This window comes from Pseudorhodoferax sp. Leaf267 (genome assembly GCF_001422405.1).
Classification (GTDB): domain Bacteria; phylum Pseudomonadota; class Gammaproteobacteria; order Burkholderiales; family Burkholderiaceae_C; genus Pseudorhodoferax.
The window spans coordinates 1-220,857 of sequence record NZ_LMMV01000001.1 but is presented as its reverse complement, the minus strand read 5'-3'; the positions used below and the strand labels follow the sequence as shown (position 1 = coordinate 220,857).

At 69.4% G+C, this 220,857-nt stretch carries 219 protein-coding genes and 2 tRNA genes (1 of these 221 only partly in view); 104 read left to right on the top strand and 117 right to left on the bottom strand.

What is annotated here, in order from left to right:
- On the top strand, positions 1-622 hold the 3' portion of the coding sequence (locus ASF43_RS01055; protein ID WP_056175473.1) for a type II asparaginase. It extends 443 nt beyond the left edge of the window; 622 of the gene's 1,065 nt are visible here — the last part of the coding sequence; its start codon lies off the left edge, out of view; its stop codon occupies positions 620-622.
- A 128-nt stretch (positions 623-750) separates the two neighbouring features.
- Here ASF43_RS01055 and ASF43_RS30310 read toward each other — a convergent pair whose 3' ends face one another.
- The 4 genes from ASF43_RS30310 to ASF43_RS01035 all read right to left on the bottom strand — a co-directional run bounded on the left by ASF43_RS30310 (position 751) and on the right by ASF43_RS01035 (position 3,661).
- Positions 751-1,020: a hypothetical protein gene (locus ASF43_RS30310; RefSeq protein ID WP_156373086.1), complete on the bottom strand. Its 270-nt coding sequence runs from the start codon at positions 1,018-1,020 to the stop codon at positions 751-753.
- Between the two features lie 112 nt (positions 1,021-1,132).
- A complete protein-coding gene (locus tag ASF43_RS01045; protein ID WP_056175467.1) occupies positions 1,133-1,618 on the bottom strand; it encodes an aromatic-ring-hydroxylating dioxygenase subunit beta in 486 nt (161 codons plus the stop codon).
- Positions 1,615-2,940: an aromatic ring-hydroxylating dioxygenase subunit alpha gene (locus tag ASF43_RS01040; protein ID WP_056175464.1), complete on the bottom strand. Its 1,326-nt coding sequence runs from the start codon at positions 2,938-2,940 to the stop codon at positions 1,615-1,617. Before ASF43_RS01040 ends, ASF43_RS01045 begins: the two co-directional genes overlap by 4 nt.
- Positions 2,941-2,998: 58 nt before the next feature.
- Positions 2,999-3,661 carry a DedA family protein gene (locus tag ASF43_RS01035; RefSeq protein ID WP_056177962.1) on the bottom strand — a complete coding sequence of 221 codons (663 nt, stop codon included), beginning with the start codon at positions 3,659-3,661 and terminating at the stop codon, positions 2,999-3,001.
- 164 nt (positions 3,662-3,825) lie between these two features.
- Here ASF43_RS01035 and ASF43_RS01030 point away from each other — a divergent pair, with 164 nt between their 5' ends.
- The 24 genes from ASF43_RS01030 to ASF43_RS31300 all read left to right on the top strand — a co-directional run bounded on the left by ASF43_RS01030 (position 3,826) and on the right by ASF43_RS31300 (position 30,029).
- The gene (locus ASF43_RS01030) at positions 3,826-4,728 is read left to right on the top strand and encodes a zinc ribbon domain-containing protein (RefSeq protein WP_082497531.1); all 903 of its coding nucleotides are present in this window, start codon (positions 3,826-3,828) and stop codon (positions 4,726-4,728) included.
- Positions 4,729-4,778: 50 nt separating this feature from the next.
- Complete coding sequence (locus ASF43_RS01025) at positions 4,779-5,930, top strand: zinc ribbon domain-containing protein (protein WP_056175459.1); 1,152 nt, start codon at positions 4,779-4,781, stop codon at positions 5,928-5,930.
- 186 nt (positions 5,931-6,116) lie between these two features.
- The gene (mutL, locus tag ASF43_RS01020) at positions 6,117-8,048 is read left to right on the top strand and encodes a DNA mismatch repair endonuclease MutL (RefSeq protein ID WP_056175456.1); all 1,932 of its coding nucleotides are present in this window, start codon (positions 6,117-6,119) and stop codon (positions 8,046-8,048) included.
- Between the two features lie 167 nt (positions 8,049-8,215).
- Positions 8,216-9,109 (top strand): alpha/beta hydrolase, encoded by an 894-nt coding sequence (locus ASF43_RS01015; protein WP_056175452.1) that lies wholly within the window; start codon positions 8,216-8,218, stop codon positions 9,107-9,109.
- A 181-nt stretch (positions 9,110-9,290) separates the two neighbouring features.
- Positions 9,291-11,081 carry a methyl-accepting chemotaxis protein gene (locus ASF43_RS01010; RefSeq protein ID WP_056175449.1) on the top strand — a complete coding sequence of 597 codons (1,791 nt, stop codon included), beginning with the start codon at positions 9,291-9,293 and terminating at the stop codon, positions 11,079-11,081.
- Positions 11,082-11,168: 87 nt separating this feature from the next.
- The gene (locus tag ASF43_RS01005; RefSeq protein ID WP_056177959.1) at positions 11,169-12,062 is read left to right on the top strand and encodes a DUF4394 domain-containing protein; all 894 of its coding nucleotides are present in this window, start codon (positions 11,169-11,171) and stop codon (positions 12,060-12,062) included.
- 51 nt (positions 12,063-12,113) lie between these two features.
- Positions 12,114-13,052, top strand: a complete 939-nt coding sequence (gene miaA, locus ASF43_RS01000; RefSeq protein WP_056175446.1) for a tRNA (adenosine(37)-N6)-dimethylallyltransferase MiaA — start codon at positions 12,114-12,116, stop codon at positions 13,050-13,052.
- Positions 13,043-13,723 (top strand): ABC transporter ATP-binding protein, encoded by a 681-nt coding sequence (locus ASF43_RS00995; RefSeq protein WP_056175443.1) that lies wholly within the window; start codon positions 13,043-13,045, stop codon positions 13,721-13,723. The genes miaA and ASF43_RS00995 overlap by 10 nt, the downstream gene beginning before the upstream one ends.
- On the top strand, positions 13,701-16,280 hold the full coding sequence (locus ASF43_RS00990) for an FtsX-like permease family protein (protein WP_056175440.1): 2,580 nt from the start codon (positions 13,701-13,703) through the stop codon (positions 16,278-16,280). The genes ASF43_RS00995 and ASF43_RS00990 overlap by 23 nt, the downstream gene beginning before the upstream one ends.
- A gap of 63 nt (positions 16,281-16,343) precedes the next feature.
- Positions 16,344-16,739 (top strand): type II toxin-antitoxin system RelE/ParE family toxin, encoded by a 396-nt coding sequence (locus ASF43_RS00985; protein ID WP_056175435.1) that lies wholly within the window; start codon positions 16,344-16,346, stop codon positions 16,737-16,739.
- Positions 16,702-17,025, top strand: coding sequence for a DNA-binding transcriptional regulator (locus tag ASF43_RS00980; RefSeq protein WP_056175432.1), 324 nt, complete (start codon positions 16,702-16,704; stop codon positions 17,023-17,025). The genes ASF43_RS00985 and ASF43_RS00980 overlap by 38 nt, the downstream gene beginning before the upstream one ends.
- 92 nt (positions 17,026-17,117) lie before the next feature.
- A complete protein-coding gene (locus ASF43_RS00975) occupies positions 17,118-17,561 on the top strand; it encodes a TIGR02281 family clan AA aspartic protease (protein ID WP_056175430.1) in 444 nt (147 codons plus the stop codon).
- 51 nt (positions 17,562-17,612) lie between these two features.
- Positions 17,613-18,065: an SH3 domain-containing protein gene (locus ASF43_RS00970; RefSeq protein ID WP_056175427.1), complete on the top strand. Its 453-nt coding sequence runs from the start codon at positions 17,613-17,615 to the stop codon at positions 18,063-18,065.
- A gap of 23 nt (positions 18,066-18,088) precedes the next feature.
- Positions 18,089-18,454: a hypothetical protein gene (locus tag ASF43_RS00965; protein ID WP_056175423.1), complete on the top strand. Its 366-nt coding sequence runs from the start codon at positions 18,089-18,091 to the stop codon at positions 18,452-18,454.
- Positions 18,454-19,512 (top strand): lipocalin-like domain-containing protein, encoded by a 1,059-nt coding sequence (locus ASF43_RS00960; RefSeq protein WP_056175420.1) that lies wholly within the window; start codon positions 18,454-18,456, stop codon positions 19,510-19,512. The genes ASF43_RS00965 and ASF43_RS00960 overlap by 1 nt, the downstream gene beginning before the upstream one ends.
- An 89-nt stretch (positions 19,513-19,601) precedes the next feature.
- Entirely contained in the window at positions 19,602-20,591 is a 990-nt protein-coding gene (locus ASF43_RS00955; RefSeq protein WP_056177957.1) for a LysR family transcriptional regulator, read from the top strand.
- The gene (locus tag ASF43_RS00950; protein ID WP_056175418.1) at positions 20,588-22,066 is read left to right on the top strand and encodes an NAD(P)/FAD-dependent oxidoreductase; all 1,479 of its coding nucleotides are present in this window, start codon (positions 20,588-20,590) and stop codon (positions 22,064-22,066) included. The genes ASF43_RS00955 and ASF43_RS00950 overlap by 4 nt, the downstream gene beginning before the upstream one ends.
- A complete protein-coding gene (locus tag ASF43_RS00945) occupies positions 22,063-23,037 on the top strand; it encodes an ABC transporter permease (protein ID WP_056175416.1) in 975 nt (324 codons plus the stop codon). Before ASF43_RS00950 ends, ASF43_RS00945 begins: the two co-directional genes overlap by 4 nt.
- A gap of 59 nt (positions 23,038-23,096) precedes the next feature.
- Positions 23,097-23,936, top strand: coding sequence for an ABC transporter permease (locus ASF43_RS00940; RefSeq protein WP_056177955.1), 840 nt, complete (start codon positions 23,097-23,099; stop codon positions 23,934-23,936).
- Positions 23,933-24,913 (top strand): ABC transporter ATP-binding protein, encoded by a 981-nt coding sequence (locus ASF43_RS00935; RefSeq protein ID WP_056175414.1) that lies wholly within the window; start codon positions 23,933-23,935, stop codon positions 24,911-24,913. Before ASF43_RS00940 ends, ASF43_RS00935 begins: the two co-directional genes overlap by 4 nt.
- 20 nt (positions 24,914-24,933) lie before the next feature.
- Positions 24,934-25,953, top strand: coding sequence for an ABC transporter ATP-binding protein (locus ASF43_RS00930; RefSeq protein ID WP_056175411.1), 1,020 nt, complete (start codon positions 24,934-24,936; stop codon positions 25,951-25,953).
- A gap of 38 nt (positions 25,954-25,991) precedes the next feature.
- Positions 25,992-27,566 (top strand): ABC transporter substrate-binding protein, encoded by a 1,575-nt coding sequence (locus ASF43_RS00925; protein WP_056175408.1) that lies wholly within the window; start codon positions 25,992-25,994, stop codon positions 27,564-27,566.
- A 4-nt stretch (positions 27,567-27,570) separates the two neighbouring features.
- Positions 27,571-28,878 (top strand): acyl-CoA thioesterase/bile acid-CoA:amino acid N-acyltransferase family protein, encoded by a 1,308-nt coding sequence (locus ASF43_RS31305; RefSeq protein ID WP_056175405.1) that lies wholly within the window; start codon positions 27,571-27,573, stop codon positions 28,876-28,878.
- Positions 28,875-30,029 (top strand): peroxidase-related enzyme, encoded by a 1,155-nt coding sequence (locus tag ASF43_RS31300; protein WP_200932400.1) that lies wholly within the window; start codon positions 28,875-28,877, stop codon positions 30,027-30,029. The genes ASF43_RS31305 and ASF43_RS31300 overlap by 4 nt, the downstream gene beginning before the upstream one ends.
- Before the next feature lie 42 nt (positions 30,030-30,071).
- Here the strand turns inward: ASF43_RS31300 and ASF43_RS00910 are convergent, their stop codons facing one another.
- From ASF43_RS00910 to ASF43_RS00860, 11 genes are all read right to left on the bottom strand, one after another.
- Positions 30,072-31,049 carry a branched-chain amino acid ABC transporter permease gene (locus ASF43_RS00910; RefSeq protein WP_056175402.1) on the bottom strand — a complete coding sequence of 326 codons (978 nt, stop codon included), beginning with the start codon at positions 31,047-31,049 and terminating at the stop codon, positions 30,072-30,074.
- Positions 31,046-31,921, bottom strand: a complete 876-nt coding sequence (locus tag ASF43_RS00905) for a branched-chain amino acid ABC transporter permease (RefSeq protein ID WP_056175401.1) — start codon at positions 31,919-31,921, stop codon at positions 31,046-31,048. The genes ASF43_RS00910 and ASF43_RS00905 overlap by 4 nt, the downstream gene beginning before the upstream one ends.
- 19 nt (positions 31,922-31,940) lie before the next feature.
- Positions 31,941-33,131, bottom strand: a complete 1,191-nt coding sequence (locus ASF43_RS00900; RefSeq protein ID WP_056177951.1) for an ABC transporter substrate-binding protein — start codon at positions 33,129-33,131, stop codon at positions 31,941-31,943.
- 8 nt (positions 33,132-33,139) lie between these two features.
- Entirely contained in the window at positions 33,140-34,333 is a 1,194-nt protein-coding gene (locus ASF43_RS00895) for an ABC transporter substrate-binding protein (protein ID WP_056175396.1), read from the bottom strand.
- A 45-nt stretch (positions 34,334-34,378) separates the two neighbouring features.
- Entirely contained in the window at positions 34,379-35,572 is a 1,194-nt protein-coding gene (locus tag ASF43_RS00890; RefSeq protein WP_056175394.1) for an ABC transporter substrate-binding protein, read from the bottom strand.
- A 37-nt stretch (positions 35,573-35,609) separates the two neighbouring features.
- Positions 35,610-36,320, bottom strand: coding sequence for an ABC transporter ATP-binding protein (locus ASF43_RS00885; RefSeq protein WP_056175391.1), 711 nt, complete (start codon positions 36,318-36,320; stop codon positions 35,610-35,612).
- Positions 36,321-36,409: 89 nt separating this feature from the next.
- On the bottom strand, positions 36,410-37,180 hold the full coding sequence (locus ASF43_RS00880) for an ABC transporter ATP-binding protein (RefSeq protein WP_056175387.1): 771 nt from the start codon (positions 37,178-37,180) through the stop codon (positions 36,410-36,412).
- 214 nt (positions 37,181-37,394) lie between these two features.
- Positions 37,395-38,960: a DHA2 family efflux MFS transporter permease subunit gene (locus tag ASF43_RS00875; RefSeq protein ID WP_056175383.1), complete on the bottom strand. Its 1,566-nt coding sequence runs from the start codon at positions 38,958-38,960 to the stop codon at positions 37,395-37,397.
- A gap of 31 nt (positions 38,961-38,991) precedes the next feature.
- On the bottom strand, positions 38,992-40,335 hold the full coding sequence (locus ASF43_RS00870; RefSeq protein WP_056175381.1) for an efflux RND transporter periplasmic adaptor subunit: 1,344 nt from the start codon (positions 40,333-40,335) through the stop codon (positions 38,992-38,994).
- A gap of 39 nt (positions 40,336-40,374) precedes the next feature.
- Entirely contained in the window at positions 40,375-41,841 is a 1,467-nt protein-coding gene (locus tag ASF43_RS00865) for an efflux transporter outer membrane subunit (protein ID WP_056175377.1), read from the bottom strand.
- On the bottom strand, positions 41,838-42,359 hold the full coding sequence (locus ASF43_RS00860) for a MarR family winged helix-turn-helix transcriptional regulator (protein ID WP_056175374.1): 522 nt from the start codon (positions 42,357-42,359) through the stop codon (positions 41,838-41,840). The genes ASF43_RS00865 and ASF43_RS00860 overlap by 4 nt, the downstream gene beginning before the upstream one ends.
- A gap of 89 nt (positions 42,360-42,448) precedes the next feature.
- Here ASF43_RS00860 and ASF43_RS00855 point away from each other — a divergent pair, with 89 nt between their 5' ends.
- A complete protein-coding gene (locus tag ASF43_RS00855) occupies positions 42,449-44,248 on the top strand; it encodes an ABC transporter transmembrane domain-containing protein (protein WP_056175370.1) in 1,800 nt (599 codons plus the stop codon).
- Between the two features lie 124 nt (positions 44,249-44,372).
- On the top strand, positions 44,373-45,680 hold the full coding sequence (locus ASF43_RS00850) for a Glu/Leu/Phe/Val dehydrogenase (protein ID WP_056175367.1): 1,308 nt from the start codon (positions 44,373-44,375) through the stop codon (positions 45,678-45,680).
- Positions 45,681-45,687: 7 nt separating this feature from the next.
- Here ASF43_RS00850 and ASF43_RS00845 read toward each other — a convergent pair whose 3' ends face one another.
- From ASF43_RS00845 to ASF43_RS00725, 25 genes are all read right to left on the bottom strand, one after another.
- Complete coding sequence (locus ASF43_RS00845) at positions 45,688-46,140, bottom strand: DUF1178 family protein (protein WP_056175363.1); 453 nt, start codon at positions 46,138-46,140, stop codon at positions 45,688-45,690.
- A gap of 8 nt (positions 46,141-46,148) precedes the next feature.
- Entirely contained in the window at positions 46,149-46,745 is a 597-nt protein-coding gene (locus tag ASF43_RS00840) for an NUDIX domain-containing protein (protein WP_056175360.1), read from the bottom strand.
- Between the two features lies 1 nt (position 46,746).
- Positions 46,747-47,049, bottom strand: coding sequence for a DUF2818 family protein (locus ASF43_RS00835; RefSeq protein WP_056175357.1), 303 nt, complete (start codon positions 47,047-47,049; stop codon positions 46,747-46,749).
- Positions 47,050-47,053: 4 nt separating this feature from the next.
- The gene (gene nuoN, locus ASF43_RS00830) at positions 47,054-48,538 is read right to left on the bottom strand and encodes an NADH-quinone oxidoreductase subunit NuoN (protein ID WP_056175354.1); all 1,485 of its coding nucleotides are present in this window, start codon (positions 48,536-48,538) and stop codon (positions 47,054-47,056) included.
- Positions 48,539-48,568: 30 nt separating this feature from the next.
- Positions 48,569-50,044, bottom strand: coding sequence for an NADH-quinone oxidoreductase subunit M (locus tag ASF43_RS00825; RefSeq protein WP_056175351.1), 1,476 nt, complete (start codon positions 50,042-50,044; stop codon positions 48,569-48,571).
- 18 nt (positions 50,045-50,062) lie between these two features.
- Complete coding sequence (gene nuoL / locus ASF43_RS00820; protein ID WP_082497530.1) at positions 50,063-52,093, bottom strand: NADH-quinone oxidoreductase subunit L; 2,031 nt, start codon at positions 52,091-52,093, stop codon at positions 50,063-50,065.
- A gap of 10 nt (positions 52,094-52,103) precedes the next feature.
- On the bottom strand, positions 52,104-52,412 hold the full coding sequence (gene nuoK, locus ASF43_RS00815; protein WP_056175349.1) for an NADH-quinone oxidoreductase subunit NuoK: 309 nt from the start codon (positions 52,410-52,412) through the stop codon (positions 52,104-52,106).
- Complete coding sequence (locus ASF43_RS00810) at positions 52,409-53,062, bottom strand: NADH-quinone oxidoreductase subunit J (RefSeq protein ID WP_056175346.1); 654 nt, start codon at positions 53,060-53,062, stop codon at positions 52,409-52,411. The genes nuoK and ASF43_RS00810 overlap by 4 nt, the downstream gene beginning before the upstream one ends.
- Before the next feature lie 27 nt (positions 53,063-53,089).
- Complete coding sequence (gene nuoI / locus ASF43_RS00805; protein WP_056175344.1) at positions 53,090-53,599, bottom strand: NADH-quinone oxidoreductase subunit NuoI; 510 nt, start codon at positions 53,597-53,599, stop codon at positions 53,090-53,092.
- A 14-nt stretch (positions 53,600-53,613) separates the two neighbouring features.
- Complete coding sequence (gene nuoH / locus ASF43_RS00800; RefSeq protein ID WP_056175341.1) at positions 53,614-54,690, bottom strand: NADH-quinone oxidoreductase subunit NuoH; 1,077 nt, start codon at positions 54,688-54,690, stop codon at positions 53,614-53,616.
- A complete protein-coding gene (gene nuoG / locus ASF43_RS00795) occupies positions 54,687-56,831 on the bottom strand; it encodes an NADH-quinone oxidoreductase subunit NuoG (RefSeq protein ID WP_056175338.1) in 2,145 nt (714 codons plus the stop codon). The genes nuoH and nuoG overlap by 4 nt, the downstream gene beginning before the upstream one ends.
- 16 nt (positions 56,832-56,847) lie before the next feature.
- Complete coding sequence (gene nuoF, locus ASF43_RS00790) at positions 56,848-58,197, bottom strand: NADH-quinone oxidoreductase subunit NuoF (RefSeq protein WP_056175335.1); 1,350 nt, start codon at positions 58,195-58,197, stop codon at positions 56,848-56,850.
- The gene (gene nuoE / locus ASF43_RS00785) at positions 58,197-58,736 is read right to left on the bottom strand and encodes an NAD(P)H-dependent oxidoreductase subunit E (RefSeq protein ID WP_056175332.1); all 540 of its coding nucleotides are present in this window, start codon (positions 58,734-58,736) and stop codon (positions 58,197-58,199) included. Before nuoE ends, nuoF begins: the two co-directional genes overlap by 1 nt.
- A complete protein-coding gene (locus tag ASF43_RS00780; protein WP_056175330.1) occupies positions 58,733-59,986 on the bottom strand; it encodes an NADH-quinone oxidoreductase subunit D in 1,254 nt (417 codons plus the stop codon). Before ASF43_RS00780 ends, nuoE begins: the two co-directional genes overlap by 4 nt.
- Before the next feature lies 1 nt (position 59,987).
- Positions 59,988-60,596, bottom strand: a complete 609-nt coding sequence (locus ASF43_RS00775; protein ID WP_056175325.1) for an NADH-quinone oxidoreductase subunit C — start codon at positions 60,594-60,596, stop codon at positions 59,988-59,990.
- 7 nt (positions 60,597-60,603) lie between these two features.
- Positions 60,604-61,086, bottom strand: coding sequence for an NADH-quinone oxidoreductase subunit B family protein (locus tag ASF43_RS00770; protein ID WP_056175322.1), 483 nt, complete (start codon positions 61,084-61,086; stop codon positions 60,604-60,606).
- Between the two features lie 27 nt (positions 61,087-61,113).
- Positions 61,114-61,473, bottom strand: coding sequence for an NADH-quinone oxidoreductase subunit A (locus ASF43_RS00765; protein WP_056175319.1), 360 nt, complete (start codon positions 61,471-61,473; stop codon positions 61,114-61,116).
- Positions 61,474-61,533: 60 nt separating this feature from the next.
- Positions 61,534-61,618: transfer RNA gene (locus tag ASF43_RS00760), tRNA-Leu, on the bottom strand.
- Between the two features lie 152 nt (positions 61,619-61,770).
- Complete coding sequence (secG, locus tag ASF43_RS00755; protein ID WP_056175316.1) at positions 61,771-62,175, bottom strand: preprotein translocase subunit SecG; 405 nt, start codon at positions 62,173-62,175, stop codon at positions 61,771-61,773.
- Between the two features lie 38 nt (positions 62,176-62,213).
- Positions 62,214-62,960, bottom strand: a complete 747-nt coding sequence (gene tpiA, locus ASF43_RS00750) for a triose-phosphate isomerase (RefSeq protein ID WP_056177947.1) — start codon at positions 62,958-62,960, stop codon at positions 62,214-62,216.
- Positions 62,961-62,965: 5 nt separating this feature from the next.
- On the bottom strand, positions 62,966-63,952 hold the full coding sequence (locus ASF43_RS00745) for an NAD(P)H-quinone oxidoreductase (protein ID WP_056175313.1): 987 nt from the start codon (positions 63,950-63,952) through the stop codon (positions 62,966-62,968).
- A gap of 85 nt (positions 63,953-64,037) precedes the next feature.
- A complete protein-coding gene (gene pnp / locus ASF43_RS00740) occupies positions 64,038-66,194 on the bottom strand; it encodes a polyribonucleotide nucleotidyltransferase (RefSeq protein WP_056175311.1) in 2,157 nt (718 codons plus the stop codon).
- A gap of 266 nt (positions 66,195-66,460) precedes the next feature.
- Entirely contained in the window at positions 66,461-66,727 is a 267-nt protein-coding gene (gene rpsO, locus ASF43_RS00735; protein ID WP_056175307.1) for a 30S ribosomal protein S15, read from the bottom strand.
- A gap of 172 nt (positions 66,728-66,899) precedes the next feature.
- The gene (locus ASF43_RS00730) at positions 66,900-67,778 is read right to left on the bottom strand and encodes a neutral zinc metallopeptidase (RefSeq protein WP_056175304.1); all 879 of its coding nucleotides are present in this window, start codon (positions 67,776-67,778) and stop codon (positions 66,900-66,902) included.
- Positions 67,779-67,859: 81 nt separating this feature from the next.
- Entirely contained in the window at positions 67,860-68,075 is a 216-nt protein-coding gene (locus ASF43_RS00725) for a hypothetical protein (RefSeq protein WP_056175301.1), read from the bottom strand.
- A 171-nt stretch (positions 68,076-68,246) separates the two neighbouring features.
- Between ASF43_RS00725 and ASF43_RS00720 the strand changes: the two genes are divergently transcribed.
- Entirely contained in the window at positions 68,247-69,455 is a 1,209-nt protein-coding gene (locus ASF43_RS00720; RefSeq protein ID WP_056175299.1) for an adenylate/guanylate cyclase domain-containing protein, read from the top strand.
- Here the strand turns inward: ASF43_RS00720 and dcd are convergent, their stop codons facing one another.
- From dcd to ASF43_RS00685, 7 genes are all read right to left on the bottom strand, one after another.
- A complete protein-coding gene (gene dcd / locus ASF43_RS00715; RefSeq protein WP_056175296.1) occupies positions 69,456-70,022 on the bottom strand; it encodes a dCTP deaminase in 567 nt (188 codons plus the stop codon).
- Positions 70,023-70,062: 40 nt separating this feature from the next.
- Positions 70,063-71,085 carry a BMP family ABC transporter substrate-binding protein gene (locus ASF43_RS00710; RefSeq protein ID WP_082497529.1) on the bottom strand — a complete coding sequence of 341 codons (1,023 nt, stop codon included), beginning with the start codon at positions 71,083-71,085 and terminating at the stop codon, positions 70,063-70,065.
- 302 nt (positions 71,086-71,387) lie between these two features.
- Positions 71,388-72,437 carry an adenosine deaminase gene (locus ASF43_RS00705; RefSeq protein WP_056175292.1) on the bottom strand — a complete coding sequence of 350 codons (1,050 nt, stop codon included), beginning with the start codon at positions 72,435-72,437 and terminating at the stop codon, positions 71,388-71,390.
- A 304-nt stretch (positions 72,438-72,741) separates the two neighbouring features.
- Positions 72,742-73,893, bottom strand: coding sequence for a BMP family ABC transporter substrate-binding protein (locus ASF43_RS00700; protein ID WP_056175287.1), 1,152 nt, complete (start codon positions 73,891-73,893; stop codon positions 72,742-72,744).
- Between the two features lie 38 nt (positions 73,894-73,931).
- Positions 73,932-74,852: an ABC transporter permease gene (locus tag ASF43_RS00695; protein ID WP_056175284.1), complete on the bottom strand. Its 921-nt coding sequence runs from the start codon at positions 74,850-74,852 to the stop codon at positions 73,932-73,934.
- Positions 74,852-75,922, bottom strand: coding sequence for an ABC transporter permease (locus tag ASF43_RS00690; RefSeq protein ID WP_056175281.1), 1,071 nt, complete (start codon positions 75,920-75,922; stop codon positions 74,852-74,854). The genes ASF43_RS00695 and ASF43_RS00690 overlap by 1 nt, the downstream gene beginning before the upstream one ends.
- Positions 75,909-77,435 carry an ABC transporter ATP-binding protein gene (locus ASF43_RS00685; RefSeq protein WP_056177943.1) on the bottom strand — a complete coding sequence of 509 codons (1,527 nt, stop codon included), beginning with the start codon at positions 77,433-77,435 and terminating at the stop codon, positions 75,909-75,911. Before ASF43_RS00685 ends, ASF43_RS00690 begins: the two co-directional genes overlap by 14 nt.
- 172 nt (positions 77,436-77,607) lie before the next feature.
- Between ASF43_RS00685 and ASF43_RS30305 the strand changes: the two genes are divergently transcribed.
- Both ASF43_RS30305 and ASF43_RS30300 read left to right on the top strand, forming a co-directional pair.
- Positions 77,608-78,186: an alpha/beta fold hydrolase gene (locus ASF43_RS30305; protein ID WP_162241747.1), complete on the top strand. Its 579-nt coding sequence runs from the start codon at positions 77,608-77,610 to the stop codon at positions 78,184-78,186.
- Positions 78,187-78,190: 4 nt separating this feature from the next.
- Complete coding sequence (locus tag ASF43_RS30300) at positions 78,191-78,463, top strand: alpha/beta fold hydrolase (RefSeq protein ID WP_156373082.1); 273 nt, start codon at positions 78,191-78,193, stop codon at positions 78,461-78,463.
- On the opposite strand, the gene ASF43_RS00675 is transcribed toward ASF43_RS30300, so the two are convergent.
- Complete coding sequence (locus ASF43_RS00675) at positions 78,460-79,356, bottom strand: OmpA family protein (RefSeq protein WP_056175278.1); 897 nt, start codon at positions 79,354-79,356, stop codon at positions 78,460-78,462. The genes ASF43_RS30300 and ASF43_RS00675 overlap by 4 nt on opposite strands.
- A gap of 81 nt (positions 79,357-79,437) precedes the next feature.
- Positions 79,438-79,839, bottom strand: a complete 402-nt coding sequence (locus ASF43_RS00670) for a DUF4398 domain-containing protein (RefSeq protein ID WP_056175275.1) — start codon at positions 79,837-79,839, stop codon at positions 79,438-79,440.
- A gap of 272 nt (positions 79,840-80,111) precedes the next feature.
- Here ASF43_RS00670 and mdlC point away from each other — a divergent pair, with 272 nt between their 5' ends.
- From mdlC to ASF43_RS00650, 4 genes are all read left to right on the top strand, one after another.
- Positions 80,112-81,716 carry a benzoylformate decarboxylase gene (mdlC, locus tag ASF43_RS00665; protein WP_082497528.1) on the top strand — a complete coding sequence of 535 codons (1,605 nt, stop codon included), beginning with the start codon at positions 80,112-80,114 and terminating at the stop codon, positions 81,714-81,716.
- Positions 81,717-81,747: 31 nt separating this feature from the next.
- Positions 81,748-82,713 carry a tripartite tricarboxylate transporter substrate binding protein gene (locus tag ASF43_RS00660; RefSeq protein ID WP_056175272.1) on the top strand — a complete coding sequence of 322 codons (966 nt, stop codon included), beginning with the start codon at positions 81,748-81,750 and terminating at the stop codon, positions 82,711-82,713.
- A gap of 110 nt (positions 82,714-82,823) precedes the next feature.
- A complete protein-coding gene (locus ASF43_RS00655) occupies positions 82,824-86,297 on the top strand; it encodes a PAS domain S-box protein (protein WP_056175270.1) in 3,474 nt (1,157 codons plus the stop codon).
- Positions 86,298-86,331: 34 nt separating this feature from the next.
- Positions 86,332-86,799, top strand: coding sequence for a thioesterase family protein (locus ASF43_RS00650; protein WP_056175268.1), 468 nt, complete (start codon positions 86,332-86,334; stop codon positions 86,797-86,799).
- A gap of 6 nt (positions 86,800-86,805) precedes the next feature.
- Here ASF43_RS00650 and ASF43_RS00645 read toward each other — a convergent pair whose 3' ends face one another.
- From ASF43_RS00645 to ASF43_RS32095, 4 genes are all read right to left on the bottom strand, one after another.
- Positions 86,806-87,108 (bottom strand): flagellar basal body protein, encoded by a 303-nt coding sequence (locus ASF43_RS00645; RefSeq protein WP_056175265.1) that lies wholly within the window; start codon positions 87,106-87,108, stop codon positions 86,806-86,808.
- 171 nt (positions 87,109-87,279) lie between these two features.
- Positions 87,280-87,474 (bottom strand): hypothetical protein, encoded by a 195-nt coding sequence (locus tag ASF43_RS30295; protein WP_156373080.1) that lies wholly within the window; start codon positions 87,472-87,474, stop codon positions 87,280-87,282.
- 23 nt (positions 87,475-87,497) lie between these two features.
- Complete coding sequence (locus ASF43_RS00640; RefSeq protein ID WP_056175261.1) at positions 87,498-88,160, bottom strand: hypothetical protein; 663 nt, start codon at positions 88,158-88,160, stop codon at positions 87,498-87,500.
- Complete coding sequence (locus tag ASF43_RS32095) at positions 88,157-89,695, bottom strand: methyl-accepting chemotaxis protein (protein ID WP_200932398.1); 1,539 nt, start codon at positions 89,693-89,695, stop codon at positions 88,157-88,159. The genes ASF43_RS00640 and ASF43_RS32095 overlap by 4 nt, the downstream gene beginning before the upstream one ends.
- 252 nt (positions 89,696-89,947) lie before the next feature.
- Between ASF43_RS32095 and mutS the strand changes: the two genes are divergently transcribed.
- Genes mutS through ASF43_RS00615 form a run of 4 tightly spaced genes read left to right on the top strand, consistent with a single transcriptional unit; the run spans position 89,948 to position 94,507 of the window.
- Positions 89,948-92,611 (top strand): DNA mismatch repair protein MutS, encoded by a 2,664-nt coding sequence (mutS, locus tag ASF43_RS00630; protein ID WP_056175256.1) that lies wholly within the window; start codon positions 89,948-89,950, stop codon positions 92,609-92,611.
- Positions 92,608-93,435 carry a proteasome-type protease gene (locus ASF43_RS00625; RefSeq protein ID WP_056175253.1) on the top strand — a complete coding sequence of 276 codons (828 nt, stop codon included), beginning with the start codon at positions 92,608-92,610 and terminating at the stop codon, positions 93,433-93,435. The genes mutS and ASF43_RS00625 overlap by 4 nt, the downstream gene beginning before the upstream one ends.
- A gap of 11 nt (positions 93,436-93,446) precedes the next feature.
- Positions 93,447-94,286 carry an alpha/beta hydrolase gene (locus ASF43_RS00620; protein ID WP_235578084.1) on the top strand — a complete coding sequence of 280 codons (840 nt, stop codon included), beginning with the start codon at positions 93,447-93,449 and terminating at the stop codon, positions 94,284-94,286.
- Between the two features lie 47 nt (positions 94,287-94,333).
- Positions 94,334-94,507: an oxidoreductase-like domain-containing protein gene (locus tag ASF43_RS00615; RefSeq protein ID WP_235578154.1), complete on the top strand. Its 174-nt coding sequence runs from the start codon at positions 94,334-94,336 to the stop codon at positions 94,505-94,507.
- 6 nt (positions 94,508-94,513) lie between these two features.
- On the opposite strand, the gene ASF43_RS00610 is transcribed toward ASF43_RS00615, so the two are convergent.
- On the bottom strand, positions 94,514-94,849 hold the full coding sequence (locus tag ASF43_RS00610; protein WP_056175249.1) for a hypothetical protein: 336 nt from the start codon (positions 94,847-94,849) through the stop codon (positions 94,514-94,516).
- A gap of 256 nt (positions 94,850-95,105) precedes the next feature.
- Between ASF43_RS00610 and ASF43_RS00605 the strand changes: the two genes are divergently transcribed.
- Positions 95,106-95,333 carry a hypothetical protein gene (locus tag ASF43_RS00605; protein ID WP_056175247.1) on the top strand — a complete coding sequence of 76 codons (228 nt, stop codon included), beginning with the start codon at positions 95,106-95,108 and terminating at the stop codon, positions 95,331-95,333.
- 132 nt (positions 95,334-95,465) lie between these two features.
- Here ASF43_RS00605 and ASF43_RS00600 read toward each other — a convergent pair whose 3' ends face one another.
- Positions 95,466-96,125, bottom strand: coding sequence for a glycine zipper 2TM domain-containing protein (locus ASF43_RS00600; RefSeq protein ID WP_056175244.1), 660 nt, complete (start codon positions 96,123-96,125; stop codon positions 95,466-95,468).
- A gap of 187 nt (positions 96,126-96,312) precedes the next feature.
- Between ASF43_RS00600 and ASF43_RS00595 the strand changes: the two genes are divergently transcribed.
- On the top strand, positions 96,313-97,116 hold the full coding sequence (locus ASF43_RS00595) for an alpha/beta fold hydrolase (protein ID WP_056175241.1): 804 nt from the start codon (positions 96,313-96,315) through the stop codon (positions 97,114-97,116).
- Positions 97,117-97,118: 2 nt separating this feature from the next.
- Positions 97,119-98,816, top strand: a complete 1,698-nt coding sequence (locus ASF43_RS00590; RefSeq protein WP_082497525.1) for an ATP-binding protein — start codon at positions 97,119-97,121, stop codon at positions 98,814-98,816.
- Positions 98,817-98,867: 51 nt separating this feature from the next.
- Here the strand turns inward: ASF43_RS00590 and ASF43_RS00585 are convergent, their stop codons facing one another.
- Positions 98,868-101,030 carry an ATP-binding protein gene (locus ASF43_RS00585; RefSeq protein WP_082497654.1) on the bottom strand — a complete coding sequence of 721 codons (2,163 nt, stop codon included), beginning with the start codon at positions 101,028-101,030 and terminating at the stop codon, positions 98,868-98,870.
- 287 nt (positions 101,031-101,317) lie between these two features.
- Here ASF43_RS00585 and ASF43_RS00580 point away from each other — a divergent pair, with 287 nt between their 5' ends.
- The gene (locus ASF43_RS00580; RefSeq protein ID WP_056175235.1) at positions 101,318-102,055 is read left to right on the top strand and encodes a response regulator; all 738 of its coding nucleotides are present in this window, start codon (positions 101,318-101,320) and stop codon (positions 102,053-102,055) included.
- Here ASF43_RS00580 and ASF43_RS00575 read toward each other — a convergent pair whose 3' ends face one another.
- Entirely contained in the window at positions 102,056-102,934 is an 879-nt protein-coding gene (locus tag ASF43_RS00575; RefSeq protein ID WP_056175231.1) for a tetratricopeptide repeat protein, read from the bottom strand.
- Positions 102,935-103,081: 147 nt separating this feature from the next.
- Between ASF43_RS00575 and ASF43_RS00570 the strand changes: the two genes are divergently transcribed.
- Positions 103,082-103,645 (top strand): YdeI family protein, encoded by a 564-nt coding sequence (locus ASF43_RS00570; RefSeq protein ID WP_056177936.1) that lies wholly within the window; start codon positions 103,082-103,084, stop codon positions 103,643-103,645.
- Positions 103,646-103,849: 204 nt separating this feature from the next.
- Here ASF43_RS00570 and ASF43_RS00565 read toward each other — a convergent pair whose 3' ends face one another.
- The 7 genes from ASF43_RS00565 to ASF43_RS00535 form a co-directional block, all read right to left on the bottom strand.
- Positions 103,850-104,098 carry a CsbD family protein gene (locus ASF43_RS00565; RefSeq protein ID WP_056175228.1) on the bottom strand — a complete coding sequence of 83 codons (249 nt, stop codon included), beginning with the start codon at positions 104,096-104,098 and terminating at the stop codon, positions 103,850-103,852.
- A 134-nt stretch (positions 104,099-104,232) separates the two neighbouring features.
- Positions 104,233-104,883: a DUF1345 domain-containing protein gene (locus ASF43_RS00560; protein ID WP_056175225.1), complete on the bottom strand. Its 651-nt coding sequence runs from the start codon at positions 104,881-104,883 to the stop codon at positions 104,233-104,235.
- Positions 104,884-104,895: 12 nt separating this feature from the next.
- Complete coding sequence (locus ASF43_RS00555) at positions 104,896-105,723, bottom strand: IclR family transcriptional regulator (protein WP_056175222.1); 828 nt, start codon at positions 105,721-105,723, stop codon at positions 104,896-104,898.
- 26 nt (positions 105,724-105,749) lie between these two features.
- Positions 105,750-106,469, bottom strand: a complete 720-nt coding sequence (locus tag ASF43_RS00550; RefSeq protein WP_056175218.1) for an SDR family NAD(P)-dependent oxidoreductase — start codon at positions 106,467-106,469, stop codon at positions 105,750-105,752.
- Positions 106,466-107,434 carry a tripartite tricarboxylate transporter substrate binding protein gene (locus ASF43_RS00545; RefSeq protein ID WP_056175216.1) on the bottom strand — a complete coding sequence of 323 codons (969 nt, stop codon included), beginning with the start codon at positions 107,432-107,434 and terminating at the stop codon, positions 106,466-106,468. The genes ASF43_RS00550 and ASF43_RS00545 overlap by 4 nt, the downstream gene beginning before the upstream one ends.
- A 171-nt stretch (positions 107,435-107,605) precedes the next feature.
- A complete protein-coding gene (locus tag ASF43_RS00540) occupies positions 107,606-108,319 on the bottom strand; it encodes an SDR family NAD(P)-dependent oxidoreductase (RefSeq protein WP_056175213.1) in 714 nt (237 codons plus the stop codon).
- The gene (locus ASF43_RS00535) at positions 108,316-108,843 is read right to left on the bottom strand and encodes a 2,4'-dihydroxyacetophenone dioxygenase family protein (RefSeq protein ID WP_056175210.1); all 528 of its coding nucleotides are present in this window, start codon (positions 108,841-108,843) and stop codon (positions 108,316-108,318) included. Before ASF43_RS00535 ends, ASF43_RS00540 begins: the two co-directional genes overlap by 4 nt.
- A gap of 101 nt (positions 108,844-108,944) precedes the next feature.
- Here ASF43_RS00535 and ASF43_RS00530 point away from each other — a divergent pair, with 101 nt between their 5' ends.
- Together ASF43_RS00530 and ASF43_RS00525 are read left to right on the top strand one after the other, a co-directional pair.
- A complete protein-coding gene (locus ASF43_RS00530) occupies positions 108,945-110,132 on the top strand; it encodes a PLP-dependent aspartate aminotransferase family protein (RefSeq protein WP_056175205.1) in 1,188 nt (395 codons plus the stop codon).
- Between the two features lie 107 nt (positions 110,133-110,239).
- Positions 110,240-111,016, top strand: coding sequence for a DUF3750 domain-containing protein (locus ASF43_RS00525; protein WP_056175202.1), 777 nt, complete (start codon positions 110,240-110,242; stop codon positions 111,014-111,016).
- Positions 111,017-111,075: 59 nt separating this feature from the next.
- On the opposite strand, the gene ASF43_RS00520 is transcribed toward ASF43_RS00525, so the two are convergent.
- On the bottom strand, positions 111,076-112,278 hold the full coding sequence (locus ASF43_RS00520; RefSeq protein ID WP_056175200.1) for an MFS transporter: 1,203 nt from the start codon (positions 112,276-112,278) through the stop codon (positions 111,076-111,078).
- A gap of 229 nt (positions 112,279-112,507) precedes the next feature.
- Here ASF43_RS00520 and ASF43_RS00515 point away from each other — a divergent pair, with 229 nt between their 5' ends.
- From ASF43_RS00515 to ASF43_RS00505, 3 genes are read left to right on the top strand one after another with little or no spacing between them, the layout of a single operon-like run.
- Entirely contained in the window at positions 112,508-113,236 is a 729-nt protein-coding gene (locus ASF43_RS00515) for an SDR family oxidoreductase (RefSeq protein WP_056175196.1), read from the top strand.
- Positions 113,237-113,258: 22 nt separating this feature from the next.
- The gene (locus tag ASF43_RS00510; protein ID WP_082497524.1) at positions 113,259-113,483 is read left to right on the top strand and encodes a type II toxin-antitoxin system RelE/ParE family toxin; all 225 of its coding nucleotides are present in this window, start codon (positions 113,259-113,261) and stop codon (positions 113,481-113,483) included.
- The gene (locus ASF43_RS00505) at positions 113,467-113,781 is read left to right on the top strand and encodes a DNA-binding transcriptional regulator (protein ID WP_056175189.1); all 315 of its coding nucleotides are present in this window, start codon (positions 113,467-113,469) and stop codon (positions 113,779-113,781) included. The genes ASF43_RS00510 and ASF43_RS00505 overlap by 17 nt, the downstream gene beginning before the upstream one ends.
- A 39-nt stretch (positions 113,782-113,820) precedes the next feature.
- Here ASF43_RS00505 and ASF43_RS00500 read toward each other — a convergent pair whose 3' ends face one another.
- Together ASF43_RS00500 and ASF43_RS00495 are read right to left on the bottom strand one after the other, a co-directional pair.
- Entirely contained in the window at positions 113,821-115,050 is a 1,230-nt protein-coding gene (locus ASF43_RS00500) for a CaiB/BaiF CoA-transferase family protein (RefSeq protein WP_056175186.1), read from the bottom strand.
- A complete protein-coding gene (locus ASF43_RS00495) occupies positions 115,050-115,685 on the bottom strand; it encodes a 2-hydroxychromene-2-carboxylate isomerase (RefSeq protein ID WP_162241746.1) in 636 nt (211 codons plus the stop codon). The genes ASF43_RS00500 and ASF43_RS00495 overlap by 1 nt, the downstream gene beginning before the upstream one ends.
- 201 nt (positions 115,686-115,886) lie before the next feature.
- Here ASF43_RS00495 and ASF43_RS00490 point away from each other — a divergent pair, with 201 nt between their 5' ends.
- Positions 115,887-116,873: a tripartite tricarboxylate transporter substrate binding protein gene (locus tag ASF43_RS00490; RefSeq protein WP_082497653.1), complete on the top strand. Its 987-nt coding sequence runs from the start codon at positions 115,887-115,889 to the stop codon at positions 116,871-116,873.
- Positions 116,874-116,912: 39 nt separating this feature from the next.
- Here the strand turns inward: ASF43_RS00490 and ASF43_RS00485 are convergent, their stop codons facing one another.
- The 8 genes from ASF43_RS00485 to ASF43_RS00450 form a co-directional block, all read right to left on the bottom strand.
- Positions 116,913-117,866 carry a nitronate monooxygenase family protein gene (locus ASF43_RS00485; protein ID WP_056175180.1) on the bottom strand — a complete coding sequence of 318 codons (954 nt, stop codon included), beginning with the start codon at positions 117,864-117,866 and terminating at the stop codon, positions 116,913-116,915.
- Positions 117,867-117,901: 35 nt separating this feature from the next.
- Positions 117,902-118,342 (bottom strand): PaaI family thioesterase, encoded by a 441-nt coding sequence (locus ASF43_RS00480; RefSeq protein WP_056175177.1) that lies wholly within the window; start codon positions 118,340-118,342, stop codon positions 117,902-117,904.
- A complete protein-coding gene (locus ASF43_RS00475) occupies positions 118,339-119,856 on the bottom strand; it encodes a class I adenylate-forming enzyme family protein (protein WP_056175175.1) in 1,518 nt (505 codons plus the stop codon). The genes ASF43_RS00480 and ASF43_RS00475 overlap by 4 nt, the downstream gene beginning before the upstream one ends.
- 16 nt (positions 119,857-119,872) lie before the next feature.
- Positions 119,873-120,298 carry a PaaI family thioesterase gene (locus ASF43_RS00470; protein ID WP_235578083.1) on the bottom strand — a complete coding sequence of 142 codons (426 nt, stop codon included), beginning with the start codon at positions 120,296-120,298 and terminating at the stop codon, positions 119,873-119,875.
- Positions 120,299-120,306: 8 nt separating this feature from the next.
- Positions 120,307-121,287, bottom strand: a complete 981-nt coding sequence (locus ASF43_RS00465; protein ID WP_056175170.1) for a tripartite tricarboxylate transporter substrate binding protein — start codon at positions 121,285-121,287, stop codon at positions 120,307-120,309.
- 87 nt (positions 121,288-121,374) lie between these two features.
- Positions 121,375-121,797 carry a MaoC family dehydratase gene (locus tag ASF43_RS00460; RefSeq protein ID WP_056175167.1) on the bottom strand — a complete coding sequence of 141 codons (423 nt, stop codon included), beginning with the start codon at positions 121,795-121,797 and terminating at the stop codon, positions 121,375-121,377.
- Positions 121,798-121,810: 13 nt separating this feature from the next.
- Positions 121,811-122,254: a MaoC family dehydratase N-terminal domain-containing protein gene (locus ASF43_RS00455; RefSeq protein ID WP_056175166.1), complete on the bottom strand. Its 444-nt coding sequence runs from the start codon at positions 122,252-122,254 to the stop codon at positions 121,811-121,813.
- A 10-nt stretch (positions 122,255-122,264) separates the two neighbouring features.
- Positions 122,265-123,449: a lipid-transfer protein gene (locus ASF43_RS00450; RefSeq protein ID WP_056175163.1), complete on the bottom strand. Its 1,185-nt coding sequence runs from the start codon at positions 123,447-123,449 to the stop codon at positions 122,265-122,267.
- Positions 123,450-123,839: 390 nt separating this feature from the next.
- Here ASF43_RS00450 and ASF43_RS30290 point away from each other — a divergent pair, with 390 nt between their 5' ends.
- The 22 genes from ASF43_RS30290 to ASF43_RS00345 all read left to right on the top strand — a co-directional run bounded on the left by ASF43_RS30290 (position 123,840) and on the right by ASF43_RS00345 (position 147,568).
- Complete coding sequence (locus ASF43_RS30290) at positions 123,840-124,052, top strand: hypothetical protein (protein WP_156373078.1); 213 nt, start codon at positions 123,840-123,842, stop codon at positions 124,050-124,052.
- A gap of 183 nt (positions 124,053-124,235) precedes the next feature.
- A complete protein-coding gene (locus ASF43_RS00445; protein ID WP_056175160.1) occupies positions 124,236-124,922 on the top strand; it encodes a response regulator transcription factor in 687 nt (228 codons plus the stop codon).
- A 25-nt stretch (positions 124,923-124,947) separates the two neighbouring features.
- Positions 124,948-126,741 (top strand): hybrid sensor histidine kinase/response regulator, encoded by a 1,794-nt coding sequence (locus ASF43_RS00440; protein WP_082497521.1) that lies wholly within the window; start codon positions 124,948-124,950, stop codon positions 126,739-126,741.
- Positions 126,742-126,841: 100 nt separating this feature from the next.
- On the top strand, positions 126,842-127,837 hold the full coding sequence (gene tssA, locus ASF43_RS00435; RefSeq protein ID WP_056175156.1) for a type VI secretion system protein TssA: 996 nt from the start codon (positions 126,842-126,844) through the stop codon (positions 127,835-127,837).
- A gap of 32 nt (positions 127,838-127,869) precedes the next feature.
- Positions 127,870-128,397 (top strand): type VI secretion system contractile sheath small subunit, encoded by a 528-nt coding sequence (gene tssB, locus ASF43_RS00430; protein ID WP_056175153.1) that lies wholly within the window; start codon positions 127,870-127,872, stop codon positions 128,395-128,397.
- 34 nt (positions 128,398-128,431) lie between these two features.
- Positions 128,432-129,928, top strand: coding sequence for a type VI secretion system contractile sheath large subunit (gene tssC / locus ASF43_RS00425; RefSeq protein WP_056175148.1), 1,497 nt, complete (start codon positions 128,432-128,434; stop codon positions 129,926-129,928).
- Positions 129,929-130,024: 96 nt separating this feature from the next.
- Positions 130,025-130,513, top strand: a complete 489-nt coding sequence (locus ASF43_RS00420; protein WP_056175145.1) for a type VI secretion system tube protein Hcp — start codon at positions 130,025-130,027, stop codon at positions 130,511-130,513.
- Between the two features lie 21 nt (positions 130,514-130,534).
- Entirely contained in the window at positions 130,535-131,062 is a 528-nt protein-coding gene (locus tag ASF43_RS00415) for a type VI secretion system tube protein Hcp (RefSeq protein ID WP_056175142.1), read from the top strand.
- 19 nt (positions 131,063-131,081) lie between these two features.
- Positions 131,082-131,606 carry a type VI secretion system baseplate subunit TssE gene (tssE, locus tag ASF43_RS00410; RefSeq protein WP_056175139.1) on the top strand — a complete coding sequence of 175 codons (525 nt, stop codon included), beginning with the start codon at positions 131,082-131,084 and terminating at the stop codon, positions 131,604-131,606.
- Positions 131,607-131,621: 15 nt separating this feature from the next.
- On the top strand, positions 131,622-132,176 hold the full coding sequence (locus ASF43_RS00405) for a hypothetical protein (RefSeq protein WP_056175136.1): 555 nt from the start codon (positions 131,622-131,624) through the stop codon (positions 132,174-132,176).
- Between the two features lie 17 nt (positions 132,177-132,193).
- Positions 132,194-134,086, top strand: coding sequence for a type VI secretion system baseplate subunit TssF (gene tssF, locus ASF43_RS00400; protein ID WP_056175133.1), 1,893 nt, complete (start codon positions 132,194-132,196; stop codon positions 134,084-134,086).
- Between the two features lie 232 nt (positions 134,087-134,318).
- Positions 134,319-135,389, top strand: a complete 1,071-nt coding sequence (tssG, locus tag ASF43_RS00395; protein WP_056175132.1) for a type VI secretion system baseplate subunit TssG — start codon at positions 134,319-134,321, stop codon at positions 135,387-135,389.
- Positions 135,382-138,072, top strand: a complete 2,691-nt coding sequence (gene tssH, locus ASF43_RS00390) for a type VI secretion system ATPase TssH (protein WP_056175129.1) — start codon at positions 135,382-135,384, stop codon at positions 138,070-138,072. Before tssG ends, tssH begins: the two co-directional genes overlap by 8 nt.
- 14 nt (positions 138,073-138,086) lie before the next feature.
- Positions 138,087-138,689 carry a hypothetical protein gene (locus ASF43_RS00385; protein WP_156373077.1) on the top strand — a complete coding sequence of 201 codons (603 nt, stop codon included), beginning with the start codon at positions 138,087-138,089 and terminating at the stop codon, positions 138,687-138,689.
- A 114-nt stretch (positions 138,690-138,803) separates the two neighbouring features.
- Entirely contained in the window at positions 138,804-141,134 is a 2,331-nt protein-coding gene (locus ASF43_RS00380) for a type VI secretion system Vgr family protein (protein ID WP_056175123.1), read from the top strand.
- Positions 141,135-141,146: 12 nt separating this feature from the next.
- Positions 141,147-141,629, top strand: coding sequence for a DUF6484 domain-containing protein (locus ASF43_RS00375; RefSeq protein ID WP_156373076.1), 483 nt, complete (start codon positions 141,147-141,149; stop codon positions 141,627-141,629).
- 9 nt (positions 141,630-141,638) lie between these two features.
- A complete protein-coding gene (locus ASF43_RS00370) occupies positions 141,639-142,916 on the top strand; it encodes a TIGR02270 family protein (protein WP_162241744.1) in 1,278 nt (425 codons plus the stop codon).
- Positions 142,904-144,016 (top strand): DUF2169 domain-containing protein, encoded by a 1,113-nt coding sequence (locus ASF43_RS00365; protein WP_056175115.1) that lies wholly within the window; start codon positions 142,904-142,906, stop codon positions 144,014-144,016. Before ASF43_RS00370 ends, ASF43_RS00365 begins: the two co-directional genes overlap by 13 nt.
- A complete protein-coding gene (locus tag ASF43_RS00360) occupies positions 144,013-145,032 on the top strand; it encodes a hypothetical protein (RefSeq protein ID WP_056175112.1) in 1,020 nt (339 codons plus the stop codon). Before ASF43_RS00365 ends, ASF43_RS00360 begins: the two co-directional genes overlap by 4 nt.
- Before the next feature lie 16 nt (positions 145,033-145,048).
- Positions 145,049-146,086 carry a DUF4150 domain-containing protein gene (locus ASF43_RS00355; protein WP_056175109.1) on the top strand — a complete coding sequence of 346 codons (1,038 nt, stop codon included), beginning with the start codon at positions 145,049-145,051 and terminating at the stop codon, positions 146,084-146,086.
- Between the two features lie 12 nt (positions 146,087-146,098).
- Positions 146,099-146,794: a hypothetical protein gene (locus ASF43_RS00350; RefSeq protein WP_056175105.1), complete on the top strand. Its 696-nt coding sequence runs from the start codon at positions 146,099-146,101 to the stop codon at positions 146,792-146,794.
- A gap of 9 nt (positions 146,795-146,803) precedes the next feature.
- Complete coding sequence (locus ASF43_RS00345) at positions 146,804-147,568, top strand: hypothetical protein (RefSeq protein WP_056175103.1); 765 nt, start codon at positions 146,804-146,806, stop codon at positions 147,566-147,568.
- Between the two features lie 118 nt (positions 147,569-147,686).
- Here ASF43_RS00345 and ASF43_RS00340 read toward each other — a convergent pair whose 3' ends face one another.
- Entirely contained in the window at positions 147,687-148,889 is a 1,203-nt protein-coding gene (locus ASF43_RS00340; RefSeq protein WP_056175100.1) for an OmpA family protein, read from the bottom strand.
- Positions 148,886-150,502 carry a serine/threonine-protein kinase gene (locus ASF43_RS00335; RefSeq protein WP_056175097.1) on the bottom strand — a complete coding sequence of 539 codons (1,617 nt, stop codon included), beginning with the start codon at positions 150,500-150,502 and terminating at the stop codon, positions 148,886-148,888. Before ASF43_RS00335 ends, ASF43_RS00340 begins: the two co-directional genes overlap by 4 nt.
- A 111-nt stretch (positions 150,503-150,613) precedes the next feature.
- On the opposite strand from ASF43_RS00335, the gene ASF43_RS30285 reads away from it, so the two are divergent.
- Positions 150,614-150,832 (top strand): hypothetical protein, encoded by a 219-nt coding sequence (locus tag ASF43_RS30285; RefSeq protein ID WP_156373075.1) that lies wholly within the window; start codon positions 150,614-150,616, stop codon positions 150,830-150,832.
- Positions 150,833-150,977: 145 nt separating this feature from the next.
- Here ASF43_RS30285 and ASF43_RS29585 read toward each other — a convergent pair whose 3' ends face one another.
- Together ASF43_RS29585 and ASF43_RS29580 are read right to left on the bottom strand one after the other, a co-directional pair.
- A complete protein-coding gene (locus ASF43_RS29585; RefSeq protein ID WP_082497520.1) occupies positions 150,978-151,394 on the bottom strand; it encodes a type II toxin-antitoxin system VapC family toxin in 417 nt (138 codons plus the stop codon).
- The gene (locus tag ASF43_RS29580; protein ID WP_156373074.1) at positions 151,391-151,642 is read right to left on the bottom strand and encodes a CopG family transcriptional regulator; all 252 of its coding nucleotides are present in this window, start codon (positions 151,640-151,642) and stop codon (positions 151,391-151,393) included. The genes ASF43_RS29585 and ASF43_RS29580 overlap by 4 nt, the downstream gene beginning before the upstream one ends.
- A 125-nt stretch (positions 151,643-151,767) precedes the next feature.
- On the opposite strand from ASF43_RS29580, the gene ASF43_RS00325 reads away from it, so the two are divergent.
- The 4 genes from ASF43_RS00325 (at position 151,768) to ASF43_RS00310 (ending at position 155,896) form a co-directional block, all read left to right on the top strand.
- Complete coding sequence (locus tag ASF43_RS00325; RefSeq protein WP_056175093.1) at positions 151,768-152,223, top strand: GNAT family N-acetyltransferase; 456 nt, start codon at positions 151,768-151,770, stop codon at positions 152,221-152,223.
- 94 nt (positions 152,224-152,317) lie between these two features.
- Positions 152,318-154,219: a protein kinase gene (locus tag ASF43_RS00320; protein WP_056175090.1), complete on the top strand. Its 1,902-nt coding sequence runs from the start codon at positions 152,318-152,320 to the stop codon at positions 154,217-154,219.
- Between the two features lie 64 nt (positions 154,220-154,283).
- Positions 154,284-155,300, top strand: coding sequence for a polysaccharide deacetylase family protein (locus tag ASF43_RS00315; RefSeq protein ID WP_056175086.1), 1,017 nt, complete (start codon positions 154,284-154,286; stop codon positions 155,298-155,300).
- On the top strand, positions 155,297-155,896 hold the full coding sequence (locus tag ASF43_RS00310) for a hypothetical protein (protein ID WP_156373072.1): 600 nt from the start codon (positions 155,297-155,299) through the stop codon (positions 155,894-155,896). Before ASF43_RS00315 ends, ASF43_RS00310 begins: the two co-directional genes overlap by 4 nt.
- Positions 155,897-156,134: 238 nt before the next feature.
- Here ASF43_RS00310 and ASF43_RS00305 read toward each other — a convergent pair whose 3' ends face one another.
- On the bottom strand, positions 156,135-157,178 hold the full coding sequence (locus ASF43_RS00305; RefSeq protein ID WP_162241743.1) for a LysM domain-containing protein: 1,044 nt from the start codon (positions 157,176-157,178) through the stop codon (positions 156,135-156,137).
- Between the two features lie 126 nt (positions 157,179-157,304).
- Between ASF43_RS00305 and ASF43_RS00300 the strand changes: the two genes are divergently transcribed.
- The 5 genes from ASF43_RS00300 (at position 157,305) to ASF43_RS00285 (ending at position 161,672) form a co-directional block, all read left to right on the top strand.
- The gene (locus ASF43_RS00300; RefSeq protein ID WP_056175074.1) at positions 157,305-158,666 is read left to right on the top strand and encodes a TIGR02270 family protein; all 1,362 of its coding nucleotides are present in this window, start codon (positions 157,305-157,307) and stop codon (positions 158,664-158,666) included.
- Positions 158,667-158,730: 64 nt separating this feature from the next.
- Entirely contained in the window at positions 158,731-160,254 is a 1,524-nt protein-coding gene (gene tagH / locus ASF43_RS00295; protein WP_056175071.1) for a type VI secretion system-associated FHA domain protein TagH, read from the top strand.
- Positions 160,255-160,260: 6 nt separating this feature from the next.
- On the top strand, positions 160,261-161,016 hold the full coding sequence (locus ASF43_RS00290; RefSeq protein WP_082497516.1) for a PP2C family serine/threonine-protein phosphatase: 756 nt from the start codon (positions 160,261-160,263) through the stop codon (positions 161,014-161,016).
- A 120-nt stretch (positions 161,017-161,136) separates the two neighbouring features.
- Positions 161,137-161,307, top strand: a complete 171-nt coding sequence (locus ASF43_RS30280) for a hypothetical protein (protein WP_156373069.1) — start codon at positions 161,137-161,139, stop codon at positions 161,305-161,307.
- Positions 161,304-161,672: a hypothetical protein gene (locus ASF43_RS00285; RefSeq protein ID WP_056175064.1), complete on the top strand. Its 369-nt coding sequence runs from the start codon at positions 161,304-161,306 to the stop codon at positions 161,670-161,672. The genes ASF43_RS30280 and ASF43_RS00285 overlap by 4 nt, the downstream gene beginning before the upstream one ends.
- Positions 161,673-161,736: 64 nt before the next feature.
- Here the strand turns inward: ASF43_RS00285 and tagF are convergent, their stop codons facing one another.
- From tagF to tssJ, 5 genes are all read right to left on the bottom strand, one after another.
- Positions 161,737-162,384 carry a type VI secretion system-associated protein TagF gene (gene tagF, locus ASF43_RS00280; protein ID WP_056175061.1) on the bottom strand — a complete coding sequence of 216 codons (648 nt, stop codon included), beginning with the start codon at positions 162,382-162,384 and terminating at the stop codon, positions 161,737-161,739.
- Between the two features lie 142 nt (positions 162,385-162,526).
- Positions 162,527-166,084 carry a type VI secretion system membrane subunit TssM gene (gene tssM, locus ASF43_RS00275; protein ID WP_056175059.1) on the bottom strand — a complete coding sequence of 1,186 codons (3,558 nt, stop codon included), beginning with the start codon at positions 166,082-166,084 and terminating at the stop codon, positions 162,527-162,529.
- A 133-nt stretch (positions 166,085-166,217) separates the two neighbouring features.
- Entirely contained in the window at positions 166,218-167,552 is a 1,335-nt protein-coding gene (locus ASF43_RS00270; protein ID WP_056175057.1) for a DotU family type VI secretion system protein, read from the bottom strand.
- Between the two features lie 312 nt (positions 167,553-167,864).
- On the bottom strand, positions 167,865-169,208 hold the full coding sequence (gene tssK / locus ASF43_RS00265) for a type VI secretion system baseplate subunit TssK (RefSeq protein ID WP_056175054.1): 1,344 nt from the start codon (positions 169,206-169,208) through the stop codon (positions 167,865-167,867).
- A complete protein-coding gene (gene tssJ / locus ASF43_RS00260) occupies positions 169,205-169,687 on the bottom strand; it encodes a type VI secretion system lipoprotein TssJ (RefSeq protein ID WP_056177930.1) in 483 nt (160 codons plus the stop codon). Before tssJ ends, tssK begins: the two co-directional genes overlap by 4 nt.
- A 101-nt stretch (positions 169,688-169,788) precedes the next feature.
- Here tssJ and ASF43_RS00255 point away from each other — a divergent pair, with 101 nt between their 5' ends.
- Positions 169,789-170,679: a LysR substrate-binding domain-containing protein gene (locus tag ASF43_RS00255; protein WP_056175052.1), complete on the top strand. Its 891-nt coding sequence runs from the start codon at positions 169,789-169,791 to the stop codon at positions 170,677-170,679.
- A gap of 13 nt (positions 170,680-170,692) precedes the next feature.
- On the opposite strand, the gene ASF43_RS00250 is transcribed toward ASF43_RS00255, so the two are convergent.
- Complete coding sequence (locus ASF43_RS00250; protein ID WP_056177928.1) at positions 170,693-171,517, bottom strand: undecaprenyl-diphosphate phosphatase; 825 nt, start codon at positions 171,515-171,517, stop codon at positions 170,693-170,695.
- Here ASF43_RS00250 and ASF43_RS00245 point away from each other — a divergent pair.
- The 4 genes from ASF43_RS00245 to ASF43_RS00230 all read left to right on the top strand — a co-directional run bounded on the left by ASF43_RS00245 (position 171,477) and on the right by ASF43_RS00230 (position 174,697).
- Positions 171,477-172,232, top strand: a complete 756-nt coding sequence (locus tag ASF43_RS00245; protein ID WP_369803204.1) for a DUF6622 family protein — start codon at positions 171,477-171,479, stop codon at positions 172,230-172,232. The two genes, ASF43_RS00250 and ASF43_RS00245, sit on opposite strands and share 41 nt — an antisense overlap.
- A 24-nt stretch (positions 172,233-172,256) precedes the next feature.
- A complete protein-coding gene (locus ASF43_RS00240) occupies positions 172,257-172,553 on the top strand; it encodes a 2TM domain-containing protein (RefSeq protein ID WP_056175047.1) in 297 nt (98 codons plus the stop codon).
- 23 nt (positions 172,554-172,576) lie between these two features.
- Entirely contained in the window at positions 172,577-173,734 is a 1,158-nt protein-coding gene (locus ASF43_RS00235) for a sensor histidine kinase (RefSeq protein ID WP_082497652.1), read from the top strand.
- A gap of 168 nt (positions 173,735-173,902) precedes the next feature.
- The gene (locus ASF43_RS00230) at positions 173,903-174,697 is read left to right on the top strand and encodes a LytTR family DNA-binding domain-containing protein (protein ID WP_056175045.1); all 795 of its coding nucleotides are present in this window, start codon (positions 173,903-173,905) and stop codon (positions 174,695-174,697) included.
- Between the two features lies 1 nt (position 174,698).
- Here ASF43_RS00230 and ASF43_RS00225 read toward each other — a convergent pair whose 3' ends face one another.
- Positions 174,699-175,604 (bottom strand): LysR substrate-binding domain-containing protein, encoded by a 906-nt coding sequence (locus tag ASF43_RS00225; RefSeq protein ID WP_056175042.1) that lies wholly within the window; start codon positions 175,602-175,604, stop codon positions 174,699-174,701.
- A 161-nt stretch (positions 175,605-175,765) separates the two neighbouring features.
- On the opposite strand from ASF43_RS00225, the gene ASF43_RS00220 reads away from it, so the two are divergent.
- Both ASF43_RS00220 and ASF43_RS00215 read left to right on the top strand, forming a co-directional pair.
- Positions 175,766-176,962, top strand: a complete 1,197-nt coding sequence (locus ASF43_RS00220; RefSeq protein ID WP_056175037.1) for an acyl-CoA dehydrogenase — start codon at positions 175,766-175,768, stop codon at positions 176,960-176,962.
- Positions 176,963-176,970: 8 nt separating this feature from the next.
- Positions 176,971-178,215 (top strand): CaiB/BaiF CoA-transferase family protein, encoded by a 1,245-nt coding sequence (locus tag ASF43_RS00215; protein ID WP_056175034.1) that lies wholly within the window; start codon positions 176,971-176,973, stop codon positions 178,213-178,215.
- Positions 178,216-178,293: 78 nt separating this feature from the next.
- Here ASF43_RS00215 and xdp1 read toward each other — a convergent pair whose 3' ends face one another.
- Both xdp1 and prsT read right to left on the bottom strand, forming a co-directional pair.
- The gene (gene xdp1, locus ASF43_RS00210) at positions 178,294-179,082 is read right to left on the bottom strand and encodes an exosortase-dependent surface protein XDP1 (protein WP_082497515.1); all 789 of its coding nucleotides are present in this window, start codon (positions 179,080-179,082) and stop codon (positions 178,294-178,296) included.
- A gap of 161 nt (positions 179,083-179,243) precedes the next feature.
- Positions 179,244-182,078 (bottom strand): XrtA/PEP-CTERM system TPR-repeat protein PrsT, encoded by a 2,835-nt coding sequence (gene prsT, locus ASF43_RS00205; RefSeq protein WP_162241742.1) that lies wholly within the window; start codon positions 182,076-182,078, stop codon positions 179,244-179,246.
- 191 nt (positions 182,079-182,269) lie between these two features.
- Between prsT and ASF43_RS00200 the strand changes: the two genes are divergently transcribed.
- On the top strand, positions 182,270-183,226 hold the full coding sequence (locus ASF43_RS00200; RefSeq protein ID WP_056175026.1) for an aldo/keto reductase: 957 nt from the start codon (positions 182,270-182,272) through the stop codon (positions 183,224-183,226).
- Here the strand turns inward: ASF43_RS00200 and rlmB are convergent.
- Entirely contained in the window at positions 183,223-183,966 is a 744-nt protein-coding gene (gene rlmB / locus ASF43_RS00195; protein WP_056175023.1) for a 23S rRNA (guanosine(2251)-2'-O)-methyltransferase RlmB, read from the bottom strand. The two genes, ASF43_RS00200 and rlmB, sit on opposite strands and share 4 nt — an antisense overlap.
- Positions 183,967-184,054: 88 nt before the next feature.
- On the bottom strand, positions 184,055-184,738 hold the full coding sequence (locus tag ASF43_RS00190; RefSeq protein ID WP_056175020.1) for an ABC transporter ATP-binding protein: 684 nt from the start codon (positions 184,736-184,738) through the stop codon (positions 184,055-184,057).
- 62 nt (positions 184,739-184,800) lie between these two features.
- Between ASF43_RS00190 and ASF43_RS00185 the strand changes: the two genes are divergently transcribed.
- Positions 184,801-185,409 (top strand): arylesterase, encoded by a 609-nt coding sequence (locus ASF43_RS00185; protein ID WP_056177925.1) that lies wholly within the window; start codon positions 184,801-184,803, stop codon positions 185,407-185,409.
- A 2-nt stretch (positions 185,410-185,411) separates the two neighbouring features.
- A complete protein-coding gene (mnmH, locus tag ASF43_RS00180) occupies positions 185,412-186,479 on the top strand; it encodes a tRNA 2-selenouridine(34) synthase MnmH (RefSeq protein ID WP_056175018.1) in 1,068 nt (355 codons plus the stop codon).
- Between the two features lie 3 nt (positions 186,480-186,482).
- Here mnmH and ASF43_RS00175 read toward each other — a convergent pair whose 3' ends face one another.
- The 10 genes from ASF43_RS00175 to hfq all read right to left on the bottom strand — a co-directional run bounded on the left by ASF43_RS00175 (position 186,483) and on the right by hfq (position 195,198).
- A complete protein-coding gene (locus ASF43_RS00175) occupies positions 186,483-186,677 on the bottom strand; it encodes a hypothetical protein (RefSeq protein WP_056175015.1) in 195 nt (64 codons plus the stop codon).
- Between the two features lie 105 nt (positions 186,678-186,782).
- Positions 186,783-187,997, bottom strand: coding sequence for a PLP-dependent transferase (locus ASF43_RS00170; RefSeq protein WP_056175012.1), 1,215 nt, complete (start codon positions 187,995-187,997; stop codon positions 186,783-186,785).
- Between the two features lie 34 nt (positions 187,998-188,031).
- On the bottom strand, positions 188,032-188,556 hold the full coding sequence (locus ASF43_RS00165) for a phosphoribosyltransferase (RefSeq protein WP_056175009.1): 525 nt from the start codon (positions 188,554-188,556) through the stop codon (positions 188,032-188,034).
- A 41-nt stretch (positions 188,557-188,597) separates the two neighbouring features.
- Positions 188,598-189,941 (bottom strand): adenylosuccinate synthase, encoded by a 1,344-nt coding sequence (locus ASF43_RS00160; RefSeq protein ID WP_056175005.1) that lies wholly within the window; start codon positions 189,939-189,941, stop codon positions 188,598-188,600.
- 22 nt (positions 189,942-189,963) lie between these two features.
- Positions 189,964-191,115: an ATP phosphoribosyltransferase regulatory subunit gene (locus tag ASF43_RS00155; RefSeq protein ID WP_056175002.1), complete on the bottom strand. Its 1,152-nt coding sequence runs from the start codon at positions 191,113-191,115 to the stop codon at positions 189,964-189,966.
- Positions 191,116-191,187: 72 nt separating this feature from the next.
- Entirely contained in the window at positions 191,188-191,370 is a 183-nt protein-coding gene (locus ASF43_RS00150; protein ID WP_056174998.1) for a DUF2065 domain-containing protein, read from the bottom strand.
- Between the two features lie 6 nt (positions 191,371-191,376).
- Positions 191,377-192,273 carry a protease modulator HflC gene (hflC, locus tag ASF43_RS00145; RefSeq protein ID WP_056174994.1) on the bottom strand — a complete coding sequence of 299 codons (897 nt, stop codon included), beginning with the start codon at positions 192,271-192,273 and terminating at the stop codon, positions 191,377-191,379.
- A gap of 11 nt (positions 192,274-192,284) precedes the next feature.
- Positions 192,285-193,664: an FtsH protease activity modulator HflK gene (hflK, locus tag ASF43_RS00140; RefSeq protein WP_056174992.1), complete on the bottom strand. Its 1,380-nt coding sequence runs from the start codon at positions 193,662-193,664 to the stop codon at positions 192,285-192,287.
- A 19-nt stretch (positions 193,665-193,683) separates the two neighbouring features.
- On the bottom strand, positions 193,684-194,874 hold the full coding sequence (gene hflX / locus ASF43_RS00135; protein WP_056174989.1) for a GTPase HflX: 1,191 nt from the start codon (positions 194,872-194,874) through the stop codon (positions 193,684-193,686).
- A 69-nt stretch (positions 194,875-194,943) separates the two neighbouring features.
- A complete protein-coding gene (gene hfq / locus ASF43_RS00130; protein ID WP_056174986.1) occupies positions 194,944-195,198 on the bottom strand; it encodes an RNA chaperone Hfq in 255 nt (84 codons plus the stop codon).
- Between the two features lie 268 nt (positions 195,199-195,466).
- On the opposite strand from hfq, the gene ASF43_RS00125 reads away from it, so the two are divergent.
- From ASF43_RS00125 to ASF43_RS00115, 3 genes are read left to right on the top strand one after another with little or no spacing between them, the layout of a single operon-like run.
- A complete protein-coding gene (locus tag ASF43_RS00125; protein ID WP_056174983.1) occupies positions 195,467-196,444 on the top strand; it encodes an ABC transporter substrate-binding protein in 978 nt (325 codons plus the stop codon).
- A 10-nt stretch (positions 196,445-196,454) separates the two neighbouring features.
- Entirely contained in the window at positions 196,455-197,363 is a 909-nt protein-coding gene (locus ASF43_RS00120) for an ABC transporter permease (RefSeq protein ID WP_056174980.1), read from the top strand.
- Positions 197,363-198,157, top strand: a complete 795-nt coding sequence (locus ASF43_RS00115) for an ABC transporter ATP-binding protein (RefSeq protein ID WP_056174977.1) — start codon at positions 197,363-197,365, stop codon at positions 198,155-198,157. Before ASF43_RS00120 ends, ASF43_RS00115 begins: the two co-directional genes overlap by 1 nt.
- A gap of 15 nt (positions 198,158-198,172) precedes the next feature.
- Here the strand turns inward: ASF43_RS00115 and der are convergent, their stop codons facing one another.
- The 12 genes from der to ASF43_RS00055 form a co-directional block, all read right to left on the bottom strand.
- Complete coding sequence (der, locus tag ASF43_RS00110) at positions 198,173-199,516, bottom strand: ribosome biogenesis GTPase Der (RefSeq protein ID WP_056174974.1); 1,344 nt, start codon at positions 199,514-199,516, stop codon at positions 198,173-198,175.
- A gap of 10 nt (positions 199,517-199,526) precedes the next feature.
- The gene (bamB, locus tag ASF43_RS00105; protein WP_056174971.1) at positions 199,527-200,657 is read right to left on the bottom strand and encodes an outer membrane protein assembly factor BamB; all 1,131 of its coding nucleotides are present in this window, start codon (positions 200,655-200,657) and stop codon (positions 199,527-199,529) included.
- Positions 200,654-201,313: a tetratricopeptide repeat protein gene (locus ASF43_RS00100; protein ID WP_056174968.1), complete on the bottom strand. Its 660-nt coding sequence runs from the start codon at positions 201,311-201,313 to the stop codon at positions 200,654-200,656. Before ASF43_RS00100 ends, bamB begins: the two co-directional genes overlap by 4 nt.
- Positions 201,314-201,326: 13 nt before the next feature.
- The gene (gene hisS, locus ASF43_RS00095; RefSeq protein WP_056174964.1) at positions 201,327-202,664 is read right to left on the bottom strand and encodes a histidine--tRNA ligase; all 1,338 of its coding nucleotides are present in this window, start codon (positions 202,662-202,664) and stop codon (positions 201,327-201,329) included.
- Between the two features lie 5 nt (positions 202,665-202,669).
- A complete protein-coding gene (ispG, locus tag ASF43_RS00090; protein WP_056174961.1) occupies positions 202,670-203,941 on the bottom strand; it encodes a flavodoxin-dependent (E)-4-hydroxy-3-methylbut-2-enyl-diphosphate synthase in 1,272 nt (423 codons plus the stop codon).
- Between the two features lie 2 nt (positions 203,942-203,943).
- Positions 203,944-204,804 (bottom strand): helix-turn-helix domain-containing protein, encoded by an 861-nt coding sequence (locus ASF43_RS00085; protein ID WP_056174958.1) that lies wholly within the window; start codon positions 204,802-204,804, stop codon positions 203,944-203,946.
- Positions 204,797-205,630, bottom strand: a complete 834-nt coding sequence (pilW, locus tag ASF43_RS00080) for a type IV pilus biogenesis/stability protein PilW (RefSeq protein ID WP_056174955.1) — start codon at positions 205,628-205,630, stop codon at positions 204,797-204,799. The genes ASF43_RS00085 and pilW overlap by 8 nt, the downstream gene beginning before the upstream one ends.
- Before the next feature lie 5 nt (positions 205,631-205,635).
- Positions 205,636-206,778: a 23S rRNA (adenine(2503)-C(2))-methyltransferase RlmN gene (rlmN, locus tag ASF43_RS00075; protein ID WP_056174952.1), complete on the bottom strand. Its 1,143-nt coding sequence runs from the start codon at positions 206,776-206,778 to the stop codon at positions 205,636-205,638.
- 95 nt (positions 206,779-206,873) lie between these two features.
- The gene (gene ndk / locus ASF43_RS00070) at positions 206,874-207,299 is read right to left on the bottom strand and encodes a nucleoside-diphosphate kinase (protein ID WP_056174948.1); all 426 of its coding nucleotides are present in this window, start codon (positions 207,297-207,299) and stop codon (positions 206,874-206,876) included.
- A gap of 154 nt (positions 207,300-207,453) precedes the next feature.
- Positions 207,454-208,896 carry a pseudouridine synthase gene (locus tag ASF43_RS00065; RefSeq protein WP_056174945.1) on the bottom strand — a complete coding sequence of 481 codons (1,443 nt, stop codon included), beginning with the start codon at positions 208,894-208,896 and terminating at the stop codon, positions 207,454-207,456.
- On the bottom strand, positions 208,893-209,636 hold the full coding sequence (scpB, locus tag ASF43_RS00060; protein ID WP_056174942.1) for an SMC-Scp complex subunit ScpB: 744 nt from the start codon (positions 209,634-209,636) through the stop codon (positions 208,893-208,895). The genes ASF43_RS00065 and scpB overlap by 4 nt, the downstream gene beginning before the upstream one ends.
- 128 nt (positions 209,637-209,764) lie before the next feature.
- Complete coding sequence (locus ASF43_RS00055; RefSeq protein WP_369803203.1) at positions 209,765-210,772, bottom strand: RluA family pseudouridine synthase; 1,008 nt, start codon at positions 210,770-210,772, stop codon at positions 209,765-209,767.
- Positions 210,773-210,825: 53 nt separating this feature from the next.
- On the opposite strand from ASF43_RS00055, the gene ASF43_RS00050 reads away from it, so the two are divergent.
- Complete coding sequence (locus ASF43_RS00050; RefSeq protein WP_056174939.1) at positions 210,826-211,593, top strand: outer membrane protein assembly factor BamD; 768 nt, start codon at positions 210,826-210,828, stop codon at positions 211,591-211,593.
- Here the strand turns inward: ASF43_RS00050 and ASF43_RS00045 are convergent.
- Entirely contained in the window at positions 211,556-213,592 is a 2,037-nt protein-coding gene (locus ASF43_RS00045) for an ATP-dependent DNA helicase (RefSeq protein ID WP_056174935.1), read from the bottom strand. The two genes, ASF43_RS00050 and ASF43_RS00045, sit on opposite strands and share 38 nt — an antisense overlap.
- Positions 213,589-213,792 carry a YdcH family protein gene (locus ASF43_RS30275; RefSeq protein ID WP_156373067.1) on the bottom strand — a complete coding sequence of 68 codons (204 nt, stop codon included), beginning with the start codon at positions 213,790-213,792 and terminating at the stop codon, positions 213,589-213,591. The genes ASF43_RS00045 and ASF43_RS30275 overlap by 4 nt, the downstream gene beginning before the upstream one ends.
- Positions 213,793-213,886: 94 nt before the next feature.
- Between ASF43_RS30275 and ASF43_RS00040 the strand changes: the two genes are divergently transcribed.
- The 5 genes from ASF43_RS00040 to ASF43_RS00020 all read left to right on the top strand — a co-directional run bounded on the left by ASF43_RS00040 (position 213,887) and on the right by ASF43_RS00020 (position 218,367).
- Positions 213,887-214,648, top strand: coding sequence for a PP2C family serine/threonine-protein phosphatase (locus ASF43_RS00040; RefSeq protein ID WP_056174932.1), 762 nt, complete (start codon positions 213,887-213,889; stop codon positions 214,646-214,648).
- Between the two features lie 110 nt (positions 214,649-214,758).
- Positions 214,759-216,138: an EAL domain-containing protein gene (locus ASF43_RS00035; RefSeq protein WP_082497649.1), complete on the top strand. Its 1,380-nt coding sequence runs from the start codon at positions 214,759-214,761 to the stop codon at positions 216,136-216,138.
- A gap of 167 nt (positions 216,139-216,305) precedes the next feature.
- Positions 216,306-217,109 (top strand): class I SAM-dependent methyltransferase, encoded by an 804-nt coding sequence (locus tag ASF43_RS00030; RefSeq protein WP_056174926.1) that lies wholly within the window; start codon positions 216,306-216,308, stop codon positions 217,107-217,109.
- Between the two features lie 135 nt (positions 217,110-217,244).
- Positions 217,245-217,751, top strand: coding sequence for a nucleoside deaminase (locus ASF43_RS00025; protein WP_056174923.1), 507 nt, complete (start codon positions 217,245-217,247; stop codon positions 217,749-217,751).
- Between the two features lie 229 nt (positions 217,752-217,980).
- Entirely contained in the window at positions 217,981-218,367 is a 387-nt protein-coding gene (locus tag ASF43_RS00020; RefSeq protein ID WP_056174920.1) for a hypothetical protein, read from the top strand.
- 66 nt (positions 218,368-218,433) lie between these two features.
- Here the strand turns inward: ASF43_RS00020 and ASF43_RS00015 are convergent.
- Together ASF43_RS00015 and ASF43_RS00010 are read right to left on the bottom strand one after the other, a co-directional pair.
- A tRNA-Thr gene (locus ASF43_RS00015) sits at positions 218,434-218,509 on the bottom strand.
- Positions 218,510-218,529: 20 nt separating this feature from the next.
- Positions 218,530-218,823: an AlpA family transcriptional regulator gene (locus tag ASF43_RS00010; protein ID WP_235578151.1), complete on the bottom strand. Its 294-nt coding sequence runs from the start codon at positions 218,821-218,823 to the stop codon at positions 218,530-218,532.
- An 860-nt stretch (positions 218,824-219,683) separates the two neighbouring features.
- On the opposite strand from ASF43_RS00010, the gene ASF43_RS31950 reads away from it, so the two are divergent.
- Genes ASF43_RS31950 through tnpB (ASF43_RS30265) form a run of 4 tightly spaced genes read left to right on the top strand, consistent with a single transcriptional unit; the run spans position 219,684 to position 220,621 of the window.
- On the top strand, positions 219,684-220,025 hold the full coding sequence (locus ASF43_RS31950; protein WP_156373066.1) for a transposase: 342 nt from the start codon (positions 219,684-219,686) through the stop codon (positions 220,023-220,025).
- A gap of 40 nt (positions 220,026-220,065) precedes the next feature.
- Positions 220,066-220,191 (top strand): hypothetical protein, encoded by a 126-nt coding sequence (locus ASF43_RS31945; protein WP_255358064.1) that lies wholly within the window; start codon positions 220,066-220,068, stop codon positions 220,189-220,191.
- A complete protein-coding gene (gene tnpB, locus ASF43_RS32135; RefSeq protein ID WP_156373065.1) occupies positions 220,188-220,433 on the top strand; it encodes an IS66 family insertion sequence element accessory protein TnpB in 246 nt (81 codons plus the stop codon). The genes ASF43_RS31945 and tnpB (ASF43_RS32135) overlap by 4 nt, the downstream gene beginning before the upstream one ends.
- Positions 220,340-220,621, top strand: coding sequence for an IS66 family insertion sequence element accessory protein TnpB (tnpB, locus tag ASF43_RS30265; protein ID WP_156373064.1), 282 nt, complete (start codon positions 220,340-220,342; stop codon positions 220,619-220,621). The genes tnpB (ASF43_RS32135) and tnpB (ASF43_RS30265) overlap by 94 nt, the downstream gene beginning before the upstream one ends.
- Positions 220,622-220,857 lie beyond the last annotated feature (236 nt).

Sequence of the window (220,857 nt, the reverse complement as noted above, 5' to 3'; positions counted from 1 at the left end):
CACGGCCCTGTCGGCCGACGGTGCGCTGAACCTGTACGACGCCGTGAACGTGGCCGCCAGCAAGGACGCCATGGGCAAGGGCGTGCTGGTCACGATGAACGACGAGATCAACAGCGGGCGCGACGTCAGCAAGTCGATCAACATCAAGACCGAAGCCTTCAAGAGCCAGTGGGGCGCGCTGGGCATGATCGTCGAGGGCAAGAACTACTGGTTCCGCGCCCCGGTCAAGCGCCACACCGCGCAGTCGGAGTTCAACATCGACGAGATCACGGCGCTGCCGCAGGTCGACATCGCCTATGGCTACGGCAGCGTGCCGGCTTCCAGCTACGAGGCCATCGGCAAGGGCTCCAAGGCCATCATCCACGCCGGCACCGGCAATGGTTCGGTGGCCGACCGCGTCGTGCCCACGCTGCAGAAGCTGCGCGCCGATGGCGTGCAGGTGATCCGCAGCGCACGCGTGCCCGGCGGCTTCGTGCTGCGCAATGCCGAGCAGCCCGACGACAAGTACGACTGGGTCGTCGCGCACGACCTGAACCCGCAAAAAGCCCGCATCCTGGCCATGGTGGCGCTGACCAAGCCGCTGAGCTCGGCGGACCTGCAGCGGGTCTTCTGGGAGTACTAGAGAGCAACCCCCGGGCGGCTTCGCCGCTCCCCCCTTCTGCTGCGCGAAGGGGGGGCACACCCAGCGGCCTGGCAGAGCCAGTTCCGCGGGTGTCCTCGAATAAGCCCTGCCTTGTTTCGCGCGCTGGCCTACGAGCCTTCTTGAGGGAGTTTGGTGGCCACGCAGTTGATGCCCGAGGGGCCCCCTGCGCCCCCGGCCGTGGTCTGGCAGGCGATGGCGCGGCCCGTGGAGGGGTCGTGGAACCAGGCGGTGCTGGTCGTGCCGCTGGCGGAGACGCCGACCGCCTGGAAGCTGGGGTTCGCGCGGATCTGCGATTGCGCTGCGGGCATCAGCGCCAGCGTGAGTCCGGCGCCGGCGACGAGGGCCGCGGCGGCGTAACGGATGTGAGAGCTTGGCATGGCGAGGTCCTTTCGATGGGTGGCGACAAGGCCGCCATCATGGACCAGACCGACCACGGAGTGCCGCCGCCGTCGGCTACGGGGCAAGCACCTTCGGGCGGCCCGGCGGTGCTCACACCGGGTAGATCAGCGAGTTCAGCACCATCTCGCTGTCGTAGACGCACAGCCGGCTCTTGAAGCGCAAGCCGGCATCCGTGCGCACGATCTCGTCGATGTAGCGGCCCACATTGTAGACCTCGCTCACGTCACCAGGCCTGGTGCGGAACACGGCGTAGTGCGCTTGCGCGCGCACCGTGCCGTCGTCGCCGTGCCCCAGCACCTGGGCCGGGCTCACGACATGGCGCATGTAGTACGGCGCGTGGTAGATGGTCTGCGTGACGCCGTAGACGCGGTCGCGCAGCATGCCCTGGCTCTCCAGCGCGATCAGCGCCAGCGGCAAGCCGCGTGCGTGGTTTTCGCGGGCCTGCACGGTGTAGCGGCCTTCCGGGATGAAGAAGTCGGGCCAGGCGTCGAAGCGCGCTTCGTCCAGCGCTGCGGCATAGGCCGCGTTGAGCTGGTCGATCTCGTGGTGCAGCAGCAGCGTTTCGACAGGGCTCATGGCTCGACGATCTTCTTCCAGTACGCATACATGCTGCGGATCAGCGTCTCCGTGACCATGTGCTCCGTCGCCTCGGTCCCGGTGCCGCCCAGCTCGCACAGCGTCTCGCCGCCCTCGCCCCATTGCCGAAAGCCGGCCTGGCTCAGCTCGATCACCTCGCCGTCGTCGGCGCTCACGAAGCCGGCCGGGCCGAACAGGTTGGCCTGGCGCAGGCGGCGGCGCGTCATCTCGGGCGTGTCGTCTGCAAAGCCGAAATGCGTCCACACGAAATCGAAGCTGCCCGGCCCGCGCGGCACGATCTGGCGCGTGCTCAGCGAGTTCACCTGCTGCTGCACGATCAGGCCGGGGAACAGGGTCAGCATGGTCACGGTCGGGGTGATCTGCGCACCCGGCTGGGCCGGGTCGGGGATGGTCCACCAGGGCTCGGGCACGACGTCGAGCAGGCGGTCGTCGTGCAGCGTCATGCCGGCCTTGAACGAGGTGACACCGGCCGTGACCGCAGCGGCGGCCGGCGCCGCCTCGTTGCGGCGCGAGACCATCACGGCATGGCGGCCCTGCGCGTCCATCACCATGCGGCTCTTCTGGTCGGCACGCCACAGGCCGAAGGTGACGAACCAGGTGTGCAGCAGGCCCGGGTGGTACGGGTCCTTGATGTTCTCCATCATCAATTTCCAGTTGCCCGGGATGCGCTGGCGGTTGGTGCCCAGCAGCGTGAGCGTGCGGCCCTGGAAGATGCGGTCCAGCCAGGGCATGACGGCCGGGCCCAGGTAGTCGGTCAGCGGCTCCACGCCGTAGTCGAAGCTGGCGAACACCAGCCCGTGCACGGTGGCGACCTTGAGCCGCGTGAGACCGTGCGCACCCATGTCGAAATCGGCCGGCATGCCGCCCTGCACGCACTCGCCGCCTGACTCCTGCGCCTTCACCCCGTCTTTGAACGGCAGGCCGGCCAGCTCGCCATTGAGCTTGTAGGTCCATTGGTGGTAAGGGCAGACGAAGCTGCGTGCGTTGCCGTGCGGCTGCTGGCAAAAGCGCACGCCGCGGTGCGCGCAGCGGTTTTCCAGGACGCGGATGCCGTCGTCGGTGGCCCGCTCGCGCGGCGCTACGCGGTCGCGCACCAGGATCACCTGGCGCTCGCCGATGGCGGTGAGCTTGAAGTCGCCGACGTTCGGGATCTCCACCGCCAGGCCCACGTAGGACCAATGCCGGCCGTAGAAGATGCGGTCGAGCTCGCGCTGGTAGAGCGCAGGGTCGGTGTAGGCCCAGAACGGCACGCGGCTGGAGCCGGGGTTGCTCCAGCGCGTCAGCGCCTGCGGTGCGTTCATCTGCTGGTCTCCTTGTGGCGGTCTGTGCCGCCGTCTCGGGCAGGGGTGGCGACGGGGATCAGGACGCGGCGGCGCCCTCGCGCTCGGCCTGCTTCTTGGCGCGCCAGGCGCCGAAGATGGCCAGTGCGCCGGGGATGAAGATCATGGCCCAGATGATCTTGTCCAGGTTGGCCTTGACCCAGGGCAGCCCCCCCAGGAAGTAGCCAGCGGTGCAGATGCCCAGCACCCAGATCAGCGCACCGATCACGTTGTACGACGTGAACTTCACGCGGCCCATGGCGGCCACGCCGGCCACGAAGGGCGCGAAGGTGCGGATGAAGGGCATGAAGCGCGCCAGGATGATGGTGATGCCGCCATAGCGCTCGTAGAAGGCATGGGCCTGGTCGAAGGCTTTCTTGTTGAAGAAGCGCGAGTCCTCCCACTGGAAGACCTTGGGGCCGAAGTAGCGCCCGATGCTGTAGTTGCACTGGTCGCCCAGGATGGCGGCCACGATCAGCACGGTCATGGCGATGGGCAGGCTCATGAGGCCGATGCCGCACAGCGCGCCGACCACGAACAGCAGCGAATCGCCGGGCAGGAAGGGCATGACCACGACGCCGGTTTCGACGAAGACGATCAGGAACAGCAGGGCATAGACCCAGGTTCCGTAGTTGCGCACGAAGGTCTCCAGGTGCTGGTCCACGTGGAGGATGAAGTCGATCAAGAAGCTGACAATTTCCATGCGCGGCATTATCGGTGGGGCACTTGCAAGGGCTTGTGACAAGCTGGGCGGCTGGCCGGATTCGGCGGCGACATTTGCTAGCATGGCGCTCGCTTCGACGCGGCCAGGCCCAGGTGCCGGCCCACGACCCGGAGTCCTCCAAGACCACCCGAGGCTTTTCCCCCATGTCCAGACCCTGCCCGACCTGTGGCACCGAGAACAGGCCTGTCGCCAGGTTTTGCAAGAAATGCGCGACGCCGCTGCCCAGCGCGCCTGCCACCCCGCCCGCACCACCTGTGGCTGCCACGGCGCCGGTCTTCTGCACGGCCTGCGGCAAGCCGAACAGCGCCCAGGCCAGGTTCTGCCGGTCCTGCGGCATGGCGATGGCGGCCGTGGCACCGGCTGCCCCGCTGCCGCCCGCGGCCGTGCCCGCAGCGCCGCCACATCCCGCCCCTGCGCAAGAGGCGACCGCGGCAGCAGCCCCGTCCCGGCGCACGCCCCTGGTGGTCGCCTTGCTGCTGATCGCGCTGCTGGCCGCGGCCCTGGCCTGGTGGCTGCAGCGCGCCGGCCCCGCGCCGGCCCCGGCGGCGCGCGAGCCCGCCGAGGAGTTTCTGCCCGACGAGAGGCCGGTGGCTACTCCGCCCGCTCCCGCCGCCTCGCAGGCGCCGGCCGCCGAGCCCGCCAGTGCGCCGGTTGCCCAAGGCGTCTCGGCGCAGGCGTCCCAGGCGCAGGCCCGCACGCCCGCACGCCCCGCGAGCGCAGCCAGCGCCGCTGAGCCGCAGGCCACACCGCAGGACGAAGAGCCGGCGCCTTCCGTGGCCGCACCGGCATCGGCACCGGAGGCCGCGCCCCCGCCGGCACCGCGCCCGGCCCCGGCCCGCTCCAGGGTGCCGGCCGCCGCGCCGGCCCCCGTCGCCGCGCAGAGCCCGGACGCGGCCTGCGCGGGCAACAGCGCCTTCACAAAGCCCTTTTGCCTCAGCATCCAGTGCTTCAAGGGAGAATTCCAGGGCCATCCGACCTGCCAGCGCCTGCGCGAGGAAGAGCGCCAGCGCCGCGACTACGAACGCAACAACATCAACGGCGGCTGAGCACCACGGTGCGCATCCAGCGGCCCCATCCAGGTTGAACAGGGAGATCCATGCTTTCGCAACAGATCAAGGACAGCAGCACGCTGCTGGACAGCATCGACGCCATGCGCAACTGGCGCGCCGTGGTGCTGCTGCTCATCACGCTCGTGGCCGCGGGCCTGGTGATGGGCCTGGGCACCCTGCTGTCCGGCATCAGCTATGCCTTCGTCGCACTGTTCGCCCTGGCCGCCTATGCGGTCGTGTTCTACGGCGCCAACGCCGTCGGCATGATGCTGATGGATGAGGCCCAGGGCTTGCCCTCGCGCCCCATCGTGGACGCCGTGGCGCATTCGCTGGCCAGCTCGCACCGGCTGCTGCTGGTCTACGCGTGGCTCGGCGCGCTGTATCTGGCCGGTCTCATCGTGCTGGTGGTGGTGCTGCTGCTGTGCAAGATCCCGCTGCTCGGCCCGCTGCTGTACACGGCCGTGTTCCCGATCGCGGTCGTGCTGTCCGGCGTGGCACTGTTCGCGTTGCCCACGGTGGTGTTCCCGCTGTCGGCGCCGTCGGTCTGGGCCGGCGCCACGGCACGTGAATGCGTGAGCCAGCTCATCGCCATCGCGCGGCGGCGCCTCATGATGGTGCTGGTGCTCATGCTGGCCGTGGCATTGATCGCGACCATGGTCGGCCTGCTGATCGGCGCCATCCTGTTCGCGGGCGTCGCCGTCACGGCTGGCGTCTCGGCACCGATCCTGGGCAATCTGGACAGCATGGCGCTGGGTGGCATGGGCAGCTTCGGCATGGGCAGCGCCGGTGCGCATGCCACGGCGGCAGGCTTCGGTGGCGGCGTGCTGTTCGCGGCCGCGTTCACGCTGCCCGGCCTGGTCTACCTGCGCGGTGCCAGCACCGTCTACCTGCGCGCATTGGACGGGCTGGACCTGGCGTCCGAACAGGCCGACGTGGACGCCCACCTGGACTACGCGCGCCACAAGGCACGCGCCATGCAGGAGCAGGCCCAGGCCAAGGCGCAGCAGGTGGCCGATCGCGCGCGCGCGGCAGCGGCTGGTGCGGCGGCAACGGCTGCGGCCCCTGCCGCGGCGCCTGCCGACGTGGTCCAAGCCCCCCAGGCCGACGCCGGCCCGGCGCCCCTGCAATGCCCGCAATGCGCCAACGCCGTGGCGCCGACCGACACCTTCTGCGCCGCCTGCGGCACGTACTTGAGATGAACACCCCCCAGTCTCCGCGCTACGCGCTACGCCAACCCCCCTCTGCTGCGCGAGGGGGGCGCACCCAGCGGCCTGACAGAGCCAGTTTCGCGGGTGCCCTGGCATGGCCTGCTCCGCGGCCTCTGGTTCTGCGTTGGCTCCCGTTCCATCGGCTGCGGGTGGTGCGCGGCGTCATGGACCCCTGACATGACTGAATCGAAACGCCAAATCCGCGAACTGCCCGACGAACTCATCAGCCAGATCGCGGCCGGCGAGGTCGTCGAGCGCCCGGCCTCCGTCGTGCGCGAACTGGTGGACAACGCGCTGGACGCCGGCGCGCGCCAGATCACGCTGCGCCTGCTGGCCGGCGGCGTGCGCCTGATCGCGGTGGAGGACGACGGGATGGGCATGGCCGCGGCCGACCTGCCGCTGGCGCTCAAGCGCCATGCCACGAGCAAGATCGCCAACCTGCACGACCTGGAAACCGTGGGCACCATGGGCTTTCGCGGCGAGGCGCTGGCGGCCATCAACTCGGTGTCGGACATGGCCGTCTCCTCGCGCCCGGCCGACCAGCCCCACGCCATGCTGCTGGACGGCCGCACGGGCGAGATCAAGCCCGTGGCCCGCGCCGTCGGCACCACCGTCGAGGTCAAGGAGCTGTTCTTCAGCACCCCGGCCCGCCGAAAGTTCCTCAAGACCGACGCCACCGAGCTGGCCCACTGCATCGAGGCCGTGCGCCGCCATGCCCTGGCCCGGCCCGACGTGGGCTTTGCCATCTGGCACGAGGGCAAGCTCGTCGAGCAATGGCGCGCCTGTGCCGATGGCGACGACAGCGGCCTGCTGCAGCGCCTGGGCGACGTGCTGGGCGACGACTTCTGCGAGCGCTCGGTGGCCGTGGACTACACCTCGGCCAGCCAGCGCGAAGGCGGAGGCCCCGCCATCCGCGTGCGTGGCCGCGCCGGCATTCCCGACGCCGCCCGCGCGCGCGGCGACCACCAGTTCGCCTACGTCAACGGCCGCTTCGTGCGCGACAAGGTGCTGGGCCACGCGGCCCGCAGCGCCTATGAGGACGTGCTGCACGGCCAGCGCCAGCCCGTCTATGCGCTGTATGTGGAGATGGACCCGGCGCGCGTGGACGTGAACGTGCACCCGACCAAGATCGAGGTGCGCTTTCGCGACAGCCGCGAAGTGCACCAGGCCGTGCGCCGCGCCGTGGACCACGCGCTGGCCGTGCCGCGCGCCACGGCCGCGGCGCTGCAGGCCGCTGCGTCCCCGGCCGCGCCCCTGCCCGTGGCGCCGCCCATGCCCGCCTGGCAGCAGCCCGCCATGGCCTTCGCCGAGCGCGAGGAGCCCGCCACGGCGTTCACGCCCTGGGCGCCCGGCGCCGCCCTCGACCCGGCCGAGGCCCGGCGCGTGGCGGAGCGCCAGGCCCAGTGGAGCGCCGCCGTGCCGGTGCTGGAAAAGCGCGCAGCCGCATCGGCGTCCTCACCTGCATCCCCCTGGGCCATCTCCGCACCCGCCCCGGTCGCGCCCGCGTCCGAGCCCGAGCCCACCACCTGGCCGCTGGGCCGCGCGCTCGCGCAGCTGCAAGGCATCTACATCCTGGCCGAGAACACCCAGGGCCTGGTCATCGTGGACATGCACGCCGCGCACGAGCGCATCGTCTACGAGCGCCTGAAGGCGCAGGCCGACCTGCAGAGCCTGGCCAGCCAGCCGCTGCTGATCCCCGCCACCTTCGCCGCCACCCCGACCGAGCTGGCCACGGCCGAAGCCCACGCCGACACGCTGGCCGTGCTGGGCCTGGACGTGGCGCCGTTCTCGGCACGCACCCTGGCGGTGCGCGCGGTGCCGAGCAGCCTGGCCCATGGCGACGCCGTGGCGCTGGCGCGCAGCGTGCTCGCCGAGCTGGCCCAGCACGACGCCAGCGGCGTGATCGAGCGCGCGCGCAACGAGTTGCTCGCCACCATGGCCTGCCACGGCGCCGTGCGCGCGAACCGGCGCCTGACGACGGAAGAGATGAACGGCCTGCTGCGCCAGATGGAGGCGACCGAGCGCTCGGACCAGTGCAACCACGGCCGCCCCACCTGGCGGCAGATCAGCGTGCGGGAGCTGGACCAGCTGTTCCTGCGGGGCCGCTGACGCCGCCCGGGACGGGCCAGCGCCAGCCCGGCGCGCTGCCGCGTCGCCCCGGCGGCCGGCTACACGCGCTTGCCAATCTGCACATTCCCGCCACACTCGCTGGCCCCATTCCTGCTAACTTCCCGCACGAATGAACTAATCGCCCCCTGCCGGTGTCTGTGCAAGCCATGCGACGTCTCCCCCTGCTCACCTCTGCCCTTTCGGCCTTGGCATTGGCCGGTGTCATGGCCGGCTGTGGCGCCCTCGACGAACGCCAGCGCGACTGGATCTTCCAGCCCGGCGACCGCAGCTGGGGCGCCAGCGCCCAGATGGCAGAGGGCATGGACGAGGTCTGGATCGGCTTCGACTCCAAGGTCTCGGGCGAACACGTCAAGCTGCACGGCCTTTGGCTGCCGGCCGACCCGCTGGCCGATGCCATCGAGCCCGGCCCCGCACCGGTGCTGCTGTACCTGCACGGCGCACGCTGGAACGTGAACGGCTCGGCGCCGCGCATGCGGCGCATGCAGGCGCTGGGCTTCTCGGTGCTGGCGATCGACTACCGGGGCTTCGGCAAGAGCACGCGCGAGCTGCCCTCGGAAGAACGCGCATTCGAGGACGCGCGCGCCGCGTGGGACTGGCTGGCCGCGCGCCACCCCGACCGGCCGCGCTACATCTTCGGCCATTCGCTGGGCGGCGCGATCGCGATCGACCTGGCGGCCAAGGTGCCCGACGAGCGCGGCGTGCTGGTCGAGGGCACCTTCACGTCCATCCCCGAGGTGGCCGCCAGCATGAAATGGGGCTGGCTGCCGATCGGCTGGCTGATCACGCAGCGGCTCGAATCGGTGAAGAAGGTGGGCGCCATCGGCTCGCCGCTGCTGGTGGTGCATGGCGCCGACGACCAGCTCATCAAGATCGACATTGGCCGCAAGCTGTACGAGGCCGCGCAGGAGCCCAAGGCCTTCGTGGCCGTGGACGGCGGCACGCACTACAACACCATCGACCGCGGCCACGAGCAGTACCGCAGCGCGCTGCGCAGCCTGTTCGGCTGGCCCAGCCGCACAGTCGCGCAGGCCAGCGAGTAGCGCGCAGCGGACAAAGTTCTCTTTTCGCTCAAAGAATGAGCGAAATTACAGGTAACTTTGGTTCGCCTCACGACCGAATGCTACTATTTGCGGCACTTGTGAGCCGCAAAGGAGGAGCCATGTCGTCACCCCATCGGTCTTTGGTGCGCCCCTGCCCGGCCACGCACGCGGGAGCCCGGCCATGAGCGGCCTGCGCAACCTGCGGATCGGCGCTCGGCTGGCCCTGGGCTTCGGCCTGGTGCTGTTGATCCTGGCGGCCTGCGTCACGGCCGGCGTCTGGCGGCTGCAGGAGCTGTCGGCGACCACGCGCAGCATGGCCACGGTGGACCACGAAAAGCTCCTGCTGGCCGCGCGCTGGCGCCTGTCGGTGGACATCAACTGGGTGCGCACGCAGGCCGCGCTGCTGGAGGCCGACACGGCGCGCATCGCCACCTGGCAGGCGGCCATGGACAAGACCTCGGCCAACCTGACCACCATGCGCAACCGGCTGGTGGAATTGAGCCCGTCCGCGGACGAGAAGGCCCTGCTCGCCGACATCGACGCGCAGCGCGAGGCCTACCGCGGCCCGCGCGCCGCACTGCTCAAGCAGCGCCTGGCCGGCGACGACGTCTCGGCCGCGCTCAACGCCACGCTGCGGCCGCTGGCCGAACGCTACGACCAGGCCATCGTGCGCTTCGAGGAACGCCAGCAGCAGCTGTACGACGCCGCGCTGCGCAACGCCGAGGCCGGCGCGGACATGGGCAAGACGCTGTTGATCGCCTGCGGGGTGGCGGCCGTGCTGCTGGGCGCCCTGTTCGCCTACCTGCTCTCGCGCTCGATCACGCAGCCGCTGGCCCAGGCCGGCCAGGTGGCGCGGCGCATCGCCGATGGCGACCTCACCGACGACACGCGCGTCGAGGGCCGCGACGAGGCCGCCACCATGCTCACCTCGCTCAAGGACATGCAGCAGCAGCTGAGCACCGTGGTCTCCGGCGTGCGCCACAACGCCGACGGCGTGGCCACGGCCAGCGCCGAGATCGCGCAGGGCAACAACGACCTGTCCGGCCGCACCGAGGAACAGGCTTCGGCGCTGCAGCAGACGGCCGCGTCCATGGAGCAACTGAGCGCCACCGTGAAGCAGAACGCCGACAACGCGCGCCAGGCCAATGCGCTGGCCGTGAGCGCCTCCACCGTGGCCGTGCAGGGCGGTGAGGTCGTGGCGCGCGTGGTGGACACCATGAAGGGCATCCACCAGAGCTCGGACAAGATCGCCGACATCATCGGCGTGATCGACTCCATCGCCTTCCAGACCAACATCCTGGCGCTGAACGCTGCCGTGGAGGCGGCACGGGCCGGCGAGCAGGGGCGCGGCTTTGCCGTCGTGGCGACCGAGGTGCGCAGCCTGGCCGGCCGCTCGGCCGAGGCCGCGCGCGAGATCAAGAGCCTGATCGGCGCCAGCGTGGAACGCGTGCAGCAGGGCACGGCGCTGGTCGACGAGGCCGGCAGCACGATGGAAGAGGTGGTCACCGCCATCCGCCGCGTGACGGACATCATGGGCGAGATCAGCGCGGCCAGCAGCGAGCAGAGCGCGGGCGTGGCCCAGATCGGCCAGGCCATCAACCAGATGGACCAGACCACGCAGCAGAACGCCGCGCTGGTCGAGGAATCTGCTGCCGCAGCCGACAGCCTGCGTGCCCAGGCCGACCAGCTGGTGCAAGCCATGGCCGTGTTCAAGCTCGGCACCGGCCTGGCCGCTCTGCCGCGCGTGGCGCCACGGCCGACCCCACGCCCGGCACCGGCGCCCGCACGGCCCGCGGCCCTGGCCGCGCGCCCCGCACCCCGTGTGGCGGCACGCCCGGGCAAGCCCCCTGCCCTGGCGCCCGCGGCCAGCAGTGCCCTGCCTGCCAGCCGGCCTGCGCCACGGCCGAGCGCCGCACCCGCCCCCAAGGCCAAGGCCACGACCGCGGACGAGGGAGACTGGGAAAGTTTTTGACCCCGCCGCCGGCTGCCATGGCGGGCTGCCCGGCGCACTTGCCACAATCCCGGGCCTGCAGGCCCTCAACCTGAAATGCACATGAACATGCCCAAGCCTTCGATCCGCCTCTTGCACTCCACCCTCGCGCTGGGCGTCGCCGCCTTGCTGGCCGCCTGCGCCACCACGTCCGAGCCGCCGGCCGCGCCGCGCAAGGAGATCGCATTCGGGCTGACGGAGACCAACGAGCTCATCAAGTTCAACACCGGCGAGCCGCAGCGCGTGCTGTCGCGCATGCCCGTCAAGGGCCTGGCTGCCGGCGAACAGTTGCTGGGCATCGACTTCCGCGTGTCGCGCGGCGTGCTGTACACGCTGTCGCAAAGCGGCCAGCTCTACACGCTGGACACGGCCACGGCCGAGCTCAAGAAGGTCGGCACGGGCGCGGGCTACACGCTGGTGGGCAACACCTTTGGTTTCGACTTCAACCCGGCAGCCGACCGCATCCGCGTGGTCAGCGACACCACGCTCAACCTGCGCCTGCACCCCGAGACCGGCGCGGCCGTGGACGGCAACCCGAACATGCCGGGCCTGCAGGCCGATGGCGACCTGCACTACGTGGCGGGCGACGCCAATGCCGGCAAGAAGCCGACCGTGGTGGCCGCTGGCTACACCTACAACAAGACCGACGAGAAGATCACGACCAACTACGCCATCGACCGCGACCTGGGCGTGCTGGCCATGCAGGGCTCGCTGGAAGGCACGACGCCCGTGGTGTCGCCGAACACCGGCGACCTGCGCACCGTGGGCCCGCTGGGCCTGGGCAAGCTGCGGGACGCCTCGTTCGACATCGCCGACGTCTCCAATGCCGGCTTCGCGGTGATCCGCACGGCCGACGACCTGCGCGCGCGGCTGTACCTGATCGACCTGAAGACCGGTGGCGCCAAGCTGCTGGGCACGGTCGACCAGGGCCGCCCGTTGCTCGGTCTGGCGATCGAACCATAAGCATGGCGACACCCCCCCGGCCATGGGCTTGCAACGCAATGGGTGACTGACATGGACTGGGTGGGGTTGGCCGGCCCGACAGCTTCGGGCAAGACGGCCGCTGCGCTGGCGATCGCGGCGCGGCGGCCGGTCGAGATCGTCAGCGTCGACTCGGCCCTGGTCTACCGCGGCATGGACATCGGCACGGCCAAGCCCACGGCCGCCGAGCGCGCCGCCGTGCCGCACCACCTGATCGACATCCGCGACCCGCTGCAGGCCTACAGCGCGGCCGAGTTCGCGGCCAATGCGCAGCGGCTGGTCGGCGAGATCCGCGCGCGCGGCGCGCTGCCGCTGCTGGTGGGCGGCACCATGCTGTATTTCAAGGCATTGATCGACGGGCTGGACGCGATGCCGCCGGCCGACGCGGCGGTGCGCGCGGCCATCGAGCAAGAGGCCACTGCGCGCGGTTGGCCTGCGCTGCATGCCGACCTGGCCGCCGTCGACCCAGCCACCGCGGCGCGGCTGGCGCCGGGCGACACGCAGCGCATCCAGCGTGCGCTGGAGGTGTTTCGCGTGAGCGGCCGGCCGCTGTCGTCCTTCCATTCGCAGCGCACGGGCGGCGCCAGCCGGGGCCTGCTGATCACGCTGGAGCCGCAGGACCGCGCCTGGCTCCACGCACGCATCGCGCAGCGCTTCGACGCGATGCTGGCCGAAGGCTTCGTCGACGAGGTCCGGGCGCTGCGCGCGCGCGGCGACCTGCACGCCGACCTGCCCAGCATGCGCTGCGTGGGCTACCGGCAGGCCTGGGAGGCGCTGGACGCGCTGCCCTCAGCCGACGCACCACTGCCGGCGCCCACGCTGGCCGCGCTGCGCGAACACGGCATCGCCGCCACGCGCCAGCTCGCCAAGCGGCAGCTGACCTGGCTGCGTTCCATGCCCGCGCGCCAGGCCATCGCCTGCGACGCACCCGGTGCTTTGGCCGAGGTGCTACAACGGGCGGGATGCACGTAGCTCCCGCATTGGAAATCCAGGCCCTCGGCAAACGCTATGGCGAGGCCGCCGTCTTCCACAACGTCTCGCTCACCGTCGCCCCAGGTGAATTCGTGGCTGTGGTCGGCGAGTCGGGCGTCGGCAAGTCCACGCTGCTCAACTGCATGGCCGGGCTGGACCACTGGGACAGCGGCAGCGTGCGCCTGGCCGGGCAGGACCTGTCCACCCTGGCCGACGATGCCCGCGCCCTGCTGCGCCGCCGCGCGTTGGGCTTCGTGTTCCAGGCCTTCCACGTACTGCCGCACCTGGACGTGGCGCAGAACGTGGCCCTGCCGCTGATGCTGCTGGGCCGCCGCGACACACGCGCTGAGGTCGAGGCCATACTGGACGCCGTGGGCCTGGCTGGCCTGGGCGGGCGGCTGCCGCAGCAGCTGAGCGGCGGCCAGCTGCAGCGCGTGGCGATCGCGCGTGCCCTCGTGCACCGGCCTGCACTGCTGCTGGCCGATGAACCCACCGGCAACCTGGACCCGGGCACCGCCGGCCGCGTGATGGACCTGCTGGTCGGCCAGGTGCGCGCCACGGGCGCGGCGCTGGTGCTGGTCACGCATTCGGTGGCTGCCGCCACGCGGGCCGACCGCGTGCTGCACCTGACGGCCCAGGGCATCGCGCATGACGCACCAGCGCACAGCTGAGGCCGCGGCGCCGCTGCGTGCGCTGCTGGCCACGTTCTCGTGGCGCGAGCTGCTGCACCATCCCTGGCGCAATGCGGCGGCCGTGGTCGCCGTGATGCTGGGCGTGGCGCTGGCGTTCTCGGTGCAGCTCATCAACGCCTCGGCGCTGGACGAATTCGCGAGCGCCGTGCGCTCTGTCAACGGCCAGCCCGACCTGGAGCTGCGCGCCGTGCAGGGCGACTTCGACGAGGCTCTGTACGGCCGCGTGGCCACGCAGCCGCAGGTCACGCTGGCCAGCCCCGTGCTGGAACTGCAGACCCTCGCCCAGCGGCCCGGCGATGCCGCGCGCACCACGCTGCGCGTGGTGGGCGTGGACGCGCTGCTGGTCGCGCGCCTGGCACCGGCCCTGATGCCCGTGCCCCTGCCGGGCCAGAGCGATGCGCGCGACCAGCTGTTCGCGCCCGGCCTGGTGTTCCTGAACCCGGCTGCGCAGCAGGTGCTGGGCCTGGCCGGCCAATTGCGGGTGCAGCAGGCCCTGGAGCAGCGCACCGTGCGCATCGCCGGCACCGTGGCGGCAGGCGGCGGGCCGCTGGCCGTAATGGACCTCGGCGCGGCGCAGGACCTGTTCGGCCGCGGCGGGCAGCTCACGCGCATCGACCTCAAGCTCGCGCCGGGTACCGACCAGGCCGCGTTGCTGGCCGCGCTGGACCTGCCCGCCGCCGTGCGCGCGCAGGCCCCGGGCGAGGACGCGCAGCGCGTCAGCAACCTGTCGCGCGCCTACCGCGTGAACCTCACGGTGCTGGCGCTGGTGGCGCTGTTCACGGGCGCCTTCCTGGTGTTCTCGGTGCTGTCGCTGTCGGTGGCGCGGCGCGCGCAGCAGTTCGCGCTGCTGGGCGTGCTGGGCCTGACGGGCCGCGAGCGCCGCCAGCTCGTGCTGTGGGAATCGCTCGCACTCGGCGCCGTGGGCAGTGCCGCCGGCCTGGCCCTGGGCACGGCACTGGCCACGGCCGCGCTGCGCGTGATGGGCGGCGACCTGGGTGGCGGCTACTTCGCGGGCGTGGCGCCCACGCTGCAATGGAGCGGCACGGCCGCGCTGGTCTACGGCGCGCTGGGCGTGGCCGCTGCGCTGGCCGGCGGCTGGTGGCCGGCCCGCGCGGCGCAGGCCCTGCCGCCGGCCCAGACCTTGAAGGGCCTGGGCGCGAGCGTGGCCACTGGCCGGGTGCGCCTGGCCAGTGTGGCGCTGCTGGCCGTGGGCGCCGGGCTCGCCCTGCTGCCGCCGGTGTTCGGCATTCCGCTGGGGGCCTATCTGTCCGTGGCGCTGCTGCTGGTGGGCGGCATCACGGCCCTGCCCTGGCTGATCACGGGCCTGTACGACCGGCTGGCGCCACGCGTCGCCCATCGGCTGCTACCGCTCCTGGCCGTGGAACGCGCGCGCCGCGTGCGCGAGAGCGCGGCCGTGGCCGTGAGCGGCGTGGTCGCATCCTTAAGCCTGGCCGTGGCGCTGACGGTGATGGTGGCGAGCTTTCGCGAGTCCATGATCGCCTGGCTGGACGTGGTGTTGCCGGCCGAGCTCTACATGCGCGCGGCCAGCGGCGGCAGCGGCAGCAGCGACACGGTGTTCTTCACGCCCGAGACGGTGGCCGCCGTGGCCGGCAGCCCGGGCGTGGCGCGCGTGGCCACCACGCGCCAGAGCAGCCTGCAGCTCGATGCGAGCCGGCCGGCCGTGCAGCTGCTGTCGCGCCCTGTCGGCGACCCGGCGACCAGCCTGCCGCTGGTGGGCGCTGCCCTGGCCGTGCCGGCCGGCATGGTCGGCGTCTACGTCAGCGAGCCCATGGTGGACCTGTATGGCGCCAGGCCCGGCGCCGAGATGCCGGCGCTGGCGCAGGCCTTCCCGCAGGCGGCAGGCACGCGCTTCTTCGTGGCCGGCGTGTGGCGCGACTACGTGCGGCAGTTCGGCGCGGTGCTGGTGCCGCAGGCGGACTTCGAACGCCTGTCCGGCGACCGGCGCGTGAACGACATCGCGATCTGGCTCACGCCCGGCACCGAGCCCGGGGCGCTGCAGCAAGGCCTGCGCGCCCAGGTCGAGGCGCGGGCACCGGGCGCCGGTGCGCTGCTGGAATTCACATCGGTCGGCGCGCTGCGCGCCATCTCGCTGCGCATCTTCGACCGCAGCTTCGCCGTCACCTACTGGCTGCAGGCGGTGGCCATCGGCATCGGCCTGTTCGGCGTGGCGGCCAGCTTCAGCGCGCAGGTGCTGGCGCGGCGCAAGGAATTCGGGCTGCTGGCCCACCTGGGCCTCACGCGCCGCCAGATCCTGGCCGTTGTGGCCGGCGAGGGCGCCGCATGGACGGTGATCGGCTCCATCGCCGGCCTGCTGCTGGGCCTGGCCGTGTCGGTGGTGCTGGTGCATGTGGTCAACCCGCAGAGCTTCCACTGGACCATGGACCTCATGCTGCCCTGGGCCCGGCTGCTGGCGCTGTGCGGTGCCGTGGTGACGGCCGGCACGCTCACGGCCTGGGTGGCCGGGCGCGCGGCGGCGGGGCGCGATGCGGTGCTGGCGGTGAAGGAGGATTGGTGACCAAGCCCTGGATCAACTGCGTGCGGACTTGAACTCCATAGCACCCAGTGCTACATTCGAGTCATGATCGCGCCCGCCGTGCGGACCTTCAAGACGGCATGGTTTGACAAGGCCGCGCGCAAGGCACGCATCACGGACGCGGAACTTTGCAGGGCGATCTATGAAGTCATGCAGGGGCAAGCCGACGACCTCGGTGGCGGCGTCTTCAAGAAGCGCCTGCACCACAACCAGTATCGGACCATCATCCTGGCCAAGGGGCAGCGTTTCTGGGTCTATGCGTATCTGTTCGCCAAAAGCGACCGCGCCAACATCGACGAAGCCGAACTGCGCGCGTTCCGGGAACTCGCTGACCTTTACGCACACAAGACAGACAAGCAGGTCGACAAAGAGTTGGCCACCCATGCATTGCTGGAGATTTGCCATGAGCACCAGACCCAAGTTCAAGAGCGACGCCTTTGAGGCCATCCACAGCGCGGCCTCCGGCATGTACCGCGCAGGCGGGATCGACAAGGCCACGATGCGGCATTTCGACCAGTCCTGCCTGGCGGTGCCGTCGACGATTGCGCCCGCCGAGATCAAGCAACTGCGCGAGCACAACCACGTCAGCCAGCCTGTCTTCGCGCGCTACCTGAACACCAGCGAAAGCACGGTGGAGAAGTGGGAAAGCGGCGCCAAGAAGCCCAGCGGCATGGCGCTCAAGCTATTGAGCGTCGTGCGCAAACACGGCCTGCAGGTGCTGAGCTGAAGCGCCGCACCACACCAGCGACGCCTGGCCACAGCCCCCGCGGCTCGGCCCTGCCAGGCGCCATCGGCATCGTCGCCTTCTGGCTCGTCGTGATGGCCGCGCTGTACTGGGCCATGGACCGCAGGCAGCAGCCGCGCGCGGCGCGCGTGACGGCCACGGGCGAGCTGGTGATCCCGCGCCATGCCGACGGGCATTTCCGCGTGGCCGGCAGCATCGACGGCGAGCCCGTGATGTTCATGGTGGACACCGGTGCCAGCGTGGTCAGCATCAGCGAATCGCTGGCGCAGCGGGCCGGGCTGACGGGTGGCGAGAGCGCGCAGTTCCGCACGGCCAACGGCGTGCGCACGGGCCGCATGGTGCGGGCCGGCGTGATCCGGCTGCAGGGCGGCCTGCAGGTGGAGAACCTGCGTGTGGGCACGGGGTTGGGCCTGGGCAATGGCGCGGACGACGAGGCCTTGCTCGGGCAGAACTTCCTGCAGCATTTCAACGTGGAGATGGACCGCCAGCGCATGCTGCTGCGCCCGCGCGGCGGATGAACTTGGCACGACGACGGAACTTTGCCGGCGGCATGGGCCTCCCTTGGTGCCATGTCCATTCGCATCACCACCCTCTTTCGTTTCCTGATCGCAGCCCTGGCGCTGCATGCCGCTGGCGCCTGGGCCCAGCAGTTCGTCGGCATCACGGCCCGCGAGGCCAACATGCGCTCCGGCCCTGGCACACACCATGCCGTGACCTGGTCGTTGAGCCGCGGCTACCCATTGCAGGTGGTGGCCCGGCGCGGCGACTGGCTGCAGGTGCGCGACGTCGAACGCGACACGGGTTGGGTGCACCGCAGCCTGACCGGCAAAAGCACGCACATGGCGGTCAAGGCCCGCGTGGCCAACCTGCGCCAGCAGCCGCGCACAAGCGGCCGGCTGGTCGGCAGGCTGGCCCATGGCGACATGGTGCGCACGCTGGAGCGGCGCGGCGACTGGGTGCGTGTGCGCCAGGCCGACGGCCGGGCCGGCTGGGTCGCGCGCCGCCTGCTGTGGGGCGGCTGACGGCCCTTTGCTATCGTGCGCCGATGACCTGGCTCTGCACCACCCGCGCTCGCATCGCAGCCCATGCGCAGCGCGGCGCCGGCACGCACGCGGGCAGCAGCCTGAAGCACTGGCTCGCACGCCCGCCGTGCCTCGTCGCGCGCGTGAATGGCACGGCGCGCGGGGGCACGACCCTCGTCGCGGCCTGCAGCGGCTCCACGGCCGTGCGCGCGGCCTGCCTGGCCCGCCTGCTCAGCCGCGCGGCCGGGCAGCAAGGCTCCATCCTGTCGCTGCTGTGCGGTGCCGGCGCGCGCTGCCTGACTGGCTTGCACGACGCCGGCTGGGTGGCCACGCAGCGCGGCCATGGCGGGCCGGCGCAGCGGCGCATCGCCCAGGCGCTGGCCACGTGATGCTGCAACGGCGCGCACTGCTGCTGGCGGCCCTGGCGCTGTCGCAGCAGGCCCGCGCGCTGGTGCCCCTGCAGCTGCAGTTCCCGCGCGACCTGGGCAGCCACCCGGACTTCCGCACCGAGTGGTGGTACGTCACGGGCCATGCGACGAGCGGCGCGCGCAGCTTCGGCTTCCAGCTCACCTTCTTCCGCTCGCGCGTGGCGTCCACCCAGGGCATGCAGTCGCGCTTCGCCGCGCGTCAACTGCTGTTCGCGCATGCAGCGCTGACCGACCTGCAGGGCGGCAAGCTCTGGCACGACCAGCGCATCGCGCGCGAGGGCTTCGGCATCGCGCTGGCCGATGAGTCCGACACCGGAATCCGCCTGCACGACTGGCACCTGCTGCGCGAGGGCCAGGACCTGGTGGCCGAGCTGCCCGGTGCCGACTTCGGCCTGCACCTGCGCTTTCGCGAAACGCAGCCGCTGCTGCTGCAGGGCGATGCCGGCCTGTCGCGCAAAGGCCCTGAGCCCGAGCAGGCCAGCTACTACTACAGCGTGCCGCAGCTGGCGACCAGCGGCCACCTGCAACTGAAGGGCCAGCGCTTCGCCATCGACAAGCAGACGCCCGCCCGCGCCTGGCTGGACCACGAGTGGAGCCAGGCCCTGATGCACCCCGACGCCGTGGGCTGGGACTGGATCGGCATGAACCTCACCGACGGCAGCGCGCTGACGGCCTTCCACCTGCGCCGCGCCGATGGGTCAGCGCTGTGGAACGGCGGCTCGTTCCGTGCGCCCGGGGCCGCGGCGCGCATCTTCCGCGACGGCGAAGTGGTGTTCACGGCGCGGCGCTGGTGGACCAGCCCGCTGAGCCAGGCGCGCTACCCCGTCGAATGGACGGTGCAGACGCCGGCCGGCCGCTTCACGGTCAGGAGCCTGCTGGACGATCAGGAGCTGGACAGCCGCTCGTCCACGGGCGCGATCTACTGGGAAGGCGTGTCGGACCTGTTCGACGCGGAAGGCCGCCATGTGGGCCGCGGCTACCTAGAAATGACCGGCTACACCCAGCGTTTGCGGCTGTAGCGGCGGGCGCGGCATTAGCTTGCGCATTTTTATTATTTGCAATTTGCATCATTATTGGTTCATCATGCGCATATCGGATGATGAACACGATGGAAATCCGCCAGCTCGAAGCCTTTGCCGCCGTGATGTCCACGGGCAGCGTGACCGGTGCCGCGCGCCTGCTGGAGCGCTCGCAGCCCGCCGTCACGCGCCTGGTGCATGAACTGGAGGCCGCCACCGGCTATGCGCTGTTCACGCGGCACGGCCCTCGCGTGACGCCCACGCAGGAGGGCTTCCTGCTGTACGAGGAGGTCGAGCACCTGCTCGGCAGCTGGCGCCAGTTGCAGGCGCGCACGCTGGAGATCGCCCAGGGCGGCGAGCCGCTGCTGCTGGCCGCCACCTCGGCCGTCGCCGTGGGCCTGCTGCCCCAGGCCCTGCGTGCACTGGAGGACGCGACCGGCGCCTCGCCCGTGCGGCTGCAGAGCGCGTCGCCCGAGCGCGTGCTGCAGGCCGTGCTGAGCGGCGCCGTGCAGCTGGGCGCGGCCAGCCTGCCGCTGGAGCACCGCGGCCTGCAGCTGCTGTGGATCGGCCAGGCGCCCTGCGTGGCCGTGCTGGCCGACGGCGACCCGCTCGCCGCCGCGCCCCAGGTGCCGCTGGCCGCACTGGCGCGGCGCCGCATCGTCACGCTGGCCAACCCCTATCGGCTGCGCCACCGCATCGACGCCGTGCTGGCGCAGGCGCGCGCGCCGGCCGCCAACAAGCCCACCGACGCGATCGAGACCAACTCGTCCGTCAACGCCATGGCCATGGTGCGCGCGGGCCTGGGCATCGCGCTGCTCGACCCCTTGAGCGCACACGGCCTGCCGCTGGACGGCGTCTGCGTGCGCCCGCTGGACACCGACGTGCCCTTCTTCTTCGGCGTGATCGTGCCGCAGGGCCGGCCGCTGGCGCGGCGCGCACAGACGCTGTCCGACGCTTTGCTGTCCGCGGCGACCGCGCTGCCGGGCTTTCAGCAGCACCCCCCCGCGGCGCACGCCGACCTGCTGCAGGCGGCCCATGCCGGCCTGCAACCTCCACCCCCATCGACCGGCGCCCCATGAACGCATCCCCCTCGACCCCCGCCGGCCTGCCCGCACTGGAACAGCGGCTGCAGCAGGACCTGCAGTGGCTCGGCCTGCCGGCCAAGGCCTGGGTGCCGCCCAGCAAGCGCGACGGCCAGCCGGTGCTGGACGTGGCCGTCGTCGGTGGCGGCATGGCCGGCCTGGCGCTGGCGGCCTCGCTCGCGCACATGGGCTTGCGCGCGCCCGTGTTCGACCAGTCGCCGGCGGGCTTCGAAGGGCCATGGGCGACCACGGCGCGCATGGAGACGCTGCGCTCGCCGAAAGAACTCACGGGCCCGGCGCTGGGCCTGCCGGCGCTGACCTTTCGCGCCTGGTTCGAGGCGCAGTTTGGCCTGGTCGCCTGGCATGCGCTGGACAAGATCCCGCGCCTGCAGTGGATGGACTATCTGCGCTGGTACCGCCGGGTGCTGGGGCTGGACGTGCGCAACCGCCAGCGTGTGCAGGCCGTGCGCCCGCGCGCCGACGGCGTGGTGCAACTCGACCTGGTGGACGATGCCGCGGGCGGCGCGCCCTACCAGGTGCTGGCGCGCCACGTGGTGCTGGCCACGGGCCGCGACGGCCTGGGCGGCCCCTGGGTGCCCGACTGGGCGCAGCAACTGCCGCGCGACCGCTGGGACCACTCCTCGCACGTGTGGGATGGCGCCAAGCTGCGCGGCTGGCGCGTGGCCGTGGTCGGCGGCGGTGCCTCGGCCATGGACGCGGCCGCCACGGCGCTGGAGGCCGGGGCTGCGCGGGTGGACCTGCTGATCCGCCGCCAGGAACTGCCACGCATCAACAAGGGCAAGGGCGCCGGCAGCCCGGGCATGTCGCACGGCTTCGCCACGCTCTCCGATGAGTGGAAGTGGCGCTTTCGGCATTTCCTGAACGTGCAGCAGGTGCCGCCGCCGCAGGGCAGCACGCTGCGCGTGTCGCGCCATGCGAACGCCTTCTTCCACCTGGGTGCCGGCGCGCTGGGCGCCAGCGTGCTGGCCGACGGCACGCTGCGCGTGGAGACGGCCAAGGGCCCGCTGGCGGCCGACCACCTGGTCTTTTGCACCGGCTTTCGCACCGACTGGGCGCAGCGCCCCGAGTTCGCCGCGCTGCAGCCGCATGTGCGCCTGTGGCAGGACCGCTTCACCGCGCCCGTGGGCGAAGACGATGCCGAGCTGGCCGAATCGCCCGACCTGGGGCCGCTCTTCGAGTTCCAGCAGAAGACGCCCGGCAGCTGCCCGGGCCTGGAGCGCGTGCACTGCTACAACTACGCGGCCGCCCTCTCGCAGGGTGCGGGCGCGGGCGACATCCCGCAGATCACCGACGGCGCGCAGCGCCTGGCACGTGGCCTGGCCGCCCAGCTGCTGGCCGAGGACATGCCGGCCCACTTCGAGGCCATGCAGCACTATGCCGAGCCCGAGCTGCAGGGCCATGAGTGGACCGAAGCCAGCTTTCCCGATTACGCCGAAGGGCCCGCCAAGTGACCGGCTGGCTGCTGCGCCGCCTGGGCCAGGCGCTGCTGGTCGTCATCGCCATGACGCTGATCGTCTTCATCGGCATGCACGCCATCGGCAACCCGGTGGACATCCTGATCGGCGACGACATGAACCAGGCCGAGCGGGCCGCCGCCATCGCCCGCCTCGGGCTGGACCAGCCGCTGTGGCGCCAGTACCTGGCCTTCGTGGAGGGCGCCGTACGCGGCAACCTGGGCACCAGCTTCGTCTACCACGAGGACGCGATCCGGCTGATCCTGGCCCGCCTGCCGGCCACCATGGAGCTGGCCGTGGCCGCCTTGATCCTGGCCGTGGTGCTGGGCGTGCCGCTGGGCCTGTTCGCCGGCATGCGGCCGGAGCACTGGCTGTCGCGCGCGGTCATGACGACCAGTATCGTGGGCTTCTCGCTGCCGGCCTTCTGGGTGGCGCTGATGCTGATCATGGTGTTCAGCGTGCAGCTGGGCTGGCTGCCGGCCGGCGGGCGTGGCGAGACGCGGGCACTGTTCGGCGTGCAATGGTCCTGGCTCACGGCCGACGGGCTGGTGCACCTCATCCTGCCGGCCTTCAACCTGGCGCTGTTCAAGATTTCCATGGTGCTGCGCCTGACCCGCGCCGGCGTGCGCGAGGTGCTGCCGCAGGACTACGTGAAGTTCGCGCGGGCCAAAGGCCTGTCGCCCGCGCGCGTGATGCTGGTGCACGTGCTGCGCAACACGCTGATCCCGCTGGTGACGGTGCTGGGCCTGGAGCTGGGCTCGACCATCGCCTATGCCGTGGTGACGGAGACCATCTTCGCCTGGCCCGGCGCCGGCAAGCTGATCCTGGACAGCATCAATGCGCTGGACCGGCCCGTGGTCGTGGCCTATCTCATGGTGGTGGTGGTGATCTTCGTGACATTGAACCTGGTGGTCGACGTGCTGTACCGCCTGCTGGACCCACGGGTTCGCCTGGAGGGTGCCAAGTGACGCGCACCGTGCGCCCCGGGCGCGAACATTCCCTGTGGTGGCGCACCGCCACCGACTTCATGCGCTCGCGCACTGCCGTGTTCGGCCTCGTCGTGCTGGTGCTCGTGGTGCTGGCCGCGCTGGCCGCGCCCTGGATCACGCCGCAGAACCCTTACGACCTGATGCAGCTGGACGTGCTGGACGCGCGCCTGAAGCCCGGCGCGGCCAATGGCGAAGGCACGTTCACCTACTGGCTGGGCACGGACGGCCAGGGCCGCGACCTGTACTCGGCCATCGTCTACGGCCTGCGCATCAGCCTGCTGGTGGGCGTGGGCTCGGCGCTGATCGCCGCCGTCGTCGGCACGCTGGTCGGCCTGCTGGCCGCCTACGCCGGTGGCCGTGTCGACGCGCTGCTGATGCGCCTGGTGGATCTGCTGCTGTCCTTCCCCACCATCCTCATGGCGCTGATGATCCTGGCCTACCTGGGCAAGGGCATCGGCAACGTGGTGCTCACGCTGGTGCTGCTGGAATGGGCCTACTACGCCCGCACGGCGCGCGGCCAGGCGCTGGTGGAGACGCGGCGCGAATACGTGGACGCGGCACGTGGGCAGGGCATCCCGCCCTGGCGCATCCTGGTCGGCCACATCCTGCCGAACTGCCTGCCGCCGCTCCTGGTGATCGGCGCGCTGCAGGTGGCGCGCGCGATCACGCTGGAGGCCACGCTGTCTTTCCTGGGGCTGGGCGTGCCGATCACCGAGCCCTCGCTGGGGCTGTTGATCTCCAACGGCTACCAGTACCTGCTGTCCAACGAATACTGGATCAGCGTGTTCCCCGGCCTGGCGCTGCTGGCCACCATCGTCGCGATCAACCTGGTGGGCGACCACCTGCGCGATGTGTTGAACCCGAGGTTGCAGAAATGACCGCGGTGCTTGAGTTGCGCGACCTGCGCACCCAGTTCCACACCCGCGACGGCGTGCTGACCGTGGTCGACGGCGTGTCGTTCACGCTGCAGCGCGGCCAGGTGCTGGGGCTGGTGGGCGAGTCCGGATCGGGCAAGTCAGTGACCGGCTTTTCCATCATGGGCCTGGTCGACGCGCCGGGCGAGATCGCCGGCGGCGAGGTGCTGTTCCAGGGCCGCGACCTCACGAAATTGCCGCCCAAGGAGCTTCGCGCGCTGCGCGGCAACCGCATCGCGATGATCTTCCAGGACCCGATGGCCACGCTGAACCCGGTGCTGCGCGTGGACCTGCAAATGGTCGAGGCCGTGCGCGCGCACCAGAAGGTGAGCAGCGCGCAGGCGCGCCAGCAGGCGGCCGACACGCTGGCGCTGATGGGCATCTCCAGCCCCGAGGAGCGGCTGCGCGCCTACCCGCACCAGCTCTCGGGCGGCATGCGCCAGCGCGTGGCGATCGCGATCGCGCTGCTGCACAAGCCCGACCTCATCATCGCGGACGAGCCCACCACGGCGCTGGACGTGACCATCCAGGCGCAGATCCTGTCGGAGATGCAGAAGCTGGTGCGCGAAAGCGGCACGGCGATGATCTGGATCAGCCACGACCTGTCGGTGGTCGCCGGCCTGGCCGACACGGTGGCCGTGATGTACGCCGGCCGCATCGTCGAGCACGGCCGTGTCGACGACGTGCTGGACCACCCGCAACACCCCTACACCCAGGGCCTGATCGGCAGCCTGCCCAGCGCCAACCAGCGTGGCGCGCGGCTGCGGCAGATCCCGGGCATGGCGCCGCACCTGGCGCGTTTGCCGCAGGGCTGCGCGTTCGCGCCACGCTGCGGGCGGGCCACGGCGCAGTGCAGCCAGGCCATGCCGGCGCTGCTCAACCCGCGCGCCGATGCGCCCCTGCACGCGGTGCGCTGCATCCATCCCGGAGCCATGCCGTGAGCGCCCTGCCCGCCAGTCCCATGCCCCCGCCTTCCGAAGGCAGCACGCCGCTGGTCGACCTGCGCCAGATCTCCATGCGTTTCGGCGAGCGTGCCGACGGCCTGCTGGAGCGCGGCCTGCGCCGCTTCGGCCTGGCGCATCCACCGGCCATCACCCACGCGCTGGACCAGGTGGACCTGGCCGTACGCCCCGGCGAGGTGGTCGGCCTGGTCGGCGAATCGGGCTGCGGCAAGTCCACGCTGGGCCGCGTCGCGGCCGGGCTGCTCGCGCCCAGCGACGGCGAAGTCCTGGTCAACGGACAGCCGCTGGCCACCCTGGACGCCCGCGCCCGGCTGGCCGCGCGGCTGCGCGTGCAGATGGTGTTCCAGGACCCGTTCGGCAGCCTGAACCCGCGCTTGCGCGTGGCCCGCATCGTGGGCGAGGCGGCGCGGCTGCACGGTCTGACCGACGCCGCCGGCGAAGACGACTACGTCTGCGCCCAGCTCGAACGCGCGGGCCTGGACGCCAGCCTGCGCCACCGCTATCCGCACCAGTTCAGCGGCGGGCAGCGCCAACGCATCGGCATCGCCCGCGCGCTGGCCGTGCAGCCGGCCATGCTGGTCTGCGACGAGGCCGTGGCCGCGCTGGACGTGTCGATCCAGGCGCAGATCCTGAACCTGTTCATGGACCTGCGCGCGCAGCTGGGCCTGGCCTATCTGTTCATCAGCCACGACCTGGGCGTGATCGAACATGTGAGCGACCGCGTGGTGGTGATGTACCTGGGCCGCGTGGTCGAGAGCGCGCCGGTGGCCGAGCTGTTCGCGCGGCCGCACCACCCCTACACGCGCGCGCTGCTGGACGAGATCCCGCGCATCGGCGCGCGGCGCACGCGCTTCACGCCGATCCGTGGCGAGATCCCGAGCCCGCTCGCGCCGCCCTCAGGTTGCCACTTCCACCCGCGTTGCCCGCAGGCCATGCCGCGCTGCCAGACCGAGGTGCCGCGGCTGCGCGGCATCGCCTTCCAGCACGCCAGCGCCTGCCACCTGGACGACCCGGCCTGAACCGTTTCACCACTCTCCTCCCGCACGAAAGGACCCGCATGCGCAACCGCTCCCTCCTTCCCCTGCTGACGGCCGCCCTGCTGGCCGCGACCGGCGCACAGGCGCAGCAGAACCTGTCGATCGCCTTCGCCGACCCGATCTCCTCGGTCGACCCGCAGCTGAACAACCATGCGGGCGACCGCTCGCTGGCGCTGCACTTCTGGGATTCCATCGTGGCCTCGCGCGACGGCGGCAAGCTCGACCCGGGCCTGGCCGCCAGCTGGAAGGCGCTGGACGACAAGACCTGGGAATTCAAGCTGCGCACCGACATCAAGTGGCAGGACGGCAAGCCCATGACGGCCGACGACATCCTGTATTCGTTCCAGCGCGCGCGCAGCGTGGCGGGCTCGGTGGCGTCTTACTCGGGCTCGCTGCGCACGGTGGAGTCGGTGACGGCCAAGGACGCGCAGACCGTCATCATCAAGACCACCGGCCCCAACCCCATGCTGCCGCTGGAGATCGCCTCGGTCTACATCGTGAGCAAGCACGTGGGCGAGAAGTCGCAGACGGCCGACTACAACGCCGGGCGCGCCGTGGTCGGCACCGGCCCCTACAAGTTCATCTCGTACACGCCCGGCGACCGCACGGTGTTCGAGCGCAACCCGGACTACTGGGGCCCCAAGCCCATCTGGGACCGCGTGACCTACCGCTTCATCAACAACGGCGCGGCACGCACCGCCGCGCTGCTGGCCGGCGACGTGGACGTGATCGACAAGGTGGCCGTGACCGACGTGGACAAGCTGCGCAAGACGCCGTCCGTCAGCGTCTACACCTACCCCGGCCTGCGCGTGCTACTGCTGCAGCCCACGCTGCGCGCGGGCGCCAACGAGTTCATCACAGACAACGCCGGCAAGCCGCTGGAGAAGAACCCGCTGCAGGACGTGCGCGTGCGCCAGGCGCTGTCGGTGGCCATCAACCGCAAGGCCATCGTCGACCGCGTGCTGCAGGGCACGGTGACCGAGGCAAACCAGTGGATGCCGAAGAACACCTTCGGCTACAACCCCGACATCAAGGACATCGCCTACAGCGCCGACCAGGCCAAGAAACTGCTGGCCGATGCCGGCTACCCGCAGGGATTCCAGATCAGCATCCACGTGCCGGGCGACCGCTACCCGCAGGCGCCCGAGACGGTGCAGGCCGTGGCGCAGTTCTGGTCGCGCATCGGCGTGAAGACCAAGGTCGAGGTCGTGCCGTGGTCGGTGTATTCGGGACGTGCCGGCAAGAACGAGTACGCCGTCAGCGTGATCGCCTGGGGCAACGGAACGGGCGAGGCGGGCTACGGCCTGCTGCAGACCCTGGCCACGCACGACCCCAAGCGCGGTCGCGGTATCAACAACTGGGGCCGCTACAGCAACGAGCACGTGGACAAGGCGCTGGACGCGGCCACGGTCGAGTTCGACGCGCGCCGCCGCGAGGCCACGTTCCGCCACGCCGCCAAGCTGGTCACCGACGACGTGGGCCACATCCCGCTGTTCCACTACCAGAACATCTGGGCTGCCAAGAAGGGCCTGAAGGTCGAGCCGCTGCTGAGCGACCGCACGACGGCCATGCAGGTCACCAGGACGGGCAAGTAAGCCCATGCTGCATGCCACGCCGGCCGACGCGCTGATCGACGTGCCGCGCCGCATAGCGGCCGAAGGGCTGGTGCCCGGCGAGGAAGTCCTGCTCGCCAGCCACACGGTGCGTGGCCCGGGCATCGCCTGGACGGCCGAGGTGCGGCTGCGCGCCGATGCCGATGGCACGGTCGACCTGACGCGCGATGCGCCGCTCGCGGGCAGCTACACGGGCGTGGCGCCCATGGGCCTGCTGTGGGCGCAGGCGCCGCAGACGCCGGGTGCGCCGCGCGAGGTGTTCGCCGCCGAACCGGCCGCGCCGCTGCATACGACGCTGACCCTGCGCCGCGCCGATGGCGGCGTCTGGCAGGCCAGCTTGGTGCAGCGCCTGGCCGGTCCCGGCGTGACGCGGCGCGAGGTGCGCGCGCAGGGGCTCTCGGGCACGCTCTTCCTGCCGGCGGGCGCGGGCCCGCACCCGGCCGTGATGGTGCTGAACGGCTCGGGCGGTGGCATCAACGAGCCGCGCGCAGCGCTCTACGCCTCGCACGGCTATGCGGCGCTGGCGCTGGGCTATTTCAAGTCGCCTGGCCGGCCCGACCACATCTCGGACACCCACCTCGAGTACTTCGAGAGCGCGCTGCAGTGGCTGCACGGCGAGGTCCGCCCCCTGGGCGGCTTCGTCGCGCTGTCGGGCCAGTCGCGCGGCGGCGAGCTGGTGCTGCTGCTGGCCTCGCTGTTCCCGGAGCTGGTCTCGGCCGTGATCGGCTATGTGCCGGGCGCCGTGGTGCACAGCGCGCAGAACGCCTGCAACCCGGCCAACGGCCCGGACAGCCGCAACGGCCCGGCCTGGATCTTGCGCGGTGAGCCGTTGCCGCACCTGTGGGAGCACAACCGCACGGCGACCTGGGCGCCCTGGGACCACGGCCCCGAGCCGCGCCGCCATGCCCACGCGCTGCTGACGGCGCTGCAGGATGCGGACGCCGTGGAGCGCGCGCGCATCCGGGTGGAGCGCATCCGCGGGCCGGTGCTGCTGCTCTCGGCCAGCGACGACGGCTCCTGGCCGTCCAGCCTGTATGGCCGCATGGTGGCCGAACGGCTGGCCGCCCATCGCCATGCCTGGCCCGTCCGGCATCTGGATTTCGAAGGCGCCGGGCATTCCATCGTCTTTCCCACCGTGCCGACGACGCAGCTCGTGTACGCGCACCCGGTCTCCGGCCGGCTGAGCACCACGGGCGGCGCGCCGGCCCCGAACGCGCACGCCGACGAAGCCTCGTGGTCGGCCGTGCGCGACTTCCTGCAACAGGCCACCCAGCACCTGAGGACCTCGCCATGACCACCCCTTCCCGCGACCTGATCGACCAGCTCGTGCCCCTGGCACCCGACAGTGCGACGCACGCCCTGCGCCACCAGCGCGACAAGGTGGTCAGCGCCACGCAGGGCAGCTATGACGGCTTGTTCGACCCGGCCCTGCCCGGCCTGTCGCTGGCCGAGCGTTTGCTGGCCGCGCTGGCCATCGTGGAGCTGGCCGGCAGCCAGGCGCTGCAGGCCCACTACCGCGCGCGGCTGCTGTCGCTCGATGGCCTCACGCCGGGCGAGCAGGCGGCGCTGGCCGGTGCGCCGGCAACGGGCGATGCACGGCTGGACGCGATCCTGGCCTATGCGCGCCTGCTGGCCGAGCGCCCGGTCGAAGGCGACCGCGACGCCCTGCTGCGCCTGCCCGCGGCCGGCCTGGACACGCCGGCCGTCATCGCCCTGGCGCAGCTGATCGCCTTCACCGCCTACCAGCTGCGCGTGGTGGCCGGCCTGCAGGCCATCGCAGCGCTGGGTGATGCGCAGGCGGCGGTGGCGCCCCCTGCGGCCGGCGACGCCCCGTTCGTGCACCCGGCCAATCTGCCCGAGCCCGGCGAGCCGCTGCGCATCAACGGCTACACCAGCGAGAGCCTGGACTGGAAGGCCTGGCTGCCGGTGCTGGACCTGGCCCAGGCCAGCCCGTTGCAGCTCAAGATCCTGGAGACCAGCCACCCCAAGGCCAAGAGCAGCGACTACTACCTGACGCTGGTGCAGCAGCCCGAGATCCTGGAGCAGCGCTCCATCGTCTTCAACGCCATCATGTACGCACCGGGCGGCCTGTCGCGCGCCGAGCGCGAACTGGCCAGCGCCGTGGTCTCGCGCGTGAACGGCTGCGTGTACTGCTGTGCGGTGCATGCCCAGCGCTTCGAGCAGCTGGCCAAGCGCAACGACGTGATCGCCCAGGTGTTCACCGAGCCACGGGGCGCAGGCACGACGGCGCGCGAGCGGGCCATCGTGCAGGCGTCCATCGACCTGACGGTGTCACCGGCAGCGTTCGGCGCCGCACAACTGCAGCCGCTGCGCGCTGCCGGCCTGTCGGGCCTGGAGTTGCTGGACCTGGTGCATGCCGTGGCCATCTTCGCCTGGGCCAACCGGCTGATGCTGAACCTGGGTGAGGCGGTGGTGCCCGCCTGAAGCGCAACGCAGACCGGCCCCGTGGCAGGGGCCGGTCGCGGGTCAGGTCTTCCTGACGCGCTGGAGCAGCGCGATGATCTCGCCCATGATGCCGCGCCGGAAAGCGAGCACGCAGACCACGAAGATCAGGCCGGTGACCATGGTCACCGACTCACCCAGCGTGCGGAACCACTCGACGCCGGTCAGTGCGGCCAGGCCGTTGCCGAATTCGCCGATCTTGTTCTCCAGCAGCACGACCACGGCCGAGCCCACCAGCGGGCCGGACAAGGTGCCCAGGCCGCCGACCAGCGTCATCAGGATCACCCCGCCGGACGAGGTCCAGTGCACGTCGGTCAGCGTGGCGAAGCCCAGCACCAGCGTCTTGAGCGAACCGGCCAGGCCGGCCAGAGCGGCCGACAGCACGAAGGCCAGCAGCTTGAAGCGATGCGTGTCGTAGCCCAGCGAGATCGCGCGCGGCTCGTTTTCCTTGATGCCCTTGAGCACCTGTCCGAACGGCGAGTGGATGGTGCGCACGATGAGCGCAAAGGCGGCCACCGTGATCGCCAGCGTCACGTAGTACATGGTCAGGTCATCGGCCAGCGAGATCACCCCGAACAGCGCGCCGCGCGGGATGCCCTGCATGCCGTCCTCGCCGCCCGTGAACTTGGCCTGCAGCGCCACGAAGAACACCATCTGCGCGAGCGCCAGCGTGATCATCGCGAAATAGATGCCTTGCCGGCGGATGGCGAAGATGCCGAACACCCAGCCCAGGAAGGCGCCCGTCAGCGTGCCGGCGAGCAGGCCCAGCTCGGGCGTGAGGCCCAGCGTCTTGATGGCATAGCCGGCGATGTAGGCCGAGCCGCCCAGGAAGGCCGCGTGGCCGAAGGACAGCAGGCCGGTGTAGCCCAGCAGCAGGTTGAAGGCCGAGGCGAACAGGGCGAAGCACAGCAGCTTCATCATGAACACCGGGTATGCGCCCACGAACGGGGCCGCGATCAGCGCCAGCAGCAGCAGGCCGTAGCCCCAGGAACTCTTGCTCATTTTTCTTTCCCGAACAGGCCCGCAGGGCGGATGAGCAGCACGATGGCCATGATCACGAACACCACCGTGGACGAGGCCTCGGGATAGAACACCTTGGTCAGCCCCTCGATCACGCCCAGGCCCAGGCCGGTCAGGATGGCGCCCATGATGGAACCCATGCCGCCGATCACGACCACGGCGAACACCACGATGATGAGGTTCTGCCCCATCAGCGGCGAGACCTGGATCACCGGCGCGGCCAGCACGCCGGCGAACGCGGCCAGCGCGCAGCCGAAGGCATAGGTCAGCGTGATCATGAGCGGCACGTTGACGCCGAAGGCCTCGACCAGGCGCGGGTTCTCGGTGCCGGCACGCAGGTAGGCGCCCAGCCGCGTCTTCTCGATCACGAACCAGGTGGCGAAGCAGATCACCAGCGAGGCCACGACCACCCAGGCCCGGTAGTTGGGCAGCATCATGAAGCCCATGTCGCTGGCGCCGGTCAGCAGCTCGGGCGTGTCGTAGGACAGGCCGGAGACGCCGTAGACCGAGCGGAACGCGCCCTCGATCAGCAGCGTGAGCCCCAGCGTGAGCAGCAGGCCATAGAGGTGGTCGAGCTTGTAGATCCAGCGCAGCAGCAGCCGCTCGATCAGCACGCCGAACAGGCCGACCAGCAGGGGCGCTGCGATCAGCATGACCCAGTAGTTGACCTCGAAGTAGTTCATCGCCATCCAGGTGACGATGGCCCCCATCATGAACAGCGCGCCGTGCGCGAAGTTGATGACGTTGAGCAGGCCGAAGATCACGGCCAGCCCCAGGCTCAGGATGGCGTAGAACGAGCCGTTGACCAGCCCCAGGAGGAGCTGGCTCAGCAAGGCGGGCATGGAAATCGTCATGGCGTTACCGGGCAGGAGGTCATTTCCACAGCGCGCAGCGCGACTCGGCCTTGGTTGTGAACAGGTCCTCGCCCTTGAGCTTGGAGACGACCTTCAGGTAGTCCCAGGGCTCCTTGGATTCGGCCGGCGACTTGACCTGCATGAGGTACATGTCGTGCACGTAGCGGCCGTCGGCGCGCACGCTGCCCTTGGCGTAGAAGTCGTCGATCGGCGTCTTCTTGATCTGCGCCATCACCGCGTCGGCATCGACCGTCCTGGCAGCCTGCACGGCCTTCAGGTAGGTCATGGTGGCCGAGTAGTCGGCGGCCTGCAGGTCGGTGGGCATGCGGCGCGTCTTGGCGAAGAACTTGTGGCCGAACGCGCGGCTGGCCTCGTTCAGGTTCCAGTCCCAGCTCGTGGTCAGCAGCAGGCCCTCGGTGTTCTTCAGGCCCAAACTGTGGACGTCGCTCAGGAAGATCAGCATGGCGGCCGTCTTCATGTTCTTGTTCACGCCGAACTCGCGGATCGCCTTGACCGAATTGATCAGGTCGCCGCCCGCGTTGGCCAGGCCTAGGATCTGCGCCTTGGAGTTCTGCGCCTGCAGCAGGAAGGACGAGAAGTCGGACGCGTTGAGCGGGTGCTTGACGCTGGCGATCACCTGGCCGCCGGACTTCATGATGACCTTGGTGGCATCGGCCTCCATGGCCGTGCCGAAAGCGTAGTCGGCCGTCAGGAATGCCCAGGTCTTGCCGCCCTGCGCGGCCACGGCGCCGCTGGTGCCGCGCGCCACCGCCACAGAGTCGTAAGCGTAGTGCACGGTGTAGGGGCTGCACTGCTCGTTGGTCAGCGCCGAAGTGCCGGCGCCGTTCACGAAGTACACGCGCTTCTTGTCCTGCGCCACCTTGGCGAGCGCCAGCGCCACGCTGGAGTTGGTGCCGCCGAACAGCATGGACAGGTTTTGCGTGTCGATCCACTCGCGCGCCTTGGTGGCTGCGAGGTCGGGCTTGTGCTGGTGGTCCAGCGTCAGCAGCTCGATGGGCAGGCCATTGACCTGGCCGCCGAAGTCGTCGATGGCCATCTGGATCGCCAGCGCGCCGTTCTTGCCCTCGCCGTCCGAGTAGTTGCTCGACATGTCGGTGATGAAGCCGATGCGCACCTTGTCGGGCTGCTGGGCCTGGGCGCCGACGGCCAGCGCGGCGGCCAGCGCCAGCACCAGGGCGGGCTTGACCATGCGCGAGCTCACTTCCACAGCGCGCACTTGCTCTCGGCCTTGGTCGTGTAGACCTCGTCGCCCTTGAGCTTGGTCACGACCTTGTAGTAGTCCCAGGGCTGCTTGGACTCGGCTGGCGACTTGACCTGCATGAGGTACATGTCGTGCACGAAGCGGCCGTCGGGGCGCACCACGCCCTTGGCGTAGAAGTCGTCGATCGGCGTCTTCTTGATGTATTCCATGATCTTGTCGGCGTCCAGCGTCTTGGTCGCCTGCACGGCCTTCAGGTAGGTCATGGTGGCGGAGTAGTCGGCGGCCTGGATGTCCGTCGGCATGCGCTTGACCTTGTCGAAGAACTTCTTGCCGAAGGCGCGGCTGGCGTCGTCCAGGTTCCAGTCCCAGCTGGTGGTGAGCAGCAGGCCTTCGGTGTTCTTCAGGCCCAGGCTGTGCACATCGGTCACGAACACCAGCAGGCCGGCCATCTTCATGCTCTTGTTGATGCCGAATTCACGCGCGGCCTTGACGGCGCTGATGAAGTCGCCACCTGCATTGGCCAGGCCCAGGATCTGTGCCTTGCTGTTCTGCGCCTGCAGCAGGAAGGACGAGAAATCGGATGCGTTCAGCGGGTGCTTGACGCTGCCGGCCACCGTACCGCCCTTGCCCTGCACGACGCGGGTGGTGTCGGCTTCCAGCGCCGCGCCGAAGGCGTAGTCGGCGGTCAGGAAGTACCAGCTCTTGCCGCCCTGCGCGACCACGGCGCCGCCCGTGCCCTTGGCCAGCGCGACGGTGTCGTAGGCGTAGTGCACGGTGTAGGGGCTGCACTGCTCGTTGGTCAGCGCCGAGCTGCCGGCGCCGTTGACCATGTAGACGCGCTTCTTCTCCTGCGCCACCTTGGCCATGGCCAATGCCGCGCCGGAGCTGGTGCCGCCCACCAGCATGGACAGGTTCTGCGTGTCGATCCACTCGCGGGCCTTGGAGGCGGCGATGTCGGCCTTGTTCTGGTGGTCGGCCGACAGCAGCTCGATCGGCATGCCGTTGACCTTGCCACCGAAGTCGTCGATCGCCATCTGGATCGCCGTGGCGCCACCCTTGCCGTCCACGTCGGCGTACAGGCTGGACATGTCGGTGATGAAGCCGATACGGACCTTGTCCTGGGCTTGCGCGGCACCCGCGGCGAGGAAGGCGGCGATGGTCAGGGCGGAAAGGCGGAACATACGTGTCATGGCAATCTCGATAACAGGGGACAAAACTCTTGAATCAGGCGCGTGCTACTTCCACAGCGCGCACTTGCTCTCGGCCTTGGTGGTGAAGACCTGGTCGCCTGGCAGGGTCTTGACGACCTTCAGGTAGTCCCAGGGCTTGGTGGAGTCCTTCTGGGCCTTGACCTCGACCAGGTACATGTCGTGCACGTAGCGGCCATCGGCGCGGATCTGGCCCTTGCCGAAGAAGTCGTCGATCTTCATGCTCTTGAGCTGGGCCATGACCTTGTCGGCGTCGGTGGTCTTGGCGGCTTCGACGGCCTTCAGGTAGGTCATGGTGGCCGAGTAGTCGGCGGCCTGCACGTCGGTGGGCATGCGCTTGGTCTTGTCGAAGAACTGCTTGGAGAAGGCACGCGTCTTGTCGTTCAGGTCCCAGTACCAGCTGGTGGTGTGCAGCAGGCCTTCGGTGTTGCGCAGGCCCAGACTGTGAATGTCGGACAGGAAGACCAGCAGGCCGGCTGTCTTCATGGTTTTGTTGATGCCGAACTCGCGCGCGGCCTTGATCGAGTTGATGGTGTCGCCACCGGCGTTGGCCAGGCCCAGGATCTGCGCCTTGGAGTTCTGGGCCTGCAGCAGGAAGGACGAGAAGTCCGATGCGTTCAGCGGCGTGCGCACGGCGCCGACCACGGTGCCGCCCTTTTCCTTGATGACGCGGCTGGTGTCAGCCTCGAGCGCGTGGCCGAAGGCATAGTCGGCCGTCAGGAAGAACCAGCTCTTGCCGCCGGCATCGACCACTGCAGCGCCAGTGCCCTTGGCCAGCGCGACCGTGTCGTAGGCGTAGTGCACGGTGTAGGGCGTGCACTGGTCGTTGGTCAATGCCGAGGTGGCCGCGCCGTTGTTGAAGTAGACGCGCTTCTTCTCCTGCGCCACCTTGGCCATGGCCAGCGCGGTGCCGGAATTCGTGCCGCCGAACACCATGGTCACGCCAGCCGTGTCGATCCACTCGCGGGCCTTGCTGGCGGCGATGTCGGCCTTGTTCTGGTGGTCCGCGCTCATGAGCTCGATGGGCTGGCCCAGCGCCTTCCCGCCGAAGTCGTCGATGGCCATCTGGATCGCGAGCGCGCCGTTCTTGCCCTCGACGTCGGCGTACAGGCTGGACATGTCGGTGATCAGGCCGATCTTGACCTTCTCCTGGGCGGTGGCCTGCGTGGCGAAACCTGCGGCAGCCAGCATCAGGGCGAGCGTGGTCAGTTGACGTGTCATGGAGGACTCCTGGGGGGTTGCGGTCAAGGGAAAGGCGTCAGACGCCCAGCAGCTCGTTGAGCACCGGCATCTTCTGTTCGAGTTCTGCGGCCGCGAAGTGCTCGACCATGCGGCCGTGCTCCATCACGTAGAAGCGGTCGGCCAGCGGCGCGGCGAAGCGGAAGTTCTGCTCCACCATCACGATGGTGTAGCCCTTGCCGCGCAGCATGGTGATCATGCGGGCCAGTGCCTGCACGATGACCGGCGCCAGGCCTTCGGAGATCTCGTCGAGCAGCAGCAGCTTGGCGCCGGTGCGCAGGATGCGGGCGACGGCCAGCATCTGCTGCTCGCCGCCCGACAGGCGCGTGCCCTGGCTGTTGCGGCGCTCGGCGAGGTTGGGGAACATCGTGTAGATCTCGTCGATCGACATGCCGGCGCCCATGCCTTTGAGCGCGGGCGGCAGCAGCAGGTTTTCCTCGCACGAGAGGCTGGCGAAGATGCCACGCTCTTCGGGGCAATAGCCCACGCCCAGGTGCGCGATGCGGTGCGTGGCCATGCCCACCGTTTCGGTGCCGTTGATGCGCACCGAGCCTTCGCGGCGGCCCGTGAGGCCGAGCACGGCGCGCATGGTGGTGGTGCGGCCGGCGCCGTTGCGGCCCAGCAGCGTGACGACCTCGCCGGGCTGCACGACCATGTCGACACCGTGCAGCACATGCGATTCGCCGTACCAGGCTTGCAGGCCCTTGATTTCGAGTGCGGGGGTAGCCATCAATGTGCCTCCCGCCGGGCCGCCCCAAGGGAGGCACGCGCCCCCTCGGGGGGCAGCGAACTACACGAAGTGAGGAGCGTGGGGGTCATTCAATGCGCTCCCTGCAACTGACCGTCGGTCGTGCCCATGTAGGCCTCCATGACCTGGCGGTTGCGCGAGACCTCGGCGTACGGCCCTTCGGCCAGCACGGCGCCGCGCTGCAGCACGGTGATGGTGTCGGCGATGGTGGAGACCACGCCCATGTTGTGTTCGACCATCAGGATGGTGCGGCCTTGCGAGACCTTCTTGATGAGTTGCGCGACGCGGTCCACGTCCTCGTGGCCCATGCCCTGCGTGGGCTCGTCCAGCAGCATGAGCTCGGGCTCCATGGCCAGCGTGGTGGCGATCTCCAGCGCGCGCTTGCGGCCGTAGGGCAGGTTCACGGTGATCTCGTGCGCCACGTCGGTCAGGCCCACCTGGTCCAGCAGCGCGAGTGCGCGCTCGTTCAGGCTCTCCAGCGTGCGCTCGCTCTTCCAGAAGTGGTAGGACACGCCGAGCTTGCGCTGCAGCCCCAGCCGCACGTTCTCCATGAGGCTCAGGTGCGGGAACACCGCGGAGATCTGGAACGAGCGGATCACGCCGCGCCGCGCGATCTGCGCCGGCCGCTCGCGCGTGATGTCGTGGCCGTTGAAGGTGATCGTGCCCGTGGTGGGCTCGAGGAACTTGGTCAGCAGGTTGAAGCAGGTGGTCTTGCCTGCGCCGTTGGGGCCGATCAGTGCGTGGATCGTGCCGCGCTGCACCGCCAGGTTGACCTTGCTGACGGCCGTGAAGCCTTTGAACTCTTTGGTGAGGTCACTGGTTTGCAGAATGATGTCCGCCAATTTGTCCGCGCCTTCCGCATCCAGCCGTTGGGTTCAAGCACCGCCGGGTGGCGGTACGCTGCGGCGAATGTACGGTTGCGGATGGGGCGCAACCACTAGTGATTACGCCTATGCTGCACTGCGAAATTGCCTCATTTTCAGGCAACCTGCGCAGGCACTGTCGCCCCGCGGGCAAGCTTGACGTGAAACTGACGGAAAGCCCTGACCAGGCCCGTCAATGCGCGCCGGCCGCCGCGTCCGCAGCCCCTGCCGCGGGGGCCTGCGGCCGCGTCAGCCAGACCAGCGGAATCAACAGCATGAACAGCGCCGCGGACGCATAGAACACGTCGTTGGCAGCGAGCATGAAGGCCTGCTGGTCCACGAGGCGGTTGATCTGCGCCAGCGCCTGCTCGGCCGTCATGCCAGCGGCCTGGTAAACCTGTAGTGCGCTTTGCGTGGCGGCGCTGCCGAACTGCACGGACTCGGACAACTGTGCATGGTGCAGCGCGGCCCGGCTCTCCCACACCGTGGTTGCGATCGACGTGCCCATGGCACCGGCCGTGATGCGCGCGAAGTTCGACAGGCCCGAGGCAGCGGGGATGCGCTCGGGCGCGATGCCCGACAGCGTGATCGTGGTCAGCGGGATGAAGAAGAACGCCATCGCCAGGCCCTGCACCAGCGTGGGGATCAGGATGGTCAGCATGTCGGCCTGCGTGCTGAAGTGCGAGCGCATCCACAGCACCAGCCCGAACACCAGAAACGCGAACGTGACGTAGCGGCGCGGGTCCACCTTGGTGATGGTCTTGCCGACGATGGGCGAGAAGATCAGCGCCAGCAGGCCAACGGGCGCCGTGACCATGCCGGCGTCTGTGGCGGTGTAGCCCATGAACTGCTGCAGCCACAGCGGCATCAGCACCACGTTGCCGAAGAACAGGCCGTAGGCCACCGAGGTGGCAAGCGTGCCGGTCCAGAAATTGCGGCGCTTGAACAGCGTGAGGTCGACGACCGGGTGCTTCTCGGTCAGCTCCCAGACCAGGAATACGGCGAACGCGATGACGAAGACCACGGCCAGGCCGACGATCAGGCTAGAGTGGAACCAGTCGTGCTCCTTGCCCAGGTCCAGCATCATCTGCAGCGAGCCGATCCACACCACCAGCAGCGCCAGGCCCATGGCGTCGATCGGCAGCTTGCGCACCACGCTCTCGCGGCTGGCGTAGATGCGCCAGGCGCCGAACGCGGCCAGCAGGCCCACGGGGATGTTGATGTAGAAGATCCAGGGCCACGAGATGTTGTCGGTGATCCAGCCGCCGAGCAGCGGCCCCATGACGGGCGCGACCAGCGTGGTCATCGCCCACATGGCCATGGCCGTGCCGGCCAGCGCGCGCGGGTAGCTGGCCAGCAGCAGCGACTGCGACAGCGGGATCATCGGCCCGGCCACGAAGCCCTGCAGCGCGCGCAGCGCGATCAGCGTGGACATGCTGGGCGCCAGGCCGCACAGCCAGGACGCGAGCACGAACAGCAGCACGCTGCCCACGAACAACCTGACCTGGCCGAAGCGCTGCGACAGCCAGCCCGTGAGCGGCACGGCGATGGCGTTGGCCACGGCGAAGCTGGTGATGACCCAGGTGCCCTGGTTGGGGCTGACGCCCAGGTCGCCGGCGATGGCAGGCAGCGACACGTTGGCGATCGACGTGTCCAGCACGTTCATGAAGGTCGCGGCCGACAGCGCGATCGTGCCCCAGGTGCGGGCCGCGCCCTCGAGCGGGGCCGGCGCGACGTAGGGCGTGGCAGGGGAAGACATGCGCGAAGCTCAGTGGCGGGTCAGTGCGAAATCAATGCAGCTGCGCGGTCTGCGTGGCGCTGTGCGCCTGCGCCAGCGGCACCGAGGCCGCGGACGCCGCCGCCGCCGGCACGCGTGCCGCGTTGCGGCCCACGTTGGCCGCGATCACGCGGCGCACCTGGGCGTCGGCCCCGCTTTCGTCGGAGGCGTAGACCGCCGTGGCAGACAGCGGCGCGCTGCGTGGCGCGTCGGCCAGCGACTTGCCCTCCTTGTGCGTCACGTCCACCGTCACGTCCATCGACAGGCCCACGCGCAGCGGGTTGCTGCCGAGCTGGTCGGCGTCCAGCGCCACGCGCACGGGCACGCGCTGCACCACCTTGATCCAGTTGCCGGTGGCGTTTTGCGCGGGCAGCAGCGCGAAGGCCGCGCCCGTGCCCACGCCCAGGCCGGCGACATGGCCCTTGTATTCGACCTTCTTGCCGTAGACGTCGGCCGTCAGGTGCACGGGCTGGCCGATGCGGATGTTGCGCAGCTGCACTTCCTTGAAGTTGGCGTCGACCCAGACCTGGCTCAGCGGCACGACGGACATCATGGGCGTGCCGGCGGCCACGCGCTGGCCCAGCTGCACGGTGCGGCGCGCGATGTAGCCGTCGACCGGCGCCGGCAAGGTCGCGCGCTGGGTGGCGAGGTAGGCCTCGCGCACCTTGGCCGCGGCGGCCTGCACGCTGGGGTGCTGCTCGATGCTCGTGCCATCGGTCATGGCCTGGTTGCTGGAGAGCTGCTCCTTGGCGGCCGACACGCCGGCCTGGGCTGCGACGACGCCGGCCTGGGCCGCGGCCAGCGCGCTCTTGGCGTTGGCCAGCGTGGTCTGCGCGTGGTTGAGTTCCTCACGCGACACGGCGCCGTTGCCGGACAAGGCCTGGCGCCGGTTCAGGTCGTCGTTGGCGCGCGCCACCTCGCTCTGCGTGCGGCCGATCTCGGTGCGCGCGCGCACCACGTCGGCATCGCGCAGCGCGACCTGGGCCGCCAGCGTGCCGTTGTTGGCGTACAGCGTGCGCACCTGGCGCACGGCCTGCGCGAGGTTGGCCTCGGCCTGCTCCAGCGCCACGCGCGCATCGGCCGGGTCGAGCTTGACCAGCGGCTGGCCGGCCTTCACGAAGTCGGTGTCGTCGGCCAGGATGGCCATGACCGTGCCGCCGATCTGCGGCGTGATCTGGATCACGTTGCCCTGCACGTAGGCGTTGTCGGTGTTCTCGTAGTGGCTGGCGACCAGCCATTCGTAGGCGGCCAGGCCCAGGCCGCCGACGACGACCACGGCGGCGATCGCCGTGAGAGCTTTCCTGCGCTTGGGCGATGCGGTTTCGGGGGCGGGGGTGGGTGCGGTTTCGGTGCTCATGGCGTGACTCGGTTCGGTGACGGGTGTGATCGGTGGGGCTCAACGGCCCAGGCTGGCGAACGGCGCGGCGTCGGCCACGGCGCCGCCGCCCAATGCACGCGCGAGCTGCGCCTGCACGTCGAGCGCGCGGGCTGCCAGATCGACCTGCTGGCGGCGCTGCGTCAGCACGAAGGACTCGGCGCTCAGCACGTTCAGGTAGTTGCCCAGGCCCGCGCGATAGCGCTGCACGGCGATGTCGTAAGCGCCCTCGGCCGCCTCTTGCGCGGCGCGCTGCTCGCGCTGCTGCGCGGTGATGGCCTGGGCGGATGCGAGCTGGTCGGCGACCTCGCGCACGGCGTCGACGACCGCGGCGTTGTAGCTCTCGACGGCCGCGTCGAGGTCGGCCGTCCTGACCTGCAGGTTGGCGCGCAGGCGGCCGGCGTCGAAGATCGGCAGGCGCAATGCTGGGCCGATGCCCCACTGCAGGCTGCCGGCTTGCAGCAGGTTGGACAGCCCGATGCTGGACAGGCCGGCGAACGCGTTCAGGTTGATGTTGGGATAGAACTGCGCGCGCGCCGAGCGCACGTCCTGGCCCGATGCCTCGACACGCCAGCGCGCGGCCAGCACATCGGCACGGCGGCCCAGCAGGTCGGCCGGCAACACCTGGGGCAAGGCCGGCGCACGCAGCGCGGCCAGCGTGGGCGCGCCCAGGTCCAGCTCGGCCAACGGGCGCGCGACGAGCGCGGCCAGCGCGTTGCGGGCCAGTGCCATCTGCTCGCGCAGGGCTTCGATCTGCTGGCGCGTCTCGGGCAGGCCGCCTTCGGCCTGGCGCAGCTCCAGCCGGGTGTCCAGGCCGGCGTCCACGCGGTCGCGCACCAGGCGCAGTTGCTCGTCGCGCTGGGCCAGCGCGCGCTCGGCTACCGTCAGCTGGTCCTGCAGGCGGCTGAGCTGCAGCCAGTTGCGCACGACCTGGCTGGCCAGCAAGGTGCGGGCGGCCTGCACGTCGGCCTCGGCCGCGCGCACGCTGCCGATGGCCGCCTCGAGCGCCGCGCGGTTCTTGCCGAAGAAATCGATCTCCCAGCTGCTGGACAGCTGCAGCGTGCCGGTCTCGCGCACGGAGCCGGCCAACGGCGCGGGCACGGCACCGTTCTCGGTGTAGCGCTGGCGCGTCAGGTCGGCCCCGAAGCCCAGCTGCGGCAACAGGGCTGCGTCGGCCACCTCGCTCACGGCGTTGGCGCGCGACAAGCGGGCCTGGGCCAGGCGCAGGTTGGGGCTGCCCGCCAGGGCCTGGTCGACGAGGCGGTCGAGCCGCGCATCGCCGAACGCGCGCCACCAGTCTGGCGCGACGGCGGGCTGGGCATCGACCGTGGCCACGACGCCGAGTGAGGCGGCCTCGCGCAGGCTGGATTGCGGCGCGATGCCGGCCGGGTTGGCGCAGGCCGTCAGCAGCAGCGCGGCGCCAGCGGCGACGGCTGCGGCGGCTGCGGCGCCCAGGCGGCGCATGGGGATCTTCGAACCGTTGTTCATGATTTCTTTTCGGCACAGCCAAGCGGCTGCGCGTTGTCGAGGATGCGGCCGAGGAAGCTCTTGAGCAGCAACCACTCGTCGCGCTCGAAGCCGGCCAGGTAGGCGTTCTGCACGCGGCTCAGCGCGCCCGGGATCTGCTCGGCCACTTCGCGGCCCTGCGGTGTCAGCGCCAGGTTCACGACCCGGCGGTCTTCGGACGAGCGCTCGCGGCGGCACAGGCCCTTGGCCTCCAGCCGGTCGAGCAGGCGCGTCATCGAACCCGCATCCATCTCGCACTGGCGCGCCAATTCGGCCACCGTGGCGCCAGCGTTCACATGCATCTTGAACAGCGGAATCCACTGCGCATGCGTCAGGCCGGTGGAGGCCAATTCGCGCTCTACCGCCGCGGCCACGGCCGAAAGAATGCGCCGCATCAGATAGCCCACGCTGTCGGCCGGGTTGTAGTCCTCGGCCGAGTAAAACGTGGCTGGCGGCGCGCCGCAATTCGGGCGGTTGGCAGTGGCAATGCTCTCGTTCATGGGGCGCAATTTAATTGTCTAGGCAAATATTGTCAAGTCTTTGATTGCGCAGGCAAACGCCTGCGAGAGCCCCACTACACTCTCGGCCCATGTCTTCCTCCGTTTCTCCGGCCGAGCCTGCCAAGGGCTCGCCGCAATCGCTGCGCGGGCTGTTGCCGTTCCTGCGGCCCTACCGCGGGCGCATCGCGCTGGCAGTGCTTTTCCTCGTGTTGGCGGCCGCCGCGACGCTGGCGTTCCCGCTGGCGCTGCGCAGCCTCATCGACAACGGGCTGATCCGCGGCGACGCGAACATGGACGCCGGCTCGCGGCTGATGCAATTGCGCACGCACTTCTTCGAGCTGTTCGCCGTGGCGGCGGCGCTGGGCCTGTTCTCGGCCGGGCGCTTCTATGTCGTGAGCTGGCTCGGCGAGCGCGTGACGGCCGACCTGCGCAACGCGGTCTACGCCCATGTCGTGCAGCAAAGCCCCGAGTTCTTCGAGACCACGCAGACCGGCGAGGTGCTGTCGCGGCTGACGGGCGACACAACGCTGGTGCAGACGGTGGTCGGCTCCTCGCTGAGCATGGGCCTGCGCAACCTGGTCATGGGCGTGGGCGCGCTGGGCATGCTGGTCTGGACGAACCCGTATGTGATGACGCAGGTGCTGGGCATCCTGGTGCTGGTGGTGCTGCCCAGCGTCTGGTTCGGCCGGCGCGTGCGCAAGCTGTCGCGTGCGAGCCAGGACCGCGTGGCCGATTCGAGTGCCATCGCCGCCGAGGTGCTCAATGCCATCCCGGTCGTGCAGAGCTACGCGGCCGAGGGCCGCGAGGCGACGCGCTTCTCGGCCTCGACGCAGAGCGCCTTCCACACCGCCGTGCGGCGCACCAAGGCGCGCGCGGTGCTGGTGGCCTTCATCATCATCGCGACCTCGGCCGCGCTGCTGTGGGGCCTCTTTCAGGGCACGCAGGCCGTCATGCGCGGCGACATCACGGCGGGCCACCTGAGCCAGACCATCGTCTACGTGATCATCCTGGCCAGCGCCACCGCCGTGCTGGGCGAGATCTACGGCGACCTGCTGCGCGCCGCCGGTGCCAGCGAGCGGCTCATGGAGCTGCTGCACAACCGCTCGCCCATCAGCTCGCCGGCGCAACCCGTGCAGGCGCCTGCGCGCACGGCGGGCAGCCGCGTGCAGATCCAGGCGCTGGGCTTCCACTATCCCTCGCGGCCCGGGCAGGCCGCGCTGAGCGACTTCAGCCTGGACGTGGCGCCGGGCGAGACCGTGGCGCTGGTGGGCGCCAGCGGCGCCGGCAAGAGCACGGTGTTCCAGCTGCTGCTGCGCTTTTACGACCAGGGGAGCGGGCAGATCCTGCTGGACGGCGTGCCCACGCGCGACCTGGCGCTGGCCGACCTGCGCGAGCGCATCGGCCTGGTGCCGCAGGACCCGGTGCTGTTCTCCACCAGCGCGCGCGAGAACATCCGCTACGGCCGGCCCGAGGCCAGCGATGCCGAGGTCGAGGCCGCCGCGCGCGCCGCGTTCGCGCACGACTTCATCAGCGCCCTGCCCCAGGGCTATGACAGCTTCCTGGGCGAGCGCGGCGTGCGCCTGTCGGGCGGCCAGCGCCAGCGCATCGCGATCGCGCGCGCCATGCTCAAGAACGCACCGCTGCTGCTGCTGGATGAAGCCACGAGCGCGCTGGACGCCGAGAGCGAACGCATGGTGCAGGCGGCCCTCGAATCGGCCATGCAGGGCCGCACCACGCTGGTCATCGCACACCGGCTGGCCACCGTGCAGCAGGCCGACCGCATCGTCGTGCTGGAGCAGGGCCGCATCGTCGAGCAAGGCACGCACGCAGCACTGGTAGCGGCGGGTGGGACTTACGCGCGGCTGGCTGCGATGCAGTTCACGCAGTAGTACACACGGCACTTTGGTGCGTTATGCCTTATGTGCATAGACCGCACCTGAGCCCTCGGCAGGCTTGGACAAGCGGGGGTGGGCACCTCTAAGCTCGGCGCACCTCAACAACAGGAGCCCAGACATGTCTGCCCCTTCGTCGCTTCCCGCGCCCACCGCCCACCCCCTGCCCTCGTACCTGCAGGCTGACCATCTCGGCCCCTGGGGCATCTTCCTGCAGCAAGTCGACCGGGTCGAGCCTTACCTGGGCAACCTGGCGCGCTGGGTGGAGACGCTCAAGCGCCCCAAGCGCATCCTGGTCGTGGACGTGCCGATCCACATGGACGACGGCCGCGTCGCCCACTTCGAGGGCTACCGCGTGCAGCACAACACCTCGCGCGGCCCGGGCAAGGGCGGCGTGCGCTTCCACCAGGACGTGACGCTGTCCGAAGTCATGGCGCTCTCGGCCTGGATGTCGATCAAGAACGCGGCCGTGAACGTGCCCTACGGCGGTGCCAAGGGCGGCATCCGCGTGGACCCCAAGACGCTGTCGCGCGGTGAGCTGGAGCGCATGACGCGCCGCTACACCAGCGAGATCGGCATCATCATCGGCCCGAACAAGGACATCCCGGCACCGGACGTCAACACCAACGAGCAGATCATGGCCTGGATGATGGACACCTACTCCATGAACCAGGGCGCGACCGCGACGGGCGTGGTCACCGGCAAGCCGGTGGACCTGGGCGGCTCGCTGGGCCGGCGCGAGGCCACGGGCCGCGGCGTGTTCACGGTGGGCGCGGAAGCGGCGCGCAACATCGGGCTGGACATCTCCACGGCGCGCGTCGCCGTGCAGGGCTTCGGCAACGTGGGCGGCGTGGCTGGCAAGCTGTTTGCCGAAGCCGGCGCCCGCGTGGTGGCGGTGCAGGACCACGGTGGCGCCATCTACCGCGAAGCCGGGCTGGACGTGCCCTCGCTGCTCAAGCACGTGGTCGAGAAGGGCACCGTCGCAGGCTTCGAGCATGCCGAAGTCATGGACGCCGAGAAGTTCTGGGACGTGCCCTGCGACATCATGATCCCCGCCGCGCTGGAGCAGCAGATCACGAAGGCCAATGCGCACCGCATCCAGGCCCGCATGGTGATCGAGGGCGCAAACGGCCCGACCACGCCCGAGGCGGACGACATCCTGCACGAGCGCAATGTTCTGGTGCTGCCCGACGTGATCGCCAATGCCGGTGGCGTGACGGTCAGCTATTTCGAGTGGGTGCAGGACTTCTCGTCGTTCTTCTGGGACGAGGACGAGATCAACAAGCGCCTGGTGCGCGTGATGCAGCAGGCCTTCGCCGGTGTCTGGCAGGTGGCCGAGCAACACAAGGTCAGCCTGCGCACCGCCACCTTCATCGTGGCCTGCCAGCGCATCCTGCACACGCGCGAACTGCGCGGCCTGTACCCCTGAGATCGGCTTACTGGATAGGGCCCTTCAGGGCCTTGGGGATTGGAAGAGGCATCACCGCGATGCCCTCTTCCAGCAGAGCCTCGGTTTCCTCACGCGAGGCCTGGCCGCGGATGTTGCGCTCGTCCGCTTCGCCGTAATGGATGCGACGGGCCTCTTCGGCGAATTGGCCGCCCACGTCTTCGGTGTTGGCCATGACATGGCGCACCATCTTCATCCAGGCGGCCTGCAGTTGCGTGTCGTTCGGCACGCTCGCGACTTCGCGCGTCGCCGTGGCCGGCTTGGCCTCGGGCGCGGCGCCCAGGTTCAGACGCGGGGCGGACAGCTTCTTCACCACCGTCACGTCGCCGCACATCGGGCACTCCACGAGGCCACGTGCCAGTTGCGACTGGAAGTCGTCTTCCGAACCGAACCAGCCTTCGAAGCTGTGGCCATGGGCGCACGCCAGATCCAGGACTTTCATGGCACGGATTATCCGGCTGCAGTGGGATCCGGGTTTGGCTGCCAGTTCAATGCCCAGTCGCCGGAGCGCAGATTCTGCAGCCACAGCGCGGCGCTCAGCGTCTTGGCGTCGGTGACGGTGCCGTCGCGGCACCAGCGCAGCAGATCGTCCACGCTGGCGCTGAAGACCTCCAGGAACTCGCCTTCGTCCAGCTGGCGCTGCTGCAGCGTGAGCCCGCGCGCGAACCAGATCTCGATGAATTCGGTGGAGTACGAGATGACGGGGTGCAGCACACCGGCACGCGCCCACTCGCGGGCCGTGTAGCCGGTCTCTTCGAGCAGCTCGCGCCGGCCGCAGGTCCAGGTGTCCTCGCCGGCATCGAGCTTGCCGGCCGGGAACTCGACCATCACGCGGCCCATGGGGTGGCGGTACTGGCGCTCCAGCACCAGGCGGCCATCGTCCAGCAGCGGCACGACCATGACGGCGCCGGGGTGCACCACGTATTCGCGCGTGTCACTGCCGCCATCGGGCAGGCGCACGGTGTCGCGCAGCACGTGTAGGAAGCGGCCGTGCAGCAGTTCCTCGCGGTGCGTCGTGTGTTCGATGAGGTCGCGGTCGGAGTTCATCTCAATGCCTGTGCTTGACGAGATAGCGCCAGACGAAACCCGGGAACGCCAGCGTGACGAACAGCGCCGCCGTGATCGCGTAGAACTCCCAGCCCTGCGGCGCGATGCGCCCCAGGTTGCGCTCCAGCAGCAGGCCCAGGCCACCCACGAGGAAGTAATACAGCACCAGTTCCAGCAGCCGCAGCCCCAGCGACTTGGGCGCCGCGAGCCGGATGAACAGGACCAGACGCTGGGTCAGGAACGGCAGGTTGGCAGCGACCACCGCTGCCAGGATCACCAGCCAGACCGCCGCCGTTGGCGCCACGCGCTCAGGTGCCCAGCGTCAGCACGATGGCCTGTGCGCACAAGGCCATCAGACCGCCGGGAACGATGCCGAGCAGCAGCACCAGCGCCCCGTTGACCGACAGCACGGCGCGCACGTCCAGCGGTGCCGAGACCGTCGTGGCCGTGATCGGCGCGTCGAAGTACATGACCTTGACCACGCGCAGGTAGTAGAAGGCACCGATCAGCGACATCACGACCGCGAACACGGCCAGCGCCACATACAGGGCCTCGCCGGATGCCACGAGCGCCTGCAGCACCGACAGCTTGGCGTAGAAGCCGACCATGGGCGGAATGCCGGCCAGCGAGAACATGCAGATGCCCATGACAGCCGCGTACAACGGGCTGCGCTGGTTCAAGCCAGCCAGGTCGGTGACTTCGTCGCTTTCGAAGCCTTCGCGCGCCAGCAGCAGCAGCACGCCGAAGCTGGCCAACGTGGTCAGCACATAGGTCACGACATAGAACATGGCCGAGCTGTAGGCGTTGGCGGCCGACAGCGTGTTGCCGTTCACGACACCCGACAGCAGGCCCAGCAGCACGAAGCCCATCTGCGAGATCGTGGAATAGGCCAGCATGCGCTTGAGGTTGCTCTGCACGATGGCGGCCAGGTTGCCGATCAGCAGCGAGGCGATGGCCAGGACGGCAAGCATCTGCTGCCAGTCGAACGCCAGCGGCAGCAGGCCCTCGACCAGCAGGCGGATGACGATCGCGAACGCAGCCAGCTTGGGTGCGCCGGCGATCATCAGCGTGATGGCCGTAGGCGCGCCGTGGTAGACGTCGGGCACCCACATGTGGAACGGCACGACGCCGAGCTTGAAGGCCAGGCCGGCGACGATGAACACCAGGCCGAACACCAACACCTGGTGCTTGACCTGCCCCGAAGCGGCCGCCTCGAAGACCTGCGTCAGGTCCAGCGAGCCGGTTGCGCCGTACAGCATGGACAGGCCGTACAGCAGGAAGCCCGAGGCCAGCGCGCCGAGTACGAAATACTTCATGGCTGCCTCGCTCGCCACCGCGTTGTCGCGGCGCAGCGCGACCAGCGCGTAGCTGGACAGCGTCAGCAACTCCAGCCCCATGTAGATCACGAGGAAGTTGTTGCCCGAGATCATGACCGACATGCCCAGCAGAGCGAACATGGACAGCGTGAACAGCTCGCCGCCGCGCAGCATGCCGCGGTCGCCCGAATACGGGCGCGCGTAGACCAGGGTCACCATCACGGAGATGGTGGCGAAGCACTTGAGCCAGTTGCCCATGGGGTCGCTGACGACCATGTTGTTGAAGCCGTAGAGCGTGGTGTTGCCCGTGGCGTACAGGCCTTGCAGCACGGCGACGACGCCCAGCGACAGCAAGGTCAGCACATAGGTGCCGGTGCGGCGCGGGCTCTTGACCGACAGATCGACGAGCGCGATCACGCAGGCCATGACCAGCAGCACGACTTCGGGGTAGACGGTGATCCAGCTGACTTTGTCCATATCTTCTCGATATCTTCTCGTTGGGGCCGCTCAGTTCAGCTTGGATGCAGCGACATGCTTGAGCAGGTCGGCCACCGACACGTCCATCACATCGGTGAATGGCTTGGGATAGATGCCCATGGCCAGCACGGCGATCGCCAGCAAGGCCAGCATCAGGAATTCGCGACTGTTGATGTCTTGCAGCGCCTTCACGTCGTCGTTGGCCACCGGGCCCAGGTAGACGCGCTTGAACATCCACAGCGTGTAGGCCGCGCCGAAGATCAGCGCCGTGGCGGCCGCACCGCCGAGCCAGAAGTTGGCCTTGACCGCGCCCAGGATCACCATCCACTCGCCGACGAAACCGGCCGTGCCCGGCAGGCCGCAGTTGGCCATCGCGAAGAGCAGCGCGAAGGCCGCGAACTTGGGCATGGTGTTGACCACGCCGCCGTAGCTGGCGATCTCACGCGAGTGCACGCGGTCGTACAGCACGCCGATGCACAGGAACATGGCGCCGGACACGAAGCCGTGCGCGATCATCTGCACCAGGCCGCCCGACACGCCCAGGTCGTTGAAGATGAAGAAGCCCAGGGTCACGAAACCCATGTGGGCCACCGACGAATAGGCCACCAGCTTCTTCATGTCCTGCTGCACCATGGCGACCAGGCCCACGTAGATCACGGCGATCAGCGACAGCGCGATCATGAGCCAGGCCCATTCGCGCGCGGCATCGGGCGCGATCGGCATGGAAAAGCGCAGGAAGCCATAGGCGCCCAGCTTCAGCATGATGGCGGCCAGCACGGCCGAGCCACCGGTAGGGGCCTCGACGTGCACGTCGGGCAACCAGGTGTGCACCGGCCACATCGGCACCTTGACCGCGAACGCCGCGAAGAACGCGAAGAACAGCAGGGTCTGCGCCGTGCCGGACAGCGGCAGCTTGTGCCAGGTCTGGATGTCGAAGCTGCCGCCCGAGTGCACGTACAGGTAGATCAGGCCGATCAGCAGCAGCAGCGAGCCCAGCAGCGTGTACAGGAAGAATTTGAAGGCCGCATAGATCTTGTTGGGCCCGCCCCAGATGCCGATGATCAGGTACATCGGGATCAGCGTGGCCTCGAAGAACACGTAGAACAGCAGGCCGTCCAGCGCCGAGAACACGCCGATCATGAGGCCCGACAGGATCAGGAATGCGCCCATGTACTGGTTCACGCGGGAGGTGATGGCCTCCCAGCCGGCGATCACCACGATGACCGTGATGAAGGCCGTCAGCAGCACGAACCACAGCGAGATGCCATCCACGCCCAGGTGATAGTTCACGTTGAAGCGGTCGATCCAGGCCGCCTTCTCGACGAACTGCATGGCAGAGGTATCGATCGCAAAACCGCTGTACAGCGGCAGCGTGACCAGCAGGCTGACGACGGCACCGACCAGCGCGACCCAGCGCACCGCGCGGGCCTGCTCGTCGCGCCCCAGGGCCAACAGCACGACACCGAAGAAGATCGGCGTCCAGATGGCAAGGCTCAACAATCCCATTTTTCTTCTTCTCCCGACCTACTTGTTGAACCAGACGAAATACGTCATCAGCGCAAACACGCCCATGATCATGACCAGCGCGTAGTGGTAGATGAAGCCGCTCTGCAGGCGGCGCACCACGCCGGCGACCCAACCCACGAGCTTCCACGAACCGTTGACGACGGCGCCGTCGATGATGGCCTGGTCGCCACCCTTCCACAGCCCGAAGCCCAGGCCGCGCGCGCCTTTGGCCAGCACGTTTTCGTTGAACCAATCCAGGTAGTACTTGTTCTCCAGCAGCGTGTAGATCGGCATGCACGCGCGCTTGATGGCGGCCGGCAATGCCGGGTTGACCATGTACATGTAGTAGGACAGCGCGACACCGGCCAGGGCCAGCCAGAACGGTGCGGTCTGCAGGCCGTGCAAGGCCATGGCGACCGGGCCGTGGAACTCCTCGGCCAGCTCGGCCATCGCCGGGTGCAGCGTGCCGTTCACGAAGATCGCGTCCTTGAAGAAGTCGCCGAACAGCATCGGCCCGATCGTCAGGTAGCCGATCACGACAGACGGAATGGCCAGCAGCACCAGCGGGGCCGTCACCACCCAGGGCGATTCGTGCGGCTTGTGGTCATGGCCGTGGCCATGGTCGTCATGCCCGTGGTGGTCGTCGTGGTGCGCGTCCGGGTTCTGGTCGAAGCGCTCCTTGCCGTGGAACACCAGGAAGTACATGCGAAACGAGTAGAACGCCGTGACGAACACGCCGGCCATGACCGCGAACTGCGCAAAGCCTGCACCCGGCAGGTTGCTGGCGTGCGTGGCGATGATGATGCTGTCCTTGGAATAGAAGCCCGAGAACAGCGGCGTGCCGATCAGCGCCAGCGAGCCCAGCAGCGAGGTGATCCAGGTGATGGGCATGTACTTGCGCATGCCGCCCATCCAGCGGATGTCCTGGTTGTGGTGCGCACCCATGATGACCGAGCCGGCGCCGAGGAACAGCAGCGCCTTGAAGAACGCGTGCGTCATCAGGTGGAAGACAGCGACCGAGTAGGCGGAGGCACCCAGCGCGACTGTCATATAGCCCAGCTGCGACAGCGTGGAGTACGCGACCACGCGCTTGATGTCGTTCTGGATGATGCCCAGGAAGCCCATGAACAGGGCCGTGATGGCGCCGATCACGAGGATGAAGTTCAGCGCCGTGTCGGACAGCTCGAACAGCGGCGACATGCGCGCGACCATGAAGATGCCAGCCGTCACCATGGTGGCGGCGTGGATCAGCGCGGAGATCGGCGTGGGGCCTTCCATGGAGTCCGGCAGCCAGACATGCAGCGGGAACTGGGCCGACTTGCCCATGGCGCCGATGAACAGGCAGATGCAGATGACGGTGATCAGCATCCAGTCCGTGCCCGGAAAACCAAGCTTGGACAGCTCGCCGGCCTTGCCGAACACTTCGGTGTAGTTCATCGTACCGGCATAGGCCGCGATCAGGCCAATGCCCAGGATGAAGCCGAAGTCGCCGACCCGGTTGACCAGGAAGGCTTTCATGTTCGCGAAGATCGCCGTCGGCCGGTTGAACCAGAAGCCGATCAGCAGATAGGACACCAGGCCCACGGCTTCCCAGCCGAAGAACAGCTGGAGCATGTTGTTGCTCATCACGAGCATCAGCATGGAGAAGGTGAACAGCGAGATGTAGGCGAAGAAGCGGTTGTAGCCGTCGTCCTCTTCCATGTAGCCGATGGTGTAAATATGGACCATCAGCGACACGAAGGTCACGACGCACATCATCATGGCGGTGAGGCCATCGACCAGGAAGCCGATCTCCATCTTGAGGTTGCCGACCACCATCCAGGTGTAGAGCGTCTCGTTGAAGCGCGCGCCATCGAGTGCCACGCTCTTGAGCGTCATCGCCGAGATGATGAAGGCGACCAGCACGCCCAGGATGGTCAGGGAATGGCTTGCGCGGCGGCCGATCCGGTTGCCGCCGAACGCGGTGCCCAGAATGCCGGCCAGCACGGATCCGACGAGCGGCGCCAGCGGCACCGCCAACAGGGTGGAGGCTGAGAGGGTTTGGCTCATGTTCTTGGTCTCAGCCCTTGAGCGTGTTGAGTTCGTCCACGTTGATGCTGGAGCGGTTGCGGAACAGCAGCACCAGGATGGCCAGCCCGATGGCCGACTCGGCTGCAGCAACAGTCAGGATGAAAAACACGAAGATCTGGCCGTGCATGTCGTTCAGGTAGTACGAGAACGCGACGAAGTTCATGTTGACCGCCAGCAGCATCAGTTCGATGGCCATCAGCAGCACGATCAGGTTCTTGCGGTTCAAAAAGATGCCGATCACCGACAGCGCGAACAGCATCGCGCCCAGCGACAGGAAATGTCCAAGACTGAGCGTCATGCCTTCTTCTCCTCGGCCACGGGCGCCGGTGCGGGTGCCGGTCGTGTGGGATCCATCTTCACGACCGAGAAACGGTCGCCTGCGCGCACGTGGACCTGGTCCTCGGGGCGCACGTTGCGGGTGTCCTTGCGGCCGCGCAGCGTGAGCGCGATCGCCGCGATCATGGCCACCAACAGGATGCAGGCCGCGATCTGGACGGGGTAGAGGTATTCGGTGTAGAGCAGGATGCCCAGCGCCTTGGTGTTGGACACCTGCGCGGCGGCGCTGGTGGCGGCACCGGCCAGGTTGCGCGATTCCTCGGTGACGCGGAAGCCGCCCATCAGCACGGCCGCCATCTCCAGCGCGACCAGCGCGCCGATGGTCGCAGCCAGCGGGAAGTGCTTCCAGAAGCCCTGCCGCAGTCCTTCGACGTCGACGTCCAGCATCATCACGACGAACAGGAACAGCACGAGCACCGCTCCCAGATACACCAGCACCAGCACGATGGCCAGGAACTCGGCCTGCAGGATCAGCCAGATCGCAGAAGCCTGCGAAAACGCCAGGATCAGGTACAGCACCGCATGCACCGGATTGCGCGCTGTGATCACCCGGAAGGCTGCGAACAGCAGCACGAGCGAAAACAGATAGAAAAAGCCAGTCTTGACGTCCATGGAATTTTTTTAAGTCGAACTGGCCGCTCAGCGGTAGGGGGCGTCGGCCGCCTTGGCAGCTGCGATTTCTTTTTCGTAGCGGTCACCGACGGCCAACAGCATGTCCTTGGTGAAGTACAGGTCGCCGCGCTTCTCGCCGTGGTACTCGAGGATGTGGGTCTCGACGATGGAATCGACCGGGCAGCTCTCTTCGCAGAAACCGCAGAAGATGCATTTGGTCAGGTCGATGTCGTAGCGCGTGGTGCGGCGCGAGCCGTCTTCGCGCACGTCGGACTCGATCGTGATCGCCATTGCCGGGCAAACGGCCTCGCACAGCTTGCAGGCGATGCAGCGCTCCTCGCCGTTCTCGTAGCGGCGCAGCGCATGCAGGCCGCGAAAGCGTGGCGACAGCGGAGTCTTCTCCTCGGGGAACTGGACCGTGATCTTGCGCTTGAACGCGTAGCGGCCCGTCAGGACCATGCCCTTGAACAGCTCCGTGAGCATGAAGCTCTTGAGGAAGTCCTTGACCGAGAAAGTGGAGGCAGTTGCGGTTGTCATCGATGGTTCTCCGCTCATTTCCAGATGTTCCAGGGCGTCTGCATCCAGCCCCCGACCACCAGCAGCCAGATCAGGGTGACCGGAATGAAGATCTTCCAGCCCAGGCGCATGATCTGGTCATAGCGGAAGCGCGGGAAGGTGCCGCGGATCCAGATGAACAGCGAGACCACGAAGAAGGTCTTGATGCCCAGCCAGATCCAGCCCGGGATGAAGTCGAGCAAGCCGATCGGCGACAGCCAGCCGCCCAGGAACATGAGCGTGGCCAGGATGGAGATCAGCCACATGCTGGCGTACTCGGCCAGGAAGAAGATGGCAAAGCCCATGCCCGAGTACTCGACCATGTGGCCGGCCACGATCTCGGCCTCGCCTTCGACCACGTCGAACGGGTGGCGGTTGGTCTCAGCCACGCCAGAGATCAGGTAGACCACGAAGATGGGCAGCAGCGGCAACCAGTTCCAGGACAGGAAGCCCAGGCCGGCGTTCGCGCCCATGCCCTTGGCCTGCGCAGCGACGATTTCGCCCAGGTGCAGGCTGCCCGACACCATGATCACGACCACCAGGCAAAAGCCCATGGCGATTTCGTAGCTGACCATCTGCGCCGAGGCCCGCAGCGCGCCCAGGAAGGCGTATTTGGAGTTCGATGCCCAGCCCGCGATGATCACGCCGTAGACCTCGATCGAGGTGATGGCCATGATCAGCAGCAGGCCGGCGTTCACGTTGGCGATGACCGCCTCCGGGCCAAACGGCACGGCCACCCAAGCGGCCAGCGCCGGCATGATGGCCATGATGGGGCCGAGCCGGAACAGGCCGGAACTGGCGGCCGAGGGGTTGATCAACTCCTTGGTCAGCAGCTTCAGCGCATCGGCGATCGGCTGCAGCAGGCCCATGGGGCCGACGCGGTTGGGGCCGTGGCGCACCTGGATGAAGCCCAGGAATTTGCGCTCCCACAGCGTCAGGTAGGCGACCGCGCCCATCAGCGGCGCGAGCACGCAGATGATCTTGATCAGACTCCAGAGCACGGGCCAGGCGCCCGTGGACCACCAGCTGGCACCGACCAGGCCTTGGCCAAAGCCGTAAATCGTGTCGATCATGCTGTGGCCGCTCCCATGGCCTGCCGCGCATCCGCGGTCATCTGCAAGGACGTGGCGCGGCGCACCAGGCCGTCGAGCTGGTAGATGCTGGCCACCGCCGGCGTGCCAGCGGCAGCACTCGACGCGATGGCCGCGCGCGTCGCATTGGACAGGCGCTCGGCCGGCACGCGCACCTGGCCGTCGGACTCCGACAGTCCCAGCGAGCGCAGCACGTCCTGCGAGGATTCGAACTCGAAGCCCGGCAGGCCCAGCAGGTTGGCCAGCACGCGCAGCACCTTCCAGCCAGGACGCGTTTCGCCCAGCGGACGCACGACGGCATGGAAACCCTGCACCCTGCCCTCTGCATTCACGAAGCTGCCCGACGTCTCGGTGAAGGGCGCGATCGGCAGCAGCACGTCGGAGAACTCCAGGTTGGCCTTGAACGGGCTCAGCGTGACGACCATCTCGGCCTTGTTCACGCCCTGCGCCGCCGAAGAGCCAGCGGCCGAGTCGAACACCGGCTCGTTGTTCAGCAATAGCACGGCCTTCAGGCCGCCGGCCAGCATCTGGGCCGCGGTCTGGCCACCCGCCTGGGGCTGCGCGCCGACGAACTGGGCACCGACCGTGTTCGCGGCTTCGCTCAGGTAGCCGAAACTGGCGCCGGTCTGCTCGGCGATCCACTGCGCCAGGGCCAGCAGGCTGGATGCGTTCGCATGGTGGGCCGCAGCATTGCCCAGCAGCACGGCCTTGCGTTCACCGGACAGCAGGGCCTTGGCCATGGCTTGCGCGGCTTCGTCGGCATCGCCGGACACGGGAGCCGCGACACCCTTTTCGGAGGCGATGGCCGCCGCCACGTTGGCCAGCGCCTGCACCCAGCCGGACGCATCGGTCTCCACCGAAGCAGCGATCGGCATGGCCCAGGCATCGGCCGATGCCAATTCATGGGCCGAACCCAGCACCGCGACCTTGCAGCCCTTGCGCGCCGCCTGCCGGATGCGCTGTGCGAACAGCGGATGGTCCTTGCGCAGGTTGGAGCCGATCACCAGCACGCGCTGCAGCGTGGACAGGCCGGCGATCGGCATGCCGAGCCAGCGCACGCCTTCGGTGGCAGCGAACTCGGTCTGGCGCAGGCGGTGATCGATGTTGTCGCTGCCCAGGCCGCGCACCAGCGAACCAGCCAGGGCCAGTTCTTCCAGGGTGCTGTGCGGGCTCGCCAGCACGCCGATGCTGGCAGCGCCATGCTGCGTCTTGATCTGCTTCAGGCCGTTCGCCACGTATTCCAGCGCGGTCTGCCAGTCCACGGTCTGCCATTGGCCGCCCTGCTTGAGCATGGGCTGGGTCAGGCGCTCGTCGCTGTTCAGGGCCTCGTACGAGAAGCGGTCGCGGTCGGCGATCCAGCATTCGTTGACGGCCTCGTTCTCCAGCGGCACCACGCGCATGACCTTGTGGTTCTTGACCTGCACGATCAGGTTGGCACCGGTGGAATCGTGCGGGCTGACGCTCTTGCGGCGCGACAGTTCCCAGGTGCGGGCGCTGTAGCGGAAGGGCTTGCTGGTCAGCGCGCCGACCGGGCAGATGTCGATCATGTTGCCCGACAGCTCGGAGTCCACCGTGTCGCCGACGATCGTCGTGATCTCGGAATGCTCGCCGCGGTGGATCATGCCCAGTTCCATCACGCCGGCCACTTCCTGGCCGAAGCGCACGCAGCGGGTGCAGTGGATGCAGCGGCTCATCTCTTCCATGGAGATCAGCGGGCCCACGTCCTTGTGGAACACCACGCGCTTTTCTTCCTGGTAGCGCGAGGCGGAACCGCCGTAGCCGACCGCCAGGTCCTGCAGCTGGCACTCACCACCCTGGTCGCAGATCGGGCAATCCAGCGGGTGGTTGATCAGCAGGAATTCCATGACGGACTTCTGCGCCTTGATGGCCTTGTCGCTCTTGGTGCGCACGATCATGCCCTGCGTGACCGGGGTCGCGCAGGCGGGCATGGGCTTGGGCGCCTTCTCGACCTCGACCAGGCACATGCGGCAATTGGCCGCGATGGACAACTTCTTGTGGTAGCAGAAGTGCGGGATGTAGGTGCCCGCCTTGTCGGCCGCATGCATGACCATGCTGCCTTCGGCGACCTCGACTTTCCTGCCGTCGACTTCGATTTCAACCATATCGGATGCTTCTCTTTCAGGCCTGCGCCGCCACGGCCGCAGTCTTGGGGATCATGGCTTCGAACTCGTGCCTGAAGTGCTTGATCATGGCGCGCACCGGCATCGCCGCCGCATCGCCCAGCGCACAGATGGTGCGGCCCTGGATGTTGTCGGCCAGCGAGTTCAACAGGTCCATGTCGCTGGACTTGCCTTGGCCGCGGTGCACCTTGTCGACCAGGCGCCAGAGCCAGCCCGTGCCTTCACGGCAGGGCGTGCACTGGCCGCAGGACTCGTGCATGTAGAAGTAGGACAGCCGCTTCAGAGACTCGACCATGCAGCGGCTGTCGTCCATCACGATGACGGCGCCCGAGCCCAGCATCGAGCCGGCCTTGGCGATGGAGTCGTAGTCCATCGTGCACTCGTTCATGATCGCGGCCGGCAGCACCGGCGAGGACGAACCGCCCGGGATCACGGCCTTCAGCGTGCGGCCCTTGCGCACGCCACCGGCAAGCTCCAGCAGCTTGGTGAACGGCGTGCCCATGGGGATCTCGAAGTTGCCCGGCATCTCGACGTCGCCCGAGACCGAGTAGATCTTGGTGCCGCCGTTGTTCGGCTTTCCGCATTCCAGATAGGCCTGGCCGCCATTGCGGATGATCCATGGCACCGCCGCGAAGGTCTCGGTGTTGTTGATCGTGGTCGGCTTGCCGTACAGGCCGAAGCTGGCCGGAAACGGCGGCTTGAAGCGCGGCTGGCCCTTCTTGCCTTCCAGCGATTCGAGCAGCGCCGTTTCTTCGCCGCAGATGTAGGCGCCGAAGCCGTGCGAGGCATGCAGCTGGAAGCTGAAGCCGCTGCCAAGAATCTTGTCGCCCAGGTAGCCAGCTGCGCGGGCCTCTTCGAGGGCCTCCTCGAAGCGCTCGTAGACCTGGAAGATCTCGCCGTGGATGTAGTTGTAGCCGACCGTGATGCCCATCGCGTAGGCCGCGATGATCATGCCCTCGATCACGATGTGCGGGTTGTACATCATGATGTCCCGGTCCTTGCAGGTGCCGGGCTCGCCCTCGTCCGAGTTGCAGACCAGGTACTTCTGGCCCGGGAACTGGCGGGGCATGAAGCTCCACTTCAGCCCACTCGGAAAGCCCGCGCCGCCGCGGCCGCGCAATGCCGACTCCTTGACGGTGGCGATGACTTGGTCCTGCGTCATCGCGTCAGCACCATCGATGCCGAGGATTTTCCTCAGTGCCTGGTAGCCGCCGCGCGCCTCGTAGTCCTTCAGGCGCCAGTTGCTGCCGTTCAGGTCCGCATAAATCTGCGGGCTGATGTGGCGGCCATGGAAGCAGGTCTGCACGCCAGTGGCGGCGAACTGCGATAGCACTTGATCGGCGTTCATCACTTGCCCTCCGATGTAGCTGCGGTACGCAGCCCGTCCACCAGCTGGTCGAGCTTCTCGTTGCTCATGAAGCTGCACATGGTGCGGTCGTTGACCAGCATCACCGGCGAATCGGCGCAAGCGCCCAGGCACTCGCTCTGCTGCAGCGTGAACAGGCCGTCGGCCGTGGTCTCGCCCATGGTGATGCCGAGCTTTTTCTCGAGGTGGTGCAGCGCGGTGTAACCGTCGCGCAACTGGCACGGCAGGTTGGTGCAGACGTTCAGCTTGAAGCGACCGACCGGCTGCTGGTTGTACATGTTGTAGAAGGTCGTGACCTCGTGCACGGCGATCGTCGGCATGCCCAGCAGCTCGCCGATGATCTTCTCGTGCTCGGGGTGCACGTAGCCGATCTGCTGTTGGGCGATCGACAGGCAGGCCATAACGGCAGAGGCTCGGCCCTCGTAGGGGAACTTGGCGATCTCACGCTGGAAACGGTCCAGCGTCTGCTGCGACAGTGCAGGTGCAGGCGCCGCGGTAGCGGAATGGGGAGCAGAGCTCATCGGTCGATCTCTCCGAACACGATGTCCAGCGTGCCGATCACGGCAACGGCGTCGGCGATCATGTGGCCGCGCGACATCTCGTCGAGCGCAGCCAGGTGCACAAAGCCCGGCGGACGGATCTTCAGGCGGTAGGGCTTGTTGGCGCCATCGCTGACGAGGTAGATGCCAAACTCGCCCTTGGGATGCTCGACGGCGGCATAGGCCTCGCCCTCGGGCACGTGGAAGCCTTCGGTGAAGAGCTTGAAGTGGTGGATCAGCTCCTCCATGTTCGCCTTCATGCCTTCACGCGAGGGTGCCGCCACCTTGTGGTTGTCGGTGATGACGGGACCGGGGTTCACGCGCAGCCAGTCCACGCATTGCTTGATGATGCGGTTGGACTGGGCCAGCTCTTCCATGCGGACCAGGTAGCGGTCGTAGCAGTCGCCGGTCTTGCCGACCGGGATGTCGAAGTCCACCTTGTCGTAGACGTCGTAAGGCTGCTTCTTGCGCAGGTCCCAGGCGATGCCGGAACCGCGCAACATGGGGCCCGTGAGGCCCAGGTTCAACGCGCGCTCGGGCGCCATGACACCGATGCCCACCGTGCGCTGCTTCCAGATGCGGTTGTCGGTCAGCAGCGTGTGGTACTCGCCCAGGTAGGTCGTGAAGCGCTTGGTGAAGTCGTCGATGAAGTCCAGCATGGACCCCTGACGGTTCTCGTTCATGCGCGCCAGCGCCTTGGCGTTCTTGATCTTGCTGACCGTGTATTGCGGCATGGTGTCGGGCAGGTCGCGGTACACGCCGCCCGGACGGAAATAGGCAGCGTGCATGCGCGCGCCGGACACGGCCTCGTACATGTCGAACAGGTCTTCGCGCTCGCGGAACGCGTAGATCAGGATGGTGGAACTGCCGCAGTCGTTGCCATGCGAGCCGAGCCACATCAAGTGGTTCAGCATGCGCGTGATCTCGGAGAACATCACGCGGATGTACTGCGCGCGCAAGGGCACTTCCAGGCCCAGCAGCTTCTCGATGGCCAGGCAGTACGCGTGCTCGTTGCACATCATGGACACGTAATCGAGACGGTCCATGTAGGGCAGCGACTGGATGAAGGTCTTGCTCTCGGCCAGCTTTTCGGTGGCACGGTGCAAGAGGCCGATGTGGGGGTCGGCGCGTTGCACGACCTCGCCGTCCAACTCCAGCACCAGGCGCAGCACGCCGTGCGCCGCCGGGTGCTGCGGGCCGAAATTCAGGGTGTAGTTCTTGATTTCTGCCATGTCAGTGCAGGCCGCCGTAGTTGTCTTCGCGGATCACGCGGGGCGTGATTTCGCGCGGCTCGATGCTCACGGGCTGGTAGACCACGCGCTTGAGTTCGTCGTCGTATCGCATCTCGACATGGCCAGACAGCGGGAAGTCCTTGCGGAATGGATGGCCGATGAAGCCGTAGTCGGTCAGGATGCGGCGCAGGTCGATGTGGCCATCGAACAGGATGCCGTAAAGGTCGAAGGCTTCGCGCTCGAACCAGTTCGCGCCGGCCCACAGGTGCATGACAGAGGGCAGCAATGGCAGGTCGTCGTCGGGGCAGAACACCTTCACGCGCAGGCGCTGGTTCAGACTGACCGACAGCAAATGGGACACGACGCAAAAGCGCGGGCCTTCCCACACGGCATCGCGGTAGGTCGAGTAGTCCACGCCGCACAGGTCCACCAATTGCTCGAACTTGCAGCCCGGCGCATCGCGCAAGGTCTGCATGGCTTCCAAGTAGTCGGCAGCCTTCAGCGTCAAAGTGACCTCGCCCAGCGCCAGGCTGAGCGTGTGCACCTTGTCGCCGAGCACGGTGGCCACGGTGTCCTTCAGGACAACGGGATCGATGGCAAAAACAGTCATGGGCAGTTCAGACGCGGGCGATGGTTTGGGTGCGACGGATCTTCTGCTGCAGCTGGATGATCCCGTAGATCAACGCCTCGGCCGTCGGCGGGCAGCCCGGCACGTAAACATCCACCGGCACGATGCGGTCGCAACCCCGTACCACGGAATAGCTGTAGTGGTAGTAGCCGCCGCCATTGGCGCACGAGCCCATGGACAGCACCCAGCGCGGCTCGGCCATCTGGTCGTAGACCTTGCGCAGCGCCGGCGCCATCTTGTTGCACAGCGTGCCGGCCACGATCATCAGGTCCGACTGGCGCGGGCTGGCGCGGAACACCTCTGCGCCGAAGCGGCCGATGTCGTAGCGCGCGGCTGCCGCATGCATCATTTCGACCGCGCAGCAGGCCAGACCAAAGGTCATGGGCCACAACGAGCCGGTCTTGGCCCAATTCACGACGGCGTCGTATGACGTCGTGACAAAGCCTTCCTTGAACACACCTTCAATGGCCATTGTTTTCTCCAGTTGCCGCCACCAGGATCACTCCCAGTCCAAGGCACCCTTCTTCCATTCGTAGATGAACCCCACGACCAGGATCGCCAGAAACACGACGACAGCCCAGAAGCCGACCAAGCCCACATCCTTGAGGGCAACGGCCCACGGGAAAAGGAAAGCGATTTCGAGGTCGAACAGGATGAACAGGATGGCGACCAAGTAGTAGCGCACATCGAACTTCATGCGCGCGTTTTCGAAAGCTTCGAAACCGCACTCATACGGGGAGTTTTTGGCCGCATCGGGCCGGTTCGGGCCGAGGATATAGCCCAGGACCTGCGGTGCGATGCCTACACCAATACCCACCAGGATGAACAAAAGGACTGGGAGGTATTGGTCGAGGTTCATCTGAAGGGCTTCTTCACCGCTTTCGCCGGCACGCACGCAGGTTGCATGCCGACTCTTAGTTGGTGCCGTCGGCGAGACTCGAACTCGCACAGCTTTCGCCACTACCCCCTCAAGATAGCGTGTCTACCAATTTCACCACGACGGCGGTTTTTCGTGCCTGGATGGCATGAGGAGCTTCGTTGATTTCAACTAGGCTTTTGGCTTTCCAGACAGCATTCGAGTTTACCCTGAAACGCCGAGGGTTCCTGGCGCTTTCGAGGGAAATTTGGCACCGCGCCGCTCGAGCGCGGGCCCGGATCACTTCGTCGGAATCTGGCCCGCACCGGAAGCGGGGACCACAGGTGCCGCCGGTGCGGCCGCCGGGGGTGCCGATGTGCCGCCCGAAGGAATCTGCGAAGCCGGTGTCGGTGCCTCCGTCGGCGCGGTCACGGCGCGCTCCAGCACGCTACCGGAACTGGCAGGGCGCGCATTGCCGAAATAGGCCAGCGCCAGCGTGCACACGAAAAACAAGACGGCAAGCACGGAAGTGGTGCGCGACAGGAAGTTGGCACTGCCGCTGGCACCAAACAGACTGCCGGCGCCGCCGCTGCCGAATGCCGCCCCCATATCGGCGCCCTTGCCGTGCTGCACCAGGATCAGGCCGATCATGCCCAGCGCCGACAGCATCTGCACCGCCAGCACGACAGTCAACAAAACGTTCATCTCGAAATACTCCTGAAATCAGTTGCGCGCGCCGCTCTTCAACGCGCAGCGGCCACGATGGCCAGAAAATCCGCAGCCTTCAGCGCTGCACCGCCGACCAGGCCGCCGTTGATGTCCGGTTGCGCCAGCAGGGACGCCGCATTGGCCGCGTTCATGCTGCCGCCATACAGCAGCGGGATGCGGTCTGCGTGGGCGCTGGCCGCCTCCAGCTGCTTGCGCAGCACGGCATGGACCTGTTGCGCCTGCTCAGGCGTCGCGGTCTTGCCGGTGCCGATGGCCCACACGGGCTCATAGGCCACCACGATTTCGGTGATGCAATGACCATTCAGGTGCACGACAGCCGCCAGCTGGCGCCGCACGACTTCCTCCGTATGCCCGCCGTCGCGCTCGGCCAGCGTCTCGCCGACGCAGACGATGGGCGTGATGCCGGCGGCCAGGGCACGCTGCGCCTTCACGGCTACGGCGGCATCGTCTTCGCCGTGGTACTGGCGACGTTCCGAATGGCCGACGATGGCGTAGCGCACGCCGAATTCGCGCAGCATGTCGGCACTGACTTCACCCGTGTAAGCACCGGACGCATGCTGCGACACATCCTGCGCGCCGAGGTGCACTGCACCCTGCCCTGCCAGCCACCTTTGCGCCGCCGCCAGGTAGGGCGCAGGCACGCAGACGGCCACGTCACACACCGGTGCAGTCTTCAGGCCGTCCAGCACGCTGCGGACCAGGGTTTCGCTGCCAGCCAGGCTGGCGTTCATCTTCCAGTTGCCTGCAATCAGTTGCTTCATCGTGTTCACCAGGTCAGAACGATCTTGCCGATGTGCTGGTTGGACTCCATCAGCGTGTGGGCCTCGGCCGCCTGCGCAGCAGGAAAACGGCTGTGGATCACGGGCTTGACACCGCCCGCCTCGATCAGCGGCCACACGAAGCGGCGCAGCGATTGCGCAATCGCCGCCTTGAACGCCACCGGCCGCGGACGCAGGGTGGAACCGGTCACCGTCAGCCGGCGCCGCAGCACCAGGCCCGCATTGATCTCGGCCTTGGTGCCGCCCTGCACAGCGATGATGACCAGCCGGCCGTCTTCGGCCAGGCAGCTGATCTCGCGTGCCACGTAGGCCCCCGCGACCATGTCCAGAATCACGTCCACGCCCTTGTCGCCTGTGAGCTTGCGCGCCTCTTCTGCGAAATCGGCGGTCTTGTAGTTGATGGCGTGATCGGCTCCGAGCGCGAGGCAGGCTGCGCACTTCTCGTCGCTGCCGGCCGTGGCGATCACACGCGCGCCCATGGCTTTGGCCAGCTGGATCGCGGTCACGCCGATGCCGCTGGTACCGCCCTGCACCAGGAAAGTCTCGCCGGCCTGCAGGCGTCCGCGGTCGAAGACATTGCTCCAGACCGTGAACAGCGTCTCGGGCAGCGAGGCGGCCTCTTCGTCGCTGAGCCCGGCAGGTGTCGGCAGGCACTGGCCCACGGGCACCACGCACACCTCTGCATAGCCACCCCCCGCCACCAGAGCGCAGACACGGTCCCCGACCTGCAGGCCCGCAGCGCGCATGGCATCCACGTCACCGGACTCGATGACGCCCGCGATCTCCAGGCCTGGCAGATCCGACGCGGCGGGTGGCACGGGGTAATTGCCGGTGCGCTGCAGCACGTCGGGCCGGTTCACGCCGCTCGCGCGCACGCGCACGAGCAGCTCACCCTCGCCCGCCACGGGGTCCGGCCGCTCGCACAACTGCAGCACCTCAGGCGCACCGTAGGAGGTGATTTCGATTGCTTTCATCGCTGGTCCCGAGAAGTTCGACTCGAATGGCTGGCCGGCGACCGCGAGGCGAACGCCTCACCGGCACGCCGGCCCCGGGTGTGGCTCAGCTCGGCTGGCCTTGCGACTGGTCCACCGGCGCTGCGCTAGGTGCCTGCGCGCTCGGCGCATTGCGGTCCAGCAATGCCTTCATCGACAGCTTCACGCGGCCCTTCTCGTCCGTCTCCAGCACCTTGACCTTGACGATCTGGCCTTCGCTCAGGTAGTCGGTCACCTTCTCCACGCGCTCGTGCGCGATCTGGCTGATGTGCAGCAGGCCGTCCTTGCCGGGCAGCAGGTTGATCAGCGCGCCGAAGTCCAGGATCTTGGTGACCGGACCTTCGTACACCTTGCCGATCTCGACCTCCGCCGTGATCTGCTCGATGCGGCGCTTGGCTTCCTCGGCCTTGGCCGGATCGCTGGACGCGATCGTGATCGTGCCGTCTTCCTCGATGTTGATCTGCGTGCCGGTCTCTTCGGTCAGCGCACGGATCACGGAGCCGCCCTTGCCGATCACGTCGCGGATCTTCTCGGGGTTGATCTTCATCGTGAACAGGCGCGGTGCGAAGCTGGAGACCTCGGTCTTGGCCTCGCCCATGGCTTCCTGCATCTTGGACAGGATGTGCATGCGGGCCTCCTTGGCCTGGGCCAGCGCGACCTGCATGATTTCCTTGGTGATGCCCTGGATCTTGATGTCCATCTGCAGTGCCGTCACGCCATTGGTCGTGCCCGCCACCTTGAAGTCCATGTCGCCCAGGTGATCCTCGTCGCCCAGGATGTCGGTCAACACGGCGAAGCGGTTGCCGTCCTTGATCAGCCCCATGGCGATGCCTGCCACGTGCGCCTTCAGCGGCACGCCCGCGTCCATCATCGACAGGCAGCCGCCGCAGACCGAGGCCATCGACGAGGAGCCGTTGGACTCGGTGATTTCGCTGACCACACGCACGGTGTACGGGAAGTCTTCCTTGGTCGGCAGCACGGCGACCAAGGCGCGCTTGGCCAGGCGGCCGTGGCCGATTTCGCGGCGCTTGGGGCTGCCGACACGGCCCGTTTCGCCAGTGGCGAACGGAGGCATGTTGTAGTGCAGCATGAAGCGGTCTTCGAAGTCGCCGGACAGTGCGTCGATGCGTTGCGCATCGCGCTCGGTGCCCAGGGTCGTGACGACCAGCGCCTGCGTCTCGCCGCGCGTGAACAGCGCCGAGCCGTGCGTGCGCGGCAGCACGCTGTTGCGGATCTCGATGGGGCGCACGGTGCGCGTGTCGCGGCCGTCGATGCGGGGCTCGCCCGCCAGGATCTGGCCACGCACGATGCCGGCTTCGATGTCGAACAGCAGGCCTTCGACCTTGACGCTGTCGAACTCCACGCCCTCGGCCTTCAGGCCGGACAGCACGTCGGCGTAGGCGGCCTTCGTGGCCTGCGTGCGCGACTGCTTGTTGCGGATCTGGTAGGCCGCGCGCAGCTTGTCGCCGCCCAGGGCTTCGACCTTGGCGATCAGCGACTCGTCGCGCGCCGGGGCCTGCCAGTCCCACACGGGCTTGCCGGCATCACGCACCAGTTCGTGGATGGCTTCGATAGCGATGCGCGCCTGGTCATGGCCGAACACCACGCCACCCAGCATGATTTCTTCGCTGAGCTGCTGGGCTTCGGACTCGACCATCAGCACGGCTGCTTCGGTGCCGGCCACGACCAGGTCGAGCACCGAGTTCTTGCGGTCGGTCTGGCCGGGGTTCAGCACGTACTCGCCGTTGATGTAGCCCACGCGGGCAGCACCGATAGGGCCGGCGAACGGGATGCCGCTCACGGAAAGCGCGGCGCTCGATGCGATCAGCGCGGCAATGTCGGCGTCGACCTCGGGGTTCAGCGACAGCGTGTGGATCACCACCTGCACTTCATTGAAGAAGCCTTCGGGGAACAGCGGGCGGATCGGGCGATCGATCAGGCGGCTGGTCAACGTTTCGAATTCGCTGGGGCGGCCTTCACGCTTGAAGAAGCTGCCGGGGATCTTGCCGGCGGCGTAGGTCTTCTCGATGTAGTCGACGGTCAGCGGGAAGAAGTCCTGGCCCGGCTTGCCCTGCGTCTTGGCAACGACGGTGGCCAGCACCACCGTGCCTTCCATATCGACCAGTACGGCGCCGGTCGACTGGCGGGCGATCTCGCCGGTTTCCATGCGCACGGCGTGGGAACCCCACTGGAAGCTCTTGGTGACTTTGTTGAACATGGTCATGTGGTTTCTCCTGATGGCAGGCCGGCGGTGCCGACGACTGCGGTGGACGGGCGCTGTGCGCGCCCTGTGAAGTGCAACCCGTGGCGGGCCGCGTCGCAGTGCCTGCGAAAGTACGTTGCCATTCCAGAAACGGTCGGCGCAGTGGCCAACGGCTTGTGGAATGACACAGCGCGTACCTCGTGAACAGACACCTGGTTCAAAAAAACAAGTGCAAAGCGCCTGAGCCAGCGAACCAACTCAGGCGCTTGAACGTCATCGTGCGCGAATTACTTGCGCAGTCCGAGCTTGGCGATCAGGGCCGCGTAACGGTCGTGGTCCTTGGCGTTCAGGTAGTCCAGCAGCTTGCGGCGGCGGCTCACCATGCGCAGCAGACCGCGACGGCCGTGGTGGTCCTTGGCGTGGGTCTTGAAGTGGGGGGTCAATTCGTTGATGCGAGCGGTCAGCAGCGCGACCTGGACTTCGGGGCTACCAGTGTCGGTAGCGCTGCGTGCATTGGCCTGGACGACCTCAGCCTTGACGGAGGATGCAATCATTTGATTTCCTGGGTAGACCGTGCGCTGCGCGCGCCGGATGCGGCGCGGCAGAACACCGGCGGGTTTCACTTGCGTTGGCTGCCGGAACTGACGCCAACGTGCGCCCTGCACTGGGCAAAGCCCCGGGATTATAGCCAGGTTGGGCGGGCCGGCCGCGGGGCCGCCCTTGCGCTCACAGCTGATTGGCGCTGAACGTGTCGCAGGCCTTGACGTTGCCCGTCTTCAGGCCCGTAGCGAACCAGCGCTGGCGCTGCGCACTGCTGCCATGTGTGAAGCTCTCGGGCACGATGGCACCGCCGCCGCCCCGCTGCAAGGCATCGTCGCCGATCTTCGCGGCCGCATTCATGGCCGCCTCCACGTCGCCGTTTTCCAGCACCTGCCGCGCCGCCTGGGCCTTGTTGGCCCAGATGCCGGCAAAGCAGTCGGCCTGCAATTCCAGCTTGACGCTCATGCCGTTGTACTGGGCCTGGCTCATGCGCCCGCGCATCTCGTCCATCTTGCGCGTGATGCCCAGAAGGTTCTGCACGTGGTGGCCGACCTCGTGCGCGATCACATAAGCCTGCGCGAACTCGCCCGGCGCGCCGAGCTGGTTCTTCAAGGTCTCGTAGAAGCCCAGGTCGATGTAGACCTTCTGGTCCGCGGGGCAGTAGAAAGGCCCCATGGCCGATTGGCCCTGGCCGCAGGCAGTGGAGGTGCGGCCACGGAACAACACCAGGGCCGGATCTTTGTACGTGCCGCCGGCCTGGCTGAACAGGCCGCGCCAGACGTCTTCGGTGTCCGCCAATACGGTCGACACAAACTTGGCCATCTGGTCGTCCGCTGGCGGCTTCTGCGCAGGGCCCTGCTGCTGCACGGCCACCGGCCCGCCATCGCCGCTCAGCATGCCCAGAAGCGTCAGCGGGTTGATGCCCAATACCCAACCACCGACGAGCGCGACCACGATGGTGCCGATGCCGATGCTGCGCCCACCCAGCATGCCTCCGCCACCGCCGCCACCCTGGCCACGCCTGTCTTCCACGTTCTCAGATTGGCGGTTGCCTTCCCAGCGCATATCGTTCTCCTGCCTTGCGGTGCCCGGGATGGTACAGCGCGGGCCCTGGTGCACAACAGGCCATGCGCTGCGCGATCGCGATCAGCGGTACGCAACCGATACGGGGCGCGTGTCTTCCTCGCCCGACACGACGGCCGACTGCACCGGCGCAGGCTGCGAGAGACGGGCCTGGGCGCGCTCGACCTGGCCCTGCACGACTGCGCCAAACACCCAGAGCAACGCCACGATGGCGAGTACGCCCGCGATGACAGCCCAGGTGCCTATGGCGCTGCGTGGTGGAACGGATGCGGTGAACATGGTGGTGCCTCCTTGCGATGTGCACACAAGCGTACCGCGCAACAATGCGATGGCTGCCAGACAAGCGCGGCGTCGTGCTGTAGGACAAACCTACCCGGCTCTGCAGCCAGCCGTTACGATGTTGCGCACGTCGTTGTCCCACCGCGCCGCAGGCGCCGCCGGAGCACTGCCATGGACCTGACCCCCGCCGACAAACCCACCGTGCTGGTCGTGGACGACACGGCGGACAACCTCACGCTGATGGCCGCGCTGCTGCGCGACACCTGCCGCGTCAAGGTCGTCAACCATGGCGCCAAGGCCTTGACCACGGCGGCCAATGCACCGCCGGACCTGATCCTGCTGGACATCATGATGCCGGAGATCGACGGCTACGAGGTCTGCCGCCGGCTCAAGGCCGACGAGGCGCTGCGCAACATCCCGGTGATCTTCCTTACCGCCATGTCGGACGAGCATTCCGAGGAAAAAGGCTTCGAGCTCGGTGCCGTGGACTACATCACCAAGCCCATCAGCCCGCCCATCCTGCTGGCGCGCGTGCATAACCACATCGCGCTCAGCACACGCACGCGCATGCTGCACTCCCTGTCGGACAAGCTGTCGCGCTACCTGTCGCCGCAGATTTACAAGTCGATCTTCGAAGGCGCGCAGGACGTGTCGATCTCGGCCGTGCGCAAGAAGCTCACGATCTTCTTCTCCGACATCAAGGACTTCACGCGCAACGCCGAGCGCATGCAGCCCGAAGACCTGACGTACTTCCTGAACAACTACTTCTCCGAGATGTCCAAGATCGCGCTCGAGCACGGCGCGACCATCGACAAGTTCATCGGCGATGCCATCGTGATCTTCTTCGGCGACCCGGAGACCCGCGGCGTCGAGGAAGACGCGCGCCAGTGCGTGCGCATGGCGGTCGCCATGCAGCGCCGCATGCGCGAGCTGCAGGCCGCCTGGCGCGACAAGGGCTATCGCCAGCCGTTCCAGGTGCGCATCGGCATCAACACGGGCTTTTGCCACGTGGGCAACTTCGGCAGCGAGCAGCGCATGGACTACACCATCATCGGCAGCGAGGTGAACATCGCCGCGCGGCTGGAGCAGAACGGCTTGCCCGACGGCGTGGTCATGTCCTACGAGACCTATGCCCTGGTCAAGGAAGAGTTCGAAGCCGAGGAGCGCGAGCCACTGGCCGCCAAGGGCGTATCGCGCGACGTGCGCTGCTTCGCGCTGCAGGGCATCCACCCCGACGAACCGGACCAGCGGCCCGGCATCCACCAGAACTACGCGGGCCTGCAGCTCACGCTGGATCCGAGCCGCCTGACCGACGAGACACGCGCGCGTGCGGTGCAGGACCTGCAGGCCGCGCTGGATGCGCTGAAGGTTGCGCCCTGATCAGGCCTTGGGCAGCGTGACGCCGACCTGGCCCTGATACTTGCCGCCGCGGTCTTTGTAGCTGACCTCGCAGACCTCGTCGCTCTCGAAGAACAGCACCTGGGCGCAGCCCTCGCCCGCATAGATCTTGGCCGGCAGTGGCGTGGTGTTGGAGAACTCCAGCGTCACATAGCCCTCCCATTCGGGCTCGAACGGTGTCACGTTGACGATGATGCCGCAGCGCGCGTAGGTGCTCTTGCCCAGGCAGATGGTCAACACGTTGCGCGGAATGCGGAAGTACTCCACCGTGCGCGCCAGCGCAAAGCTGTTGGGCGGGATGATGCAACTGTCCCCATGGAAGTCCACGAAGCTCTTCTCGTCGAAGTGCTTGGGGTCGACCACCGTGCTGTGGATGTTCGTGAAGACCTTGAATTCCGGCGCGCAGCGGATGTCGTAGCCGTAGCTGCTGGTGCCGTAGCTGATGATCTTGTGGCCATCTTGCTGACGCACCTGGGCCGGCTCGAACGGCTCGATCATGCCGTGCTGCTCGGCCATGCGTCGGATCCATTTGTCGCTCTTGATCGTCATGGTGAAGGCTCTGGGACAGGGGCCGCGATTGTAGGCAGGCTCAGCGCGGCTGGCCGCCGGCCACGCCCTCGGCCAGCCAGTCCATGGCCAGGATCTGCGGGTCGGCCAGCGTGCGACCGGCTTCGATGACCACCTTGCCCAGGTTGTCGCGCACCGCGGATGCGGCGCGGAACGGGTGCAGCTTGCCGGCGGCGATGTCGCGTTGCCGCGCCCGCACCTCGTCCTGCACAGCCTTGGGCACGCGCGTGCCGAAGTCGCCGACGCGGATCATGCCCTCGCGCACGCCACCCCACAGCGTCTCGCTCTTCCAGGTGCCGTCCAGCGCGGCACGGGCACGCCGCGTGTAGTAGTCGCCCCACTCGTGCCGCACGGCAACGAGCTGCGCGTCGGCGCCGATCTTGCGCATGTCGGAGTGGTAGGCGATGGCCAGCTTGCCGCGCTCCTGCGCCGCTGCCATCACGGCGCCGGAGCCGGTGTGGAAGGCCATGACATCGGCATCCTGGTTCATCAGCGTCATGGCCGCGTCGCGCTCGCGCGGCGGGTCGAACCAGGCCTGCAGCCAGATCAGCTTGACGCGTGCGTCGGGCGCCACGGAGCGCATGCCCAGCGTGAAGGCGTTGATGCCTTGCAGCACTTCGGGGATCGGAAAGCCCGCCACGTAGCCGGCCACGCCGGTTTTGCTCATGCGGCCGGCCGCCACGCCGGCCAGGTAGCGGCCTTCGTAGTACCGCGCATTGGCCGTGGCCACATTGACCGCCGTCTTGTAGCCGGTGATGGATTCGAAGCGCACCTCGGGAAAGTCGCGTGCGACCTTGAGCGTGGGCTCCATGTAGCCGAAGCTGGGCGTGAAGATCAGGCCGCAGCCCTGCTGCGCCAGCTCGCGGATCACGCGCTCGGCGTCCGGGCCCTCGGCCACGTTCTCCACGTAGCGGGTCTGCACGCCGTCGCCCAGCGCGGCCTGCACGGCCTTGCGGCCTTCCTCGTGCTGGCGCACCCAGCCCGCGTCGGTCAGCGGCGCCACGTAGACGAAGCCGATCTTCAAGGCATCGCGCGCCGAAGCCATGCCGGGCAGGCCGCACAGCGCCGCGGCGCCGAGCAGATGCCGGCGCGTGAGCGTGGGGCCAAAGGGGGGTGGTGCCGTGCAGCGGTCGGCAGAAATGAAAGCGCGGCCGAGGCCGCTGCTGCGTATTTTAGAAGTGACGCTCTTCATGATGGTGTCCTCAAGGGACGGGGAACAGGGGGGTGGGTATTGTCCACGAAGCAGCGCCACCGCCCCCAAAGCGGCGGCTTCATGCGCGCAGCGTCAAGCCGGTGTCGGCCGCGTCGCCCTGATCTGCGCCGGCAGGCGGCGCCTGCGAACGGGGCCTAGAAGCCTTCGAAGAATCCCTGCAGCCGGTCCTGCCAGGCGCGCTTGGCGGCGGCATCGGCGAAGCTGGCCGTGAAGCTGTTCTGGGCCAGCGCATAAGCCTGCGCGGCCGTGAGCCCGGTGGCCGCGAAGGTCTGCACGAAGTTCTCGTTCACGTAGCCCCCGAAGTAGGCCGGGTCGTCCGAATTCACCGTGGCCACCAGGCCGGCGTCCAGCAGCGCGCCGATGTTGTGCTGCGCCAGGTCGGGGAACACGCAGAGCTTGAGGTTGGACAGCGGGCACACCGTCAGCGGGATGCGGTCGGCGGCCAGGCGGCGCATCAGCGCGGCGTCCTTGCTGGACTGCACGCCGTGGTCCACGCGCTCGACCTTCAGCAGGTCCAGCGCCGTCCACACGTAGGCCGGCGGACCCTCCTCGCCCGCATGCGCGACGAGGTGAAAGCCCAGTTCGCGGCAGCGCGCGAACACGCGCGCGAACTTCTCGGGCGGGTGGCCGACCTCGCTGGAGTCCAGGCCCACGCCGATGAACTTGTCACGGTGCGGCAGCGCCTGCTCCAAAGTCTCGAAGGCTTCCTCTTCGCTCAGGTGGCGCAGGAAGCACAGGATCAGCGCGGCGCTCACGCCCAGCTGCGCCTGGGCATCCACACAGGCGCGGTGCAGGCCGTTCACCACGGTCTCCATGGCCACGCCGCGCGCCGTGTGCGTTTGCGGGTCGAAGAACATCTCGGTGCGCAGCACGTTATCGGCGGCGGCACGCTGCAGGTAGGCCAAGGCCATGTCGTAGAAGTCCTGCTCCTTGAGCAGCACGCTGGCGCCGGCGTAGTAGATGTCCAGAAAGCTCTGCAGGTTGGTGAAGGCGTAGGCGCGGCGCAGGTCTTCCACGCTGGCGTACGGAATGGCCACGCCGTTGCGCTGCGCCAGCGCGAAGATCAGCTCGGGCTCCAGCGAGCCCTCGATGTGCATGTGCAGCTCGGCCTTCGGCATGCCGCGCAGCAGGGCGGGCAGGCGGTCGGCGGGGATGGCGGAGAAGTTCTGGGCGTGGGAAGTCATGGCGCAACTCTACTCAATGTGCTCGCTTCCCGGCGGCACGCCTCGCGCAGGGCTGATCAGCTCGGCTTGCGCGAAATGACGCTTTTACCGTGTGGCGTCGCGCGACAGCAGTGTCCACCCATTGGCTTCGGCCTGGGCTCCGGCAAGAAAATCGGGGCGCACGCCCGGCCTGCTCCTCTTCGCACTGCAGCAGCGCCACGGCGTTGGTGGTCAGCCTGTCGGCCGCACGTGCAGCACGCGCAGCGAGGTTGCACCACGCAGACGGCCGCCCGAAGGCGGCCGTCATACAGGCGCAGCGCCCGGCTTACTTGTCGCCCGGCACCTTGCCTTCCACGCCCTTGACGTAGAACTTCACGCCCGACAGGAACTTGTCGTCGGCAACGGCGTCCTTGGCCACGACCTCCGTGCCCGCGTTGTCCATGATCGGGCCCTTCCAGATCGAGAAGCTGCCATCGGTCAGGCCCTTCTTGATGTCAGCGATCTTGGTCTTGATCTCGGCCGGCACGTCGTCGGCGATGGACACCATGTCGATGGCGCCTTCCTTCACGCCCCACCACACGCCGCCCGTGGACCAGGTGCCTTCCAGCGCGTCCTTGGTGGCCTTGATGTAGTACGGCGCCCAGTTGATGATGGCCGAGCCCAGGTGGGCCTGCGGGCCGTAGGCCGTCATGTCGGAGTCCCAGCCGAAGGCGCGCTTGCCCTTGTCCTGCGCGGTCTTGAGCACAGCGGCCGAATCGGTGTTCTGCATCAGCACGTCGGCGCCGCCGTTGATGAGCGCGGTGGCGGCCTCGGTTTCCTTGGGCGGGTTGAACCACTCGTTGACCCAGACCACTTTGGTCGTGACCTTGGGGTTCACCGACTGCGCGCCCAGCGTGAAGCTGTTGATGTTGCGCACCACTTCGGGAATTGGAATGGACGCCACCACACCCAGCGTGTTGCTCTTGGTCATGGCACCGGCGATCACGCCGGCCATGTAGGCGCCCTCGTAGGTGCGGCTGTCGTAGGTGCGCAGGTTGGGCGCCGTCTTGTAGCCAGTGGCGTGCTCGAACTTCACGTCGGCCGCATCGGGCGCGACCTTGAGCATGGGCTCCATGTAGCCGAAGGTGGTACCGAAGATCAGCTTGTTGCCCTGGCCCACGAGATCGCGGAACACGCGCTCGGCGTCGGCCGACTCGGGCACCTTCTCGACGAAGCTGGTGACGATCTTGTCGCCGTATTCCTTCTCCAGCGCCTTGCGCGCGTTGTCGTGCGCGAAGGTCCAGCCGCCATCGCCGACCGGGCCGACATAGGCGAACGCGATCTTGAGCGGCTCGGCCTTGGCCGGCGCCGGGGCTGCAGCGGGCGCCGCGGCCGTGGGTGCGGGCTCTTCCTTCTTGCCGCAGGCCACGAGCGCGGCGGCCGCGATGGCGCTCAGTGCGGCCACTCTCAACATCGAACGTTTCTTCTGGTCGGTCATGAAATCTCCTAGCGTTACAAGCGAAAAGGCGGCCCGGATTATGAGCCTGGGTAAAACGGCTTTCCGATGGAGTTGGGCATGTTCGCCCGGATCCACGCGGGGTTGCGCGAGATGATGGCCAGCACCACCACGGGCGCCAGGTACTGCAGCATCGACAGGAACTGGCTGGGCACCTGCACGCCCTGGCTCTGCAGGAAAAAGCCCAGCTGCCCGACCCCGCCGAACAGGTAGGCGCCCAGCAGCACGCGCGCCGGCCGCCAGGTGGCGAAGGTGGTCAGCGCCAGCGCGATCCAGCCGTTGCCGGCCACCATGCCCTCGACCCACAGCGGCGTGTAGACCACCGACAGGTAGCTGCCCGCCAGGCCGCACAGCGCGCCGCCGGCCAGCACGGCCAGGAAGCGGATGCGCCGCACCGGGTAGCCCAGCGCGTGCGCCGACTCGGGCGACTCGCCCACCGAGCGCAGCACCAGCCCGGTGCGCGTGCGCATCAGGAACCAGATCAGCGCGCCCGTGAACAGCATCGCCAGGTAGACCATGGGGTGGTGGCGAAACAGCGCCGGGCCGAACCAGGGGATGTCGCTCAGCAACGGGATCGCGTAGCGCGGCGCCGAAGGCAGCTTCTCCTGCACGTACGACACGCCGACGAAGGCCGAGAAGCCCGTGCCGAACAGGGAGAGCGCCAGGCCGGTCGCGTACTGGTTGGTGTTGAACCAGATCACCAGCACGCCGAATGCGCCGGCCAGTGCGGCCCCGGCCGCCATCCCGGCCGCAAAGCCCACCCAGGTACTGCCGCTGTGCACGGCGGCCGCGAAGCCGGCGATCGCCGCGCACAGCATCATGCCCTCGGCCCCCAGGTTGATGATGCCGGCCTTCTCGTTGATGAGCAGGCCGAGTGCCGCCAGCGCCAGCACGGTGCCGGCGTTGAGCGTGGCGGCCAGCAGGAGTGCGTAGGCGTCCATCACGCAGCCCTCCGCAGACCCGTGAAGCGCACGCGGTAGGCGATCAGCGTGTCGCAGGCGAGCAGCGTGAACAGCAACAGGCCCTGGAACACGCCGGTCAGCGATTTGGGCAGGCCCAGGCGCGACTGCGCCAGCTCGCCACCGATGTAGAACATGCTCATGAGGATGGCCGAGAAGATCATGCCGACGGGGTGCAGCCGCCCGACGAAGGCCACGATGATGGCCGCGAAGCCGTAGCCGGCCGGCACATAGGGCGTGAGCTGGCCGATCGGGCCCGCCACCTCCAGCGCCCCGGCCAGGCCGGCCGCGCCGCCGGAGGTGAGCAGCGCGATCCACAGCGCGCGGCGCGACGAGAAGCCGGCATAGCGCGCCGCCGCTGGTGCCAGCCCGCCGACCTGCTGCGCGAACCCGGCCCGCGTGCGGAACAGGAAGATCCACAGCGCACCCGCGCCCACCAGTGCGATCAAGAGCCCGATGCTCATGCGCGAACCCTTCATGAGCCGCGGGATCTGCGTCACCGCCTTGAAGGTCTTGCTCTGCGGAAAGTTGTAGCCGCCCGGGTCCTTCCACGGCCCCTGCACGAGGTAGCCCAGCAGCTGGACCGCCACGTAGACCAGCATCAGGCTGACCAGGATCTCGCTGGCATTGAAGCGGTCGCGCAGCAGCGCCACGATGCCGGCCCAGAGCATGCCGCCCAGGATGCCGGCCATGAGAATGGGCACGACGATCCAGCCGCCCGTGCCCTTGCCGGCCATCAGCGCGACACCGCCTGCGCAGATGGCGCCGATCACGAACTGGCCCTCGGCGCCGATGTTCCACACGTTGGAGCGGAAGCACACGGCCAGCCCCAGCGCGATGATGAGCAGCGGCGTGGCCTTGACCATGAGCTCGCCCAGCGCATAGGTGGCGCGCAGCGGCTCCCAGAAGAACACGCCCAGGCCGCGCAGCGGGTCCTTGCCCAGCGCCACGAACAGCGCCGTGCCGATCAGCACCGTGATGGCCAGCGCCAGCAGCGGCGAGCCGTAGCTCCAGAATTTCGACGGCTCGGGGCGTGCCTCAAGCTTCAGCATGCTGCACCTCACCGGCATGCGTCCACAGCCCCGACATCCATTCGCCGATCTGCGGCACCGTGGCCTGCGCGCGCGCGACGGAGGGCGACAAGCGCCCCTTGGCGATCACGTACAGCCGATCGCTGATCTCGAACAATTCGTCCAGCTCCTCACTGACCACCAGCACCGCGCAGCCCGCATCGCGCAGCGCGAGGATGGCGCCACGGATCTGCGCCGCGGCGCCCACGTCCACGCCCCAGGTGGGCTGCGAGACGATGAGCAACTTGGGCTTGGCGTCGATCTCGCGGCCGACGATGAACTTCTGCAGGTTGCCGCCCGACAACGACTTGGCCGCTGACTGCGGCCCGCCGGCCTTGACCTTGTAGCGCGCGATGATCTCGCCGGCCTGCTGCGACAGCTGGCGCACCTTGATCCAGCCGCTCTTGCCGATGGCGTCGCTGCGCGTGAGCAACAGGTTGTGCGCCAGGCTCAGCGTGGGCACGGCGCCGCGGCCCAGCCGCTCCTCGGGCACGAAATGCATGCCCAGCGCACGCCGCCTGGCCGGGCGCAGCCGCGCGGCGTCCTGCCCGAAGATGCGCACCATGGCCGGCGCGGCGCGGCAGTCCTCGCCCGACAGCGCGTAGAGCAGCTCGCGCTGCCCGTTGCCCGACACGCCGGCGATGCCGACCACCTCGCCGGCCCGTACGTCCAGGCTGATGCCGTCCAGGTCCACGCCGAACTGGTCCTCGCGCGGCAGCGTCAGGCCCTGCACCTGCAGCACCGTGGCCCCGGCCTGCACGGCGCGGTGCTGCAGCGCGGGCGGCTCGGCGCCGATCATCAAGCGGCTCAGCGAGGCGTTGCTCTCGTTCTGCGGGTTGCACACGCCCGTGAGCTTGCCGCCGCGCAGCACGGTGCAGGCCGTGCACAGCTCGCGGATCTCGTGCAGCTTGTGGCTGATGTACAGGATGCTGCAACCCTCGGAGGCCAGCTTCTTGAGCACCACGAACAGCTTCTCCACGGCCTGCGGCGTCAGCACCGAGGTCGGCTCGTCCAGGATCAGGAGCTTGGGGTTGGTCAGCAGCGCGCGGATGATCTCCACGCGCTGCATCTCGCCCACCGACAGCGTGTGCACGGGCCGCGTGGGGTCGATGTCCAGCCCATACTCGCCGGCCTTGGCCCTGATGCGCCGCGTGACCTCGGCCAGCGCCAGGCTCTTGTCCAGGCCCAGCCATACGTTCTCGGCCACGGTCAGCGTGTCGAACAGGCTGAAGTGCTGGAACACCATGCTGATGCCCAACGCGCGCGCCTCCTGTGGGTTGCGGATGTGGACCTCCTGCCCGTCGAAACGCACCGTGCCTTCGTCCGGCTTCACCGAGCCGTAGATGATCTTCATCAGCGTGGACTTGCCGGCGCCGTTCTCGCCCAATACGGCGTGGGTCTCGCCCGGCATCACCGTCAGCGAGACGTCGCTGTTGGCCACCACGGAGGGGTAGCGCTTGGTGATGTGGGTCAGTGCCAGTCGTGGATTCGTCATGTTGTCGGGAGGCACCTCAAGGCAGCGGAGATAAGTCTGCATGCCCAGCAAGCTCGATGCCACCTCGCAGAGGCCGGCAGCGCACCAAAACCGGGCATGCGGTCGCCGATATTACGTGCGGCCGTTGCCGGGCTGGCTACCATGCGCGACCGATCCGTCCAGGGAAAACCCGATGCCCGCCACGCCACCGCCATTGCTCCTGGCCCCGTTGCGCGTCGACGGCGTGGACGTGCGCGTCGACGGCCCGCCCAAGGCCCCGCTCGTCCTGCTGCTGCACGGCTGGCCCGACACCCTGGCGCTGTGGGACGCGACCGTGGCCGCGCTGGCCACCGGCTACCGCTGCATCCGCTTCACGCTGCCGGGCTTCGACCTCGCCCAGCCGCCACGCGCGACCTCGGCCGCCCGCATGGTGCAGCTCATCGATGCCGTGCTGGACGCCGCCGGCGTGGCCGCGCCCGTCACGCTGCTGCTGCACGACTGGGGCTGTGTGTTCGGGTACGAGTACGCCGCACGCCGCCCCGCGCGCGTGGCGCGCATCGTGGGTGTCGACGTGGGCGACCACAACAGCGCGCCGCTGCAGCGCGCCCTGGGGCCCAAGGGCCGGCGCATGGTGTTCGGTTACCAGGTGTGGCTGGCCGTGGCCTACAAGCTGGGCGGCGGCCTGGGCACGCGCATGGCGCGGTGGATGGCGCGCCGGCTGCGCTGCCGCGCCACACCTGGACAGATCGGCGCGCAGATGGGCTACCCGTAATGCCATGCGCTGGTTCGGCACGGCCGGTGGCCTCTCGGGGCTGGCGACGGTAGCGGACCTGGCCTGCCCGGTGCTGTACATCTATGGCGAGCGCAAGCTCTTCATGTTCCATTCACCCGAATGGATTGCCCAATTGAAAGCCCGGCCCGGCAGCGCTGTGCAGGCGCTGCCGACCGGGCACTGGGTCATGCTCGACAAGCCCGAAGCGTTCCGGGCCTGCGTGCGGGCTTGGCTGGACGCGGGCGGCGTGCCAGCCTGCAAGGCAATCGGAGCCTAGCCGCGCGTGTTGGAGATCACGATCTCCACGCGCCGGTTGCGCTGGCGGCCTTCGCCGGTGTCGTTGCTCGCCACGGGCACGGCCTTGCCCAAGCCCTTGGTGACGATGCGGCCGCCGTCCACGCCACGCGCGACCAGCGCGCCGCGCACCGATTCCGCGCGTTGCTGCGACAACGCCAGGTTCAGCGCATCGGAGCCGGTGGAGTCGGTGTGGCCTTCGATGTCCAGCGTGCGCTCGGGGTTGTCGCGCATGAACTGGGCCAGGCGGTCCAGCGTGGCGAAGGCACCGGGCTTGAGCTCGGCACGGCCGGTGTCGAACAGCACGTCGCCCAGGGTCAGCACCATGCCGCGCTCGGTCTGCTGCGCCTGCAGCGCGGCCATCTCCTGCTGCAGCCGCGCCACGCGGGCCTGGGCGGCCTGCGCGGCAGCGCCCTGCTGCTGTGCCTGGCTGCGCGCCAGCTCGGCCTGCTGGCGTTCCCGCTCGGCCTGGGCACGGGCCTGGTCGGCCTCGGCACCACGCGCGCTGATCAGGATGCGGTTGCGCTCGGCCGCGGCGGCGGTCACGGCCTGCTCGGAGCGGGCGATGTCGCCGGACTGCAGCGCCGTGTTGGCGCTCTGGCGCGCCAGGTAGGCATAGTGCTCCACAGTGTTCAGGTCCTCACCGGCCTTGAGCGCCGCGTCGCCGCGCTGCAGCGCGTCCTGGGCGCGGCGCAGGTCCAGCGGCGCGCTGCGGGCGGTGTCGGCGTCGCTGGAGGCACGGCTGTAGAGGCTGCGGGCCTCTTCCAGCGCCGGGTTGCTGGTGGGCGAGGAGGCGCAGGCCACCAGCAGCAAGGCAGTCAGTGGCGCCAGGGCCAGGCCGCGGTGGATGCGCAGGTTCGAGAAAGAGATGTTCATGGCGGTTTCCTTGGGGTGTCGGCTGCGCCGCCGCATCTGCAGCGCGCGGGCCGAATGTGAATGGATGGGCAGCGCGGCGGCTTACTGCGTGGTGCGCTTGCCGGCTTCCTGCTTGAGCGCAGCGTTGGCGCGGTCCAGCTCCACGGCCGCCTGGCGCGAACGCTCGGCGCGTGCCTTGCGCTCGGCCAGCACGCCATCGGCCTCGGCCTGGTTGGCCAGGCGGCGGGCCTCGGGGAATTGCTCGGCGCGCATGGCGGCATCCGCCTTCACGAGCTTGTCACGAGCGGCCAGCAGTTCGACCGGCGCAAGCTGGCCGGCCTGGGCGGCTTCGGCTTGCGTGATCGCGGCGCGGGCCGTGGCCAGCGCGTCGGTCGGTGGCGGGCCCTTGCTGGCGCAGGCTCCCAGGAACAGGGCGGCGCTCAGCGCCAGCACGGCAGCGGCAGGACGGGCGACGCGGCGGTGGAGGGAGGTGTTGGGGGTCATGGGGAAAATCCTCGGATGGCGTGATGAAAGCGTGCAGGCCAGGATCTGGAACGGTCCGCAAAAGCGGTGGCCTGCATGGCTTGCATCCTGCACGCGCAAACCGATTGCATGCAGCCGCCAAGGCCCGGCATCCCCGTAGGCAAATCGCCCCCATGCGCGCGGGCGGTGGCCGACAGCCGCACGGCGGCCCGCGGGGCAGGCCCTATTGCGCGCGCGCCGCAGCGCCCGAAGATGGCCGGCCCAGCCCACCAACGCCACCGATCCCCACGCACATGACCGAATCTGCCACCACCGAACCCACCACCGTGCGCCATGCCGTGCTCGACCTGCTGCGCAGCCTGGGCATGACGACCATCTTCGGCAACCCGGGCTCCACCGAACTGCCGCTGTTTCTGGATTTCCCGGCCGACTTCCGCTACGTGCTGGGCCTGCAGGAATCGGTCGTGGTCGGCATGGCCGACGGCTACGCCCAGGCGACCGGCAATGCGGCCTTCATCAACCTGCATTCGGCCGCCGGCGTGGGCCACGCCATGGGCAACATCTTCACGGCGCACAAGAACCGCACGCCGCTGGTGATCACGGCCGGGCAGCAGGCGCGGTCCATCCTGCCGTTCGAGCCCTTCCTGTTCTCGGCCCAGGCCACCGAGCTGCCCAAGCCCTACGTCAAATGGAGCTGCGAGCCGGCGCGTGCGCAGGACGTGCCGCTGGCCATCGCCCGCGCCTACTACATGGCCATGCAGGAGCCCAAGGGGCCGGTGCTGGTGTCGATCCCGGCGGACGACTGGGCGCGGCCAGCGCAGCCTGTGGCGCCGCGCACCGTGAGCACCATGGCCCGGCCCGAGCCCGAGCTGCTCGAGCGCATCGGCCAGCAGCTGGACGCCAGCCGCCGCCCGGCCCTGGTGGTAGGCGCGGCCGTGGACCGCGCCGGCGCCTGGGACGCCGTGGTCGCGCTGGCCGAGCGCTACCAGGCCCGCGTGTGGGTGGCGCCCATGTCGGGCCGCGCGGGCTTTCCCGAACACCACCCGCTGTTCGCCGGCTTCCTGCCCGCCATGCGCGAGCGCATCGTGCAGCTGCTGGAGGGCAGCGACGCCGTGCTGGCGCTCGGTGCACCCGTGTTCACCTACCACGTCGAGGGCGCGGGCCCGCACCTGCCGGCCGGCGCGCAGCTGGCGCAGCTCATCGACGACCCGGCGATGGCGGCCTGGAGCCCGGTGGGCCTGGCCGTGGTCGGCAACATCCGGCTGGGCGTGCTGGACCTGCTGGCCCGGCCCGTGGCCGGCGGCGCCCGGCAGGCGCCGCCACGGCGCGCCGCGCCGCCCGAGCCAGCAGCCCCGGCCGCGGGCGAACGCATGTCGGCCGCCTACGTGCTGCACCAGTTGAACCTGGCGCGCCGCCCCGGCGACATCGTGGTGGAGGAGGCGCCGAGCGCCCGCCCTGTCATGCAGCAGCATCTGCCCATGCGCGAGAGCGGCAGCTTCTACACCATGTGCAGCGGCGGCCTGGGCTACAGCCTGCCGGCCGCCGTGGGCGTGGCGCTGGGCCGGCCCGGCGAGAAGGTGATCGCGCTGATCGGCGACGGCTCCAGCCTCTACAGCATCCAGGCGCTGTGGAGCGCGGCCCAGCTGCGCCTGCCCATCACCTTCCTGATCCTGAACAACCGCGGCTACGCGGCGCTCAACATGTTCGCACCGGCCTTCGGCTTCGCGCCCGGCGCCGAGCTGCCGGGCACCGCCCTGCCCGGCATCGACTTCGTGGGCCTGGCGCAGGCCCAGGGCTGCGTGGGCCTGCGCGCCACCGATGCGGCCAGCCTGCGCGCGCTGCTACCGCAGGCGCTGGCCTCGAGCGTGCCCACGCTGCTGGACATCGAGATCGATTGAACACACCACAGCACAACACCAGGAGACCTTGATGCAATTGCACCGACGCACCGTCCTCGCGGCCCTGGCCGCAGCCTGTGCCAGCACCGCCCAGGCCCAGGCCTGGCCTGCCAAGCCCATCCGGCTCGTCGTCAACTTCCCGCCGGGTGGCGCGGCCGACCAGATCGCACGCGCCGTGGGCGTGCCGCTGGCCGAGGCCCTGGGCCAGCCGGTGGTCGTGGAGAACCGCGCCGGTGCCAACGGCAACATCGGCGGCGAGGCCGTGGCCAGATCCGCGCCCGACGGCTACACCCTGCTCATGAGTTCGGGCGGCATGGTCTCGGTCAACCCGCATATCTACACGCGCATGGCGTTCGATCCGGCACGCGACCTGGTGCCGGTCGCCGCCGCGGCACGCGTGCTGGTCTACCTGCTGGTGCGGCCCGACCTGCCCCCGGCCACCATCGCCGGGTTCATCGCCTACCTGAAGGCCAACCCCGGCAAGCTGTCCTATGGATCGCCCGGCAACGGCAGCTCGCCGCACCTGGCCGGCGAGATGATGAAGAGCCAGGCCGGCGTGTTCGCCGTGCACGTGCCCTACCGGGGCGCCGCCCCGGCGCTGCAGGACCTGCTGGCCGGCCAGATCGACTTCTTCTTCGACCCCGGCATCGGCCTGAACCAGGTGCGCGCCGGCAAGCTGCGCCTGTTGGCCGTGGGCAGCCCGCAGCGCTCGCCGGCCTTCCCCGATGTGCCGACGCTGGCCGAGGCCGGGCTCAAGGGCTTCGACGCCGACACCGTGTTCGGCTTCTACGCGCCGGCCGGCACGCCGCCGGAGGTGGTGGCGCGGTTGAACCGCGAGATCAACCGCATCCTGGCCACGCCAGCGCTGCGCGAGCGCATGCTGGCCCTGGGCGGCGAAGCACTGCCGCTCACGCCCGCGCAGTTCCACCAGCGGGCGCTGGACGACTCCGCACGCTTCGGCGCCATCATCCGGGAGCGTGGCATCCGCGGCGATTGAGCCGCGCTGCCTATTGTTCGCCCCGCCGGGATGGCCTATAACGGCCGCTCACCGGCCGCGCTCGCTGCAGTGGCCATGGCAAGGTCCGTTGGCGAAAGGCGGGAGACACATTGGGCGAACCTGGGCTTGCGCTGCTGGCGTTGCTGTCGTTCGGCGTTGCCGCACTGGCGCTGTGGCGCCTGGCCGCCACCCGCCACGCGCTGCGCCGGCTGCAGGCCGACGCGGTGCAGCGCCAGCAGGCCCTGGCCGACAGCGAGACCTTTTTGCGCACGGTGATGGAATCGGGCCTGTCGGCCCTGCTCGTGGCCGACCGTGAGGGCCGCATCCGCCATGTCAACCCGCGCTGGCTGGAGATCTTCGGCTACACCCAGGACGAGCTGCCCACGCTGCGCGCCAGCGCCGTGCACGCCGACCAGGGCGAAGGGCGCGAACGCCTGGTCGCGCTGATGCAGCGCGACCAGCGCATCCGCAACGCCGAGACGCGGCTGGTGCGCAAGGACGGCACCGTGTTCTGGGCACGACTGAGTTCATCACGCGTGCAGGTGGGCGAAGAGACGCTGCTGGCCACGTGGATCGACGACATCGGCGACGAACACGATGCCGCCGAACGCCTGCGCGTGCTGGCCGACGAGCAACACCTGCTGCTGGACAACCTGCAGGTCGGCATCGTCTACACCGGCGATGGCCGGCTGCTGCGTGCCAACCCGCAGTTCGCCCGCATGTTCGGCTTCGCCGACACGGACAGCCTGGTCGGCCAGGACTCGCGCTGCCTGTACCCGAGCGAGGCCGAGATGCAGCGCTTCGGCGCCGCCGTGGGCCAGGCCTTCGCGGCCGGCCGGGTGTTCAGCGGCGAGTGGACCGCCGCGCGCCAGGACGGCAGCACCTTCGACGCCTATGCCCGCGCCCGCGCCATCACGCGGCCGGGCTACGAGCGCGCCACGATCTGGATGATCGACGACATCACCGAGCGCAAGCGCGCCGAGGACGCGCTGCGCATGGCCCACGCCGCGCAGCTGGCCATCTTCGAGACCGTCGGCGTGGGCATCTGCATCGTGCGCAACCGCACCATCGAGCACTGCAACCGCCGCATGGAGGAGATCTTCGGCTACGGCCCGGGCGAGCTGCTGGGCCAGCCCACGCGCATCTGGTATCCCGACGACGAGTCCTATGCGCAGGGCCGTGCCATGGCCTATGCGCGCCTGGGTGTCGAAGGCCGGCACGACCAGCAGGTGATGCGCAAGGACGGCTCGCGCTTCTGGTGCCGCATGCAAGGCCGCTTCATCGACGGCGACGCGGCGCACGGGGCGGTCTGGACCATGGACGACGTGACGGCCGAGAACGAGGCCGCCGAGGCGCTGCGCGAGGCCAAGCGCACGGCCGACGAGGCGACGCAGGCCAAGTCGATGTTCCTGGCCAACATGAGCCATGAGATCCGCACGCCCATGAACGCCATCATCGGCATGTCGCACCTGGCGCTGCGCACCGATCTAAACCCCAAGCAGCGCGACTACATCGCCAAGGTGCACGGCGCCGGCACGGCGCTGCTGGGGATCATCAACGACATCCTGGACTTCTCCAAGGTCGAGGCCGGCAAGCTGGACCTGGAGGCCGTGCCGTTCCAGCTCGACGAGGTGCTGGGCAACGTGGCTTCGTTGCTGGGGCAGAAGGCGTCCGACAAGGGGCTGGAGCTGCTGCTGGACGCCGACCCCGCGCTGCCCCCCACGCTCGTGGGCGACCCGCTGCGCCTGGGGCAGATCGTGACCAACCTGGTCAGCAATGCGATCAAGTTCACCGACGCGGGCCAGGTCGTCGTCAGCGCGCGGCCACTGGAGCGCGGTGCCGACAGCGTGCTGCTGCGCGTGGACGTGCGCGACAGCGGCATCGGCATGACGGCCGAGCAGGCAGCCCGGCTGTTCCAGGCCTTCTCGCAGGCCGATGGCTCCACCACGCGCAAGTACGGCGGCACCGGCCTGGGCCTGACCATCAGCAAGCGCCTGGCCGAGGCCATGGGCGGCAGCATCCAGGTCGAATCCGCCCCCGGCCAGGGCAGCCTGTTCTGGTTCACGGCCCGGCTCGGGCTGAGCCTGGCACCGCCCGCGGCGCGACTGGCCATGCCGGCATCGGCCCGCGGCATGCGCGCGCTGGTGGTGGACGACAACGCCGCGGCGCGCGAGATCTTCTCGGCCCTGCTGGGCGAGCTGGGCTTCGCGGTGCACACGGCGGCGTCGGGCGACGAGGCCATCGCCGCCGTCGAGCAGGCCGGCGCCGGCCAGCCCTTCGGCCTGCTGCTGGTGGACTGGCGCATGCCCGGGCTGGACGGCATCGCCACGGTTGCGCGCATCGCGCGCATCCGCCGGCCGGCGCACATCGTGATGGCCACGGCCTTCGGCCAGGAACAGGTGCGAGCGCAGGCCGAGCGCGCCGGTGTCGATGCGTTCATCGTCAAGCCGGTCAGCCCGTCCACGCTGGTCGACACGCTGGCCCGCCTGCTGGCCCCGCACGGCGCCGCGCCGCCCCAGGCCGGGGCGTCAGCGGCCGAGACGCTGCCGCTGCGCGGCGCGCGCCTGCTGCTGGCCGAGGACAACGAGATCAACCAGCAGATCGCCGTCGAGCTGCTCGAAGGCGCCGGCGCCAGCGTGGTGATTGCCAACGACGGCCGGCAGGCCGTGGACATGGCCAGCGACGGCAGCACCTACGACGCCGTGCTGATGGACCTGCAGATGCCCGTGCTCGACGGCATCGAGGCCACGCGCGCCATCCGCGCCGACACCCGCCTGGCCGACCTGCCGATCATCGCCATGACGGCGCACGCCATGGCCGAGGAACGCGAGCGCTGCCTGGCCGTGGGCATGGTCGACCACATCACCAAGCCGCTCGACCCGCAGGCCATGTTCGACACGCTGGCGCGCTGGGTGCGCACGCGCAGCGCCGCGCCCACGGCCGGCGCCCCGCCACGCGCAGCCCCGGCCGCAGCCCCCGAGGCGATGCCACTGCCCGCGGTGCCAGGGCTGGACGCGGCCGCCGGCCTGTTGCGCGTGGGCGGCAACCGTGCGCTGTACCTGCGGCTGCTGCGCCAGTTCGCCGACAAGCAGGCCGACGCCGACCAGCGCATCGCCGCCGCGCTGGCCGCGGGCGACAGCGCCACGGCCGAGCGCATCGCCCACACCGTGCGCGGCGTGGCCGGCAACATCGGCCTGGCCGCCGTGCAGCGCAGCGCCGCCACGCTGGAGCAGGCCATCGGCAGCAACGGCGACGCCGGGCCGCCGGCCGCCGCGTTCGGCGCCGACCTGGCCCAGGCCATCGCCGACCTGCGCCGTGCACTGGCACGCGACGACGTTGCCGAGACCACGCCCGCCGCGCAGGACCTGGCCTCGGCCGCAGCCCATGCCACGCGGCTCGCGCAACTGCTGGCCGCCAGCGACGGCGAGGCCGGCGACCATTTCAGCGCCCACCGCGCCGCGCTGCGCCAGATGCTGGGCGCCAGCGCCACGGCGCGCATCGAAAGCGCGCTGGGCGAGTACGAGTTCGAGCAGGCGCTGGACGACCTGCGCCAGGCGGCCGCCGCGCGCGACCTGGTGCTGTAGGGCGCCGCACCAGGGTGCACCGGCACAATGCCGCATGCCCGAGACGCCTGTTGCAGCCCCCGCCTCCCGCACCGTCGTGCACCACGTGCGCGTCGAGTTCGGCGACTGCGACCCGGCACGCATCGTCTGGTTTCCGAACTACTTCCGCTGGATCGACGCGGCCTCGCAGCACTTCTTCACCACCTGCGGTGTGCCGCCCTGGCACGAACTGGAGAAGACCACGGGCATCCTCGGCACGCCGCTGGTGGACACACAGGCCCGGTTCGTGAAGACCGCCAGCTACGGCGACCTGTTGCAGATCGAGGCCCGCGTGTCGGCCTGGCGCCGCAGCAGCTTCACGCAGAGCTACCGCGTGCTGCGCGCGCAGCCCGATGGCACGGGCGCGCCCGACCTGATCATGGAATGCGAGGAGGTGCGCATCTTCGCGGCGCACCGTGATGGCGACGACCGCGCCATCCGCGCGGTGCCGATCCCGGAATCGATCCGGGCGCTGTGCACCTGAGCGGGATCAGGCCCGGTCGTCCAGCAGACGGCCCAGGGTCTGCTCGACAGTGCGAAACACCGCGAGATTGGCGAGGAAGGAATTCTTGGCCGCCAGCGCGCCGACCATGTCCGTCACCAGCGACGGCCCCGCCTCCGCGGCCCGCTCCGTGCGCGCCTGCACGCCACCGCCGTCGGGCAGTGCCTGCTGCTCGACCTCTTGCCGGCGAAAGCCCTCGGTCTGCACATTGGCGACGTTGTGCGCGGACACCTGCAGGCGTTGCTGCGCGACCTGCATGCCGCTCAGGGAGATCGATGAAATGGAGGCCATGGGGGGATTGGGCCACTCACTCGCTCAGCATGCAACCCAATCGCTGAGTAAATTTGTTTCGAAGACGAACAAGTTGGCAGTTCCCGCCCCTTCGTCGACCGGCAGGCGCGGCCCTTGCGCTGCAGATGCCAGGCCACGTGGGCGCCGAATGCGGCCCGGGTCGCGGCTTGCTCAAAGCAGGCCATGCAGCATGAGCAGGCCGAGGCAGGCAACGGTCACGGCATCGGTGATCACGCCATCGCGCACCATGCGCTGCACCTGGTTGGTGGGGAAGGCGCGGCAGACCAACCCGAGCTCTTCGGGCTCGACTCGTTGCGCGGTCGATTCTCGCAGTTGCCGAGCGGGCGATGCCGGGGCGCTTGCCATGGCCCGCGGACCGCCGCGCGCGCTCACCACCCCACCCGCACCCCCACGCTGAACACCGCCTTGCCATCGGACCGCCCCAGCGTCCCGTCCACCTGCACGTTCTTGACCACCTCGCGCCGCAGCCCGAACTGCAGCGTCGGCTTGGCGTGCTGCTGGCCGAAGAGCTCGACGTGCGCCGTGACATCGCCCAGTTCGAACTCCTTGGCCGCGCCCCAGGTCTTCAGCGTCGGGCCGCCGTCGGCGCGGTTGGCGCCCAGGTTCACGTGCAGCGGCCCGCCTTCGATGTTGCAGGTGAACAGCCCATTCACATAGGTCGCCTGCCCGCCGCCACGGTTGAAGTGCGCGCGGCCGACCACAGCGCCGATGTTGCAGCCGCCTTCGCGTGAGGGGGTGAGCCGCAGCTTGGCCTGCAGCGCGGTGGCGGTGGCGGGGCCGGAGAAATCGCGCTCGACCGCCCCGCCCAGTTCCAGCCCGTCCAGCACGCCCACGCCGAACGCGGTGGTCCACAGCTTGTCGCGGCTGGCCGGGCGGCTGTACCAGCTTTCCAGCTGGCCGCCGCCCACCTCTGCGACGTTGGCGTCGTCCACGGTCAGCGGGCGGCCGGCCCAACTGGTGCTGGCCAGCGCCATGAGGCAGACCAGGGCCACCGGGCGGGCCAAGTGCGCCACGTGGCGCGGCGCGCTCATGCAAGGCTCCGCGTGCGGAACACCGACACCGCATCGACCAGCGCCTGGGCCTGGCCCTTGAGGCTGCTGGCGGCAGCCGCCATCTCCTCGACCAGGGCCGCGTTCTGCTGCGTCGTCTGGTCCATCTGCGTGACGGCCTGGCCGACCTGCGAGACGCCGCTGGCCTGACCGTCGCTGGCGGTGCTGATCTCGCCCATGATGTCGGTGACGCGGCGGATGGCAACGACGACTTCGCCCATGGTCGTGCCGGCCTTGTCGACCAGCCCGGTGCCCACCGCCACGCGCTGCACGCTGGTGGCGATCAAGGCCTTGATTTCCTTGGCGGCTTCGGCCGAGCGCACGGCCAGGCCGCGCACTTCGGACGCGACGACGGCGAAGCCGCGGCCCTGCTCGCCGGCACGGGCCGCTTCCACCGCCGCGTTCAGCGCGAGGATGTTGGTCTGGAACGCGATGCCGTCGATCACGCCGATGATGTCGGCGATCTTGCGCGACGAGTCTTCGATGTCCTTCATGGTGCGCACGACCTGGCCCACGACTTCACCGCCCTGGGCCGCCACGCCGCTGGCGCGCACGGCCAGCTCCTTGGCCTGGCGCGCGCTGTCGGCGTTCTGCGTGACGGTGGAGCTGAGCTGGTCCATGGACGCCGCCGTCTGCTGCAGCGCGCTGGCCTGCTGCTCGGTGCGGGCGGACAGGTCGTGGTTGCCCTGCGCGATCTGCACGCTGGCGCTGGCCAGGCTGTCGGCGTTGCTCTTGACGCTGACCACGATGTCGCCGAAGCGCGACTGCATGCGCGCCATGGCGTCGAGCAGTTGCCGCGTCTCGTCGTTGCCGCAGGGATGCACGGCCGACGTGAGGTCGCCCTGCGCCAGCTGGTCGGCCACGTGGACCGCGCTGGCCATGGGCTGCGAGAGCTGGCGCGCCAGCCACAGCGCGGCAGACAGGAGCAGCACGGCAGCCACCGCGAGCGAGGCCGCGACCTGCAGCCGTGCCGTGGCCACGCTGGCGGCGGCGGCCTCGTGCACGGCCTCGCTCTTCTTGCCGATCAGGTCGGCCTGTTGCGCCATCTGGCTTTCGAGGTCGGAAAACACCTTCTGGAACGCCGGCACCTGGGCCTGCGCGGCCGCCGCGTCGGTGACGGCCAGCGCCTGCAGGCGCGTGGCGCTGTCGGTATAGGTGGTCACCATCGGCAAGGTGCGGGCCACCGTCTGCTTGACCTCGTCGGAGATCGGCAACTGCTGCAAGGTGGCCAGCGCCTTCTGGAAAGTCCTGGCGTGGTCCTGCAAGCCTTGCCGCGCCTGGGCGATCTGGGCCGGGTCGCGGTTGTGCGCGCCCAGCAGCGCCAGCAGCACGTCGCTGCGCACGGCGTCGTGCATCATGTCGGCCTCCTGGCTGCTCTGCAGCGCCGAGCCCATGGCGACCGATTGTTCGATGGCATCTGACAGCCGCCCTGCCTGGTACAGCCCGATCCCGCCGACCAGTCCGGCCAGCACGACGGCCACCACTCCCAGACCAATGACTTGGTGACGAAGCTTCATGGACCCCTCCACATCGGACGCACCCTCGTTGGGCAACACCATCCAATTTCAACAAATTAGCTCTAGCTTCGCCACTAATATCGAGAAAGATTAGTCGTTGTCGACCGACAGATCAGTCGAAACGCCCGCCCGTCGGATCGCGCCATGGAACGGACGGCTCCGGGACGGGTTTTTGCCGGTCTGCCGGGTGCCATGCGGAACTTGGAGAAAATCGCGCCCCCACCGACGACCCGACCAGCAGCACAAGCCCCCATGGATCCGCGCACCGTAGACGTTTCTGCCCACACCCCCATGATGGCGCAGTACCTGGCCATCAAGGCGGAGCACCCGAGCACCTTCGTGTTCTACCGGATGGGCGATTTCTACGAGCTGTTCTACAGCGACGCGGAACGCGCGGCCGACCTGCTGGGCATCACGCTCACGCGGCGCGGCCAGTCGGCCGGTGCGCCGGTGGTGATGTGCGGGGTGCCTTTCCACGCGCTGGAGGGCTACCTCGCCAAGCTGATCCGCCTGGGCGAATCGGTCGCCATCTGCGAACAGGTGGGCGAGGTCACGGGCAAGGGCCCGGTGGAGCGCAAGGTGGTGCGCGTGGTCACGCCGGGCACGCTGACCGATGCCTCGCTGCTGGCCGACAAGACCGAGTCCGTGCTGCTGGCCCTGCACCCCGGCCCGCGCCAGGCCTGCGGCCTGGCCTGGCTCAGCCTCACGCATTCCGAACTGCACCTGGCCGAGTGCCGCGTGGACGATCTGCCGGTCTGGCTGGCCCGCATCTCGCCGAGCGAACTGCTGCTGGGCGCCGACGTTCCCGACGCGCTGGAGGCGCGCATCAAGGGCCTGCGCCTCACGTCGCCGCAGGGCGGGCCGCTGGCCATCTCCACGCGCCCGGCCTGGCAGTTCGACAGCGCGCTGGGCCAGCGCAAGCTGTGCGAGCAGCTGCGCGTGGCCAGCCTGGCGGCCTGGCATGCGGACGCCCTGCCCCAGGCCCATGCCGCTGCGTCGGCCCTGCTGGCCTTCGCCGAGCACACGCAGGGCCAGGCGCTGTCGCACCTGCAGGCGATCCGCGTGGCGCGGGCGGACGCGGCCATCGACCTGCCGACCAGCACGCGCCGCAACCTGGAGCTGGTGCAGACGCTGCGCGGCGAAGACAGCCCCACGCTGTTCTCGCTGATGGACACCTGCATGACGGGCATGGGCAGCCGCCTGCTCAAACGCTGGCTGCTGGAGCCCCAGCGCGACCGCAGCGAGGCCCATGCGCGCCTGCTGGCCACCACGCAATTGCGCGAGACGCATGGCCCGGCGCAATGGAACCGGCTGCGCGAGCAGCTCAAGGGCACGAGCGACGTGGAGCGCATCGGCGCGCGTACGGCGCTGTACCAGGTCCGCCCGCGCGAGCTGGTCGCGCTGCAACTGGCGCTGGTCAAGTCCGGCGAACTGGCGGCGCGCCTCACGGGGCTGGACGGCCTCCTGGCCGGCATCGCGCAGGACCTGCAGCCGCCCGAGGGATGCGCCGCGCTGCTGGCCGCGGCCATCCTGGAGGAACCCGCCGCCATGGTGCGCGACGGCGGTGTGATCGCCACCGGCCATGACGCCGAGCTGGACGAGCTGCGCGCCATCCAGACCAACTGCGACGCCTTCCTGCTCGACCTGGAAACGCGCGAGCGCGCGCGCAGCGGCATCGCCAACCTGCGCGTGCAGTTCAACAAAGTGCACGGCTTCTACATCGAGGTCACGCAGGGTGCGCTCGACAAGGTGCCCACCGACTACCGGCGCCGCCAGACGCTGAAGAACGCCGAGCGTTTCATCACGCCCGAGCTCAAGGCCTTCGAGGACAAGGCCCTGTCGGCCCAGGAGCGCGCGCTGGCGCGCGAGAAGTGGCTCTACGACCGGCTGCTGGGCCAGCTGCAGGCCTACGTGCCCGCGCTGTCACGCCTGGCCCAGGCCCTGGCCGCGCTGGACGTGCTGGCCACGCTGGCCGAGCGCTCGCTCACGCTCAACTGGTGCGCGCCGCAGTTCGTGAAAGAGCCGTGCATCGCCATCGAGGGTGGCCGCCACCCGGTCGTGGAAGCGCGCCTGGCCGAGACCTCGCAGGCCCCCTTCATCGCCAACGACACGCAGCTCTCGGTGCGCCAGCGCATGCAGGTCATCACCGGGCCCAACATGGGCGGCAAGTCCACCTACATGCGGCAGGTGGCGCTGATCGTGCTGCTGGCCAGCATGGGCAGCCATGTGCCGGCCACACGCTGCCGGCTCGGCCCCATCGACGCGATCCACACGCGCATCGGCGCGGCCGACGACCTGGCCAATGCGCAATCGACCTTCATGGTCGAGATGACCGAGGCCGCGCAGATCCTGCATGGCGCCACCAGGCACAGCCTGGTGCTCATGGACGAGATCGGCCGCGGCACCTCCACCTTCGACGGGCTGGCGCTCGCATCGGGCATCGCCGCGCAGCTGCACGACCGCACGCAGGCCTTCACGCTGTTCGCCACGCACTACTTCGAGCTGACCGAGTTCCCCGCCAGGCACCACGCTGCGCAGAACGTGCACGTGAGCGCGGCCGAGGCCGGTGGCGACATCGTGTTCCTGCACGAGATCCAGGCCGGCCCTGCAAGCCGCAGCTACGGCATCCAGGTGGCCCGGTTGGCCGGCATGCCCACGCCGGTGCTCAACCATGCGCGCCACACGCTTGAAACCCTGGAGGCCCAGGCCAGCGAAAGCCGCGCGCAGATCGACCTGTTCGCGCCGCCGCCCGTGAGCGAGGCCGTGGGACCCGGCCCCGTAGAATCGGCGCTCGCCGCCATCGACCCGGACGCGCTGACCCCGCGCGAGGCGCTCGATGCGCTGTACCGCTTGAAGAACATCGCACGCCGCGAACAGGCCGCAGGGCCCGCGGCAACGGAAGCCTCCCCCTCATGACCTACTGCGTCGCCATCAAACTCAACGCCGGCCTGGTGTTCCTGTCCGACTCGCGCACCAACGCCGGGCTCGACCAGATCAGCACCTTCCGCAAGATGATCGTCTACGAGCGCGCGGAAGACCGCTTCATGGTGCTGCTGTCGGCCGGCAACCTGAGCATCTCGCAGTCGGTGCGCGAGATCCTGCAGGTCGAGCAGTTGCAGGAGCACGAGGACAGCGAGCCCATCACCATCTGGAACGCGCGCAGCATGTTCGACGCCGCGCGCGTGCTGGGCTCGGCCGTGCGCCACGTGTACGACCGCGACGCCGTGGCACTGCGCCAGTCGGGCGTGGAGTTCAACTGCTCGATGATCTTCGGCGGCCAGATCCAGGGCGAGGGCATGCGCCTGTTCCAGGTCTACTCGGCCGGCAATTTCATCGAGGCCACGCCCGAGACGCCCTACTTCCAGATCGGCGAATCCAAGTACGGCAAGCCCGTGCTCGACCGCGTGATCACGCCCGACACGCCGCTGGACGAGGCCGCCAAGTGCGCGCTGGTGTCCATGGACTCCACGCTCAAGTCCAACCTCTCGGTGGGCCTGCCGCTGGACCTGGTGGTCTACGGCGTGGACGACTTCCAGACCAGCAAGGTGGTCTGCATCGACGAGCACAACCCCTACTTCCGCATGCTGCACGGCAGCTGGGGCCAGAAGCTGCGCGAGGTGTTCGACAGCATCGAAGACCCGCAATGGGCCGGCGGCCCGACCGAGCTGCCGCTGATGGTGGAAGCGGGCCGCAGCAAGCCGCTGCGCAAGATCACCACGCCCAACGAACGTTTAATCTGAGCCTGGGCGCCGTGCCGGGCCTGATCGTCTTCTCGCACGCCAACAGCTTCCCGGCCTCCACCTACCGGGTGCTGTTCGCCAGCCTGCGCGAGCGCGGCTTCACGGTGGAAGCGGTCGACAAGTACGGCCACGACCCCAAGTACCCCGTCACCAACAACTGGCCGCACCTGGTGCAGCACCTGGTGGACTTCGCCACCGAGCAGACCCAGCGCCACGGCCAGCCGGCCTGGCTGGTCGGGCACTCGCTGGGCGGCTTCCTGAGCCTGATGGCGGCGGCGCAGGCGCCCACGCTGGCGCGCGGCGTGCTGCTGATCGACTCGCCCGTGGTGGGCGGCTGGCGTGCGACCACGCTGGGCCTGGCCAAGCGCACGCAGCTCGTGGGCTCGGTCTCGCCGGGCCGCATCAGCCGCGCGCGGCGCAATGCCTGGCCCGATGCGGCGGCTGCGCTGGAACACTTCCGGCACAAGAAGGTATTTGCCCGGTGGGATCCGCAGGTGCTGGCCGACTACATCGAGCACGGCACGCACGACGAAGGTGAAGGCGAGCACAAACGCCGCGTGCTCGGCTTCGACCGCGACGTGGAGACCGCGATCTACAACACCCTGCCCGACAACCTGGACCAGCTGCTGCGCCGCCACCCGCTCAAGTGCCCGCTGGCCTTCCTGGGCGGGCGCGAGTCGGCCGAGATGCGCCAGGTGGGCATGGCGATGACGGCGCGGCTGATCGGTGCCGACGGGCGCGGCGACCCGGGGCGCGTGACCATGCTGGACGGCAGCCACCTGTTCCCCATGGAGCGGCCTCTGGCCACGGCAGCGGCGATCGAGGCCTCGCTGCGCAACCTGGGCGCTTGAGCTTGGACTGGCCCGTCGTCAGCGATGCGGCGTCGGCGCGTGCCCTCATCGCACAGGTCACCGCCCGTTTGCAGGACGAGCGCATCGAGGGCTTTCGCGCCCCGCCGCCCGAGCCCACGACCTGCTGCGGCCGCGGCTGCAACGGCTGCGTGTGGGAGGGCTACTTCGCCGCCGTGCACTGGTGGCGCGCGGACGCCCAGGTTCTGCTCACGCAGGCCTGACAGCGCTCAGGCGTGCAGCCGCAGGATGGCCGCGTCGAGTGCGGCGACGGCCGCGTCGGTGTGGTCGTGGCGGGCTTCCCAGACGGCTTCGTCCAGCGAGGCCAGGGCCGCGGGGTCGATGGCGCGCGGTGCATCTTCCAGTGCATGCGTGGCGCGGCGGATGGCGGCGACGGCGTCGTGGCGGTGGTCGCAGTACAGCTCGACGCGGGCATTGCGGATGTCTTCGCCCGCACGCTGCAGGCTGGCCGAGGCGTTGGCGAGGGCTTCGGCATCGGGGGCGGCATAGCTGCTGGCGCTGGCCATCGCGGCCAGGAGGGCGACGCCGGATGTGTTGCTGAACATGGTGCTTTCCTTCGATGAATGCGTCTGTCGACGCGGGAGGACTCCATGGTCTGCTCTGCCGCGCACGTGCGCATTGCAGGGCCGAACGCCCGGATTTCATTCGCAACATGGTCCGTGTTGCAAGTGAAACATGGGCTGCGCGCAACCCTGTCACCCGCGACGCGGGCCCGCACGTTTCGGATGCAAGCAAGGCGAACAGCCAAGCCGACTCAAGCGACTCGGAGTTCCCACGAGTCCAGCCCAATGGAGTTTTGCCATGCACACGACCAAGTCCCTGTTGATCGCCGCCGCCCTGGCCACCGCCGCCAGCCTGAGCTTTGCGCAGGCACCGGCGCCGGTCGCCGCGCCCGCAGCCGCCCCGGCCGCCATGACCGCAGCTACCCCCACCAAGACCCCGAAGGCTGCCAAGCACGCCAAGACCACGAAGAAGGCCGGCAAGAAGCACGTCGCCAAGGCAGGCAAGACCGCCAAGTCGGCTGCCTGATCCGCGGCGAGCCCGGCGCCCTGCGGGGCGCCTGGATCCATGCAACAGGCCCGGCGATCGGTGACGATCGCCGGGCCTTTTCCTTGCGCGCTCGCCCGATGGGCGAGCGCGCACCGCAGGGCGCCGCGCAGCTCAACGCCAGTGCCGGTACCCGCCACCCCACTCCGCGCCGATGCTCAGCCCCACGGGCGGGCCGTAGACCGGCGGGGCCACCACCACCGGCGGCTGTGTGTAGATCACCTGCGGCGCCACGTAGGTCGTGACCGGTGCCGTCTGCACGGCAGGCGCCATGGCCGCCGGGCTGACGCTGACGTTCAAGGGCAGTGACGCGCCCGGCAGGCCCGGGTCGCTGGCCAGCCGCGTGCTGTAGTTGCGGCCGTTGAAGCTGTAGACCACGTCGTAGCCCACGAGCTGGTTCTGGTACTGGCTGACGGTCTGGCAGTGCTGGACCAGCGTGCTGGTGGGCGCGCTGGCATTGGCCTCCACATGGTCGCCGAGCAGGGCGCCGCCGATCACGCCGGCGCCCGTGGCCAGCGCGCGGCCGCCGCCGTGGCCGATGGCGTTGCCGGCCAGGCCGCCGACCAGCGCACCGATCAGGCCGCCCGCGCCGCTCTGCGCGGGGCGCACGCGCTGTTCCTGCTCGACGCACTGGCGCTGCGGCACGGACACCTGCGCGTAGACGGGCGTGCTGGAGACGACGGTGCCGTAGTCGGCCGCCACGGCGTTCGTGGCAATGCCCGACGCCAGCGCCAACGCGGCGCTGGCGAACAAGGTGCTGAGGCTGCGTGTCATGTGAGCTCCTGCTGTCGGCCCAGCGCCAGCGCGCAACACGCGTCGTGGCCGGGCCCTGGCGCCAGTGTGGTCGCCCCGGGTTACAGCGCCATGCACGCCGGTGGCCGCCAGATTGCAGGCGTAACAAGCGAAAGCCGGCACCCATCGCCGACAATGCCACGTTGTCGTGGCCGATCGGAGCTTGCCTGTGGGTGTTCAGCAGAGAAATCGCGTCAGCGTCGGTGGCACAGGGCCCGCGACGCTGGTGTTCGCCCACGGCTTCGGCTGCGACCAGAGCATGTGGCGCTTCATGGCGCCGGCGTTCGAGGGCCGCTTTCGGACCGTGCGATTCGACCTGACGGGCAGCGGACAGTCGGACCTGACCAGCTACGACCCGGTGAAGTACGCCTCGCTCGACGGCCATGCCGACGACCTGGTCGAGATCGTCGATGCGTTTGCCCAGGGGCCTGTCATCTTCGTGGGCCATTTGGTGTCTGCCATGGTCGGCGTGCTGGCCGACCTGAGGGCACCGGGCCGCTTCGCCGCGCATGTGATGGTCGCCCCGTCGCCGTGCTACGTGAACGACGGCGACTACGTGGGCGGCTTCACGCGCGCGGACATCGATTCGCTGCTGGAGACGCTGGAAAGCAACTACCTGGGCTGGTCCAGCACCATGGCGCCGGTCATCATGGGCGCGGCAGGCCAGCCGGAGCTGGGCGCCGAGCTCACCAACAGCTTTTGCCGCACCGACCCCGACATCGCCAAGCAGTTCGCGCGCGTCACCTTCCTGTCGGACTGCCGCGACCAGCTGCCCCGGCTGCAGACGCCCACGCTGATCCTGCAGTGCACTGACGACCTGATCGCGCCGACCGTGGTGGGAGAGTTCATGCAGCGCACGCTGCCGCATGCCACGCTGGCCCTGATCGAAAACACCGGCCACTGCCCGCACATGAGTGCCCCCACCGCGAGCAGCGCGGCCATGGAGGCATTCCTGGCATCGCTCGGCTACTGACCATGGAGAGCGCGAGCGCCGGGCCGGCCGACCAGGACTCCTTCGATGCCGCGGCGTGCGGCCTGCTCGTCACCGCGGCCGATGGCCTGATCCTGCGCGCCAACCGCACGTTCTGCCAATGGGTCGGGCGCGAGGCTGCCGCGCTGGTCGGCCGCGCCACGATGCAGAGCCTGCTGACCATGGGCGGGCGCATCTTCCACCAGACGCACCTGGCCCCGCTGCTGCTGATCCAGGGCTCGTGGAGCGAGGTCAAGCTGGAGGTGGTCCATGCCGACGGGCGGCGCATCCCGATGCTGTGGAATGCGGTGCGGCGCGTGCACGACGGCATCGTGTCGCACGACCTGGCCGTGTTCATCGCCGAGGACCGGCACAAGTACGAGCAGGAGCTCATGCAGGCGCGGCGCCATGCCGAGGACGCGTTGGCCAAGGAGCTGCAGGCGCAGCGTGCGCTGCTGGCCACGCAGGCCGAGCTCGACCGCCTGCGGATCGTGGCCGAGGACCGGGCGCTGTTCGCCGAGCAGATGATGGCCGTGGTGGGGCACGACCTGCGCAACCCTCTGTCCGTCATCCGGCTCAGCTCCAGCCTGATCGGCCGCTGGGGCGGGCTGTCGGAGCGGCAGCAGCGCTCGCTCACGCGGCTGCAGTCGTCCACCGACCGCGCCATCCGCCTGATCGCCGACCTGCTGGATTTCAGCCAGGCCCGCATGGGCACGGGGCTGCGCGTGGAGCTGGCCGAGCTGGACCTGCAAGGCGTGGTCGGCGACGCCGTGGACGAGCTGTGCGTGGCCTACCCGCAGGCCGCCCTGCAGCATGTGGGCATCGGCTCCGGGGCCTGCTGCGCCAGCGCCGACAAGATCACCCAGCTGGTCGGCAACCTGGTCTCCAACGCCGTCACCTACGGCACGCCGGGCCGCCCCATCCTCGTGCGCTCGGAGATCGGCGAGCACGCGTTCTGGATCAGCGTGCACAACGAAGGGCCGTCCATCCCCGAGGCACAGCTGCCGACGCTGTTCGACGCGATGACGCGCGGCAGCGCAGGCGAGTCGGCGGTGCACAGCCTGGGCCTGGGGCTGTACATCGTGCGCGAGATCGCCAAGGCGCATGGCGGGGACGTGCAGGTGCGTTCCGCAGACGGCTCGACCGTGTTCATCGCCCGGTTCCCACGCGGCATCGAAGACCTCGGCCCGGGCACGGCGCAGGACGCCGAGCTGCTGCGCCAGCAGGAACTGGACCGGCTCGCCATCTCGGCGCTGCAGGACGCGGCCTATGACGACATCGTCAGGATGGCGGCCGATGCGTTCGACACGCCGATCGCGCTGATCTCGCTCGTGGACGGCGATCGCCAGTGGTTCAAGGCGCGGGTCGGGCTGCAGGCCACGGAGACGCCGCGCGCCTACGCCTTCTGCGCCCATGCCATCCAGGACCCGGGCCACACCATGCTGGTGGACGATGCCCTGGCGGACCCGCGCTTCGCCGACAACCCCCTGGTCACGGGCGACCCGCACATCCGCTTCTACGCGGGCGCGCCGCTCGTGACCTCGAACGGCCAGGCGCTGGGCACCCTATGCGTGATCGACAACAAGCCGCGTGCGCTGGATCCGAAGCAGATCGAGACGCTGCAGTACATGGCCCAGCAGGTCGTGACCATGATGGAGCAGCGCGCGCTGGGCATGCTGCGCAAGCCGGCCGACGACGCCTGAGCCTTTTTCTGGCTCCCTCTCCCAAAGGGGCGAGGGAGCAAGAGGCGCAGCTCAGCCCAAGGCCCGCGCCAGCGCCTGCGCCAGCTCGGCTCGCACCAGGGGCTTGCGCACCAGCACCGTGACGCCGGCCTGCGCGGCACGCGCCTCGAGCTGGGGGCCGCCGTAGCCGCTGGCCAGCACCACGGGCAGGCCGGGGCGCAGCGCATGCAGCGCGGCGGCCAGCGCGGTGCCGGTCATCCCGGGCATGAGCTCGTCGGTCAGCACCAGGTCGAAGCGGCCCGGGTCGGCCTGGAACTCGGCCAGGGCCTGGGTGCTGGAGCCCAGGCCGAAGCACTCGTAGCCCAGCCCGGCCAGCATCTCCTCGGCCAGCGCCACCAGTGCGGGCTCGTCGTCCACCACCAGCACGGTCTGGCCCGCGCCCAGCGGCAGTGCAGCTTGCGGCGCCGCGGCATCGTCGGGCTGCGCGTCCACGCACGGGAAGTACAGCAGGAAGCGCGCGCCCTGCCCCGGCGTGCTCTGCACGTCGATGGCGCCGCCCATGTCGTGCATGGCACCGTGCACCACCGCCAGGCCCAGGCCCGTGCCGTGCTGCGGTCCCTTGGTGGTGAAGAAGGGCTCGAACAGCCGGGCCCGCACCTCGGGCGCGATGCCGGGGCCGGTGTCGGCCACCGACAGGCAGGCGTAGCGGCCCGGCGCCAGGCTGCGGTCGTACAGGGCCAGCGGCGTGTCGATGTCGACCACGGACAGCGCCACGACCAGGCGGCCACCCTCGGCCTGCAGCGCCTGCATCGCGTTGGTGCACAGGTTCATGGTCGCCTCGAACACCATGGTGGCGTCGCCGGAGATGGCAGCCTCGGGCGCATCGAGCTGCGGCATCAGCTCCACCCTGGCCGGCAGCGAGGCGGCCAGCATCTGCAGCACCTCGTGCACCACGGGCTGCAGGCGCAGCACCGTGTGCGGCCGTGGCGCGCTGCGGCTGAACGACAGGATGCGTTCGACCAGCGCCTTGCCGCGCAGGCCGGCCTGCATGACCTGGTCGATCTGGCGCGCCTGGGCCGAGCCGTCGGCGGCCGCGGTGCGCGCCAGCTCGCCATAGCCGACCACGGCGGCCAGGATGTTGTTGAAGTCGTGCGCCACGCCGCCGGCCAGCGTGCCCAGCGCCTCCAGCTTGCGCGCGCGCTGCAGCTGCTCCTGCAAGGCCTGCTGCCGGGCCTGGGCGGCGCGGCGCAGGCCCTCCTCGCGCGCATTGCGCAAGGTGAGGAACAGCGTCATGGCCAGCGCCGAGGCGGCGAACGAGCCGACCAGCCAGGCCTGGTCGGACCAGTCGGCCATGGCCACACGTGCGTCGCGCGTGACCACCACCATCAGCGGCACGCGTTGCAGCCGGTGCGCCGCCACCAGGCGCCGACGCCCGTCCGGCAGGGCCAGCACACGCGGGCGCTCGGGCGCGGGGTCGGCCCACAGGCCGGCCATCACGTCGGCGGGCAGCAGCCGGGCCTGGCCATCGCCGGGGCCGTCGGAGACCGGCGCACTGGCGCGGCGGTAGATGGCCAGGCTGGTGTCGGGCGTGGGCGCGATGCGCGCGAAGCCGCCGTCCAGGAAGTCGGGCTCGGCCTGCAGCACCACGGCCCCCTGGTAGGCGCCGGCCTTGTTGCGCCAGTCCATGGTGACGGCGATGGCCCGCTGGCCGTCGGCGGCGCTGGCGTGCGGGCTGCCCACGAAGAGCGCCGGGGCGGCGCGGGCCTGGGCCGTGGCACGCGCGGCCACCAGGTCCTCGCGCTCGCCCGCCGCCTCGGGCGGGGTGGGCTCGTCCTGCGAACTGGCCAGCAGAGCGCCCTGGGCATCGACCACCTCCAGCGAACGGAACTGCGGCAGCGCCGCGGCGCGCGAGCGCAGCAGCGCGTCGGCGGCCTCGGTCCCGGGCTGCAGCAGGCCGTCGGCCAGCTCGGTGCGCGTGGCGCGCAGCACGGCATCGGCCACGTCCAGCATGCCGTCGGCCTGGGCCGCCATGGCCGCCGAGAGCGAGCCCAGCATGCGCAGCTCGCCCTCCAGCGTCTGGCGGCGCAGCGCCCACAGGCCGTAGGCGACCAGCGCGGCGACGATCAGCTCCACCAGCACCACGGCCAGCACGCCGCGCGTGCGCGCAACATGGCGCCAGCGCGGCGGCGCCAGGCCCGTGGCGGGCGTGGGGATGGGTGATGGGTCGATGCTCATGCGCAGGTGCAAGACGCTAAAGTCGCGCGCATGCCATTAAACCTAGATCCGGCAGTTGACCGCTTGTTCTCACTTGTAGACCCACATGCCTACTGAAACTCTTGCTTTCGAGCGTGTTCACCGTCCTAGTGAAAGCGCTATGCACCCGATGGCACCGCGCTCGACGCGCCATGCGGCGTTGCTCGTCCTTGCGCACAGGAGTGCGAAGCGTCCTCGCGCCTTGCCTGACACGCCGATCACGGCACCCTCGGGCGCATTCAACTACCGGATCTAGGTTACCGCGCGCCATGACCGCCACCGCTGTGAACCCCAGCCACATCCTCGTGGTGGACGACGACCCCGCCCTGCGCGCGCTGCTGCTGGAGTACCTGGGCGACAACGAGATGCGCGTGACGGCCGTGGACAGCGGCGAGGCGATGCTGGCCGCGTTCGACCGCGAGGCCATCGACCTCGTGGTGCTGGACCTGCGCCTGCCCGGCGAGGACGGCCTGACACTGGCCCGCCAGCTGCGCGAGCGCGCCAACGTGCCCATCGTGCTGCTGACCGGCAAGGCCGAGGAGGCCGACCGCGTGATGGGCCTGGAGCTGGGTGCCGACGACTACGTGACCAAGCCTTTCAGCCCGCGCGAGCTGCTGGCGCGCATCCGCGCCGTGCTGCGCCGCTACCACCAGCCCACCGATGTGCCGGTGCGCGACGAGCAGCGCCGCGCGTTCCGCTTCGCGGGCTGGGAGCTGAATCTGCGCACGCGCCGGCTGACCGCCGCCGACGGCAGCCGGCTGGAGCTCAGCAACCACGAGTTCAGCCTGCTGGTGGCCTTTTGCAGCGCGCCACAGCGCGTGCTCAGCCGCGACCAGCTGCTGAACCTCTCGCGCCTGCACAACGCCGAGGTCTACGACCGCACCATCGACGTGCAGGTGCTGCGCCTGCGCCGCAAGATCGAGGCCGACCCGTTCCACCCGGCGTTCATCGTGACCGAGCGCGGCGCGGGCTACCGGTTCGATGTGCCGGTGGAAACGCTGTACTGATCACGTGTCCCAGTCCGAGCTGCCGCCGCCCACGGCGGAGTCGTCCCACGAGCCGATGTCGTTCACGCCGAAGTCGTTGCCACCCATGTCGGTGTTGACGGCGGTGTTGCCGAACACCGGGTCGTAAGCGGACGGCATGGCCTGCTCGGGCGCCGTCGCGGCATGCGCGGACGTGCCGAACAGGTTGCGCCCGATCGATTCGGCCGCCATCACGCCGGCGCCCACCGCCAGCCCGGTCGCCAGGCCCCCGGCCATCTGGCGGCCGAAACCGACGGGCGCGGCAGCGGGTGTGGCCACGGGCCCGGGCGGCATCGCGGTGTTCATGCCCGGCACGGCCCAGCCCTGCGGCGCGGCCGGCGCTGCACCGGCGGCGGCGCCCGCGGCAGGCCGGCCCAGGCGCATCAGCATCCAGGCCACGAGCGCACCGCCGCCCACGGCCAGCAGCACGCCCCAGGGCAAGGACGAGCCCGAAGCGGGCACGGGCGCGGCCGGGGCCAATGCGCTGGTGCGCGCGGCTGCCGCCTGCGGCGAGGCGAGCTGGCGGCGCAGGCTCTGCACCGCCTCGGGCTTGGCGAACGGCAGGCCGGGCGCCAGCCGTTCGGCCTGGGCCAGCGCGTCGCGCGCAAGGCTCGCCCGGCCCTGGCGTGCCAGCAGTTCGGACTCGACGAAATGCGCCTTGGCGCTGTTGGGATGGGCCTCGAGCACGGGCTGCATCAGCTGCAGGGCCTGCTCGACATGGCCGGCCTGCGCGGCCTGGTAGACCTGGTCGAGCGTGGGCTCGGCCTGGGCCATGGCCAGGCCACTGAAGGCCAGGGCCAGCCACAGGGCCCAGCGGGCCAGGGCGGCCGCGCCGTTGTGGTGTGCAATGCGAACAGTCATGGTGTTGCTCCGTTTCCCGGCCTGGCCCGGTCGGCCTGCCGTGCCATGGACTGTGCGGGCCGGCGGATGCAGGACGATTGCAGCGCGCCCGGGTTCGATGACATCTGCAATCTGTGGCAGCGTGGCGCATCGGGCAACATCGTGGCCATGACGCAACCGACCTATTTCGCGGACCCGAACGCCTTTCGCGCCTGGCTGCAAACGCATGCCAGCAGCACATGCGAGCTGCTGGTCGGTTTTTACAAGGTCGGCACGGGCCAGCAAAGCATGTCCTGGTCCGAATCCGTCGACGAGGCGCTGTGCTTCGGCTGGATCGACGGCGTGCGCCGGCGCATCGACGACGCGCGCTACAGCATCCGGTTCTCGCCGCGCAAGCCGGCGTCGATCTGGAGCGCCGTGAACATCGCCAAGGTGGCGCAACTGCAGGCCCAGGGCCGCATGACGGACGCAGGGCTGGCGGCATTCGCCCGACGCACGGCAGTCCGCTCGGCCGTGTATGCGCATGAACGGCAAGTGCCGGCCAGCCTGCAGCCCGAGGAACAGCACGCATTGCGCGAGGACAAGGCCGCGTGGGCCTTCTTCGAGGGCACGCCGCCCAGCTACCGGCAGCGCGTGCTGCACTGGATCTGCAGCGCCAGGAAGCCTGCAACACGCACGGCGCGGCTCGCGAAGCTGATGGCGGCCAGTGCGCGGGGCGAGCGTCTGGCGTAGCGCCGTGCGCCTCAGCCCGTGGCGGTGGACTGCCGCTCGACGAGCCGAAAACCCATCGGCCGCGCAATCGGCATCGGCCAAGCCATACACGGCCTGCGCCCGCACAGGCCGCCGTGCAACGCCCACATTGCGCGCCCCACCGCACCCGCCATGCAAAACGCCCGATGCATGCATCGGGCGTTTGGCGTGAACGCTATCAGGCGATCAGCGGCGGGCCCACAGCGCGCCCAGGACGAAGCCTGCGCCTGCCACGAGTGCGACGGTGCCGAGCGGGTTGGCCACGGCCTGTTCGCGCACGGTGTCCAGCACTTCGCCGTAGACCTGTTGCGCCTTGCCAGCGGCCTGGCGCGCCTTGCCCTCGAGCTGGGTATCGGTGTCGCCTGTGGCGGCACCGAATGCGTCCTGCACACGGCCGGCGATGTTTTGCACGGTTCCTTCAGCTTGTTCCAACATGGTTCATCCTTCAATGGTTGCGGTTCGGACTTGCGCTTTGCGCCAGCGGTTCGATGGTACGGACGCGCATCGCCCGAAGCCTGCCCAGGACGCACCAGCACACGTCAGGCATTTGCCCGCGCGCACGTAGTCGCTCAGAACAGGCTGGCCGCGATGTTGATGCTGAACGCCAGGATGGTGGCGTTGAACGCGAACGACAGCAGCGTCTGCAGCAGCACCACACGGCGCATCGCCACCGTGGAGACGCTCACGTCGGAGGTCTGCGAGGCTACGGCGATGGTGAACGAGAAGTACAGAAAGTCGCCGTAGTTGGGCTTGAAGTGCGCGTCGTCGTCCGGAAAGCGCAGGCCGCCGCCCGCGGCGCGGTAGTACACGCTGGCGTAGGTCAGCGCGAACACCATGGGCAGCAGCACCCACGCGCCGGCCACGGTGGCCAGCGCGAACACCACGTGCGGCCAGGCATGCGGCACGCCTGGCACCTTGGCGGCCGACAGCTCGAACACCACGCCCACCAGGCTGAAGATCGAGGCCAGGCTGACCAGGGCCAGCACCGTGCCTGCGCTCTCGGCCTGCGCCACCGCGGCGCGCTGCACGCGGCCATGGTCGGCGCGCACCATCATCCAGCCCAGCAGCACGAGGTAGAGCCATACCGCCACGTTCCAGCCGATGAGCGCGCGCGTGACCACATCGTGCTGGCCCGGGGCGAGCACAGCGGCCGCCGCACCCGTGGCCAGCGCGCCGGCCAGGTAAGGGCGCACACGCAGGTGGTGCAGCAAGCGGCGCATCGGATGCAGCGGCTACAGCGTGTCGGCAACCGACAGCGATGGCACTTCGGCAATGCGCGCCGACACCGCCGCGCAGGCCGCCAGCAGCGGCGCCACGTAGGCCTGCTCGGGGTCTTCCTTCTGCCGGAACAGCAGTGTGGTGACGCTGATCGCCGCCACGGGCGCGCCGTTGGCGCCACGCACGACGGCGCCGAAGCAGTACACGCCGGCCTCGTGCTCCTCGCGGTCGGTGGACCAGCCCTGCGCGCGCGTGGCGGCCAGCTCGCGCTGGAACGCCGCGCGGTCGGTCAGCGTGTGCTCGGTGTGGCGCGGCAGCGGCAGGTTCTTGAGCACGGCCGCCTGCGCGGTGGGATCCAGCGCGGCCAGCCAGGCCTTGCCGACGGCCGTCACATGCAACGGCACGCTGGTGCCGATGCGCGAGCTCATGCGCACGGCGGACGGGCTTTCCAGCTTCTCGATGAACACCATGCCCTGGCCGTTGGGCACGGCCAGGTGCACGGTCTCGCCCGTCACATCGCGCAGGCGCTTGAGCTCGTCCATGGCCGCGAGCCGCAGGTCGGAGCGGCCCCAGCTGCGGCTGGCCAGCTGGATCAGGCGCGGGCCCAGGCTCAGCAGATGCGTGTGCGGGTCTTCGACCAGCATGCGCTCGGCCACCAGGCCGGCCACGATGCGGTGCACCGTGGGCCGCGGGAAGCCCGTGGCCTGCGCCAGCACGGCGACGTTGGGCGCCTGCTCGGCGTCGGCCACGAGCTGCAGCACGCGCATGAACTTGCCGAAGGCCTGGGTGCCGGCGACCTGGGGGGTGTCGGCTTCGTCGAAGGAAGGGTGCGCCGGGGTCATGTCGGCGCGGATTATCGGCGTGACTGTCAAGACACCAGGTAGCCGCCGTCCACCGGCAGGATCACGCCGTTCATGAAGCTGGCCGCGGGCGTGCATAGGAACATGGCGGCGCGCGCCACGTCGTCGGGCGTGCCCCAGCGGCCCAGCGGCGTGCGCGCGAGGATGGGGCCGGCGCGGGCCGGGTCGTCCTGCAAGGCCTTGGTGAGCGGCGTGGCGATCCAGCCCGGCGCCACGGCGTTCACGCGGATGCCATCGGGCGCGTAGGCGATGGCCAGCGACTTGGTCAGCTGCGCCACGCCACCCTTGCTGGCCGCATAGCCCGGCACCAGGCCGCCGCCGAAGAAGCTCAGCATGGAGGCAGTGTTGACGATGCAGCCGCGCCGGGGCTTGAGCCGCTCGCGCACGGCCGTGCACACGCGCATGGTGCCGGTGAGGTTCACGCTCAGCACGCGCTCGAAGACTTCGAGGTCGTGCTCGGCGCCGCGCTGGATGATGCCGGCGCAGTTGAACACGATGTCGAGCTCGGGGATGTCGGCCAGCGCGTCCTGCAGGCTGGCGGCCGATGTCACGTCGCACTGGCGCACGTCCACGTTGGCCGCGAGCGTGCCGTCGCCAGGGCCCAGGCCCAGGGCCGTGGTCTCGGCGCCGAGGGCGGCCAGGTGGTTGGCGATGACGGCGCCGATGCCCTGCGTGGCACCGGCGACCAGCGCGCGCCTGCCCTGGAAAAGGTCTTGTTGGTAGGTCATCCTGCCTTGATCCCCAGCTTGGTGATGAGGGCCTTGAAGTACTCGTCGTCCTTCATGATCTTGGCCTTGAAGGCGGCATCGTCGGCGTAGACGAAGCCCAGGTTCTGCTTGTCCAGCGTCTCGCGGAAGCTGGGCTCGCTCGATGCCTTGAGCGCCAGGTCCTTGAGGTAGGCCACGACCTGCGGCGGCGTGTTCTTGGGTGCCGCGATGCCGCGCCAGGTGCCGATCACGAGGTCGATGCCGCGCTCCTTGAGCGTGGGCACCTTCTCGAAGCCCTTGACGCGCTGCTCGGCCATCACGGCCAGGGTCTTGAGCTTGCCGGCCTGCACATGGGTGGTGACCTCGGCCGGGCTCACGGCCACGGCGTCGATGTGGCCGCCCAGCAGCGCCAGCACGCCGGGGCCTGCACCCTGGAACGGCACGTGGTTGAACTTGACGCCGGCCTTGTCTTCCAACGCCGAGGCCGCCAGGTGCCAGATGGAGCCGGGGCCGGCGTTGCCCATGCCGAGCTTGCCGGGCTCCTTCCTGGCGGCGGCGAGGAACTCCTCCACCGTGTTCCACGGCGCGTCGGCGCGCACGGTGACGGCGGCCTGGTCGGCGTTGAGCTGGGCGATGGGCTGCAGATCATCGGCGTGGATCTTGCCCACGCCGATGTGGGCCAGCGTGGCCAGCTCTACCGTGATGACAGCCAGGCGGTAGCCGTCGGGCTTGGCGGCCATCACGTCCTGCCAGCCGATGGAGCCGCTGGCGCCGGGCTTGTTGACGATGATGAAGCTCTGCGAGGTGTGCTTGCGCGTGGCGTCGGCGAACGAGCGCGCGAGGGCATCCGTGCCGCCGCCGGGCTGGAATGGCACGACGAGCTCGATCGGCTTGTTCGGGAAGTCGGATTGCGCGAAGGCGGTGCCGGCCAGGAAGGGCACGGCGGCCAGGCCGGCGAATTGCCGGCGGTTCAGTGATGTGGACATGAAATGTCTCCAGTGAGTTTCAAGACAACAACGGGATGAGAAGAATTCGAAGCGCAACCGCACAACGGCGCGAGGCCAGCAGCCGCCGCGGAACCGGCTCTGCCGGGCCGCTGGCGGCGCCCCCTGCAAGGGGGTTGGCGGAGCGCGCAGCGCGGAGACTGGGGGTGTGCATTAGTACGTGGCGCGGCCGCCTGAGAGGTCGAAGACCGCGCCGGTGTTGAAGCTGCAGGAATCGGAGCAGAGCCAGGCCGCCATGGCGGCCACCTCGCCGGGCTCGCCCAGGCGCTGCATGGGGCTCTTGGCGACCATGGTCTGCACATGCTCGGGCGCCATCTGCGCCAGGATGGGCGTGCGCACAGCGGCCGGTGCGATGGCGTTGACCAGGATGCCGGTGGCGGCCAGTTCCTTGCCCAGCGACTTGGTCAGCGCCAGCACGCCGGCCTTGGCTGCGCTGTAGGCCGAGGCATTGGGCGTGCCCTCCTTGCCGGCCAGCGAGGCGATCAGAACGATGCGGCCGGTGCCGGCCGCGCGCATCAGCGGCACGACGGCGTGGCAGACGTTGAACGTGCCGCCCAGGTTCACGTCCACCACGCGGTGCCAGACTTCGGGGTCGAACGCGTCCAGCGCCATGGTGGGGCCGGTGAAGCCGGCGCTGTGCACCAGCAGGTCGATGCGGCCCCAGCGCTCGGCGGTCTGCTGCGCGGCGCGGGCCACGGCGGCGCCATCGGCCACGTCCACCTGCAGGTCGCCCTCGGCCGACAGGTCCCAGACCACCACGGTGGCGCCACTCTCGCGCAGCTGGCGCGCCACCTCGGCCCCGATGCCGCTGGCGCCGCCGGTCACGACAGCCACCTTGCCGCCGAAGTCGTACTTCGCCAGGCTCATCGAATGAACTGCTTCACGTAGTCCGCGCCCAGCCCTACTTCGTCGAAGTGCTTGCGGCACATGTCGATCTTGGTGAACACGTCCTCGTAGCCCATGCCCTTGCCATACGGGTCGGTGTAGTACATGACACCGTTGACCTGGAAGTAGGTGATCATTTCCTTCACGTCCTCGGGCACGTAGAGCGTGTGCGTCTCGCCCGGCGGCTCGAACACGTAGCCGCCCTCCTCGGCCCACCAGTCGTGCTCCAGGTACTTCCAGCGGCCTTTGAGCACGAAGCCGTGCACGGCCTGCGGATGGCGGTGCCGGCTCAGCACGCCGGACTTGCGCACGCGCAGCAGGTTCATCCAGTAGCCCTGGCTGGCGTTCAGGCACAGCGGGCGGAACCACACGTTCTCGGCCTGTGGCACCCACAGGCGCTCGTCCGTGGGGATCGCGTTGGGAATTACGATCTCGGGCAGCGCATCGGGTGGGTTGGGGTACTGGTACGGGGTCAGCGGCTCGGCATCGGGGCGGTCGACGGGCATAGGGCGTTTGTCCATATTGTGGTCAGTACGCCATCATATGGACAGTTTCAGAGTGCAGGACCTCGGGATTACCCGGCCCGGCCGTGCGCGATCATGGGCCCATGCACTCCGACTCCCTCCCCCCCTGGCACGACGCGACCCGCGTGCTGCATGGCGATGCCGGCCTGTCGCAGGACGCCGACGTCAGCCCCGCCATCCACTACAGCGCGACCTTCAAGGCGCGCGACGCGGCCGAGTTCGCCGAGATGGCCGGCACGCCGCGCCACCCCGCCTACTACACGCGCTACGGCAACCCCACGCACGCACGTGCCGCGGCAGTGGTGGCGGCGCTGGAAGGCACGCAGACCGCGCTGCTGACGGCCTCGGGCATGGGCGCCATCAGCACCACGGTGCTGGCGCTGGTGCAGGCCGGCGACCACGTGGTGGCGCAGACGCGGCACTACATGAGCACGGCCAAGCTGTTCGACGAGGTACTGCCGCGCTTCGGCGTGCAGGTCAGCATCGTCGAGCAGGCCGAGCTGCCAGCCATCGAGGCCGCGCTGCGCCCCAACACCCGGCTCATCATGCTGGAGACGCCCGCCAACCCCACGCTGGTGCTGACCGACCTGGCCGGCGTGGCGGCGCTGGCCCGGCCGCGCGGCATCATCACCATCGCCGACAACACCTTCGCCTCGCCGATCAACTGCAAGCCGCATGGTCTGGGCATCGACATCGTGGTGCACAGCGCCACCAAGTCATTGGGTGGCCACCACGACCTGACGGCCGGCGTGATCTGCTGTTCCGAAGCACTGGCCACGCGCATCTGGCCCATGCACACCACGCTGGGCGCGGTGCTCTCGCCCATGGACGCATGGCTGCTGCTGCGCGGGCTGCGCACGCTGCCCGTGCGCATGGAGCGCATCAACGCGAACGCGCTCGCGCTGGCGGGCTGGCTGGAGCAGCAGCCGCAGATCGAGCAGGTGCACTACCCGCTGCTGGCCAGCCATCCGCAGCACGCGCTGGCGCGGCGGCAGATGGCGGGCGGCGGGCCGGTCATCGCGTTCGCGCTGAACGGCGGCTACGAGGCGACCAGCCGCTTCGTCGCCTCGCTGGAGCTGGCAACGCAGGCCGTGAGCCTGGGCGGCGTCGAGACGCTGATCGTGCACACGGCCGCGATGTGGAGCGGCACCATGAGCGAGGCCCAGATGGCGGCGGCCGGCATCCCTCCGAACTTCGTGCGGCTGGCCGTCGGCATGGAGCACATCGACGACCTGCGGCGCGATTTCGCGCGCGCGCTGGGCCTGATGTAGCCGCCGCACGAGCGACGCAGGCCGCGCGACGCAGGCGCTATCCCCAGCATCCGCACGGCCATCGCCACCGCATGGGTTCACAGGCCAGGCGTGGGCATACTGGCGGCATGAAGATCGCCGCGTTCCGTCCCCGCTTGCGGCACCTGCGCTGGCTGCTTGCGCTGGTGGCCCTGTTGCTGCTCGGTCCACTGGGCGTGCTGGCGTCGGGCAAGCTGGACCTGCAGACGCCATGGCACAGCCGGCAACAGGGCAGCACGCAGCAGGCGCCCAGCGCGTTGGTGGAACGCGATGCCGTCGTGCAGGTCTACGGCGCGCGCATCGTGCGCTGGCGCGGCGCGTTCGGCATCCACCCCTGGATCGCCGTCAAGCGTGCGGGTGCCGACCGCTACACCACCTACCACATCATGGGCTGGCGTGCCCGCTACGGCGGCGATGCGCTGGTGTCGAACGAAGTCGATGCGCCAGACATCGAGTGGTACGGCGCCTACCCGCAGTTGCTGGTGGACCACCGGGGGCCTGCGGCCGAGGCCATGATCGACCGCATCGAGGCGGCGGTCGCCCGCTACCCCTGGGGCAACGAATACCGGCTGTGGCCCGGCCCGAACAGCAACACCTTCGTCGCGTGGATCGCACGCGAGGTGCCCGAGCTGCGGCTCGATCTGCCGCCCACCGCCATCGGCAAGGACTGGCTGGGGCCGACGACCTTCTTCGCCAGCGCGCCCAGCGGCACGGGCTGGCAGTTCTCGGTGCTGGGCCTGGCCGGCGCGACCGTGGCGCGCGTCGAGGGTGTCGAATTCAACCTGCTGGGCCTGGGGTTCGGTGTGGACGTGGACGATGTCGCCCTGCGCCTGCCCGGCTTCGGCAGGCTGCCGGGGCCGCTGTAGGCCCGGGCTGAAGCGCCGTCAGTCCCAGTGCGCACGGCCTTTCGCGTGAGAACGAAAGTTCAGTGCGCCAGGGGAATGGCGCTGCCGCCGCGCACGGGGATGCCCGCCCGCCGGTCCAGCGCCCCGCTCCACTGCGTGAGCGCCAGCGACACCAGCACCACGAGTGCGCCGATCCACGGCGTGTGCATGAGGCCCAGGTGCGTCACGATCAGGCCGCCCGCCCAGGCCGCGCCGGCAATGCCGAGGTTGAAGGCCGCGATGTTCAGGCCCGAAGCCACGTCCACCGCCTGCGGCGTGAAGCGCTCGGCCTGCTTGACCACGTAGACCTGCAACCCCGGCACGTTGCCGAACGCCACGGCGCCCCACAGCAGCACGGTGGCCAGCGCCAGCCACTTGTGCGGCGCCGTGAACTGCAGCAGCAACAGCACGGCCGCCAGCAACGCGAAGATGATGCGCAACGCCGGGATCGGCCCGAGGCGGTCGGCCAGCCGGCCACCCCAAATGTTGCCCACGGCCACCGACACGCCGTAGACCAGCATCACCCAGCCCACCGCGCCGGCCGAAAAGCCCGACACCTCGGTCAGCAGCGGCGCGAGGAACGTGAACGGGATGAAGGTGCCGCCGTAGCCGATCGCCGTCTTGGCATAGACCAGCAGCAGCCGCGGCTCGGCCAGCACCCTGGCCTGCTGCGCGAGCGAAGCCGGCGCCTGGTGGCGAATGCCTTTCGGAACGAAGACTGCGCTGCCCACGAAGGCGAGCACGCCGAGTGCCGACACCGCGAGGAAGGTCTCGCGCCAGCCGAAGTGCTGGCCGATGAAGGTGCCCAGCGGCACGCCGGTGACCAGCGCCACCGTCAGGCCCGTGAACATGATGGCGATCGCGCTGGCCGCCTTCTCGCGCGGGACCAGGCCGGTGGCGATGGTCGAGCCGATCGAGAAGAACACGCCGTGCGCCAGCCCGGTGAGGATGCGCGCGGCGATCAGCGACGCATAGCCCGGCGCCTGCCAGGCCAGCAGGTTGCCAGCCGTGAACAAGGCCATCAGCCCCAGCAGCAGCGCCTTGCGCGGCAGCTTGCCGGTGAGCGCGGTCAGCACCGGCGCGCCGATGGCCACGCCCAGCGCGTACAGGCTCACCAGCAGGCCGGCCGAGGGCAGCGAGACGGCCAGATCGGCCGCGATGGTGGGGATCAGGCCGACGACCACGAACTCTGTCGTGCCGATGGCGAATGCGCTGAGCGTCAGCGCGAGCAAGGCAATGGGCATGGATGCACTCCGGTGGGAACGGCTTGCAGTGTCGGCCGATCGCCCGTGCGGAAACACCCCTGGTTCTTCGAAAGACTGTTGACGCGGATGCAAGAGTCCAGCCACCGCGGCGCGCAGCAAAGTATTGGAGCGACACCGCTGGATACCGGGGCCGCCGGCGGCAATGGCTATCGTCTGCAGCGGCGCGTCCAACGCCTGCCGCGCCCAGGCATTCCAAGCGAGAACGAACATGAATGAACCATTGCAAGGCAAGGTCGCGGCCGTGACCGGTGCCGCGTCCGGCATCGGCCTGGCCAGCACCGAGGCCCTGCTGGCCGCCGGAGCCCGCGTCGTGATGGTCGACCGCGACCGCACCGCGCTGCAGGCCGCACGCGAGCGGCTCGGCGATGCCGTGGTGCCTCTGCCCATGGACCTGCTGGACCCCGCGGACTGCGCGACGCTGCTGCCCCAGGTGCTGGCGCTCGCCGGCCGGCTCGACATCCTGCATGCGAACGCGGGCAGCTACGTGGGCGGCGACCTGGTCGATGCCGACACCGCGGCCATGGACCGCATGCTGCACCTGAACATCAACGTCGTGATGAAGAACGTGCACGACGTGCTGCCGCACATGATCGCGCGCGGCAGCGGCGACATCGTCGTCACCAGCTCGCTGGCCGCGCACTTCCCCACGCCGTGGGAGCCGGTCTACGCTGCGTCCAAGTGGGCGGTCGACTGCTTCGTGCAGACCGTGCGCCGCCAGGTGTTCAAGCACGGCATCCGCGTGGGGGCCATCTCGCCCGGCCCCGTCATCAGCGCCCTGCTGGCCGACTGGCCGCCCGAGAAACTGCAGGAGGCGCGCGACTCCGGCAGCCTGCTGGAGGCGAGCGAAGTGGCCAACGTGGTGATCTTCATGCTGACCCGCCCGCGCGGCATGACGATCCGCGACGTGGTGATGTTGCCTACGAACTTCGATCTCTGAACGCGCCGAGTTCGCTTCGTTCATGGCTGCCTATCCGGACGCTGGTTCCGTGATCCGCGGCTCGGGCGGTGTCCGCAAGGTGCGTTGGTCGCGCGAAGGCACCGGCAAGTCGGGCGGCGTGCGCATCGTCTACCTCACCCGAAATCAAGTTGGCGAGGTCTACCTTCTGACGTTGTACGCCAAGTCGGAGTCAGAGAACATCTCGCTCAGCACCCTCAAGGAGATCCGTCGTGCCCTCGAAATCTAGGAAGCTCAGTGCCGCCGACATCACGGCTTTCGAAGCCCAACGCGACATCGGCGCGGAGATCCTCCAGTCCATCCAGGATATGAAGGCCGGCAAGGGCAAGGTCGTGGTGTCTTCCGCCACCGAGGCACGCGAAGCGACAGGGCTTTCGCAATCGCAGTTCGCCAGCCTGCTAGGCGTTTCCGTGCGGACGCTCCAGGGATGGGAGCAAGGCCGCAAGCAACCCAGCGGTGCGGCGCGCACTTTGTTGGCCATCGCTCGCACGAACCCAAAAGCTGTACTCGCGGTCTCGCAGCAGTGACGTTGCGGTGCAGCGTGTCACGCACTGCGCGGCTTTGATTCAAACAGGGCCGCCGAACTGCACGGCCGCACCCGACGCCAGCAGCGCGTCGATTGCCGCATCGGCATAGCCCAGCGACTGCAACAACTGCCGCGTGTGCTCGCCCAGCTGCCCCGCCGGCTGCGGCGCGGCGTCGGGCGCGCCACCGAAGCGCGCCGCCCCGCGCGCCAGCCGCACGCGGCCCAGGTCACCGTGCCGCACGGCATGCAGCAGCCGGTTGTGCACGACCTGCGGGTCGCCCGCCACCTCGTCACGCCGGTTCACGCGGCCGACCGGCACGCCGGCCTCGAAGAAGCGGGCCAGCACCTCGTCCGTCGTCAGCGCGGCGGCCAGCGGCGACAGCAGCGCGCGCATCTCGTTGCCGTGGCGCTGGCGGCCCGGTGTGGTGGAAAAGCGCGGGTCCTGCGCCATCTCGGGCCGGCCCAGCGCCTTGCACAGCGCGTTGAATTCCGACTGCTGGGCCGTGTTCGTGGCCACATGGCCGTCGCGCGTCTTCCACGGCACCTGGCCGACCAGGAACTCCGGCGACGCCGGCGGCGCATCGTCCAGGAACACGTGGTTGTACATGGCGTCGGGCCACTGGAATGCGATGGCCGCGTCCAGCATCGCCACCTGCACGTGGCGCCCGCGGCCATCGCGCTCGCGGGCGTACAGCGCGCTGCTGACGGCCTGCGCCGCCGTCAGCGCCGTGATCTTGTCGAACACCGCGCTGGGCAGCAGCATGGGCTCGCCGCTCTGCGGGTGCGCGTTCATCGCGCAAAAGCCCGAGCGCGCCTGCACCACGCCGTCGTACACGCGGGCGCCGGCGTCGGGCCCATCCGGCCCGTTGCCGTTGATCGTGAGGTAGACCAGCCGCGGGTTCAGCGCGCTGGTGGCCGCATACCCCAGGCCCAGCCGGTCCATGGCGCCGGGGCGCATGTTCTCGACCAGCACGTCGGCCTCGCGCACCAGGGCCAGCGCCACGTCGCGCGCCGCCGCCTGCTTGAGATCCAGCGCGATGCACTGCTTGCCGCGGTTGCTCGCGATGAACATGGCCGACATGCGGCCCTTGCCCGGGCCGATCAGCCGCGTGGTGTCGCCATCCGGCGTTTCCACCTTGATGACCTGCGCACCCTGCTCGGCCAGCATGGCCGCGGCAAGCGGGCCCGACAGCACGGCCGAGAAGTCGATGACCTTCAAGCCCGCCAGCGGCCCCGTGGCCCCGGCCTTCGCTGCGTGTTCCTGTGCCATCACCAGCCTCCCTTGCGCAGCCATTCGTCGACCATGGGCAACCGGTCCGAGCCCCAGAACAGTTCTTCGCCGATGCGCACCGTCGGCGTGCCCCACACGCCGGCCTGCACGGCCGCCTGCGTGGCGTCGCGCAGTGCCTGGCGTGCGGCCTCGCCCTGCGCCGCCTCGGCCAGGCCCGCCACGTCGGCGCCGACCGACGCGGCCAGCGCCACGCACTGGTCCACGGTGTTGGGCGAGTCGGTACGGGCATGGTGCGCGCGGAACACCTCCTTGGCGAACGGCCCGGCCACGGCGGGCTGCTCGGCCTGCAGCCACCAGAACATGCGGCTGGCCGTCACGCTGGAAAAGCCTGCCGTGGGCGCTGGCGCGTAAGGCAACGCCAATGCACGGGCCGAGCGGTGCACGTCGTTGCGCACGTAGGGGCCTTTGAGCGGCACGTCGGCCATGGCCTTGTCCTGGCCCAGATGGTCCTTCATCACCGCGCGCATGTGGAACGCATGCCAGTGCAGCGCGCGGCCATGGCGCGCGGCGATGTCCTCGATGCGCTCGGCCGCGAAGTAGCCGCAGGCGAGATGAAGTCGAAATAGAAATGCAGGTCCGTGGGCACGGTCGTCTCCCGGTTGAGGCCGGCGCATGCCACCGGCCTGTTGTGCCCGCAGCATGCCGATGCACGTGCCCAGCCGCAATGACTGCAGCGCCCAAAGCCGTTGACCCAAAGTGACAAACGCTCGCAACGCTGCGCATGAACGTTTCGGCCAATCGGCTGAACGCAATGGCCATTGCTGCGCATGCTGGGCGTCGCCACACTGCGCCGAACTTTCAAGAACGGAGACACCATGACCACCCCCGCCACGACCACCCGGCGCGCGCTGCTCGCCACCGGCGCCGGCCTGCTGGCCGCCGCGCACTGGCCCGCGCGGGCCCAGGCCTACCCCACGCGCCCCTTGCGCATCGTCGTGCCCTACACGCCCGGCGGCACGACCGACGTGCTGGCGCGGCTGATCGCGCTGCACCTGCAGGACAAGCTGGGCCAGCCCGTGGTCGTGGAGAACCGGCCCGGCGCCAGCGGCCTGCTCGGCAGCGACGTGGTGGCCAAGGCCGCACCCGACGGCTACACCCTGATGGTCACCATCACGGGCCTGGTGCAGAACGCGAGCCTGATGCCCAGCATGCCGTACGACCCGGTCAAGGACTTCCAGCCCGTGTCGCTGCTAGCCACGGCAGCCAGCGTGATGGTGGTGTCCTCCAGGCTCGCGGTGAAGGACGTGGCCGAGTTCGTCGCGCTCGTGAAGTCGCAGCCCGGCCGCCATGGCTACGGCAGCTACGGCGCGGGCACCACCTCGCACATCCTCGGCGCGCAACTGAACAAGACGGCGGCGCTGGACTTGACGCACGTGCCCTACAAGGGCGCGATGCCGGTCGTGAACGACCTGCTGGCCGGGCAGCTCAGCGTGGCCTTCCTGGACACCGGCACGTCGGCGCCCTTCATCACGTCCGGCAAGCTGCGCGCGCTGGCCGCCACCGGCAAGGAGCGGCTGGGCTTCGCGCCCGAGGTGCCGACCATGGCCGAACAGGGCTACGCGGGCTTCGACTGGTTCGGCTGGTTCGGTGCCTTCCTGCCCGCGGGCGTGCCGGCGCCCATCGTGCAGCGCCTGTCCCGCGAGATCCAGCAGGCCATGCACCTGCCCGAAGTGCGCGCCCGTGTGGAGGCCATGCGCGCCGTGCCCGTGGGCAGCGCAGCCGAATCGTTCACCGAGGTCGTGCGCAATGACGCGCCGATGTACGCCAGGATGATCCGCGACCTGAACATCCGGCTGGATTGAAGCGCAGGGCGCAGCAGCCGCTGCGCGCTGCGCCCTGGCCTACGCCGCCAGCGGAATCCGCTCCCGCGCCAGCACGTACTCGCGCGCCATGCGCTCGATGCGCGTGCCCACGGGCTCGATCGCCTGCACGTTGCCGATGCCCTGGCCGCAGCCCCAGATGTCCTTCCACGGCTTGCGCGTGCTGCCGAAGTTCATCTTGCTCGGGTCGCTCTGCTCCAGGTTGTCCGGGTCCAGGCCGGCCTTGACGATGGACGGCTTGAGGTAGTTGCCGTGCACGCCCGTGAACAGGTTCGAGTAGACGATGTCGTCGCTGTCGCTCTCCACGATCATGCGCTTGTAGGCCTCGTCGGCGCGCGCCTCTTCGGTGGCGATGAAGGCCGAGCCGATGTAGGCCAGGTCGGCGCCCATGGCCTGCGCGGCCAGCACCGCGCCGCCGCTGGCGATCGAGCCCGACAGCGCCAGCGGCCCGTCGAACCAGGCGCGAATTTCCTGGATCAATGCGAACGGGCTCTTCACGCCCGCATGGCCGCCGGCACCGGCCGCCACGGCCACCAGGCCGTCCGCGCCCTTCTCCACCGCCTTGTGCGCGAAGCGGTTGTTGATCACGTCGTGCAGCACGATGCCGCCCCAGGCGTGCGCGGCCTGGTTGATCTCCTCGCGCGCGCCCAGCGAGGTGATGATGAGCGGCACCTTGTACTTGGCGCACATGGCCATGTCATCGTCCAGCCGGTCGTTGCTCTTGTGCACGATCTGGTTGATTGCGAACGGCGCGGCCGGCGACTCGGGGTGGGCCCGGTCGTGCGCGGCCAGGGCCTCGGTGATCTCGGCCAGCCACTCGTCGAGCAGCGAGGCCGGGCGCGCATTCAGCGCCGGCATCGAGCCGACGATGCCGGCCTTGCACTGCGCAATCACCAGGCGCGGCACGCTGATGATGAACAGCGGCGCGGCCACGATGGGCAGGCGCAGCTTGTCGAAGATGGGGGGCAGGCTCATGGTGTCGTCTCCTTGGAATGAATCGGATGGCCGCGTCAGGGCGCGGCCGGCAGCGGCAGGTAGCGAAACGAGCCCAGCGCGCTGGCGACCAGCTCGCCCTGCGCGTCAAGCGCTTGCGCGGCGCACGAGACCACGCCATCGTTCACCTCCAGCGCCTGGCCGTCGACCACGACGCGGCCCAGGCCGGGCCGCAGGAAGCTGCTGTTCATGTTCAGCGTGACGGCCGTCTTGGTGAAGTCCACCAGCGACACGGCCGCACTGGCCATCGCCACGTCCAGCATGGTCAGGATCACGCCGCCATGCACCGCGCCGATCACGTTCTGCAGCTCGGGCCGCGCCTCGATCACCAGGCGCGCCTGGCCGCCGTGCGAGAACTCGCGCTGCACGCCCAGCATGCGTGTGAACGGCACGCGGGCGTAGGCGTTGCGCCGCGCCTCGGCCTGCGCGTCGCTGTCGGCCTGCGTGTCCGACGTCATGCCGCGTGCGCCGCGCGCAGCGTGGTCTTGAGCACCTTGCCGGCCGCGCTCATCGGCAGGGCGGGCGTGAAGCTGATGCTGCGCGGGATCTTGTAACCCGCCAGCGACTGGCGGCACCAGGCCTTGAGCTCCGTGTCCAGTGGCTCGGCCGCCGCAGCACCCGGCCGCACGACGATGACAGCGTGCACGGCCTCGCCCCAGCGCGCGTCGGGCACGCCGATCACGGCCGCGTCCATCACGGCCGGATGGCTGCGCAGCGCGGCCTCGACCTCGGCCGAATACACGTTCTCGCCGCCCGAGATGATCATGTCCTTGAGCCGGTCGGCGATGAAGAGGTAGCCCTCCTCGTCCATGCGCGCGCCGTCGCCCGTGCGCAGCCAGCCGCCCTGCATCGCCTGGGCCGTGGCCTCGGGCAGGTTCCAGTAGCCGCTGGTGACCATGGGGCCGCGGATCACGATCTCGCCCACGGTGCCGCGCGGCAGCTCGTGGCCGGACTCGTCGACGACGCGGATCTCCGCGCCCAGGCCGGGCCGGCCCACCGAGCGCCAGCGGTCGCTGTCGCGCGCGGCGCCGCGGTGGTTGGCAGGTGGGTTGATGCAGGCCGCGCCCGCCGTCTCGGTCATGCCGTAGGCCTGGAAGAACTCGGCCTGCGGCCAGGTCTGCAGGGCGCGGTCCAGCAGGTCCGGTGGCATGGGCGCGGCGCCGAACGCGATGCGGTTGAGCGACTGCACGCGCGTGGCGTCGAAGCCCGGCATGTCCAGCAGCGCCTGCAGCATGCTGGGCACCATGATGGTGTCGGTGATGCCGTGCTGCGCGATGGCGCTGGCGACCAGGTCGGGCCGGAAGTTCGGCATCGTGATGCAGGCGCCGCCGACCAGCGACTGGCCGACCAGGCGGCCCAGCCCGGCCACATGGAACAGCGGCGCCACCAGCAGCGAGACACCATTCGGGTCGTTCGGCAGCTCTGCCGCGCGCGTCATCGAGGCGGCCCAGAAGTTCGCATGCGACAGCATCACGCCCTTGGACCGGCCCGTCGTGCCGCCCGTGTACAGCAGCGCGGCCAGCGCGTCGCCACCGGTGCGGCTGTCGGGCAGCGGCGCCAGCGCGGCGGCTTCGGCGGCCAAGGCGTCGCAGTGCAGCGTGGGCAGCAGCGCGTCCAGCCCCGGCAGCGCGCCGGCCAGTTCGGCGTCGGCCACCAGCAGCCTGGCGCCCGAGTCGGCCAGGGCATGGCGCAGCTCGGCCAGGCTCCAGCGCGTGTTCAGCGGGCTGGCCACGGCCCCCAGCCACCAGCAGGCCCACAGCAGCACGATGAGCTGGTCGTTGTTGGGTGCCAGCAGCGCCACGCGGTCGCCGGCCTGCACGCCGCGCGCCTGCAACGCGGCGGCATGGCGGGCCACGGTGGCCTGCAGTTCGGCGAAGGTCAGCGCGCGTTGGCCGTCCGCGCCCAGGTGGCGCAGCGCGGTCTTGTGGGGGTGGCGTTGCACGGCGCGGTGCAGGCCCTGGGTCAGGTACATGGTGTCTCCGTCAGGTTCAGGCCGATGCGTCGGCCGGTGCGCGGTAGCGGAAGGTGCCCATGGCCTTGGCGACCACGACGCCCGTGCCGTCCACGATCTCGGCTTCGCAGAAGCACACGGACTTGCCGCCGCCCGTGGTGCGCCCGGTGGCCACTAGGTGGCCCGACACGGGCCGCATGAAGCCGATGTGCATGTCGATGGTCACGACCTCGCGTGCGTAGGCGATGCGGCTCAGCGCGGCATGGGCCATGGCGCTGTCCAGCAGGCTCATGACCACGCCGCCGTGGCCGCTGCCGTGGTTGTTGCACAGCTCGGGGCGCAGCGCCAGTTCCACCGTGGCCACGCCATCGTCGGCCGAGGTGCATTGCGCGTCCAGCAGCGCCATGAAGGGCACGTGGCGCGCGCGGCCGGCCACGGGGCGGGCCAGGAGGGTGTTGTCCATGGGCGCGTTCATTCCGGCTTGAATCCAATCTCGTCGAGCATCTGCTTTTCGCGCACGTACTGCGCCTGGGCGTAGGCCTGGTAGGCCGCGCCGTCCACGGGCCAGGGGGCCAGGTCGAAGTCGGCCACCAGGCGCTGGTAGGCCGGGCTGTCCATTCCCTTGCGCAGCGCGGCCTGCAGGCGGGCCGAGACCTTGGGGTCCAGGTTCTTCGGCGCCACGAACCCCAGCGGCGACTGCACGACCAGGTCGTAGCCCGACTCCTTGACCGTGGGCACCTGCGGCCAGCGGGCCAGGCGCTTTTCGGTGAACGTGGCCAGCACGCGCACCTTGCCGCCGATGGCCATCGCGCCGAAGCCCGGGTCGCCCGACACGTCGAGGTGGTGGCCGATCAGCGCGGTGAACTGCTCCGCGCCGCCCTTGTACGGCACGAAGTTGAACTTCACACCGGCCGCGCGCGCCAGCCGTTCGCCGTAGATGCGGTTGGCGCTGTTGCTGCCCGTGTTGCCCCAGCTCAGCTGGCCGGGCCGCGCCTTGGCATCGGCGATCAGGTCGGCCAGCGTCTTCCAGGGCGCGTCGGCTGCGACCACGATGCCGGTGGCCAGGCCCGCCATGCCCTGCACGTAGCTGAAGTCGGTGCGCGGGTCCCAGGCCGTCTTGAGCATGTGCGGCTGGCGGATCACGGTGTTGTGCATGATGCCCAGCGTGTAGCCGTCGGCATCGCCCATGGTGGTGAGGCTGGCCGTGCCGGTGACACCGCCCGCGCCGGCGCGGTGCATGATCACGAAGGGCTGGCCGATCTCCTGCGACGCGGCATCGGTCAGCGCGCGCACCACGGCGTCCATCATGCCGCCGGGCGGGAACGGCAGGATCACGGTGATGGGCTTGGTCGGGAATTCCTGCGCGCGCGCGCCCAGCGGCAGGCCGGCGGCGACGAGGGCCAGGGCACCGCGGCGCAAGGCTTCACGGCGGGTGGTGGTGGTGGCGTTCATCAGAGTCTCCTGGTGGCCGCGCTCGGGCGGCCTTGCTGTGGCTGGAACGAAAACGAGCGGCGCGGCGCGGTGCGGCCGCGCCATGGATCAGGGCAGCGCGACCACGGCGTCGCCGCTCAGCTTCACTTGCCCGTCCTGGTTCACGGTCGACAGCTCAAGCCGCACGCGGCGCTCGCCGTCGGCCTCGAACTTCTCGACCACGCGGCCCTGGCAGCGCACGCGGTCGCCCACATGCGTGATGGCCGCGAAGCGCACGCCGTAGTTGCGCAGCGCCGAGGGCGGCACCCAGTTGGTCAGCAGCCGGCCCAGCCAGGCCATGGACAACATGCCGTGCGCAAACACGTCGGCCTGGCCTGCGCTGCGCGCGAAGTCGGTGTCCACGTGGATCGGGTTGTGGTCGCCCGAGGCGCCGCAGTACAGCGCCAGCGTGAGGCGCGAGACGGGCTCGGTCTCGAAGGCCGGCAGCGCGTCGCCGACCTGCACGTCGTCGAACTTCAGATGGGTGCTCATGGTCCTGTCTCCTTCAGCCGTTGCGCAGCACGGACACGCAGCGCAGCTCGGCCACGGGCGTGCCGTGCTGGTTCTGCACGTGCGTGCGGCGCACGACGAATTCCAGCGCGCCGCCCTTCTTGTCGTAGATGTCCTCGATGCGCTGCGTGAAGCGCAGCGTGTCGCCGGCGTGCACGGGCGCGTGGTAGGTGAACTGCTGCTCGCCGTGCAGCAGGCGGCGGTAGTCCATGTTCAGCAGGTTGCGGATGGCGGCCGGGTCGGGCGATTCCATCTCCAGGCAGAACAGGAAGGTGGGCGGCGCCAGCAGGCCCGGGTGGCCCGCCGCGCGGGCCGCGGCCTCGTCGGTGTAGAGCGGGTCGGTCTGGCCCGTGGCCTTGGCGAAGAAGCGCAGGCGGCCGGCTTCGACAGGCACGTCGAAGGCAGGCAGCTGGTGGCCGATGTAGCTGCGGTCGATCATGGCTGCGCCCTCACACGCGTTCGTAGAGCGTGACGACGCAGGCGCCGCCCAGGCCCAGGTTGTGCTGCAGCGCGAGCCGCGCACCCTCGACCTGGCGCTGGTCGGCCTGGCCGCGCAGCTGCCACGTGAGCTCGGCGCACTGCGCCAGGCCCGTCGCGCCGAGCGGGTGGCCCTTGGACAGCAGGCCGCCCGAGGGGTTGGTGACCACGCGGCCGCCGTAGGTGTTGTCGCCGTCCAGGATGAATTTCTCGGCCGTGCCTTCAGGCGTCAGGCCCAGGCCTTCGTAGGTGATGAGCTCGTTGGCGGTGAAACAGTCGTGCAGCTCCACCACGTCCACATCCTCCGGGCCGATGCCGGCGGCCTCGTAGACCTGGCGCGCGGCGGCGGCCGTCATGTCGTAGCCCACCACCTTGCGCATGTCGTGTGCCTCGAAGGTGCTGGGTGTGTCGGTCGTCATGGCCTGCGCGGCGATCGCCACCTGCATCTGGATGCCGTGCTTGCGCGCGAAGTCTTCCGAGCACAGCACGACCGCGGCGGCGCCGCAGGTGGGCGGGCAGCACTGCAGCCGCGTGAGCGGGTCGAAGACCTTGGGCGAGGCCATGACCTCGTCCAGCGTCACGGTGTCGCGGAACACGGCCAGCGGGTTGCGCGCCGCATGCTGGCGCGCCTTGACCGAGATGCGGCCGAAGGTGTCGGCGCGGATGCCGTATTCCTTCATGTAGTCGCGGCCCGCGCCGCCGAAGAACTGCGAGGCGCGCGGCGCGGCCGGGTCGTAGCCCTGGATGGAGGCCATCTCGTCGGCGAAGCGCGCCATGGGCGAAGGCCGGTCGTCGTAGGCGCCCTTCAACGCGCCCGGCACCATCTGCTCGAAGCCCAGTGCGATGGCGCACTCGACCATGCCGCTCTCCACGGCCTGGCGCGCCAGATACAGGCCGCTGGAGCCGCTGGAGCAGTTGTTGTTGAGGTTGAACACCGGGACTCCCGTGAGGCCCACGCGGTAGATGGCGGCCTGGCCGGCCGTGGAGTCGCCGTAGACGTAGGTCACGTAGGCCTGCTGCACTTCGGAATACGGCACGCGCGCGTCCTCCAGCGCCAGCTTGGCGGCGCGCTCGCCCATCACCAGGTAGGGGTCGCTCTTGCCGGGCTTGGCGAACGGGATCATGCCGACACCGGCGACGAAGACTTTGCGTTTCATGTGTGCTCCTGATGGGTGTTCCGGGGTCCGCAGGCGCAGGCGAGCGGGTCGCCCGCAGCCCGGCGGCCGCTGGCAGAAAGTTTAGGCAGCGCCTGCGCGGTGGCCCATGGCCGAAGCGCTGATTCGCATTGGCCGCTTCGATCAGCCCGTGGCGCGACCCGGCGCAGGCATGTGCGTGCGGATGTCGCCCTGCACGTCGGCCGCGCAACAAATCAGCAACACGACAGATGCCATCGCACCGGCCGGCCCCGCGCCTGCCGGTGGCAGACTTCCCGCACGCATTTCATCCAAGAAGACCCACACGAAAGCGTTGTGCGCAATGCGACCGCCAGAGTCGCGTGACGCCGGGGCCGCGCCCACCGCAGCAGCCCGGCATCGGCAGGTCGAACCATGAACACAGACAACAACACGGGATCGAAGCGGTGGATGGTGCGTGCGGACCGGGAGAGCAACGGCCAGCGCATCGCCGTCTATGAGCTGGGGCCGTTCCGCTTCAGGACCTGGGCCCGCTGCGTGGCCTGGCTGGAGACCCGGCGGGCCGGCGCATGGACGCAGTGCTGCACCGTCGTGGACCTGCATGCGCGGCCCCCGGGCAGCAGCTGACACCATCGGCCACCGACGCCGCCCGCGCTGGCGCAGGGGGCATGCCGCAGACCGCTGGGATCCGGCGTGCTTATCCATCAAACTGATGTTGTCGTGCGCCGAAAGTCATTCCTAAGATGGCCCCAACCCGGCACAAAGTCATTTGACGTGCGGCGGCACCGGGGCCGTCGCCAGGAGAAGGCCATGGAACTGTTGCTGGATGCCCGTCCGTCCGAGTCGCCGATCGATGCCGCCGAAGGCCGGCCCACCACCCGCCGCATCCTGCTCGTGGACGATCACGAGCTCGTGCGTGCCGGCATCCGCACGCTGTACCCGATGCTGGGCGGCACGCGGATCGAGTGGCTGGAGGCCGCGACGCTGGACGAAGGCCTGCAGATCTACCGGGACCAGGGCCCCGTGGACGCCGTGCTGCTGGACTTGAACCTGGGCGACTGCAAGGGCCTGCAGGGCCTGCGCCGCTTCCTGCAGGCCTTCCCGGACGCACGCGTGGCCGTGTTCAGCGGCACGCAGGACGAGTTCGTCGTGCGCCAGGCCCGCGCGCTGGGCGCCGTGGGCTACGTGCCCAAGAGCGCACAGATGGACCAGCTGCGCGGCTCGCTCGAAGCGCTGCTCGGCGAGCCGCGCATGCGGCGCCAGGCGCCAGACGCCACGCTGTTCCCGCGCTTCCCCTCGTCGGCCATGTACGACCGGGTGGCCGAGCTGGGGCCGCGGCACCTGGACATCCTGGAGCTGGTGCTCTCGGGCTGCGGCAACCAGGAGATCAGCAACTCCACCGAGCTCTCGCTGGGCACGGTGAAGAACTATGTGTCCTCGCTGCTGCTGGCGCTGGACGTGCGCTCGCGTTCGCACATGATCAGCCTGTTCCGCTGAGAAACAGGCGGCGCCCGGTACCGCCATGCCGGATGCAGCCTTCGTCGCGGTGCATGCCCTGGCGCAGGACGCAGACGCAGCGCCCGCATCGCCGCCACCACGAGCACGCCGGCCCATGGCCGCGCGCCTGCGCGATGCCGGCGTGGACGAGGCCATGGCCGCCTGGCCCCTCGGCCTGGTCGCGGCGGGCCTGCTGGCCCTGGCCCAGGCCGCGCTGGGCGCACCCGGAATCCTGGCGCCGATGCTCGTCGGCGCGGCCATGGCCGCCGGCATCGCCGACGCACTGGTGGCACGCCATTGGCGCCGGCTCGGCACCCGCATGCGGCGCCAGCGCCGCGCCAGCCGCCACATCTGCACCGGCCTAACCGCCACCGCTGCGCTGCTGCTTGGCATCCTGCCCTGGCTGCAGCCATCGGCCCAGGCCCAGGCGCCGGGCGTCGCGCTGGCCGTGCTGGTTCTGGCGCCGCTGCTGGCGCTGTCGGTGGCGCCGCTCGGCCCGGCCGTGGCGTTACAGGCCGCCGTGCCCCTGTCGTTCGCGCTGGCCTTCGCGCAGCGCGGCGCGCTGGCGCCGATCGGCCTGCTGGCGGCCTGCATCGCCTGCACGGTGCTCACGCCGGCGGTGGCGCTGCAGGCGCACCGGCGCTGGCGGCGCCTCGCCCTGGCGCTGCTGCAGCGCGACGATGCACAGCGCGCGCAGGACCTGGCCCTGGCCGCCGCCCAGCAGGCCGACCGCGAGAAGAGCCGCTTCCTGGCCATCGCCAGCCACGACCTGCGCCAGCCCGTGCACGCCATCGGCCTGTTCGCAGCCACGCTGGACAAGCGGCTGGAGGGCTCGGCCGAGCAGCCCCTGGTGCGCAACCTGAACCGTGCCATCGCCGGGCTGGACCGCTCCTTCAACGTGATGCTGGACATCTCGCGGCTGGACGCCGGCGCGGTGGAGCCGCGCATCCAGAACTTCCGCCTGCGCGACCTGTTCCGCCGCCTGCACATGCACTACGCCGGCCAGGCCGAGCAGAAGGGGCTGGGCCTGCGCTTCTCGCCGGGCGGCAAGTCGGTCAACAGCGACCCGCAGCTGCTCGAACGCGTGCTGGGCAACCTGCTGCAGAACGCCATCCGCTACACGCAGGCCGGCGGCATCGTCGTCGTGGCGCGGACCACCGCATCGCACCTGCACGTGGAGGTGTGGGACACCGGCATCGGCATCGCCCCGGCCGACCTGCCGAAGATCTTCGACGAGTTCTACCAGGTGGCCGGCGGCCAGCGCGTGCGCTCGCAGGGGCTGGGCATGGGGCTGGCCATCGTCAAGCGGCTGGTGCGGCTGCTGGGGCACGAGCTGCAGGTCGCGTCGCGGCCCGGGCGCGGCACCATGTTCCGGCTGCGCATCGCGCGCGGCGGGCTGGACGGCATCGAGCGCATGACCGCCGCCGCCGACACGGTGCCCATGGGGCCGCTGCAGCCGCGCACCGTGCTCGTGCTGGACGATGAGGAGACGATCCGCGAAGGCCTGGGGATGCTGCTGCAGGAATGGGGCTACGACGTGATCGCAGCCGGCAGCATCGCCGAGGCGCTGCAGGGGCTGCGCCAGCTCGAATCGCCGCCCGACCTGATCCTGTCGGACCTGCACCTGGGCGAAGGGCCGGACGGCATCGCCGCGATCGGGGCCATCCGCCGCGAATGCGGCTGCGACGTGACGGCCATGCTGATCACGGGCGACACCACGGCCGCGGAAATGCGCCGCGCCACCGAGAGCGGCCACGCCGTGCTGTTCAAACCGGTGCAGCCGCGCAAGCTCTACGACGCATTGCTTGCGCTAGGTTGATGAAGGCGCGGGCCGCAAGGGTGCCCGACATGACTTTCGTCCGCTGTGCAAGCGCGCAGGCCGTCCTAAAGTGACCGCAACCCTTTCGCAGGACCACTGCATGCCCGAGTTCGACATCGAAGCGCTCCTCTCCCCCCTGCCCGGCGACGCGCCGTGCGGGCCGGACCTGGACCACGACGCCGCATTCCAGGCGCTGCAGGAGGCCGCCATCGGCAAACCCGAGCGGCAGTACGGCGAGAAGATCTACCCGGCCGAGCCGCCCGACTGGCGCCTGGTGCACCAGCATGCCCAGGCCCTGGCGCTGCGCTCGCGTGATCTGCGCGTGGCAGCCTGGCTCACGCGCAGTGCTGCCCACGAGCAGGGCCTGGTCGGCATGGTGCAAGGGCTGCAGCTGCTGCAGGGGCTGCTGGAGCGCCACTGGGCCCAGGTGCACCCCCAGCTCGACGCCAGCGACGACAACGACCCCACTGCGCGCATCAACGCGATCTGGCCGCTGCACAAGGAAGACGGCCTGGCCGACCTGCGCCGCGCCGCGCTGACGCGCGCACGCGGCGCCATCACCGTGCGCGACCTGGAGCTGGCGTTTGGCAACGCCAAGCCGCGCACGGGCGAATCCGTGCCCACCATCGAGGGCCTGACGCCCGCCGTGGCTGCGGCCCAGGCCCAGGTCCCCGCGCTGGCACAGGCCATGCAGGCCGGCCTGCTGGCCGTGCGCGGCATGGCGGCGGCGCTGGACCAGCACCTGGGCGGCGGCCGCTCGCCCGACCTCAAGCCGCTCATCGCGCTGCTGCAGGCCGTGGCCCTGGCCGGCGAGCAGGCGCAGGGCAGCACCACACCCGCCAACGCCCCGGCCCCCGGCGTGCCCGGCCAGCCCGTGGCAGCGCCGGCGCCCGGCAGCATCCAGTCGCGCGAGGACGCGATCCGCATGCTGCAGCGCGTCAGCGACTGGATCGAGAGCAACGAGCCGACCAACCCCGCCCCGCTGTTCATCAAGCGCGCGCAGCGCCTGATGACCAAGAACTTCCTCGAGATCATCCGCGACCTGATGCCAGACGGCGTGGGCCAGATCGAGAAGCTCGCCGGCAATCCCAAGTAAGACCGCCAGCCCACCGCCCCAAGGAGCCCAACATGGCCACCAGCAGTCAGAAGTTCATCGCCCGCAACCGCGCCCCGCGCGTGCAGATCGAGTACGACGTCGAGCTCTACGGGGCCGAGAAGAAGGTGCAGCTGCCCTTCGTGATGGGCGTGCTGTCCGACCTGTCGGGCAAGCCCGAAACCCCGTTGCCACCGGTCAACGAACGCAAGTTCATGGAGATCGATGTCGACAACTTCGACGCGCGCATGGAATCGATGAAGCCGCGCGTGTCCTTCCCCGTACCCAACACGCTGACCGGCCAGGGCAACCTGGCGGTGGAGCTCACGTTCAAGAACATGGACGACTTCTCGCCTGCCGCCGTGGCGCAGAAGGTCGATGGCCTCAAGCAGTTGCTCAAGGCGCGCCAGGAGTTGGCCAACCTGCTCACCTACATGGACGGCAAGACCGGCGCCGAGGAGCTGCTGGCCAAGGTGATGGCCGACCCGGCGCTGCTGGCCTCGCTGGCCGCCGCCAAGAAGCCCGAGGCCGCCGCTGCCGACAAGCCCGCCGACGCCGCCTGAACCCCATCACCTGCACCTTTGGGAGACACCCATCATGGCCGAAGACACCCTCCAGACCGCAGCGCCGCTGCAGGGCATCGAGTACCAGGGCGGCGAGTTCGCCGCGCTGCTGAACCAGGAGTTCAAGCCCAAATCGGACGACGCCAAGAACGCGGTGCAGAACGCCGTGCTCACGCTGGCGCAGCAGGCGCTGGCCTCGACCAAGCTCATCGGCGGCGACGTGATGGCCAGCATCGAGGCCATGATCGCCGAGCTGGACGCACAGCTGTCCAGGCAGGTGAACCTGATCCTGCACCACCCCGAGTTCCAGGCGCTGGAGAGTGCCTGGCGCGGGCTGCACTACCTCGTGAACAACACCGAGACGGACGAGATGCTGAAGATCAGCGTCATGAACATCTCGAAGAAGGACTTCGGCAAGACGCTGAAGAAGTTCAAGGGCACGGCCTGGGACCAGAGCCCGCTGTTCAAGAAGATCTACGAAGAGGAGTTCGGCCAGCTCGGCGGCGAGCCCTTCGGCGCGCTGGTGGGTGACTACTACTTCGACCACAGCCCGCCCGACGTGGAACTGCTGGGCGAGATGAGCAAGGTGGCCGCAGCCGCGCACACGCCCTTCATCGCCGCGGCCAGCCCCAGCCTGATGCAGATGGGCTCGTGGCAGGAGCTGTCGAACCCGCGCGACCTGACCAAGATCTTCACCACACCCGAGTACGCCGCCTGGCGCTCGCTGCGCAGCTCGGAGGACTCGCGCTACATCGGCCTGGCGATGCCGCGCTTCCTCGCGCGCCTGCCCTGGGGCGCCAAGACGGCGCCGGTGGAAGAGTTCAACTTCGAGGAGGCGACCACCGGCGCCGACCACTCGGCCTACGCCTGGGCCAACTCGGCCTATGCGATGGCCGTGAACATCAACCGCTCGTTCAAGATGTACGGCTGGTGCACGCGCATCCGCGGCGTGGAATCGGGCGGCGCGGTCGAGGGCTTGCCGACCCACACTTTTCCCACCGACGACGGCGGCGTGGCGATGAAGTGCCCGACCGAGATCGCCATCGGCGACCGGCGCGAGGCCGAGCTGGCCAAGAACGGCTTCATGCCGCTCCTGCACCGCAAGAACTCGGACTTCGCGGTCTTCATCGGCGCGCAATCGCTGCAAAAGCCCGATGAGTACGACGACCCCGACGCCACGGCCAATGCCAACCTGTCGGCGCGCCTGCCCTACCTGTTCGCCTGCTCGCGCTTCGCGCACTACTTGAAGTGCATCGCGCGCGACAAGGTGGGCTCGTTCAAGGAGCGGGCCGACATGGCCAAGTGGCTCAACAAATGGATCATGAATTACGTGGACGGCGACCCGGCCAATTCGAGCGAGGCCACCAAGTCCAGAAAGCCGCTGGCCGCTGCCGAGGTCACCGTCGAAGAGGTGCCCGGCAACCCGGGCTACTACACGTCCAAGTTCTTCCTGCGCCCGCACTACCAGCTCGAAGGGCTGACGGTGTCGCTGCGGCTGGTGTCCAAGCTGCCGTCGCAGAAGGGCGCCTGAAACCTGCACCCGAGGGGCCAGGCACGGGCCGTCGTGCGTACCTGGATTCCCTGCCAACGTCACGACGTTCAACCCAACTAACGAATCGAGGAAATCATGGCCCATGTTGACTACTTCCTGAAAATCGACGGCGTCGAAGGCGAGTCCACCGACGACAAGCACGCTGCCGAGATCGAACTCGAATCCTGGAGCCTGGGCGGTGCCAACGCCGGCTCGTTCAGCAGCGGCGGTGGCGGCGGCAGCGGCAAGGTGTCGCTGCAGGACTTCCACTTCGTCAAGAAGACGGACAAGGCCTCGGCCAAGCTGCTCACCGCGTGCTGCACCGGCGAACACCTGGCCACGGCCACGCTGGTGTGCCGCAAGGCCGGCGGCGAGCAGGAGGAATTCCTCACCGTGATCCTCTCGCCCGTGATGGTCAGCAGCTACCAGAACAGCGGCTCGGCCGGCGCCGACATCATCCCGATGGAGCAGGTGGCGCTGAACTACGGAAAGATCGAGTTCAAGTACAAGCCGCAGGACGGCAAGGGCGGCCTGGGCGGCGAGGTCGTGGGCGGCTGGGACGTCACGACCAACAAAAAGGTCTAGAGGCACCGCGGGGCCACTGCCATGCCGCTGCGCATTCCCGAACTGGAGACCTCGGCCGGCGCCCAGCAATCGGCGTCGGACGTCTATCTCAGCGTGCAGACCAAGCGCGCCGGCAAGGTCAAGGGCGAGGTCACGACCGAGGGCCACGAGGAGCAGATCCAGGTGCTGCGCTGGAACTGGGGCGTCAGCGCCAACACGGCCATCGGCTCGACCGAGCGCACGGCGCGGCGCGTGTACCGCCAGCTCGTCGTCACCAAGGGCATCGATTCGGCGTCCACCGCGCTGCTGGCGGCACTGGCCACCAACGACGAGATCAAGGAGGCCGTGCTGACCATGCGCAAGGCCGGTGGCGAGGCGCTGGACTACTTCACGATGACGCTGGAGGGCGCGCGGGTGGTGGCGGTGGACATCGACGTCGGCGGCGACGGCCGGCCGGTGGAGCGCGTCAGCATCGCGTTCACCAAGATCGGCATCGCCTACCAGCCGCAGGAAAGCGCAGGCCTGGGCTCGGGCACGTTCAGCTTCGACGACGAGGTCCTGCCCGCCTGAGCGGCCGGGCGCGCGTGCCATGGCCACCGTGGACGCCCGCAACCGATTGCAGCCGGCCCTGCTAGACCGGCTGACCGACGACGCGCCTGGCGAGCGCCACGAGGCGGACGACCACCGCGTGATGTCCAAGGCGCAACTGCGCCAGGCCGTGCTGCGCGACCTGAGCGCGCTGTTCAACACCGTGCAGCCGCTGGGCGCGCTGGCGCAGGGCTACCCGCAGGTGGCCGACAGCGTGCTGAACTTCGGCCTTCCCGCGCTGTCGGGCCAGCTCGCGTCCAAGCTCGACGTGAGCGTGCTGGAGCGCGCCATCCGCCAGGCCATCCTGCGCTACGAGCCGCGCATCCTGGCCGAGGGCCTGCAGGTGCGCGCGGTGGAGCCCAGCAGCGTGCTGGACACGCACAACGTGATCGAGTTCGAGATCAGCGGCCACCTGTGGTCGCAGCCTGTGCCGCTGGAGATCCTGTTGAGGACGCAGATGGATCTGGAGGCGGGGCAGGTGGAGGTGCGGGATGCGGGGGCGGGCCGGGCGAGAAGCGGCGCATGACATTCGGAGGTTGCGATGGCCTATGGCAATGACCCCTACTTTGCAGGCAGCCGGCAATACGCCGCCAAAGGCCTGTGGCCGCGTGAGTACGAGATAGGCACTAGCACTGTGCTCTACCGCTTCGTGGACACCACGCGGTGCGCACCCGCCACGGGAGCGGACGGGCCCTGGTGGTTCGAGTACGACCACTTCCAAACGGTGAAGCACTTCGCTTCGCGACATGGACATTCCCTTGGCTACGCCGCGCGCCTGTTCGCCGCCATCCTCTACGACTGGAGCGCCGTCAACTGCGTGGTGCGCGCCCGCGTAGATGTTCCGCTTCGCGTCTGGAAGGGCAAAGGCAAGCAGATCGTGGTGCCGTCGAGCTCGGCGACACGCGATGCGCGCGATCACAACCCCGTGCCGCACGGTCTTCTGACGGGCCACGCCGTGACGCGCGACAGCCGCATGACGCCGATGCAAAGTTCGCTCGAGGTCTACCAGCTGTATGTGCCTGGGCTGGGCCAGCCGCACTTCCAGTTCTCGTCTCTGATGACCCTTCTTGGTCACGAAGACATCGCCACGAACTGACGTGGCGCGCGCAACCCATGGACCCCCGCCTCCTGCGCCTCTACAGCGACGAGCTGACCCACCTGCGCGAGGTCGGCGGCGAGTTCGCGCATGCCTTCCCCAAGATCGCGTCGCGCCTGTCGATGGAGGGGATGGAGGTCACCGACCCCTACGTCGAGCGGCTCATGGAGGGCTTCGCCTTCATGGCCGCGCACGTGCAGCTCAAGATCGAGGCCGAGCAGCCGCGGCTGATCGCGCAGCTGCTGGAGGCCAGCTACCCCAACTTCCTCGCGCCCGTGCCGTCGATGATGGTCGCGCGCTTCGACGTCGACGTGCTGGACCCGAACCTCACGCGCGGCCACGTGGTGCCGCGCGGCAGCGCCATCACGTCCGAGCTGGCGCGCGGGCAGGACACGCATTGCGAGTTCCGCACCGCGCACGCCGTCACGCTGTGGCCCATCGAGCTCGTGGCGGTGCAGTACTTCACGCACGCGCCCGACCTGCCGCTGGGCCGATTGCCGCAGGCCCAGGGCACGCAGGGCGGGCTGCGCATCCGGCTGCGCACGGGCGGCGGCCTGGGCTTCCACCAGCTGGGGCTGGACCGGCTGGCCTTCTACCTCAGCGCACCCGACGAAGTGGCGCTGCGCCTGCACGAGCTGCTGCACGGTGCCTGCACCGGCACGCTGGTCAGCACCGGCCCGGGTGGCGCCCTGCCGGCCTGGCGCGGCCCGGGAAGCCTGCAGCCGCTGGGCTTCGCCGCCGACGAGGCGCTGCTGCCCGAATCGCTGCGCGCCTTCTCCGGCTACCGGCTGCTGCAGGAAGCCGCCGCCATGCCGCAGCGCCTGCTGTTCTTCGAGATCGGCGACCTCGCCACGCGCCTTGCGCAGGTCAGCGGCGACGAGGTCGAGCTCATCGTGCTGCTGCGCCGTGGCGACGCGCCGCTGGAGGCGCTGGTCGACCGCAACAGCCTGGCCCTGCACTGCACGCCCGCGATCAACCTGTTCAGGAAGCGGCTGGACCGCATCCAGCTCGGGGCCGGCGCCTGGGAGTACCACGTGGTGCCGGACCGCACGCGGCCCATGGACTTCGAGGTGCACAGCCTGGAGACCGTCACCGGCTACGGCAACGGCGCCGTGGGGCAGCAGCGCTTCGAGCCGCTCTATGCGACGCAGCAGGGCGCAAGCAGCGCCGACGCGGCACCTGCGCACGGCTTCTACACCGTGCGGCGCGAGCCGCGGCTGCGCTCGCAGCGGCAGATGACGCAAGGCGCGCGCTCGTCGTACATCGGCGAGGAGGTGTACCTCGCGCTGGTCGACCCGCGCCATGCGCCCTACCGCGAGGACATCCGCCAGCTGTCGGTGGCGGCCTGGGTCAGCAACCGCGACCTGCCGATGCTGCTGCCGCATGGCGCGGACCTGCAGCAAACGCCCGTCTGGCGGCTGGACGCAGCCGGCCCCGTGCGGCGCGTGGACGCGCTGCGCGGGCCGACGCGGCCGGTCACGCGCAGGCCGGTCGGCGAACTGGGCTGGCAGCTCGTGAGCCATCTGAGCCTGAACCATCTGTCGCTGGTCAGCGCATCGCCGGCCGATGCCGCCGCCGCGCTGCGCACGACCTTGCTGCTGTATGCCCCGCCCGAGGACGCGGCCTGGGCGCGCCAGGTGGCCGGCGTGCAGTCGCTGCAGGTGAACCCCATCGTGCGCCGCCTGCCGTTCAAGGGGCCGATGAGCTTCGGCAGCGGCATCGAGATCGTGCTGGAGCTGGACGAGCTGGCCTACCAGGGCACCAGCGCCTTTCTGTTCGCCAGCGTGCTCGAGCGCTTCTTCGCGCGCCACGCGGCCATCAACGCGTTCACGCAGCTGGTGCTGCGCACCCCGCAGCGCGGCGAGCTCATGCGCTGGGCGCCGCGCATTGGGTTGCGGGAGACGGTGTGACCGCAGCGCGCGCTTTGGCTTGCCCCTTCTCCCGCCTGCGGGAGAGGGTGGGGGTGAGGGCTGGTGTCCATGGCAGACGCGCCACGCATGCGCAAGCCGCAGCCCCTCACCCCCACCCTCTCCCCAAAGGGGCGAGGGAGCAACGTCGCCTGTTCATCGCACACTGCCGGTCTTGCCCCCTCTCCCCCTGGGAGAGGGTTGGGGTGAGGGCTCGCCCCCGCCGGAGAGTGCCATGACCACCGAGCGCGACACCCTCTTCGCCGCCCTCGGCGCCGAGCCCTGGGCGCACGACTTCTTCGCCCTGCTGCGCCGCCTCGAAGCCCTGCACCCCGACGCCCCGCGCATCGGCCGCGCGCTGCGCCCATCGCAGGAACCCATCCGCCTCGGACAGGAGCCCGAGCTCGACTTCGCCCCTGCCCCACTCGCCACCTTCGCCCACGAGAAGGACATGCCCGCCCCGCGCCTGGGCGTGCGCTTCTTCGGCCTGCTCGGCCCGCAAGGCCCGATGCCACTGCACCTGACCGAGTACGTGCGCGAGCGCCTGCGCTGGCGCAGCGACCCGACGGCGGCACGCTTCCTGGACATCTTCCACCACCGCATGCTGGCGCTGTTCTACCGCGCCTGGGCCGACGCCCAGCCCACGGTGCAGCACGACCGGCCCGCGCAGGACCGCTTCGCCGCCTGGCTGGGCGCGGGCTTCGGCGCGGACCACAGAGCCCTGGGCACGGCGCCGCTGCAAGGCGCGCTGCCACGCCAGGCGCAACTCTTCCAGGCCGGCCTGCTGGGTGCGCGCAGCCGCCACCCCGAGGGCCTGGCCAAGCTGCTGGCGCAGCACTTCGGCGTGCCCGTGCGCATCGAAGAACACGTCGCCCACTGGCTGACCATCGCGCCCGAGGACCGCAGCCGCCTGGGCCACGCGCGCAACCGGCCCCAGCGCTCGGCCCTGCCGGCCGCGCAACTGGGCCACAGCGCCAACGCGGGCCGTGCCGTGCGCGACCGCCAATTCAAGTTCCGCGTGGTGCTGGGCCCGCTGACGCTGGCGCAATACATGGGCTTTTTGCCCGGCGGCAGCGCCTGGCCCGTGCTGCGCGACTGGGTGCGCCAATACGCCGGGCTCGACCTGCAGTGGGACGTGCAGCTCGTACTGGCCCACGCCGAGCTGCCCGCGCCACGGCTGGGCCACCGCGTGCCGCTGGGCGTAGCGGCATGGCTGGGCCGGCAACACCCCGCGCGTGACCGGGGCGACCTGCGCATCCGGCCCACCACCTCGTTCGTGCACCGCCATGGAGAACACCATGCCTGAGATTTCCCGCACCGCCTTGTTCGGCAAGCTCAACGCCACGGCCTACAAAGCCATCGAAGGCGCCACCGTGTTCTGCAAGCTGCGCGGCAACCCGGTGGTGGAGCTGCAGCACTGGCTCTACCAGATCCTGAACGGCCCCGACTCCGACCTGCACCGCATCGTGAAGCACGTGGGCATCGACGCCGGCACGCTGGCCACCGATCTCACGGCCGCGCTGGACCGCCTGCCGCGCGGCGCCTCTTCCGTTACCGACCTGTCGAGCTGGGTCGAGAGCGCGGTCGAGCGCGGCTGGGTCTACGGCTCGCTGATGTTCGGCGACACGCAGGTGCGCACCGGCACATTGCTGCTGGGCATGCTCAAGACCACGGGCCTGCGCGCGGTGCTGGTCTCCATCTCGCGCCAGTTCGAGCGCGTGCAGGCTGACGCGCTGGCGCAGGATTTCGCGAAGATCGTCGCCGGCTCACCAGAAGACAGCCAGGCCGCCACCGCCAGCGGCGCCGCACCGGGCGAGGCCAGCGGCGCCATCCCCCCGGCCGCCATGGGCAAGCAGGAGGCGCTCAAGCGCTTCGCCATCGACCTGACCGAGCGCGCGCACAAGGGCGAGATCGACCCCGTGGCCGGCCGCGACGAAGAGATCCGCCAGATCGTCGACATCCTCATGCGCCGGCGCCAGAACAACCCCATCCTGACCGGTGAGGCCGGCGTCGGCAAGACGGCCGTGGTGGAGGGCTTCGCCTTGCGGCTGGCGCGCGGCGACGTGCCGCCCCAGCTCAAGAACGTGCGCCTGCACATGCTCGACGTGGGCCTGCTGCAGGCCGGCGCCAGCATGAAGGGCGAGTTCGAAAGCCGGCTGCGCGCCGTCATCGACGAGGTGCAATCGTCACCGCAGCCCATCATCCTGTTCATCGACGAGGCCCACACGCTGGTGGGCGCCGGCGGCCAGGCCGGCACCGGCGACGCGGCCAACCTGCTCAAGCCCGCACTGGCCCGCGGCAAGCTGCGCACCATCGCCGCCACGACCTGGGCCGAATACAAGAAATACATCGAGAAAGACCCGGCGCTCACGCGGCGCTTCCAGGTCGTGCAGGTGGATGAGCCCAACGAGGCCAAGGCCATCCTGATGCTGCGCGGCGTGGCCACCATCCTGGAAAAGCACCACCGTGTGGCGCTGCTGGACGAGGCCATCGAGGCGGCCGTGCGCCTGGCGCACCGCTACATCCCCGCGCGGCAACTGCCCGACAAGGCCGTGAGCCTGCTCGACACCGCCTGCGCGCGCGTGGCCGTGAGCCAGCACGCCACGCCCCCGGCGCTGGAGGACTGCCAGCGCAAGCTGGAAGCGCTGCAGGTGGAGCGCGAGATCATCGAGCGCGAGGCCGCCATCGGCATAGCCACCGACGCGCGCCGCCAGCGCACGGCCACGGCCATCGATGCAGAACAGACGCGGCTGGCGCAGTTGCAGGCGCGGCATGCGGAAGAGAAGGGCGTAGTCGATCGCATCCTGGAACTGCGGGCTTTGCTGCGCGGACCGGAGCCATCGGCGTCCGCGCCTGCGACAACGCAAGCGCCCACCGACAGCCCCCCTGCACCACCCGACCGCGAAGCCCTGCTCGCCGAACTCCGCCCGCTGCAAACCCGGTTGCGCGAGCTGCAAGGCGACGCCCCCCTCATCCTGCCCACCGTCGACGAGCAGGCCGTGGCCAGCGTGGTGCAGGACTGGACCGGCGTGCCCGTGGGCCGCATGGTCAAGAACGAAGTGGAGGCCGTGCTGCGCCTGGCTGACACGCTGAACCAGCGCGTCATCGGCCAGAAGCATGCGCTGGAGATGATCGCCCGGCGCGTGCAGACCTCGCGCGCGCGGCTGGACAACCCGGGCAAGCCCATCGGCGTGTTCATGCTGTGCGGCACCTCGGGCGTGGGCAAGACCGAGACCGCGCTGGCGCTGGCCGAGTCGCTGTACGGCGGCGAGCAGAACGTCATCACCATCAACATGAGCGAGTTCCAGGAGGCGCACACCGTCTCCACGCTCAAGGGCGCGCCGCCCGGCTACGTGGGCTACGGCGAGGGCGGCGTGCTGACCGAAGCCGTGCGCCGCCGGCCCTACAGCGTGGTGCTGCTCGACGAAGTGGAGAAGGCCCACCCCGACGTGCACGAGCTGTTCTTCCAGGTGTTCGACAAGGGCTGGATGGAAGACGGCGAAGGCCGCGGCATCGACTTCAAGAACACCATCATCCTGCTGACCAGCAACGTGGGCAGCGAGCTCATCATGCGGCTGTGCAGGGACCCCGCGCGCACGCCCGACCCCGAGCAGATCGCCACCGCGCTGCGCGAGCCGCTGCTGCAGGTCTTCCCCGCCGCGCTGCTGGGCCGGCTGGTGGTCGTGCCTTACTACCCGCTGTCGGACGCAATGATGGGCGACATCGTGCGGCTGCAACTCGGCCGCATCCAAAAGCGCGTGCACGAGAACCACGGCATCCCGTTCGAGTACGACGAGGACGTGGTGCGGCTGGTGGTCTCGCGCTGCACCGAGGCGGAATCGGGCGGGCGCGTGATCGATGCGATCCTGACGAACACGGTGCTGCCGCGCGTGTCGCTGGAGTACCTGACGCGGCTGGCCGCGGGGGGCAGCCTGCAGCGCATCCGGCTGGGGGTGCAAGACGGGGATTTCAGCTATGCGTTCGACTGAAGTGCGGAGCTGACATGGCTGGATACCGCATCCCTGGAGATGAAGACTTCAGCATGGCAGTCGATGCCGTGAGCAACACCGCCTGCGTCGCGGGCTTCGCGCCCGGCCCCTTGGCCGCGATGGTCGTGCTCGCTCACCAACCCATGTTGCGCCCGCTGCGCTTCACGACGAACCCGGGCTTGATGGAGCTGGCCATCGATGTTGTGCTAGCACCGCCGCCCGACCGCGCCGTCTTCTACGCCGAGGACGAAGGCGTCAAACGGGCCAGCGCCTTTGTCGCCGCAAACCCCGAGTACATGCGACTGGACGAGTTGCTCGCACAGACACCAGAGGGGCGCCAGCTGGCGGCAGCACTCCTGTCCACAGCGCGCCCTTGGTCGGACAAGGGAGAAATCTGGTGGGAGCTGTCGCACAGACTGGCTCGGGCAGCGCGCGGCAAGGTCCAGGTTTTCGGCCCGCCACGCCTGGTCGAAGACCGGCCGATCGAAGAGTTTCGCCACAAGTACCAACGCAATGCTTATGCGAACACGGTCTTCGAGAAAGTCGAGTGGCCCGAGCTGGAGCAGAACCCTGCGGTAACAGAGGTCTACTACAACGGCGTGCGCTGTGACGGTTGACTGGAGCCACACGTCCAGATCGCCTGCCGATGACTTTGGTCGCTTTACCGCGCGAGCACGCAGCCGTAACGTGGCCATCAGACCATGCGGATGTGACCGCACTCCATAAACACCATGCCGGCCCCGATCACCCTCACCTCCCCGCTGCCGCCCGAGGACTTGCTGTTCGAGTCCATGCGCTGCTCCGAAGGCCTGAGCGTGCTCGGCGAGATGCAGCTGGGCCTGGTCAGCGCCAAGCCCGACCTCAAGCCGCAGGACCTGCTGGGCAAGACGGTGGGTGTGACGGTGCAGCTGCGCGACGACGCCAAGCGCCACTTCCACGGCTACGTCACGCGCTTTTCCATCGGCGCGCGCAGCGGCCGCTACTACGGCTACCAGGCCAGCGTGCGGCCCTGGTTGTGGTTCCTCACGCGCACGACGGACTGCCGCATCTTCCAGGACCTCAGCGTGCCCGACATCGTGAAGAAGGTGTTCGAAGACCACGGTGGCGCGAGCTTCAAGTTCAACCTGTTCCGCTCTTACCGCAAGTGGGTCTACTGCGTGCAGTACCGCGAGAGCGACTACAACTTCATCGCGCGCCTGCTGGAGCACGAAGGCATTTACTGGTACGTGGAGCACGCCGAGGGCGAGCACAAGCTGGTGCTGGTCGACTCCAAGAGCGCGCACGACGCCGCGCCCGGCTGCAAGACGCTGCCCTACTACGAGAACCCGGGCGAGGCGCCGCCCGACACCGAATGCATCTCGGGCTGGCAATTCGGAAGCAGCGTCGAGACCGACCACACGCTGCTGCGCAGCTACGACTTCGAGCGCCCTTCGACCCCGCTGGAAGTGAAGGCCGAAACCAAGCCGCCCTACAAGATCGGTGCGCTGGAGCAATACGACTGGCAGGGCGACTACGTGCAAGCCAGCGACGGCACGCAGTGGGCCGAGGCCCGGCTGGACGAGCAGCAGACCCGCTACGAGACCGCGCGCGGCAGCGCCAATGCGCACGGCATCGAAGCCGGCCGCCTGCTGAGCCTGGAGCGCCACCCGCGCGAGAACCAGAACGCCGAGTACCTCGTGACGCAGGCCACCGTGCACGCGCGCAACGACGCCTACGAGACCGGCGGCAGCGCCGGCAGCTACCAGTGCGAGTTTTCGGCCATCCCCTCGGCCCAGCAATTCCGCCCGCAGCGCCGCACGCCCAAGCCCTTCGTGCAGGGGCCGCAGACGGCGGTGGTCACCGGGCCGGCGGGCGAGGAACTGTTCACCGACAAGTACGGCCGCGTGAAGGTGCAGTTCCACTGGGACCGGCAGGGCAAGAAGGACGAGAAGAGCTCGTGCTGGGTGCGTGTGTCGCACCCTTGGGCGGGCAAGAACTACGGCGTCATCCACATCCCCCGCATCGGGCAGGAGGTGGTGGTCGACTTCCTCGAAGGCGACCCGGACCAGCCCCTCATCACCGGCCGCGTCTACAACGCAGAGCAGATGCCGCCGTGGGACCTGCCGGCGAATGCGACGCAGAGCGGCATCCTCACGCGGTCGAGCAAGGGCGGCGCCGCGGCCAATGCGAACGCGCTGCGCTTCGAGGACAAGAAGGGCAGCGAGCAAGTCTGGCTGCATGCCGAGAAGAACCAGGACATCGAGGTCGAGAACGACGAGACGCACTGGGTGGGGCACGACCGCACGAAGACCATCGACCATGACGAGACCGTGCATGTGAAGCATGACCGGACGGAGACGGTGGACAACAACGAGACGATCACGGTGCACGGGCAGCGCACCGAGGTGGTGGACAAGGACGAGACGATCACGATCCACCAGAACCGGACGGAGACGGTGGACCTGAACGAGAACATCACCATCGGCGTGAACCGGACCGAGAGCGTGGGCTCGAACGAGACCATCAGCGTGGGATCGAACCGCAGCGTGACGGTGGGTGCGAGCGAGACCAAGACCGTAGCGCTGCAGCGCACGCACACGGTGGGGGTGAACGAGACGATCTCGGTGGGGGCGGCGCAGGAGATCACGATCGGGGGGCTGCAGGCCGTGACCGTGGGGGCGGTGCAGACGATTAATGTGGGGGCGAGCCAGTCGACCAGCGTGGGCGCCGGGCAGACCAACAGCATCGGGGCCGCGCAAACCAACACCATCGCGGCGGCGCAGACGACCGATGTGGGAGCCGACCGCTCGCTGTCGGTCACCGGCGCGCAGACCACCAAGGTCGGCAAGGGCCGCACCACGCAGGTCGGCGCGGACGACATTCTCAAGGTCGGCAAGAATTTCGTGGTCGAGGCCACCGACTCGATCGCGCTGAAGACCGGCAAGGCCACCATCACCATGAGCAGCAACGGCAAGATCGAGATCAGGGGCACCGACATCACGATCGACGGCTCGGGAAAAATCATCGTGCACGCCGGAGGCGACATCGAGATGACGGGCGCCAACATCAAGCACAACTCCTAGGAGGACCCAGCGATGAGCGCCAGAGAACCGATGGACATGGCCGCCCTCGCGACGGCGAGCCCCGCGCCCGGTCCGCTGCTGGCCACTGCCATGGTGGCCGGCGAACTGGCCGCCATGGATGCCACGTCGCTGCGGCCGCTGGTGCGCTGGTCCGATACGCTGGGCCTGCACACCGCGCCGGCCCGCAGCCTCGTGGCACTGGCCACGGCCCATGTCGGCGCGCCGCTGGCGCTGATGTTCCTGTGCGGCGACCCGGCCCAACCGGTGATCGTCGGCTTGCTGGACGCGGCCACGGCCGGGGCGCGGCGGGCAATGTCCGTCGATGCCGACGGCCATCAGCTCGTGCTGCACGCCCGCCAGTGCCTGCAACTGCGCTGCGGCGCCGCCAGCATCACGCTGCATGCCGACGGCACGGTCATCGTCCAGGGCACCGAAGTGGTCAGCCGGGCCGAAGGGCTGAACCGCATCCTTGGCGGCTCGATCCACCTGAATTGAGCGATGGCCATGCAGCGCGCCACAGGCTTCGCGCCACGCGAGATCACCGCCCTGGTGAACCAGCCCGTGGTGCGCCAGCATGCCGGCGACGCCGCCTTCCTGTGGCGCCAGCGCGACCGCGCCACAGGCGACCCACGCTTTGCGCTCCCCGACCTGGCGGCGCTCGATGCGCGTGTCGACGCGCACCTGCAGGGCTTGCATGTGGCAGGCTCCTCGGGCTGGTCGGCGTGCGTCGAGCAGTTGCAGCGCGGCCCAGGCGGCGCGGTGTTCGCGCTGGGCGCCGTGGCCTTCGCCAGCGCGGACCGCTCGTGCATGCGTGCGGCACTGGCCGCAGCGCAATCCAGCCCCGCGCTGCTGGACGAGTTGATTGCTGCGCTGGCCTGGCTGGACTGGGACACGGTCGCCGCGCCACTGGGCCTGCTGCTGCGCGCACGCACGCCGGTGCACCGGCTGGTCGGCCTGGCGGCCTGCGCGCTGCACCGGCGCCTGCCGGGGCCGGCTTTGTCCGCAGCGCTGGGCGACGAGGACCCGATCTTGCGGGCGCGCGCGCTGCGCGCCTGCGGCGAGCTACGCCACCACGCGACGGCCGACCGTGTGCGAGACGCGCTGGGCGACGGGTGCGAGGTGGCGCGCTTCTGGGCGGCCTGGTCGCTGACCCTGCTGGGCGCCCCGGACGGCCTGCCGCTGCTGTGCAAATTCGCCGAGTCGCCAGGCCGCTTCAGTGTGCCCGCGCTCGAGATGGCACTGCGCAATCTTCCGCCCGCGCAGGCGCGCGAGCACGTGCGCTCGCTCGCGCGCCGTGACGGCCTGGCCCGGCTCGCCGTGATCGCAACCGGCGTCGTCGGCGACCCGGTGGCCGTGCCCTGGCTGATCGAGCGCATGGACAGCGCGGCGCTGGCACGGCTGGCCGGCGACGCTTTCGCCGCCATCACCGGCGCCGACCTGGGCTATCTCGACCTGACCGGCCCGGCATTGGCCGATACCGGCGATCCCGATGCGGCCGACCTGGCCGGATCGCGCTACGAGGCCAGCCTGGAATGGCCGTCGTCCACGCTGGTGGCCCGATGGTGGCAACAGCACCGCCGCCGCTTCGCCGCCGGTACGCGCCACCTGTGCGGCAGGCCGCTGGACGCCGGCAGCGCGCTCGGTGCGCTGGCCAGGGGCCGGCAGCCGCGTCGGCGTGCGGCCGTGATCGAACTGGCGCGCCTGTCGCCGCAGTGGGTGCCGCTGGAACTCCGCGCGCCGGCGCGGCGACAGTTGCGGGCCCTGCAGTCATGGACTTCGTGAACCAGTCCAACCTGCCGGCGGCCTGGACGCTGGGCTTCGACCCCGACGGACGCGAGCTGGTCGTCGTCGCCATCAAGGCCAGCTTCTCGATCCCCGAGCCGGGGCGACAGCCGCGCCTGCTCGATGACCAGGCCTCGCTGACGCAGGCCGACGAGTTCACCGGCGAACCCGGCCTGTCCGCCCCGCGTTACGAGACCGACTACGCGCACCGCAAGCCGCTGTGCGACGTGCTGCTCAACGCAAGCGCCTATGCGCCGGGCGGCCGACCGGCGCGCGAAGTCATGGTGGCGGCGCGCGTCGGCCCCATCTCCAAGGCCTTCGTCGTCAAGGGGCACCGTGCCTGGCACCGGCGCCTGCTGGTCGCCCTGCCCAGTGCGCCGGAGCCGTTCGTGCAGCTGCCGATCTCCTACGACGTGGCCTACGGCGGCGTGGACACCAGCAGTGGCGACCCGGCCCAGGTCAGGACATTCCTGGCCAATCCGGTCGGCCGGGGCTTCGCCTGGAACCCCCGCGCGCCGGGGGGCGATGCGCTGCCCAACACCGAGGAGGCTGGCAAGCCGGTCGACAGCCCGGGCGCCCCGTACCGCCCCATGTCGTTCGGCCCGATCGGCAGGAGCTGGTCGCCACGGCTGGGCTACGCCGGCACCTACGGCCAGCGCTGGCTGGACGAACAGGCCCCGTTCTACCCGGACGACTTCGACACGCGCTATTTCCTGGCCGCGCCACCGGACCAGCAGATGCCCTTCGCGCGCGGCGGCGAACCGGTGTCGCTCGTGAACCTGACGCGCAGCGGCCGGGTCGACTTTGCATTGCCCCGGCTGCACATCCCGGTGCTGCTGGTGCCGCACCAGGGCGAGGATTGGCAGGTCGAGCCGGTCATCGACACGGTGCTGATCGAGCCCGACCTGGGCCGCTTCATGCTGACCTGGCGCGCCAGCGTGCCGATGCGGCGCAGCGCCTTCGACATGCGCGAGGTCGTCGTGGGCCGGGCGGCCGGGGCGCACTACCGCCTGCGCCGGCCAAGCCACCGGCCGCGCAGCAGCCTGGCCGACCTGGTACAGGCCCGGCAGCGGCGCTTGCGGGCGGAGGCTGCCCGATGAGCATTTCGGTCGTCGCCAGCGGCCTGGTCACCGCGATCGGCTTCAACGCAGCGGCCTGCCTGGCCGCCCTGCGCGCCAAGATCTCGGGCGTCAAGACCGAGAAGTTGTACGACCTGCAGGCCGGCCAGTACTTGCGCGCGGCCCGGGTCCGGTTGCCGCAATGGTGGGAGGGCATCGGCAAGCTGGCCGAGCTGCTGGCACCCGCCATCGCGGAGTGCATGGACGCAGCGGATGGCGTGGACTCAGCGCGGATTCCGGTCCTGCTGTGCCTGCCCGAGCCGGGGCCGCCCGACCGCCTGGGTGGCACGCCGGCGCAGCTCGTGGCCGCGCTGCAGGCGCGGCTGGGCAGGCCACTTTCGCCGCTGTCGCGCACGCTGGCGCAGGGCCAGGTGTCTGCCGTCGCCGCGCTGGTGCACGCAAGGGCCCTGCTGGCGCAAAACGACTGCGCGTACTGCATCGTCGCCGGGGTCGACAGTTTTTTGCGCCAGTCGGTCGTCGACGCGTACATCGCGCCGCGCCGGGTGATGACGGCCAGCAATTCCAACGGCTTCTTTCCTGGCGAGGCGGCCAGTGCGGTGCTGCTTCGGCAGAGCCGGCCGGACGGGCCCGAGCTGCGGCTGCTGGGCCTGGGCCTGGGCCGCGAGGCGGCCACCATCGCGTCCGACCTGCCGCTGCAGGCCAAGGGCCTGTGCGCCGCCGTCCAGGGCGCGCTGGGCGAGGCGTCGGTCGCGTTCCACGATGTCGACTACCGCATCGCCGATGCGAACGGAGAGCACTACAAATTCAAGGAGGCTACGTTGCTGGTGGGCCGGCTGATGCGCAAGCGAAAGCCGGAGCGCTTCGAGCTGTGGCATCCGGTCGAATCGCTGGGAGAGATCGGCGCGGCCATCGGGCCGGCCGCACTGGCGCAGGCGCTGCACGCCGGCCTGCACGGCTACGCACCCGGCCCCACGGTGCTGTGCCACTTCGGCAGTGACGGGGGCGACCGCGCCGCAGCCGTGTTGCGCTACACCTAGCCACCGGAGAGGAACGATGGGCAGCAATGTGTTCGCCAACGGGCGCGAGATTTCAGCCAAGGCAGACGGCAACAAGTCGATCGCGGCGATGGCCGACGTGTGCCTGTCGCCGCCGTCCCCCCCGGCCGGCCCGCTACCCCTGCCCTACCCAAACTTCTCGGAGGCCAGCGACACCGCCGACGGCAGCAAGACCGTCAAGATCGGCGGCCAGGAGGTTGGCCAGAAGGACAAGTCCAACTACAAGAAAAGCAAGGGCAACGAGGCGGCCACGCGCAGCTTCGGCATGGGCGTCGTGACGCACACCATCCAAGGCAAGACCCAGCATTCGGCATGGTCGTTCGATGTGCTGATCGAAGGCGAGAACGCGATCCGGCACATGGACCTGACGACCCACAACCACGGCAGCAACCCATTCAACATGGCGCTGACCACGGACGTGGGCAAGGTCCAGCTGATCGGCCCCAACAGCAAGGAGTGCAAGGAACTGGAGAAGAAGAACGAGGAGAAGCGCGAGGAACTGGGGCATGACGACAAGACCTCCACCATCACGCACGCCAACTACAAGCCGCCTGGCGGCAAGCCCCAAAGCCTGTGGTCCTGCAGCACCGACCTGGCAGGCAAGTACGCCAGCCAGAGCGGCTACTGCAAGGGCCTGGGCTTCAAGTACTCGCATCGCGCACGGCAGAAGAAGGACCGGCGCAAGAAGCGCGACGTGTACTACGCCAAGCCCACCAACATCGATTGCCCGGCAGCGAAGAAGCGCGGCTTCAAGTACAGGCCAGGCCACACCGGTGCGCATCAGAACCCGCACACCAGCCACACCGAGCCGCGGATCATCGAGAACGTGATGGGCAGCAGCGGCTTCAAGGCCGGCGGCACGCTCACGATGGCGATCAACTGGAAATCGGAGTCCGGCGGCACCCAGCACCACCCCTGCCCCGACTGTGTCCGTGTGATCTGCGCAGCGGCGGCCTGCGGGCTAAACATCAAGATCTGCGTCGCGTCCGAAGCCCTGGAGAAGAAGAAGTGCCCGGACAAGCTCGACGGCTCGTAGAACCGAAGCAGCATGCTGTCGCCCCCCTCCCATGTCCTCGCCGCCGGCATCATCGGTGCGCCACTCAGCTACCAGTGGCACGGCACGGACGACTACAACCGCGAGCGGCCGGCACTGCTCGCCCAGTTCGAGGCCGTGTCGGTTCGCGGCGTGCTGGCGCTGGCTACGGGCATCGCCGAGTGGACGGCGTGGCGGCTCGACGGACTGTCCGGCTACAGGGCGCCACTGGGCTTCATCGAGGCGGCCTGGGCGGCCAACATCGCGCCGCAATACGTGATCGCATGGGATTGGGAGTCCGAGCCCGCGCTGCAGGGCCCGGTGGAACGGCCGCTCTACCACTTGTGCGAACTGCTGGTCAGCGTGCTGGATTTCAGCAACCCGCGCGACGCCACCAGCGCCAGCCAGTGGTCGATCTACCTGGCCTTTCTGGCGCGCCACGTGCTGCCCGATGCACAGCCCTTCGACGACTGGCTGGTGGCCGCGCTGGCGCGCATGCAGGCCAGCCATCCACGGGACCGGTCCGACCCGATGGGATCACCTGTGCCACGATCGGACCTGGAACTGGGCCAGCCGCCGGACAGCGCGCTGGCCGCGGTGCTGCTGGACCGGTTCCTGGTCCCGCTGCTCCGCGCCGGCAATCCCTACCTGCGCCTGCCGCAGGACATGGTGGCCCGGGGTTTCCAGGGCGTCTCCTACCGTTACCCTTGAAAGCGCGCCATGCTCGAACTTCCTGTTCACATCGCAGCAGCCCACGTCGACCAGCCCGCCCTGCGCTACGCATGGGACGAGTGGGACGTCCACCGCTGCTACCGGCCGGCCGACGCCGCGTTGCAGCAGCGCCTGCACGGCCTGACACGGCGGGCCACCCTCGGCTACATGCTGGCCTGCGGCGAATGGGTGGCCTGGCGCCTTGCAGGACTGCACGACCGCGACGAACCGATGGAGGTCCTGGAGGCAGGCTGGGCGGCGATCGTGGACCGCCTGTACACCTTCGGCTTCGAGACCGATGACGACGAATGGCGCGGTCCGGTGCTGGGGCCGCTGAACATCATGATGACCATCATCGTCGATGCGCTGCATAGCAACGACCATCGCGAAGACCCGGCCGTACCCGCCGCCTGGATGTCGAGATTGGCGGAGCATGTCCTGCCCGACACACGGGCGTTCCGGCGCTGGCAGGAGTCTTGCCTGGTGCGCCTGCACCGCGTGTGCCAGGCGCCGCCGCCGTCGGCGCAGGACCTGTTCGACCACGACGCGCGCGACGGCGACCCCGTGCCGCGCGAGCTTTACGACCCGAACCGCCCCTACGACCCCGGCCAGGCCACGCAGCTGATCGCACGCTTTCTCGAGCCGCTGGAGGACAGCGACAACTACTTCCTCGGCACGCCAGAGGAAATGCTGGATGCCGGCTTCGTCGGTGTGCCGTACCGGTGGCCGCCGGTCGCAGCGAGGCCGCCCAGGACGGCCCGCAAGCGCGGCTGACTTGCACCGACTGCGGGCATGGGGGCTCGAGGCAACGCCGAACGAGTCCTCGCGACGCGCGAATCCCTGGCAGGCCGTGCCTGGCCGGATCGTCGGCGCTGCCCTCAGCGCTGCCCCATCAGCACCCCACGATCTTGAACTCCACGCGCCGATCCAGCGCGTCCGCCACATCATCCGTCCCCGTCCCGATGATGTTCTCGCGCGACCCCACGCCGCTCGTCTTCATCCGCGCCAGCAGTTCCGACGCACCCGGCTCCGCCCCCAGCTTCTGGCGGATCGCCGCAGCACGCCCCGCCGACAGCTTGTCGTTGTAGGGCTCGCTGCCCGTGCGGCTGGTGTGGCCGACGATCAGCATGCAGACCTTGGCCTGCGCGGTCTGCCGGGCGATCTGGCGCAGCCAGATCGCGTAGGGGCCGCTGACCTTGGCGTCGGACCAGAACTCTGTCGTGCCGGGGTTGAACAGCAGCTTCACGCCCAGGCTGCTGCTGGCGATGCCCAGCGCCACGACCTTGCCGAAGGCCTGCTCGGCCTCCTGCAGCCGGCCGAGTTTCCAGCTCGCCAGGTAAACGCCGTTGAGCGTGCGCAGCTGCTCGCCCGAGGGCGAGGCCAGTGCGGCCTTGTACAGGTCCAGCGACTCCTCGAACTTGTCGTTGTTGTAGGCCACGGTCGCCTCGTTGATGGTCGTGGCCGTGGCCAGGCGCTCGAAGTAGTCCTTCGCGGCCGGCTGTCCCGGCGTGGTCCGGCTGGTGGCGATGTAGCCGTCGACGACCTTGTCTTTCACGAGCACGGGGCTGTCGCGGTAGTAGGGCGTGGGCGTGGTGTCCAGCCCGTCGTCGCGGGCGCGGGCGGAGGCCTGGGCCACGACCACGCCGGTCCTCACCTCGGTCAGCGCCAGGTCGATCTGGAACGGTGCGCGTCCGCCGCCGCGTGCGTCCTGCAGGCGCGTGGTGGTGCCGGTCAGCACGTATTGCGAGCGGTTCAGGTTGGCGAGCTGGAACGGCAGAACCGGCAGCTGCGCGTGGTTGCTGGCCAGGCGCGCGGCCACTTTCTCCTCGATCTGCCGCGTCAGCGTGGTCTGCTGGCCCGAGCTGCTGTCCAGCATGGGGTCGATCACCAGCGCACGTTTGTCCAGCTTGGCGATGAAGGCGGGCAGCTTCTGGGTCTGCAGCGCGAGGCTGTCGGTCGCCACGACGACGGCCTGGTCCAGCGCCAGCGCTTCGGTGCTGCTGCTCTGCTGCGGCGCCGCGCAGCCGGCGAGCAACGCGGTCAGCGCCGCCAGTGACATGAGGGCGGCGAGCCGCCGGTGTGTGCTTGCGTTCATGGTCCGCACTCCCGTTGAAGAATGGATTTCTCTGCGTCGGTCAGCGGCTCGCCGAGCGACACGCGTTGGATGATGTCGGCGCAGCGTGCGCTGAGCGCCTTGGGTCTGGCATCGGCCCGGGCCACTGGCGGGGGCGGGCCGGTGGCCTGCGCCGCGGCCTGCCTGCGCGGGCGCGCGGCTTCGGGCTTCGGGGCGGCGGCGGGCGCCGCTGGAATTGGAGCCGGATCGGACGTGCTGGGCAGCGCGGTCTGCGGCGCTGGGGCGGGCGGCCCCACTGGTGGCTGCAGCAGGGGCGGTGGCAGCGCGGGCGCTTGCGCGGCAGGCTCGACGGGTAGCGCTTGCGGCGCAGTGGGTGTGGCCACGTCAACGGTGGGCGGTGCGGGCACGTCAGCGACAGGCGGCGATGCCGTCCCATCGACAGGAGGCGATGCCGTGCCAGCAATAGGTGCAGGCGAACGCATGAACCACAAGCCCATGCCCGTCAGCGCAGCGATGGCGATCGCCACGGCCGTGGCTGTGCCGCGCCAGCGTGTGGGGGTTGTCCCAGCCGGCCGTTCCGTGCGGGCCGGCCTGCGCGTCGGCTGTGTCGCAGGCCGCGCCAACGGGGCACGCATGGCCACGGTCACGTCGGGGTCGTGCGCGGCGACCTTGGTCGTCGGTGCCACCGCCAGCAGCGCGCGCATCTCGGCCGCGTCCTGCGGCCGGTCCCTGGTCTGCACGGCCAGCGCGCGGTCGATCGCGCGCAGGAACGCGTCGCTGTAGCGGCCGGCCGCGGCCACCGCGAGCGGCTCGCGCTTGTCGTCGAGAAACCGCGCAACGGCCTGTGGCGGTGTGCGGCCCATGACGGCGAACTCGACGACCGAGCCCAGCGCGTACAGGTCTGTCCACGGGCCCTGCGCCATGTCCGGCACGTCGCCGTACTGCTCGACCGGCGCATAGCCCGTCTTCAGGATCACCGTCAGCGCCTGGGTCATGTCGACGATCACGTGCCGCGCGGCGCCGAAGTCCAGCAGCAACGGCCTGCCGCCGGGCAGCAGCAGGATGTTGTCGGGCGCGATGTCGCGGTGGTAGCAGTGCGCCGCGTGCATCTGTGCCAGCGCGTCGAGCAGCGGATCGAGCAGCGCGCGCAGCCAGGCCTCGTCAGGCGGGCCGCCGGGCAGGGCCAGGCGCTGCGCCAGCGTCGTGCCTTCGTAGTACGGCATCACCATGTAGGCCGTGCCGTGCGCTTCCCAGAAGCGGTGCACCTTCAGCAGCGAGGGATGGTCGAAGCGGGCCAGCAGGCGTGCTTCGTTGATGAAGCTGCGCAGCCCTGCCGCGAAGGTCTCGGTGTGGCGGCTGGACCGCACGGCCACCGTCATCGCCTGCGTGCGCGTGGCCAGCGCGCTGGGCATGTATTCCTTGATGGCGACGCGGCGCTCCAGCGCAAGGTCCTGCGCCAGGTAGACGATGCCGAAGCCGCCCTGGCCGATGACGGACAGGATCTCGAACTCATGCAGCCGCGTGCCCATGGGCAGCGCGTCGGCGAACTCGCCGGGCAACGCGCGGCGCGCCGCGCCGTCGGTGCCGGGCGTGCTGTGCGAGGCGTGGCGCGCGTCGGCGGCGGGCCTCGTCATGGCGGTGAGGCGGATCGGTACATGCTTGTTCTTGGCTCCAGCAAACCGACGCGGGCACGAGGGCCACGCCGGACCTGTTGGAACCTTACGCCTTGCACGCCGCGCGCGGGCATGACCTTTGTTCATTGCGCCTGCGGCCGGTCCGCGCCAGCATGGCGAATGCTTGCGTCGTTCGACACCGCGCTGGTGTTCGCCGTGCTTGGCCCGCTGTTCCTGCTGGCGGGGGCGTGGCGTCTGCTGGGCGCGCGCCACCACGCGATCCAGGGGCGCATCTGGTGCACCGTGGGCGCCATCCTCTGCGTAGTGGCGCTGTTCCTTTTGTTGCGCTGACCATGGACATGCTGATTGCCCTCACTGGCCTGCCAGCCGCCCCATGGCCGCAGGACATCACCGTGCGCAAACCCATCGCCGGCGTGCAGGACAGCATGCGCCGCCGCGGCGGCGGCCGGTCAACCAGCGATGGCCAATGCTTGCGTCACGCTCCCGGCCGAATCACCGGGATCACCTTGCGCCCATGCCTGCGGTAGATGTGGAAGTCGCTGTCGAGCGTCAGCACACGGCAAGGCTCGTAGAGTTCAGACATGCGCACCAGGCAGGCATCCGCCAACGAAGCCGGCACACTGTCGTAGCGCTCGAATAGCGTCTTGACCGCACCCAACTCCTCGCCGAGCGCCATGCCTACGCGCACGACACCGCGGTCCATGAGGGTCAGCGCCATCGCCGGGTCGAAGCCTGCACGCGCCAGCAGGAAACAGGTCTCGGCAACGACCGCTTCGCAGGTCAGGAACGGCCCTGGGTACTGGGCAAACTGTGCCTTGGCCCATGCATGGTGGTTGTCGCTGCGGCAATGCAGAGCAACCCACGGCCCGGTGTCGAGCAGCAGCGTCGTCATACCCGGCCGAAGCCATCCAGATGCCGGGGATTGGACGCAAGATCCGCAGGGCCGCCTTCGAAACAACCGACCAGATCGCCTGCCCGGTCCAAGGCTGACACGAAGGGCTCCGTGCCATCCGCAGGGCGCGCAACGTAGGCTGCCAACGCGCGCCGTACCAGTTCGGATTTGCTCAGATGGGCGCGGTCCGCTGCCTCCAGCAACTGCTGTTCCAGCACGGGAGAGATCTTGATGGTCAAGGTGTTCATGGTTTTCGTAATACCAATTGTCAAACGATATTACCGAAGCCGCTCCCGCGATGTCAACGCCCGACAAGCCATCGCAAGCGCATAGGATGCATCCATCGTCCCTCCCCAAGCCGGAGCCCTGCGCCATGGACATGCTGATCGCCCTGCACACCCTGCCTGCCCTGGCCGCGCAGCCGGGCGTGACGCTGCGCAAACCCATCGCCCCCGAGCACGACCTCCTCACCTCCTGGGTCGCCCGCCACTTCACGCCAGGCTGGGCCAGCGAAGCCCGCGCCGCGCTGGCCAACCGGCCCCTCACGCTCTTCATCGCCACGCACGGCGACCCTGCCGCGCTGCTAGGGTTCTGCTGCTATGACGCCACCGCGCGCGGCTTCGTCGGCCCCATCGGCGTGCTGGACAGCGCTCGGCGTGGCGGCGTGGGCGCGGCCCTGCTGTTGGCCTGCCTGCACGACATGCGCGCGGCAGGCTATGGATACGCGGTGGCGGGCGCGGTCGGCGCGCCGGACTTCTTCGCCAAGGTCGCAAACGCCACGCCCATTCCAGGTTCAGACCCTGGCATCTACCGCGGCATGCTGCGCTGAACCAGGCAGCGCATCCACCACCCAGCGGACGCCCCACCCCGCCCGATGACTTTGGTTCATTGCGAACCACCCCCTTCGCGACAACCATGGGGGCATGTCGCAAGCCGCCCGCCCTGACACGCTGCTCACGCCCGCCGCGGCCGTGGATGCGTCGGGCGCGGGCGACGACCCCGAGGTCACCCGCATCGCGCCCGCCACCCAGGCACCGCAGCACCCGCTGACCAACGCCAGCCCGCGCACGCGCGGCGCGGGCGAGACGCTGCCCCGCGGCCACGCATCCCCGGCCGACCTCGAAGTGCGCCAGGTCGGCCGCTACCAGGTGCAGGAGAAGCTGGGCCGCGGCGGCATGGCCACCGTGTTCAAGGCGCACGACCCCGACATCGGCCGCGACGTGGCGATCAAGTTCCTGCACGCCTCGCTGTGCGAGGACGCCGAATACCGCGCCCGCTTCCTGCGCGAGGCGCGCGCGGCCGGCGGGCTGTCGCACCCGCACATCGTGACGGTGCACGACGTGGGCGAGATCGACGGGCGGCCCTACATGGCGATGGAGCTGCTGGACGGCGAGCCGCTGGCCGACGTGCTGCAGGGCGGCCAGCCGCTGCCAGTGCGCGACGTGGTGGTGATGGGCATGCAGCTGGCGCAGGCGCTGGACTATGCGCACCGGCGCGGCATCGTGCACCGCGACATCAAGCCCGGCAACATCGCGCGGCTGCGCGGCAGCACCGACATCAAGGTGATGGACTTCGGCATCGCGCACATGGAGGCCACGCACGGCGAGCAGCGCACGCGCGTGGGCGACGTGCTGGGCACGCCGCAGTACATGTCCCCCGAGCAGATGCAGGGCGGCAAGGTCGATGGCCGGTCCGACCTGTTCTCGGCCGGCATCGTGATCTACCAGATGCTCACGGGCCAGCGCCCGTTCAGCGCCGACAGCGTGGTCACGCTGGCGCTCAAGATCGCCAAGGAGGCGCCCACGCCCATGGAGAAGCTGCGGCCCGGCCTGCCGGCCTCGCTGCGCCGCGTGGTCGACCGCTGCCTGGCCAAGGCGCCCGAACAGCGCTACGCCAGCGGCGCGGCGCTGGCCGAGGCGCTGGGCCGCGTGCTGGCCGAGATCGACGAGCAGGCGAAAGAGGCCAGCCACAGCAAGCTGGTGCCCCTGCGGCTGAAGTGGGCAGGGCTCATGGCGCTGATCGTGGCGGCCGTGATGGCCGTGGCCTCGTCGCTGATCGTGCAGCGCCAGCAGGCAGCCATGATGGCGCAGGTGGCCGAGTCGGGCGCGGCGCTGGCGCGCTTCATCGCGGCGCAGAACGCAGTGCCCGCGCTGTCGGAAGACTGGGTGGTGGTCGAGGTGTCGCTGCAAAAGATCATGGAGACGCGCGACTTCCAGAGCGTGACCGTGAGCGACCGCGGCGGCACCGTGCGCGCCGCCAGCAAAGCCGAGCTGGTGGGGCTGCCGTACAAGGCGCCGCCGGGCGAGCTGCTCGGCGAGTCGGGCGGCGTGCGGCGCACGCGCTACCTGGTGGGCGACGAGGCCGTGCTGGGCTTCGACGCGCCGATCACCTTCCAGGGCAAAGAGGTCGGCCGCGCGGCGCTGGGCCTGCCCGAGAAGCCGCTGGCGGCCGTGGCGCGGCTGTCGATGGGGCTCATGGCGCTGCTGGCCGTGGTCACGGTGCTGGCCGTGGCGATCGCGATGTACGTCGTGGCGACTTGGTTCGGGCGGCCCATCAAGCTGGTAGGCGAGGCCATGGACGAGGTGGCCGCGGGGCGGCTGGACTTTCGCATCCGCGAGCAGCGCAACGACGAGTTCGGACAGCTGTACGCGACGTTCGACCGCATGGCGCAGGCGCTGCAGGACCGGGCGGGCATGCCTGCTCCGCCACCCGCGCCCGAGCCTGTGCCCAGACCGCAGGCCGCGCCCGGTGCAGCGGCCGAGCCCGCGACGCGGGTGCGCCCCGCCATCGAACCCGCCACGTCCACCCAGCACGATGCCGCCTGACGCCGCCCCCCTCTGCCCGGCCCTCTCCCGCGCGCGGCGCGGGAGCCACAAGCCCTGTCTCGCGTTGCTCGCCGCGGCCACGCTGCTGCTGGCCGCTTGCACCGCCCCGCGCATCGCGCCGCCCATGGCAGCGTCGGGCACTGCCGCGCCGGCGCAGGCGCCGGCCGACGGCGTGCTGGCGCGCGGCGACAAGCTGCTGGTCTACCTGCCCGGCGCAGGCGAATCGCTGCGCAGCATCGCCGCGAAATGGCTGGGCAGCGAAGAGCACGACTGGCAGATCGCCGCGGCCAATGGCGACATCGACAAGCCGCAGGCCGGGCAGCCGCTGGTGGTACCGCTCAAGGCCGTGAACCCGGGCGGCATCGCCGTGGACCGCTACCAGACCGTGCCCGTGCTGTGCTACCACCGCTTCGGCAATGGCGGTGGCCGCATGGTGATCTCGCCGGCGCGCTTTGCCGCGCAGATGGAATGGCTGGTGCAGAACGGCTACCGCGTGGTGCGGCTCGACCGTGTGGCCGACTACCTGGCCGGCCAGGGCGCGCTGCCACCGCGTGCGGTGGTGGTCACGGTGGACGACGGCTACGAGTCGTTCTACCAGCATGCCTGGCCCGTGCTGCGGCGGTTGAACCTGCCGTCCACCGTCTTCGTCTACACCGACTTCATCGGCTCGGGCCAGGCGCTGGGCTGGGGCCAACTGCAGGAGATGGCGGCCACGGGCCTCGTCGACGTGCAGGCGCATTCGAAGACGCACCGCAACCTGATCGAGCGCCTGCCCGGCGAGGCGGACGACCGCTACCGGCAGAGCCTGGAGCAGGAGATCCGCGGGCCGCGCGAAGTGCTGGAAAAGCGCCTGCAGACGCAGGTGCGGCACTACGCATTCCCGTTCGGCGACGCCAACGAACAGGTGCTGGAGACGCTGTCGCGCCAGCGCTACCAGCTGGCGGTCACGGTCACGCCCGGCGGCAACCCGTTCTTCGCGCAGCCGCTGATGCTGCGCCGGACCATGATCTTCGGCGACCACGACCTGGAGGCGTTCAAGGCCCGGCTGCAGACCAGCCGGCGCTTCGGCGCGGAGCCATGAGGCGTTCTGCCTGCGCCGTGCGCGCGCTGGCGGGCGCCTGCGCGCTGGCCCTGGCGGGCTGCGCCTTCGGGCCACCGGCCACCGACGCGCCGACCGTCACCCAGTCCGCGCTGGGGCCCCCGGTCTCGCGCGCCGACGGCCTGGCCGGCTTCGAGGCCGAGCAGCGCATGCGTGTGGTGGTGCTGGAGCACCAGGAGCGCTGGGCCGAGGCCGCCTGGGCCTGGGAGGTGCTCAACGTGCTGCGGCCCGGCCACGCGGCCTACCGCAACGGCGCGGCCATGCTGCAGCGGCGCATCGACGCGTCGGTGGCCGAACAGCTGGAGCAGGCCGCCACGGCGCAGCAGCGCGGCGCGCTCGACGTGGCCAGCACGCACTACCTGCGTGCGCTGGCGATGCAGCCCGACCAGGCCAAGGCCGCCGATGCGCTGCGTGCCATCGAGCGCGAGCGCAACCGGCGCAACTACCTGGGCAAGCCTTCGCGGCTGACCATCCTGCGGCGCGGGGGCGTGGAGGCGATGCCGCCGCGCACGCCGGCTGTGCCGAAGGTGGGGACGGCAGGGGCCGCGACGAAACGGGCGGATCCTGAAGCGCCGTGAAGTGTGCGGCGTGTCGTGGTGCAAGCCGCTGGCCCCTCACCCCAACCCTCTCCCCAGAGGGGCGAGGGAGTCGGGCCGCGTCGATGAAAAGGCTGCGGGGTATTGCCTCTCTCCCTCTGGCAGAGAGAGTCCGGCTGCGTTGATGAAAAGGCTGCGAGGGTATTGCCCCCTCTCCCCCTGGGAGAGGGTTGGGGTGAGGGCTGCCCGCCTCAGCAGTGCGCGGCGCTCGCCCCCTGCCTTACCCAGCCGGCGCCGACGCCCCAACCGATACCTTGCCCGGCAACTCATCGGCCCGCTTCTTCAGCTCCACCGCCTTTTGCCGCTCGCTGCGCGCCGTGTCGTGCCCCGGGTCGAGCGCGAGCACCCGGTCCCAGCCGGCGATGGCGCCCACCAGGTCCTGGCGCGCGAACGCCTGGCGCGCGGCACGGGTGTGCGTGTCGATCAGCCGCTTGAGCACCGCGTCGGCGCGCGCCTGCGCGCCAGCCTGGCCGGCCGCGGCCGCACGCCGGTAATCGGCCAGTGCGCGCTCCTGCTGGCCGGCGCGCTCGGCCGCCTCGCCGCTGCGCAAGGCCAGCTCGGCGGGCGTGGGCTCCGGCACGGCCGGCGGCGGCGGTGCAGGCGGTGGGGGCGGCAGGGCTTCGGCCTTCTCGGAAGCGGGCGCAGGCACCGGTGCCGCGGCAACGGCCACCGGGGCGGCGGGCGGCGTGCGCGTGGCCGTGCGCGGCGCCGGCGGGTCGCGCGGCTCTGCGCCGCCGGCCGGCATCTTGCCCGGGATGCGCAGCGTCTGGCCGGCGCTGAGCTGGCGCGGCACCTTGATGTCGTTGTAGCGCGCCAGGATGTAGAACGCGTAGAGGTCGTTGCGAAAGCGCTGCGCGATGCGCGACAGCGTCTCGCTGGGCTTGACCACGTAGCTGAACGACTCGCGGCCCAGCTCGGCCACCGGGTCCGCCGTGATCTGGCGCATGAGGTTCAGCGCCAGCTTGTTGGCCGGGTCCAGCGCCAGCGCGCGGTTCAGGTCGGCCACGGCCTCTTCCTCCTTGCCGGCCTCCAGCAGGTCGACGACGGCGCGTGCGATCTTCTGCGCCTGGGCCTGCGCGGCCGGTGTGGCCGGCGGCGGGGGCACGGGCGCAGCCGGCTCGGGCTCGGGCGCCGCCTGCATGGGGGGCGGCGGGACGCTGGATGGCGTGGGCGCTGGCACCTTGGCCGGGCCGCCGGCGCATCCTGCCAGCAGCGACAGCAGCGCGCACACTGCGATGGCTTGAGAGGTGTGGGGCGTAGGCATGGCAGGACTCTGTGGCGATACCCCAGTATGGAAGCCGCACGCGCATTGCGCAGGTGACTTTCGTTCATTGCCGCTGTGCGCAGCGCACGCGCACCATCGCGGCACCGCTGCACGGAGGTGTACCCAGTGCGTCCTGAAACCGGCCTGTTCGACGAGCCCACCTTGCGCGACGAAGCCGCCCTGCCCCGGCCCGCGCCGGCCCTGCGCCGCCCGCCGATCCCCGCCATCGTGCAGCAGCATGCCGACGACGCCCTGCACCTGCGCCATGTGCGCTCGGTGCTTGTGCGCGCGCCGCATGTGAGGCTCTTGCAACTGCAGCGCCTGGACGACCGGCTGGAGGCCCACCTCGACGGCCTGGCCGTGGCAGGCGACGACGGCCTGGCGCGCGCGCAGGCCGCGCTGGAACGGCTGGGCACGGGCGAGGTCTTCGCCGCGCTCGTGGCGGCGCTGCAGGCCGGCGACCAGGCCATGCAGCAGCGTCTGTTCGCGCTGGCGTCGGCGTCGCCCGAAGCCTGGCGCGGCGTGGTCTCGGCCCTGGGCTGGGTCACGCCGGGCCTGCTGCGCGCGCCCGTGCGCGCGCTGCTGGCGTCGCCCGCGCCGTGGCAGCGCGCACTGGCGCTGGAGGCCTGCCGGATGCACCGCGTCGCGCCGGGCGCGGCGTTGCCGGCCGCGCTGCGCGATGGCGACGCGGTGCTGCGCCTGGCCGGCCTGCGCGCGGCCGGCGAGCTGGGCCGGTCCGACCTCCTGCCGCTGGTGCTGTCCGCGATGGACCAGGCGCTGGCCGCCGGCGAGTCACCGCTGGCCGAGGCCGCTGCCTCCGCCGCCTGCCTGCTGGGCGAGCGCCACGCGGCCGTGGCCGTGATCGAACGCGCGGCCTTCGCCACGCCCGCCGCCTGCGACCACCTGCGCCCGCTGGCCGTGCAGTTGCTCGATGCCACGCGCGCACGCGACCATCTGCGCGCGCTGGCCCGGCAGGGCGCCGGCACGCCGGCCCATCTGCGCGAGACCATCCGCGCCATCGGGTGGCTGGGCGACGCGGCCATGGTGCCCTGGCTCATCGAGCGCATGGACGATCGCCAGCAGATGCGCGTGGCCGGCGAGGCCTTCACCACCATCACGGGCGCCGACCTGGCGCTGCTCGATCTGGAGCAACAGCCACCGACCGACCATGTGTCGGGCCCCAACGACGACCCGGACGACGACGACGTCGCGCTGGACGACGACGAGAGCCTGCCCTGGCCCGACAAGGCGCGCGTGCAGCAGTGGTGGCAGGCGCAGGCCGCCCGCTTCGGCCCGGGCCAGCGCTGGTTCGTCGGCGGGCCGGTGCAGCCCGCGCACCTGCACGCGGTGTTGCAGACCGGCACGCAGCGCCAGCGCGCCCTGGCCGCGCGCTACCAGGTGCTGCTGCAGCCGGGCCAGCCGCTGTTTCCCATCGCGGCGCCGGTGTGGCGGCAAAAGCGCCTGCTGGCCGCTGGCCTGCCTGCATGACTTTCGGACGTTGAAGGCCCCCGCCCCCGGCGCGACCATGGCAGGGCCGAAGGAGCGCTCCACCATGACCCTGACCCTGCGCGCGATGTCGCTGAACGAGCTGCCGCTGACCCAACCCATCACGGCGCAGTTCGACGCGCGGGGCGGCACCATCGGCCGGGCCGACCACAACACGCTGGCGCTGCCCGACCCGGAGCGCCACATCTCGCGCCAGCAGGCCGAGATCCAGGCCCAGCCGCAGGGCGGCTACCTGATCCGCAACATCGGCAGTGCCAACCCCATCCTGGTGGGTGGCCAGCCGCTGCACCAGGGCGAGTCGGTCGCGCTGCAGGCGCGCGACGAGGTGCGCATCGGCGGCTACCGCCTCGAAGTCGTGGACGAAGACCCGCAGGACGACGCCAGCGCCACGCTGCTGCGCCGTGCGCCCTCCCCGCCTGCGCGGCCCGCCGCCGCGCCCACGTACGGCAGCAACCCCTTCGCCGACCTGTTGGGCGACGCCGCCGCGCCGCCGCCGCAAGCCGCGCCGCCCGCGCCGCTGCTGCCCGACGATTTCGACCCGTTCGCAGCGCGGCCGGCCACCGCCCATGTGTCGCGCGGCGCACGTGCCAGCCCGGCGCCGGCCGCGCCGGTGGACGCGTTCGCCGACCTGCTGCCCGATGTCGAGGCCAGCTCCATCGACGCGCTGTTCGGCCTGCAGGCCGGCGCGTCCACGCACGATGCGCTGGATGGCTTCCTGGCCGGCGCGCCTGCCACCCCGCCCGCAGCGCAGGCCACGGCGGCGCCCGTCACGCCGCACGACCACACGCCCGCACTGCAGATGCCCTTCGTGCCGCGCGCCGTGCGCCCGCCCGCGCCATCGCCGCCCGCCCCGGCTGCTGCGCCCCTCGTGCAGCCGCCTGCGCCACGGCCGCAGCCGGAGCCGCCCGCCATGGTGGAAGGCGCTGACCCGTTGTGGGACGCGTTCTGCGCCGGCGCCGGCATCCGGCCTGATGCACAGCAGGGTGCGACGGCCGAGCGCATGCGCCTGGTCGGCGAGCTGCTGCGCACCGCCGTGGACGGCACACTGCAGATGATGGCCGTGCGCACCGCCACGCGGCAGGAGCTGCGCGCCAACGTGACCGTGATCCGCGCGCGCGACAACAACCCGCTGAAGTTCTCGCCCGATGCGCAGTCGGTGCTGGAGCAGCTGCTGCGCCCGCCGCTGCGCGGCTTCCTGCCCGCGGCCGAGGCGATGCACGACGCCATGCACGACCTGGTGGGGCACACCATCGGCACCATGGCCGGCACGCGCGCGGCGCTGGAGGGCGTGCTCACGCGCTTCGAGCCTGCGGCGCTGGAGTCCAAGCTGTCGGGCCGCAGCATGCTCGACAGCGTGCTGCCGCACAACCGCAAGGCCCGGCTGTGGGAGCTGTACCTGCGGCATTTCGAGGCGCTGCGCGAGGAGGCCCGCGAGGACTTCCATTCGCTGTTCGGCAAGGCCTTCCTGCAGGCCTACGAAGAGCAGCTGGACCGCCTGGACCGGCGCCCGGGCACGGTGGCCGGCACCGCCACGCAAGAGCCCACCGACCCCCGACACGAGGCACGCTGAAGCACCATGGCATCACCCACTCTGTGCCTGCTCGTGGCGGCCTGCAGCGAGCAGGGCACGCGCACCGTGAACCAGGACGCGGTGCTGGTGCGTGACAACGGCCCGGCCTGGTTCGCCGTGCTGGCCGACGGCGCGGGCGGCCATGCCGACGGCGGCGAAGCCGCGCGCCGCGCCGTCAGCACGCTGCAGGCCGGCCTGGGGGACGCCACGCTGCCCTGGCGCAGCGAGGTGCTGCACGACGCCGTGCTGGCCGCCCATGCCGACGTGCGCAAGGGCCGGCGCAACGAGGCGCCGATGCACACCACGGTGGTGGCGCTGTGCATCGACCCGCTGCGCGCGTTCGCGCTGTGGAGCCATGTGGGCGACTCGCGGCTGTACCGGCTGCGCGAGCGCCGCATCCACCAGGTCACGCGCGACGACACGCTGGTGCAGGGCCTCATCGATGCCGGCGTGCTCACGCCCGAACAAGGCCTGCACCACCCGCACAAACACCACCTGGCGGCAGCGCTGGGCATCGACGGCGAGCTGCAGCCGCACACCACGGCGCCGCAGCCGCTGGAGGTGGGCGACGTGTTCCTGCTGTGCAGCGACGGCTGGTGGGCCAGCCTGGGCGACGCGTCGATCGCGGCCAGCCTGGCCGACGCCGACTCGCCCGCCGCGTGGCTGTCCGCCATGCGTGGCGCGATCGAGCGCCAGGGCCGCAGCGACCAGGACAACTTCAGCGCGATCGCCGTGTGGGTGGTGGGCGGGCCGCCGCCTTGAGCCGGGGGCGCGCGGCATGCCGCGCCGTGTTCCTACGCCCGGGTGCGGCCTGTGGCGACCCCATGCGCACCGCGCCTGGTCGCAAGCTGGCATCTTGTTCCACCGAATCCGGAGATGCCCATGGACCAGACCCCGCAAACGCCGAACACGCAGCCCCAGGAGCCGCAGCTCAGCCCCGGGCTCGCGCCGCAGCCGCCGCATGTCGACCGGCCGCAGCACCCGCTGCCCGGCAACCCGCCCGTGATGCCGGAGCCGACGCCGCCAGGCCCGATTCCGCAGACCCTGCCATGAGTGCCGCGGCGGACCGCCCGGAGCCGACGCGGACCGACGCCGAAGGCAGTGCGCCCTCTGTGCAGGCCGGCCGGTTGCGGCTGCTCGCCCCTGGCGCGACGGATGCGCAGCGCGAACGCGGCGAGGCCGCCGCCGCCGCGCTGCTGCTGCGTTCGGGCATCACGGCCGAGCAGGCCAAGCGCGGTGCCGACGCGCGCGTCCTGTGGGGCGAAAGCGGCCTGGCGCCGCTGTCCGAGCCGACCAGCGCAGACGTGGCCGCGGCCAATGCTTGGGACAACGCGACCGAGGTGGCGCTGATGGCCTGCTACCGCGGCGCCACGGTGCCGCTGGAGGCCGAACTGGAATGGGTGGCCACGCGGGGCTGAGCGCGCAACCCGGCCAGTCACCTACGCAGCAGAGACCAGCCGCAGGCCGGCACGGCCTGATCGCTCAGCCGTCGCTCAGCAGCAGCTGGGCCAAGGCTTCGACACTCGGGAAGCTGCGCACCACGCGCAAGGGAACGGCCCGGCCGCTCTGGCGTGTGGTGGGCCACCAGAAGGTGCAACCGTCCAGTCGCGGCGCGCGCGCATGGATGGACAGCAGGGCCAGGGCTACGGCCAGCGATTGCGGGTCGCAAGCTTTGCCCCCGGCCGCATGCCAGGGAGTGATATCGGCGAGCTGGGCCTCGAACTGCACGACGGAGGCACCGTCTTCCAACGTGTGCACCGCGGCACGCACCAGGGCCTCGTACCACTGCGCGAGCCGGTCCAGACCGGCGGCGTCCTGCGGCGGCCCGGCGCAGGGCTGGGCGATCCACAGCGGGAAGTAGCGGCCCACGTTGTCGCAGCTGGGCATGAGCACGCCGAACCACCAGTCCGCATCGAACACGCCGGGCGCGCAGGCGAAGCGCAGCAGGGGCGCCTCCAGATAGCCCCAGGGCCAGCGCTCGCCCAGCACCTGGGGCAGCGCATGCATGGTAGTGGCCAGCCACTGGTCGCAGGCACGCACCACGTCGTCGGGCAGGCGGCGCTGGGCGAAGTCGCCGAGCATGGCGAGCTTGCCGTACCAGCCGGGCGGGCCGTCGGCGAGGTCGGGCATCAGGAGCGCCCTTCTGTCTTGCTCCCTCTCCCCCTGGGAGAGGGAGTTTGGCCGCGTTGGTGCGAGAGCTGCCTGGTATTGCCCCCTCTCCCCATGGGAGAGGGCTGGGGTGAGGGCCAGCGGCGATGGCAGTCGCACCGCATCACAACCCCGCCGGACACGCGAACTCGCGCAGCTCGCGCAGCCGGAACGGGTTGCGCACGCTGCTCGTCGTGACCTCGAACACGGCCTTGCGGCCGTTCACGTCGAAGGTCGCGCGAAAACGCTCGGGCGCGCCTGTGGGCTCGATCTGCACGCGGTCGAACAGCCGGAACAAGGCCCAGGGTCCGCCCTCCACCAGGCCCGAGGCGCCGCTCGCGCTCGGCGGGCTCAGCTGCACGCGCACCTCGGAGCTGCCGCGCGGCCCGGGCCATTGCACCGACGTGGGGATCTGCGGGCCGTGTGCGTAGCGCACCAGCTGCCCGTCCACGTCCAGGATGAACTGCTGGATCGTGGCGTCCATCTCGATGGGCTTGAAGTCCAGCCGCAGCGCGGGCGCGGTGCTGCCCGGGAAGAAGGTCTCGCGGATGGCGGCGGCGCGCTGGAACTGCGGCAGCGCGCCCGCGTCGGTGCCCAGCGGCGTGCCCTCCACGGCGCGAAAGCGCCAGGGCCGCGCGCTGGTGTCCACGTAGGGCGCGAGCTTCTGCAAGAACACCTGGTCGATCTTGCCGCCGGGGCCGAACAGCGTGGCAAAGTCGGCCTGCGTCACGTCGCGCGTGGAGCCCGCGACCAGTGGGTAGCGGCCGGCCACGGCTTGCTGGCAGAACTCGCCGACCTGCGAGCGCACCTCCTGCGAGAGGTTCTGCCGCATCAGGCCCTGCGCGATCTGCGCGCTGCCCTGCGACAGCGTCTCCATCATCGTGCGCAGCGGCTGCGGCATGCGCGCGGCTTCGGCCTTCACGCGGTTGGGCAGCGGGGATGGCGGCGGTGCCGCGCCGCCCTGCAGCGCCGTCTGCGCGGCGGTGAGCAGCAGATTGACCTCGGCCACCAGCGCCAGCGTGTCGTCCAGCGGCGCGCGGCCGCCGGCCGGCGTGGTGACGAAGTGGCGCAGGCCGGCAAAGCGTGCGTCCACGAGCTGCTCTTCCAGCCGCGCCGCGTTGGCGGACGTGGGCACGCCGGGCTGGCCGACCAGGCCGGCCAGCTTCTCGCGCCCCTGGCGCAGCACGTCCTGCGCGCGCTGCTCGACAGCCTCGACCTTGGTGTTGGCCGCGCTCAGCGTGGTCTCGCGCGAGATGGCCTTGAGCAGCGGCGCCAGCGGGCTGTCCGGCGCCGACAGCAGGCGCGACATCTGCACCGACTGCGCGATCTGGCCCATGGGCAGCAGCTTCACATCGGCGATGAAGGCCTCCCAGGCATTGGCGTAGTCGGTGAGGTAAAGCCGGCGCACCTCGTCCACGAGCGGCGCGTTGGCGCGCACGCGCGCGGCGGCGTCTTTGGTCTCGTCCGCGATGCCCATGACCCAGGGCTGCTCGGCCGCTAGCTGGTCGGCCACGCGGTCGACCTCGCGCTGGAAGCCCTTGAAGTAGCCGTCGCGCGTGAACAGACCCGGCACGCCCTGCGTGAGCGGCTGGCCGCTGGTGCGCGTGAACACCAGCGCTGCGCTGGGCCCGCCCGCGCGCACCACCGTGAACGCGGGGAACTCCGCGCCCAGGCCCTGGCTGCGCAGCCGGCTGTAGATGCGCTGTGGCAGCGACAGCGTGGCCAGGCGCGCACGCGTGGCCTGCACCAGCGCGCGGTCGGACTGCAGCGGCGAGGCCACGCCGCCCTGCGCGAGCAGGCTGTCCAGGTGCCGCTGCAACTGCTCGCGCTGCTCGGGCGTGAGTTCGCGCCGCGTGGCCTGCCAGTCGTCTTGCACGTGCTTGCGCAGCGCCTCGGCCGAGAAGTGCTGCGGCTCGTGCAGCATCACGTAGACCTTGAGCGCCTCGTACAGCGTCTCGGGCGTGCCGGCGCCCTGGCGCAGCTGCTCCTCGATGCGCAAGGCCAGGCGCGGCAGCAGCGCGTCGCCCAGCATGCGCACGTAGGCGGCCTGGGCGGCGCTGTCGAGCTTGCCCTGCTGCGACAAGCCCATGCCGCGCCAGCCAGCCGCCAGTTCGCCGGGCTGGGCCAGCGCACGCGTGGCCTCCAGCGCGGGCAGCAGCGGCAGCACGTCGGGTGTGGCGCGGTCGGGCGTGGCGGCCAGCAGTTGCTGCACGGGGCCGGCGCGCGCGGCCACGGCGTCCACGTAGCGTCGGTTCTCCAGGTAGCTCATCGTCCAGGCCGCGGCCAGGCCCGTGGCCAGCAGCGCCACGGCCGCGCAGCCGCCCACCAGCGCGAAGCGGCGCCGGCGCTCCCAGCCGCGCCGCGTGCCGGCGAGGCCGGATTCGGCAAACACCACCTCGGTCAGCAGCCGCTGCAGGAAGTAGCTGCGCCCGCTGGCCTGCTGCGGCGCGATCACGGCATGCTCGAGCCGGTAGCTGCGCGCCACGCTGCCGAGCACGCGGTCGATCGGCGCGCCCTCCTGCGTGCCACTCACGAAGTAGATGCCGCGCAGCAGCGGGCGCGTCTCCAGCGTCGAAGGCGCGAACACGCCGTCGGCGAACTCCTGCAGCGCGTCGCGCAGGCCGGCGAACTGCGATGGGAAGCCGTAGATGCGCGCGCGCCGCGCCGGGTCGCGCTCGTTCTGCAGGCGCTCGACCAGGCCGTCGAGCAGGCGCTGTTGCAGCGCAGCGAACTCGGTGGGCAGCGCAGCCAGCTGCGCGTCGCTCGCGCGCGGGAAGGTGAAGCCCCAAGGCGTGGCGCGCTGGTCCTTGTCCAGCAGCGCGAAGTAGTCCATGAAGCCGGCCAGCAGGTCGGCCTTGGTCACCATGACGTAGATCGGGAACCCGATGGAGAGCTGGGCGTGCAGCTCCTGGATGCGCGCGCGCACGGTCTGCGCATGCTGCTGGCGCTCGGCGGAAGTGCGCGCCAGCAGGTCGCTGACCGAGACCGTGACCAGCACGCCGTTGATGGGCTGGCGCGGGCGCGTGCGGCGCAGCAGCTGCAAAAAGCCGTTCCAGGTCGCCTGGTCGTTGTCGGGGTCGCTGTCCTGCGTGGTGAAGCGCCCGGCGGTGTCGATCAGCACGGCCTGGTCGGTGAACCACCAGTCGCAATGCCGCGTGCCGCCCACGCCGCGCAGCGCCTGCTGGCCCAGTAGGTCGGCCAGCGGAAAGCGCAGGCCGCTGTGCCGCAGCGCCGTGGTCTTGCCGGCACCCGGCGCGCCGATGATGAGGTACCAGGGCAGCTCGTACAAATGGCGGCCACCCAGGCGCGCGGCCCAGCCTTGCAGCGCGCCCTGGGCGCCGAAGCGGGCGCGCTCCAGGCCCTTCAAGGCGCGCTCGAACTGCTGGCGCACGGCGGCCAGGTCGGCGCTTTCCTGCGGGCCGGCTGTAGCGGCGGGCTGGATGAGTTGCTGCACCACGGCCGCGTTGCCGCGCTTGGCACGCCAGCGGCCCCAGGCGATGCGGATCGCCGTCAACAGCACCAGCACGCCGATGGCGATGGCGCGGGCACGTTCGCTCTCCAGCGGGCGCGTGTCGCCGAAGGCCACCAGCGGGCCGGCGATCCACAGCAGGGCCGACAGCGCGAGCAACAGCAGGGCCAGCAGCAGCCAGCGGTTGAAGATCCAGCCAAGGACTTTTTTCATGGCAAGGCTCCGGGGAGAGCCCTCACCCCCACCCTCTCCCAGGGGGAGAGGGGGCCATACAGGGCGCGCTGCATTCGCTCCCTCTCCCTCTGGGAGAGGGCTGGGGTGAGGGCCAGCGGCGTCAACAACGCGATCACTTCTGCACCCCCGTGGGCGCCGGTGCCGGCGTGCGCCCCAGCACCATCAGCGTGACCTCCACGCGCCGGTTCAGCGCGCGGTTGCCGGCGCTGTCGTTGGGCACCAGCGGCTCGGCGTCCGCGCGGCCCTCGGCGCGCACGCGCTCGGGTGCCACGCCCTGGGTGACCAGCAGGTCGCGCACGGCCTGCGCCCGTTCCTGCGACAAATGCCAGTTCGACGGAAATCGCGCCGTGCGGATCGGGCTGCTGTCGCTGTGGCCGGTGACGAGCACGGTGCCCGGCAGTTGCGCCAGCGCGGCGGCGATGCGGCCGAACAAGGCCTCGTTGCCCGGCGCGGGCACGGCGCTGGCGGCGGCGAACAGGCCGTCGCCGCGCAGGGTCACGACGCTGCGGTCCACGTCGTCGCGCACCGCGACCTGGCCGCCCTTCACGTCGGGCTGCAGCAGTTGCGCCAGGCGCGGCACGGGCGCGGGCGGCGGCGGTGCGACCACGGGCGGCGTGAGGCGCAGCGACTGGATCTGGCCGAACACGGTGTCGGACCGCTCGGCCAGCGACAACGAGAACGCCGTGTACAGCAGCACCAGCAGCAGCGCGATGCCGGCGCCGATGGCGGCCAGCGGCAACCAGCCCGGCAGGCGGCGCTGCGGCATGGGCGCCACCTGCCAGTGCGCGGCCAGCGCCTGGGCGTGGTCGCCGCGCTGCTGGCGCACGATCTGCGCAAGCCGGTCGCGCACGGCCTCCAGTTGCGCCGCGCCGTTGTCGATCACGCGGTAGCGGCCTTCGAAGCCCAGCGCCAGCGCGGCGTAGATGAGCTCGAGCAGGTCGCGGTTGGCTTCTGGCTGCTCGGCCAGGCGCGCCATGAGCTGGAACACCTTCTCGCCGCCACGCGTCTCGTTGTGGAACATGGCCAGGAGGCTGTGGCGCGCCCAGGCGCCCGAGCCGCCCCAGGGCGTGTCGGCCGCGGCCTCGTCCACCATGGTGCACAGCACGTAGCGCGCGGCCATCACGCGCTCGGGCGCGATGCCGGCGGCGGCGGCCTGGGCGCAGAAGTCGCGGATGCCTTGCGCCAGCGACTGGCGCAGCGCGGCGGGGTCGGCCACGTGCTGCGTGGCGCGCAACTGCGGCACCAGCAGCAGCAGGCGGTTGGCCAGCGTCAGCAGCGGGTTCAGGCCGGCGGCGGCGGTGTCGGGCTCCAGGGGCTCTGCTGCACGGGGTGAGGCGCCAGCGGGCATGGCGGTGCGTGCGCCGGCCGTGCCACCGGGGCGCGGCTTGATGAAGGTGCGCTGCTCGTCGAATGCAGCGAACGGGTCGTCGACGGCGGGGCGGTCCATGTCAGGTGCCTGTCTCTTCGCTCCCTCTCCCTCTGGGAGAGGGTTGGGGTGAGGGCTGGCAGCGGTGGCAGCGACACGGGCTTTGTGCAGGCCGCAGCCCCTCACCCCAACCCTCTCCCCAGAAGGCCGAGGGACCCAGGCCGCTCGAACTCCGCACGCAGTGGTCTTTGCCCCCTCTCCCGCTTGCGGGAGAGGGCTGGGGTGAGGGCCAGCGGCGGTGGCAGTGCAGCAGCCCTTGCACAGGCCGCCCCCCCTCACCCCACCCCTCTCCCCAGAGGGGCGAGGGAGTCGAGCCGCCCGCATGCTGCGCGTTCATGACCGGATCGCCCACAGTTCCAGCTCCAGCCCCGGAAAGTCGCCCGCCACATGCAGCGCCAAACTGCCGCTGCGCTCGAGCTGCTTCCACAGCTCGCCTCCGCGATCCAGCTCGAAGTAATGGAAGCCCGCATGGAACGGCAACTGCCGCGGCGCGACCGGCAACGGCCGCAGCGCCACGCCGGGCAGCTGCAGGTTCACGAGGTCGCGGATGCGGTCCACCGGCCCCAGCTTGGACTGCGCCGGGAAGCGCAGCCGCATCTGCTCGGCCGGCAACTGCGCGTTGACGGCCAGCACCAGGCTGCCGCTGCGCAGCAACTCGGCGTCGGCCATGACGGCGGTGCGCACGCCGTGCGTGCGGTTGGTCAGCTCGATCTGCTGCGCGTGGCGCTGCAGCACGAAGGACAGCATGGTGCGCAGGTCGTCCACCAGCGCGGTGAAGCTCTCGCGCAAATCCTCGTGCTGGTAAAGCGCGTGCTCCCGGGGCTGGCGCGCGTCGGTGGCGAAGGTGGCCAGCTCGCCGGCCAGCTGCAGGCAGTCGCGGTGCAGCAGCTCGGGGTGGGCGTGCGGCGACCTGGCGTGCTGGCGGAACAGCGGGTCGGCGCGGTTCAGCGTCTGCAGCATCAAAAAGTCCGACAGCTCGGACAGGCCCTGCGCCAGCTGGCCCATGCGCGCGGCCAGGGCCTCGGCGCGCTGGCGGATCAGCCCGTGCAGCAGTGCGGCCATGGCCGAGAGCTGGCCGCTTGCGTCGATGCGGGTCTGCGGCGCGATGTAGGCCCGCTCCAGCACCACCTGGCGGTCGCTGCGGCGCTCGGCCACGCGGGCCACGCCCAGCGCGGCATCGCCGTCGCCCAGGTCGCGCGCACGCACCAGGCGCAGGCACAGCGCGGCGGTCTGCACAGGCTCGGGGTCGTCGGCGATGCGGGTGCGGTCGCGCAGCGCCTGGTCCGTCACGCGGTAGCGCTGCGGCGCGGCGTCGGCGCCCTCGTCGAAATGCACCTCGTCCACGCCGTCCTGCGCGCGCGGCGCGACCAGGTAGACCATCTCGTCGTGCACGTCGGTGGGCAGCGCGAGCGGCAGCGGCGCGGCGTCGTGCTGCGGAATGTTGAAGGGCGTGCCGTCGGGCAGCACACCGCTGGCGCGCGCGATGCCGATGCGGCCCTGGGGCAGCAGCGATTCGTCCAGCACCAGTTCGCCGAAACCCCAGCCGTGCACGGACAGCGCGCGCACGCGGCCATCCACCAGCGATTCGAGGTAGCGCGTCTCCTGCTGGAAGTGGTGCGGCAGCAGGAACATGCCCTGCGTCCAGACCACCTTGGCGCTGGCCGCCGCACCGCTCATGGGGCCATCTCCGCGGCCAGCACCAACGCGTCGGCGCGCACCGTGAGCCGATGCGCCTGGCCCGCGCGCACGGGCAGCACGGCGCGCCAGCGCGCGTGCTCGACGTCGCGGTAGGCGGCGAACACGCCGATGAATCTGGTCTCGGGCGCAAGCGTGCGGCTCAGTGCACGGCTTTCGCCGGGCGCCAGCGTCATCTCCTCACGGGCCACGAGGTCGGCCCCGAGCTCGGCCTGGTCACGCTGGTAGAGCGACACGAAGTCGGCGGCCGAGAACGCGGTCGCGGTCTTCAGTTCGTAGACGCGCAGCTGGACTGGCGAGGGGCGCCCGCTGACGGTGGGATTGACGCCGGCCGATGCGGCCACGGTGCCCGCCACCGTGGTCGGCGGCACCTTGGGCGCGCCACAGCCCGCGAAGATGGCCGCCAGCGCGCACACCATCAGCGTGCGCGCAAGGCTCGATCGACTGCGTGTGATGACCATCAGCATCCCCTGGAAACCCGGCATTCAGGATAGCCAGCAGACCCTGCGCTGGCGCGTGACCAAGGTCACCCGGCGGGCCATGGGCCAGAATCGGCGCGCCCATGAAAACCACGCTCGAAGAACTGCAGGCGTTCGCCGCCGTCGTCGGCTCGGGCTCCATCACGGGCGCGGCCGAGCAGCTGGGGCAGACGGTCTCGGGCGTGAGCCGCGCGCTGTCGCGGCTAGAAAAGAAGCTGGACACGACGCTGCTGCGCCGGACCACGCGCCGCATCGAGCTGACCGAAGAGGGCCAGGCTTTTCTGGCCCGCACGCGGGCCATCCTGGCCGCCATCGACGAAGCCGAGGAATCCATGGCCGCGCGGCGCCAGCAGCCCGCGGGCCTGCTGCGCGTGAACGCGGCCACGCCCTTCATGCTGCATGCCATCGTGCCGCTGGTGCCGGCGTTTCGCGCGGCCTACCCCCAGATCACGCTGGAGCTGGACACCGACGAGCTGAACATCGACCTGCTGGAGCGCCGCACCGACGTGGCGATCCGCATCGGCGCGCTGCGCGACTCCACGCTGCACGCGCGCCCGCTGTGCACCAGCCGGCTGCGGCTGCTGGCCAGCCCCGCCTACCTGGCCGCGCACGGCAAGCCCAGGGACGTGGCCGGCCTGGCGCGGCACAGCCTGCTGGGCTTCACGCAGCCCGAGTCGCTGAACCGCTGGCCGCTGCGCGGGCCGCATGGCGACGAATGGACGGTCACGCCCGCGGTCAAGGTGTCCAGCGGCGAGACACTGCGCCAGCTGGCGCTGCAGGGCGCGGGCATCGCCTGCCTGTCGGATTTCATGACCGGGCCCGACCGCGCGGGCGGCGCCCTGGTGCAGGTGCTGGCCCGCGACACGGTGGACGTGCGCCAGGCCATCAACGCCGTGTACTACCGCAACACGCAGCTGGCCGCGCGCATCGCGTGCTTCCTGGACTTCCTGACGGAGCGGCTGGGGGCACCGTAGGGGGTCGACCGCCTCAGCCGTTCCAGGCGATCCAGCCCGCGTACCAGGTCCACAGCACCACCAGGCCGAAGGCGATGCGGTACCAGGCGAACGGCACGAAGCTGTTCGAGGAGATGTAGCGCAGCAGCCAGCGCACGCAGAACCAAGCGCTGATGAAGGAGAACAGCAGGCCGACGGCGAACATCGGCAGGTCGGCCCAGGACAGCAGCGCGCGCTGTTTGATGAGGCTGTAGCCACCCGCCCCCACCAGCGTGGGAATGGCCAGGAAGAACGAGAAATCGGTGGCGGCCTTGCGCGACAGGCCCAGCAGCATGCCGCCGATGATGGTGGCGCCGCTGCGGCTGGTGCCGGGCACCATGGCGAAGCACTGCACCAGGCCGACCTTGAGCGCGTCCAGCGGCGTGAGGTCGTCCACATGCTCCACGCGCACCGAGCCCGGCGGCCGGTGCTCGGCCCACAGGATGATGAAGCCACCCAGGATGAAGGTGGTGGCGACCACCAGCGGCGTGAACAGGTAGGCCTTGATCAACGCGCCGAAGGCCAGGCCCAGCACCACGGCGGGCAGGAAGCCGACCAGCACGTTGAGCGCGAAGCGGCGCGCCTTGGTCTGGCGCGGCAGGGCCATGACCGTGTCGCGGATCTTGTGCCAATAGACCAGGATCACGGCGAGGATGGCGCCGGTCTGGATCGCGATGTCGAAGACCTTGCCCTTCTCGTCGTCCAGGCCCAGCAGCGCGCCGGCCAGGATCAGGTGACCGGTGGACGACACAGGCAAGAACTCGGTCAGGCCCTCGACGATGCCCATGACCGCAGCCTTGGCCAGCAAAACAATGTCCACGCGCACTCCCTGTTTTTGGAGTGCGGATTATGGGCGGGGGCTGTGCCGGGCGCGTGTCCTGGCGCTGCGTCCGGGTTGCATCTGGCGCCGCAGTGGCGCATTTCACGCCGCCAGGGCCGCAGCCCATCGCAAGGCGCTGGCCCGTGGGCGTGCCGCTGGGCACAGTCGCGCCATCGCTTCAACGGAGTTCGCCATGCTGGTCCAAATCCTTTCGCACACCCCATCCTGGGTCTGGGGCCTGTTCGCCCTGTTGCTGGTGCTCGGCGTCAGGCAGTCGCGCCCCGGCCGACAGAGCCTGGCCCGCACGCTGGTCGTGCCCTTGGCCATGGCCGGCCTGTCGCTGTACGGCACGGTGGCGGCGTTCGGCGCCACGGCTGCCGTGCTGGCCGCCTGGTGCGCAGCGGCGCTGCCGCTGGCCTGGGCCCTGTCGCGCAGCGCCCTGCCCGCCGGCACGCGTTATGACGCCGCGCGGCGCAGCTTCTCGGTGGCCGGCAGCTGGATGCCGCTGGCCTTGATGATCGGCATCTTCCTGACCAAGTACGCCGTGGGCGTGGCCCTGGCGATGGTGCCGGCGCGCGCCCATGCCCCGGCCTTCGGGCTGGTCGTGGCCCTGCTCTACGGCGCCTTCAGCGGCTGCTTCTTCGGCCGGGCGGCGCGGCTGTGGCAACTGGCGGCGCGCGACGCCCGCCCCAGCGCACACGGCGCGATGGCCTGAACCTTCCACGATCGGAGCACTGCGATGACTGCAACACCCCTCGATACCGCCCTGGACGATCTCGCCCACCGGCGCGCGCGGCGCAAGCTGGGCTGGTACATCCACGCCGCCGTCTACGTGTGCGTGAACCTCGCGCTGCTGGCCCTGTCGTTCGCCAATGGCCGGCACTGGGCCCTGTTTCCGCTGTTCGGCTGGGGCGTGGGGCTCATGGCGCACGGGCTGGCGGTGTTCGCCGCGGCGCCGGGCGGCGCGCTGTACGAGCGGCTGGTGGCGCGCGAGCGCTCCCGCCTGGCGCAGCAACGAGAGCCCCGCCGCGGGTGAGCCTGCGCCAGAATGGCCCGGCCATGGCCACCATGCTCCCACCCGATCAGCCGCCGGCGTTCAGCCTGCAGGCCCTGGCGCGCCACGGGCTGGTCAATGCGGCGTTCTGCTGCCTCGTGGCGGCCGGGCTGGCCCTCACGACCGACAAGTCCTGGGACCAGCAACTGGTCTATTCGCTGGCGATCGGCATGACGAGCTGGCTCGTGATCGACCTGGGCCGCCTCGTCGTGCGCAAGCCGTCGGACCAGTTCTGGCCCAGTGGCCTGCGTGGCGCCGGGCTGGTGCTGGTCGGCATCACGATCGGGTTTCTCGCCGGCTCGACGGTCGGCGACTGGTATTGCGGCTGCTCGACCTGGGGGCCGGCGGCGCTGGGCTCGCACCGGCTGACGACCTCGCTGGTGATCACCTTCTTCGCGGGCCTGGCCGGTTCGTACTTCTTCCACAGCCGCGGCAAGCAGAACGCACAGGAAGCGCGCATCGCCCTGGCCGAGCGCGACGCGCTGCAGGCGCGGCTGCAGCTGCTGCAGGCCCAGTTGGAGCCGCACATGCTGTTCAACACGCTGGCCAACCTGCGCGCGCTGGTCGGCACCGACCCGGCTCAGGCCACGCGCATGCTGGACCATCTCGTGGCCTACCTGCGCGCCACGCTGGTCGCATCGCGCGCCACCGAGCACAGCCTGGCGCAGGAGTTCGACCGGCTGCGTGACTACCTGGAGCTGATGGCGGTGCGCATGGGCCCGCGCCTGCGCTACACGCTGGAGCTGCCCGCCGAGCTGGCGGACTGGCCCGTGCCCTCGCTGCTGCTGCAGCCGCTGGTGGAGAACAGCATCCGCCACGGGCTGGAACCACAGGTCGAAGGCGGCAGCATCCGGGTCAGCGCGCGCGCCTCGGCGGCAGGCGTGGAGCTGGAGGTGCTGGACAGTGGCACGGGGATGGATGAGGGCAGCGGCCAGCAGGCGCAGGGCGGCACCGGCTTCGGCCTGGTGGGGGTGCATGAGCGGCTGGCCACGCAATTCGGGCCGCGGGCTGCGTTGGTGGTGGCGCCGGCACCCGAAGGCGGCACCACAGCCCGCATCACGCTGCCAGCCACTGCCAGGCCAGCAGCGGGCGCGCGTGCAGAACCCGTGACGGTTACGGGATGGACCGCAGACCGAACACGAGAAAAATTACATACAAGATGACGATGGCTTCCAACATGCACACGCTACAGCAAAAGCCGGGCCACGGGCTCGGCAAAAAAAATTCTTGATTCAGAACAACAACTTGGCATTTCAAGGGCGGCGATGTGCAGTACTGCACAGCCAAATGAGCCAGATCGATGTAAAGCGGATCGACACATCCAAAACCGTATGCAATCCACAGCCCTGATCGCAGAAGACGAGCCCCTGCTGGCGGCGGCCCTGCAGGCCGAACTGGTCACGGCCTGGCCGCAGCTGCGCATCGTGGCCGATGTGCGCGATGGCCGCTCGGCGGTGGCGCAGGCGCTGGCATTGCAGCCCGAGCTGCTGTTCCTGGACATCCGCATGCCGGGCCAGAGCGGGCTGGACGCCGCGCTGGAACTGGTGGACGCATGGCCGCCTGCCACGCCGTTCCCGCTGCTGGTGTTCGTAACGGCGTACGACCAGTACGCGGTGCAGGCCTTCGAGGCCCGGGCCGTGGACTATGTTGTCAAGCCGGTCGACGGCGCACGCTTGCGCAAGACCGTCGAGCGGCTGCAGGGCCTGCTCGCGCAGCGCCGGCACGGCACGGGCGAGGCCGAGCAGGGCCTGCTGGCGCTGCGCCAGTTGCTGGCCGCCGGCAGCCCGGTGGCGGCCAGCCCGCCGCTGCGCATGGTGCAGGCCAGCGTGGGCACCAGCATCCACATGGTGCCGATCGATCAGGTGCTGGTGTTCGAGGCGGCCGACAAGTACGTGCGCGTGCTGACGGCCACGCACGAATACCTGATCCGCACGCCGCTCAAGGAGTTGCTGCCCCAGCTTGACGCGGCCCGGTTCTGGCAGGTGCACCGCGGCACCGTGGTGCAGGCCGAGGCCATCGACACCGTGACGCGCGACGAGGCCGGCAAGCTGCACCTGACGCTGCGCGGCCGGCCCGAGCGGCTGGCCGTGAGCCGGCTCTACGCGCACCTGTTCCGCGCCATGTAGGTCAGTGGTCGGCGCCGGCTTGCGCGAGCAGCCACTCGCGGAACAGGCCGAGCGCGGCCGGCGGGTCGCGCCGCGCCGGGCTGACCAGGTAGTAGCCGCGGCTGCCCAGCAAGGGCCGGTCGCAGGCGACGACCAGGTCGCCACGTGCCAGGTCGTCGGCCACCAGCATGCGCGGCACCAGCGCCACGCCCAGGCCATGCGCGGCCGCCATGGTGGTCATGGAGAACAGCTCGAAGCGCGGCCCGGTCTGCCACTGCGCGGCCGGCACGCCCATGGCCTCGAACCACTGGCGCCAGCCGTCCGGCCGCGTGCTTTGCTGCAGCAGCGGCAGCTCGGCCAGCTCCTCGGGGGACAGCCGCTTGCGCCGGCCCAGCAGGCTGGCGCTGCAGACCGGCACGACCTCCTCGTGCATGAGCAACACCGCGCTGGTGCCGGGCCAGTTCTGCACCTGCTCGGCCGTGCCGGCGTACAGCGCGGCGTCGAAGCCGTCGTCGGTGAACAGGAAGGGCCGCGTGCGCGTCTCGATGTTGACCGTGATCTGCGGGTGCCGGCGCGCCAGGTCGGGCAGCCGCGGGATCAGCCAGCGCGTGGCGAAGGTGGCCACGGCCGCCAGTGCCAGCGAGCCGCCGGACGCCTGGCGCGCCATCACGTTCATGGTGTCCAGCTCCAGGCCGTCGAGCCGGCGCGCGATCTGGCGCGCGTAGTCGCGGCCGCTGTCGGTCAGCGCCACGCCGTGGCGCGTGCGGCGGAACAGCACCACGCCGACGAATTCCTCCAGCGCGGCGATCTGGCGCGAGACCGCGCCCTGGGTCAGGGACAGCTCCTGCCCGGCACGTGTGTAGCTCTCGTGGCGGGCCGCCGCCTCGAAGCAGACCAGGGCCTGGGTGGATGGAAGCTTGCGGCGCAAAGTATTCCCGTTGAACACATTTCGAAGGCTGCATTACAACGCAAGCATGCTTCAGATACCAGCAAACCGCATATCTCGATGAGAAAGCATCGTTTGCCCGGCCGTGCAGCGCTGCGCTACGATGGCCGCCTCTACCCCGATTCATTCCCCTAGGAGACGCGATGGCCACCGCCCGTTTTGATTGGCAAGACCCCTTCCTGCTGGAGCAGCAGCTGACCGACGACGAGCGCATGGTGCGCGAGGCCGCGCACGCCTACTGCCAGGGCAAGCTCAAGCCGCGCGTGCTCGACGCCTTCCGCAACCAGACCACCGACCCTTCCATCTTCCGCGAGATGGGCGAAGTGGGCCTGCTCGGCCCGACGATTGCGCCCGAGTACGGCGGCCCCGGCCTCTCATACGTCTGCTACGGCCTCATCGCGCGCGAAGTGGAGCGCGTGGACTCGGGCTACCGCTCGATGGCCAGCGTGCAGTCCTCGCTGGTCATGGTGCCGATCAACGAGTTCGGCACCGAGGCGCAGAAACAGAAGTACCTGCCCAAGCTGGCCCGCGGTGAATGGATTGGCTGCTTCGGCCTGACCGAGCCCGACCACGGCTCGGACCCGGGCTCCATGGCCACGCGCGCGGTCAAGACAGCCGGCGGCTACAAGCTCAAGGGCAGCAAGATGTGGATCACCAACAGCCCGATCGCCGACGTGTTCGTGGTCTGGGCCAAGGAAGTCAGTGAGGGCGGCGCCGTCGGCCCGATCCGCGGCTTCGTGCTCGAGAAGGGCATGAAGGGCCTCACTGCCCCCGCCATCCACGGCAAGGTGGGCCTGCGTGCCTCGCTGACCGGCGAGATCGTGATGGACGACGTGTTCGTGCCCGAAGAGAACGCCTTCCCCGAAGTGCAGGGCCTCAAGGGCCCGTTCACCTGCCTGAACTCGGCCCGCTACGGCATCGCCTGGGGCGCGCTGGGCGCGGCCGAGGATTGCTGGCACACCGCGCGCCAGTACACGCTGGACCGCAAGCAGTTCGGCCGCCCGCTGGCCGCCAACCAGCTGATCCAGAAGAAGCTGGCCGACATGCAGACCGAGATCGCGCTGGGCCTGCAAGGCTGCCTGCGCCTGGGCCGCATGAAGGACGAAGGCCCGGCCGCCGTGGAGATCACCTCGCTGATCAAGCGCAACTCCTGCGGCAAGGCGCTGGACATCGCGCGCATGGCGCGCGACATGCTGGGCGGCAACGGCATCTCGGATGAGTTCGGCATCGCCCGCCACCTGGTGAACCTGGAAGTCGTGAACACCTACGAAGGCACGCACGACATCCACGCGCTGATCCTGGGCCGCGCGCAGACCGGCATCGCCGCGTTCGCGAACTGAAGCCCGGCATGGCAAGCACATCCAACACGGGAGCCCTCGCCGGCCTCAAGGTGCTGGACCTGTCGCGCGTGCTGGCCGGCCCCTGGTGCACGCAGATCCTGGGCGACATGGGCGCCGACGTGGTCAAGGTCGAGTTGCCAGGTGCCGGCGACGACACGCGCCACTGGGGCCCGCCCTTCCTGAAGGACGCGCAGGGCCACGACACGGACCAGGCCAGCTACTTCACAGCCTGCAACCGCAACAAGCGCTCCGTCACGATCGACATGGCCAAGCCCGAGGGCCAGGCGCTGATCCGCAAGATGGCGCTGGGCTCCGACGTGCTGGTGGAGAACTTCAAGGTCGGCGGCCTCAGGAAGTACGGGCTGGACTACGCGAGCCTGAAGGCTGTGAACCAGCGCCTGGTGTATTGCTCGGTGACCGGCTTCGGCCAGGACGGGCCGTATGCCGAGCGCGCCGGCTATGACCTGTTGATCCAGGCCTCCAGCGGCATGATGAGCATCACCGGTCGCGCCGATGGCGAGCCCGGCGGTGGCGGCATGCGCGTCGGCGTGGCGCTGACCGACCTGTTCACGGGCGTCTACGCGTCCACCGCCATCCTGGCCGCGCTGCGTGCGCGCGATGCGACGGGCGAGGGCCAGCACATCGACATGGCGCTGCTGGACGTGGGCATGGCCATCCTGGCCAACCAGGCCACGGGCTTTCTGAACACGGGCAAGGTGCCGCAGCGCCAGGGCAACACGCACCCCAGCCTGGCGCCGTACCAGGACTTCCCGACGCTGGATGGCGCGATGCTGCTGGCGATCGGCAACGACGGGCAGTTTGCGCGCTTTTGCGAAGCGGCCGGCCAGCCGGAATGGGCGGCCGACCCGCGCTTTGCGAAGAACACCGCGCGCGTGCAGCACCGCGGCGTGCTGATCCCGGCCATGGAGGCCGTCACGCGCCAGCGCAGCACGGCAGACTGGATCGCGCTGCTGGAAACCAGGGCCGTGCCCTGCGGGCCAATCAACGACATCGGCCAGGCCTTCGACGATGCACAGGTCAAGGCGCGCGGCCTGCGGCTGGACCTGCCGCGCGAGGCCGGCGACGGCATTGCCAGCATCGCCGGCGTGGCCAGCCCGCTGCGGCTGTCGGCCAACCCGCCCGTGTTGCGCCATGCGCCGCCGGCGCTGGGCCAGCACACGGACGAGGTGCTGGGCGAGCTGGGCCTGTCGGCCGCCGACATCGCCGGCCTGCGCGAGGCCGGCGCGGTCTGAGCGCGGCCTGCGGCCCGCAACGCAAAACGGCACCGCCTGCGCGGTGCCGTTTTGCTTGGGGGGCAGCTCGAACGCGGGTCAGTGCTTGGCAGCAGCCCGGCGGCGCAAGCCGAGCAGGCCGACCAGGGCCGCGCCCATCAGGGCCAGCGAGCCGGGCTCGGGCACCTTGCCGGGCGGCGTCGTCGGCGTGGCGCTGCCGGTCAGGGTCGACAGCTTGAAGTAGTCGTCGTTCTTGTCGGCCACGCTACCCGTGCCGAAGCCGGTGTTGAACGCGCTGACCAGCCACCAGCTGGAGCCCTTGTCGGCGGCGTTGACGTTACGCGGCGTGTCCACGGCCAGGTCCAGGTAGTTGCCGACCAGCTCCCAGCCGGTCTTGCTGGAGGTGGCCTGGACGGCAGCCCAGGTGCTGCCGCTCATCGAGGGAGCGGACGTTCCCGTCCAGCGCAGCAGGCTGATGTCGGAGTCGTAGCCGCCGTTCCAGCCGATCATCACCGTGTCCAGGATGACGCTGCTGGAGAAGCTCAGCAGGACCATGTCGGTGTTCTCGTTGTTGTCCACGGCATGCGTGGGGCTGGCGCTGTCCGAGCCGGACTTCACGCCCAGGCCGCTGTCGGACCAGACCGCCAGCGTGGCGGCGGCAAACGTAGCGCCCGAGGCAAATGTCTGCCCGTTGGCACCCATGGCGCCGTTGGCGATCGAGAACGCCGTCGCCGTGGCCGTGATGCCGTCGGAGACCGCCTTGGCCTGGCCGCCGGTGACCGTAGAGGGTTCGAAGTTCCATGCCGCCGTGGCGCCGGATGCGGACAGCGCCAGCACGGCACCCATTGCGAGGCTGGCCAGGAATCCGGTCTTTGCTGTGTGTTTCATGTTGAGAGCCTAAAACGAAGAATCTAACGGTTTCATACGATTCGAAACATTTATAGCCAAAAGCGTGCCAGTGGGATGTTCTCTATTCGAATCAAATACTTGGACGCTTTGGCGACGTCACTCAGCGCCGATATGTAACATTCATCGACAACTAGAGAAGCTCATTCACGCAGCGTGGTTGCCAGTCTTTGGGCATCGGGCTCGTACTCGGCGCTGAGGCCGGACTTCAGCGCAACGCTGACCTCCTCCCTTGCCTCCATCCTGCGGCCGGTCTGGGCCAGCACGGCCGACAAGTGGTAGCGGATGTCGGCGCTGCCGGGCTCGCGCAGGCGGGCATCGCGCAGCAGTTGCAGCGCCCGGTCACGCTCGGCCGCGCCGCCGGTCTGGAACAAGGCCCAGCCCAGGGTGTCCAGCGCCTGCGCGCTGGCCGGCGCCTTGGCCACCGCACGTTCGGCCATGGCCACCGCACCGGCGTCTTTCAGGCGCAGCAGCACGTTGGCCTGGTTGTTCAGGACGGCCGCGTCGTCCGGCGCGGTCTTGAGGAGCAGGTCGTAGGCATTGCGTGCGGACGCATATTGGCCGCTGGCGGCATAGGCGTCGGCCAGTGCGCGGCGGGCGCGGGCGTCCTGCGGGTGCTGGCGCAGCCAGTCTTCGACGAGCCGCGGCGCGGTCTTGCCGCCGTCCTGCAGCCACTGCTGGCGGAACAGGCGCAGCAGGCTGTCCGTGGAGGGCTCGGCCTGGTGGGCGCGGCGGTAGGCCTCGACCGCGGCGGTACCCTGGCCGCGTGCGCGGGCCGCGTCGCCGATCAGGGTATGGCCGATGGCCAGCCTGGGGTTCTGCTGGGCGATCTGGCGCGCCTGCTGCTCGGCCTTGGCCAGGTCGCCGCGGCGCAGGTCCAGGTCGACTGCCATGGCCAGCGCGGGCAGGTAGCCGGGCTGGGTCGACAGGGCTTTTTCCAGCGCGTAAGCCGCACCGTCCGGGTTGTTGGCGGCCATGTGCAAGGTGGCGATCTGGACCTGCAGCGCGGCGTTCTCCCCTGCCGTGCGCGTGGCCACGTTCAGCGTCGAGCGGGCGCCCACCGCATCGCCATTGGCCAGCTGGGCGCGCGCATAGGTCACGAGCACCTGCAGGTCTTCCGGGGCCCTGGGGTTCAGGTTGCGCGCGGCTTCCATGGCCTGTGGCGCGCGGCCGGTGCGCAAATGCAGGTCTACCAGCGCCAGGCCGGGCCGCAGGTCCTGGCGTGCGGCGTTCGCATTGGCACGCTCCAGCCAGCGCAGCGTGTCGTCGGGCGTGCCGCGGGCGGTGCTAAGCACCGAAAGTTCCAGCAGCACGTCGACGTTCTTCTCGTCCGCCTTCAGCAGTGCGGCCAGGCGCTCGGCCGCAGCGTCGAATTGCTTCTGCGCGATCTCGACACGTGCCAGGTGCAGCTTCGGGGCCAGCAGCTCGGCGTCCAGCGCGATGGCGCGTTCGAACGCGGCACGGGCTTCGGGGATCTTGCTGGTCTGCGCCAGGGCCATGCCCAGCAGGTCGTGGAAACCAGCGTTCTGCGGTTGGCGCTTGACCAGATCCTGCGCGACGGCGACGGCCTTGGCCGACTGGCGGCTGCGCAGGTACAGGCCGGCCAGGGCCACGCCAGCCTGCGTCTGCGTGCCGTCCTTGCGGTAGGCGGCCTCCAGTTCGGTCGTGGCGATGCCGACCTGCCCGCTGCGCAGCAGGCCCATGCCCAGCACGGTGCGGAACTCGGCACCGTCGCGCGCGCGCAGCGCCTCCTGCATCAGAGAGATGGCGCGCGCGTTGCGGCCCTGGGCCATGTGGACAGACGCTAGCAGCGTCATCGCCTGGCCGTCGGACGGCTGCGTGCGCAGGTAGGCTTCGAGCACACCGACCGCGCGGTCGAGGCTGGACTCCTGCAGGTAAATCTGCGCCAGCAGCTTGGACGCGGCCGTGGCACCCTGCACGCGCTGCAGGGCTTCCAGATAAGGCTTGGCCTTTTCCTTCTCGTTCAGCGCGTAGTGGGCCAGGCCGTTGAGCAGCAGCAGTTGCGGCCGGTATTGCACGGTCTCGGGCGAGGCCGGGTCGATCAGCTCCGTCACCTGGCGCAGCGCGGCCTTCGCCACGGCGGGCTTCCCATCGCGCTCGGCCAGCAGCGCACGCAGGTACGCCGCGCGCGGCTCCTTGGGCAGCAGCACTTCCAGCTCGGCCAGGTCGCGCGCAGCATCGGCGAAGCGGCCCTCGTCCACGTACACACCGGCACGCGCAACGCGCCCCTCCACATGCTTGCGGTCCAGCGCCACCACCTGGTCGTAGGCAGCCAGCGCGCCCGCCAGGTTGCCCTGCACATGGGCCAGCGCCCCGCGCTGGTAATGCATCTCGATGGCCTGCGGTGCCAGGGCCTGGGCGCGCGCTACCGCGTCAGCCGCCTCGCGGTATTGGCGCGCACGGATGCGCACGGGCACCTCGGCCACCCAGGGGTCGGCCGAGCGCGGGTCGATCGCGCGTGCTTCCTCCAGCGACTTCAGCGCGCCGCGCACGTCGCCCAGGTCGGACGCCGCGCTGCTGCGCAGCACCAGCAGTGGCACCTGCGCGATCGGCGACAGGCCGGCCACGGCGAACATCGGCTGCTCCAGCAGTTGCCGGTGCTTGCCTTGCGCCAGATAGGCCTGGGCCAGCGGCACAACGATCTCGGCCCGGTTCACACCCAGTCGCAGCGCCTCGGCGAACGCGACCTCGGCAGCCGCCACCTCGCCATTGCCCAGCAAGGCCTTGCCCAGCAACACCTGCACCGGCAGCATGGTGCGGTCGATCTGCAAGGCGTTCTTGAGCTGGATGATGGCGCCGGGCAGATCCTGCTTCTCGTACCGGCCGAGTGCGTCTTCGTAGTAGCGCGAGGCCTGGCCGTCGACCGCCAGCGCCGAGCCGAGGCTGGCGCACAGCGCGGCCACCAAGCCCAGGCGGGCCAGGACGGGCAGACGGGTGGGATGGATGGAAAACGTCATGGTGCAGTTCATTCGGTACGGTGTTGCAGCCAAAGGCGGGCATGAAACGTTGCCGAATGTAACGTAATGGCTGCGAATCGCCACTTTTGAATACAGATGAACGTGATCTTTTGCACCAATTTAAGAACGAGTGATGGCGCTTCGCGGCGGGCGCAACAATGCAGCCCCGCACAACTTCACATCCTGACACCATGCTCCTGCGCTCTCTGGGCCGTTCCGGCCTGCAAGTCTCACCGCTGTGCTTCGGCGGCAATGTGTTTGGCTGGACGGTGGACGAGGCCACATCCTTCTCCCTGCTCGACGCCTGGCTGGACGCGGGCTTCAACTTCATCGACACGGCCGACGTGTACTCGCGCTGGGCAAGCGGCCACCAGGGCGGGGAATCGGAAGCCGTGCTGGGCCGCTGGCTCAAAAAAAGCGGCAAGCGCAACCAGGTGGTGCTGGCCACCAAAGTTGGCAAGGACATGGGCAAGGGCAAGGTGGGCCTGTCGTCGGCCTACATCCGCCAGGCCGTGGAGGCTTCACTCAAGCGTCTGCAGACCGACCGCATCGACCTGTACCAGTCCCATGACGACGACGCCGGCACGCCGCTGGCCGACACGCTGGGCGCCTATGCGGACCTGATCCAGGCCGGCAAGGTGCGGGCCATCGGCGCATCGAACTACACCGCTCCGCGCCTGGCCGAGGCACTGGACACCAGCAGCCGGCACGGCCTGCCACGCTACGAGTCGCTGCAACCGCTGTACAACCTGTACGACCGGGCCGTGTTCGAGGACGCGCTGGAGCAGGTCTGCGTGGACAACGGCATCGGTGTCATGAACTTCTACGCCCTGGCGGCTGGATTTCTGACCGGCAAATACCGCAGCACGGGGGACGCGGCGAAAAGCCTGCGCGGCAAGAGCACAACGGGCAAGTACCTCAACGCGCGCGGGCTGCGCATCCTGGCGGCGCTGGACTCGGTGGGCGCCGAGTTGAATGCCGAGCCGGCAGCGGTCGCCGTGGCCTGGCTGCTGGCGCGGCCCAGCGTCACCTCACCGATCGCCAGCGCGACCTCATTGGCGCAGCTGCAACAACTGGTCGCCGCGGCCCGGCTGAAGCTGCCGGCAGATGCCGTCGCGCGCCTGGACGCTGCGAGCGCTGAAGACTAAGCCTGCACGCCGCGCTGGCGCAGGGCCTCGTACAGGCACACGCCGCTGGCCACCGAGACATTAAGGCTCTCGACCGCGCCCTGCATGGGGATGCTGATCAGCGCATCGCAGGTCTTGCGCGTGAGCTGGCGCATGCCCTCGCCTTCGGCGCCCAGCACCAGCGCCGTCGGCCCGCGCAGGTCGGTCTGGTACAACGTCGCGGGCGCGTCGTCGCTCGTGCCCACGCACCAGATGCTGCGCTCCTTCAGTTCGCCCAGCGTGCGCGCCAGGTTGGTGACCATGAAGTACGGCATGGTCTCGGCCGCACCGCTGGCCACCTTGGCCACGGTCGCGTTCAGCCCAGCCGCATGGTCCTTGGGCGCAATCACCGCGTGGGCGCCGGCACCATCGGCCACCCGCAGGCAGGCGCCCAAATTGTGCGGATCAGTCACGCCGTCCAGCACCAGCAGCAGCGGTGGCACCGTCAGGCCATCGAGGAAATCGTCCAGCGAGTGCTGTTGCGGCAAGGGCTGCACGCGCGCCGCCACACCCTGGTGGCCATGGCTGCCGGCCAGCTTGGACAAGCGCGGGCCATCAGCCTCGATCAGCCGCGTGCCAGCTTCGCGCACACGGTCGAGGAATTGGCGCATGCGCGCGTCGCGCCGCGTCGGCTCGTAGTAGATCTCCACGATGGACTGCGGCGCCGTCTTCAGCCGCACGCCGACCGCGTGGAAGCCGAACAGGATTTTGGGGGCTGACATAGGGGCGCGATTATCGGCGTTGGCTGGTCACAACCCATCAGGCGCACAGCACTGGCCGCGCGATTGCTGGCCGACCAGCTGCTTCGAATTAGGCGGCCACGCGGCCCGCCTCGATCGTGATGCGGCGTTCGCACTGCGCCGCGATGGCTCGGTCGTGCGTGACCAAGACCAGGGTCGTACCCTGCTCGCGGTTCAGGTCGAACATCAGCTCCATGACCTTCTCACCGGTGGCGAAGTCCAGGCTGCCGGTGGGCTCGTCGGCCAGCAGCACGGCCGGCTGCACGACGAAGGCTCGCGCCAGCGCCACGCGCTGCTGTTCGCCGCCGGACAGCACGCGCGGGTAGTGGGACAGCCGCTCGGACAGGCCCACGCGCGCCAACATCTCGGTGGCCGCGGCACGCGCGTCGCGCCGGCCGGCCAGCTCCAGCGGCAGCATCACGTTCTCCAGCGCCGTGAGGTTCCCCATCAGCTGGAAGCTTTGGAACACGAAGCCGACCTTCTGTGCGCGCAATGCGGCGCGCTGGTCCTCGTCGATCGCGAAGAGGTCCTGCCCGGCGATCCGCACGGTGCCGCGCGAGGGCGTATCCAGCCCCGCGATGATGGACAGCAGCGTGCTCTTGCCGGAGCCCGAGGCACCCACGATGGCCGCTGTTTCCCGCGCAGCCAAGGTGAAATCGATATCGCGCAGAATGTCGAGCGTGCCCGTCGAGTCGCTGACCGACTTGAACACATGTTCGACAGAAACAAGCGCGGCGCCCGGGGGATTGGACATTGAAAGGCTTCTTGGTTTTGAGACGACGACACTTTATCGCGGGCCTGTACATCCCCTTGGCGCTGAGGCCATCGTGGGCCCAGACGGCCAAGGCCGCCGACGCATCCACCACCCGCCACCGCATCCTTGTCGTCGGCGACTCGCTGTCGGCTGAATACGGGCTGCGCCGCGGCGCGGGCTGGGTCGCGCTGCTGCAGCAGCGCCTGGCCAAGGAAGGTGTGTCGGCCGACGTGCGCAACGCCAGCATCAGCGGCGACACCACCTCGGGCGGCCGTGCACGGCTGGCACCGCTGCTGCGCAGCTACCAGCCCACGCACATGGTGCTGGAGCTGGGTGGCAACGATGCCTTGCGCGGCCTGCCGCTCAAGAGCACGGCCGACAACCTGCGCGCCATGACCCAAGCCGCTCAGGACGCCGGCGCCCAGGTGCTGATCGTGGGCATGCAGGTGCCTCCCAACTACGGCGGCGACTACGGGCGGCAGTTCTCCTCCCTGTTCGCCGAGGTCGCTGCCGAACGCAAGGCAGGCCTGGTCCCGTTTCTGCTCAAGGGCGTCGCAGACGGCCCCGATGCGGCCTCGCTGTTCCAGGCCGACCGCATCCACCCGCGCGAGGAAGCACAGGCTGCGATGCTGGACAACGTCTGGCCCGCACTGCGTCGGCAACTGCGCTAGCCATGAACATCACGCGCGTGCCGGCGCCGCAGGCCATCGCCAGCCTGGAAGGCTTCTCGGCCATCATCGATGCACGCAGCGAGGATGAGTTCGCGCTCGACCACATGCCTGGCGCCGTGAACTGGCCTACGCTGCGCAACGAAGAACGCCGAATCGTCGGCACCACGTACAAGCAGATCAGCGCTTTCGAGGCCCGCAAGCGCGGCGCTGCGATGGCGGCGCGCAACATCGCCGACCACATCGACCGCCATGTGCTGCAGGTGCCCAAGCACTGGCAGCCCCTGGTTTATTGCTGGCGCGGTGGTCAGCGCAGCAACGCACTGGCGCTGATCCTGGGGCAGATCGGGTTCAAGGTCAGTCTGGTCGAGGGTGGTTACCAGGCCTTTCGACGTGCCGTCATCGACGACCTCCCACCGTTGGTCGCACCGCTGCAGTGGCGCGTGGTCTGCGGCAACACTGGCACGGGCAAGACGCGGCTGTTGCAGGCGCTCCTGGCCGAAGGCGCACAGGTTCTGGATCTGGAGGCGCTGGCCAGCCACCGCGCCTCGGTGCTCGGCGCCATTCCCGGCGTCGCGCAACCCAGCCAGAAGCATTTCGAGACGCGCATCTGGGAGCGGCTGCGATCCTTCGACCCCGCACGGCCGGTGTTCGTGGAAAGCGAGAGCAGGAAGGTCGGCAACGTGGTGGTTCCCGATGCCTTGATGCAAGCCATGCGCGCAGCGCGCTGTGTGCGTCTGCTGCTGGCCGAAGACGAGCGCGTGGCGCTGTTACTGGAAGACTATGCGCCGCTGCTGCAGGACGCGGATTTTCTATGCGGTCGTCTGGACGTACTGCGCGAGATGCGTGGAAAGCTCACTGTCCAAGGATGGCAGGAACATGTGCGTGCCGGCCGCTTCGACGCCTTGGTGCGGGAGCTGTTGCAGCAGCACTACGACCCGGGCTACGAACATTCCATCGGCCGCAGCTTCAGCCGTTACGCGCAAGCGCCGGTGCATGTCGCCAGGGACCGCTCCGCCGATGCCATGGCCGATCTGGCACGCCGCATCATGGCGAGCGACGAAGCCGGTTGAAGATCAGGCCGGCGTGCCAGGCGTCGGGGGCGTGCCGCCCTGCTCGCCGTCCGCAGGGGCCTCGTCGCCCGTCTGGCCATCGGCGTCGCCAGGGCCCAGGTGCTTGCGCTCGGACTTGGCCTTGAGCTTCTCCTCCTTCTTGCGCTTCTTGGCCAGCTCTTTCTGACGTTTTTCGTATCCGTAGTTGGGTGTAGCCAATGTCGTGCTCTCTCAAAAGATGGGTGGTGTCACTCTAACAGTTCGGCCGAGCCAAACGGCTCGGGTGAATACGCATTTGTGCGGATAAGACGGTGTACACCATTGCTATGCCAGTGCCTGCACCATGGCCTGCGCCAAATCTGCCTGCAGGTCGTGTACAGCTTCAAGGCCAACCGAGAAGCGGATGAGCGTGCCGTGTGCCAGATGCGCCGGCCAGCGGCTGCGCATGCTCCCCAGCTCGTATGGCACGACCAGGCTCATCGGACCGCCCCAGCTGTAGCCCAGCTTGAACAGGCGCAGCGCGTCGCAAAACGCATCGACGCGGGTGGCGTCGAACCGCGGGTCGACGATCACGCTGAACAAGCCGGCCGCGCGACCCGGCTCGGTGCCGCCATCGCGGTTGCACAGTGCCGCCCAATGCGCATGGCCTGGCGAGTCGGCCAGCGCCGGGTGCAGAACCTGTGCGAACGCGTCGCGCCCCTGGCACCAGGAGGCCAGCGTGCGCGCCGCTGCATCGTGCGCGCGGTAGCGCAGTGCGATGCTGGGCAGCGAGCGCAGAACGGTCTCGGTGTCGTTGGCGCTCACACCCAGGCCCAGGCGCATGTGGGTCAGCTTGAGTTTCAGGTGCAGCGCTGCGTCGCGCGTGATCACGCTGCCCATCAGCACGTCGCCGCCGCCACTGGGGTACTTGGTCAGTGCATGGACCGAGATGTCGACGCCCAGAGGCTCGGCCACCGTGCCGAGATCGAAGGCATTGAAAGCCAGGCCCGCACCCCAGGTGTTGTCGAGCGCGCTGATCACGCCCTTGGCACGGCAGATGCGCGTCATCTCCACGAGGTCGGGAAACTCCAGCGTCACCGAGCCCGCGGCTTCCAGCCAGACCAGGCGGGTGCGCGGCCCGATCTTCGCCGCCAGGTCTGCCGGGTCCATGGGGTCATAGGTGCGGTGCGTGATGCCCCAGTCCTTCAGCTCGCCGTTGGCCAGCGTCTTATTCGGGCCGTAGGCGTTGTCGGGGATCAACACTTCGTCGCCGCTCACCAGCAGCGACAGCGCGACGTTGGCAATGGCGGCCAGGCCGCTCGGCACCAGCAGGCATTGCAGCCCGCCCTCCAGTGCGCACAGGCGCTCCTCAAGGATGAACGTGGTGGGCGTGCCGTGCAGGCCGTAGGTGTAGCCGGACTTGTCCTTCCATTCGCGGTTGCGCATGGCCGCGACGTTCGGGAAGATGACGGTGGACGCCTTGAAGACGCCGGGCTGTGGTGCGGCGAAGGCCGCGGGGGGCGCGTAGGGGTGGTGGATCAGATCGGTGGGCATGCTCATGCGGCCATGTTAGCCGCCGCCTGCGCCGCCCGATTCAGACCTTCCACTTCTCCAGCAACTGCGCCGGCCCCATGCTGTCGTAGCCTTCGAATGGCTGGTGGATCCAGGGATTGGTGGGCAGGAACTCGACAGAGTAGTCAGCCGTGAAGGTGGACACGCCCTTGGTCCACAGGACGGCGCTGCGCAGCTCGGTGATGGGAGCGTAGCTGGTCTTGAGCAGCTTGATCACGGCGTTCAGGGTGTGGCCGCTGTCGGCCAGGTCGTCGACCAAAAGCACCTTGCCGGCGATCTCGCCCTTGGGCGTGGTGATGAAGCGCGCGATGTCCAGGTTGCCCTGCCGCGTCCCGGCTTCGGCGCGGTAGGAGCTGGTGGACATGATGGCCAGCGGCTTGTCGAAGATGCGCGACAGGATGTCGCCCGGCCGCATGCCGCCGCGCGCCAGGCACAGGATGTTGTCGAACTCCCAGCCCGACTGGTGCACCTTGATCGCCAGCTTCTCGATCAGGTTGTGGTACTCGTCATAGCTGACGTACAGGTGTTTGCCGTCTTCGGTCAACATGGGCGGTATTCCTCGTGGGTGCTTGTTGAATGGGAAACGGCTTAGCCCGGCTGGTACGGGTTCTGCATCAGGATCGTGTGGTCGCGGTCGGGACTGGTGGAGACCATCGCGATGGGCACGCCGGTCACGTCCTCGATGCGCTGCAGGTAGCGGCGTGCGGCGGCCGGCAACTGGTCGTACACCGTGACGCCGACCGTCGAATCGCTCCAGCCCGGCAGGGTTTCGTAGATCGGCTTGCAGCGTGCGATGTCGTCCGCGCCCATGGGCAGGATGTCGATGGTCTCGCTGTCCAGTTCGTAGCCGGTGCACAGCTGGAGCTCCTGCAGACCGTCCAGCACATCGAGCTTGGTGATGCACAGGCCCGACAGGCCGTTGACCTGGGCCGAGCGTTTGAGCAGCGCGGCATCGAACCAGCCGCAGCGGCGCGAGCGGCCGGTGGTCACGCCCTTCTCGGCGCCGACGGTGCTCATGTGGTAGCCCGGTGTGCCCGGCTTTTCCCATTCGAGCTCGGTCGGGAAAGGGCCGCCGCCCACGCGCGTGCAGTAGGCCTTGGTGATGCCCAGGATGTAGTGCAGCATGCCGGGGCCGACGCCGGCACCGGCGGCGGCATTGCCGGCCACGCAATTGCTGGACGTCACGTACGGGTAGGTGCCGTGGTCCACGTCGAGCAAAGTGCCTTGCGCGCCTTCGAAAAGCAGGTTGGCGCCTTCGCGGTGCGCGTCGTTCAGTTCGCGCGAGACGTCGGCCATCATCGGGCGCAGCAGCTCGGCGTGGCGCATGGACTCGGCGTAGACAGCTTCGTAATCGATCGGCTGGGCGTGCAGGAACTCGGTCAGCACGAAGTTGTGCAGGCTCAGCAATTCACGCAACTTGGCGGCGAAGCGCTCGGGGTATTTCAGGTCCTGCACGCGCAGCGCGCGGCGGGCGATCTTGTCCTCGTAGGCCGGGCCGATGCCGCGGCCGGTGGTGCCGATTTTCTCGATGCCCACCTTCTCGCGCGCGGCTTCGCGCGCCACGTCGAGTGCGGCATGGAACGGCAGGATCAGCGGGCAGGCCTCGCTAATGCGCAGGCGCGAGCGCACTTCGACGCCGGCCCTCTCCAGCCCTTCGATCTCCTCGAACAGCTTGGCGGCCGACAGCACCACGCCGTTGCCGATGTAGCACTTGACCCCGGGGCGCATGATGCCGCTGGGGATCAGGTGCAGCGCGGTCTTCACGCCGTTGATGACCAGCGTATGGCCGGCGTTGTGGCCACCCTGGAAGCGGACCACGCCTTGCGCGCTCTCGGTCAGCCAGTCGACGAGCTTGCCCTTGCCTTCGTCACCCCATTGGGTGCCGACCACGACCACGTTGCGGCCAACGGCCTGCGGATTGCCTGTCTTCATAGTTCGAAACGCTCAGGTTTGTTCAGATGGCTTGTACGACCCATTGCCCGGCGCTGTGCGTCAGCACGCGGTCGCAATGGAACTCATCGACTTCGCTCTCATGGCCCGGCAGCACGCAGACCACGGTCTCGCCGCGCTGGCGCAGCGACGTGATCGTCGCATGCAGGCTTTCGCCCTCACCCCAGGGCGCGCGGATGGCAGCACGCAGGGGCCGTGGCGGCACGGCGCCCACCAAGTGCTTCAGGTCCAAGCTGAAGCCCACGGCCGGCCGGTTGCGCCCGAACACCGCGCCGACCTCGTCGTAGCGGCCGCCCCGCGCCAGCGCATCGCCGGCCTGCGTGCTGTAGATCGCAAAGCGCATGCCGCTGTAGTAGCTGTAACCACGCAGGTCGGCCAGGTCGAAGCTCAACGGTGCCCGATCGCCCAGCACGCGCGCCAGCTGGCGCAACTCGGCCAGGGCTTGCTGCAGGGCTGGCTTGGGCGGCAGCACACGTGCGGCTTCGTCGAGCACGGCCATGTCGCCGTACAGCTGCGGCAGGGCACGCAGGCCTTCGCGGTCCTGCGCGGGCAAGTCGCGCGTGAGCACTGCGAGCTCGCCGGCATCTTTGGTCGTCAGCGCCGCCTGAATGCGGGCCAGCGTCGCCGCCGGCAGATCAGCATCGGCCAGCAGCGCGCGCACGATACGCGCGTCGCCGAGATCCACGCTCAGGCCACTGGCCTGCGCCGCCACCAGGCAATCGAGTGCAAGCCGCAGCACCTCGACATCGGCCTCCAGGCCGGAGTGCCCGTAGATTTCGGCGCCGAACTGCAGCGGCTCGCGCGTGGCATGGGCACGGTCGGGCCGGGTGTGGGCCACGGGGCCACAGTAGCACAGCCGCGTCACACCTTGGCGATTCAACAGGTGGGCATCGATGCGTGCGACCTGCGGCGTCGTGTCGGCACGCAGGCCCATCATGCGGCCCGACAGCTGGTCAACGAGTTTGAAAGTCTGGAGATCCAGCGCCTCACCGGTGCCGGTGAGCAGCGACTCCAGGTGCTCGAGCAATGGTGGCATCACCAGCTCGTAGCCATAGCCACGGGCAGTGTCCAGCAGTTCGCGGCGTAGTTCTTCGATGTGCCGGGCCTCGGAAGGCAATACATCGGCGATGTGATCCGGCAGGACCCAAGCAGACATGGAAATGCGGGCGCTGTTAAAAAAGGGATTCTACCGGCCTGTCATGCGGTGTCGGCCGCGTGACAGTGAGCATCACGAGAACAGCCAGAGCAGCCCGAGGCCGAGCAGCACGCTGCATAGGCCGAAGAATCGGATCTGGCCGTCGCTGAGCTGCAGGATCTGCAGGAACATGCGACGCCAGCCTGCGGGCGATACAAAAGGCAGCAAGCCCTCGATCACGAGCACCAGGGCCAGCGCGGCCCACAAGGTGTCCATCGCGCCTCAGCGCGATGCAGGTGCCGCGCCCGGAGTGCCACGCATGGCGCGGAAGAACTCCGAAGAAGGATCGACCACCATCAGGTCGCCCTTCTTGTTGAAGCTGCCCTTGTACGCTTCCAGGCTGCGGTAGAACTGCGCGAACTGCGGGTCACGGCCGAAGGCTTCTGCGTACAGCGAAGCCGCCTGCGCATCACCCTCGCCCTTGATCTTCTGCGCATCGCGGTAAGCGTTGGCGATCACCACTTCGCGCTGACGGTCGGCATCTGCACGGATCTTCTCGCCCTCAGCGAAACCAGTTGAACGCAGCTCGTTGGCGACGCGCTTGCGCTCGGCCTCCATGCGGCGGTAGACCGACTCGGTGATGGACTCCACATAGTCAACACGCGTGATGCGCACGTCGATCACGTCCACGCCCCAAGGCCGGCTGCCGCGCACGGCCTCCAACACCTCGCGCTTGACGTCGGCCATCAGCTCCTCGCGACGCGACGACAGCAGGTCGCGGACGGTGCGGCGATTGATTTCCTCCTGGAACGCATTGCGCGCCACACGGTTCAACTGGTTGGCACCGGCGCTTTCGTCCAGGCCCACGTTGCGGATGTACTCCGACGGGTCGGTGATGCGCCAACGGATGTACCAATCGATCACCACGCGCTGCTTTTCAGCCGTCAGCATGGGTTCGGGATCGGTGCTGTCCAGCGTGAGCAAACGCTTGTCGATGTAGCGCACGTTCTGGAACGGGGGCGGCAGCTTGAAATTCAGGCCCGGCTCGGTGATGACTTCCTTGATCTGCCCCAAGGCGTAGACCACGCCGAACTGGCGCTGGTCGACCACGAACAACGTGGAGCTCAACAGCGCCAGCAATACGAGCAGCGAGGATGCGATAAAACCAACTCTATTCACTTCTCTTGCTCCTAGCGCAGATCGCGTTCACGCGTGCGGCCATCGCGGGCGCGCAGATCACCACTCACGGCGGGGGAAGGCAACGGCGTCGGCGGCACCACGGTGGCATTGCCGGGCAGCGCAGCGTCGGCCGCGCCGGATTGGGCCGTCATCTGCATGAGCTTGTCCAGCGGCAGGTACAGCAGGTTGGACCCCTGACGGGAATCCACCAGGATCTTGGTCACGCTGGAGTAGATCTGCTGCATGCTGTCCACGTACATCCGGTCACGCGTGACCTGGGGTGCCTTCTGGTACTCAGCCAGGACAGAGCGAAAGCGCTGCGCGTCACCGTCGGCCTGCGCCACGATGCGAGCCTTGTAGGCCTCGGACTCTTCCTTGAGCCGCGAAGCGGAACCGGTTGCCCGCGGGATCACGTCGTTCGCATAGGCCTGGGCTTCGTTCTTGGCGCGCTCGCGCTCCTGGCCCGCCTTCAGCACATCGTCGAACGCGGCCTGCACCTGCTCAGGTGGCCGCACGCCACTTTGCTGCAGGTTCACGCCGACGACTTCAATGCCGACCTTGTAGCGGTCCAGGATGGTCTGCATCAGGCCACGCACACGCGGGGCGATCTGGTCGCGCTCCTCGGCAAGTGCCGAGTCCATGCGCATCTTGCCGACCACCTCGCGCACTGCAGTCTCCGCCGCCTGCACCACGGCGATCGTCGGGTCCTTGCTTTCGAACAGGAAGGCACGCGCATCATTCAAGCGGTACTGCACGGCGAATTTGATCTCGACGATGTTCTCGTCCTCGGTCAGCATCGCAGACTCACGCAGGCCCGTGGCCTTGATGATGGATTCACGGCCGATGTCGATAGAGCGGATCTGCGTCACGAAGACCAGTTCATGGCGCTGGATCGGGTACGGCAGGCGCCAGTTGAAGCCGGCTCCAACAGTCGACTTGTACTTGCCGAACTGCGTGATCACGGCCTGCTGGCCTTCCTGCACGATGAAAAACCCGGTGCCGAGCCAGATCAGCACCGCAACAGCAGACAGCAGGCCGACGCCGATGCCGGCGCTCTTCATGTCGGGCTGGAAACCTCCACCGCCCGTGCCCCGGCCACCGCCGTTGCGGCCACCATTGCCACCACCGCCAAACAGGCCACCGAGCTTGCGGTTGAAGTCACGCCAGAGTTCGTCCAGATCGGGAGGCCCCTGGTTGCCGCCGCGGTTTGGTGCACTGCGCGGAGGCTCATAGGGACGCTGCTCGCCATCGGGCCGCCGTACTTCGGGCTTTTCGTCCGAATCCGTCGCCTTGTCGTCTCCACGGCCCCATCGGGGATCGTTCAGATTGAACATGCCGCGGATGCGGCCAGGCAGGCCAGCCCAACCCGACGGCCGAGAAGAAAGGTTCATTCGCTCTGGTCTCTTGTAGTCAACGGGTGATTGTGCCGAATCGTGGATCGGCCTCATGATACCCAGGGGAATCGAGCCCGACATGGTCCAGTTGCTGGGCGCGGCGTCCTAGTTCGGCCCGCAGTTGCGCCATGCCTTCGCCCGTTTGCGCGCTCAGGAACACACGGTCCAGCGTCGTGCCGTCCACGACCATGCTGTCCGTCAGTTGCAAGGGCCGCTGCGCTTCGTCGAGGGCATCGAGCTTGTTGAAGACCAGGAGCATGGGCACGGTGTCGGCGCCGATGTCGGCCAGCACGCGGCGAACCTCCTCCATCTGCTCTGGATGGTGCGGATTGGACGCATCGACCACGTGTAGCAGCAGGTCGGCGTCGGCAGCCTCCTGCAACGTGGCGCGAAACGCATCGACCAGGCCGTGCGGCAGGTCACGGATAAAACCCACGGTGTCGGACAGCGAGACCGAACGCCCGGCTTCGCCCAGGTACAGCTGGCGTGTCGTCGTGTCCAGCGTCGCGAACAATTGGTCCGCCGCATAGGCCCGCGCCTTCACGAGTGCATTGAACAGGCTGGACTTTCCCGCGTTGGTGTAGCCCACAAGAGAGATCGTGAACGCATCGCGGCGCTCGCGCTGGCGACGTTGCGTGCCGCGCTGGCGCACGACCTTGGACAGCCGCTCACGCGTGCGCTTGATGGACTCGCCGATCATGCGCCGGTCCAGTTCGATCTGTCGCTCGCCCGGGCCGCCGCGCGTGCCGATGCCGCCACGCTGGCGCTCCAGATGCGACCAGCGCCGCACCAGGCGCGTGCTGAGGTACTGCAGGCGCGCCAGCTCCACCTGCAGCTTGCCTTCATGGCTGCGCGCACGCTGCGAAAAGATGGTCAGGATCAGCATGGTCCGGTCGTTGACCGGCAGCTCCAGCACCCGCTCAAGGTTGCGCTGCTGCGCGGGGCTTAGCGACTGGTCGAACAGCACTTCGCTGGCACCATGCATTTGGGCCAGCAGCTTGATCTCCTCGGCCTTGCCAGTGCCGATGAAGAGAGCAGCGTCGGGCGCCTTGCGTTTGCAAGTGATGCGCGCCACAGGCACCAGGCCGGCGGTCTGGGCCAACAGACCCAGCTCCTCCAACTCCTGGTCGAAATGAGGCAAGCCGAAATCGACCCCGACCAGAATGGCCGAGGCCGTCGCACGATCCACAGGAGATGTGTCAGTCAATCGATTGAAGGAAAGGTGGCACGCCTTTCACAAGGCATGCAGACGCCGGCCTGGGCCTGCGCCGTTTGCTCAGGAAGCCGCGTCGGCAGCGTTGTCGTCCTGTGCCGCCTGAAAGTTGACGGCACGCCCAGGGACGATGGTCGAAATGGCGTGCTTGTAGACCATCTGCGTCACCGTATTGCGCAGCAGCACGACGTACTGATCGAAGGACTCGATCTGACCCTGCAGCTTGATGCCGTTGACGAGATAGATCGACACAGGCACGTGCTCGCGACGCAAGGTGTTCAGGAACGGATCCTGCAAAAGTTGGCCTTTATTGCTCACGATATCCTCCGTGTTGTGACAGTTGTTATTGGGAAGCGGGGAACCATACCACAGGGATTTCGCGCCACTCGGTGAAAACACTGATGTCCTTATGCGACGTGATGGGACTGGCGCGCGCGGCGCATGCACGGCCCGCATCGATGCACCAAAGCGGGGATGTTCGGGCTAGACTTCGCGCGCGCTGCGACCTTACACGGCGTCGTGCACACAAGAATCAGACCCAAAATGCGACTGCGCAAACCGCATACGAAGCACACCCAAGATCCCCATGCACCATCCATTTCTGAGCCGCTCCGCAGCTGCACTCGCACTGGCACTGGGCACCCTCACCATGCCTGCCCTCGCAGCCGATGCGCCATCCGTTGCCGTCACGGCCATCGTCGAACACCCGGCGCTGGACGCCGTGCGCGATGGTGTGCGCGACGAACTGAAAGCCGCCGGTTTCGAGGACGGCCGGAACTTCAAATTCAGCTACCAAAGCGCGCAGGGCAACGTCGGCACGGCGGCCCAGATCGCGCGCAAGTACGCAGGCGACCGACCCAGCGCGATCGTGGCCATTGCCACACCGTCAGCGCAGTCGGCGGTCGCTGCCACCAGGCAGATCCCGGTGATCTACTCCGCCGTGACCGACCCTGTCGCGGCAAAGCTGGTGAAGGACTGGGGACCCTCGGGCACCAACGTGACCGGTGTGTCCGACCTCTCGCCACTGGACAAGCACCTGGATCTGATCAAGAAGATCGTGCCGAACGCCAAGCGCGTGGGTGTGATCTACAGCCCGGGCGAGGCCAACTCGGTGGCCATCGTGGCCGCCCTCAAGAAGGCTGCAGGCCCCGCTGGCGTCACCATCGTCGAAGCTGCCGCCGCACGCACGGTGGACGTGCCGACCGCCGCGCAAAGCCTGATCGGCAAGGCCGATGCGATGTACACGCCGACCGACAACAACGTGGTCTCGGCCTTCGAAGGCATCGTCAAGGTCGCGCAGCAGGCCAAGATCCCCGTCATCGCGGCCGACACGGCCACAGTGGAACGCGGCGCCGTGGCCGCGCTGGGCCTGAACTACTACGACATCGGCCGCCAGACCGGCAAGATCGTGGTGCGCGTGCTCAAGGGAGAGGCCCCCGGCACGATCGCCTCGCAGACGAGCAACAACTTCGAGCTGTTCGTCAACCCCGCCGCGGCCAAGCTGCAGGGTGTGAACCTGCCGGACGAACTGCTCAAGAGCGCCAAGGTCGTCGGCGCGAAGTGAGCGCACTGCCATGTCGCTCATCGCCTCGCTGGGTGCGATCGAGATCGGCCTGATTTTCGGGCTGGTCGCCCTCGGCGTCTTCATCTCGTTTCGCATCATCAACTTCCCCGACCTGACGGTGGACGGCAGCTTCCCGCTCGGCGCGGCCGTGGCCGCCGCGCTGATCGTGGCCGGCTGGAACCCGTTCGCGGCCACCGCCCTCGCGTGCGTGGCCGGCGCCGCATCCGGCTGGATCACGGCCTGGCTCAACGTGCGGCTCAAGATCATGCAGCTCTTGGCCAGCATCCTGGTCATGATTGCGCTGTACTCGGTCAACCTGCGCGTGATGGGCAAGCCCAATGTGGCGCTGATCAGCGAACCCACGGTGTTCAGCCTGGTGCCAATCGGCGACCTTCCCGAATACTGGGCCAAGCCGGCGCTGCTGCTCGTCATCGTGGTGGTGGCCAAGTTGCTCGTGGACTGGTTCTTCGCCTCCGAGGCTGGCCTGGCCATGCGCGCCACGGGCAGCAACGCCCGGATGGCGCGCGCGCAAGGTATCTCGACAGACCGCCACACCGTGCTGGGCCTGGCACTGTCGAATGCGCTGGTGGCGCTCGCCGGCGCCCTGTTTGCGCAAACGCAGGGTGCGGCCGACATCTCCATGGGCATCGGCACCATCGTGATCGGCCTGGCGGCGGTGATCATCGGCGAGACGCTGATGCCTTCGCGCAGCCTGGTGGTCACCACGCTGGCCTGCATCCTGGGCGCTGTGCTGTATCGCTTCTTCATCGCGCTGGCGCTGAACACCGAGTTCATGGGCCTGCAGGCGCAGGACCTGAACTTGGTCACGGCCGTGCTGGTGGCGCTGGCGCTGATGGTGCCGGTCTACAAGCGCAAGCTGGCAGGCTGGATGCCGGGCAATGCCAAGGGAGCCAAGTGATGCTGCGCGCCGAACAATTGCAGATCACCTTCAACCCGGGCACGCCAATCCAGAACCACGTGCTGCGCGGGCTGAGCCTGGCGATCCCCTCGGGCCAGTTCGTGACCGTGATCGGCTCCAACGGGGCCGGCAAATCGACCTTTCTGAATGCGGTGAGTGGCGACCTGCTGGTCGACACCGGCCGCATCGACATCGACGGCCAGGACGTCACGCGGCTGCCGGCCTGGCAGCGCGCCGGCATGGTGGCGCGTGTGTTCCAGGATCCGATGGCTGGCACCTGCGAGGCGCTCACCATCGAAGAAAACATGGCGCTGGCGCACAGGCGCGGCGGCAAGCGCGGCTTCGGTCTGTCATTGAATCGAGGGCTGCGCGAACTGTTCCGCGAGAAGCTGGCCATCCTGAAGCTGGGCCTGGAGAACCGGCTGGCCGACCGGATCGGCCTGCTATCCGGTGGCCAGCGCCAGGCCGTGAGCCTGCTGATGGCCTCGCTGCAGCCGTCGCGCATCCTGCTGCTGGACGAGCACACGGCAGCGCTGGACCCGAAGACCGCGGCCTTCGTGCTGGAACTGACAGCACGCATCGTCGAAGAGAACCGGCTCACTGCCATGATGGTCACGCACAGCATGCGCCAGGCGCTGGACTACGGCCAGCGCACCGTCATGCTGCACGAGGGCCAGGTGATCCTGGACGTGGCGGGCGATCAACGCCGCGGGCTGGACGTGCCCGACCTGCTGCGCATGTTCGCGCAGACGCGCGGCGAGAAGCTGGACGACGACAAGCTCCTGCTGTCGTGAACTGCGCGAAGGAGCTCAGCGCTCCTTCTTCGCAGCGAATGGGTTGTCCGAACTCTTCATCTGGATGCGCAGCGGTGTCCCGGTGAGGTCGAACTCCTTGCGGAAGCGGCCTTCCAGGAAGCGCTTGTAGGTCTCGCTCACGTTCTCCAGCGAATTGCCGTGGATCACGATGATGGGCGGGTTCATGCCGCCCTGGTGGGCGTACCGTAGCTTGGGCCGGAACATGCCGCCGCGCTCCGGGCTCTGGAACTGCACGGCCTCCAGCAGCAGGCGCGTGAGCACCGGCGTGGACATCTTGCACATGGCGGCCTTGTGTGCCTGCGCGATCGAACCCCAGACCGGGCCCAGGCCCTGACGCTTCTGGGCCGAGATGAAGTGCAACGAGGCGAACTTCAGGAAAGGCAGCCGCGTCTCGATGGAGCGTTGCACCAGCTCGCGCTGGTAGCTGTCCACGGCATCCCATTTGTTGATGGCGATCACCACGGCGCGGCCGCTCTCCAGGATATAGCCGGCGATGTGCGCGTCCTGGTCCGTCACGCCCTGCGTAGCGTCCAGCAGCAGCAGCACGACGTTGGCACCTTCGATGGCCTGCAGCGTCTTGACCACCGAGAACTTCTCGATGGCCTCGAACACCTTGCCCTTGCGGCGCAGGCCGGCCGTGTCGATGAGTTCAAAGCGCTGGCCGCGACGCTCGAACGGCACGGAGATGGCGTCGCGCGTGGTGCCCGGCAGGTCGAATGCCACCAGGCGCTCCTCGCCCAGCCAGGTGTTGATGAGCGTGGACTTGCCGACATTGGGCCGGCCGGCCACGGCCAGGCGGATCACCCCGGGGTCGACGGCGTCGTCGTCCTCTGGCTCTTCCGGCAGATGCAGCGGCGCCAGCGCCAGCTCGATCAGGGTGCGCATGCCCTGGCCGTGCGCGGCCGAGACCGCGTGCACCTCGCCCAGGCCCAGCTCGTAGAAATCGCTGGTCTGGTGGCCCTCGGTCATGCCCTCGGCCTTGTTGGCTGCCAGCACGCAGGGCTTGCCCAGGCGGCGCAGGTAATTGGCGATGTCGTGGTCCTGCGCAGACACGCCACCGCGGGCATCGACCACGAACACCACGACATCGGCCTCGGCGACGGCCTGGCGCGTCTGCTTGGCCATCTCCTTGTAGATGCCGCTTTCGGCCGTCGGCTCGAAGCCGCCGGTGTCGATGACGATGTACTCCTGCTTGCCGTGCTTGCCGTTGCCGTAGTGGCGGTCACGCGTGAGGCCGGCGAAGTCGGCCACGATGGCGTCGCGCGATCGCGTCAGCCGGTTGAAGAGCGTGGACTTGCCCACATTGGGGCGACCGACCAGGGCAATGACAGGTTTCATCTGGGAGCGATCACTCGGGCGCGAAGCCGAACACGCCGCCGTTGCGCGTCACCACGACCAGCGTGTCGTCAGCCACCACGGGCGCGGCGACGATGGCCGAGCCATCGGTCGTCACACGGGTCAGCGGCGAGCCATCCTCGCGCGACACGAAATGCACGATGCCGCTCTCGTCGCCGACGATCACGGAGCGGCCCAGAGCCAGCGGCGCCGTGAGCTGCCGATAACGCAGGCGCTCGGAGACCCAGGCACGCTCGCCATCGCTGCGGCGCCAGGCCACCAGCTTGCCGTCGCTCTCGGGGCCGAACACAAAGCGGTCGTCGCCGTGCACGCCCTGGTAGCCCGACGAGGGCTTGGTCCAGGCCACCGTGCCGCGCGACGCGTCGACACAGCCCAGGCCAGCCTGGAACGCGCGCGTGCAGACCGAGTCGCCGACGCGGCTCACGCGCCCGACCAGGTCGACCAGGCGCTCCACGTCGTTGGTGCCGCGAGGGGTGGCGACGGGCGCGTCCCAGCGGATCGTGCCGTTCAGGGGATTGAGGCCCACGAGCCGGCCGGACAGGCCCACGACCAGCGTGTCGCCGACAGCCAGGATCACGCCGGGCTGGCGCAGCACCAGCGCTTCGCCGGGGCGCTGCTGCGTCCACAGCCTGCGGCCGCTCGCGCCATCCAGCGCCGTGACTGTGCGGTCGGCCCCCAGCACGAAGACGCGGCCACCGGCCACGAACGGCGCTGTCAGGACCTGGGCCGAGAGCTTCTGACGCCAGAGCTCGCGCCCGGCCTCGAAGGCCACGATCTCGTTGCCCTGCGTCGCCACGGCGGCTGTCTTGCCGTCGCTACCGACGCCGGCTGTCAGCTTGGCCTTGGCCGATGCGCGCCACAGCTCGCGTCCGCTGCGCGCGTCCAGCGCCAGCACCGTGCCGTCGCTGCTGGCCAGCGCGACCTGGCCGCCACTGACCTGCACGTCCAGCGGATAGGCGACTTCGCCGATCTTGGTGCTCCAGGCCTGCCGTACGCCCAGCAGGCCGGGATTGGGGCCGAGATCGGCCGGCTTGGGCTTGCCCGATCCGGCGCAGCCGGTCAGCAGCGCGGCGGCCAGGCCCAGCAGCGCCAGCTGGCGGCGGTTCCAGGTAACAGGCTTCATTTCTTGGCCTCCGCCGCCGCGTCCACGCCCAGGGCGTTGAGCTTGACCTCGACCATGCGGCGGTACTCGACGCGCGCATCCAGGCCGGCGTAGGCCTTGCGGTACTCGGACAGCGCTTCGGTCTTCTTGCCCTGCGCGGCGAGCACGTCGCCGCGGCGGTCGGCGGCCAGGGCCGCGAACTCGCCGGCGAAGCTGCCTTCGAGCTGCTTCAGTGCTTCGTCATAGGCCTTGGCGTCGAGCGCGATACCGGCCAGGCGCAAACGCGCCAGGGCCTGGTAACCGGGATCGGACGATTTTTCGGCCACCCAGGCCAGCGCAGCCTTCGCCGCATCGTTGTTGCCACGCTCGTGCAGCACTTTGCCCGCCAGCAGGCCGGCCTGCTGCGCATACAGGGTGCCAGCGTACTTGTCCTTGATGTCGCCGAAGGCGCGCTCCAGGCGTGCGGTGTCGCCGGCGCGGGCAGCACGATCGGCTTCGTCGTACAGGCTCGAGGCCTGGGCCGACTGGCTGCGTTGCCAATAGTGCCAGCCGTTCCAGGCGGCAAACCCGGCCAGCACCACAATCAGCAGCCAGGTGATGGCATTGCCATAGCGCTTCCAGAAATGCTTGACCTGGTCCAGCTGTTCTTGTTCTTCGAGATCGAGATGTGTTGCCATGGGTTGCCCGGATTCAAGCGCGCGATTGTAGGGTGGGTGCCCAGTCGGCCAGGGCCGCCAGAGGCTGGCGCTGCTGCGCGCCCTGACCGTCGCGCAAGGCCTTCACGGTCACGTGGTTCTCGGCCAGTTCGTCCGGGCCGAACACCAGCGCGAACGGGGCGCCGCTGGCGTCAGCCTTCTTGAACTGCGACTTCATGCTGCCCAGGCCTTCGGCCATGCCGGCATGCATCTGCACCTGCACGCCCGCGGCACGCAAGGCCTGCAGCACGGGCAGCACCTGCGGCAGTGCGGAGGCGTCGGGCACGATGGCGTAGGCATCGGGGCGCGGCTGCACGAAATCGTCGCTCTGCGTGCGCACCAGCTCCAGCACGCGCTCCAGGCCCATGCCCCAGCCCACAGCCGGCGTGGGCTTGCCTCCCAGCAACTCGAACAGGCCGTCGTAGCGGCCGCCGCCGCACAGCGTGCCCTGCGCCCCCAGCTCATCGGTGATGAACTCGAACACCGTGTGGCTGTAGTAGTCTAGGCCACGCACCAGGCGCGGGTTCACGCGCCAGGAGACGCCACAGGCCGTCAGCAATTGCTGAACGGTTTCGAAATGCTTCAGCGAGGTCTCGCCCAGGTAGCTCAGCAGCTGCGGCGCGTCCTGCACCATCTCCTGCATGGCCGGGTTCTTGGTGTCCAGGATGCGCAGCGGGTTGGTCTGCAGTCGGCGCTGGGCGTCGGCGTCCAGCAGCCCGGCATGCTGCTGGAAATATTCGATCAGCGCGGCGCGATGCGCCTGGCGCTCGGCGGGCACGCCCAGGCTGTTCAATTCCACGCGCACATTGCGCAGACTCAGGTCGGCGAACAGCTGGTGCACCAGCAGCATCAGCTCGGCATCGACCTCGGGGCCGGCAAAGCCCAGGGCTTCGGCACCGAGCTGGTGGAACTGCCGGTAGCGGCCACGCTGCGGGCGCTCGTGGCGGAACATGGGGCCCATGTAGTAGAGCCGCTTGCCGCCGTCGTAGGTCAGGTTGTGCTCGATGGCCGCGCGCGCCACGCCAGGCGTGTTCTCGGGCCGCAGCGTCAAGGCCTCGCCATTCAGCCGGTCGTCGAAGGAGTACATCTCCTTCTCGACGATGTCGGTGGTCTCGCCAGTGCCGCGCACGAAGAGCGCCGTGGGCTCGACGATGGGCGTGCGGATGTTGCGGTAGGCGAATGTCGCCATGCGCGTGCGGATCTTGTCTTCCAGCCATTCCCAGCGCGCCGAATCCGGCGGCAGGATGTCGTTCATGCCTTTGACGGCGCTGAGCTTCTCGGGCTTGGACACGGCGGTGCGCGCCGCCTTGGCGGCTGAGGGGTTGTCTTGCATGGGGATCAGGCGGCCTCGGTCACAACTGGCGTGCCGAAGCGCTTCTCGATGTAGTTCTCGACGACTTTCTGGAACTCCTGCGCGATGCCGTCGCCGCGCAGCGTCATGGCCTTTTCGCCGTCGATAAAGACGGGAGCGGCCGGTGCCTCGCCGGTGCCAGGCAGACTGATGCCGATGTCGGCATGCTTGCTCTCGCCCGGCCCGTTGACGATGCAGCCCATGACGGCCACCTTGAGCTTCTCGACGCCGGGGTACCGGGCGCGCCAGACCGGCATCTGCGCACGCAGGAAGTCGTCGATCTGCTTGGTGAGTTCCTGGAACGTGGTGCTCGTGGTGCGGCCACAACCGGGGCAGGCCGTGACGCTGGGGACGAAGCTGCGCAGGCCCAGGGACTGCAGGATCTCGGAGGCGATCACGACCTCCTGCGAGCGTGCTTCACCGGGCTGCGGTGTCAGCGAGACGCGGATGGTGTCGCCGATGCCCTGCTGCAGCAGCACACCCAGCGCGACCGAGGAAGCCACCGTCCCCTTGGTGCCCATGCCGGCCTCGGTCAGGCCCAGATGCAAGGGATAGCGGCAGCGCCGCGCAAGTTCGCCGTAGACCGTGACCAGATCCTGCACGCCGCTGACCTTGCACGACAGGATGATCTGGTGCGCGGGTAGGCCCATGCGCTCGGCCATTTCGGCCGACGAGATGGCCGAGGTGATCAGCGCCTCGTACATGACCTGCTTGGCGTCCCAAGGCTGCGCGCGCCGGCTGTTCTCGTCCATCATGCCGGCCATCAGCTCCTGGTCCATGGAGCCCCAGTTCACGCCGATCCGCACCGCCTTGTTGAAGCGCACGGCGGCCTCGATCATCTGGCCGAACTGCTTGTCGTGCTTGTCGCCCTTGCCCACGTTGCCCGGGTTGATGCGGTACTTGGACAAGGCCTCGGCGCAGGCCGGGTGCTCGCTCAGGAGGCGGTGCCCGTTGTAGTGGAAGTCACCGATCAACGGCACGCTGATGCCCATGCGGTCGAGCTGGTCGCGGATGTGCGGCACGGCAGCGGCGGCCTCGGGCGTGTTGACCGTGATGCGCACCAGCTCCGAGCCGGCCAGTGCCAATTCCTTGATCTGGATGGCCGTGCCGATGGCGTCGGCCGTGTCGGTGTTGGTCATGGACTGCACGCGCACCGGCGCGCTGCCGCCCAGCGTGACCTCGTGCGCCTGCCAGCGCACGGAAGCCTGCAGCGAACGCCGGGCGAGCGGCGCAACGGGAACGATGGGAGACGGTTGCATGCTTACTTCACCTCGAAACGGGCCACGTTGGTCTTTGCAATGCCGGCCAGGTTCATGGGCTGGCCACGCACCTGGACGTCGACGGCATCGATGCGGCCGACCACGACCGCCAGCGGCAGCGCGCCGCTGGCCGTCACTCGCTCGCCAGCCTGCAGTGTGCGGCGCACGACCTGCACGCCCTTGGCATCGGTGACCTGCACCCAGGACTCGGCCTTGGCCGTGAACACCATGGTCGCGTCGCTGGCCGGCGCCACAGCGCTGGCCGCGGGCTCGGCCGGCGGTGGCAGGATGGCTGGCGCTGGCGGCAAGGCGGCGCTGGATTCGGGCTGGAGCACCGGCGCGGATGCCGCGCTGGGCACCGACATCTCGACCGTGCCGGAGGCTTCAGGCCCGGCTTGCGCGGTCTCGGTGCCATCGGGCTGGCGCGGATAGAAATACATCGCCAACGCGCCCAGCAGCAGCACGCCCACGGCCAGCAGGGCCGGCTTGGGCAGACGCCACGGCGCGGCGGACGACATCGACGTGGGCTCGAAGCGCTCGTTGATCGCCGGCGCCTGCGCCCCCAGGCGAGAGCCGCCGATGCCGGGCATCAGGTCCAGCACAGGCTTGGGGTCCAGCTTCAGGCCGCGGCAGATGCTGGCCGCCAGGCCGCGCGCGAAGGTCGCGTCAGGCAACAAATCGATGCGGCCGGCCTCCAGGGCCTCCAGCTTCTTGACCGGCACCTTCAGGGCCACAGCCAACGCAGCCACGTGCAGGCCGGCATCCTCGCGTGCCTTGCGCAGCATGGCACCGGCCGCCTGCGCGCCGCGCGTGCCCTCGTCGCCCTGCTCTGCCGAACCGGATGGAATGGTGGTCTCACTCATCGAAAGCCCTGCGCTCCAGCGCCAGATATTCACGCGACTGCGCGAACCGCTTGCGCAACTGGTCGCTCAATTGTTCGAAGGCCTGCTGGTTGTTCATGCGGCGCTCCACCTTGATGCCCAGCCACAGCGACTCGGCATTGGCGTATTCGGTGTTGTTGATGCGCCGGATGTAGAACTGCGCACGTGGATAGTCCGCGCGCTCGTACAGCAGTTGGGCCAGGTTGTAGCCCGTGATGGGGTTGGCCGGGTCGAGTTCGTAGGAGCGGCCGAAGCTGGCCTCGGCCTGCGCCGGTTGACCGGCGCGCTGCTGGCACATGCCCTGGGCCATGAAGGTCTTGGCCTTGCCTGTGTACGCAGGCTGCGCCAGCGCCTGGTTGAATTTCTCGTCGGCCGCGGCGAAACGTTCCTGCTGACACAGCATCCAGCCGTAGTTGTGCAGCGTGTAGGGCTCGCGCGGGTTCAGCGACAAGGCGCGCTGGAAGCTCTCCTCGGCCAGCCGCAGGTCGTTGAGCCGCAGGTAGATCAGGCCGCGCAGGTTGTAGGCGTCGGCAAAGGTGGGGTCGATGGCCAACGACTGCTTGAGCTCGTCGAGCGCGACATTGGTCTGGCCTTGGTCGAAATAGCCCGATGCCAGCTGCAAGCGGACCCGGGCGCGACGCCGCACCTCGGGCTCGTCGGAAGGCGTCACGATGTCGGCACCAGGGGCCCGCGCGTCCAGCCCCTGGGGCGTGGCACAACCTGACAGCTGCGTCGCAGCGGCCAGCGCCAAGGCCAGGGCGCACAGCGCCCGGGAGCCCACCGGTGGCGACCACTGCAGCTCGCGCATGCCGCTCAGGCCTCGTGCGGCGCAACGGCCGGCTGCAACGGCACCGTGCGCTGCAGGGCGATGCGCTGCACCACGCGCGTGCGGTCCTTCACATCGCCGGCCAGCTGGCCACACGCAGCGTCGATGTCGTCGCCACGCGTCTTGCGCACCGTCGTCACCAGGCCGGCATCGGACAGCAGCTTGGCGAACGCAGTCACCTGTTGCGGCTTGGAGCGCAGCAGGCCGGAAGCCGGGAAGGGGTTGAACGGGATGAGGTTCAGCTTGCACCACACGCCATCGGTGCGGTAGCGCTCGATCAGCGCGATGAGCTCGCGCGCATGCTCGGGCTGGTCATTCACGCCGTCGAGCATGCAGTATTCGAATGTGATGAAGTCGCGCGGCGCATGCGCCAGGTAGCGCTGGCAGGCCGACATCAACTCGTCCAGTGGGTACTTGCGGTTCAGCGGCACGAGCTTGTCGCGCAGGGCATCGTTGGGTGCGTGCAGCGACACAGCCAGGGCCACGGCGCAGTCGGCGCCGAGTCGGTCCATCATGGGCACGACACCCGAGGTCGACACCGTGACGCGGCGACGCGACAGGCCGTAGCCATGGTCGTCCAGCATTGTGCGCAGCGCCGGCACGAGCTGCGTGTAGTTCTGCAGCGGCTCGCCCATGCCCATCATGACCACGTTGGAGATCACGCGCTCCTCGGTGCCCAGATGGCGGCGCAGGAAATGCTCGGCGAACCAGAGCTGGGCCACGATCTCGCCCGTCGTCAGATTACGACTGAAGCCCTGATGGCCCGTCGAGCAGAAGCGGCAGCCGACGGCGCAGCCGGCCTGCGAGGAGATGCACAGCGTGCCCCGGTCGTCCTCGGGAATGAACACGGCCTCGACCGCGTCGCCCGCGCCGACATCGAACAGCCACTTGATGGTGCCGTCCTGCGAGATGTTCTGCGTGATGACGGGCAAGGCCGACACGTGCGCACACGATGCCAGCTTGCCGCGCAGGGACTTGGCCAGATCGCTCATCTGCGCGAAGTCGCTGGCGCCGCGCTGGTGGATCCAGCGGAACAGTTGGGTCGCACGAAAACGCTTCTCGCCCAGGCGCTCGCAAAAGGCCGCGAGGCCGTCGAGATCGAATTCCAGGAGATTGGTGGAGGCTTGCATGGAGAAGCCCTCAGGCGCGCCACGCACGGGGCACGCCAGGACCCCGCGCGGTCGAAGGCGCCGCGATGCAGCGGCAACGCGCGGGGTAACGCATATCAGCGTGCGTAGACGTTCATGCCGGGGAAGAAAAACGCGATCTCGACCTGGGCGGTTTCGGCGGCATCCGAACCGTGGACGGCGTTGGCGTCGATGCTGTCGGCGAAGTCGGCGCGGATCGTTCCGGCAGCCGCCTTCTTCGGGTCCGTCGCGCCCATCAGGTCACGGTTCTTCAGGATGGCGTTCTCGCCTTCCAGTACCTGGATCATGACGGGGCCGGAGATCATGAAATCGACCAGGTCCTTGAAGAAAGGACGCTCTTTGTGCACGCCGTAGAACTGCTCGGCGTCAGCACGCGACAGTTGCACCAGGCGAGCGGCCACGATCTTCAGGCCGGCAGCCTCGAAACGGGCGTAGATCTGGCCGATCACGTTCTTCGCGACGGCGTCGGGCTTGATGATGGAGAGGGTACGTTCGAGAGCCATGTTGTTGCTTTCTTTGATGGGTGCCGGAGTCCGGTCGGTTCTGATGGATGATTTCTTAGCGCTGCGCGCGCAGAACCCGCGATTTTAGCGGGTGTAACGAAGCGAATTCGAAAGCCCACCGGCGGGAGGGGCTTGCCCCTTGGCGTGGTGGGGCTCAGCGGCCGCGGCCGCCCCGGCGCTGCGGGCCTGGGCCCCCACCACCGCCACCACCGCGCCGCTGCTGGCCCTGCCCTTGGCGCTGGCGGGTGAAACTGTCGGCGCCGATGTAGCCGAAAGAGGTCTTCATGGGATCAGGCTGCCCGCCGTTGCCGCCGCCACCGCCGCCGGCACCACCGCCCATGCCGCGCTCATTGCGCCCACCGCGGCGCTGGCCGCCCAGCGTGCTGGTGTTTAAGGGGTTGGGGATCGGGCCGTCCGAATGCTCGTCGTCATGCCGAGGCGCCGGCGCATGGCCCGGCACCGGGCCACGGCCCGCCGCGTTGCGGCCGCCCTGCTTGCCACGGCCTGCGCCACCACCGCCACCACCGCCACCACCGCCTCGCGTCTGCTGCTGCGGGCCGCGCCCCGCCCCGTCGCCAGCGCCGCGTGGGCCGCGACGCTCATTGCGCTGGCCACGCTGCTCCTTGGGCTGCGGCTGTGGCCGCAGGGCACCGGCGGCACGCATCAGGGCGTCGATGTCGCGCGTATCGAGCTCCAGCGAGGCACCGCGCTTCAGGCCGCGCGGCAGCAGCATGGCGCCGTAGCGGATGCGGATCAGACGGCTCACGGCGTGGCCGACGGCCTCCAGCATGCGCCGCACTTCGCGGTTGCGGCCCTCGGAGATCGTCACCTTGTACCAGCAGTTCGAGCCCTCGCCGCCGCCGTCCTCGATGCTGCCGAACTGGGCCATTCCATCGTCCAGCCGTACGCCGTCGAGCAGGCGCTGCTTTTCCTCGTTGCTCAGCGCGCCGAGCACACGCACGGCGTACTCGCGCTCCAGGCCGAAACGCGGATGCATCAGCTGGTTGGCGAGCTCGCCCGAGTTCGTGAAAAGCAGCAGCCCTTCAGTGTTCAGGTCCAGCCGGCCGACCGACTGCCATTTGCCTTGGAACAGCTTGGGCAGCTTGCGAAAAACGGTCGGGCGGTTCTGCGGATCGTCGTGCGTGACGACTTCGCCCACGGGCTTGTGGTAGGCGATCACGCGCGGCGGCGGCGCGTCGATCCGGTAGCGGATGGGCTTGCCGTTGACCTTGACCTGGTCTCCGTACTGGATGCGCTGGCCGATATGGGCAGGCTCGTTGTTAACCGAGATGCGCCCCTCGTTGATGAGCTGCTCCATCTCCAGCCGCGAGCCAAGGCCGGCCTGCGCCAGGATCTTGTGCAGCTTGGGCGTCTCGGGCTGGGGCGGAAGCACGCGCTTGACCGGGGCTACTTCGGCGGAATCCTCGTCGGCGTCAAAACGCCCGGAGATCACATCGGCAAAGCGGTCCGCTGGCGTGGCCTCGGCAGCGGGCTTGCCCGCCGGCTCGGCCTCGGGCACTGCAGCGGCCTGCGCAGGCACATCGGCCATGCCGTGTTCTTCTTCGGGGGTCGGGGTCTCGCCGATGGTGTCGTTCATGGAGGAGGGTCTGCTGGCTGGGAGGCTGCGCTGGGCGCATCCTCGTCGGTTGACGGGGCGTCGACGGGGGAGATCGGAGAAGCCTCGACGGCAGGCGGGGCTGCGTCGGCGGCGGGCGCCTCGGGGGCGGATGCGTTGTCGGCCACGGAGGCGTCCTCGGCATCGATGGGCAAGGCCGCCTGGGTGGGATGCGCGCTGGCCAGCGAGGCCAGCAGCTCGGCGCGTTGCGTGGGGTCGTCGGCAACGGGCAACTGGTCCAGGGATTCGAGCCCCAGGTCGTCCAGGAACTGGCGCGTGGTGGCGAACAAGGCCGGCCGGCCGACCGTCTCGCGGTGGCCGATCACCTCGACCCAGCCACGTTCCTCCAGTTGCTTGAGCACCAGCGCGTTGATGCTGACGCCACGGATGTCTTCCATGTCGCCGCGCGTGGCGGGCTGGCGGTAAGCAATGATGGCCAGCGTCTCCAGCGCGGCGCGCGTGTAGCGCGGCGGCTTCTCGGGGTGCAGGCGGTCCAGGAACGGGCGCATCGCCGGACGGCTCTGGAAGCGCCAGCCCGAGGACACGCTCACCAGCTCAAGGCCGCGCTGAGTCCACTCGTCCTGCAGTTCGGCCAGCAAGCTCTTGACCGTGTCTGCGGCCAGGACGTCATCGAACAGCACGCGAAGATCGCGCACGGGCAGGGGCTGCGGCGAGCACATCAAGGCCGCCTCAAGGACATGCTTGGCCTCTGCCGAATTCATGACGGGTACGGTTCCAGGAAATGCACCGGGGCGGTGCGGGCTCGAATGCGTGGGGAAAGGCTGTGCTGCCCAGGCCGTCGCATCAGGCGACTGCGTTGCGTGCCCGGGGACCGGGTCACTGCACGCGGTTAGGCATTGTAATCCACGCCCCATTGCGCAAGCGCCTCGCGCATGTCCTCGGGCAGCGGCGAGCGCAGGTCCAGGTCGGCCCCGGTCATGGGGTGGCGCAGGGCCAGGCGGAACGCATGCAGGGCTTGGCGCGCGAGCCCGGCGGCAAGTGTGCCGCCATACAAGGTGTCGCCCACCAAGGGGTGGCCGATGGATGCGGCATGCACACGGATCTGGTGCGTGCGGCCGGTGTGCAGGCTGCAGCGCAACCAGCAGCCGGCATCCGCCTGAGCCAGGCATTCGATGTCGGTGCGGGCCGTCTTGCCGGCATCGCGCGCCAGGTCGACCACGGCCATGCGCAAGCGGTTGCGCGGGTCGCGGCCGACCGGCGCCTCGATCGTGCGCGTACGTGGCCCGCTCCATGGGCGGTGCGCCAGCGCCAGGTATTGGCGGCTCACCTCGCGCCGCGCGATCAGGCCGACCAGCGCGTCCATGGCAGCACGGGTGCGCGCCACGACCATGAGCCCGCTCGTGTCCTTGTCCAGGCGGTGCACGATGCCGGCCCGTGGCAGCATGGCGGCGCTGGCATCCAGGGCCAGCAGGCCATTGAGCAACGTGCCGCTCCAATTGCCCGGCGCGGGATGCACGACCAGGCCCGCGGGCTTGTCGATCACGCGCAGGAATTCGTCCTCGTGCACAACACGCAGGTCCATGGGCTGGGCCACAAAGGCCTGGCTCTGCAAGGTCGGGCGCAGCTCGATGTGGACGGTGTCGCCGGCGCGCACTTTGCTCGCGCTCTTGCGCGCGGGGTGGCCGTTCAACTGCACGGCATCGGTGTCGATCAGCTGCTGCAGATAGCTGCGCGAGAACTCTGGCACGAGCACGACCAGGGCCCGGTCCAGGCGTTGGCCATGCAGCCCGGCCTCGACGATGGCCCGGCGCGATTCCGCTGGCGGCTCAAGGCCTTGCGCCTCGTCCAGGCCGTCCGCCAGGGGGTCGGCCGATATAATTGCCGCCGCTTCTTTCAAGGGAATTGCCTGTGGTCCATCGCTCCAAATTATCGACGCTCGCGCCCCTGCTCATGGCGGGCACGGTGGCCGTGCTCGCAGGCTGCTCGTCCACGCCCAAGGACGAAACCGCCAACTGGAGCCCCAACCGCATCTACACCGAAGCCAAGGAAGAGCTGAACTCGGGCGGCTACGAGCGCGCGATTCCCCTGCTCGAAAAGCTCGAAGGCCGCGCCGCCGGCACGCCGCTGGCCCAGCAGGCCCAGCTGGAAAAGGCCTATGCCTACCACCGATCCAACGAGCCGGCACAGGCGATCGCGACGCTGGATCGATTCATCAAGCTGCACCCGGCCAGCCCCGCTCTGGACTACGCGCTGTACCTCAAGGGCATCGTCAACTTCAACGACAACCTGGGCATGTTTGCGTTCCTGACCAAGCAGGATCTTTCCGAGCGTGACCAGAAGGCAGCCAAGGAATCCTTCGAAGCCTTCAAGGAGCTGGCGAGCCGCTTCCCCGAATCACGCTACACGCCGGATGCGCGCCAGCGCATGACCTACATCGTCAACTCGCTGGCGCAGTACGAAGTGCACGTGGCACGCTACTACTACACGCGCGGCGCCTATGTGGCGGCGATCAACCGCGCCCAGATCGCGCTGGCCGATTACCGAGAAGTGCCCGCCCTGGAAGAAGCGCTCTACATCGTCTACAAGAGCTACGAGGCCTTGGGCATGACGTCGCTGCGCGACGACGCGCGCCGCGTGCTCGAGACCAACTACCCGCAAAGCGAGTACGTGGCCCGCGGCTTCAGGCCGAAGGACTCTCCGTGGTGGAAGGTCTGGTAAGCGCCAGGTCCTGCAGCGCCTGCAGGAACTCTGCCTCGTCCTTGAGCTGACGCATAGGCGGCAAGGCCGCACGCAGGCGCCGGCCGTAGCCCATCTGCACCAGCCGCGTGTCGCAAATGACCAGTACGCCGCGGTCCGATTCGCGCCGGATCAGCCGGCCCGCGCCCTGCTTCAGCGCGACGGCCGTTTCGGGAATGAAATAGTCCTTGAAGGGGCTGCCACCGGCCTGCTCGATGCGCTGCGTGCGTGCCTCCACCAGCGGGTCATTCGGCGGCGGGAAGGGCAGCTTGTCGATGAACAGGAGCTGCAAGGCATCACCTGGCACGTCCACGCCTTCCCAGAACGATGCCGAGGCAACGAGGATGCCGCCGCGTCGCCCCCCGTCCGCGCTGGCGCGGAAGCGCTCCATCAAGAAGCGCTTCGTGCCCTCCCCCTGCACCAGCACGTCCAGGTTCGAGCCGACCTGCTGCTTCAGCGCGGCCCCGATGACGCGCAAGGCGCGCAACGTCGTCGTCAGGACCAGCGTGCGCCCGCCGATGCGGGCGGCCGCATCGCCGACCAGCGCCGCGACGGCCGCACTGTGGCCGGGATCGGCAGGCCTGGGCAAGGCCGGTGGCACATAGAACGCAGCTTGCGCGGCGTAGTCGAAGGGGCTGTCGACCTGCAGCACCTCGGCCTGCGCCAGGCCACAGGGCTCGGTGAACCATCGTAGACGCGCGTCGTCGCCGAGCGTGGCCGATGTGAAGATCCAGGCACGGCCACCCGCGGCGGCATCGGCATCTTCCTCGGCCTGCAGCAACCGCGTCTGCACGGTCTGGGCGATGTCCAGCGGCGACTCGATCAGCCGCAGCTGCAGGCCGACATCGACCCAGCGCACGGCCTGCCCGTCGCCAGGGTCGGCGAAACGCGCCGCGCGCTCAGCGAGCGCCTGGGCGCGTTCCAGCAAGCGCCCGAAGTCAGGCGCCAGCTCGGTGACGGTGCGCAGACTGGCTGCGGCCTCGTGCAAGGCGTGGACCACGGCATGCAGGCAATCGGCCCAGTCGCGCGCGTCCAGTCCGTCCGGCGACGGACCATGCCAGCGCAAGCGCGTGCCGGTGGCCACCGGGCCTGCCAGCATGCGCAGGTCGCGCGCCGCGTGTTGCAGCGCCATCACGCACGCATTCCAGTCGACCAGCCCACGCGCCTGCTGCAGTCCGGCGGCCAGCAGGTCTCGGCCGAAATCGAGCAGCTGGCCCGTGCCCATCTGCGTACCCAGGAACTGCACGCCGGTCTCGTTGAGTTGGTGTGCCTCGTCAAAGACGGCCACGCGCACCGTCGGAAGCAGCTCGGCCATCCCCGACTCGCGCACTGCCAGGTCGGCAAAGAACAGGTGGTGGTTCACGACGACCACATCGGCCGACATGGCTTCGCGCCGTGCCAGGTTGACATGGCAGGCGCGGAACTGCGGGCACTGCGCCCCCAGGCAGTTGTCGCGGGTGGAGCTGACCAGTGCCATCAAGGGTGAGCGCTCGTCCAGCTGTGCGAGCTCGGCCAGGTCACCGGTGCGCGTGAGCGGCGCCCAGCGCTCGACCTCGGCCAGAGCACGCAAGTCCTTGTGTTCGTCCGCGTCCAGCGCATGGCGCGCCTGATGCATGCGGTGCAGGCAGAGGTAGCTGCTGCGCCCCTTCAGCAAGGCCGTGCGCACGGGCAGGCCCAGTGCGGCGACCAGACGCGGCAGGTCGCGGCCGAACAGCTGGTCCTGTAGCGTCTTGGTAGCCGTGGACAGCAACACGCGCTCGCCGCTCAGCAAGGCCGGCACCAGATACGAGAAGGTTTTGCCGACGCCCGTTCCGGCTTCGACCACCAGCGCGCCACCCTGTGAGATCGTGCGCGCCACGGCGAGTGCCATGTCGATCTGCCCCTGGCGGGGCAAGAAATGATCGGCCGCGCGCGACAACACGCCGCCGACCTCGAACGCTGCGCGCACCTGCTGCTGCAGCGCGTCGGCCGGCTCGGTCATGCGGGCTCTTTGGGCTCCAGCGCAATTTCCAGACGCGTCAACCGGTCGCGCAATGCCAGGCGGCGCTTCTTCAAGCGCTGGAGCATGAGTTCGTCGGCAGGCGCGTTCAGCACCATACGGTCCACCATGGCATCGAGGTCGGCGTGTTCCATGCGCAGCTCGATCAGCTGGCGTTCGGGAGAGTGGAGATTGGGTGTCACGGTGGGGGCTGTCTGCGTGCCAGGGGGCGACAGGATCGTTCGATAATAAGCCCTCCCTCCACACTGCGACGCTGCGCGAGCAACGCTTCCATCGATGAGCCAAGGATTCCGCATCACCGCCTCCACGGGGATCCACAAGGGCGACCGCGAGTACCAACAGGACCAGGTGATGCTAGTGGGGCACGCGCGCGTTGCCGGCTGCCTGCTGGGCGTGGTGGCCGACGGCATGGGGGGGCGCAGCGGCGGCCGCAAGGCATCCGACCAGGTGATGCTCACAGCCCGCCAGCTGTTCGAACGCTACGACCCGGCAACCGACGATGCCGCAAACCTGCTGCGCAACGTGGCCGCGCAGGCGCATCTCGTGATCAAGCTGACCGCGATCTCGGCGGAAGAAGAGCCGCACAGCACGATCGCCGCGTTCGTCGTCAACCCCGCTGGCGACTGCCACTGGCTGCACGTGGGCGACTCGCGCATCTACCACTTCCACCGCGGCCGCCTGATCCGGCGCACGCTGGACCACTCCTATGTGCAGTCGCTGGTCGAGCGCGGCGAAATCAGCGAGGAGCAGGCGAACAGCCACCCCGACTCCAACATCCTGCTGGGCTGCCTGGGCACCGAAGCCGAGCCGCCGCTTGCAAGCCATGTCGTCTCGCAATTGCAACCCGGCGACGTGATCCTGGCCTGCAGTGACGGCGTGTGGCACTACTTCACCGACGACGAACTGGGTGCCATGCTGGCAGCCCTGTCGCCGCGCGAGGCCGCCGAGATCCTGATCGAGAAGGCGCGCACGCGCGCACGCGGCGCCGGCGACAACCTGTCGTTGGCCATCGTCAGCGTCGCACCGCTGCAGAGCTGACAACGGTGTTGCCACCTCCGCCCCACGGCGATGGCGCTGACAGGCACGGTGACGCGCCGGCGGATACCCACGGCGCACCGCTGGACCTGCCGTTGGACCGCACGGCCACCATGGCTGAGCAGGAACTGCAGCGCACCGTGGACGCACTGCGCCGCAAGATCGCCGAGCAGGACCGAACCATCGCGCGCATGCAGCACCTGGCGCGGTTCGACGCGCTCACGGACCTGCCCAACCGGAGCGTGCTGGCGCAGAACGCGGAGCAAGCCATCGAACAGGCGCGCGCAGGCATGCGGCCGCTGGCGGTCATGTTCCTGGATCTGGACCGGTTCAAGAACATCAACGACTCGCTCGGCCACCGCGTGGGCGACGCCCTGCTGGCAGCGCTGGCGGCGCGCCTGAAGTCCGCCGTGCGCGAGCGCGACACGGTGTCACGTCTCAGCGGCGACGAGTTCATGCTGATCCTGCCGGACACCGACAGCGCGGGCGCCTCGCACGTAGCGCAGAAGCTGATCGCGCGCACGCTGCCCGCGTTCCAAGTCGCCAACCAGGAACTGAGCATCACGCCATCCATCGGCATTGCCATGTATCCCACCGATGGCGACGATTTCGACGCCCTGTCCCAGAGCGCCGATGCCGCCATGTACCGCGCCAAGCGCGGCGGGCGCGGCACCTACCGTTTCTTCACGCGCGAGATGCAGGCGGAGGCTGCTCGTGCGCTGCAGGTTGAGAACGCGTTGTCGCGCGCGCAGGAGCGCGGTCAGCTGGAGCTTTACTACCAGCCCTTGATCGACCTGACCAGCGGCCGTGTCACCGGCGCGGAGGCCTTAATGCGCTGGCATCACCAGGAACTGGGCTCGGTGCCGCCGGCCGAGTTCATCCCCGTGGCGGAGGCCAGCGGCCTGGTCGGCCCGATCGGCGAGTGGGCACTGCGCCACGCCCTACGCCAGTTGCGCACCTGGATGGACGCAGGCCTGCCGGCGTTGACCATGGCCGTCAACCTATCGGCAGCACAGTTCCACCATGCCGAACTGCCCTCGCTCGCGACCGAGATCCTGCAGGAAACACGCCTGCCGGCCGAACTGCTCGAACTGGAACTCACCGAAGGCGCCGCCATGCAGAACCCGCAGCACGCGATTGCCGTGATGGCCGACCTGCACGCGCGCGGGATCCGCGTCTCGATCGATGACTTCGGGACGGGGTACTCGTCGCTGAGCTACCTGAAGCGGTTCCGCGTGCACAAGCTCAAGATCGACCAGTCCTTCATCCGCGACATCCCCGACGACGAGGACGACAAGGCCATCGTGGGCGCCATCGTCCACATGGCCAGCAGCCTGGGCCTGCGCACCACAGCCGAAGGCGTGGAGACTGAAGCCCAACTGGCCTTCCTGCGCCAGCAGGGCTGCGACGAGGCCCAGGGCTATCTGTTCAGCCGGCCGCTGGCACCCGCCATGTTCGAGGCCTTCGTCCGCGACCTGCAGGACCAGGCCTGAGCGCGCCGGTTCAGCCGGCAACGCCCCGCTGCACCTCCAGGTGGCGGAACCTTCTCGCTGCGATGGCATCCATGGTGGGCGACGGCCTGCGGCCACCCGATCGGGCGCGCCCCGTTTTTCCCGCAGTGTCGCGACCGTTCACGACCACTTCCGAAAGGAGAGCTTCGATGCATGTCTCACGCAGATCCATGGTGGGGGCGGCGCTGGGTGCCGCGCTGCTGGGCCAGCGCGCCTGGGCACAGCCCGGCAGCGCCGGCTACACACCGCAGGTCGGCCAGGTCGGCAAGGATGTGGTCTGGGTGCCGACCTCGCAGGCCCTGGTCAACCGGATGCTGGACATGGCGGGGTTGACCCCGCAGGACCGGCTGGTCGACCTGGGTTCGGGCGATGGCCGGTTGGTGATCACGGCAGCCAAGCGCGGCGCCATCGCGCGTGGCATCGAATACAACCCTGACATGGTGGCCTTGTCGCGCCGCGCCGCGGCGGCTGAGGGCGTGGCGGCCCGCGCCACGTTCGAGCAGGCAGACATCTTCGAGTCGAACTTCTCCGAAGCCACGGTCGTCACGCTGTTCCTGCTGCCCAACCTGAACATGCGCCTGCGCCCCACCTTGTTGAACATGCCGGCAGGCACGCGCGTGCTGTCCAACTCGTTCACGATGGAGGACTGGCAACCCGACGACTCGTTCAACGTCGTCGAAGGATGCTCGGGCTATTGCAACGCGCTCAAATGGGTGGTGCCGGCCAAGGTGGGTGGCACCTGGCAACTAGGCGACCAGCGCCTGACGCTGATGCAACGCTTCCAGCGGCTGGAGGGCAGCCTAGGCAGCGACGCGCCGCTCCTCGACGCCAGGCTGGACGGCCCGCAGATCCGCTTCACCGCCGGTGGACGGGCCTATACCGGGCAAGTGGCTGGCAGGGCCATGCGCGGCACGGTCGACGGCGCCGCGTGGACAGCCACGCAAGTCAGCTGACGGCCAACCTGGACTTCATGGCACCGAAGTGCTGCCAGCGCCAGCGACAGCGACAGCAACCGAGAAGACACCGACGGAACTTGGTATGGTCACGAAGCGCCAGGATGAGGCCAGGCCTGAAAGATAAGGAATACGATGTACCAAGAGAAGTTCATGCAGCAGGCGCTGGCCCTGTCGGCCCGCGCACTCAGCGAACCCGGCACCGAGCCGTTCGGTGCCGTGGTTGTGCGGGACGGCGAGGTCGTCGGCCAGGGCTTCAACCATTCCGTCGCACATTGCGACCCCACCTCGCACGGCGAGGTCGAGGCGATCCGCGACGCGTGCCGCCAGCTGCAGCGCGTCGATCTGGCGGGTTGCGACCTGTACTCCTCCTGCGAGCCCTGCGCAATGTGCGTGGCGGCGATGCGCGTGGCAGGTATCCGCCGGCTGTTCTACGCGGCGACGCTGGCCCAGTCCGGCACCGTTTTTGAAGGCCTGCCCGTTGCAGCGCGCCACCCGATCGACGTCCACGCATTGCGCCGCTTCGCAGGCGCCACGCTGGACGACGGCCTGCTGGCCGCTGAGCAGCATCTGGCGCCCCAGGCCATCGAGATCCTCGAGGCGTGGGCCGCGCCGCGCAAGTCGCCCCCAGCGCCGGCCTGAACACCCAAGCCGCGCCGCCCAACGCAATGCAGGATCGCGCAGGCAACAAAAAACCCCGCAAGTCGTTGACTTGCGGGGTCTTGTCTTGGTGGGCGGTGGAGGCTTCGAACCTCCGACCCCTGCCGTGTGAAGGCGACGCGAGCAGCGAACCAGCTGCAATAGTGCCACAACTGCGAACAAATGGATAACGGCTCTGTCCTTCGCCAGGGCCGCATTGCAGAATGAAAGCATGCGCCACATCGTCGCCTCCATCGCTATTGCTGCCGGCGCCCTCGCCGCCTCGGCCGGCGCACAACAGACGGTCTACCTCTGCGACGGCACCTACACCGACAAGCCATGCAAGGGTGGCAAAGAGGTAGACATCGCGCCGACGCGCGGCGCGCACTCGATGTCCGGTAAGCGGCGCGAGAGCACAGAAGCGGTGGTGGAGCGGATCCGGGAGAACAACCAGGCCGCCTACCAGAAGGGCATGAAGCAGGCGCAGGACAACATGCGCTGTGACCAACTGCGCCGGCGCCGTGAGGTCATCGACCGATCCAAAGCGACCGAAGCGCTGGACGGCGAACGGCTCCACATTCGCGAGGAACAGTTCGCGCTGAAGTGCCGGCGGCAGTGACCCACGCAAGGGGCACGCGTTCTGAAAACGGCTGCGGCCACGTGCCTGGCGATGGCGGGGCCTGAATGGTGCCGGTTGTCGGAATCGAACTGACGACCGTCCGCTTACAAGGCGGGTGCTCTACCAACTGAGCTAAACCGGCTGGGGAACCCGCGAGTGTACTCAATGGCCGTGTAGCTTCGCCTCGTCCAGAGCCGTCCTGCGCTTCTCGTGGAGGTCGGCAACGAGCGCTCGAACCTCGTCTTCCGACTTGTCGGCCACGCGTGCAGCGATCAGTGAAGCGACTTCGTAGTCTGGCCAGCCGATGGCGCCGGTGCCGATCCGCACCGGCTTGGTGAACAACCCGTCTTCAACATCCCGATAGATGCTCGTGCGACTACGGCCAGTGTGGGCCACCACCGCCGACATCCTCAACATAGTGATCATCGCGCACCCCTCGCTCCTGGCGCCGATCATCACGCCGTCTCCGCTGCTGCGCCCTGCCGCGGAGCTTAGGCCCCGTTGCGCCTGTGGGCGGCTTCGTGGGGCCGCTCGCCGCTCGCGGCCGGTCGCTCGCCGCGCGAGCAGCTCCCACGCCCGTGGCGCGTTGCCCGCGCTGCTGCCTATTTCGCAGGCACCGCGTTGCAAGCCAAGCCCAGCGCCGCTCCGGCAAGATGCTCAGCTACTTGTCCCCAAAGTTGCCCACGGCTGGTAGGGACAACCCTGATGCGCGGTTTCGCTGGTGGCAAGGCTTACACCTGCGGCGGCGGCAGCACAAAGGGGCAGAACCTTATGCACAAATCCAGCGCGGCGCGGCGGTCTGAATTCCGCCGGATATTCGCAAGCATTTCTCAAGAAACTCTAAGTAGTCCGGCGGGCGTCAGCATGCAGAACTGATGGATCAGCTCATCATTCAGCAGGTTCTGCTCACGGAGCGCATAAACGGCACAGCTTCCTGACGCCAGCCCTCGCGACCTCATCTGGTCGACCCTGCGCTCCTTGCTCGCATCCCACGGTTGAGATCGCGGCACAACGTCCTACCGCGCGCTGGGCCTGAGCGCTACCGGCGCAGGCAATCAGTCGTTCTACCTTGGCAGACGCGTTCAGCCTTTCAAGGAGATCATCATGGACCAGCAAGCGTAATAGTCCGACGTGGGCCGTCCTTGCCTGACCGCGGGATGACGGCAAGCATCTGCCTCTGATCGCAGACCCGCTTGGAGGTGTGCGCTTACGGGAGNCGTAATAGTCCGACGTGGGCCGTCCTTGCCTGACCGCGGGATGACGGCAAGCATCTGCCTCTGATCGCAGACCCGCTTGGAGGTGTGCGCTTACGGGAGATGGTGCACACCATGAAGAGTGATCCGGAGGTTGGCAAGGCCAGTCGCAGGCAGCACGACCTGGCTTTCAAACAGRACCTTGTACRGCARTGCCTGGAGCCAGGCGCTTCGGTGTCGGCCATCGCGCTGCGAGGTGGCGTCAACGCCAACATGCTGTTCAAGTGGCGCCGAGACCATCTTCGGCACGCCGGCAGTTCGCAGCCCGCTGTCTTGCTGCCGATCCAAGTGACGCCAGTAGTTGATGTCCAGGCACAAGAGCCGTCGCCGGCAACTGCACCGCCGTCGCGCCGGCAGTTCGCAGCCCGCTGTCTTGCTGCCGATCCAAGTGACGCCAGTAGTTGATGTCCAGGCACAAGAGCCGTCGCCGGCAACTGCACCGCCGTTGAGGCCGCCAGCGCGCAGCGGCGTCATCGAACTCGAGATCGCAGGGGTCCAGCTGCGCCTGCGTGGCCCCGTGGACGAGGACAGCCTGCGCAGCGTGCTGCGCGCGCTGCGCCACAGCGCATGATCGGCCCACGTGCCGGCACCCGGGTCTGGCTTGCCGCCGGTGTCACGGACATGCGTTGCGGCATGGACTCGCTGGCCGCGAAGGTGCAGACCGTTCTGGCCGAAGACGCCTTCAGCGGCCACGTCTTCGTGTTCCGTGGACGGGCGGCATGGACTCGCTGGCCGCGAAGGTGCAGACCGTTCTGGCCGAAGACGCCTTCAGCGGCCACGTCTTCGTGTTCCGTGGACGGCGCGGCGACCTGATCAAGCTGCTGTGGAGCGACGGCGATGGCATGTGCCTGCTGGCCAAGCGGCTGGAGCGTGGCCGCTTCGTCTGGCCACAGGCGCAATCGGGCGCGATCAGCCTGAGCGCGGCGCAGCTGTCGATGCTGCTGGAGGGCATCGACTGGCGAAGGCCCGAGCGCACCTGGCAGCCGCGGGCTGCGGCATAGCACTGCGCTGCGCGTTGACAGGACAACTCCCGTTGTAGCCACCCATCGCGCCCGGCACAGTCGTGCCCATGACCTCGCAGGAACTGCTTGCTCTGAACGCCGTGCTCAGCGGCGAAGTGCAGCGTTCACAAGAGGCATTGAAGATCGCGCTGCTGACGGTCGAGAAGCTCAAGGTCGAGTTGGCCTACCTGCGCCGCATGAAGTACGGCCGCTCCAGCGAGCAGCTTGCGCACGCG

What these genes read in the sequence shown, in the direction of transcription:
- ASF43_RS30310 (WP_156373086.1), bottom strand. Translation starts at nt 1,020, where the DNA reads ATGCCAAGCTCTCACATCCGTTACGCCGCCGCGGCCCTCGTCGCCGGC.
- ASF43_RS01045 (WP_056175467.1), bottom strand. Translation starts at nt 1,618, where the DNA reads ATGAGCCCTGTCGAAACGCTGCTGCTGCACCACGAGATCGACCAGCTC.
- ASF43_RS01040 (WP_056175464.1), bottom strand. Translation starts at nt 2,940, where the DNA reads ATGAACGCACCGCAGGCGCTGACGCGCTGGAGCAACCCCGGCTCCAGC.
- ASF43_RS01035 (WP_056177962.1), bottom strand. Translation starts at nt 3,661, where the DNA reads ATGGAAATTGTCAGCTTCTTGATCGACTTCATCCTCCACGTGGACCAG.
- ASF43_RS01030 (WP_082497531.1), top strand. Translation starts at nt 3,826, where the DNA reads ATGTCCAGACCCTGCCCGACCTGTGGCACCGAGAACAGGCCTGTCGCC.
- ASF43_RS01025 (WP_056175459.1), top strand. Translation starts at nt 4,779, where the DNA reads ATGCTTTCGCAACAGATCAAGGACAGCAGCACGCTGCTGGACAGCATC.
- mutL (WP_056175456.1), top strand. Translation starts at nt 6,117, where the DNA reads ATGACTGAATCGAAACGCCAAATCCGCGAACTGCCCGACGAACTCATC.
- ASF43_RS01015 (WP_056175452.1), top strand. Translation starts at nt 8,216, where the DNA reads ATGCGACGTCTCCCCCTGCTCACCTCTGCCCTTTCGGCCTTGGCATTG.
- ASF43_RS01010 (WP_056175449.1), top strand. Translation starts at nt 9,291, where the DNA reads ATGAGCGGCCTGCGCAACCTGCGGATCGGCGCTCGGCTGGCCCTGGGC.
- ASF43_RS01005 (WP_056177959.1), top strand. Translation starts at nt 11,169, where the DNA reads ATGCCCAAGCCTTCGATCCGCCTCTTGCACTCCACCCTCGCGCTGGGC.
- miaA (WP_056175446.1), top strand. Translation starts at nt 12,114, where the DNA reads ATGGACTGGGTGGGGTTGGCCGGCCCGACAGCTTCGGGCAAGACGGCC.
- ASF43_RS00995 (WP_056175443.1), top strand. Translation starts at nt 13,043, where the DNA reads ATGCACGTAGCTCCCGCATTGGAAATCCAGGCCCTCGGCAAACGCTAT.
- ASF43_RS00990 (WP_056175440.1), top strand. Translation starts at nt 13,701, where the DNA reads ATGACGCACCAGCGCACAGCTGAGGCCGCGGCGCCGCTGCGTGCGCTG.
- ASF43_RS00985 (WP_056175435.1), top strand. Translation starts at nt 16,344, where the DNA reads ATGATCGCGCCCGCCGTGCGGACCTTCAAGACGGCATGGTTTGACAAG.
- ASF43_RS00980 (WP_056175432.1), top strand. Translation starts at nt 16,702, where the DNA reads ATGAGCACCAGACCCAAGTTCAAGAGCGACGCCTTTGAGGCCATCCAC.
- ASF43_RS00975 (WP_056175430.1), top strand. Translation starts at nt 17,118, where the DNA reads ATGGCCGCGCTGTACTGGGCCATGGACCGCAGGCAGCAGCCGCGCGCG.
- ASF43_RS00970 (WP_056175427.1), top strand. Translation starts at nt 17,613, where the DNA reads ATGTCCATTCGCATCACCACCCTCTTTCGTTTCCTGATCGCAGCCCTG.
- ASF43_RS00965 (WP_056175423.1), top strand. Translation starts at nt 18,089, where the DNA reads ATGACCTGGCTCTGCACCACCCGCGCTCGCATCGCAGCCCATGCGCAG.
- ASF43_RS00960 (WP_056175420.1), top strand. Translation starts at nt 18,454, where the DNA reads ATGCTGCAACGGCGCGCACTGCTGCTGGCGGCCCTGGCGCTGTCGCAG.
- ASF43_RS00955 (WP_056177957.1), top strand. Translation starts at nt 19,602, where the DNA reads ATGGAAATCCGCCAGCTCGAAGCCTTTGCCGCCGTGATGTCCACGGGC.
- ASF43_RS00950 (WP_056175418.1), top strand. Translation starts at nt 20,588, where the DNA reads ATGAACGCATCCCCCTCGACCCCCGCCGGCCTGCCCGCACTGGAACAG.
- ASF43_RS00940 (WP_056177955.1), top strand. Translation starts at nt 23,097, where the DNA reads ATGCGCTCGCGCACTGCCGTGTTCGGCCTCGTCGTGCTGGTGCTCGTG.
- ASF43_RS00935 (WP_056175414.1), top strand. Translation starts at nt 23,933, where the DNA reads ATGACCGCGGTGCTTGAGTTGCGCGACCTGCGCACCCAGTTCCACACC.
- ASF43_RS00930 (WP_056175411.1), top strand. Translation starts at nt 24,934, where the DNA reads ATGCCCCCGCCTTCCGAAGGCAGCACGCCGCTGGTCGACCTGCGCCAG.
- ASF43_RS00925 (WP_056175408.1), top strand. Translation starts at nt 25,992, where the DNA reads ATGCGCAACCGCTCCCTCCTTCCCCTGCTGACGGCCGCCCTGCTGGCC.
- ASF43_RS31305 (WP_056175405.1), top strand. Translation starts at nt 27,571, where the DNA reads ATGCTGCATGCCACGCCGGCCGACGCGCTGATCGACGTGCCGCGCCGC.
- ASF43_RS31300 (WP_200932400.1), top strand. Translation starts at nt 28,875, where the DNA reads ATGACCACCCCTTCCCGCGACCTGATCGACCAGCTCGTGCCCCTGGCA.
- ASF43_RS00910 (WP_056175402.1), bottom strand. Translation starts at nt 31,049, where the DNA reads ATGAGCAAGAGTTCCTGGGGCTACGGCCTGCTGCTGCTGGCGCTGATC.
- ASF43_RS00905 (WP_056175401.1), bottom strand. Translation starts at nt 31,921, where the DNA reads ATGACGATTTCCATGCCCGCCTTGCTGAGCCAGCTCCTCCTGGGGCTG.
- ASF43_RS00900 (WP_056177951.1), bottom strand. Translation starts at nt 33,131, where the DNA reads ATGGTCAAGCCCGCCCTGGTGCTGGCGCTGGCCGCCGCGCTGGCCGTC.
- ASF43_RS00895 (WP_056175396.1), bottom strand. Translation starts at nt 34,333, where the DNA reads ATGACACGTATGTTCCGCCTTTCCGCCCTGACCATCGCCGCCTTCCTC.
- ASF43_RS00890 (WP_056175394.1), bottom strand. Translation starts at nt 35,572, where the DNA reads ATGACACGTCAACTGACCACGCTCGCCCTGATGCTGGCTGCCGCAGGT.
- ASF43_RS00885 (WP_056175391.1), bottom strand. Translation starts at nt 36,320, where the DNA reads ATGGCTACCCCCGCACTCGAAATCAAGGGCCTGCAAGCCTGGTACGGC.
- ASF43_RS00875 (WP_056175383.1), bottom strand. Translation starts at nt 38,960, where the DNA reads ATGTCTTCCCCTGCCACGCCCTACGTCGCGCCGGCCCCGCTCGAGGGC.
- ASF43_RS00870 (WP_056175381.1), bottom strand. Translation starts at nt 40,335, where the DNA reads ATGAGCACCGAAACCGCACCCACCCCCGCCCCCGAAACCGCATCGCCC.
- ASF43_RS00865 (WP_056175377.1), bottom strand. Translation starts at nt 41,841, where the DNA reads ATGAACAACGGTTCGAAGATCCCCATGCGCCGCCTGGGCGCCGCAGCC.
- ASF43_RS00860 (WP_056175374.1), bottom strand. Translation starts at nt 42,359, where the DNA reads ATGAACGAGAGCATTGCCACTGCCAACCGCCCGAATTGCGGCGCGCCG.
- ASF43_RS00855 (WP_056175370.1), top strand. Translation starts at nt 42,449, where the DNA reads ATGTCTTCCTCCGTTTCTCCGGCCGAGCCTGCCAAGGGCTCGCCGCAA.
- ASF43_RS00850 (WP_056175367.1), top strand. Translation starts at nt 44,373, where the DNA reads ATGTCTGCCCCTTCGTCGCTTCCCGCGCCCACCGCCCACCCCCTGCCC.
- ASF43_RS00845 (WP_056175363.1), bottom strand. Translation starts at nt 46,140, where the DNA reads ATGAAAGTCCTGGATCTGGCGTGCGCCCATGGCCACAGCTTCGAAGGC.
- ASF43_RS00840 (WP_056175360.1), bottom strand. Translation starts at nt 46,745, where the DNA reads ATGAACTCCGACCGCGACCTCATCGAACACACGACGCACCGCGAGGAA.
- nuoN (WP_056175354.1), bottom strand. Translation starts at nt 48,538, where the DNA reads ATGGACAAAGTCAGCTGGATCACCGTCTACCCCGAAGTCGTGCTGCTG.
- ASF43_RS00825 (WP_056175351.1), bottom strand. Translation starts at nt 50,044, where the DNA reads ATGGGATTGTTGAGCCTTGCCATCTGGACGCCGATCTTCTTCGGTGTC.
- nuoL (WP_082497530.1), bottom strand. Translation starts at nt 52,093, where the DNA reads ATGAGCCAAACCCTCTCAGCCTCCACCCTGTTGGCGGTGCCGCTGGCG.
- nuoK (WP_056175349.1), bottom strand. Translation starts at nt 52,412, where the DNA reads ATGACGCTCAGTCTTGGACATTTCCTGTCGCTGGGCGCGATGCTGTTC.
- ASF43_RS00810 (WP_056175346.1), bottom strand. Translation starts at nt 53,062, where the DNA reads ATGGACGTCAAGACTGGCTTTTTCTATCTGTTTTCGCTCGTGCTGCTG.
- nuoI (WP_056175344.1), bottom strand. Translation starts at nt 53,599, where the DNA reads ATGACAACCGCAACTGCCTCCACTTTCTCGGTCAAGGACTTCCTCAAG.
- nuoH (WP_056175341.1), bottom strand. Translation starts at nt 54,690, where the DNA reads ATGATCGACACGATTTACGGCTTTGGCCAAGGCCTGGTCGGTGCCAGC.
- nuoG (WP_056175338.1), bottom strand. Translation starts at nt 56,831, where the DNA reads ATGGTTGAAATCGAAGTCGACGGCAGGAAAGTCGAGGTCGCCGAAGGC.
- nuoF (WP_056175335.1), bottom strand. Translation starts at nt 58,197, where the DNA reads ATGAACGCCGATCAAGTGCTATCGCAGTTCGCCGCCACTGGCGTGCAG.
- nuoE (WP_056175332.1), bottom strand. Translation starts at nt 58,736, where the DNA reads ATGAGCTCTGCTCCCCATTCCGCTACCGCGGCGCCTGCACCTGCACTG.
- ASF43_RS00780 (WP_056175330.1), bottom strand. Translation starts at nt 59,986, where the DNA reads ATGGCAGAAATCAAGAACTACACCCTGAATTTCGGCCCGCAGCACCCG.
- ASF43_RS00775 (WP_056175325.1), bottom strand. Translation starts at nt 60,596, where the DNA reads ATGACTGTTTTTGCCATCGATCCCGTTGTCCTGAAGGACACCGTGGCC.
- ASF43_RS00770 (WP_056175322.1), bottom strand. Translation starts at nt 61,086, where the DNA reads ATGGCCATTGAAGGTGTGTTCAAGGAAGGCTTTGTCACGACGTCATAC.
- ASF43_RS00765 (WP_056175319.1), bottom strand. Translation starts at nt 61,473, where the DNA reads ATGAACCTCGACCAATACCTCCCAGTCCTTTTGTTCATCCTGGTGGGT.
- secG (WP_056175316.1), bottom strand. Translation starts at nt 62,175, where the DNA reads ATGAACGTTTTGTTGACTGTCGTGCTGGCGGTGCAGATGCTGTCGGCG.
- tpiA (WP_056177947.1), bottom strand. Translation starts at nt 62,960, where the DNA reads ATGAAGCAACTGATTGCAGGCAACTGGAAGATGAACGCCAGCCTGGCT.
- ASF43_RS00745 (WP_056175313.1), bottom strand. Translation starts at nt 63,952, where the DNA reads ATGAAAGCAATCGAAATCACCTCCTACGGTGCGCCTGAGGTGCTGCAG.
- pnp (WP_056175311.1), bottom strand. Translation starts at nt 66,194, where the DNA reads ATGACCATGTTCAACAAAGTCACCAAGAGCTTCCAGTGGGGTTCCCAC.
- rpsO (WP_056175307.1), bottom strand. Translation starts at nt 66,727, where the DNA reads ATGATTGCATCCTCCGTCAAGGCTGAGGTCGTCCAGGCCAATGCACGC.
- ASF43_RS00730 (WP_056175304.1), bottom strand. Translation starts at nt 67,778, where the DNA reads ATGCGCTGGGAAGGCAACCGCCAATCTGAGAACGTGGAAGACAGGCGT.
- ASF43_RS00725 (WP_056175301.1), bottom strand. Translation starts at nt 68,075, where the DNA reads ATGTTCACCGCATCCGTTCCACCACGCAGCGCCATAGGCACCTGGGCT.
- ASF43_RS00720 (WP_056175299.1), top strand. Translation starts at nt 68,247, where the DNA reads ATGGACCTGACCCCCGCCGACAAACCCACCGTGCTGGTCGTGGACGAC.
- dcd (WP_056175296.1), bottom strand. Translation starts at nt 70,022, where the DNA reads ATGACGATCAAGAGCGACAAATGGATCCGACGCATGGCCGAGCAGCAC.
- ASF43_RS00710 (WP_082497529.1), bottom strand. Translation starts at nt 71,085, where the DNA reads ATGGCTTCGGCGCGCGATGCCTTGAAGATCGGCTTCGTCTACGTGGCG.
- ASF43_RS00705 (WP_056175292.1), bottom strand. Translation starts at nt 72,437, where the DNA reads ATGACTTCCCACGCCCAGAACTTCTCCGCCATCCCCGCCGACCGCCTG.
- ASF43_RS00700 (WP_056175287.1), bottom strand. Translation starts at nt 73,893, where the DNA reads ATGACCGACCAGAAGAAACGTTCGATGTTGAGAGTGGCCGCACTGAGC.
- ASF43_RS00695 (WP_056175284.1), bottom strand. Translation starts at nt 74,852, where the DNA reads ATGGACGCCTACGCACTCCTGCTGGCCGCCACGCTCAACGCCGGCACC.
- ASF43_RS00690 (WP_056175281.1), bottom strand. Translation starts at nt 75,922, where the DNA reads ATGCTGAAGCTTGAGGCACGCCCCGAGCCGTCGAAATTCTGGAGCTAC.
- ASF43_RS00685 (WP_056177943.1), bottom strand. Translation starts at nt 77,435, where the DNA reads ATGACGAATCCACGACTGGCACTGACCCACATCACCAAGCGCTACCCC.
- ASF43_RS30305 (WP_162241747.1), top strand. Translation starts at nt 77,608, where the DNA reads ATGCCCGCCACGCCACCGCCATTGCTCCTGGCCCCGTTGCGCGTCGAC.
- ASF43_RS30300 (WP_156373082.1), top strand. Translation starts at nt 78,191, where the DNA reads ATGCGCTGGTTCGGCACGGCCGGTGGCCTCTCGGGGCTGGCGACGGTA.
- ASF43_RS00675 (WP_056175278.1), bottom strand. Translation starts at nt 79,356, where the DNA reads ATGAACATCTCTTTCTCGAACCTGCGCATCCACCGCGGCCTGGCCCTG.
- ASF43_RS00670 (WP_056175275.1), bottom strand. Translation starts at nt 79,839, where the DNA reads ATGACCCCCAACACCTCCCTCCACCGCCGCGTCGCCCGTCCTGCCGCT.
- mdlC (WP_082497528.1), top strand. Translation starts at nt 80,112, where the DNA reads ATGACCGAATCTGCCACCACCGAACCCACCACCGTGCGCCATGCCGTG.
- ASF43_RS00660 (WP_056175272.1), top strand. Translation starts at nt 81,748, where the DNA reads ATGCAATTGCACCGACGCACCGTCCTCGCGGCCCTGGCCGCAGCCTGT.
- ASF43_RS00650 (WP_056175268.1), top strand. Translation starts at nt 86,332, where the DNA reads ATGCCCGAGACGCCTGTTGCAGCCCCCGCCTCCCGCACCGTCGTGCAC.
- ASF43_RS00645 (WP_056175265.1), bottom strand. Translation starts at nt 87,108, where the DNA reads ATGGCCTCCATTTCATCGATCTCCCTGAGCGGCATGCAGGTCGCGCAG.
- ASF43_RS30295 (WP_156373080.1), bottom strand. Translation starts at nt 87,474, where the DNA reads ATGGCAAGCGCCCCGGCATCGCCCGCTCGGCAACTGCGAGAATCGACC.
- ASF43_RS00640 (WP_056175261.1), bottom strand. Translation starts at nt 88,160, where the DNA reads ATGAGCGCGCCGCGCCACGTGGCGCACTTGGCCCGCCCGGTGGCCCTG.
- ASF43_RS32095 (WP_200932398.1), bottom strand. Translation starts at nt 89,695, where the DNA reads ATGAAGCTTCGTCACCAAGTCATTGGTCTGGGAGTGGTGGCCGTCGTG.
- mutS (WP_056175256.1), top strand. Translation starts at nt 89,948, where the DNA reads ATGGATCCGCGCACCGTAGACGTTTCTGCCCACACCCCCATGATGGCG.
- ASF43_RS00625 (WP_056175253.1), top strand. Translation starts at nt 92,608, where the DNA reads ATGACCTACTGCGTCGCCATCAAACTCAACGCCGGCCTGGTGTTCCTG.
- ASF43_RS00610 (WP_056175249.1), bottom strand. Translation starts at nt 94,849, where the DNA reads ATGTTCAGCAACACATCCGGCGTCGCCCTCCTGGCCGCGATGGCCAGC.
- ASF43_RS00605 (WP_056175247.1), top strand. Translation starts at nt 95,106, where the DNA reads ATGCACACGACCAAGTCCCTGTTGATCGCCGCCGCCCTGGCCACCGCC.
- ASF43_RS00600 (WP_056175244.1), bottom strand. Translation starts at nt 96,125, where the DNA reads ATGACACGCAGCCTCAGCACCTTGTTCGCCAGCGCCGCGTTGGCGCTG.
- ASF43_RS00590 (WP_082497525.1), top strand. Translation starts at nt 97,119, where the DNA reads ATGGAGAGCGCGAGCGCCGGGCCGGCCGACCAGGACTCCTTCGATGCC.
- ASF43_RS00585 (WP_082497654.1), bottom strand. Translation starts at nt 101,030, where the DNA reads ATGAGCATCGACCCATCACCCATCCCCACGCCCGCCACGGGCCTGGCG.
- ASF43_RS00580 (WP_056175235.1), top strand. Translation starts at nt 101,318, where the DNA reads ATGACCGCCACCGCTGTGAACCCCAGCCACATCCTCGTGGTGGACGAC.
- ASF43_RS00575 (WP_056175231.1), bottom strand. Translation starts at nt 102,934, where the DNA reads ATGACTGTTCGCATTGCACACCACAACGGCGCGGCCGCCCTGGCCCGC.
- ASF43_RS00570 (WP_056177936.1), top strand. Translation starts at nt 103,082, where the DNA reads ATGACGCAACCGACCTATTTCGCGGACCCGAACGCCTTTCGCGCCTGG.
- ASF43_RS00565 (WP_056175228.1), bottom strand. Translation starts at nt 104,098, where the DNA reads ATGTTGGAACAAGCTGAAGGAACCGTGCAAAACATCGCCGGCCGTGTG.
- ASF43_RS00560 (WP_056175225.1), bottom strand. Translation starts at nt 104,883, where the DNA reads ATGCGCCGCTTGCTGCACCACCTGCGTGTGCGCCCTTACCTGGCCGGC.
- ASF43_RS00555 (WP_056175222.1), bottom strand. Translation starts at nt 105,723, where the DNA reads ATGACCCCGGCGCACCCTTCCTTCGACGAAGCCGACACCCCCCAGGTC.
- ASF43_RS00550 (WP_056175218.1), bottom strand. Translation starts at nt 106,469, where the DNA reads ATGACCTACCAACAAGACCTTTTCCAGGGCAGGCGCGCGCTGGTCGCC.
- ASF43_RS00545 (WP_056175216.1), bottom strand. Translation starts at nt 107,434, where the DNA reads ATGTCCACATCACTGAACCGCCGGCAATTCGCCGGCCTGGCCGCCGTG.
- ASF43_RS00540 (WP_056175213.1), bottom strand. Translation starts at nt 108,319, where the DNA reads ATGAGCCTGGCGAAGTACGACTTCGGCGGCAAGGTGGCTGTCGTGACC.
- ASF43_RS00535 (WP_056175210.1), bottom strand. Translation starts at nt 108,843, where the DNA reads ATGCCCGTCGACCGCCCCGATGCCGAGCCGCTGACCCCGTACCAGTAC.
- ASF43_RS00530 (WP_056175205.1), top strand. Translation starts at nt 108,945, where the DNA reads ATGCACTCCGACTCCCTCCCCCCCTGGCACGACGCGACCCGCGTGCTG.
- ASF43_RS00525 (WP_056175202.1), top strand. Translation starts at nt 110,240, where the DNA reads ATGAAGATCGCCGCGTTCCGTCCCCGCTTGCGGCACCTGCGCTGGCTG.
- ASF43_RS00520 (WP_056175200.1), bottom strand. Translation starts at nt 112,278, where the DNA reads ATGCCCATTGCCTTGCTCGCGCTGACGCTCAGCGCATTCGCCATCGGC.
- ASF43_RS00515 (WP_056175196.1), top strand. Translation starts at nt 112,508, where the DNA reads ATGAATGAACCATTGCAAGGCAAGGTCGCGGCCGTGACCGGTGCCGCG.
- ASF43_RS00510 (WP_082497524.1), top strand. Translation starts at nt 113,259, where the DNA reads ATGGCTGCCTATCCGGACGCTGGTTCCGTGATCCGCGGCTCGGGCGGT.
- ASF43_RS00500 (WP_056175186.1), bottom strand. Translation starts at nt 115,050, where the DNA reads ATGGCACAGGAACACGCAGCGAAGGCCGGGGCCACGGGGCCGCTGGCG.
- ASF43_RS00495 (WP_162241746.1), bottom strand. Translation starts at nt 115,685, where the DNA reads ATGCGCCGGCCTCAACCGGGAGACGACCGTGCCCACGGACCTGCATTT.
- ASF43_RS00490 (WP_082497653.1), top strand. Translation starts at nt 115,887, where the DNA reads ATGACCACCCCCGCCACGACCACCCGGCGCGCGCTGCTCGCCACCGGC.
- ASF43_RS00485 (WP_056175180.1), bottom strand. Translation starts at nt 117,866, where the DNA reads ATGAGCCTGCCCCCCATCTTCGACAAGCTGCGCCTGCCCATCGTGGCC.
- ASF43_RS00480 (WP_056175177.1), bottom strand. Translation starts at nt 118,342, where the DNA reads ATGACGTCGGACACGCAGGCCGACAGCGACGCGCAGGCCGAGGCGCGG.
- ASF43_RS00475 (WP_056175175.1), bottom strand. Translation starts at nt 119,856, where the DNA reads ATGTACCTGACCCAGGGCCTGCACCGCGCCGTGCAACGCCACCCCCAC.
- ASF43_RS00470 (WP_235578083.1), bottom strand. Translation starts at nt 120,298, where the DNA reads ATGGACAACACCCTCCTGGCCCGCCCCGTGGCCGGCCGCGCGCGCCAC.
- ASF43_RS00465 (WP_056175170.1), bottom strand. Translation starts at nt 121,287, where the DNA reads ATGAACGCCACCACCACCACCCGCCGTGAAGCCTTGCGCCGCGGTGCC.
- ASF43_RS00460 (WP_056175167.1), bottom strand. Translation starts at nt 121,797, where the DNA reads ATGAGCACCCATCTGAAGTTCGACGACGTGCAGGTCGGCGACGCGCTG.
- ASF43_RS00455 (WP_056175166.1), bottom strand. Translation starts at nt 122,254, where the DNA reads ATGATCGACCGCAGCTACATCGGCCACCAGCTGCCTGCCTTCGACGTG.
- ASF43_RS00450 (WP_056175163.1), bottom strand. Translation starts at nt 123,449, where the DNA reads ATGAAACGCAAAGTCTTCGTCGCCGGTGTCGGCATGATCCCGTTCGCC.
- ASF43_RS30290 (WP_156373078.1), top strand. Translation starts at nt 123,840, where the DNA reads ATGAACACAGACAACAACACGGGATCGAAGCGGTGGATGGTGCGTGCG.
- ASF43_RS00445 (WP_056175160.1), top strand. Translation starts at nt 124,236, where the DNA reads ATGGAACTGTTGCTGGATGCCCGTCCGTCCGAGTCGCCGATCGATGCC.
- ASF43_RS00440 (WP_082497521.1), top strand. Translation starts at nt 124,948, where the DNA reads ATGCCGGATGCAGCCTTCGTCGCGGTGCATGCCCTGGCGCAGGACGCA.
- tssA (WP_056175156.1), top strand. Translation starts at nt 126,842, where the DNA reads ATGCCCGAGTTCGACATCGAAGCGCTCCTCTCCCCCCTGCCCGGCGAC.
- tssB (WP_056175153.1), top strand. Translation starts at nt 127,870, where the DNA reads ATGGCCACCAGCAGTCAGAAGTTCATCGCCCGCAACCGCGCCCCGCGC.
- tssC (WP_056175148.1), top strand. Translation starts at nt 128,432, where the DNA reads ATGGCCGAAGACACCCTCCAGACCGCAGCGCCGCTGCAGGGCATCGAG.
- ASF43_RS00420 (WP_056175145.1), top strand. Translation starts at nt 130,025, where the DNA reads ATGGCCCATGTTGACTACTTCCTGAAAATCGACGGCGTCGAAGGCGAG.
- ASF43_RS00415 (WP_056175142.1), top strand. Translation starts at nt 130,535, where the DNA reads ATGCCGCTGCGCATTCCCGAACTGGAGACCTCGGCCGGCGCCCAGCAA.
- tssE (WP_056175139.1), top strand. Translation starts at nt 131,082, where the DNA reads ATGGCCACCGTGGACGCCCGCAACCGATTGCAGCCGGCCCTGCTAGAC.
- ASF43_RS00405 (WP_056175136.1), top strand. Translation starts at nt 131,622, where the DNA reads ATGGCCTATGGCAATGACCCCTACTTTGCAGGCAGCCGGCAATACGCC.
- tssF (WP_056175133.1), top strand. Translation starts at nt 132,194, where the DNA reads ATGGACCCCCGCCTCCTGCGCCTCTACAGCGACGAGCTGACCCACCTG.
- tssG (WP_056175132.1), top strand. Translation starts at nt 134,319, where the DNA reads ATGACCACCGAGCGCGACACCCTCTTCGCCGCCCTCGGCGCCGAGCCC.
- tssH (WP_056175129.1), top strand. Translation starts at nt 135,382, where the DNA reads ATGCCTGAGATTTCCCGCACCGCCTTGTTCGGCAAGCTCAACGCCACG.
- ASF43_RS00385 (WP_156373077.1), top strand. Translation starts at nt 138,087, where the DNA reads ATGGCTGGATACCGCATCCCTGGAGATGAAGACTTCAGCATGGCAGTC.
- ASF43_RS00380 (WP_056175123.1), top strand. Translation starts at nt 138,804, where the DNA reads ATGCCGGCCCCGATCACCCTCACCTCCCCGCTGCCGCCCGAGGACTTG.
- ASF43_RS00375 (WP_156373076.1), top strand. Translation starts at nt 141,147, where the DNA reads ATGAGCGCCAGAGAACCGATGGACATGGCCGCCCTCGCGACGGCGAGC.
- ASF43_RS00370 (WP_162241744.1), top strand. Translation starts at nt 141,639, where the DNA reads ATGCAGCGCGCCACAGGCTTCGCGCCACGCGAGATCACCGCCCTGGTG.
- ASF43_RS00365 (WP_056175115.1), top strand. Translation starts at nt 142,904, where the DNA reads ATGGACTTCGTGAACCAGTCCAACCTGCCGGCGGCCTGGACGCTGGGC.
- ASF43_RS00360 (WP_056175112.1), top strand. Translation starts at nt 144,013, where the DNA reads ATGAGCATTTCGGTCGTCGCCAGCGGCCTGGTCACCGCGATCGGCTTC.
- ASF43_RS00355 (WP_056175109.1), top strand. Translation starts at nt 145,049, where the DNA reads ATGGGCAGCAATGTGTTCGCCAACGGGCGCGAGATTTCAGCCAAGGCA.
- ASF43_RS00350 (WP_056175105.1), top strand. Translation starts at nt 146,099, where the DNA reads ATGCTGTCGCCCCCCTCCCATGTCCTCGCCGCCGGCATCATCGGTGCG.
- ASF43_RS00345 (WP_056175103.1), top strand. Translation starts at nt 146,804, where the DNA reads ATGCTCGAACTTCCTGTTCACATCGCAGCAGCCCACGTCGACCAGCCC.
- ASF43_RS00340 (WP_056175100.1), bottom strand. Translation starts at nt 148,889, where the DNA reads ATGAACGCAAGCACACACCGGCGGCTCGCCGCCCTCATGTCACTGGCG.
- ASF43_RS00335 (WP_056175097.1), bottom strand. Translation starts at nt 150,502, where the DNA reads ATGACGAGGCCCGCCGCCGACGCGCGCCACGCCTCGCACAGCACGCCC.
- ASF43_RS30285 (WP_156373075.1), top strand. Translation starts at nt 150,614, where the DNA reads ATGACCTTTGTTCATTGCGCCTGCGGCCGGTCCGCGCCAGCATGGCGA.
- ASF43_RS29585 (WP_082497520.1), bottom strand. Translation starts at nt 151,394, where the DNA reads ATGACGACGCTGCTGCTCGACACCGGGCCGTGGGTTGCTCTGCATTGC.
- ASF43_RS29580 (WP_156373074.1), bottom strand. Translation starts at nt 151,642, where the DNA reads ATGAACACCTTGACCATCAAGATCTCTCCCGTGCTGGAACAGCAGTTG.
- ASF43_RS00325 (WP_056175093.1), top strand. Translation starts at nt 151,768, where the DNA reads ATGGACATGCTGATCGCCCTGCACACCCTGCCTGCCCTGGCCGCGCAG.
- ASF43_RS00320 (WP_056175090.1), top strand. Translation starts at nt 152,318, where the DNA reads ATGTCGCAAGCCGCCCGCCCTGACACGCTGCTCACGCCCGCCGCGGCC.
- ASF43_RS00310 (WP_156373072.1), top strand. Translation starts at nt 155,297, where the DNA reads ATGAGGCGTTCTGCCTGCGCCGTGCGCGCGCTGGCGGGCGCCTGCGCG.
- ASF43_RS00305 (WP_162241743.1), bottom strand. Translation starts at nt 157,178, where the DNA reads ATGCCTACGCCCCACACCTCTCAAGCCATCGCAGTGTGCGCGCTGCTG.
- tagH (WP_056175071.1), top strand. Translation starts at nt 158,731, where the DNA reads ATGACCCTGACCCTGCGCGCGATGTCGCTGAACGAGCTGCCGCTGACC.
- ASF43_RS00290 (WP_082497516.1), top strand. Translation starts at nt 160,261, where the DNA reads ATGGCATCACCCACTCTGTGCCTGCTCGTGGCGGCCTGCAGCGAGCAG.
- ASF43_RS30280 (WP_156373069.1), top strand. Translation starts at nt 161,137, where the DNA reads ATGGACCAGACCCCGCAAACGCCGAACACGCAGCCCCAGGAGCCGCAG.
- ASF43_RS00285 (WP_056175064.1), top strand. Translation starts at nt 161,304, where the DNA reads ATGAGTGCCGCGGCGGACCGCCCGGAGCCGACGCGGACCGACGCCGAA.
- tagF (WP_056175061.1), bottom strand. Translation starts at nt 162,384, where the DNA reads ATGCCCGACCTCGCCGACGGCCCGCCCGGCTGGTACGGCAAGCTCGCC.
- tssM (WP_056175059.1), bottom strand. Translation starts at nt 166,084, where the DNA reads ATGAAAAAAGTCCTTGGCTGGATCTTCAACCGCTGGCTGCTGCTGGCC.
- ASF43_RS00270 (WP_056175057.1), bottom strand. Translation starts at nt 167,552, where the DNA reads ATGGACCGCCCCGCCGTCGACGACCCGTTCGCTGCATTCGACGAGCAG.
- tssK (WP_056175054.1), bottom strand. Translation starts at nt 169,208, where the DNA reads ATGAGCGGTGCGGCGGCCAGCGCCAAGGTGGTCTGGACGCAGGGCATG.
- tssJ (WP_056177930.1), bottom strand. Translation starts at nt 169,687, where the DNA reads ATGGTCATCACACGCAGTCGATCGAGCCTTGCGCGCACGCTGATGGTG.
- ASF43_RS00255 (WP_056175052.1), top strand. Translation starts at nt 169,789, where the DNA reads ATGAAAACCACGCTCGAAGAACTGCAGGCGTTCGCCGCCGTCGTCGGC.
- ASF43_RS00245 (WP_369803204.1), top strand. Translation starts at nt 171,477, where the DNA reads ATGCCCATGACCGCAGCCTTGGCCAGCAAAACAATGTCCACGCGCACT.
- ASF43_RS00240 (WP_056175047.1), top strand. Translation starts at nt 172,257, where the DNA reads ATGACTGCAACACCCCTCGATACCGCCCTGGACGATCTCGCCCACCGG.
- ASF43_RS00235 (WP_082497652.1), top strand. Translation starts at nt 172,577, where the DNA reads ATGGCCACCATGCTCCCACCCGATCAGCCGCCGGCGTTCAGCCTGCAG.
- ASF43_RS00230 (WP_056175045.1), top strand. Translation starts at nt 173,903, where the DNA reads ATGCAATCCACAGCCCTGATCGCAGAAGACGAGCCCCTGCTGGCGGCG.
- ASF43_RS00220 (WP_056175037.1), top strand. Translation starts at nt 175,766, where the DNA reads ATGGCCACCGCCCGTTTTGATTGGCAAGACCCCTTCCTGCTGGAGCAG.
- ASF43_RS00215 (WP_056175034.1), top strand. Translation starts at nt 176,971, where the DNA reads ATGGCAAGCACATCCAACACGGGAGCCCTCGCCGGCCTCAAGGTGCTG.
- xdp1 (WP_082497515.1), bottom strand. Translation starts at nt 179,082, where the DNA reads ATGAAACACACAGCAAAGACCGGATTCCTGGCCAGCCTCGCAATGGGT.
- prsT (WP_162241742.1), bottom strand. Translation starts at nt 182,078, where the DNA reads ATGACGTTTTCCATCCATCCCACCCGTCTGCCCGTCCTGGCCCGCCTG.
- ASF43_RS00200 (WP_056175026.1), top strand. Translation starts at nt 182,270, where the DNA reads ATGCTCCTGCGCTCTCTGGGCCGTTCCGGCCTGCAAGTCTCACCGCTG.
- rlmB (WP_056175023.1), bottom strand. Translation starts at nt 183,966, where the DNA reads ATGTCAGCCCCCAAAATCCTGTTCGGCTTCCACGCGGTCGGCGTGCGG.
- ASF43_RS00190 (WP_056175020.1), bottom strand. Translation starts at nt 184,738, where the DNA reads ATGTCCAATCCCCCGGGCGCCGCGCTTGTTTCTGTCGAACATGTGTTC.
- mnmH (WP_056175018.1), top strand. Translation starts at nt 185,412, where the DNA reads ATGAACATCACGCGCGTGCCGGCGCCGCAGGCCATCGCCAGCCTGGAA.
- ASF43_RS00170 (WP_056175012.1), bottom strand. Translation starts at nt 187,997, where the DNA reads ATGAGCATGCCCACCGATCTGATCCACCACCCCTACGCGCCCCCCGCG.
- ASF43_RS00165 (WP_056175009.1), bottom strand. Translation starts at nt 188,556, where the DNA reads ATGTTGACCGAAGACGGCAAACACCTGTACGTCAGCTATGACGAGTAC.
- ASF43_RS00160 (WP_056175005.1), bottom strand. Translation starts at nt 189,941, where the DNA reads ATGAAGACAGGCAATCCGCAGGCCGTTGGCCGCAACGTGGTCGTGGTC.
- ASF43_RS00155 (WP_056175002.1), bottom strand. Translation starts at nt 191,115, where the DNA reads ATGTCTGCTTGGGTCCTGCCGGATCACATCGCCGATGTATTGCCTTCC.
- ASF43_RS00150 (WP_056174998.1), bottom strand. Translation starts at nt 191,370, where the DNA reads ATGGACACCTTGTGGGCCGCGCTGGCCCTGGTGCTCGTGATCGAGGGC.
- hflK (WP_056174992.1), bottom strand. Translation starts at nt 193,664, where the DNA reads ATGAACCTTTCTTCTCGGCCGTCGGGTTGGGCTGGCCTGCCTGGCCGC.
- ASF43_RS00125 (WP_056174983.1), top strand. Translation starts at nt 195,467, where the DNA reads ATGCACCATCCATTTCTGAGCCGCTCCGCAGCTGCACTCGCACTGGCA.
- ASF43_RS00120 (WP_056174980.1), top strand. Translation starts at nt 196,455, where the DNA reads ATGTCGCTCATCGCCTCGCTGGGTGCGATCGAGATCGGCCTGATTTTC.
- ASF43_RS00115 (WP_056174977.1), top strand. Translation starts at nt 197,363, where the DNA reads ATGCTGCGCGCCGAACAATTGCAGATCACCTTCAACCCGGGCACGCCA.
- der (WP_056174974.1), bottom strand. Translation starts at nt 199,516, where the DNA reads ATGAAACCTGTCATTGCCCTGGTCGGTCGCCCCAATGTGGGCAAGTCC.
- bamB (WP_056174971.1), bottom strand. Translation starts at nt 200,657, where the DNA reads ATGAAGCCTGTTACCTGGAACCGCCGCCAGCTGGCGCTGCTGGGCCTG.
- ASF43_RS00100 (WP_056174968.1), bottom strand. Translation starts at nt 201,313, where the DNA reads ATGGCAACACATCTCGATCTCGAAGAACAAGAACAGCTGGACCAGGTC.
- hisS (WP_056174964.1), bottom strand. Translation starts at nt 202,664, where the DNA reads ATGCAAGACAACCCCTCAGCCGCCAAGGCGGCGCGCACCGCCGTGTCC.
- ispG (WP_056174961.1), bottom strand. Translation starts at nt 203,941, where the DNA reads ATGCAACCGTCTCCCATCGTTCCCGTTGCGCCGCTCGCCCGGCGTTCG.
- ASF43_RS00085 (WP_056174958.1), bottom strand. Translation starts at nt 204,804, where the DNA reads ATGAGTGAGACCACCATTCCATCCGGTTCGGCAGAGCAGGGCGACGAG.
- pilW (WP_056174955.1), bottom strand. Translation starts at nt 205,630, where the DNA reads ATGCGCGAGCTGCAGTGGTCGCCACCGGTGGGCTCCCGGGCGCTGTGC.
- rlmN (WP_056174952.1), bottom strand. Translation starts at nt 206,778, where the DNA reads ATGCAAGCCTCCACCAATCTCCTGGAATTCGATCTCGACGGCCTCGCG.
- ndk (WP_056174948.1), bottom strand. Translation starts at nt 207,299, where the DNA reads ATGGCTCTCGAACGTACCCTCTCCATCATCAAGCCCGACGCCGTCGCG.
- ASF43_RS00065 (WP_056174945.1), bottom strand. Translation starts at nt 208,896, where the DNA reads ATGAACGACACCATCGGCGAGACCCCGACCCCCGAAGAAGAACACGGC.
- scpB (WP_056174942.1), bottom strand. Translation starts at nt 209,636, where the DNA reads ATGAATTCGGCAGAGGCCAAGCATGTCCTTGAGGCGGCCTTGATGTGC.
- ASF43_RS00050 (WP_056174939.1), top strand. Translation starts at nt 210,826, where the DNA reads ATGGCGGGCACGGTGGCCGTGCTCGCAGGCTGCTCGTCCACGCCCAAG.
- ASF43_RS00045 (WP_056174935.1), bottom strand. Translation starts at nt 213,592, where the DNA reads ATGACCGAGCCGGCCGACGCGCTGCAGCAGCAGGTGCGCGCAGCGTTC.
- ASF43_RS00040 (WP_056174932.1), top strand. Translation starts at nt 213,887, where the DNA reads ATGAGCCAAGGATTCCGCATCACCGCCTCCACGGGGATCCACAAGGGC.
- ASF43_RS00035 (WP_082497649.1), top strand. Translation starts at nt 214,759, where the DNA reads ATGGCTGAGCAGGAACTGCAGCGCACCGTGGACGCACTGCGCCGCAAG.
- ASF43_RS00030 (WP_056174926.1), top strand. Translation starts at nt 216,306, where the DNA reads ATGCATGTCTCACGCAGATCCATGGTGGGGGCGGCGCTGGGTGCCGCG.
- ASF43_RS00025 (WP_056174923.1), top strand. Translation starts at nt 217,245, where the DNA reads ATGTACCAAGAGAAGTTCATGCAGCAGGCGCTGGCCCTGTCGGCCCGC.
- ASF43_RS00020 (WP_056174920.1), top strand. Translation starts at nt 217,981, where the DNA reads ATGCGCCACATCGTCGCCTCCATCGCTATTGCTGCCGGCGCCCTCGCC.
- ASF43_RS00010 (WP_235578151.1), bottom strand. Translation starts at nt 218,823, where the DNA reads ATGATCGGCGCCAGGAGCGAGGGGTGCGCGATGATCACTATGTTGAGG.
- tnpB (WP_156373065.1), top strand. Translation starts at nt 220,188, where the DNA reads ATGATCGGCCCACGTGCCGGCACCCGGGTCTGGCTTGCCGCCGGTGTC.
- tnpB (WP_156373064.1), top strand. Translation starts at nt 220,340, where the DNA reads ATGGACTCGCTGGCCGCGAAGGTGCAGACCGTTCTGGCCGAAGACGCC.